197 protein-coding genes and 5 pseudogenes (1 of these 202 cut by a window edge) are annotated in these 204,506 nt (G+C 62.2%); 135 read left to right on the top strand and 67 right to left on the bottom strand.

Going from position 1 to position 204,506, the window contains the following annotated elements; genetic code table 11:
- The 13 genes and pseudogenes from AC1RNA_RS14460 to AC1RNA_RS14400 all read left to right on the top strand — a co-directional run.
- A pseudogene (locus AC1RNA_RS14460) lies at positions 1-336 on the top strand (serine--glyoxylate aminotransferase); the annotation flags it as partial.
- A 348-nt stretch (positions 337-684) separates the two neighbouring features.
- The gene (locus AC1RNA_RS14455; protein WP_492951541.1) at positions 685-1,890 is read left to right on the top strand and encodes a pyridoxal-phosphate-dependent aminotransferase family protein; all 1,206 of its coding nucleotides are present in this window, start codon (positions 685-687) and stop codon (positions 1,888-1,890) included.
- Between the two features lie 70 nt (positions 1,891-1,960).
- Positions 1,961-2,953: a Bug family tripartite tricarboxylate transporter substrate binding protein gene (locus AC1RNA_RS14450; protein WP_009338918.1), complete on the top strand. Its 993-nt coding sequence runs from the start codon at positions 1,961-1,963 to the stop codon at positions 2,951-2,953.
- 106 nt (positions 2,954-3,059) lie between these two features.
- Positions 3,060-3,611 (top strand): tripartite tricarboxylate transporter TctB family protein, encoded by a 552-nt coding sequence (locus AC1RNA_RS14445; RefSeq protein ID WP_009338919.1) that lies wholly within the window; start codon positions 3,060-3,062, stop codon positions 3,609-3,611.
- A gap of 12 nt (positions 3,612-3,623) precedes the next feature.
- Positions 3,624-5,135, top strand: coding sequence for a tripartite tricarboxylate transporter permease (locus AC1RNA_RS14440; RefSeq protein ID WP_009338920.1), 1,512 nt, complete (start codon positions 3,624-3,626; stop codon positions 5,133-5,135).
- A gap of 148 nt (positions 5,136-5,283) precedes the next feature.
- Positions 5,284-5,985: a TetR/AcrR family transcriptional regulator gene (locus AC1RNA_RS14435; protein WP_009338921.1), complete on the top strand. Its 702-nt coding sequence runs from the start codon at positions 5,284-5,286 to the stop codon at positions 5,983-5,985.
- Between the two features lies 1 nt (position 5,986).
- Positions 5,987-7,195 carry an efflux RND transporter periplasmic adaptor subunit gene (locus AC1RNA_RS14430; RefSeq protein ID WP_009338922.1) on the top strand — a complete coding sequence of 403 codons (1,209 nt, stop codon included), beginning with the start codon at positions 5,987-5,989 and terminating at the stop codon, positions 7,193-7,195.
- Between the two features lie 19 nt (positions 7,196-7,214).
- On the top strand, positions 7,215-10,298 hold the full coding sequence (locus AC1RNA_RS14425; protein WP_492951540.1) for a multidrug efflux RND transporter permease subunit: 3,084 nt from the start codon (positions 7,215-7,217) through the stop codon (positions 10,296-10,298).
- A gap of 60 nt (positions 10,299-10,358) precedes the next feature.
- Positions 10,359-12,128 (top strand): glycosyltransferase, encoded by a 1,770-nt coding sequence (locus tag AC1RNA_RS14420; protein WP_492951539.1) that lies wholly within the window; start codon positions 10,359-10,361, stop codon positions 12,126-12,128.
- A 139-nt stretch (positions 12,129-12,267) separates the two neighbouring features.
- Positions 12,268-13,632, top strand: coding sequence for a tetratricopeptide repeat protein (locus AC1RNA_RS14415; protein ID WP_492951538.1), 1,365 nt, complete (start codon positions 12,268-12,270; stop codon positions 13,630-13,632).
- Between the two features lie 11 nt (positions 13,633-13,643).
- A complete protein-coding gene (locus AC1RNA_RS14410; RefSeq protein WP_492951537.1) occupies positions 13,644-14,570 on the top strand; it encodes a FecR family protein in 927 nt (308 codons plus the stop codon).
- 75 nt (positions 14,571-14,645) lie between these two features.
- Entirely contained in the window at positions 14,646-16,166 is a 1,521-nt protein-coding gene (glpD, locus tag AC1RNA_RS14405) for a glycerol-3-phosphate dehydrogenase (protein ID WP_492951536.1), read from the top strand.
- Positions 16,167-16,259: 93 nt separating this feature from the next.
- Positions 16,260-17,099: an aldo/keto reductase gene (locus AC1RNA_RS14400; RefSeq protein ID WP_492951560.1), complete on the top strand. Its 840-nt coding sequence runs from the start codon at positions 16,260-16,262 to the stop codon at positions 17,097-17,099.
- Positions 17,100-17,111: 12 nt separating this feature from the next.
- Here the strand turns inward: AC1RNA_RS14400 and AC1RNA_RS14395 are convergent, their stop codons facing one another.
- From AC1RNA_RS14395 to fdhD, 3 genes are read right to left on the bottom strand one after another with little or no spacing between them, the layout of a single operon-like run.
- Positions 17,112-17,333, bottom strand: a complete 222-nt coding sequence (locus AC1RNA_RS14395) for a SlyX family protein (protein ID WP_048756451.1) — start codon at positions 17,331-17,333, stop codon at positions 17,112-17,114.
- The gene (gene trhO, locus AC1RNA_RS14390; protein ID WP_492951535.1) at positions 17,326-18,084 is read right to left on the bottom strand and encodes an oxygen-dependent tRNA uridine(34) hydroxylase TrhO; all 759 of its coding nucleotides are present in this window, start codon (positions 18,082-18,084) and stop codon (positions 17,326-17,328) included. The genes AC1RNA_RS14395 and trhO overlap by 8 nt, the downstream gene beginning before the upstream one ends.
- A 56-nt stretch (positions 18,085-18,140) precedes the next feature.
- The gene (gene fdhD / locus AC1RNA_RS14385) at positions 18,141-18,959 is read right to left on the bottom strand and encodes a formate dehydrogenase accessory sulfurtransferase FdhD (protein ID WP_009338936.1); all 819 of its coding nucleotides are present in this window, start codon (positions 18,957-18,959) and stop codon (positions 18,141-18,143) included.
- Positions 18,960-19,147: 188 nt separating this feature from the next.
- Between fdhD and AC1RNA_RS14380 the strand changes: the two genes are divergently transcribed.
- From AC1RNA_RS14380 to AC1RNA_RS14350, 7 genes are all read left to right on the top strand, one after another.
- Positions 19,148-20,737 carry a B12-binding domain-containing radical SAM protein gene (locus tag AC1RNA_RS14380; protein WP_492951534.1) on the top strand — a complete coding sequence of 530 codons (1,590 nt, stop codon included), beginning with the start codon at positions 19,148-19,150 and terminating at the stop codon, positions 20,735-20,737.
- Positions 20,738-20,925: 188 nt separating this feature from the next.
- The gene (gene hpnC / locus AC1RNA_RS14375; RefSeq protein WP_492951533.1) at positions 20,926-21,804 is read left to right on the top strand and encodes a squalene synthase HpnC; all 879 of its coding nucleotides are present in this window, start codon (positions 20,926-20,928) and stop codon (positions 21,802-21,804) included.
- Positions 21,805-21,811: 7 nt separating this feature from the next.
- A complete protein-coding gene (gene hpnD / locus AC1RNA_RS14370; RefSeq protein WP_492951532.1) occupies positions 21,812-22,639 on the top strand; it encodes a presqualene diphosphate synthase HpnD in 828 nt (275 codons plus the stop codon).
- Positions 22,639-23,904 (top strand): hydroxysqualene dehydroxylase HpnE, encoded by a 1,266-nt coding sequence (hpnE, locus tag AC1RNA_RS14365; RefSeq protein ID WP_492951531.1) that lies wholly within the window; start codon positions 22,639-22,641, stop codon positions 23,902-23,904. Before hpnD ends, hpnE begins: the two co-directional genes overlap by 1 nt.
- A 10-nt stretch (positions 23,905-23,914) precedes the next feature.
- Entirely contained in the window at positions 23,915-25,876 is a 1,962-nt protein-coding gene (gene shc / locus AC1RNA_RS14360) for a squalene--hopene cyclase (RefSeq protein WP_492951530.1), read from the top strand.
- Between the two features lie 5 nt (positions 25,877-25,881).
- Positions 25,882-26,601 (top strand): phosphorylase, encoded by a 720-nt coding sequence (locus AC1RNA_RS14355; RefSeq protein WP_492951529.1) that lies wholly within the window; start codon positions 25,882-25,884, stop codon positions 26,599-26,601.
- Between the two features lie 118 nt (positions 26,602-26,719).
- On the top strand, positions 26,720-27,529 hold the full coding sequence (locus AC1RNA_RS14350) for a class I SAM-dependent methyltransferase (protein ID WP_492951528.1): 810 nt from the start codon (positions 26,720-26,722) through the stop codon (positions 27,527-27,529).
- Positions 27,530-27,620: 91 nt separating this feature from the next.
- On the opposite strand, the gene hpnH is transcribed toward AC1RNA_RS14350, so the two are convergent.
- From hpnH to dxs, 3 genes are read right to left on the bottom strand one after another with little or no spacing between them, the layout of a single operon-like run.
- Positions 27,621-28,811, bottom strand: a complete 1,191-nt coding sequence (gene hpnH, locus AC1RNA_RS14345) for an adenosyl-hopene transferase HpnH (protein WP_048756437.1) — start codon at positions 28,809-28,811, stop codon at positions 27,621-27,623.
- 18 nt (positions 28,812-28,829) lie between these two features.
- Positions 28,830-29,804 (bottom strand): 4-hydroxy-3-methylbut-2-enyl diphosphate reductase, encoded by a 975-nt coding sequence (gene ispH / locus AC1RNA_RS14340; protein WP_040298224.1) that lies wholly within the window; start codon positions 29,802-29,804, stop codon positions 28,830-28,832.
- Positions 29,797-31,713 carry a 1-deoxy-D-xylulose-5-phosphate synthase gene (dxs, locus tag AC1RNA_RS14335; RefSeq protein WP_009338948.1) on the bottom strand — a complete coding sequence of 639 codons (1,917 nt, stop codon included), beginning with the start codon at positions 31,711-31,713 and terminating at the stop codon, positions 29,797-29,799. Before dxs ends, ispH begins: the two co-directional genes overlap by 8 nt.
- 212 nt (positions 31,714-31,925) lie before the next feature.
- Between dxs and hpnN the strand changes: the two genes are divergently transcribed.
- Entirely contained in the window at positions 31,926-34,532 is a 2,607-nt protein-coding gene (gene hpnN, locus AC1RNA_RS14330; protein WP_492951527.1) for a hopanoid transporter HpnN, read from the top strand.
- On the opposite strand, the gene AC1RNA_RS14325 is transcribed toward hpnN, so the two are convergent.
- Positions 34,482-35,108, bottom strand: a complete 627-nt coding sequence (locus AC1RNA_RS14325; protein ID WP_048756431.1) for a DUF2147 domain-containing protein — start codon at positions 35,106-35,108, stop codon at positions 34,482-34,484. The two genes, hpnN and AC1RNA_RS14325, sit on opposite strands and share 51 nt — an antisense overlap.
- Before the next feature lie 123 nt (positions 35,109-35,231).
- Here AC1RNA_RS14325 and AC1RNA_RS14320 point away from each other — a divergent pair, with 123 nt between their 5' ends.
- Positions 35,232-36,623: an aspartate aminotransferase family protein gene (locus tag AC1RNA_RS14320; RefSeq protein WP_009338951.1), complete on the top strand. Its 1,392-nt coding sequence runs from the start codon at positions 35,232-35,234 to the stop codon at positions 36,621-36,623.
- Positions 36,624-36,772: 149 nt separating this feature from the next.
- Here the strand turns inward: AC1RNA_RS14320 and AC1RNA_RS14315 are convergent, their stop codons facing one another.
- The 3 genes from AC1RNA_RS14315 to AC1RNA_RS14305 form a co-directional block, all read right to left on the bottom strand.
- A complete protein-coding gene (locus AC1RNA_RS14315) occupies positions 36,773-37,525 on the bottom strand; it encodes a glucose 1-dehydrogenase (protein ID WP_009338952.1) in 753 nt (250 codons plus the stop codon).
- 144 nt (positions 37,526-37,669) lie between these two features.
- The gene (locus AC1RNA_RS14310) at positions 37,670-37,906 is read right to left on the bottom strand and encodes a hypothetical protein (protein WP_009338953.1); all 237 of its coding nucleotides are present in this window, start codon (positions 37,904-37,906) and stop codon (positions 37,670-37,672) included.
- A gap of 157 nt (positions 37,907-38,063) precedes the next feature.
- Complete coding sequence (locus tag AC1RNA_RS14305; protein ID WP_492951526.1) at positions 38,064-39,683, bottom strand: GMC family oxidoreductase; 1,620 nt, start codon at positions 39,681-39,683, stop codon at positions 38,064-38,066.
- Between the two features lie 128 nt (positions 39,684-39,811).
- Here AC1RNA_RS14305 and AC1RNA_RS14300 point away from each other — a divergent pair, with 128 nt between their 5' ends.
- From AC1RNA_RS14300 to AC1RNA_RS14290, 3 genes are all read left to right on the top strand, one after another.
- Positions 39,812-40,987, top strand: coding sequence for a M20 aminoacylase family protein (locus tag AC1RNA_RS14300; RefSeq protein WP_492951525.1), 1,176 nt, complete (start codon positions 39,812-39,814; stop codon positions 40,985-40,987).
- A gap of 272 nt (positions 40,988-41,259) precedes the next feature.
- A complete protein-coding gene (locus tag AC1RNA_RS14295; protein ID WP_197083252.1) occupies positions 41,260-42,480 on the top strand; it encodes an efflux RND transporter periplasmic adaptor subunit in 1,221 nt (406 codons plus the stop codon).
- A 121-nt stretch (positions 42,481-42,601) separates the two neighbouring features.
- The gene (locus AC1RNA_RS14290; protein ID WP_492951559.1) at positions 42,602-45,730 is read left to right on the top strand and encodes an efflux RND transporter permease subunit; all 3,129 of its coding nucleotides are present in this window, start codon (positions 42,602-42,604) and stop codon (positions 45,728-45,730) included.
- A 13-nt stretch (positions 45,731-45,743) separates the two neighbouring features.
- On the opposite strand, the gene AC1RNA_RS14285 is transcribed toward AC1RNA_RS14290, so the two are convergent.
- Positions 45,744-47,102: a TolC family outer membrane protein gene (locus tag AC1RNA_RS14285; protein WP_009338958.1), complete on the bottom strand. Its 1,359-nt coding sequence runs from the start codon at positions 47,100-47,102 to the stop codon at positions 45,744-45,746.
- 270 nt (positions 47,103-47,372) lie between these two features.
- Between AC1RNA_RS14285 and AC1RNA_RS14280 the strand changes: the two genes are divergently transcribed.
- Positions 47,373-49,211 carry an acetyl-CoA hydrolase/transferase C-terminal domain-containing protein gene (locus AC1RNA_RS14280; protein ID WP_492951524.1) on the top strand — a complete coding sequence of 613 codons (1,839 nt, stop codon included), beginning with the start codon at positions 47,373-47,375 and terminating at the stop codon, positions 49,209-49,211.
- Here the strand turns inward: AC1RNA_RS14280 and AC1RNA_RS14275 are convergent.
- Positions 49,201-49,860, bottom strand: coding sequence for a hypothetical protein (locus tag AC1RNA_RS14275; RefSeq protein WP_492951523.1), 660 nt, complete (start codon positions 49,858-49,860; stop codon positions 49,201-49,203). The genes AC1RNA_RS14280 and AC1RNA_RS14275 overlap by 11 nt on opposite strands.
- A gap of 222 nt (positions 49,861-50,082) precedes the next feature.
- On the opposite strand from AC1RNA_RS14275, the gene AC1RNA_RS14270 reads away from it, so the two are divergent.
- Both AC1RNA_RS14270 and AC1RNA_RS14265 read left to right on the top strand, forming a co-directional pair.
- On the top strand, positions 50,083-50,634 hold the full coding sequence (locus tag AC1RNA_RS14270; RefSeq protein ID WP_492951522.1) for a sigma-70 family RNA polymerase sigma factor: 552 nt from the start codon (positions 50,083-50,085) through the stop codon (positions 50,632-50,634).
- Positions 50,631-51,269, top strand: a complete 639-nt coding sequence (locus tag AC1RNA_RS14265; RefSeq protein WP_492951521.1) for an NrsF family protein — start codon at positions 50,631-50,633, stop codon at positions 51,267-51,269. Before AC1RNA_RS14270 ends, AC1RNA_RS14265 begins: the two co-directional genes overlap by 4 nt.
- A 17-nt stretch (positions 51,270-51,286) precedes the next feature.
- Here the strand turns inward: AC1RNA_RS14265 and AC1RNA_RS14260 are convergent, their stop codons facing one another.
- Positions 51,287-52,393: a DUF2336 domain-containing protein gene (locus AC1RNA_RS14260; protein ID WP_492951520.1), complete on the bottom strand. Its 1,107-nt coding sequence runs from the start codon at positions 52,391-52,393 to the stop codon at positions 51,287-51,289.
- A gap of 55 nt (positions 52,394-52,448) precedes the next feature.
- The gene (locus AC1RNA_RS14255) at positions 52,449-53,588 is read right to left on the bottom strand and encodes a GGDEF domain-containing protein (RefSeq protein ID WP_492951519.1); all 1,140 of its coding nucleotides are present in this window, start codon (positions 53,586-53,588) and stop codon (positions 52,449-52,451) included.
- A gap of 316 nt (positions 53,589-53,904) precedes the next feature.
- Between AC1RNA_RS14255 and AC1RNA_RS14250 the strand changes: the two genes are divergently transcribed.
- The 4 genes from AC1RNA_RS14250 to AC1RNA_RS14235 all read left to right on the top strand — a co-directional run bounded on the left by AC1RNA_RS14250 (position 53,905) and on the right by AC1RNA_RS14235 (position 57,173).
- The gene (locus tag AC1RNA_RS14250) at positions 53,905-54,474 is read left to right on the top strand and encodes a sigma-70 family RNA polymerase sigma factor (RefSeq protein WP_040298228.1); all 570 of its coding nucleotides are present in this window, start codon (positions 53,905-53,907) and stop codon (positions 54,472-54,474) included.
- On the top strand, positions 54,471-55,133 hold the full coding sequence (locus tag AC1RNA_RS14245; RefSeq protein ID WP_492951518.1) for a hypothetical protein: 663 nt from the start codon (positions 54,471-54,473) through the stop codon (positions 55,131-55,133). The genes AC1RNA_RS14250 and AC1RNA_RS14245 overlap by 4 nt, the downstream gene beginning before the upstream one ends.
- A 36-nt stretch (positions 55,134-55,169) precedes the next feature.
- A complete protein-coding gene (locus AC1RNA_RS14240; RefSeq protein ID WP_492951517.1) occupies positions 55,170-56,594 on the top strand; it encodes a S8 family serine peptidase in 1,425 nt (474 codons plus the stop codon).
- 237 nt (positions 56,595-56,831) lie between these two features.
- Complete coding sequence (locus AC1RNA_RS14235) at positions 56,832-57,173, top strand: TIGR03809 family protein (protein WP_492951516.1); 342 nt, start codon at positions 56,832-56,834, stop codon at positions 57,171-57,173.
- On the opposite strand, the gene AC1RNA_RS14230 is transcribed toward AC1RNA_RS14235, so the two are convergent.
- From AC1RNA_RS14230 to AC1RNA_RS14200, 7 genes are all read right to left on the bottom strand, one after another.
- Positions 57,129-58,493: a TIGR03808 family TAT-translocated repetitive protein gene (locus AC1RNA_RS14230; RefSeq protein ID WP_492951515.1), complete on the bottom strand. Its 1,365-nt coding sequence runs from the start codon at positions 58,491-58,493 to the stop codon at positions 57,129-57,131. The two genes, AC1RNA_RS14235 and AC1RNA_RS14230, sit on opposite strands and share 45 nt — an antisense overlap.
- Before the next feature lie 67 nt (positions 58,494-58,560).
- Positions 58,561-59,238 (bottom strand): pyroglutamyl-peptidase I, encoded by a 678-nt coding sequence (locus AC1RNA_RS14225; protein WP_492951514.1) that lies wholly within the window; start codon positions 59,236-59,238, stop codon positions 58,561-58,563.
- On the bottom strand, positions 59,235-60,029 hold the full coding sequence (locus tag AC1RNA_RS14220; protein WP_009338971.1) for a DUF3298 and DUF4163 domain-containing protein: 795 nt from the start codon (positions 60,027-60,029) through the stop codon (positions 59,235-59,237). The genes AC1RNA_RS14225 and AC1RNA_RS14220 overlap by 4 nt, the downstream gene beginning before the upstream one ends.
- Positions 60,030-60,074: 45 nt before the next feature.
- A complete protein-coding gene (folK, locus tag AC1RNA_RS14215; protein ID WP_009338972.1) occupies positions 60,075-60,566 on the bottom strand; it encodes a 2-amino-4-hydroxy-6-hydroxymethyldihydropteridine diphosphokinase in 492 nt (163 codons plus the stop codon).
- Positions 60,567-60,569: 3 nt separating this feature from the next.
- Complete coding sequence (gene folB / locus AC1RNA_RS14210; RefSeq protein ID WP_009338973.1) at positions 60,570-60,935, bottom strand: dihydroneopterin aldolase; 366 nt, start codon at positions 60,933-60,935, stop codon at positions 60,570-60,572.
- A complete protein-coding gene (folP, locus tag AC1RNA_RS14205) occupies positions 60,932-61,786 on the bottom strand; it encodes a dihydropteroate synthase (protein ID WP_492951513.1) in 855 nt (284 codons plus the stop codon). The genes folB and folP overlap by 4 nt, the downstream gene beginning before the upstream one ends.
- A gap of 73 nt (positions 61,787-61,859) precedes the next feature.
- On the bottom strand, positions 61,860-62,267 hold the full coding sequence (locus AC1RNA_RS14200) for a DUF4332 domain-containing protein (protein ID WP_009338975.1): 408 nt from the start codon (positions 62,265-62,267) through the stop codon (positions 61,860-61,862).
- 563 nt (positions 62,268-62,830) lie between these two features.
- Between AC1RNA_RS14200 and AC1RNA_RS14195 the strand changes: the two genes are divergently transcribed.
- Both AC1RNA_RS14195 and AC1RNA_RS14190 read left to right on the top strand, forming a co-directional pair.
- A complete protein-coding gene (locus AC1RNA_RS14195) occupies positions 62,831-64,483 on the top strand; it encodes a helicase HerA-like domain-containing protein (protein WP_492951512.1) in 1,653 nt (550 codons plus the stop codon).
- A 65-nt stretch (positions 64,484-64,548) separates the two neighbouring features.
- Complete coding sequence (locus AC1RNA_RS14190) at positions 64,549-65,952, top strand: M20/M25/M40 family metallo-hydrolase (protein ID WP_492951511.1); 1,404 nt, start codon at positions 64,549-64,551, stop codon at positions 65,950-65,952.
- A 65-nt stretch (positions 65,953-66,017) separates the two neighbouring features.
- Here AC1RNA_RS14190 and AC1RNA_RS14185 read toward each other — a convergent pair whose 3' ends face one another.
- Together AC1RNA_RS14185 and AC1RNA_RS14180 are read right to left on the bottom strand one after the other, a co-directional pair.
- The gene (locus tag AC1RNA_RS14185; RefSeq protein ID WP_492951510.1) at positions 66,018-66,374 is read right to left on the bottom strand and encodes a hypothetical protein; all 357 of its coding nucleotides are present in this window, start codon (positions 66,372-66,374) and stop codon (positions 66,018-66,020) included.
- A gap of 193 nt (positions 66,375-66,567) precedes the next feature.
- Positions 66,568-68,220: a glycosyltransferase family 39 protein gene (locus AC1RNA_RS14180; protein WP_492951509.1), complete on the bottom strand. Its 1,653-nt coding sequence runs from the start codon at positions 68,218-68,220 to the stop codon at positions 66,568-66,570.
- Between the two features lie 307 nt (positions 68,221-68,527).
- Here AC1RNA_RS14180 and AC1RNA_RS14175 point away from each other — a divergent pair, with 307 nt between their 5' ends.
- The 5 genes from AC1RNA_RS14175 to AC1RNA_RS14155 all read left to right on the top strand — a co-directional run bounded on the left by AC1RNA_RS14175 (position 68,528) and on the right by AC1RNA_RS14155 (position 71,189).
- A complete protein-coding gene (locus tag AC1RNA_RS14175) occupies positions 68,528-69,355 on the top strand; it encodes a hypothetical protein (protein WP_492951508.1) in 828 nt (275 codons plus the stop codon).
- A gap of 134 nt (positions 69,356-69,489) precedes the next feature.
- Entirely contained in the window at positions 69,490-69,903 is a 414-nt protein-coding gene (locus AC1RNA_RS14170) for a Ros/MucR family transcriptional regulator (RefSeq protein ID WP_009338986.1), read from the top strand.
- A gap of 100 nt (positions 69,904-70,003) precedes the next feature.
- Positions 70,004-70,363, top strand: coding sequence for a helix-turn-helix domain-containing protein (locus tag AC1RNA_RS14165; protein WP_492951507.1), 360 nt, complete (start codon positions 70,004-70,006; stop codon positions 70,361-70,363).
- Entirely contained in the window at positions 70,360-70,962 is a 603-nt protein-coding gene (locus tag AC1RNA_RS14160; protein ID WP_492951506.1) for a DUF6456 domain-containing protein, read from the top strand. The genes AC1RNA_RS14165 and AC1RNA_RS14160 overlap by 4 nt, the downstream gene beginning before the upstream one ends.
- Positions 70,963-71,039: 77 nt before the next feature.
- On the top strand, positions 71,040-71,189 hold the full coding sequence (locus tag AC1RNA_RS14155) for a hypothetical protein (RefSeq protein ID WP_009338992.1): 150 nt from the start codon (positions 71,040-71,042) through the stop codon (positions 71,187-71,189).
- A gap of 13 nt (positions 71,190-71,202) precedes the next feature.
- Here the strand turns inward: AC1RNA_RS14155 and AC1RNA_RS14150 are convergent, their stop codons facing one another.
- Positions 71,203-71,634, bottom strand: a complete 432-nt coding sequence (locus AC1RNA_RS14150) for a SufE family protein (RefSeq protein ID WP_009338995.1) — start codon at positions 71,632-71,634, stop codon at positions 71,203-71,205.
- Positions 71,635-71,771: 137 nt separating this feature from the next.
- The gene (locus AC1RNA_RS14145; protein ID WP_492951505.1) at positions 71,772-72,272 is read right to left on the bottom strand and encodes a DUF5330 domain-containing protein; all 501 of its coding nucleotides are present in this window, start codon (positions 72,270-72,272) and stop codon (positions 71,772-71,774) included.
- A 401-nt stretch (positions 72,273-72,673) separates the two neighbouring features.
- Between AC1RNA_RS14145 and AC1RNA_RS14140 the strand changes: the two genes are divergently transcribed.
- The 3 genes from AC1RNA_RS14140 (at position 72,674) to AC1RNA_RS14130 (ending at position 75,510) form a co-directional block, all read left to right on the top strand.
- Positions 72,674-74,476 (top strand): PAS domain-containing sensor histidine kinase, encoded by a 1,803-nt coding sequence (locus tag AC1RNA_RS14140; protein WP_009338999.1) that lies wholly within the window; start codon positions 72,674-72,676, stop codon positions 74,474-74,476.
- A gap of 10 nt (positions 74,477-74,486) precedes the next feature.
- The gene (locus tag AC1RNA_RS14135) at positions 74,487-75,101 is read left to right on the top strand and encodes a peptidoglycan-binding domain-containing protein (protein WP_009339001.1); all 615 of its coding nucleotides are present in this window, start codon (positions 74,487-74,489) and stop codon (positions 75,099-75,101) included.
- A gap of 64 nt (positions 75,102-75,165) precedes the next feature.
- Complete coding sequence (locus tag AC1RNA_RS14130; protein WP_009339003.1) at positions 75,166-75,510, top strand: DUF1491 family protein; 345 nt, start codon at positions 75,166-75,168, stop codon at positions 75,508-75,510.
- A 13-nt stretch (positions 75,511-75,523) separates the two neighbouring features.
- Here AC1RNA_RS14130 and AC1RNA_RS14125 read toward each other — a convergent pair whose 3' ends face one another.
- Both AC1RNA_RS14125 and AC1RNA_RS14120 read right to left on the bottom strand, forming a co-directional pair.
- The gene (locus AC1RNA_RS14125) at positions 75,524-76,495 is read right to left on the bottom strand and encodes a molybdate ABC transporter substrate-binding protein (RefSeq protein WP_492951504.1); all 972 of its coding nucleotides are present in this window, start codon (positions 76,493-76,495) and stop codon (positions 75,524-75,526) included.
- A gap of 129 nt (positions 76,496-76,624) precedes the next feature.
- Positions 76,625-77,593 (bottom strand): DUF2336 domain-containing protein, encoded by a 969-nt coding sequence (locus AC1RNA_RS14120; protein ID WP_009339007.1) that lies wholly within the window; start codon positions 77,591-77,593, stop codon positions 76,625-76,627.
- Between the two features lie 206 nt (positions 77,594-77,799).
- Between AC1RNA_RS14120 and AC1RNA_RS14115 the strand changes: the two genes are divergently transcribed.
- The 4 genes from AC1RNA_RS14115 to AC1RNA_RS14100 all read left to right on the top strand — a co-directional run bounded on the left by AC1RNA_RS14115 (position 77,800) and on the right by AC1RNA_RS14100 (position 80,281).
- Entirely contained in the window at positions 77,800-78,006 is a 207-nt protein-coding gene (locus tag AC1RNA_RS14115; protein ID WP_009339010.1) for a hypothetical protein, read from the top strand.
- A gap of 54 nt (positions 78,007-78,060) precedes the next feature.
- Complete coding sequence (locus AC1RNA_RS14110; RefSeq protein WP_492951503.1) at positions 78,061-78,789, top strand: hypothetical protein; 729 nt, start codon at positions 78,061-78,063, stop codon at positions 78,787-78,789.
- Positions 78,790-78,985: 196 nt separating this feature from the next.
- Positions 78,986-79,375, top strand: a complete 390-nt coding sequence (locus tag AC1RNA_RS14105; protein WP_245258153.1) for a hypothetical protein — start codon at positions 78,986-78,988, stop codon at positions 79,373-79,375.
- A gap of 264 nt (positions 79,376-79,639) precedes the next feature.
- The gene (locus tag AC1RNA_RS14100) at positions 79,640-80,281 is read left to right on the top strand and encodes a TerC family protein (protein ID WP_009339013.1); all 642 of its coding nucleotides are present in this window, start codon (positions 79,640-79,642) and stop codon (positions 80,279-80,281) included.
- Between the two features lie 50 nt (positions 80,282-80,331).
- Here the strand turns inward: AC1RNA_RS14100 and AC1RNA_RS14095 are convergent, their stop codons facing one another.
- A complete protein-coding gene (locus AC1RNA_RS14095; protein ID WP_492951502.1) occupies positions 80,332-80,622 on the bottom strand; it encodes a DUF3551 domain-containing protein in 291 nt (96 codons plus the stop codon).
- A gap of 196 nt (positions 80,623-80,818) precedes the next feature.
- On the opposite strand from AC1RNA_RS14095, the gene AC1RNA_RS14090 reads away from it, so the two are divergent.
- Positions 80,819-81,052: a hypothetical protein gene (locus tag AC1RNA_RS14090; RefSeq protein ID WP_492951501.1), complete on the top strand. Its 234-nt coding sequence runs from the start codon at positions 80,819-80,821 to the stop codon at positions 81,050-81,052.
- A gap of 5 nt (positions 81,053-81,057) precedes the next feature.
- Here the strand turns inward: AC1RNA_RS14090 and AC1RNA_RS14085 are convergent, their stop codons facing one another.
- From AC1RNA_RS14085 to AC1RNA_RS14075, 3 genes are read right to left on the bottom strand one after another with little or no spacing between them, the layout of a single operon-like run.
- On the bottom strand, positions 81,058-81,627 hold the full coding sequence (locus tag AC1RNA_RS14085) for a DUF1254 domain-containing protein (RefSeq protein WP_009339016.1): 570 nt from the start codon (positions 81,625-81,627) through the stop codon (positions 81,058-81,060).
- Entirely contained in the window at positions 81,624-82,202 is a 579-nt protein-coding gene (locus tag AC1RNA_RS14080) for a DUF1214 domain-containing protein (RefSeq protein ID WP_492951500.1), read from the bottom strand. Before AC1RNA_RS14080 ends, AC1RNA_RS14085 begins: the two co-directional genes overlap by 4 nt.
- A 34-nt stretch (positions 82,203-82,236) precedes the next feature.
- Positions 82,237-84,501 carry a transglycosylase domain-containing protein gene (locus AC1RNA_RS14075; protein WP_492951499.1) on the bottom strand — a complete coding sequence of 755 codons (2,265 nt, stop codon included), beginning with the start codon at positions 84,499-84,501 and terminating at the stop codon, positions 82,237-82,239.
- A gap of 259 nt (positions 84,502-84,760) precedes the next feature.
- Between AC1RNA_RS14075 and AC1RNA_RS14070 the strand changes: the two genes are divergently transcribed.
- The 3 genes from AC1RNA_RS14070 (at position 84,761) to AC1RNA_RS14060 (ending at position 87,125) form a co-directional block, all read left to right on the top strand.
- Entirely contained in the window at positions 84,761-84,901 is a 141-nt protein-coding gene (locus AC1RNA_RS14070) for a hypothetical protein (protein WP_492951498.1), read from the top strand.
- Positions 84,898-85,407 carry a YcgN family cysteine cluster protein gene (locus AC1RNA_RS14065; protein WP_492951497.1) on the top strand — a complete coding sequence of 170 codons (510 nt, stop codon included), beginning with the start codon at positions 84,898-84,900 and terminating at the stop codon, positions 85,405-85,407. The genes AC1RNA_RS14070 and AC1RNA_RS14065 overlap by 4 nt, the downstream gene beginning before the upstream one ends.
- A 149-nt stretch (positions 85,408-85,556) precedes the next feature.
- Complete coding sequence (locus AC1RNA_RS14060) at positions 85,557-87,125, top strand: MDR family MFS transporter (RefSeq protein WP_492951496.1); 1,569 nt, start codon at positions 85,557-85,559, stop codon at positions 87,123-87,125.
- A 58-nt stretch (positions 87,126-87,183) separates the two neighbouring features.
- On the opposite strand, the gene AC1RNA_RS14055 is transcribed toward AC1RNA_RS14060, so the two are convergent.
- Both AC1RNA_RS14055 and AC1RNA_RS14050 read right to left on the bottom strand, forming a co-directional pair.
- Entirely contained in the window at positions 87,184-87,384 is a 201-nt protein-coding gene (locus tag AC1RNA_RS14055; protein ID WP_040298233.1) for a hypothetical protein, read from the bottom strand.
- Between the two features lie 197 nt (positions 87,385-87,581).
- Positions 87,582-88,097 carry a hypothetical protein gene (locus tag AC1RNA_RS14050; RefSeq protein WP_492951495.1) on the bottom strand — a complete coding sequence of 172 codons (516 nt, stop codon included), beginning with the start codon at positions 88,095-88,097 and terminating at the stop codon, positions 87,582-87,584.
- A 9-nt stretch (positions 88,098-88,106) separates the two neighbouring features.
- On the opposite strand from AC1RNA_RS14050, the gene AC1RNA_RS14045 reads away from it, so the two are divergent.
- Positions 88,107-88,277, top strand: a complete 171-nt coding sequence (locus AC1RNA_RS14045; protein ID WP_492951494.1) for a hypothetical protein — start codon at positions 88,107-88,109, stop codon at positions 88,275-88,277.
- 89 nt (positions 88,278-88,366) lie between these two features.
- On the opposite strand, the gene AC1RNA_RS14040 is transcribed toward AC1RNA_RS14045, so the two are convergent.
- Entirely contained in the window at positions 88,367-88,684 is a 318-nt protein-coding gene (locus AC1RNA_RS14040; RefSeq protein ID WP_492951493.1) for a hypothetical protein, read from the bottom strand.
- Between the two features lie 319 nt (positions 88,685-89,003).
- Positions 89,004-89,948, bottom strand: coding sequence for an IS1595 family transposase (locus AC1RNA_RS14035; RefSeq protein WP_492951492.1), 945 nt, complete (start codon positions 89,946-89,948; stop codon positions 89,004-89,006).
- A gap of 232 nt (positions 89,949-90,180) precedes the next feature.
- On the opposite strand from AC1RNA_RS14035, the gene AC1RNA_RS14030 reads away from it, so the two are divergent.
- The 9 genes from AC1RNA_RS14030 to AC1RNA_RS13990 all read left to right on the top strand — a co-directional run bounded on the left by AC1RNA_RS14030 (position 90,181) and on the right by AC1RNA_RS13990 (position 96,188).
- Positions 90,181-90,333 carry a hypothetical protein gene (locus AC1RNA_RS14030; RefSeq protein WP_009339024.1) on the top strand — a complete coding sequence of 51 codons (153 nt, stop codon included), beginning with the start codon at positions 90,181-90,183 and terminating at the stop codon, positions 90,331-90,333.
- A 41-nt stretch (positions 90,334-90,374) separates the two neighbouring features.
- Complete coding sequence (locus tag AC1RNA_RS14025; protein WP_048756358.1) at positions 90,375-90,893, top strand: hypothetical protein; 519 nt, start codon at positions 90,375-90,377, stop codon at positions 90,891-90,893.
- Complete coding sequence (locus AC1RNA_RS14020; RefSeq protein ID WP_492951558.1) at positions 90,844-92,154, top strand: DNA-packaging protein; 1,311 nt, start codon at positions 90,844-90,846, stop codon at positions 92,152-92,154. Before AC1RNA_RS14025 ends, AC1RNA_RS14020 begins: the two co-directional genes overlap by 50 nt.
- Positions 92,155-92,167: 13 nt before the next feature.
- A complete protein-coding gene (locus AC1RNA_RS14015; RefSeq protein ID WP_492951491.1) occupies positions 92,168-93,343 on the top strand; it encodes a phage portal protein in 1,176 nt (391 codons plus the stop codon).
- Between the two features lie 255 nt (positions 93,344-93,598).
- Complete coding sequence (locus AC1RNA_RS14010) at positions 93,599-93,796, top strand: hypothetical protein (RefSeq protein WP_492951490.1); 198 nt, start codon at positions 93,599-93,601, stop codon at positions 93,794-93,796.
- A 2-nt stretch (positions 93,797-93,798) separates the two neighbouring features.
- Positions 93,799-93,978 (top strand): hypothetical protein, encoded by a 180-nt coding sequence (locus AC1RNA_RS14005; RefSeq protein ID WP_048756355.1) that lies wholly within the window; start codon positions 93,799-93,801, stop codon positions 93,976-93,978.
- A 59-nt stretch (positions 93,979-94,037) separates the two neighbouring features.
- Positions 94,038-94,529, top strand: a complete 492-nt coding sequence (locus AC1RNA_RS14000) for an HK97 family phage prohead protease (protein ID WP_009339031.1) — start codon at positions 94,038-94,040, stop codon at positions 94,527-94,529.
- Between the two features lie 11 nt (positions 94,530-94,540).
- Positions 94,541-95,797, top strand: a complete 1,257-nt coding sequence (locus AC1RNA_RS13995) for a phage major capsid protein (RefSeq protein ID WP_492951489.1) — start codon at positions 94,541-94,543, stop codon at positions 95,795-95,797.
- Positions 95,798-95,936: 139 nt separating this feature from the next.
- Positions 95,937-96,188, top strand: coding sequence for a PilZ domain-containing protein (locus AC1RNA_RS13990; RefSeq protein ID WP_009339033.1), 252 nt, complete (start codon positions 95,937-95,939; stop codon positions 96,186-96,188).
- A 50-nt stretch (positions 96,189-96,238) separates the two neighbouring features.
- On the opposite strand, the gene AC1RNA_RS13985 is transcribed toward AC1RNA_RS13990, so the two are convergent.
- Positions 96,239-96,457, bottom strand: a complete 219-nt coding sequence (locus AC1RNA_RS13985; protein WP_492951488.1) for a hypothetical protein — start codon at positions 96,455-96,457, stop codon at positions 96,239-96,241.
- Positions 96,458-96,657: 200 nt separating this feature from the next.
- On the opposite strand from AC1RNA_RS13985, the gene AC1RNA_RS13980 reads away from it, so the two are divergent.
- Entirely contained in the window at positions 96,658-96,861 is a 204-nt protein-coding gene (locus AC1RNA_RS13980; RefSeq protein ID WP_492951487.1) for a hypothetical protein, read from the top strand.
- Between the two features lie 32 nt (positions 96,862-96,893).
- Here the strand turns inward: AC1RNA_RS13980 and AC1RNA_RS13975 are convergent, their stop codons facing one another.
- The gene (locus AC1RNA_RS13975) at positions 96,894-97,157 is read right to left on the bottom strand and encodes a hypothetical protein (RefSeq protein ID WP_492951486.1); all 264 of its coding nucleotides are present in this window, start codon (positions 97,155-97,157) and stop codon (positions 96,894-96,896) included.
- A 35-nt stretch (positions 97,158-97,192) separates the two neighbouring features.
- A complete protein-coding gene (locus AC1RNA_RS13970) occupies positions 97,193-97,951 on the bottom strand; it encodes a S1 family peptidase (protein WP_492951485.1) in 759 nt (252 codons plus the stop codon).
- A 56-nt stretch (positions 97,952-98,007) separates the two neighbouring features.
- On the opposite strand from AC1RNA_RS13970, the gene AC1RNA_RS13965 reads away from it, so the two are divergent.
- The 12 genes and pseudogenes from AC1RNA_RS13965 to AC1RNA_RS13910 all read left to right on the top strand — a co-directional run bounded on the left by AC1RNA_RS13965 (position 98,008) and on the right by AC1RNA_RS13910 (position 104,175).
- On the top strand, positions 98,008-98,577 hold the full coding sequence (locus AC1RNA_RS13965) for a head-tail connector protein (RefSeq protein WP_009339038.1): 570 nt from the start codon (positions 98,008-98,010) through the stop codon (positions 98,575-98,577).
- On the top strand, positions 98,574-98,894 hold the full coding sequence (locus tag AC1RNA_RS13960) for a phage head closure protein (protein WP_009339039.1): 321 nt from the start codon (positions 98,574-98,576) through the stop codon (positions 98,892-98,894). The genes AC1RNA_RS13965 and AC1RNA_RS13960 overlap by 4 nt, the downstream gene beginning before the upstream one ends.
- 10 nt (positions 98,895-98,904) lie before the next feature.
- Positions 98,905-99,315 carry a DUF3168 domain-containing protein gene (locus AC1RNA_RS13955; RefSeq protein WP_492951484.1) on the top strand — a complete coding sequence of 137 codons (411 nt, stop codon included), beginning with the start codon at positions 98,905-98,907 and terminating at the stop codon, positions 99,313-99,315.
- Between the two features lie 37 nt (positions 99,316-99,352).
- A complete protein-coding gene (locus AC1RNA_RS13950; RefSeq protein WP_492951483.1) occupies positions 99,353-99,760 on the top strand; it encodes a phage major tail protein, TP901-1 family in 408 nt (135 codons plus the stop codon).
- Positions 99,761-99,769: 9 nt separating this feature from the next.
- Positions 99,770-100,081 carry a gene transfer agent family protein gene (locus tag AC1RNA_RS13945; protein WP_492951482.1) on the top strand — a complete coding sequence of 104 codons (312 nt, stop codon included), beginning with the start codon at positions 99,770-99,772 and terminating at the stop codon, positions 100,079-100,081.
- A gap of 3 nt (positions 100,082-100,084) precedes the next feature.
- Positions 100,085-100,288, top strand: coding sequence for a rcc01693 family protein (locus AC1RNA_RS13940; protein ID WP_492951481.1), 204 nt, complete (start codon positions 100,085-100,087; stop codon positions 100,286-100,288).
- Positions 100,285-100,875 (top strand): phage tail tape measure protein, encoded by a 591-nt coding sequence (locus AC1RNA_RS13935; RefSeq protein WP_492951480.1) that lies wholly within the window; start codon positions 100,285-100,287, stop codon positions 100,873-100,875. The genes AC1RNA_RS13940 and AC1RNA_RS13935 overlap by 4 nt, the downstream gene beginning before the upstream one ends.
- 14 nt (positions 100,876-100,889) lie before the next feature.
- Positions 100,890-101,531, top strand: coding sequence for a phage distal tail protein, Rcc01695 family (locus AC1RNA_RS13930; RefSeq protein WP_492951479.1), 642 nt, complete (start codon positions 100,890-100,892; stop codon positions 101,529-101,531).
- Positions 101,528-102,358: pseudogene (locus AC1RNA_RS13925) on the top strand (phage/gene transfer agent baseplate hub protein); the annotation flags it as partial. The gene AC1RNA_RS13930 and the pseudogene AC1RNA_RS13925, both read left to right, overlap by 4 nt.
- A pseudogene (locus tag AC1RNA_RS13920) lies at positions 102,354-102,398 on the top strand (hypothetical protein); the annotation flags it as partial. The pseudogenes AC1RNA_RS13925 and AC1RNA_RS13920, both read left to right, overlap by 5 nt.
- Before the next feature lie 390 nt (positions 102,399-102,788).
- Positions 102,789-103,592 (top strand): hypothetical protein, encoded by an 804-nt coding sequence (locus AC1RNA_RS13915; RefSeq protein WP_492951562.1) that lies wholly within the window; start codon positions 102,789-102,791, stop codon positions 103,590-103,592.
- Between the two features lie 55 nt (positions 103,593-103,647).
- Positions 103,648-104,175: a lysozyme gene (locus tag AC1RNA_RS13910; RefSeq protein WP_492951478.1), complete on the top strand. Its 528-nt coding sequence runs from the start codon at positions 103,648-103,650 to the stop codon at positions 104,173-104,175.
- 8 nt (positions 104,176-104,183) lie between these two features.
- On the opposite strand, the gene AC1RNA_RS13905 is transcribed toward AC1RNA_RS13910, so the two are convergent.
- Positions 104,184-104,414: a hypothetical protein gene (locus AC1RNA_RS13905; protein ID WP_156786882.1), complete on the bottom strand. Its 231-nt coding sequence runs from the start codon at positions 104,412-104,414 to the stop codon at positions 104,184-104,186.
- Here AC1RNA_RS13905 and AC1RNA_RS13900 point away from each other — a divergent pair.
- From AC1RNA_RS13900 to AC1RNA_RS13825, 16 genes are all read left to right on the top strand, one after another.
- Positions 104,401-104,646 carry a Pam3-gp28 family putative phage holin gene (locus AC1RNA_RS13900; protein ID WP_009339052.1) on the top strand — a complete coding sequence of 82 codons (246 nt, stop codon included), beginning with the start codon at positions 104,401-104,403 and terminating at the stop codon, positions 104,644-104,646. The two genes, AC1RNA_RS13905 and AC1RNA_RS13900, sit on opposite strands and share 14 nt — an antisense overlap.
- 11 nt (positions 104,647-104,657) lie before the next feature.
- A complete protein-coding gene (locus AC1RNA_RS13895) occupies positions 104,658-105,050 on the top strand; it encodes a hypothetical protein (RefSeq protein WP_492951477.1) in 393 nt (130 codons plus the stop codon).
- Position 105,051: 1 nt separating this feature from the next.
- Positions 105,052-105,303 carry a hypothetical protein gene (locus AC1RNA_RS13890; RefSeq protein WP_492951476.1) on the top strand — a complete coding sequence of 84 codons (252 nt, stop codon included), beginning with the start codon at positions 105,052-105,054 and terminating at the stop codon, positions 105,301-105,303.
- Positions 105,304-105,480: 177 nt separating this feature from the next.
- Positions 105,481-105,792 (top strand): PilZ domain-containing protein, encoded by a 312-nt coding sequence (locus tag AC1RNA_RS13885; protein WP_009339055.1) that lies wholly within the window; start codon positions 105,481-105,483, stop codon positions 105,790-105,792.
- A gap of 159 nt (positions 105,793-105,951) precedes the next feature.
- Positions 105,952-106,626, top strand: coding sequence for a response regulator transcription factor (locus AC1RNA_RS13880; RefSeq protein WP_040298316.1), 675 nt, complete (start codon positions 105,952-105,954; stop codon positions 106,624-106,626).
- On the top strand, positions 106,616-108,001 hold the full coding sequence (locus tag AC1RNA_RS13875) for an ATP-binding protein (protein ID WP_492951475.1): 1,386 nt from the start codon (positions 106,616-106,618) through the stop codon (positions 107,999-108,001). Before AC1RNA_RS13880 ends, AC1RNA_RS13875 begins: the two co-directional genes overlap by 11 nt.
- Positions 108,002-108,159: 158 nt before the next feature.
- Positions 108,160-109,542 (top strand): hypothetical protein, encoded by a 1,383-nt coding sequence (locus AC1RNA_RS13870; RefSeq protein WP_492951557.1) that lies wholly within the window; start codon positions 108,160-108,162, stop codon positions 109,540-109,542.
- 116 nt (positions 109,543-109,658) lie between these two features.
- Positions 109,659-110,762: a c-type cytochrome biogenesis protein CcmI gene (ccmI, locus tag AC1RNA_RS13865; protein ID WP_492951474.1), complete on the top strand. Its 1,104-nt coding sequence runs from the start codon at positions 109,659-109,661 to the stop codon at positions 110,760-110,762.
- Positions 110,763-110,820: 58 nt separating this feature from the next.
- Entirely contained in the window at positions 110,821-111,321 is a 501-nt protein-coding gene (gene ccmE, locus AC1RNA_RS13860; protein ID WP_492951473.1) for a cytochrome c maturation protein CcmE, read from the top strand.
- Positions 111,318-113,306, top strand: a complete 1,989-nt coding sequence (locus AC1RNA_RS13855) for a heme lyase CcmF/NrfE family subunit (RefSeq protein ID WP_492951472.1) — start codon at positions 111,318-111,320, stop codon at positions 113,304-113,306. The genes ccmE and AC1RNA_RS13855 overlap by 4 nt, the downstream gene beginning before the upstream one ends.
- Before the next feature lie 4 nt (positions 113,307-113,310).
- Complete coding sequence (locus tag AC1RNA_RS13850) at positions 113,311-113,802, top strand: cytochrome c-type biogenesis protein (RefSeq protein ID WP_492951471.1); 492 nt, start codon at positions 113,311-113,313, stop codon at positions 113,800-113,802.
- Between the two features lie 45 nt (positions 113,803-113,847).
- The gene (locus tag AC1RNA_RS13845) at positions 113,848-114,483 is read left to right on the top strand and encodes a pyridoxamine 5'-phosphate oxidase family protein (RefSeq protein WP_492951470.1); all 636 of its coding nucleotides are present in this window, start codon (positions 113,848-113,850) and stop codon (positions 114,481-114,483) included.
- Between the two features lie 162 nt (positions 114,484-114,645).
- Entirely contained in the window at positions 114,646-116,223 is a 1,578-nt protein-coding gene (locus tag AC1RNA_RS13840) for a Do family serine endopeptidase (protein ID WP_492951469.1), read from the top strand.
- Positions 116,224-116,360: 137 nt separating this feature from the next.
- A complete protein-coding gene (locus AC1RNA_RS13835; protein WP_492951468.1) occupies positions 116,361-117,080 on the top strand; it encodes a response regulator transcription factor in 720 nt (239 codons plus the stop codon).
- A complete protein-coding gene (locus tag AC1RNA_RS13830; RefSeq protein ID WP_492951467.1) occupies positions 117,064-118,473 on the top strand; it encodes a sensor histidine kinase in 1,410 nt (469 codons plus the stop codon). The genes AC1RNA_RS13835 and AC1RNA_RS13830 overlap by 17 nt, the downstream gene beginning before the upstream one ends.
- The gene (locus AC1RNA_RS13825) at positions 118,470-121,436 is read left to right on the top strand and encodes a bifunctional [glutamine synthetase] adenylyltransferase/[glutamine synthetase]-adenylyl-L-tyrosine phosphorylase (protein WP_492951466.1); all 2,967 of its coding nucleotides are present in this window, start codon (positions 118,470-118,472) and stop codon (positions 121,434-121,436) included. The genes AC1RNA_RS13830 and AC1RNA_RS13825 overlap by 4 nt, the downstream gene beginning before the upstream one ends.
- A 28-nt stretch (positions 121,437-121,464) precedes the next feature.
- Here AC1RNA_RS13825 and AC1RNA_RS13820 read toward each other — a convergent pair.
- Positions 121,465-123,153, bottom strand: a pseudogene (locus AC1RNA_RS13820) (PAS domain-containing sensor histidine kinase); the annotation flags it as partial.
- Between the two features lie 1,085 nt (positions 123,154-124,238).
- Between AC1RNA_RS13820 and sucC (AC1RNA_RS13815) the strand changes: the two are divergent.
- Entirely contained in the window at positions 124,239-125,411 is a 1,173-nt protein-coding gene (gene sucC, locus AC1RNA_RS13815) for an ADP-forming succinate--CoA ligase subunit beta (protein WP_009339075.1), read from the top strand.
- Between the two features lies 1 nt (position 125,412).
- Entirely contained in the window at positions 125,413-126,294 is an 882-nt protein-coding gene (gene sucD, locus AC1RNA_RS13810; RefSeq protein ID WP_009339078.1) for a succinate--CoA ligase subunit alpha, read from the top strand.
- Positions 126,295-126,303: 9 nt separating this feature from the next.
- On the opposite strand, the gene AC1RNA_RS13805 is transcribed toward sucD (AC1RNA_RS13810), so the two are convergent.
- Both AC1RNA_RS13805 and bhcR read right to left on the bottom strand, forming a co-directional pair.
- On the bottom strand, positions 126,304-126,657 hold the full coding sequence (locus AC1RNA_RS13805; RefSeq protein ID WP_492951465.1) for a GFA family protein: 354 nt from the start codon (positions 126,655-126,657) through the stop codon (positions 126,304-126,306).
- Positions 126,658-126,709: 52 nt separating this feature from the next.
- Positions 126,710-127,534, bottom strand: a complete 825-nt coding sequence (gene bhcR, locus AC1RNA_RS13800) for an HTH-type transcriptional regulator BhcR (RefSeq protein WP_009339081.1) — start codon at positions 127,532-127,534, stop codon at positions 126,710-126,712.
- Between the two features lie 214 nt (positions 127,535-127,748).
- Here bhcR and gcl point away from each other — a divergent pair, with 214 nt between their 5' ends.
- From gcl to AC1RNA_RS13770, 6 genes are all read left to right on the top strand, one after another.
- The gene (gcl, locus tag AC1RNA_RS13795; protein WP_492951464.1) at positions 127,749-129,542 is read left to right on the top strand and encodes a glyoxylate carboligase; all 1,794 of its coding nucleotides are present in this window, start codon (positions 127,749-127,751) and stop codon (positions 129,540-129,542) included.
- Positions 129,543-129,595: 53 nt separating this feature from the next.
- On the top strand, positions 129,596-130,366 hold the full coding sequence (gene hyi / locus AC1RNA_RS13790; RefSeq protein ID WP_492951463.1) for a hydroxypyruvate isomerase: 771 nt from the start codon (positions 129,596-129,598) through the stop codon (positions 130,364-130,366).
- 41 nt (positions 130,367-130,407) lie between these two features.
- Positions 130,408-131,298 carry a 2-hydroxy-3-oxopropionate reductase gene (gene glxR / locus AC1RNA_RS13785; RefSeq protein ID WP_009339088.1) on the top strand — a complete coding sequence of 297 codons (891 nt, stop codon included), beginning with the start codon at positions 130,408-130,410 and terminating at the stop codon, positions 131,296-131,298.
- Between the two features lie 65 nt (positions 131,299-131,363).
- On the top strand, positions 131,364-132,383 hold the full coding sequence (locus AC1RNA_RS13780; protein WP_009339090.1) for a 2-dehydropantoate 2-reductase: 1,020 nt from the start codon (positions 131,364-131,366) through the stop codon (positions 132,381-132,383).
- Between the two features lie 170 nt (positions 132,384-132,553).
- Positions 132,554-133,963 (top strand): pyruvate kinase, encoded by a 1,410-nt coding sequence (gene pyk / locus AC1RNA_RS13775; protein WP_009339092.1) that lies wholly within the window; start codon positions 132,554-132,556, stop codon positions 133,961-133,963.
- A 40-nt stretch (positions 133,964-134,003) separates the two neighbouring features.
- A complete protein-coding gene (locus AC1RNA_RS13770; RefSeq protein ID WP_009339094.1) occupies positions 134,004-134,777 on the top strand; it encodes a fumarylacetoacetate hydrolase family protein in 774 nt (257 codons plus the stop codon).
- A 92-nt stretch (positions 134,778-134,869) separates the two neighbouring features.
- Here the strand turns inward: AC1RNA_RS13770 and AC1RNA_RS13765 are convergent, their stop codons facing one another.
- The 5 genes from AC1RNA_RS13765 to oxlT all read right to left on the bottom strand — a co-directional run bounded on the left by AC1RNA_RS13765 (position 134,870) and on the right by oxlT (position 141,625).
- Positions 134,870-135,625 (bottom strand): GntR family transcriptional regulator, encoded by a 756-nt coding sequence (locus tag AC1RNA_RS13765; RefSeq protein ID WP_198007808.1) that lies wholly within the window; start codon positions 135,623-135,625, stop codon positions 134,870-134,872.
- A 116-nt stretch (positions 135,626-135,741) separates the two neighbouring features.
- On the bottom strand, positions 135,742-136,650 hold the full coding sequence (sucD, locus tag AC1RNA_RS13760; RefSeq protein ID WP_009339098.1) for a succinate--CoA ligase subunit alpha: 909 nt from the start codon (positions 136,648-136,650) through the stop codon (positions 135,742-135,744).
- 4 nt (positions 136,651-136,654) lie between these two features.
- Positions 136,655-137,851 (bottom strand): ADP-forming succinate--CoA ligase subunit beta, encoded by a 1,197-nt coding sequence (gene sucC / locus AC1RNA_RS13755; RefSeq protein WP_492951462.1) that lies wholly within the window; start codon positions 137,849-137,851, stop codon positions 136,655-136,657.
- 12 nt (positions 137,852-137,863) lie between these two features.
- Positions 137,864-139,996, bottom strand: coding sequence for an acetate--CoA ligase family protein (locus AC1RNA_RS13750; protein WP_009339103.1), 2,133 nt, complete (start codon positions 139,994-139,996; stop codon positions 137,864-137,866).
- 324 nt (positions 139,997-140,320) lie between these two features.
- Positions 140,321-141,625 (bottom strand): oxalate/formate MFS antiporter, encoded by a 1,305-nt coding sequence (oxlT, locus tag AC1RNA_RS13745; protein ID WP_492951461.1) that lies wholly within the window; start codon positions 141,623-141,625, stop codon positions 140,321-140,323.
- A 658-nt stretch (positions 141,626-142,283) separates the two neighbouring features.
- Here oxlT and oxc point away from each other — a divergent pair.
- From oxc to AC1RNA_RS13710, 7 genes are all read left to right on the top strand, one after another.
- Positions 142,284-144,023 (top strand): oxalyl-CoA decarboxylase, encoded by a 1,740-nt coding sequence (gene oxc, locus AC1RNA_RS13740; RefSeq protein WP_492951460.1) that lies wholly within the window; start codon positions 142,284-142,286, stop codon positions 144,021-144,023.
- Positions 144,024-144,099: 76 nt separating this feature from the next.
- A complete protein-coding gene (gene frc / locus AC1RNA_RS13735; protein WP_009339109.1) occupies positions 144,100-145,374 on the top strand; it encodes a formyl-CoA transferase in 1,275 nt (424 codons plus the stop codon).
- Between the two features lie 247 nt (positions 145,375-145,621).
- Positions 145,622-146,839: an amino acid ABC transporter substrate-binding protein gene (locus tag AC1RNA_RS13730; protein WP_492951459.1), complete on the top strand. Its 1,218-nt coding sequence runs from the start codon at positions 145,622-145,624 to the stop codon at positions 146,837-146,839.
- Between the two features lie 48 nt (positions 146,840-146,887).
- Positions 146,888-147,751, top strand: coding sequence for a branched-chain amino acid ABC transporter permease (locus AC1RNA_RS13725; RefSeq protein WP_009339112.1), 864 nt, complete (start codon positions 146,888-146,890; stop codon positions 147,749-147,751).
- Complete coding sequence (locus AC1RNA_RS13720) at positions 147,748-148,695, top strand: branched-chain amino acid ABC transporter permease (RefSeq protein ID WP_492951458.1); 948 nt, start codon at positions 147,748-147,750, stop codon at positions 148,693-148,695. The genes AC1RNA_RS13725 and AC1RNA_RS13720 overlap by 4 nt, the downstream gene beginning before the upstream one ends.
- Positions 148,692-149,426 carry an ABC transporter ATP-binding protein gene (locus AC1RNA_RS13715; RefSeq protein WP_009339116.1) on the top strand — a complete coding sequence of 245 codons (735 nt, stop codon included), beginning with the start codon at positions 148,692-148,694 and terminating at the stop codon, positions 149,424-149,426. The genes AC1RNA_RS13720 and AC1RNA_RS13715 overlap by 4 nt, the downstream gene beginning before the upstream one ends.
- Positions 149,423-150,160, top strand: coding sequence for an ABC transporter ATP-binding protein (locus AC1RNA_RS13710; protein ID WP_009339119.1), 738 nt, complete (start codon positions 149,423-149,425; stop codon positions 150,158-150,160). The genes AC1RNA_RS13715 and AC1RNA_RS13710 overlap by 4 nt, the downstream gene beginning before the upstream one ends.
- Here AC1RNA_RS13710 and AC1RNA_RS13705 read toward each other — a convergent pair whose 3' ends face one another.
- Complete coding sequence (locus AC1RNA_RS13705; RefSeq protein WP_492951457.1) at positions 150,161-150,517, bottom strand: YbaN family protein; 357 nt, start codon at positions 150,515-150,517, stop codon at positions 150,161-150,163.
- A 296-nt stretch (positions 150,518-150,813) separates the two neighbouring features.
- Positions 150,814-152,970: a tetratricopeptide repeat protein gene (locus AC1RNA_RS13700; RefSeq protein WP_492951556.1), complete on the bottom strand. Its 2,157-nt coding sequence runs from the start codon at positions 152,968-152,970 to the stop codon at positions 150,814-150,816.
- Positions 152,971-153,564: 594 nt separating this feature from the next.
- Between AC1RNA_RS13700 and AC1RNA_RS13695 the strand changes: the two genes are divergently transcribed.
- The 8 genes and pseudogenes from AC1RNA_RS13695 to dusA all read left to right on the top strand — a co-directional run bounded on the left by AC1RNA_RS13695 (position 153,565) and on the right by dusA (position 161,244).
- Positions 153,565-153,816 (top strand): hypothetical protein, encoded by a 252-nt coding sequence (locus AC1RNA_RS13695; protein ID WP_009339127.1) that lies wholly within the window; start codon positions 153,565-153,567, stop codon positions 153,814-153,816.
- Positions 153,817-153,927: 111 nt separating this feature from the next.
- Positions 153,928-156,354, top strand: a complete 2,427-nt coding sequence (locus AC1RNA_RS13690; RefSeq protein ID WP_492951456.1) for an arylsulfatase — start codon at positions 153,928-153,930, stop codon at positions 156,352-156,354.
- 92 nt (positions 156,355-156,446) lie between these two features.
- Positions 156,447-157,952 carry a DUF1254 domain-containing protein gene (locus AC1RNA_RS13685; RefSeq protein WP_492951455.1) on the top strand — a complete coding sequence of 502 codons (1,506 nt, stop codon included), beginning with the start codon at positions 156,447-156,449 and terminating at the stop codon, positions 157,950-157,952.
- A gap of 132 nt (positions 157,953-158,084) precedes the next feature.
- A complete protein-coding gene (locus AC1RNA_RS13680) occupies positions 158,085-158,372 on the top strand; it encodes a hypothetical protein (RefSeq protein WP_492951454.1) in 288 nt (95 codons plus the stop codon).
- Positions 158,369-158,977, top strand: coding sequence for a Crp/Fnr family transcriptional regulator (locus tag AC1RNA_RS13675; protein ID WP_492951453.1), 609 nt, complete (start codon positions 158,369-158,371; stop codon positions 158,975-158,977). The genes AC1RNA_RS13680 and AC1RNA_RS13675 overlap by 4 nt, the downstream gene beginning before the upstream one ends.
- Before the next feature lie 73 nt (positions 158,978-159,050).
- The gene (locus tag AC1RNA_RS13670; RefSeq protein WP_492951452.1) at positions 159,051-159,698 is read left to right on the top strand and encodes a hypothetical protein; all 648 of its coding nucleotides are present in this window, start codon (positions 159,051-159,053) and stop codon (positions 159,696-159,698) included.
- Between the two features lie 58 nt (positions 159,699-159,756).
- Positions 159,757-159,907, top strand: a pseudogene (locus AC1RNA_RS13665) (IS3 family transposase); the annotation flags it as partial.
- Positions 159,908-160,254: 347 nt separating this feature from the next.
- The gene (gene dusA / locus AC1RNA_RS13660; RefSeq protein WP_492951451.1) at positions 160,255-161,244 is read left to right on the top strand and encodes a tRNA dihydrouridine(20/20a) synthase DusA; all 990 of its coding nucleotides are present in this window, start codon (positions 160,255-160,257) and stop codon (positions 161,242-161,244) included.
- Here the strand turns inward: dusA and AC1RNA_RS13655 are convergent, their stop codons facing one another.
- The 6 genes from AC1RNA_RS13655 to AC1RNA_RS13630 form a co-directional block, all read right to left on the bottom strand.
- Positions 161,245-161,757 (bottom strand): TIGR02281 family clan AA aspartic protease, encoded by a 513-nt coding sequence (locus AC1RNA_RS13655; RefSeq protein WP_009339137.1) that lies wholly within the window; start codon positions 161,755-161,757, stop codon positions 161,245-161,247.
- Between the two features lie 28 nt (positions 161,758-161,785).
- Positions 161,786-162,001, bottom strand: a complete 216-nt coding sequence (locus tag AC1RNA_RS13650) for a DUF1289 domain-containing protein (RefSeq protein WP_009339138.1) — start codon at positions 161,999-162,001, stop codon at positions 161,786-161,788.
- 58 nt (positions 162,002-162,059) lie between these two features.
- Positions 162,060-163,637, bottom strand: coding sequence for a sensor histidine kinase (locus AC1RNA_RS13645; protein ID WP_492951450.1), 1,578 nt, complete (start codon positions 163,635-163,637; stop codon positions 162,060-162,062).
- Positions 163,638-163,803: 166 nt separating this feature from the next.
- Positions 163,804-164,520: an MgtC/SapB family protein gene (locus AC1RNA_RS13640; protein ID WP_492951449.1), complete on the bottom strand. Its 717-nt coding sequence runs from the start codon at positions 164,518-164,520 to the stop codon at positions 163,804-163,806.
- 23 nt (positions 164,521-164,543) lie between these two features.
- Positions 164,544-165,548 carry an inorganic phosphate transporter gene (locus AC1RNA_RS13635; protein WP_009339141.1) on the bottom strand — a complete coding sequence of 335 codons (1,005 nt, stop codon included), beginning with the start codon at positions 165,546-165,548 and terminating at the stop codon, positions 164,544-164,546.
- 12 nt (positions 165,549-165,560) lie between these two features.
- Entirely contained in the window at positions 165,561-166,202 is a 642-nt protein-coding gene (locus AC1RNA_RS13630; protein ID WP_009339142.1) for a DUF47 domain-containing protein, read from the bottom strand.
- Between the two features lie 253 nt (positions 166,203-166,455).
- On the opposite strand from AC1RNA_RS13630, the gene AC1RNA_RS13625 reads away from it, so the two are divergent.
- The 3 genes from AC1RNA_RS13625 to AC1RNA_RS13615 all read left to right on the top strand — a co-directional run bounded on the left by AC1RNA_RS13625 (position 166,456) and on the right by AC1RNA_RS13615 (position 170,050).
- Positions 166,456-167,565, top strand: a complete 1,110-nt coding sequence (locus AC1RNA_RS13625) for an Mrp/NBP35 family ATP-binding protein (protein WP_009339143.1) — start codon at positions 166,456-166,458, stop codon at positions 167,563-167,565.
- A gap of 141 nt (positions 167,566-167,706) precedes the next feature.
- Positions 167,707-168,795, top strand: a complete 1,089-nt coding sequence (locus tag AC1RNA_RS13620) for a TRAP transporter substrate-binding protein (protein WP_009339144.1) — start codon at positions 167,707-167,709, stop codon at positions 168,793-168,795.
- A gap of 166 nt (positions 168,796-168,961) precedes the next feature.
- Positions 168,962-170,050 (top strand): TRAP transporter substrate-binding protein, encoded by a 1,089-nt coding sequence (locus tag AC1RNA_RS13615; protein ID WP_492951448.1) that lies wholly within the window; start codon positions 168,962-168,964, stop codon positions 170,048-170,050.
- A gap of 63 nt (positions 170,051-170,113) precedes the next feature.
- Here the strand turns inward: AC1RNA_RS13615 and AC1RNA_RS13610 are convergent, their stop codons facing one another.
- The 5 genes from AC1RNA_RS13610 to AC1RNA_RS13590 form a co-directional block, all read right to left on the bottom strand.
- Positions 170,114-171,958, bottom strand: a complete 1,845-nt coding sequence (locus AC1RNA_RS13610; RefSeq protein WP_492951447.1) for a TRAP transporter large permease — start codon at positions 171,956-171,958, stop codon at positions 170,114-170,116.
- 37 nt (positions 171,959-171,995) lie between these two features.
- On the bottom strand, positions 171,996-172,592 hold the full coding sequence (locus tag AC1RNA_RS13605; protein WP_009339147.1) for a TRAP transporter small permease subunit: 597 nt from the start codon (positions 172,590-172,592) through the stop codon (positions 171,996-171,998).
- Positions 172,593-172,758: 166 nt separating this feature from the next.
- Positions 172,759-173,790: a GTP 3',8-cyclase MoaA gene (gene moaA, locus AC1RNA_RS13600; protein ID WP_492951446.1), complete on the bottom strand. Its 1,032-nt coding sequence runs from the start codon at positions 173,788-173,790 to the stop codon at positions 172,759-172,761.
- 115 nt (positions 173,791-173,905) lie between these two features.
- The gene (locus AC1RNA_RS13595; protein ID WP_009339149.1) at positions 173,906-174,349 is read right to left on the bottom strand and encodes a PEGA domain-containing protein; all 444 of its coding nucleotides are present in this window, start codon (positions 174,347-174,349) and stop codon (positions 173,906-173,908) included.
- Between the two features lie 170 nt (positions 174,350-174,519).
- Positions 174,520-175,203: an HAD-IA family hydrolase gene (locus tag AC1RNA_RS13590; protein WP_492951445.1), complete on the bottom strand. Its 684-nt coding sequence runs from the start codon at positions 175,201-175,203 to the stop codon at positions 174,520-174,522.
- A 137-nt stretch (positions 175,204-175,340) separates the two neighbouring features.
- Between AC1RNA_RS13590 and rpiA the strand changes: the two genes are divergently transcribed.
- The 7 genes from rpiA to AC1RNA_RS13555 all read left to right on the top strand — a co-directional run bounded on the left by rpiA (position 175,341) and on the right by AC1RNA_RS13555 (position 183,129).
- Entirely contained in the window at positions 175,341-176,051 is a 711-nt protein-coding gene (gene rpiA / locus AC1RNA_RS13585) for a ribose-5-phosphate isomerase RpiA (protein WP_492951444.1), read from the top strand.
- 10 nt (positions 176,052-176,061) lie between these two features.
- Positions 176,062-176,565 (top strand): DUF2059 domain-containing protein, encoded by a 504-nt coding sequence (locus AC1RNA_RS13580; RefSeq protein ID WP_009339152.1) that lies wholly within the window; start codon positions 176,062-176,064, stop codon positions 176,563-176,565.
- Between the two features lie 64 nt (positions 176,566-176,629).
- Positions 176,630-178,015, top strand: a complete 1,386-nt coding sequence (gene gor, locus AC1RNA_RS13575) for a glutathione-disulfide reductase (protein ID WP_492951443.1) — start codon at positions 176,630-176,632, stop codon at positions 178,013-178,015.
- 117 nt (positions 178,016-178,132) lie between these two features.
- Positions 178,133-179,293, top strand: coding sequence for a YncE family protein (locus tag AC1RNA_RS13570; protein WP_009339154.1), 1,161 nt, complete (start codon positions 178,133-178,135; stop codon positions 179,291-179,293).
- 288 nt (positions 179,294-179,581) lie between these two features.
- The gene (locus AC1RNA_RS13565; RefSeq protein WP_492951442.1) at positions 179,582-180,970 is read left to right on the top strand and encodes a class II 3-deoxy-7-phosphoheptulonate synthase; all 1,389 of its coding nucleotides are present in this window, start codon (positions 179,582-179,584) and stop codon (positions 180,968-180,970) included.
- A 1-nt stretch (position 180,971) separates the two neighbouring features.
- Positions 180,972-181,325, top strand: a complete 354-nt coding sequence (locus tag AC1RNA_RS13560; RefSeq protein WP_048756296.1) for a diacylglycerol kinase — start codon at positions 180,972-180,974, stop codon at positions 181,323-181,325.
- Positions 181,326-181,374: 49 nt separating this feature from the next.
- Positions 181,375-183,129 (top strand): NAD+ synthase, encoded by a 1,755-nt coding sequence (locus AC1RNA_RS13555; protein ID WP_492951441.1) that lies wholly within the window; start codon positions 181,375-181,377, stop codon positions 183,127-183,129.
- 13 nt (positions 183,130-183,142) lie between these two features.
- Here the strand turns inward: AC1RNA_RS13555 and AC1RNA_RS13550 are convergent, their stop codons facing one another.
- Positions 183,143-184,204: a DUF2865 domain-containing protein gene (locus AC1RNA_RS13550; protein ID WP_492951440.1), complete on the bottom strand. Its 1,062-nt coding sequence runs from the start codon at positions 184,202-184,204 to the stop codon at positions 183,143-183,145.
- A 151-nt stretch (positions 184,205-184,355) separates the two neighbouring features.
- Positions 184,356-184,658, bottom strand: coding sequence for a hypothetical protein (locus AC1RNA_RS13545; protein WP_048756294.1), 303 nt, complete (start codon positions 184,656-184,658; stop codon positions 184,356-184,358).
- Between the two features lie 352 nt (positions 184,659-185,010).
- Here AC1RNA_RS13545 and cysS point away from each other — a divergent pair, with 352 nt between their 5' ends.
- From cysS to cimA, 3 genes are all read left to right on the top strand, one after another.
- Complete coding sequence (gene cysS, locus AC1RNA_RS13540; protein ID WP_492951555.1) at positions 185,011-186,405, top strand: cysteine--tRNA ligase; 1,395 nt, start codon at positions 185,011-185,013, stop codon at positions 186,403-186,405.
- A gap of 109 nt (positions 186,406-186,514) precedes the next feature.
- On the top strand, positions 186,515-187,036 hold the full coding sequence (locus AC1RNA_RS13535) for a GNAT family N-acetyltransferase (protein WP_009339162.1): 522 nt from the start codon (positions 186,515-186,517) through the stop codon (positions 187,034-187,036).
- Positions 187,037-187,046: 10 nt separating this feature from the next.
- Positions 187,047-188,642 (top strand): citramalate synthase, encoded by a 1,596-nt coding sequence (gene cimA, locus AC1RNA_RS13530; RefSeq protein ID WP_492951439.1) that lies wholly within the window; start codon positions 187,047-187,049, stop codon positions 188,640-188,642.
- Between the two features lie 30 nt (positions 188,643-188,672).
- Here cimA and AC1RNA_RS13525 read toward each other — a convergent pair whose 3' ends face one another.
- Entirely contained in the window at positions 188,673-189,284 is a 612-nt protein-coding gene (locus tag AC1RNA_RS13525) for an LOG family protein (RefSeq protein ID WP_492951438.1), read from the bottom strand.
- A 195-nt stretch (positions 189,285-189,479) separates the two neighbouring features.
- Between AC1RNA_RS13525 and AC1RNA_RS13520 the strand changes: the two genes are divergently transcribed.
- From AC1RNA_RS13520 to AC1RNA_RS13510, 3 genes are all read left to right on the top strand, one after another.
- Positions 189,480-191,417 carry an ABCB family ABC transporter ATP-binding protein/permease gene (locus AC1RNA_RS13520; protein WP_492951437.1) on the top strand — a complete coding sequence of 646 codons (1,938 nt, stop codon included), beginning with the start codon at positions 189,480-189,482 and terminating at the stop codon, positions 191,415-191,417.
- Positions 191,418-191,559: 142 nt separating this feature from the next.
- The gene (locus AC1RNA_RS13515) at positions 191,560-192,273 is read left to right on the top strand and encodes a phosphatidylserine decarboxylase (RefSeq protein ID WP_283804992.1); all 714 of its coding nucleotides are present in this window, start codon (positions 191,560-191,562) and stop codon (positions 192,271-192,273) included.
- 93 nt (positions 192,274-192,366) lie between these two features.
- On the top strand, positions 192,367-193,251 hold the full coding sequence (locus AC1RNA_RS13510) for a CDP-alcohol phosphatidyltransferase family protein (RefSeq protein WP_048756289.1): 885 nt from the start codon (positions 192,367-192,369) through the stop codon (positions 193,249-193,251).
- A gap of 16 nt (positions 193,252-193,267) precedes the next feature.
- Here the strand turns inward: AC1RNA_RS13510 and AC1RNA_RS13505 are convergent, their stop codons facing one another.
- The gene (locus tag AC1RNA_RS13505) at positions 193,268-193,480 is read right to left on the bottom strand and encodes a hypothetical protein (protein WP_009339168.1); all 213 of its coding nucleotides are present in this window, start codon (positions 193,478-193,480) and stop codon (positions 193,268-193,270) included.
- A gap of 215 nt (positions 193,481-193,695) precedes the next feature.
- Here AC1RNA_RS13505 and AC1RNA_RS13500 point away from each other — a divergent pair, with 215 nt between their 5' ends.
- The 7 genes from AC1RNA_RS13500 (at position 193,696) to AC1RNA_RS13470 (ending at position 202,147) form a co-directional block, all read left to right on the top strand.
- The gene (locus AC1RNA_RS13500; RefSeq protein WP_492951436.1) at positions 193,696-194,469 is read left to right on the top strand and encodes a motility protein A; all 774 of its coding nucleotides are present in this window, start codon (positions 193,696-193,698) and stop codon (positions 194,467-194,469) included.
- A gap of 30 nt (positions 194,470-194,499) precedes the next feature.
- Positions 194,500-195,327 (top strand): OmpA/MotB family protein, encoded by an 828-nt coding sequence (locus tag AC1RNA_RS13495; protein ID WP_492951435.1) that lies wholly within the window; start codon positions 194,500-194,502, stop codon positions 195,325-195,327.
- Between the two features lie 162 nt (positions 195,328-195,489).
- Entirely contained in the window at positions 195,490-197,391 is a 1,902-nt protein-coding gene (locus AC1RNA_RS13490; RefSeq protein ID WP_009339171.1) for a potassium transporter Kup, read from the top strand.
- Positions 197,392-197,503: 112 nt separating this feature from the next.
- Complete coding sequence (locus AC1RNA_RS13485) at positions 197,504-199,426, top strand: potassium transporter Kup (protein ID WP_492951434.1); 1,923 nt, start codon at positions 197,504-197,506, stop codon at positions 199,424-199,426.
- A gap of 101 nt (positions 199,427-199,527) precedes the next feature.
- Entirely contained in the window at positions 199,528-199,845 is a 318-nt protein-coding gene (locus AC1RNA_RS13480) for a rhodanese-like domain-containing protein (protein ID WP_492951554.1), read from the top strand.
- Between the two features lie 48 nt (positions 199,846-199,893).
- On the top strand, positions 199,894-201,045 hold the full coding sequence (locus AC1RNA_RS13475) for an aminotransferase (RefSeq protein WP_492951433.1): 1,152 nt from the start codon (positions 199,894-199,896) through the stop codon (positions 201,043-201,045).
- A gap of 10 nt (positions 201,046-201,055) precedes the next feature.
- A complete protein-coding gene (locus tag AC1RNA_RS13470; RefSeq protein WP_492951432.1) occupies positions 201,056-202,147 on the top strand; it encodes a polyamine ABC transporter substrate-binding protein in 1,092 nt (363 codons plus the stop codon).
- 6 nt (positions 202,148-202,153) lie between these two features.
- On the opposite strand, the gene AC1RNA_RS13465 is transcribed toward AC1RNA_RS13470, so the two are convergent.
- The 3 genes from AC1RNA_RS13465 to AC1RNA_RS13455 all read right to left on the bottom strand — a co-directional run.
- On the bottom strand, positions 202,154-203,086 hold the full coding sequence (locus AC1RNA_RS13465) for a lipid A biosynthesis lauroyl acyltransferase (RefSeq protein ID WP_492951431.1): 933 nt from the start codon (positions 203,084-203,086) through the stop codon (positions 202,154-202,156).
- Complete coding sequence (locus tag AC1RNA_RS13460) at positions 203,087-204,109, bottom strand: zinc-binding dehydrogenase (RefSeq protein ID WP_492951430.1); 1,023 nt, start codon at positions 204,107-204,109, stop codon at positions 203,087-203,089. It abuts the gene before it with no gap.
- 112 nt (positions 204,110-204,221) lie between these two features.
- Positions 204,222-204,506, bottom strand: the end of a protein-coding gene (locus tag AC1RNA_RS13455) for a beta-ketoacyl-ACP synthase (RefSeq protein ID WP_492951429.1). Its footprint extends 996 nt past the window's final position; 285 of the gene's 1,281 nt are visible here — the last part of the coding sequence; its start codon lies off the right edge, out of view — the gene reads right to left on this strand; it ends in the stop codon at positions 204,222-204,224.

Here is a 204,506-nt window from a genome sequence, read left to right as displayed (position 1 = left end):
GTGCTGTGCCAGAACCCCGAGGAATACTCGCCGGTGTTGACCGCGGTGGTGATGCCGCCGGGGCACGACGCCGATCAGTTCCGCAAGGTCGTGCTCGAGAACTTCAACATGTCGCTCGGCGCGGGCCTGACCAAGCTCGCGGGCAAGGTATTCCGCATCGGTCATCTCGGCGAATGCAACGAGCTGACGCTGCTCGGCGCACTGTCGGGCGTGGAGCTGGGCCTGTCGGTCGCGGGCGTGCCGCATCGCGCCGGTGGCGTCGCTGCCGCCATGAAGCTCCTCGAAGACCGCACTAATGCCAATCTCGCAAACCACCTCAAGATCATTAAAAACTGACGACCACTAAGACCTGAACCGCGAAGACCGGAATTTGTCAGACGACGGAGCGGCAATATGAAGCGGAGACCCTGGATGAGGTGCGATGTCTGTGGCCTTGACGTGTCCCGCAACGGACTTGTGCCCTTCAAGAACGCGATCGTGGCTCTTGTGGACAGGCGGTTGGAGGCGAATCGGAAGAGGTCGACAGCCTGAAATAGGAGTGGAATTTCATCGTACTAAAGATTGATCCGGATAACGAAACAGGACGATTTTATGGTTGCGCGGGGGGCTTTTCCCGATACATTCCCGACGGCAAATCGACCTTATAATAAGGTCATTTGCGCCATAAAAATCGAGGATTTAGAGATGGTTGGTCATACAGGAAGGCATTTCCTTCAGATTCCGGGCCCGAGCAACGTGCCGGACCGGGTCTTGCGCGCGATGGATATGCCGACGATCGACCATCGTGGTCCGGAGTTCGCCGAGATGGCGCTCGGCATCATGGAAAGCTGCAAACGGGTTTTCCGTACCAAGAATCCAGTGCTGATCTTCCCCTCATCCGGCACGGGCGCATGGGAAGCCGCCATGGTCAACACGCTGTCGCCGGGCGACAAGGTGCTGATGGCGGAGACCGGACAGTTCTCGGTCCTGTGGCGCAATCTCGCCGAGCGTTTCCAGGTCGACGTCGAGACGATTCCGAGCGACTGGCGTCGCGGTGCGAAGGCCTCGGAGATCGAAGCGCGTCTCGTCGCTGACAAGCAGCATTCCATCAAGGCGGTGATGATCGTCCACAACGAGACCTCGACCGGCGTCACCAGCCGTGTCGATGAGGTCCGCAAGGCGATGGATCGCGCGCGGCATCCCGCGCTGTTGTTCGTCGATACGATTTCCTCGATGGGTTCGATCCGATACGAACACGATGCCTGGGGCGTCGATGTCACGGTCTGCGGATCGCAGAAGGGCTTGATGATGCCGCCGGGCCTGAGCTTCAACGCGGTGTCCGACAAGGCGATTGCCGCTTCCAAGACCAACAAGCTGCCGCGTTCCTACTGGGATTGGAACGAAGTGCTCAAGGCCAACCAGCTCGGCTCGTGGCCTTACACCCCTGCGACCAATCTTCTTTACGGCCTGCGTGAATCCATCGCGATGCTGGAGGAGGAGGGGCTGGAGAACGTCTACGCCCGCCACCAGCGGCATGGCGAAGCGACGCGCGCTGCCGTGCGCGCCTGGGGCCTCGAGACGGTTTGCGTCGATGCAGGCGAATATTCGCCGGTCACGACGGCTGTATTCGTGCCCGAAGGCTATGATGCGGATCGCTTCCGCAAGGTCGTGCTTGAGAATTTCGACATGTCGCTCGGCGCGGGCCTCGGTCGTCTGCAGGGCCGCGCATTCCGCATCGGTCATCTCGGTCACTTCAACGATCTGATGCTGATGGGCACGCTTTCGGGCGTCGAAATGGGACTCGATCTCGCAGGTATTCCGCACAAGAAGGGCGGCGTGCTGGCGGCGATGGATGTTCTGAAGTCGAAAGATGAAGGCGTTGTAGAGGTTCCACGAGTTGCCGTCGCATGACGGACAAGGGCGTATAAGCTCGAAAAAAAGAGCAGCGCAGTTTCAAAAGGGCAAACCAGGGAGAGATACGATGCGGAAGGCGATGAATACGGCGGCGGTTGTTGCACTGACGTTGGCTGCGGGTATCACCGGCGCCAGTGCATGGGAGCCGACCAAGACTGTCGAAATCGTGGTCGCGGCGGGCGCGGGCGGTGCATCGGACCAGATGGCCCGCATGCTGCAATCGGCCATCCAGAAGCACAAGCTGATGAACGTGCCGGTCGTCGTGTCGCTGAAGGGCGGAGCCTCCGGCGCCGAAGCGCTGATGTACATGAAGGGCAGCCCCAGCGAGGCCGACAAGGTTCTGATCGCCTATTCGCTGATCTATCAACTGCCGCTGTCGGCGAAGATTCCGTTCAACTGGCGCGACCTGACGCCGGTCAACATCATGGCGTTCGACGAGTTCATCCTGTGGGATAACGCCGAGACGCCGTACAAGACGGTGAAGGAATTCATCGACGCGGCGAAGAAGTCCCCGACGCCATTCAAGTTCGGCGGCACCGGCTCCAAGCGCGAAGACCAGATCCTGATGGTCGGCCTCGAGAAGCAGACCGGCGCGAAATTCTCCTATCTGCCCTACAAGTCGGGCGGCGAGGCGGCGACCCAGCTCGTCGGCAAGCATATCGACGCCAACGTCAACAACCCTTCGGAAAATCTTGAAGTCTGGCGTGCAGGCCAGGTTCGTGCGCTGTGCGTGTTCGACGACGAACGCATCGCCTACACGACAAAGGTGACGGACAAGCAGTCCTGGCACGACGTCCCGACCTGCAAGGAGGAGGGCGTCGACGTGCAGTACAAGATGCTGCGCGCGATGTTCCTGCCGGGCAAGGTGACGCCCGATCAGGTGAAGTTCTACGAGGACATGTTCCGCAAGGTCAGCCAGACTCCCGAATACAAGGAGTACATGGAAAAGCAGGCACTCAAGCCGGTCTACATGACGGGCAAGGAGATGATGGATTTCCTTGAAAAGGACGACAAGGCCAATGCCGACCTGATGAAGGCGGCCGGCTTCGTCAAGCAGTAACAGACGTCTGACGTAACTTTCTAAGTAGTCTTCCAAGACTTGGTGAGGCGCGCGTTGTCGCCACGATGACGCGCGCCTCGAAACAGGACCATCTGCGAGCGTAATCATGGCAAATAACGAGATCGAAATCGAAGTGTCCGACCCGACCGCTCCGGCGGAGAATTCCCCGTCGCTCGCCAGGACGCTGACGGTCGATATCTGGGCGATGGTTGTATTGGGCGCCTTTGCCTTGGTGATGGCCTGGGACAATTACAGAACCGGTATGGGATGGACCGAAGACGGTCCGGAGCCAGGATATTTTCCGTTCTATCTGTCGGTCATTCTGGTGCTCGCGAGCGTGTATGGCATCGTGAAGTCGCTTTATGAGCGGCGCTCCGCCGGTGGCGATGCGGAGGTCTTCGTCACCCGCGATCAGTTCAAGCGCGTGCTGCTGGTGTTCGTGCCGACGGTGGCGTTCTGCGTGGCGATGCAGTGGCTCGGCCTTTATGTCGCGAGCTTCCTGCTGACGGCGGGATTCATGATTTTCGTCGGCAAGCTATCGGTTTGGAAGTCGCTGCTGACGGCTGCGATCTTCTCGGTCGCCATGTTCTACATCTTTGAAGTCAAGTTTGACGTCATCATGCCGAAGGGGCCGCTCGAAGCCCTGTTCGGCTACTGAGGAGATATTTCGATGGAGGCTTTTTCGCTTCTGCTCCATGGCTTCTCGGTGCTGCTCACCTGGAAGATCCTTGGCCTGATGTTCGTCGGCCTGATCCTCGGCGTGTTTGTCGGCGTGCTGCCGGGCCTCGGTGGCCCCAACGGCGTCGCCATTCTGTTGCCGATCACGTTCTCGATGGACCCGACATCGGCCATCGTGATGCTGTCCTGCATCTATTGGGGCGCGCTGTTCGGCGGCGCGATCACCTCGATCCTGTTCAACATTCCGGGCGAGGCGTGGTCGGTCGCCACGACATTCGACGGCTATCCGATGGCCCAGCAGGGCAAGGCCGCCGAGGCGCTGACGGCTGCGTTCACCTCGTCGTTCATCGGCTCGTTCGTCGCGGTGCTGCTGATTACGTTCGTTGCGCCCGGCATCGCGTCGTTCGCGTTGCGGTTCGGCCCGGCGGAATTCTTCTCGGTCTATCTCCTGACGTTCTGCTCCTTCGTCGGCCTCGGCCGCGAGGACAAGCACAAGACCATCATCTCGATGGCGCTTGGACTTCTGCTCACCGGCATCGGTATGGACACCGTGTCCGGCACGCTGCGCATGACGTTCGGCTCGACCGACCTGCTGCGCGGCGTGAACTTCCTGGTCGCGGTGATCGGTCTGTTCGGCATCAGCGAAATCCTGCTCACCATGGAAGAGCAGCTCGCACTGAAGGGCCACGCCGCCGCCATCAGCATCCGCACCGTGTTCAAGGTGTGGAGGGAGATGCCGCGCTATTGGGTGACGCTGGTGCGCTCATCGGCGATCGGCTGCTGGCTCGGCATCACGCCGGGCGGCGCGATCGCGGCCTCCTTCATGGGCTACAACCTCGCCAAGCGTTTCTCCAAGGATCCGGAAGGCTTTGGCAAAGGCAAGATCGAGGGCGTGTTTGCCCCCGAGACGGCGGCGCATGCTTCCGGCACCTCGGCGCTGCTGCCGATGCTCGCGCTCGGCATTCCGGGATCGGGCACCGCGGCGATCCTGCTCGGTGGTTTGATGGTGTGGGGCCTCAACCCCGGTCCGCTGCTGTTCGTCGAGCACAAGGATTTCGTTTGGGGCCTGATCGCCTCGATGTATCTCGGCAACGTCGTCGGTCTGGTAATCGTGCTTGCGACCGTGCCGCTGTTCGCCTCGGTGCTGCGCGTCCCGTTCGCGGCGATCGCGCCGATGATCGTGGTGTCCTGCGCGATCGGTGCCTTCGCGATCCAGAACGCGATGTTCGACATCTGGCTGATGCTGCTGTTCGGCGTGATCGGCTACGTCTTCAAGAAGATCGGGATACCGCTAGCGCCATTGACCTTGGCACTGGTGCTGGGCAGCAGGGCGGAGGATGCCTTCCGGCTCTCGATGATCTCAGGTTCCGGCTCATTCGGCATCTTCTGGTCGAACTGGCTGGTCGGCTCGATCACCACGCTGTCCTTTATCCTTCTGTTCCTGACGCAGATCGAGAAGGGTATTTCCAGGATCGGCCGCGTCCTGCGGCCAGCCCAAGCCTGACCCTCCAGACAGGCCTGACTCTCCTGAAGGGGCGCGGAATTGCCGCGCCCCTTTTTCTCTCGGCGGAAGCCCTCAATTCGCCGAAAGACGGTCGTTTTGGGCCATAGAAATTAATTGACCGTATCCAAGTAAGTGCTTACTTCGTCCCATGGCATTCAAGCGCATGAGCGGCGATTCGCGCCGGCGGCAGATACTGGACGCAGCGAAGCAATGCTTCGCGCAGTACGGATTCGCCGGCACCACGACGAGGAAAGTGGCAACGGCTGCCTGTATCTCGGAAGGGCTGCTGTTCCGTCATTTCGCCACCAAGGCCGCGCTGCACGCCGAAATCCTGTCGGAGGCCTGCGAGGCCGATCCCGACCTCAAGCGGCTGCGTGAACTTCAGCCCTCGAGCGAAACGCTCATTATTCTTGTCCGGGAGATGGTCGTCCATTTCCTCGCGATCCGGACCCTGCCGAACCGCGAGAAGGCGGAACGGCTTCGCCTGACCGCTTCGAGCCATCTCGACGACGGCGAGTTCGCGCGGCTGCTGTTCGAAAAGGTCGGCGACCTGATCGCGCCTTTATTCATTGCCTCGATCGAGAGCGCCGTCGCCGCAGGCGATGCCGTACCGACCGAGACCAAGCCGATCGACCTGTTCTGGTTCGTACATCACCTGCTTCATTCGCTCGCGCTGACGCGGCTGCCGGAAACGCCTTCGCTCGATTATCCGGCGGACGATACCCTCGCGAACGAATTGAACGGTTTCATCCTGCGCGCGCTTGGGGTGAAGGCGGATTTCATTGCCGCCCATCTCAAGAACCCCGCGTCATTCCCAACATCGCAGCATCTTATTCCGGAAAGTGCCTGACATGACCGTTCCTGCTGAAGACGATCCGCATTTGCAGCGGCCTGCCGGTGAAACCGAATCCGCTGCCCATGCGCACAAGCCGGTGCGCCTGCGCAAATGGATGATCATCGTGGGCGGCGGACTCGCCGTGCTGGTGTTCCTGTTCGTGGGCTTTAATGCTTTCCGCGAGCACATGATCGCGCAGTTCTTCGCCAACATGAAGCCGCCGCCGGTCAGCGTGGCCGTGGTGGACGCCAAGAGCGAAGTGCTGCCGAACCTGATCACGACGATCGGCGATCTCGCCGCCGTGCATCAGGTGGATGTCTCCGCCGATGTCAGCGGCCGCGTGACGCAGATTCTGTTCACGGCGGGCGCGACGGTGAAAAAGGGCGATCCGCTGGTGCAACTGTTCGATGCGCCGGATCAGGCCGATCTCGTCAGCTTCAAGGCGCAGACGCTGAACGCGCAGCTTGCGCTCGACCGCGCCAAGGCGCTGCTCGCCAGATCGTTCGGCCCGCAGGCGACCGTCGATCAGGCGCAGGCCACTTTCGATCAGGCGAGCGCAAGCGTCGCCAGGACCGAAGCGGTGATCTCGCAGAAACTCGTTCGCGCTCCGTTTGACGGACAGCTTGGCGTGCGCCGCGTGGAAGTCGGTCAATATCTGAGCGCAGGCACGCTGATCGTGACGCTGACGGATCTGTCGAAGGTCTACGCCAACATCACCGTGACGGAAAAGGATCGCGCCATCATCGCGGTCGGGCAGGAGGTCCAGATTCTGGTCGATGCCTATCCGGGCCGCACGTTCGAGGGCAAGATCACCACCATCGAGCCGCAGATTTCCTCCGATACACGTAACGTGCGCGTGCAGGCGACCCTCGACAATCCCGAGCATCTCCTGAAGCCGGGCATGTTCGCCACTGTCTCGATCGTGCTGCCGGCGGAGCCCGCACAGGTGACGCTGCCGGAAACGGCGGTCGATTACACGCTGTACGGCGACTCCGTTTTCCTGGTGAAGGAGAACAAGGATAAGGACGGCAAGACGTCGCTGACCGCGGAGCGTGTGCCTGTCACCACCGGCATCCGTATCCACGGACGGGTGGCGATCAAGAAGGGCGTCAATCCCGGCGATCGTGTCGTCGCGGTAGGCCAGCTCAAGCTCCAGTCCGGCGCGGCCATCGAAATCTCGTCCGATCAGCCGCCGCCGATTCCGGCACAGCCGCCGCGTTACTGATCAGCCGGAGCCAGCTTTCATGGTCTTTACCGATATTTTCATCAAGCGGCCGATCCTGTCGCTGGTCGTGAGCCTGCTGATCCTGCTGATCGGCTTCAAGGCCGCGACCAGCCTGCCGATCCGGCAATATCCGAAGCTGTCGAACACGGTGGTCACCGTGACGACAAGCTATCCCGGTGCATCGCCCGAATTGATGCAGGGCTTCATCACGACTCCGATCGAGCAGGCGGTCGCATCGGCCGAAGGCGTCGATTACATCACCTCGACCTCGGTGCAGGGCACCAGCACCATTCAGGTGTATGTGCGGCTCAACTTCGATCCCAACCAGGCGCTGACCGAGGTTCTGGCGAAGGTGAACTCGGTCAAATATCTCATTCCGAAGGAATCGAACGACCCGGTCATCACCAAATCCACCGGCCAGACCACGGCCGTGATGTATATCGGCTTCGCCAGTGACGAACTGGGCGGCTCGGCCATCTCCGACTATCTGACGCGCGTGATCCAGCCGATCCTGTCCACGGTTGACGGCGTGGCGTCCGCCGACATTCTCGGTGGCCAGACCTTTGCGATGCGGCTGTGGCTTGATCCCGCGCGCATGGCGGGGCGGGGCGTCACCGCGGCGGATGTTGCGGCGGCGATCCAGGCCAACAACTATCAGGCGGCTGCCGGCCAGACCAAAGGCTACTTCATCGTTTCCAACGTCACCACCAACTCCGACCTCAGCGATGTGCAGTCGTTCAAGCGCATGGTCGTGAAGTCGAAGAACGGCGGCCTTGTGCGCATGGAAGACATCGCGACCGTCGAACTGGCGGCGCAGAGCAACGATTCCAGCGTGGCGATGAACGGCCAGCACGCCATCTTCATCGGCGTTCAGGCGACGCCGCAAGGCAACCCGTTGACCATCGTCAAGGGTGTGCGGGCATTGTTCCCGGAAATCGAGCGCAGTCTGCCGCCGACGTTGAAAATGAAGGTCGCCTACGATTCGACCAAGTTCATTCAGTCGTCGATCGATGAAGTTGAAAAAACGCTCGGCGAAGCCGTGATCATCGTGATCGTGGTGATCTTCCTGTTCCTGGCGTCGTTGCGCTCAGTGATCATTCCGGTCGTGACCATTCCGTTGTCGTTGATCGGCGTCTGTTCGCTGATGTTGCTCGCAGGCTTCAGTATCAATCTGCTGACGCTGCTGGCGATGGTGCTCGCCATCGGTCTTGTGGTCGACGACGCCATCGTGGTGGTGGAAAATATTCACCGGCATCTGGAGGAGGGGAAGTCTCCTGTTCAGGCCTCCATGATAGGCGCGCGAGAAATCGTCGGCCCGGTTATTTCGATGACAATCACGCTCGCTGCGGTATACGCGCCGATCGGATTCCTCGGCGGTGTCACCGGCGCGCTGTTCCGTGAGTTCGCCTTCACGTTGGCCGGTTCCGTGATCGTGTCGGGCATTATCGCGCTGACGCTGTCGCCGATGATGTGTTCGATTCTGCTCACGCATGTCGAGCAGGGATGGTTTGCCCGCAAAGTCGATGCGGTTTTCCGTTCGGTGACGGATTGGTACGGCAACCGTCTCGACCGCTCGCTGGACTATCGGCCCATCACAGCGTTGTTCGCGCTGGTGATCCTGTTTCTTGTTGGATTCCTCTATACCCACTCAAAAGCGGAGCTTGCTCCCGAGGAAGATCAGGGCATCCTGTTCTCGCTGACCAAGGCGCCCAAATACGCCAACATCGACTACGTCAATTATTACGGCGACCAGCTCGGCAAGGTGTTCGGCAGTTTCCCTGAAACCGACCTGACCTTCGTGCTGAACGGCACGCCTGTCGCCAACCAGGGCATCGCGGGCATGATCCTGAAGCCATGGGATGAGCGCAAGCGTTCCTCCACCGCGATGAAGCAGGAAGTGCAGGGCGCGGTCAGCAAGATCACCGGCACGCAGGCCTTCGTGTTCAACCTTCCGGCGCTGCCGGGCGGCCCGGGCGGCCTGCCTGTGCAGATGGTGATCAATTCCACCAGCGACTTCCGGCAGGTCTATCAGGAGATGGAGAAGCTGAAGGCTGCCGCGCGCAAGAGCGGCCTGTTCATCGTCTCGGACAGCGACCTTGCCTTCGACCAGCCGGTGGTGCGGGTGAACATCGACCGCAACAAGGCGAATGAACTCGGCGTGACGATGCTGAATATCGGCAACACGCTGGCGGTCGCGCTCGGCGGCAACTACATCAACCGCTTCAACCTGCAGGGACGTTCCTATCAGGTGATCCCGCAGGTGCCACGTGCCCTTCGTCTGTCGCCGGAAGCTCTCAACGGCTATTACGTGTCCGCTGCCAATGGAGACCAGATTCCGCTCTCGACTCTGGTGGACATCAAAACCGGCACTGACCCCAACGCGCTGACCCACTTCAACCAGCTCAATTCCGCGACCTTCCAGGCCGTGCCGATGCCGGGCGTGACCGTGGGCACCGCAGTGGACTTCCTGGAGAAGCAGGCACAGCAACTGCCGTCCGGTTTCGGACACGACTATCTGGCAGATGCGCGCCAGTACAAACAGGAAGGCAACCAGCTCGCGGTGGCGTTCGGCTTCGCGTTGATCATCATCTTCCTGGTGCTGGCCGCGCAGTTTGAAAGTATCCGCGACCCGCTGGTGATCCTGATCTCGGTGCCGATGGCGATCAGCGGCGCGCTGGTGCCGCTGTTCTTCGGCGTCGCCACGATCAACATCTACACGCAGGTCGGCCTCCTGACGCTGATCGGCCTCATCAGCAAGCACGGCATTCTGATGGTGGAGTTCGCCAACGAACTCCAGTTGAAGGAAGGCCTCAACAAGCGGATGGCCATCGAGAAGGCGGCGCGCGTGCGCCTTCGTCCGATCCTGATGACGACGGCGGCGATGGTGACTGGCCTCATTCCGCTGCTGACGGCGAGCGGCGCGGGCGCGGCGAGCCGCTTCTCCATAGGCCTTGTCGTCGTGGCAGGCAGGACCATCGGCACGATGTTCACGCTGTTCGTGTTGCCTGCGGTGTATGTCGCGATCGCGACCGACCACTCGGCCCATGCGGTCTCGAAGCGCACCAAGGACATCGAGGCATTCGAGGCGAGCGTCGCCTCCTGACAGGGTTGACGCGGGTCCCCACCGCTTGCGGCGGCGGGGACCCGCAGTCACAATGGGCGGATGAGTTCTCCGCCTCCACCCTCCTTGCGCGATGAAGTCCGGTTTTTCTGGGTTGGGCCTCCGCTCAGCGCTTACGAAATCCTGTCGCTGAAGAGTTTTCTCAGCGCCGGGGCGCGCGTCATTTTGTACGCGTACGACAAAAGCCTCGCGGTGCCGGACGGCGTCGAGTTGCGTGACGCCGCAGAGGTTCTGCCGCTCGATATTTTCAATCGCTACAATTCCGGGAATGCGAAGGCGTGGGCGCGCCATTCTGACCTGTTCCGCTATGTGATGCTGGAGAAGTTCGGGGGTTGGTACGCCGATCTCGATATCGTCTGCCTCGCTGATGCGCTTCCGCAGGGCGAGGTGTATTTCGGCCGTGCCAACGAGGCACGCATCTTTGCGGGGCTTCTGAAATTTCCGAAGGGCGCGGCGGTTCTGAAGGAGCTTGTCGCGGAAGCGGAGCGGTTACTCCCTCAAGCGGACACGATGACGGAGGACGAAGCGCGCGCCATGATCGGCACGCCGCTGCTCAGCCGGATGTTGCAACAGCATGGGCTGGATCGATTGGCGGCTCCGACGCGGGACGCTTACGCGATTCCGTTCAACGAGGCGCTGGCGTTTTTCGATCCCGCCCAATGCGAGGCGCTTCTCGCGCGGCTCGAAGGCTGCACTTTTACCCATCTGTGGAATGGCGCATGGGCGGCGCTGCGGATTCCAAGAGATTACGGCCCGCCACGCGGCAGCCTTCTCGATGTGCTGTTTGCGCGCTTCGGTATCGATGTGCCGGAGCAGGGCAGGCTCAATTACGAATCCATCGCGTCATGGGCGATGGAGGACTGCATTCTGGAGGAATACAAGCGGCGGGCCGGTGAGCCGGATTTCTCCGCGAGTGCGGTGGGTGACTTCATGCAGGCGCTGCGGCGCGACGGCTGGCAGCCACGCGACCGGCTCTATCGTCCGCAACAGCCGCAGCATCTGCCGTTCGAGACGCAAAGCGCGCATCCGCAGACGGTGCGCACATTCTGGCATGGCGCTGTGATGCCGCCGTATCAGCAGGCGTGTTTTGCGAGTTTCGCCCGCCGTGGCCATCGTGTCGAAGTGTTAACCTATTCCGACGGTGCGCGCTTCGCGGACGGACTTCATGTTCGCGATGCGCGGGAGATCTTGCCGGAGGAACGTGTGCTGCGTCCGCTTGCGGGTGGCAAAGTAGGCATCCGTGCGAACCTGTTTCGTTACGCGCTGTTGGAACAGCTTGGCGGCTGGTGGATCGATCCCGACGTGATGCTGATGCAACCGGATTTGCCGGACGGGGACGTTTATATCGCGCCGCCAGACGTGTTTCGCCGCACGCCAGTGGCGGTGTTGAAATTCCCGGTCCATCATCCGCTGATGGTCGAGGCGCGCACGAAAGCGGATACACTCGATAACAGTCCCGAGGCGTGGGAGCGCGCGGGAGCGGCATTGTTGAGTGAGCTGGTATTGGGTCGCGATATTCTGTCGCAGTCAAAAGATGGGCTCGGCCCGATTTCCTGGCTCAACGTCCCCGATCTGTTCGACCCGGGAAAGCGGGATGAATTGTATCGCACCGCTGCCGATGCGCGGTTTCTGCATCTGCAGGATGAGGTCTGGCGGCGGGCGGGAATCCCGTCCCAGCTTGCGCCGCCGGAAGGCTCGTATCTTGCTGAATTGCTTGAGCGTTATGGCGCAACCGCGGATTTTCCGGCGCGGATGACGTTCGATCAGGTCAACCGCTGGGTGCGGCATATGTATCGCGCGGCTGGGCTGTAGCGCTGACCGGATACGATAGAATCTGAGGCTTTTCGGTGACTCCGGGGTGGAATCCAGTTTCCCGCCCGGCACCCCCCGTTTGATTCCGGAAATTTTTGTGGTTGTTGAACCTGTCGTTGGGCTGAGGGGACCAACAGGCATGGGTTTTTGGGCTGATCTTGAATCCTGGGCCAAGGCGAATGCCGTGCCGCGAGCGGGCGGACTGCTTGCCATGGCTATTATCGCAGGGCTGGGGAGTGTCGCTTCCGCCGTTGCGCAGGACGCGTCCGAGCAAAATCGCCTTTACCAGCAGATGGTTCGCAACCCGACGAACCATGAGATCACCTTTGAATATGCCCGCGTCGCCACCGCCAATACCGATTATGAGGCGGCGATCGGCGCGCTGGAGCGGCTTCTGTTCTACAACCCGAAGTTGACGCGGGTTAAGTATGAGCTGGGTGCACTGTATTTCCGGCTCGGCTCCTACGAGATGGCGAAACGCTATTTCAAGGAAGCGCTGGCCAGCCCCGATCTCGATCCGGTGACGCGCGCACGCATCGAGGCCTATCTGCCGGACGCCAACAAGCAATTGCAGCCGAGCCGCTTCTCCGGCTTCTTCCAGACCGGCGTGCGCTATCAGTCGAATGCGAACTACGCGCCTGCGACCGGCTCGTTGCTGTCGGGCGGCACGCTGTTCGCGCTGCCGCTGTCGTCGCAGAAGAAAAGCGACGTCAACCGGTTCGGTCTTGCGGGTCTGAGTCATGACTACGATCTGAATTCGCGCGGCGACGTGCTGGAAACGCGCTTCGCCGGCTATCTCACCGCGCAGGACCGTTTCTCCGATCTCAATGTCGGTCTGTTCGACATCTCGGTCGGCCCACGGATCGCGCTGGCGCCTGAACTGTTACCTGGCGCTACGATCAAGCCTTATCTGGTCGGCGGTAACACCTGGGTCGGCGGCTCGTCCTATATGTCGACCGGCGGCGCGGGCGTCGCGCTGAATTTCCCGACCGGCACCCGCTTTGCGTGGGGACCAAGCTTCGAATGGCGTCATGCCGATTTCACCAGCAGCCCGTTGCAGACGTTCTCCGGCTACGGCTCGGGCAACTGGTACACCGGCGCTGTCGGTGGCTCATGGCAGATCAGCCAGACCGTGCGGCTGGAGGGGCGGGGCCTGTATCGCCGGGGTGATGCCGACTTCGTCTATCAGGCGTTCGACTCATGGGGGCTGGAAGCGGCGCTGACATGGGAGTTCGCGCCACCTTTCGTCAGCATTCCGCGCAACTGGAGCATCTCGCCGTACTTCAAATACGCCAACACGCGGTTTGATGCGGCCAACCCGAACATCGATCCGGCTACCGTGCGCCACGACAACCAGTGGAGCGCCGGTGCAATCTTCAACACGCCGATCACCAAAGCGATCGGCTTCACCACCACGCTGCAATACGACCGCAACAATTCGAACTTGCCGAACTACCGGCTGAACAATTTCTCGGTCATCGCCGGGCCGACATTCCGGTTCTGAGGATGTTTGCGATGGATAAGCGCGTACGATCCTGCCTTGCTCCGCTCCTCACGGTGCTTCTGTCCAGCGCCTCGACGCTCCTTGCTGTCGCGCCTGGCGAAGCACAGAATGTCGGCCGGGTCGGCGCGGTCAATCAGGATGCGACAGGTACGCCGCCGGGCAACGCCTCGCGCATGCTGGCGATCGGCACCAATGTCATTCACAAGGAGCGCATCCAGACTTCGCCGTCTGGGTCGACGCAGATCCTTTTTCCCGATACCTCGACGCTCAATGTCGGCCGCAACAGCAACATCGTGATCGACGAATATGTTTACGATCCGAATGCGGGCACCGGCAAAATGGTCGCCTCGGTCGGCAAGGGCGTGCTGCGTTTCGTCGGCGGCCAGATCAGCCACACCGCAGGCGTCACCATCAAGACGCCGGTCGCGACGCTTGGCATCCGTGGCGGCGTCGCCACCATCGTCTATCCGATCACGGCGGGCTATGCCGCAGCTGATCCGAATGTCGCCAACTGCAAGGGCGAACTGATCGTCGGCCATGTTGGCTCCTCGACCATCAAGAACTCAACCGGCTCGGCTACGGTGAGGCCTGGTTTTGCGACCTGTGTGACCGGCCCGAACGATCCAATTCCGGAGCCGTTCCGGGTGTCCGATGCGCTGCTCGCGCAGATCATGACCAACCTGACCAGCAAGCCGGGACAAAGCGGCGGCGCGATCGAACTGCCGACCGATCAGATGGCGAGCCGTCAGGGGCTGGGCGCAAGCACGCTGCCGGATCCGAGCCATCCGCCGGGGACCGACCCGCTCGGCTATGTCTCGATTTTCGATGGCGGCAACGAACTCGCCAAGAACAAGGCGCAGGCCGGGCAGACCCAGCAACAGCCGACTACGGGCGGTCCTCCTCCCTGTTATCCCTGCTGTTCTTACAGCTCGCATTAATTCCAAATTCATTGGCGCTGCCGCTATGATCGGCGAGCGAGCCGGTTTGCTCGCCATCGGTGAGCAGGGGCGGCCTTGGAGCAGATTTACGATCTCGCGGTGATCGGCGGCGGCGTCAACGGCTGCGGTATCGCGCGCGATGCGGCAGGGCGCGGCTACTCGGTCTACCTGTGCGAGATGAATGATCTGGCGAGCGGCACTTCGTCATGGTCGAGCAAGCTCATTCATGGCGGCCTGCGCTATCTCGAGTTCTACGAATTCCGTCTGGTGCGCGAGGCGCTGATCGAGCGCGAGGTGCTGTGGGGCATTGCGCCTCATATCATTGCGCCGGAGCGCTTCGTGCTGCCGCACCATGACGGGCTGAGGTCTGCGTGGCTGCTGCGGCTCGGGCTTTTCATTTACGATCATCTCGGAGGTCGTCGCCGTCTGCCGGCCACGCGAACGCTGAACCTGCGCCGCGACATCGCGGGAAAACCCCTCAAGCCAATTTTTAAAACCGGGTTCGAATATTCCGACTGCACGGTGGACGATGCCCGTCTCGTCGTACTCAACGCGCTGGATGCCGTCGAGCGCGGCGCGATGGTGGCCACGCGAACGCAAGCCGTGCAGGCGAAGCGGGGAGAGGATGGCGTCTGGGAGCTTGTGGTGGAGGACACGGCCACAAAAATGCGCAGCACCATCAGGGCGCGAATCCTTGTGAACGCGGGTGGCCCCTGGGTGCAGGAGATTCTGACGGAGCGCGCGGGCGTCGAGGCCAAGGCGCATATCCGCCTCGTGCAGGGCTCCCACATCGTCGTGCCACGCCTTTATACGCATGATCATGCCTATACGTTCCAGCACGGCGATGGCCGGGTGATCTTCGTCATTCCCTATCAGGACGATTTCACCCTGATCGGCACGACGGATCGCGACTACGAGGGCGACCCATCGAAGGTACGCGCGACGCAGGAGGAGATCGACTATCTGTGCGCCTCGGTGAGCGAATATCTGGCGACGCCGGTGCAGTCGTCCGATGTGGTGTGGAGCTATTCGGGCGTGCGGCCGCTCTATGACGATCACGCCAACGAGGCACGGACCGCGACGCGCGATTATGTGTTCGAGCTCGACGTGCCGGACGGGTTGCCGATTCTGTCGGTGTTTGGCGGCAAGATCACGACCTATCGCAAGCTCGCCGAGCATGCGCTGGAGAAATTGTCGCCATACTTGCGCAGCGGCGGCGCACCGTGGACCGGAGGTACGCCGCTGCCCGGGGGCGATTTCGCGGTCGGCGGTGTCGATGCGCTCACGGATCTCCTGCTACAGGATTATCCGTTCCTGCCGCGCCGCCATGCGCGGCGGCTGGTCCGTGCCTATGGAAGCCATGCGAAGCGCCTTCTCGGCCGGGCAGCGGGTATCGCCGACCTTGGCCGCGATTTCGGCCACACGCTGACGGAGCGTGAGGTACGCTATCTGATGGCGCATGAATTCGCGCAGACGGCGGAAGATGTGGTCTGGCGGCGCTCGAAGCTCGGGCTATGGCTCACGCAACAGGAAGTCGCCACGCTCGATGCGTGGATGGCGACACAGCGGAAGCCTGTCGCGCCGGATCCGTATTGAGCGTCTAAGGGCGCGCTTCCACCTTTTGCAACGAGATGAGATGCGCTAAGCGGTACCGGAACGAGCCGGGAGCCGATGATGACGGATAATGCAATGCAGACGAAGGTGTGGGGGGCCACCGGAACGCGGGTTTCGGTGATCGGGCAGGGTACCTGGTACATCGACCACGGCAATCATGCGGCTGCGGTGGGGGCCTTGCAGAAGGGCCTCGACCTCGGCATGACCCATATCGACACCGCCGAGATGTATGACGACGCCGAGCTTGTGGTGGCCGATGCCATCAAGGGCCGGCGCGATGAAGTATTTCTGGTGTCGAAAGTGCTGCCGAACAACGCCTCGCGTGCGGGCACCATCAAGGCCGCCGAGCGCTCGCTGGCGCGGATGCGCACCGACCGGATGGATTGCTATCTCTTGCACTGGCGCGGCGGCTACGCGCTGGAAGACACCGTCAGCGCCTTCGAGCAGCTCAAGAAGGACGGCAAGATCCTGTCATGGGGCGTGAGCAACTTCGATGCTGGCGACTTGCAGGAAATCTACGAGGTCGCAGGCAAGGGCAAGATCGCCTGCAATCAGGTGCTCTATCATCTCAAGGAACGCGCGATCGAACATTCGGTGATCCCGTGGTGCGAGGCGCACGGCGTCACGGTGACGGCCTATTCGCCTTTCGGGCACAGCGATTTTCCGGCACCTAAATCCGAAGGTGGGCAAGTGCTGCAACAGATCGCGGCGGCACATGGCGCGAGCCCGCGTCAGGTCGCGCTGGCGTTTCTCACCCGCGCGCCTGCCGTGGTGACGATCCCGAAGGCGTCGTCGGCAGCTCATGCAGCGGAGAATGCCGGAGCCGGAGGCCTGAAACTGAGCGCCGCCGAGATCGCGCAGATCGACAAGGCTTTCCCGCGTGGGCGCGAGCCGAGCCATTTGCCGATGCTTTGAGGTGCAGAACTTTCAGTAGTGGGGCGGTGGCGGCTCATTACCCGGCGTCGATGGGATGCTTTGCTCGGCGGCGGCGATGCGGTCGGTCAGCCGCGCCATCTGCCGCGTAAGAATATCGATCTGCTTCCACTGCGAGGTGATGACCTGATTGAGGGCCTCGACGGTCGCATCCTGATGCGCGACCTGGATTTCCAGCGCCTCGATCCGGCTTGCCAGTTCGGCTGCGTTACTCATCGTCGTCACCTTGTAATTGGGCCGCGCGTTCGGTCAGGCCGTGACCGAGCGCGATGCGCTGGTCGAACACGAAGCAGTCGCCCTTCCAGCGACTTTCGCCCTCGGGAATGGTCTCGAGATATTTCAGAATGCCGCCCTTGAGATGGAAGACGTTCTTGAAGCCACGCGACAAAAGATAGGAACTGGCTTTCTCGCAGCGGATGCCACCGGTGCAGAACATCGCGATCTCGGTGTCGCGCGCAGGGTCCAGCGTATGGTCGGCGAATTCCTTGAACTCGCTGAAGCTCTTGATGTGCGGATCGACCGCGCCCTCGAAGGTGCCCATCTCAACCTCGAAGTCGTTACGGGTATCGAGCAGCACCATGCCGGGGCGGGCGATCAGTTCGTTCCAGTCCTGCGCGTCGACATAGGTGCCGACTTGCCTCGTGGGATCGGTGCCATCGTCCTTGAGCGTGACGATCTCCTTCTTCAGCCGGACTTTCATCCGGTTGAATGGCATGTCTGATGCGGTGGAGAATTTCAGTTCGAGGTTATTGGTCCGCCCGCCGAACAGCGCGCCTTGCTGGATCTGCTTCATCAGCGCGTCGATGTTGACGGCGTTGCCCGCGACCGTACCGTTGATGCCCTCGGCGGCAAGCAAAATGATGCCCTTGATGTCGAGTGCTGCGCACATGTTGCGCAACGGCTCGCGCAGACTCTCGAAGTCCGGCAGCGGAGTAAACTGATAGAACGCGGCGACTTTGTACGACATCGCGGTCTTATAATGGCAAGGCGGGCAGGGGAAAAGGCGGCGTCAGGGGACGTGCTTCAGGCGACATGGATCGCTTCGTTCGCCGCGACCCGGTGCGGGTGCGTGAAGATCTCGAAGCCGTCGGACCGCGCGATGGCGCAGAGCGTGATCCCGGCGCGTTCCGCCATGCGGATCGCAAGCGCGGTCGGCGCCGACACCGAGACGATCAGCGAGGCGCCGATGGAGGCGGTCTTCTGCACCATCTCGACCGAGACGCGGCTCGTCAGCAGCACAGCGCCACGGTTGGCGTCGATCTTTTTGCGCGCGAGCGCGCCGCCGAGCTTGTCGAGGGCGTTGTGGCGGCCGACATCCTCGCGAATATCAAGAATGCCGCGATCCGGCTCCCAGAACGCGGCGGCATGAACCGCGCGGGTCAGCGTGTTGAGCTTCTGCAAGGGATAGAGCGCCTGCATCGCGGCCATGATCTGCGCGGGCGTCACGGTGATGCCTTTGCCGACAATGGCGACGGGCTTCATGGCTTCAGAGATGGAATCGATGCCGCACAGGCCGCAGCCGGTCGGGCCCGCGATGTGGCGGCGGCGTTCGCCGAGCCGGGCGGCGCTCTCCGGCTTCAGCCACATCCGCAGTTCGATGCCTTCGTCCTGCGGAACAACCTCGAGCGAGTCGATGCCGTCGGCGGAGTCGATGATGCCCTCCGTCAGGCTGAAGCCGATCGCAAAATCCTCCAGATCCTGCGGGGTGCCCATCATCACCGCATGGGTGCCCGCATTGTAGGACATTGCCAGCGCCGTTTCCTCTGGCACGGTACGATCGCCCTCGGTGAGGCCGCTTTCGCGCCAGATCTGGCGGTGGGCTGAAACTGTCGGCTCGGTCATGCGTTGTATCCTGTCCCGGCAACTCCGTCGGTGCACATCATATAGGACATCATGCACGTCAGGGTAAGCGGTTGGGGCCGTCTCGCAAGGGCAAAATGGACGCTGCGGGCGGCTGACATGCGTCGCCCCATTGTCACCGAAAAGCTGTGGCGGGCTTGGCAAGTGAATCGGGGAGGCAGACAGCGCGCATGAAAAAGACAACCGGGCTTGCACCACGCCGCATTCTGTGTGTTTTTCCGAAATACTCGCCGTCGTTCGGCACGTTCGAATATGCCTATCCGCTGACGGACGGCGTGAAGGCTTTCATGCCGCCGCAGGGGCTGTTGCTGATCGCGGCGGCATTGCCCGATGGCTGGAGCGTGCGCTTCATCGACGAGAACATCCGTGCCGCCACCGCTGAGGATTTCGAATGGGCCGAGGCCGTGTTCGTCTCCGGCATGCACATCCAGCGCAAACAGATCAACGACATCTGCCGCCGCGCGCATGAACATGATTTGCCCACCGCGCTTGGCGGCCCTTCTGTCAGTGCGTGCCCCGACTACTATCCCGAGTTCGACTATCTGCACATCGGCGAGATGGGCGATGCGACGGATGATCTGTTCGCGCGCCTCAGCGCCGATCCCGCACGTCCGAAGCGGCAGGTGATGCTGGAGACGCATGAGCGTCTCGCCATGACGGAATTTCCGCTGCCAGCTTACGAACTCATACCCTTGCGCAAATATTTTCTTGGCAGCATCCAGTTCTCCAGCGGCTGTCCGTATCAATGCGAGTTCTGCGACATTCCGGGCCTGTACGGGCGCAACCCGCGCCTGAAATCGCCGCAGCAGGTGATCGCCGAGCTCGACAAGATGGTCGAGAACGGACTGTCGGGCGCGGTCTATTTCGTTGATGACAATTTCATCGGCAACCGCCGCGCGGTGCTCGAACTGTTGCCGCATCTCGTCGAATGGCAGAAGCGCAATGGCTATGCGGTGCAGTTCGCCTGCGAGGCGACGCTGAACATCGCCAAACGGCCGGAAATCCTGCAGCTCATGCACGACGCCTTCTTCCTCACGGTGTTCTGCGGCATCGAGACGCCGGACCCGAACGCTCTGAAGGCGATGTCAAAAGAGCATAACATGATGGTGCCGATCCTGGAGGGCGTGCAGACGCTCAACAGCTACGGCCTCGAAGTGGTGTCGGGCATCATCCTCGGCCTCGACACCGATACCGAAGAGTCAGGCGAGGGGATTCTCGATTTCATCGAACAGTCGCAGATTCCGCTGCTCACCATCAATCTGTTGCAGGCGCTCCCCAAGACGCCGCTATGGGATCGCCTGCAACGTGCCGGCCGCCTGATTGAAAACACGGACCGCGATTCCAATGTCGATTTCCTGCTGCCCTACGATCAAGTGGTCGCGATGTGGCGCGAATGCATGGGCCGCGCCTACACGCCGGAGAAGATGTTCGCGCGCTTCCAGCATCAGATCGAGCATACCTATCCGAACCGCATCCATCCGCCGCCGACAAAACAGCGGCTGACAGCGGCGAACATCAGGCGCGGCCTCACCATGGTGGCGAAGATCATCTGGCATGCGGGCGTGCGTGGCGATTACCGCCGCGAATTCTGGAAGTTCGCATGGCCGCGCCTGAAGGCGGGCGATGTTGAACGCTTCATCAGTTGCAGCCTCGTCGCGCATCATCTGATTACGTTCGCGCGCGGTGCTTCCAGTGGCCGCCAGACCGCGTCATATTATTCCGACAAACCTGCCGCAGTGTTGCCGCAGGCGGCGGAATAGGCCGCATTTTCAGCCCCTTAGGCCCTCTCGCATTCCCCGCGTGGGTAGGGTAATATGGCCTCTCTCAGCGGCGACGCCGCTTTTTCTTTAATGAAAACAGTATCTTAGGTCGTCGTGACGAACTCGTTCGCCCAGTCTTGGTCTATTTCTGCATGCCATTTGGCGATGCTGCGAAAAGGGCGTCAGTCATGACGGCTGCCGGCGAATTGCGCTCGGGCAAGGGACACAAGGACGAAAATTTCCCCGTCGCCTCGAAGCTGATCCATCCGCGTCATCGCGCGCTGATTTTCGCGTTCTATAATTTCGTGCGCACGGCGGATGACATCGCCGATCACATTAGTCTGCCGCCGCAAGAAAAGCTCGACCAGCTCGACCGGCTCGAAGCGGAATTGCTGGGGAAGGGCGAGACGCAGGCGGAAGCGGTAGCGTTGCGCCGTGCATTCGCCGAACGCGGGATGCCGCCGCGCCACGCGCAGGATCTGCTCACCGCATTCCGCATGGACGTCACCAAGTTGCGCTACGACAACTGGGACGATCTTATTCACTATTGCAGCTATTCGGCGATGCCGGTCGGCCGCTTTATGCTCGACGTGCATGGCGAGGATCGCGCGACCTGGGCTGCGAACGATGCGCTGTGCGCCGCGCTGCAGATCAACAATCACTTGCAGGATTGCGGCAAGGACTATCGCGACCTCAATCGCGTCTATGTGCCGCTCGATGCGTTGCAGGTGGCGGGAGCCTCGGTCGAAGAACTGGGGCAGGCGAAGGCCTCGCCTGCGCTGCGGGCCTGTCTGAAATCGCTGGCCGGGCGCAACGAGGCGCTCCTCATGCAGAGCGCGTCGTTCTCCTCGCAGGTGAAGGATGCGCGGCTTGGCATGGAGATCGCCGTGATCGATACCTTTGCCAGAAAGATCGTCAATCTTCTGAAGACGCGCGATCCGCTCAGCGAGAACGTGCATCTGTCGAAGCTGTCGATGCTGATGCTTGCTTCTATTGCGTCGGGACTGGAAATCGGACGCCGGGCGGCCGGCGTGAAATCAATGCCGCGGCTATCCACGGGCGCATGATCCTGCCATGACCGACGTCGATACTTCACCGGCTCAGACGGCTTCCGGCAGTTCGTTCTACGCGGCGATGCGCATCCTGCCGCGCGAGCAGCGCGAGGCGATGTTCTACATCTACAGCTTCTGCCGCAAGGTGGACGACATCGCGGATTCCGATGGTCCGCGTGCCGAGCGTCTTGAAGCATTGGCGCAATGGCGGCGCGATATCGATGCGCTCTATGCCGGAAATCCGCCGCCGCGCGTGGCACCTTATTTGCCTGCGGTGAAACGGTTCGGCCTCAAGCGCGAGGACTTCATCGCCATCATCGACGGCATGGAGATGGACGTACCTGCCGAAATCCGTGCGCCGGATGAAGCGACGCTCGATCTTTACTGTGACCGTGTCGCGAGCGCGGTGGGCCGCCTTTCGGTGCGCGTATTCGGCCTGTCGGAGGCGGACGGCATTGCGTTGTCGCATAACCTCGGCCGCGCGCTGCAACTCACCAATATCCTGCGCGACCTCGATGAGGACGCCGGCATCGGCCGTCTCTATCTGCCGCGCGAATTGCTGGACGCCGCAGGCATCGTGTCGAGCGATCCGCAAGTGGTCGCCGCCGATCCGAATGTGCCGAAGGTCTGCGCGCCGATCATCGAGCGGGTGAAGGTGTATTTCGCCAAGGCGGACGAAATCATGGCGCGATATCCGCGCAGCAACGTACGCGCGCCGCGCATCATGTCGAAATATTATCAGGAAATCCTCAAACGGCTTCTTGCGCGCGGCTTCGCGCCGCCGCGGCAGTCTGTGAAACTGAGTAAAGCTGCGAAAATGTCGATCCTCTTGCGCTACGCGGTGTTCTGATGACGAAGACCGCTCACATCATCGGTGCCGGGCTCTCGGGCCTGAGCGCAGGCGTGCGTCTGGCGAAGGAGGGATTCGAAGTCCACGTTCATGAGGCCACGCAATACACCGGCGGCCGCTGCCGCTCGTATTACGACGGCGCCACTGACATGGTGATCGACAACGGTAATCATCTGATGCTGTCGGGCAATCATCATGTGCGTCTCTACGCCAAGGCGCTGAATACCTACGACAAGCTCGTTGGTCCGGTGCGCGCGCAATTCCCGTTCATGGATGTTGCGAGCGGCAAGCGCTGGCTGCTCGATCTCGGCGCGGGCCGTTTTCCGGGCTGGCTGTTCGATCCCAAGCGCCGCGTGCCGGATACGTATGTCCGCGATTATCTGGCGCTGCTGCCGCTGGCCTGGGCGCAGCCCGAGGCGCTAGTCGAGGACACCATTTCCTGCGAGGGCGTGCTGTATCAGCGTCTGGTCCAACCGCTGCTGATTGCCGCGCTCAACGTCGAGCCGCCGCAGGGGTCTGCCGGTTTGGCCGGGGCCATTGTCCGCGAGACGTTGCTTGCGGGCGGGGCGGCTTGCCGGCCGCTGATCGCGCGTGACGGCCTTTCACCGGTGCTGATTGATCCTGCAATCGAGCTGATCAAGAAGAAGGGCGGTTCGCTGACGCTCGGGCATGAACTACGAAAGATCGAGCGTTCGCCGCTGCGCGCCACGGGTCTCAATTTCGGCACCGAGACAATCCCGCTCGGCCCGGGCGATGTCGTGGTGCTGGCGGTGCCCGCGCGCGCGGCATCGGGATTGATGCCCGGCATCAAGGCGCCGACCAAATTCCGCGCCATTCTCAACGCGCATTTCCGCTTTACGCCGCCGGCCAATGTTCCGCCGCTGACCGGCGTAGTCGGCGGGCTGATCGAATGGCTGTTCGCGTTCCCGGACCGGCTCTCGATCACCATCAGCGCCGCCGAACGGCTCCTCAATCTGCCGCGCGAGGACCTTGCGCGCGACATCTGGCGGGATATCTGCAAGGTGGCCGGTCTTGCGACCGATATCGCCGAGGGGCCGTTGCCGCCGTGGCAGATCGTGCGCGAGCGGCGGGCGACCTTCGAGGCGACACCTGAGCAGAACGCGCTGCGCTCCGGTGCGGCGACGGAGTTGAAGAACCTGTTCCTGGCCGGCGACTGGACCAATACCGGTCTGCCCTCGACGATCGAAGGTTCGATCCGCTCGGGCGATCATGCCGCCGACCTGATCCTGCAAATGCAAGAGTGACGAAACGACCATGACTGACATCGCCACCATGGTTGCGCCCGAAAGGCAGCGCCTCGACGACGGCATCGCGTCCGCGAGCCGCGCGCTGCTCGATGTCCAGAAGCCGGATCGCCATTGGGTATTTGAGCTTGAGGCCGACGTCACCATTCCGGCCGAATACATTCTGATGCGGCACTATTTCGCCGAACCGGTCGACACCGTGCTTGAAGGCAAGATCGCCAAATATCTGCGCCGCATGCAGAACGACAATGGAGGCTGGTCGCTGTTCTACGGCCACGAGTTCGACATGAGTGCCAGCGTGAAGGCGTATTACGCGCTGAAGATGGCCGGAGACTCGCCGGACGCCCCGCACATGAAGAAAGCGCGCGAGACGATGCTGGCGCGGGGCGGGGCGGTCAAAGCCAACGTCTTCACGCGCATTATGCTGGCGCTGTTTGGCCAGCTCGAATGGAAGGCTGTGCCGGTGATGCCGGTGGAAATCATGCTGCTGCCGCGCTGGTTTCCGTTTCATCTCACCAAGATTTCCTACTGGGCGCGCACTGTCATCGTGCCGCTCCTGGTGCTGATGACGCTGAAGCCGCGCGCGCGGAATCCGCTGGGGATCGGCGTACGCGAATTGTTCATCGAGGACCCGAAGACCATCGGCCCGACGCCGAAGGCGGCGCACCAGAGTCAGGTGTGGTTCACGAGCTTCGACATCATCGACCGCGTGCTGCGTCTTGCCGATCCGTTCTTTCCCAAGGCGATGCGTCAACGCGCGATCAGGAAGGCGGAGGAATTCGTTACCGAACGCCTCAACGGCGTCGATGGTTTGGGCGCGATCTTCCCGGCGATGGTCAACAGCGTCATGATGTACGACGTGCTCGGCTATCCTCCGGACGATCCGAACCGTGCGCTCGCGCGTGAATCGGTCGAGCGGCTCTTGGTCATCAAGGACGACGAAGCTTACTGTCAGCCCTGCGTCTCGCCGGTGTGGGACACCGCGCTTGCGGCGCATGCGATGATCGAAAGCGGGCAGGCCGCCGATCTGGAAGCGGCGAAGGCCGCGCTCGACTGGCTCTTGCCGCGTCAGGTGCTCGACGTGAAGGGCGACTGGGCGGACAAGCGGCCGGACGTGCGGCCCGGCGGCTGGGCCTTCCAGTACAACAACGCGCATTATCCCGACCTCGATGACACCGCCGTTGTCGTGATGGCGATGGACCGCGTGCGCCGGATGGACGGCACTACGAAATACGACGACGCAATCGCGCGGGCCAAGGAATGGATCCTCGGGCTGCAGAGCGTGGACGGCGGCTGGGCGGCGTTCGATGCCGACAACCTCGAATACTATCTCAACAACATTCCGTTCGCGGACCATGGCGCGTTGCTCGATCCGCCGACCGATGACGTCACCGCGCGCTGCCTATCGATGCTGGCGCAACTCGGCGATACGCTGGAGACCAGCGAGCCGATGCGCCGCGCGGTCGCGTATCTGCGGAAGACGCAACTGGCCGACGGCTCCTGGTTCGGCCGCTGGGGCATCAATTACATCTACGGAACATGGTCGGCGCTCTGTGCCCTGAATGCCGCGGGCGTGCCCCACGACGACCCGATGATCGCCAAGGCGGCCGACTGGCTGGAGGCGATCCAGAACGCCGATGGCGGCTGGGGCGAGGACGGCAACAGCTACCGGCTGGATTACAAAGGATACGAGCGATATGCGACCACGGCGTCACAGACCGCCTGGGCGACGCTCGCCCTGATGGCGGCAGGACGGGTTGATCGTCCTGCTACCAAGAATGGTATTAATAATCTTATGCAATCTCAGGGGGTGGACGGATTCTGGCAGGAGCCAGATTACACCGGCGGTGGGTTCCCCCGTGTGTTCTATTTGCGATACCACGGATATTCTAAGTTCTTCCCCTTGTGGGCGATGGCCAGATATAGGAATTTGCGCAGCAGCAACAGCCGGTTCGTAGGGGCTGGAATGTGAGCGAGATGGCCGTCGAAGACTCCGCACAGCAGACCGAGAAACCGGTTCTTATCGTCACCGGATTGAAGCAGGAGGCCCGCATTGCCGCGGGCCCCGGCCTGACGGTGATTTGTAGCTCCAGCAATCCGGTCCAGCTCCGCGAGATGATGATGTCGTTCGATCCCGCGAGCATCAGCGGGATCGTCTCCTTCGGTGTGGCCGGCGGGTTGAGCCCGAAGTTGCGTTCGGGTGACATTGTCATCGCTTCCGAGATCGTCGCGGCCAAAGGCCGCTGGCTCGCCGCCGAGGGTTTGAGCCAGGCTTTGTACGGCCTGCCGGAAGGCGAACATCGTATCGTGCGCGGCATTCTCGCCGGCGTGGAGGAGGTCGTGCTCGGCAGCAAGGCCAAGGCCGCGCTGCGTGCGACGACCGGTGCCGATGCCGTCGATATGGAAAGCCATATCGCGGCCCGTTATGCCGACCAGCATAGCCTGCCGTTCGCAGCCTTGCGCGTCATCAGCGACCCGGCGCACCGCGCGCTGCCCGAGATCGCGGCGGCCGCGCTGAAGGCCAATGGCGATGTCGATGTCTGGAAGGTGATGCGCGGCATCGCGCGTCGTCCTTCGCAGATTCGTGCGCTGGTACATTCGGGACGCGACTTCAATCGCGCGTTGCGCGGCCTGCGCAGCTATCGCAGCCGGCTCGATGGAGCGTCCAGCTTCCGCGTTGCCGAGGCGGCGGAGTAGGCGAGCCTCGCAGAGGTTGAATCTCCCTGCTATCGCCTTGAGGCGGCTCTATCGTGCGACGATAGATATTTTATTTTCCCTTTCGAATAAGCCTGAATCCCGCTAGACGGTGCTCGTCATGATCACGAGCACTTTCAATTATTACGTTTCACATATCGATGATATCGATGGATGGCTTGATAAAACCACGGCCATCATTTCCAACGCATTGATGCAGCATCAGAGCGCTGTCGGGCTGTCGGGTCCGATCTGCGAAATCGGCGTCCATTGCGGCAAGTATTTCATCGCGCTCGCCTGCGGGTTGTGCCCGAACGAAAAGGCCATCGCGATCGACCTGTTTGAAAATAGGCAAAAGAACATCGACCATTGCGGTCTCGGCGAGCGTGGCGTGTTCGATCGGAACGTCGAACACTTCCTCTATCCGCCGTCCATCACCGTCATTTCGGCGAACTCCACAAAACTGGATGTTCACGACATTTCCAGACACGGTGCTATTCGCTTTTTCTCCGTCGATGGTGGGCATACCGAAGCGACCACCGCGAGCGATCTTCATCTGGCGGAACAGTCGATCGCGACAGGCGGCATCGTCGCGCTGGACGACATCCTGAATCAGGACGGGACCGGCGTGATCAGCGGGTATGTGCGCTATCGGCAGGAGGGCGGCAGTCTGCGTGCTTTCGCGCTGGTGCCCAACAAGCTGCTGCTGACGGATGAAGGCTCGGCTGCGTCCTACAAGAATTTCATGCGAACGAAGTTCGCCTGCTTTGCCGGCCGGCGGGACATGGAATTCATCGGCGACATCGTCGATCTCTACGTGACGCTTCCGTCATCGAATTCCGGATGGCTGTCGTGGATAAAGGCGAAGATCCATGGGAAAATCAGGCAATCGTCTTACCTTGACGGCGCGCCAGGCTTTCGTTTGACGTGAAGCCGCGGAGCAGGTGATCGTCGTCAGCCGGCAGAACAATAAAAAAGCCCCGGATCGCTCCGGGGCTTTTTCACATTCGTATGTCCGTGAATCAGGCGGCGGTCGAAGCGTCTGCAGCCGGGGCTGCCTTGGCGGCGGCGAGCTTCGCAGCCTTGGCTTCGGCTTCCTTGGCCTCGTCGGCGCGAATCTCGGACAGGCGCTTCTGCACCTCGGAGGAGAACACGTACTGCGCCGGGCGCTGTTTGGAGAGATCGATCTCCGGCGCCATCGGGCCTTCGGTCTTGATGCCGCGCAACGAGACCCACATGGCTTTCAACGGGTTGGAGATTGCGGCATTGGCCGCGGTTGGCTCGTAGCCACAATGCGCCATGCAGTTCGCGCACTTCTCGTACTTGCCGGTGCCGTAGGAATCCCAGTCGGTGGTTTCCATCAGCTCCTTGAAGGTCTGCACGTAGCCTTCGCCGAGCAGGTAGCAGGGCTTCTGCCAGCCGAAGATGTTGCGTGCGGGCATGCCCCACGGCTCGCAATGGAAGTCCTGGTTGCCGGCGAGGAAGTCGAGGAACAGGCTCGAGTGCATGAAATTCCACTTCTTGCCCTTGCCGCGCGCGAACACGCCGCGGAACAGCTCCTTGGTCTTCTTGCGGTTGAGGAAGTGCTCCTGGTCCGGCGCGCGCTCATAGGCGTAGCCCGGTGAGATCGAGACGCCGACGCCGAGCTCGGTGGTGAAATCCAGAAACTTCGCAATTTCCTCGGCCGGATAGTTGTCGAAGATCGTCGCGTTGACGTTGACGGTGAAGCCGCGTGCCTTCGCCGCCTTGATCGCGGAGACGGCGCGGTCGAACACGCCCTGTTGGCACACCGACTGGTCGTGATGCTCCTTCAGGCCGTCGAGATGGACGGAGAAGAACAGGTACGGCGAGGGCTCGAACAGATCGAGCTTCTTCTCGAGCAGCAGCGCGTTGGTGCAGAGCGAGACGAACTTCTTGCGCGCGACGAGGCCGCGCACGATCTCGCCGATCTCCTTGTGGATCAGCGGCTCGCCACCCGGAATGGCAACCATCGGCGCGCCGCATTCCTCGGCGGCGTCCCAGCATTCCTGCGCGCTCATGCGGCGGTTCAGGATCGCATCGGGATAATCGATCTTGCCGCAGCCCGCACAGGCGAGGTTGCAGCGGAACAGGGGTTCCAGCATCAGCACGAGTGGATAGCGTTTCCGGCCGAGAAGCTTCTGCTTCATCAGGTAGGAACCGATCTTGATTTCCTTGAAAAATGGTATGGCCATGAAGAAGCGTCTTTCCGATTAGAGCTGTGCTCCGGCTCTGACCGATGTCAGCTCCGGCGGCAGCTTGAACTCGATGTTTTCCTCGCGTCCTGGCACCACATCCACCGTCACGGGGGCGATGCGGCGAAGGGCGTCGATCACGTCATCGACAAGGACTTCCGGAGCGGATGCCCCGGCGGTGATTCCGACCGTTTTGACGCCGCGGAGCCACTCCGGATTGAGTTGGCTGCCGTCGGCGATCAGATAGCTCGGGACACCGACTTCGGTGCCGATTTCGCGCAAACGGTTGGAGTTGGAACTGTTGGTCGCGCCGACAACAAGGATCAGGTCGACGAGCTTGCTGAGGTCGCGAACCGAGGACTGTCGATTCTGTGTAGCATAGCAGATATCGCGGGTGTCGGGTCCCTCAAGATCGGGAAACCGCTCTGCGAGAGCCGCAATGATGTCCTTGGTGTCGTCGACGCTGAGCGTGGTCTGGGTGATGTAGGCGACCGGCGCATCGCTCGGAATGTCGAGCCGCGCGACGTCTTCCACGCTCTGCACCAGCGTCACCGGGCCGGGGACCTGACCCATGGTGCCGACCACCTCCGGGTGGCCCTCATGGCCGATCAGCACCAGTTGCCGGCCCTTGCCGACATAGCGCTTGCCCTGATTGTGGACCTTGGAGACGAGCGGGCAGGTGGCGTCCAGCACCGGAAGGTTACGCGAAGCAGCTTCGGCTTCTACGCTCTTGGCGACGCCATGCGCGCTGAACACGGTGATGGCGTTGTCCGGCACTTCGTGGACGTCTTCCACGAACACCGCGCCCTTCGCCTTGAGGCTTTCGACCACGTACTTGTTGTGGACGATCTCGTGGCGGACATAGACCGGCGGGCCATACTTCTCCAGCGCGCGTTCGACGATTTCGATCGCACGCACCACGCCCGCGCAGAAGCCGCGCGGCTGGGCCAGCAGGACCTGAAGTGTGGTCGGAGTAGGGATCTTGTTAAGCAAGCTGCACCGCGTTGATTTCGTTTTCACGGCCGAGCGCCTCGAACACGCGCTTAACGATGCCCTTGGCATCGAGACCGGCCTTTGCGTACATCGCAGCGGGGCTGTCCTGGTCGATGAAGACGTCCGGCAGCACCATCGAGCGAACCTTCAGGCCCTTGTCGAGAGCGCCCGCCTCGGCGAGCGTGTGGAGCACCTGCGCGCCGAAGCCGCCGATAGCGCCTTCCTCGATGGTGATGAGAACATCGTGGTCGCGCGCAAGTTGCAGCACCAGATCGGTATCGATCGGTTTTGCGAAGCGCGCATCGGCGACCGTTGTGGTCAGCCCGTGCGATTTCAGAATGTCGGCAGCCTTCAGCGATTCATTGAGCCGTGTGCCGAGCGACAGGATCGCCACCGACGAGCCTTCGCGCACGATGCGGCCCTTGCCGATTTCGAGCGGAACGCCTTCGGAAGGGAGATCGACGCCGACACCGTCGCCGCGCGGGAAGCGGAAGGCGGAGGGGCGGTCGTTGATGCCGGCGGCGGTCGCGACCATGTGCACGAGTTCGGCTTCGTCCGACGCGGCCATGATGACCATGTCGGGCAGGCAGCCGAGATAAGCGAGGTCGAACGAGCCTGCATGCGTCGGTCCATCGGCGCCGACGAGACCGGCGCGGTCGATCACGAAGCGCACCGGCAGTTTCTGAATCGCGACGTCATGCACCACCTGATCGTAGGCGCGTTGCAGGAAGGTCGAGTAGATCGCGACGAACGGCTTCATGCCTTCGGTGGCAAGGCCCGCAGCGAACGTCACTGCATGCTGTTCGGCGATGCCGACGTCGAACGTACGCTCGGGATAGACCTTCTGGAAAATATCGATGCCGGTACCTGACGGCATCGCGGCGGTGATGCCGATGATCTTCTCGTCCTTCTCGGCGAGCTTGACCAGCGCATTGCCGAACACGCTCGTGTAGGAGGGCGCGTTGGCCTTTGCCTTGTTCTGCTTGCCGGTGGCGACATCGAATTTAACGACGCCGTGGTACTTATCCTTGGCCGTCTCGGCGTGGCTGTAGCCCTTGCCCTTCTGCGTCACGACATGGATCAGCGTCGGGCCGACCTTGGAGTCGCGGACGTTCTTCAGCACCGGGAGCAGATGGTCGAGGTTGTGGCCGTCGATCGGGCCGACATAGTAGAAGCCAAGCTCCTCGAACAGCGTGCCGCCCGAGAGCATGCCGCGGGCGTATTCCTCGGCGCGCTGCGCGCCCTTTTCGACGAATTTCGGCAGCCGCTTGGCAACCTGCTTGCCGATCTCGCGCAGCGACCGATAGGTGTTGCTGGAGGTCAGCCGCGACAGGTAGGACGACATCGCGCCGACCGGCGGGGCGATCGACATTTCGTTGTCGTTGAGGATGACGATCAGTCGCGAATCCATCGCGCCTGCATTGTTCATCGCCTCATAGGCCATGCCGGCGGACATCGCGCCGTCGCCGATCACGGCGATCACGTTGTTGTTGGCGCCCGACAGGTCGCGGGCCACCGCCATGCCCAGACCGGCGGAGATCGAGGTGGAGGAGTGCGCGGTGCCGAAGCAGTCGTATTCACTCTCGGCGCGCTTGGTGAATCCGGACAAGCCGCCACCTTGCCGAAGCGTGCGAATCCGGTCACGTCGGCTGGTCAGAATCTTGTGAGGATAAGCTTGATGGCCGACATCCCAGATGATGCGGTCCTCGGGCGTATTAAAAACATGATGTAACGCGACAGTGAGTTCCACCACGCCAAGGCCTGAGCCGAGATGGCCGCCCGTTACCGCAACCGTATTGATGGTTTCCGCGCGCAGCTCCTGTGCCACCTGTGCCAGCTCGCTTTCTTTGAGCTTGCGCAAATCGGAGGGACAGTTGATCTGGTCGAGCAACGGTGTGGATGAGGTCATTGGGGGAGATCCGAACTGTACAAGAACAAGACGTGAACGGCGAGGAAGTGTATCATTAAGGCAGCTATGACGCAGTAGTTCCCGGCAATTTTCCGCCTTATGCCATGATTATGTGTCCAATGGGCACCTATCCAGCAGGTCAGAGTTAATCCGCTGGCCTACCTAAAACGCGCAATCCCTCAACCTGATCGCTTCAAATAGAAAGAAAACCTGTGCTGACAAGGATAATTGTCTCTTTGGTCAAGACTTGTACGCGCCATGCATGGCTTACCGTACTTCTTGGCGTTATTTTGGCAGTCATAGCCGGTATATATGCATCGCACAATTTTGCGATTTCGACCGACGTCAACAAGCTGATCTCCGAAAACCTGCCTTGGCGGCAGCGTGAACTGGCCTATGAGAAGGCATTTCCGGGCCGAAACGAGCTGATTATCGCGGTTGTTGAGGCTGCGACCCCGGAATTGGCCGCCCAGGCGAGCGCGGCGTTGGAGCAAAAACTCGCACCGCAGACCGATAAATTCACCTCGGTGGTCCGCCCGGCGGATACCCCGTTTTTCCAGAATAACGGACTTTTGTTCTTGTCCACGGCCGAGGTCGGCAAGATCACCGGCCAGTATACGGCGGCCCAGCCGTTTTTTGACATCCTGCATGACGATCCGAGCATCCGAGGTCTGACCGGCGTGCTCCAGACCGCGCTGCAAGGCGTGGAGCGCGGCAAGCTGCCGCGCGAGGGGCTGGCGCGGCCGCTCAATCTCGTCTCCGAGAGTCTTGAGCAGATCCTCATGACCGGCAGCGGCACCTTTTCCTGGCGGCAACTCACCAGCAACGAGCCGTTGACGCCCTCTGACCTGCGTTCGCTTATCCTGATCCAGCCGATCCTCGACTATCAGGCGCTCGAGCCCGGCAAGGTCGCAACCGACGCGATCCGGCAGGCGGCGAGCGATCTGTCGTTCGACAAGAATTTTCACGCTCGCGTGCGCCTGACCGGCCCGGTGCCGATCGCCAACGAGGAATTCGGCACGGTACAGGATGGCGCGCTGGAAAACGGCATCGCAACGATCCTGATCGTGATCTTCATCCTGTGGCTTGCGCTGCATTCGCCGCGGATCATTCTGGCGGTGCTGATCACACTCGCCATCGGCTTGTCGGTGACGACGGCGGTGGCATTGCTGATCGCGCAGTCGTTCAATCTGATATCGATCGCGTTCTTCGTGCTATTCGTCGGTCTCGGCGTCGATTTCGGAATCCAGTACAGCGTCCGCTACAGATCGGATCGTTACGACGTCCCCGATCTGCAGGAGGCGCTGGAGGCGGCGGCCAAACATGCCGCGGTGCCGCTGACGCTCGCCGCCGTGGCGACCGCCGCAGGCTTCCTGTCGTTCCTGCCGACGCATTACAAAGGCGTGTCCGAACTCGGCAAGATCGCCGGTGCGGGCATGCTGATCGCGTTCTTCATGGCGGTGACGGTGCTGCCCGCGCTGTTGAAGCTGTTCAACCCGCCGGGCGAAAAGGAGCCTGTCGGCTACGCCTTCCTCGCGCCGGTCGACAAGTTTCTGGAAGACCACCGCATTGGCATCGTCGCGACCACGCTCGGCGTGGCGACGCTCGGCCTGCCGCTATTGTACTTCCTGCATTTCGACTTCAACCCGATGAACCTGCGCAGCCCGAAGGTGGAGTCGATCGCGACCTATCTCGACCTGCGCCGCGATCCGACCACCGCGACCAATGCTGTAGAGGTATTGGCGCCGTCACTTGCGGCGGCGAAGGAGGCCGAACAGCGGCTGGCGAAACTGCCGGAAGTGTCCCGCACTACGACGTTGGACAGTTTCGTGCCGGAGGATCAGCAGGCCAAGCTCGGCTTGATCCGCCGTGCCGCGGGCGCGCTCGATCCAATCTTCAGATCGCAGCCCGGTGCTGCGGCGGAGGATTTCGACAACGTTGCGGCGCTGACGGACGCCGCCGCAGCCCTCAAGCGCACGGCCGGAAAGTCTTCGCCCGAAGTCGCGGCCGCCGCCAACCGGCTTGCGGGCGATCTGACCCGGCTCGCGCAATCCGACAAATCGGTGCGCGACAAGACCGCGGAGATATTCCTGTCGCCGTATCACACGCTGGTGGAGCAGGTTCGCAATTCGCTGAAGGCCCAGCCGATCACGCTGAAAAACCTGCCGCCTGAACTCGTCGCGGACTGGATGACGCCGGATGGGCGCGCGCGCGTCGAGGCGCAGCCGAAGGGTGATCCGAACGACAACGAGACGCTGCGCAAGTTTGCGGCGGCGGTTCAGAAGGTCGAGCCGACTGCGGTCGGCGGACCGATCTCGATTCTGGAATCGGGCCACACCATCGTCATGGCGTTCATTCAGGCAGGCTGCTGGGCGCTCCTGTCGATCGGTGTCCTTTTGTACATCGTTCTGCGGCGGTTCACCGACGTGCTGTTGACGCTGGTGCCGCTCATTCTTGCGGGCGTGGTGACGCTGGAGATCTGCGTCCTCATCGGAATGCCGCTGAATTTTGCCAACATCATTGCGCTGCCGCTGCTGCTCGGTGTCGGCGTCGCGTTCAAGATCTATTACGTGACGGCGTGGCGGGCAGGGCACGTCAAGCTGCTGCAATCGAGCCTGACGCGCGCGATCTTCTTCAGTGCGATGACGACCGCGACGGCATTCGGCAGCCTGTGGCTGTCGAGCCATCCCGGCACGTCGAGCATGGGCAAGCTGATGGCGCTGTCGCTGGTGACGACGCTCGCGGCGGCGGTGCTGTTTCAGCCGGCCCTAATGGGCCGCCCCCGCGATGTCGGGGAGAAGACAGATGTCGGAGACTGAACCGGGAGCCGGGGGCGTCGTTGCTGCCGCTCCCGGCATCGGGGCGGGAGCCTTCTGACCGATGGTCCGCGGAACGCTGCCGGTCGCTTTCGTGCCGGTATGTGGTGTCCCGGCGTGCGGCGTGGCTGGATTGGCGGCCATCGGCGTGACCGGCTCGGGCACGCGCGTCCACGTCTCGCCGCCGCACAGGAAGCCGAGCACGCAGCCCTCGACCTTCAACTGGTTCGGTGACGACAACTTGATCGAGGACTCGTAGGTTTTGCCGTCCTTGGCGTTATAGATGTGGCCGTTCCACTTGCCCTTCTCGTCCTCGTCCTTCTGCATGTCGAGAAGAACCGGCATGCCGAGGGTGGGGCGACTGCGCTTGGTTTTGTCCGGGTTCTTGCTGTCCACACCGCCCGGCGTCTTTTCCGTGGCGACGACGCCCCAGAGGTGGCCGTTGCAGTCGGCGATGCGGATGGTGGCCACGCCTTCCTTAACCAGCCATTCGCCGGGGATTTCGGCGGCATGGGCAATACCCGCGACTGAACCCATGGCACCGAATAAGACTATCGCCGAACAAGCTAATTTTCGCATGAATCCTCGCGCAGGCTGCAAACGAAAGTAAACCGTAATTTCACGGGGCGTTCCATCCGGCCACCGTGGGCCGCGACGCTTTTTTCGGTTGACGAGCGACCCATCAAACGACGTATGTACTGCATGGTGAAAGCAAATCTAGACATTTCCGAGATAGTCGCCGATCGCCAGTTTCAGCGTGGTGCGCTCCATACGAGGTATCTGAACGAGCAACTCGTCCGGGTTCTCAAAACCATTGGTTACGACGTCGGGTTCCAGCGCGGGCAGGGGCAATACCTCTTCGATCGCGACAATGCGCGCTACCTCGATCTCCTCAGCGGCTTCGGGGTGTTCGCGCTCGGCCGTAACCATCCCGTGATTCGCGATGCCCTGAAAAGCGTGCTCGACAGCGAATTCGCCAATCTCGTTCAACTCGACATTTCCACGCTCGCCGGAGTTCTGGCCGAGCGTCTGATCGCGCATGTGCCTTATCTTGATAAGGTGTTTTTCGCGAATTCGGGGACGGAATGTGTCGAAGCCGCGATCAAATTTGCGCGCGGTGCGACCGGACGGACCGGCATCGTCTATTGCGACCACGGCTATCACGGCCTGACCTATGGCTCGCTGTCGCTGACCGATGACGCGAATTTCCGTGGCGGCTTTGGCCCGCTGCTGCCTGATTGCTCGGTGATCCCTTTCAACGACCTCGAGGCGCTGGAGAAGGCGCTGATGTCGCGGCAGGTTGCGGCCTTCATCGTCGAGCCGGTGCAGGGCAAGGGCGTCAACATTCCGAGCGACGACTATCTGCCGGGCGTAGCCGCGCTCTGCAAGAAATACGGCACGATCTTCGTCGCCGACGAAATCCAGTGCGGCCTCGGCCGCACCGGACGCTTCCTCGCGGTCGAGCACTGGAATGTCGAGCCGGACATGGTGCTGCTGTCGAAGTCGCTCTCAGGCGGCCATGTGCCGGTCGGCGCGGTGCTGATGCGCAAGGCGATCTTCGACAAGATCTTCGATCGCATGGATCGCGCCGTCGTTCACGGCTCGACCTTCGCCAAGAACGATCTCGCGATGGCTGCAGGCATCGCCACGCTTGAGGTGCTGAAGTCCGAGAAGGTGATCGAGAATGCCGAGCGTTGCGGCAACCGCATCGTCAGCACGCTCAATGCGATGATCCCGCGTTACGAGCTTCTCAAGAACGTGCGCGGCAAGGGACTGATGATCGGCGTCGAGTTCGGCCCGCCGAAATCCTTCGCGCTCAAGGCGTCTTGGAATCTGCTGGAATCGGCGAGCAAGGGACTGTTCTGCCAGCTCATCACCATTCCGCTGTTCAAGGACCACAAGATCCTGACCCAGGTCGCGGGTCATGCGAGCCATACGGTGAAGATGCTGCCGCCGCTCATCATCACCGATGAGGACTGCGCGTGGATCGAGAAATCGTTCGATGACGTGATCGCCGCGAGCCATCGCGTCCCCGGCGCGGTGTGGTCGCTCGGCAAGACGCTGATGGACAACGCTGTGCGCAAGTCGGCGTAATGCGTTTCTCAGTTTAGGATTGCCATTCCGGGATGGGCCCTGAAGGGGACCGGACCCGGAATCTCTCTCGGTATCGATGCGGACTCGCCGCACCGGATTCCGGGTCGCTCGCGAAGCTGCTCGCGCCCCGACAAGACCGCGCGTGTTGCTTACTTACCGCCGGTGACGTCGAGGAACGTGCCGGTGATGAAGGACGCCTCGCTACTGGCCAGCCACAGGATCGCCTTCGCCACCTCTTCAGGCTGACCGCCTCGCCCAAGAGGGATCGTGTCCTTGACGCGATCCACGCGGTTCGGCTCGCCGCCGCTGGCATGCATCTCGGTGTAAATGTGGCCGGGGCGAATGCAGTTGACGCGGATGCCCTCGCGCGCGACTTCCTTGGCGAAGCCCGTCGTGAATGTCTCGAGGGCGCCCTTTGATGCGGCGTAGTCGATATATTCGTTGGGACTGCCGAGCCGCGCCGCTGCCGACGAGATGTTGACGATCACGCCGCCGCGCCCGTTGTGTCGGTGTGACATACGCTTCGCTGCCTGCTGTGCGCAGAGAATCGGGCCGATTGCGTTGACTGCGAAAATACGCTGCATCCGCTCGAATTCGAGGTCCTCCAGCCGGGACTGCTTTGCAATGATCGCCGCATTGTTCACGAGCACGTCGAGCCGCCCGAATTTCTGGTCAATTGCGGCGAAAAGCTGAGCGATTTGCTTCGGGTCTGCGCTGTCTGCGCGCACGGCCAATGCGCGGCGTCCGACGGCTTCCACATCGTGCACCACTGCAAGAGCGGCAGACTCATTGGAGATAAAGCTGATCGCGACATCGTAGCCCTGTGCCGCAGCAAGCCGTGCCGTTGCCGCGCCGACACCGCGACCGCCACCCGTTATCAAAATAAGCTGCGCTTGTTCCATCTCGCGGACCTTTCATGGTGGGTGGGCTTGAATCGGGGGATGTGCGGATCAAGTCCTGTTTAACGTAGAAGGGCCGGGGACAGCAAAAAGCCGCCGCATCGATGATGCGGCGGCTTTTTGTTTGTCCGGATATCGCAGGCGATCTTACTGACCGTGGCTGATCAGAACGCCATCACACGTCTTGCTGATCTTGGGACGATGCTGCTGCAAACAGGAGAGGATCACGAGGTCCGACTGATCCATCACGGAGCGGCAATAACGCGAAACGTCCTTCGCGCAAGCCTTCTGCTCCTCGGGCGTGCCGCTGCGGGCCTGCCCCTGTGCCATGACCGCAGCCGTCGAGGACGCAAGCAATGCGGCAACGAGAAGTGTTCTGATCATTTTCGTCCTTTGTCTGATGGCGGTGCGATTCGCACTATAGAGGCCATGGAGATGAATACCAAACGCAACCGGCAAGCACCGTCTTCGCTCGCCGGTTTTACGCGCGTTGTGCAGATCAAATGTGGCAGCAATCGTAGTGCTGTATTCGACGATTTTCCTAGCGGTTGTCCGCAAGGATGAATGAGGAACCTTTTTCGGCGATCATGGCGGTGGGTGTGTTGGTGTTCCCCGAGGTGATGGTCGGCATCACCGAGGCGTCGATCACGCGCAGCCGCTCGATTCCGAAGAATCGCAGACGTTCATCGACCACCGCGAGCGGATCGCTCGGCAGTCCCATTTTCGCGGTTCCCACTGGATGGAAGATGGTGGTGCCGATATCGCCGGCGGCCTTTGCGAGCGAAGCATCGTCGTCGCCGACGGAAGGGCCGGGGAGGTATTCCTCAGGATTGTAGGCCACCATCGCGGGTTGTTTCATCATCTTGCGTGTCACGCGGATCGCATCGGCAGCGACCTTGCGGTCCGCGTCGGTCGACAGATAGTGCGGTGCGATGATCGGCTTTTCGTCAGGCGCTGCGGATCGCAACCTGATCTCGCCGCGCGAGGTCGGACGCAGATTGCACGCGCTGAGTGTGATGGCGGGAAAATCGTGCAGCGGATCGCCGAACTTGTCGAGCGACAGCGGTTGTGCGTGAAACTGGATGTTGGCGCGTTCGTGCTCTGGGCTCGACCGCGTGAAGATTCCGAGCTGCGAGGGTGCCATTGTCAGCGGCCCGCGCCGCCGCAGCGCATAATCGATGCCCATCCATGCGCGCTGGACCAGCGAAGCGTAAACCTCGTTGAGGGTCTTGATGCCCTGGACCTTGTAAATCGCGCGCTGTTGCAGGTGGTCCTGTAGATTGCGCCCGACGCCCTGACGGTCGAGAACGGTTTCGATGCCGAGTGGCTCCAGCCATTCGCGCGGTCCGATGCCGGAGCGATGCAGGATCTGCACCGAGCCGATTGATCCCGACGTGAGGATGACTTCGCCCTTGGCACGGGCCTCGAATGTCTTGCCGTCGCGGCTGTAGCGGACGCCGACCGCGCGGCCGTTCTCGATGATAAGCTTATCGACCAGCACATTGGTCTCCAGCCGCAGGTTCGGGCGGTTCAGTGCGGGCTTGAGAAAGCCGCGCGCCGACGACCAGCGCCGTCCGCGCTTCTGGTTGACCTGAAAATAGCTGGAGCCTTCATTGTCGCCGGTGTTGAAGTCGGGAATCTTGCGGATACCCATCTGTTCGGCGGCGTTTGCGATGGCGTCGAGCACGTCCCATGAAATACGCGGCGGCTCGATCCGCCATCCGCCGCCCGCGCCGTGATATTCGGTCGCACCGAGGTAATGATCCTCAAGCGACTTGAACGATTTCAGCACGTCATCCCAGCCCCAGCCATTGAGGCCGAGCTGACGCCAGTGATCGTAGTCCGCAGCCTGGCCGCGCATCGACACCATCGCGTTGATCGCGGAGCAGCCGCCGATCACCTTGCCGCGCGGATAATGCAGCGAGCGGCCGTTGAGGCCGGGCTCCGGTTCGGTGCGAAACATCCAGTCGGAGCGCGGATTGCCGATGGCGAACAGATAGCCGACCGGAATGTGAAACCAGATCCAGTTATCGCGTCCCCCGGCCTCCAGTGTCAGCACCCGGTTTTTCGGGTCGGCGGACAATCGGTTGGAGACAATGCAGCCGGCAGTGCCGGCGCCTACGACAATATAGTCATAGTCACCTTCGAGAAGATCGGTCATGGGGGAGCCTTCGGCATTTTCAAACGTCATGTGGTCTTAACGCGCAGATTCGCGGCACGCCATTGCACTTTGAGCCAGAGGCACGGGCATGTTACCTTTGTGCGTCGCACTCTTTTCAGGTTCGCCGAATGCCGATCGTCAATCGCATCTCCGAATTCCAGCCCGAGATCACCGCGTGGCGGCGTGAACTGCATGCGCACCCCGAGCTGATGTACGAGGTGCACCGGACGGCGGAGTTCGTGGCGGCGAAATTGCGCGAATTCGGCTGCGACGAGGTGGCGACCGGGATCGGACGCACCGGCGTGGTCGGGCGCATCAAGGGCCGCAAGCCCGCGCAAGGTGACGGCATCAAGGTGGTCGCCCTGCGTGCCGACATGGACGCGCTGCCGATCGAGGAAGAAACCGGCGCGCCGTATCGCTCGACCGTGCCGGGCCGCATGCATGCTTGCGGCCATGATGGCCACACCGCGATGCTGCTCGGTGCTGCGCGTTATCTCACCGAGACGCGCAATTTTGCGGGCGAAGCGGTGGTGGTGTTTCAACCCGCCGAAGAAGGCGGTGCGGGTGCTGCTGCGATGCTCGACGACGGTCTGGTGGAAAAATACGGCATCGATGAAATCTATGGGATGCACAATTCTCCCGGCATGGCGGTGGGGACGTTCGCGTTGCGCGCCGGCCCGGCCATGGCCTCGACCGATCATGTCGACATCGAGATCGAAGGCGCCGGTGGTCATGCTGCCGCACCGCACAAGGCGATCGACCCGGTGCTGGCCGGTTCGCAACTGATCGTTGCGTTGCAGTCCATCGTCTCGCGGGCCGCCGATCCTCTGGAGGCGGCGGTGATCTCGATCTGCCAGTTCAAGGCGGGCGATGCACGTAACGTCATCCCGCAGACCGCGACGCTGATCGGCACGGTGCGCACGCTTACGCCGCAGATGCGCGACATGGTCGAGAAGCGGGTGCGGGAGATTGCAGCCGGCATTGCGACGCAGAGCGGGGCGAAGATCGCCGTGGATTATCGGCGCGGCTATCCGGTGCTGGTGAATCATGCCGGACAAACCGATATCGCGGCGCAGGTGGCAGGCGAGGTCGCCGGGCAGGGGCGGGTCAGCCTCGGTATTCCGCCTTTGATGGCGGCGGAGGATTTCGCCTACATGCTGCAGGCGCGTCCGGGGGCATTCATCTTTCTCGGCAACGGCGACAGCGCCGGCTGGCACCACCCGGCGTTCGATTTCAACGACGACGCCATCGTTTTCGGGACGTCCTACTGGGTCCGGCTGGTGGAAACCCGGCTTCCTGCCTGAATCGGCCGAGAATCGTGATTTTTCGGATGTTTTGAAGGTTTTCGCCGGGCCGCCGGGCAGCGGAATTAACACATAATCGAAGAAGTGATCGGAATTCCTCCCGCCCACGATGTTTTGGATTGTCGAAAAGCCAAAACCGGCCCTATAGACGGCCGGGTTGACGGGATACCGTCACACTTGGGTTGCGACCGTCGGGCCATAATCATGGCAGTCTTTTCTTCTTTCACGGGATCGTTCGCGTGCTGGATCACCGCCCTTCCTTGAAGGATATCATTGCCCGGATCGGGCCCAAGCGGGCCGTGTTCGGTCTTTGCGCCGTGCTGGGCGCTGGTGCTGTGATTTACGGCGGCGTCCATCTTCTGTCTCCGGACCCGCAACTGTCCGACATTTCCAGCAAGGCGGCCCGCGATCCGACCCGCTACAAGCCGACGGCGGTGGAATGGGCGAGCCTGACGGTGATGCCTGCCACGCAAAAGGTGTTCCGCGCCGAGCACATCACCGAAGGCAAGATTTCCATCGACGAGGATCGCTCCACCCAGGTGTTCTCGCCCTACACCGGGCGTGTGACGAAACTCTTGGTGCGCGCGGGCGATCATGTCGAGCAGGGGCAGCCTCTGTTCGTGCTCGAGGCCACCGACACCGTGCAGGCCCAGAACGAGTTTATCGCGGCGCTGACCGCGACCAACAAGGCGCGGTCAGCGCTCGATCTCGCGCAGACGCAGGGCAAGCGCGCCAAGGAATTGTTCGACGGCAAGGCCGTTCCGCTGAAGGACTACCAGTCCGCTCAGGCGACGGAGGTGCAGGCGGAAAACGACATGCGTTCGGCGCAGACGGCGCTTGAAGCGTCACGCAACCGCCTGAAGATTCTCGGCCTGAGCGATGCCGCCATCGCCTCCTTCCAGGACAAGGGCAGCATCAATCCGGAGTTGACCGTCGTGTCGCCCATCGCGGGCACCGTGGTCCAGCGCAAGGTCGGGCCGGGGCAATACATCAACGCGGGCGCGACTGATCCTGTTTTCGTGATCGGCGATCTGTCGACCGTGTGGCTGACCGGCTATGTCCGCGAGGTGGACGCCGACGATGTCGCGGTAGGACAGGACGTCTCCTTCACCGTTTTGTCGTCGCCGGGGCGTACGCGCACCGCGCGGATCAATTATGTCGCGACCGCGATCGATCCGGTGACACGGCGGCTGACCATCCGCGCCACTATCGACAATTCCGACGGCAGCCTGAAGCCGGAAATGTTCGCCAACGTCACGATCTTTTCGCCGGGCGACCATCCTGCGGTGGCGGTGCCGAAGCAGGCCCTGATCTACGAGGCGGAGAATGTCCGGCTTTGGGTCGCGCATGACAACAAGACCATCGAATTGCGTCCGGTGAAGGTCGGCCTGTCGAGCGGCAATCTTGTCGAGGTGACGGAAAACCTCCGTCCCGGCGAGCAGGTCGTCGTCAAGGGCGGGCTGTTCATCGACCGTGCCGCGTCCGGCAGCTAATAATGGCTCAATCCATCCGCCGATGCCGCAGCGCGCGGCCAAACCAGAGCGTCTGCGGCAGGCATGAAGCCACCGGCGCAGAAGGTCTGCGACAGGTGTCCTATCGAGGGGCGCTGGATTGATCGACCGTCTCGTCTCGCTGGCTGTCCATCGCCGCTTCCTCATTCTCGGCATTTTTGCCGCGGTGGTGATCGGAGGCCTGATCGCGTTCGAGAAGCTCAACATCGAGGCCTATCCCGATCCGACCGCGCCGATGGTGGACGTCGTCACGCAAAGCGCGGGCATGTCGGCCGAGGAGATTGAGCGCTACATTACGATCCCGATCGAAACCCAAGTGGCGGGCATCAAGAACCTGCGTGTCATCCGCACGATCTCGCTCTACGGGTTATCCGACGTCAAACTGCAGTTCTCGTTCGATTATACCTATGAAGAGGCTTTGCAGCAGGTTCTGAACCGGCTGGGGCAATTGTCGCCATTGCCCGGCGGAGCCCAGCCTGGGATTTCGCCACTGAGTGCGGTCGGCGAAATCTACCGCTATCGTCTGGTTGGGCCGCCAAATTACAGCGTGCTCGATCTCAAGACCTTGCAGGATTGGGTGTTGCAGCGCCGTTTCCGTGCGGTGCCGGGCGTAATCGACGTCACCGGCTGGGGCGGCAAGACCAAGACCTATGAGTTGCAGGTCGATTTCAACAAGCTCGCGGCGGCGGGCCTGTCGTTGCCGCAATTGCTGCAGGCGGTCAGTAATGCCAACATCAATGTTGGCGGCAGCACCGTCAATATCGGCACACAGTCGGCGGTGGTGCGCGGTGTCGGCCTGATCCGCTCGGTGGACGATCTCGCCAACACCATGATCTCGCAGAGCGCCGGCAACCCGATCCTGGTGAAGGATGTCGCCAAGGTCGAGATCGGTTACAAGCCACGGCTCGGCATCGCCGGAATGAACGATGCCGACGACATCGTGCAGGGCATCGTGCTGATGCGTCGTGGCGAGAAAAGCTCGCCGACCATCGCGCGCGTCACCCAGATGGTCGACACAATCAACAAGTCCAATATCCTGCCGCCCGGCGTGCGCATCGAGCGCATCTACGATCGTCAGGACCTGATCGATACCACGACGGCAACGGTGCTGCACAACATGGTCGTCGGCATCATCCTGATCGTATTGTTGCAATGGCTGTTCCTAGGCGATCTGCGCAGCGCGCTGATCGTCGGCGCGACGATTCCGTTCGCGCTGTTTTTCGCTGTCATCATTCTCGTGCTGCGGGGCGAATCCGCGAATCTGCTGTCGGTCGGCGCTATCGACTTCGGCCTGATCGTGGACGGTACCGTCATCATGGTGGAGGCGATCTTCCGGCGGCTGTCGCACGGCACCGAACTGTCCCCGACCGAGGAAGAAGCGATTTCGCCCGAGACAATGATGGGGATGAAGAGTCACGGGATTTTCAGCGCGGCCGCCGACGTGTCGCGTTCGATCTTCTTTGCCGCGGCGATCATCATTGCAGCCTTCCTGCCGCTGTTCACGCTGAGCGGTGTCGAGGGCAATATCTTCGGCCCGATGGCGCGAACCTATGCCTACGCGCTGGTCGGCGGCTTGCTTGCAACTTTCACCGTGACGCCGGCGCTCAGCGCCATCATCCTGCCCGCGCATGTTCACGAGGTCGAAACGCGAGTGGTGCGCTGGTTGCATGCGCGCTACGCGCCGTTGCTGAATTGGGCAGTGGCGCACACCAGATACGTGATCACCGCAGCAGGTGTGCTGCTGGTTTTCACTTTCATCGCGATCCGGATGCTCGGGCTGGAATTCCTGCCGAAGCTCGAGGAGGGCAACCTGTGGATTCGCGCCACGCTGCCATCCACCATCTCGCTCGAAGCAGGCAACACCTACGTCAACGAGATGCGGCGCCTGATTGCTGAGCGGCCGGAAGTGCAGTCAGTGGTGTCGCAGCACGGCCGCCCGGATGACGGCACCGATGCCGCAGGCTTCTTCAATGCGGAATTCTTTGCGCCGCTGAAGCCCGTGAGCCAGTGGCCCGGGACGCACGACAAGGACGAGGTGACGTCTGAACTACTGGCGCAGTTGCAGGCGAAGTTCCCGGGCGTCGAATTCAACTTCTCGCAATATCTGCAGGACAACGTCGCGGAAGCGGTGTCGGGCGTGAAGGGCGAGAATTCGATCAAGCTGTTCGGCAACGATCTCGTCGAACTCACGGAGACGGCTAACAAGATCAAGTCGGTGCTGGCGACAGTACGGGGCATCGCCGACCTGTCGGTGTTCACCTCGCTCGGGCAGCCGACGATCCAGATCGATGTCGACCGCGTCCGTGCGGCGCGCTACGGGCTGTCCCCGGGCGACATCAACGCCACCATCCGCGTCGCCATCGGCGGCGACAGCGCAGGTGACCTGTATGAGCCGGGCAGCGACCGTCATTTCCCGATTGTCGTCCGCCTCGCGCCGGAATATCGCAAGAGCGCCGAGAGCATCCGCAACCTGCGGATCGCGGCGCAGGGGCCGAACGGCATCACGCAGATTCCGTTGAGCGAGGTTGCGACGATCAAGCTCGTTTCCGGCGCGGCCTACATCTACCGCGAACAGCAGGAACGCTATCTGCCGATAAAGTTCTCGGTGCGCGAGCGCGACCTTGGCAGCACCATCCGCGAAGCGCAGGAGAAGGTGGCCGCCGAGGTGAAGCTGCCTCCGGGCACGCATCTCGAGTGGGTCGGCGAGTTCAGCAATTTGCAGGATGCGATCAAGCGGCTGTCGATCGTGGTGCCGATCAGCCTCGCATTGATTGGCGTTCTGCTGTGGTTCAATTTCGGCTCGATGGTTGACACCATGCTCGCGATGAGCGTGATCCCGATGGCGGTGCTTGGCGGCGTGCTCGGCCTCTTGTTCAGCGGTGTGCCGTTCAGCGTGTCGGCGGCGATCGGCTTCATCGCGCTGTTCGGCATCGCGGTGATGGACGGCATCATCATGCTGTCGCAATATAACCAGCTCATCGATGAGGGGGTGGATCGCGTCAAGGCGGTGATCCGCACCGGCGAATTGCAGATGCGGCCCGTGCTGATGACCTGCGCCGTCGCGGGCATTGGCTTGCTGCCTGCAGCCTTGTCGACGGGCATCGGCTCGCAGGTGCAGAAGCCGCTGGCGCTGGTGGTGGTGTCCGGCATGGCGCTTGCACCGATCGTGATCCTCGTCACGCTGCCGGTGCTGATCCTGCTGTTCTCGCGCCGCGGCCGCGAGCAAGCTTAAGCTACAACCTGAGTTATTGCCCTGATGGGGTGCGCAGGCCGTGCCAGGCGTCGCGTACCTGATGGTAGTGCACCTCGGGCAGGTAATCCGGCGTGTTGAGGCCCAGCGTGCGGACGTCGAGCTTGCCGATGGCGCTGAGCAGCGTGTAGGAGGCGATCACCCGGTCGCGCTGGCTGAGGATCTGGCGGCTGCGCGCGGCGGTGAGATCGGCCTGTGCGTTCAGCACGTCGAGCGTGGTGCGCTGGCCGGCTTGAGCCTCGCGCCGGACGCCCGCAAGCGCGACCGTTGCGGCTTTCACTTCGCTTTCGGCGGCAGAGAGGGCGACCTTGGCACCCTCATTAGTGATGAAGGCGCTGAGGGCAGCCGTCCGCGCCTGATTGCGGACTTGCTCCAGCACCTGACGGCTCTGCATCGCCAGCTCCTTCGACTGGCGGGTCTGCGACGCGGCGAGGCCGCCGTCATAGATCGGCATGGTGAGCTGGCCGACCACCGTGGCCTGATCGGCGCGCTTCACGCTGAGATAGGGGTCGCCGTCCGATTGGCGCAGCACGTTGCCCTGCACGGTCACCTGCGGCATCAGACTCGATTCCGCGACGCTGATCGTCGTGGTCGCGACATCGACATCGTAGGTCGCCGCGATCACCGCCGGATTCTGCTTGATGGCCAGATCGATCGATGCCTGCTGGGTATGAGGGATGAAGCGATCGACCGTGGGGGCGGCGGCCAGATGGCCGGGCCGCTCACCGATCACCTGAGCATAGGTGGCCTCGCTGACCTGAAGCGCGACCTGCGCCGCGTTCAGGTCGGCCAGCCCGCGACTGAGCCGCGCCTCGGCCTGCGCGGTGTCGGTGGGCGTGACATCGCCTGCCGCAAGACGGGTGCGGGCGACACCCAGCGTTTCGCGCAGGAATTGCACATTGAGCTTCTGGGTCTCGACCAGCGCCTGATTGGCGATCACATTCATGTAAGCGGTCACGGCGTCGAGCAGCACGCCCTGGCCGGTATTGCGCAGCGCCTCGCGCCCTGACAGCACCTGGAATTCTGCGACCCGCACGCTGGACGAGGTCTTGAAGCCGTTGAACAACGTCTGCGTGACGGTGACGCCGATCTGCCAGGGTTTCTGTCCCTGGGTCTGGATCGAATTATCAGGCAGGGTATTGCGTACAGTCTGCAGGCCGGCGGACAGGCTGGCGATGATCTGCGGCCGGTAACCTGACAGCGCTTGCGGCACGTTTTCATCGGTGGCGCGCTGCTGGGCGCGGGAGGCGTTCAATTGCGGGCTGGACTGATAGGCCTTCACCAGCGCGTCCTGCAGCGTTTCGGCGAATGCAGGGCGCGAGCCCGAAGCTGCGCCTAGCAGCAACAGGGCCATCACCGCTCCGTAACGCTGCCGTGAATGCCAACGAATCATGACGCCCGATCACAAAGGTCCCCGCGACAGCGGATACCTCAACTTTGGGGGCAGTCATACTGGCCGGGCGGGGCTTGAGCAAACCTTGGGCAAACTGTCCCGTGAAAATGTTGGCGGCTGTGGCAATCCGACCGCGATGAACGAGGAAAACGCCTTATTTGCTTGACCTTGCCGCGCGGGTGATGACAGTCGGCCCGGCTCCGGCAGTGCGAAACGGTGGGTCGAAACAGCATGTCCAGGATTTATGCCGACGCCCATACGCTTGTGGACGCGGTCCTGCGCGAGTGCGGCCCCAGACTGGTGGTCGGCCTGCCGCTCGGGCTCGGCAAGGCCAACCATATCGCCAATGCTTTATGTGAGCGGGCGGCGGCGGATTCTGCGATCCACCTGACGATCTTCACGGCACTGACGCTGGAAAAGCCCACCCCGAAATCCGATCTGGAGCGACGCTTCATCGGCCCGGTGATCGAGCGATTGTTTGGCGGCTATCCGGACCTCGATTACGCCAAATGGCTGCATGCGGGAATCCTGCCAGAGAACATCGAGATCACGGAATTCTTCTTCCTCGCGGGCAAGTGGCTGCACAACGGTTACGCCCAGCAGCATTACATCGCGGCGAACTACACCCATGCCGTCGCGGGGATGCTGACGCGCGGCCTCAACGTCGTGCTGCAACTCGTCGCCAAGCGTGTGGTGAACGGCGAAGTGCGCTACAGCCTGAGCTGCAACACCGACACCACGCTCGACCTTCTCAAGGCGCGCGTGGAGGGCAAGATCGATTTCAAGCTGATCGGGCAGGTGAATTCCGAACTGCCGTTTATGCCGGGGCCGGGCGATCTGCCGGCGTCCGAATTCCACGCCATTCTCGATAGCGCGGAGACGGACTTCCCACTGTTCGCGCCGCCGTCCGAACCGGTCGGCGATGCGAAATATGCCATTGGCCTTCACGCAGCGACGCTGATCGAGGATGGCGGCACATTGCAGATCGGAATCGGGCAGGTGGGTGATGCGCTGGCGCAAAGCCTCATTGTCCGTGATCGCAACAACCTTGATTTTTGCACGGCAGTAAGCAGTCTTTCGCCGGGCGAACCCGCCCGCGTGCTTGCGCCGTTCAAAGAAGGGTTGAACGGCCTCAGCGAAATGTTCTTCGAGGCATTCCTTGGTCTGATCGAGGCGGGCATCGTGCGCCGCGAGGTCGATGGTGCATGGTTGCACGCGGCGTTCTTCCTTGGGCCGAAATCGTTCTACCGCGCGCTGCGCGAGATGCCGCAGGACAGGCTTAATCGCATCCAGATGATGCCGGTGTCCTTCACCAACGAGCTTTACGGTGACGAGGACGCGAAGCGCATCGGGCGGCCGAAGGCGCGCTTCGTCAACAATGCGATGATGGTGACGCTGCTTGGCGATGCTATCTCCGATGGTCTCAGCAACGGTCAGATGGTGAGCGGTGTCGGCGGGCAGTATAATTTCGTCGCGCAATCCTTCGCATTGGACGGTGCGCGTTCGATCCTGACGCTTAAAGCCACACGCCACAACGGCAAGCGGCTGGAATCGAACATCCGCTGGTCGTACGACCACACCACCATTCCGCGGCACCTCCGCGACATCGTGGTGACGGAATACGGCATCGCCGATCTGCGCGGAAAATCCGACGCCGAGGTGATCGCGGCGATGCTGTGCGTTTCGGATTCGCGCTTTCAGGATGAACTGATGCGGCAGGCCAAGGCAGAGGGCAAGCTGCCGCAGGGTTACGAGATTCCGCCTGCCCATCGTACCAACACGCCCGAACGCATTGCGCGCGCGCTTGCGCCGTTGCGGGAGAAGGGACTGCTGCCGGAGTTTCCGTTCGGAACGGATTTCACCGCCACCGAGCAGCGTTTGATTCCGGCCTTACAGAGCTTGCAGCAAGCCTCACCAAGTCCCGCCGCGCTGTTGTCGCTCCTATGGCGCGGCTTGTCGGCAAGCAGCACGGAGGATGCAGATTGTCTCGCGCGCATGGGACTGGACGCGCCCGCGACGATGCGCGAGCATCTCTATCGCTGGTTGTTGCGCGGCGCCCTCAGGCGATAATTATCCGCGCAGCGGAGGCGAGTGTCAGCATCACGCCGAAGGCGATGAAGATTTTCCCGATCAGCGAAGCGCTGCGCCATGCGGATTCATCGCCTGTCGAAGCGACGGCGGGCTGGGCAACCTGCGCCAGCGCGACGGTGGTGGGCTCAGGCGTTGCTGCCGGGGCGGCCGTGGCCTCGCGGTCCATGTCGTTCAACTGATCGGACGTGGTGACCTGAACGCCGTTCGGCACCGGCTCAGCCGTGGCGGCCTTGTCGGTGTCCGTCAGGGTGGAGGAATCGGGCAGCATGTTCTGTGCGAACATCGGCTGCTCCAGAGGAGGGCTGGTCAGTTCGGCACGGGCATTGGCGACGGAGGGCGACAAAGGTGCATCTGTCTCGGTCCCGTTGGCGGTTTGGGCGCCGTCGTCTTTGCCGGTCTTGGAAGAAACCTTTGAGGAATCCTTGGCGCTGGCGTGATGCTTCTTTGAATAACGGTGATGGCGGACGTGCTTCTTGCGGTGCTTAGTGAACTTACCGAGCGCGAGCGGCTTTGCGCTGGAGGCTGCCGCCTCGGTTTGCGGCGCGGCCTGCACTGGCTCGGCGTTTCCGGCGGCCCAGGCGAAGGCCATGGCGGCCATGATCAGCGCATAACGGATTCTCCGTCGCATGATCTCGTCTCCGTTGTTTTCTCTATTTTGCCCAGCGCCCGCGCCCAGAATGGCCTGCCGGAGGTGGCCACATCGCGGCAAAAGCTGGGAATCTTTGGTTCAAACCGGCCTGGAGGGGCGGGACGGCGGACCGGCCTCCGGGGTGCAGGTGGGAACCTGAGGATTTGCCACGGGCTGCTGTAACATTCTAGAAAACAGCCCGTACCATCCAGAGGGAGCGCGGTGCGCGGCCAGGAACATGAATGGACCGACCTGATGCGGTCGGCCAATGCGGGTGACACCGCCGCCTACCATCGTCTCCTGTCGGCCATCACGCCGGTCTTGAGGGCGGCGGCGCGGCGCGGTCTGTTGCGTGCCGGGCAATCGCCCGATCAGTCCGAGGATATCGTGCAGGATACTTTGCTCGCCGTGCATCTGAAGCGACACACATGGGACGCCAAGGCGCCGTTCGCGCCGTGGCTGTTCACCATCGCGCGCAACAAGCTGATCGACGCGCTGCGCCGCCGCGGCCGCCGGGTGTTCGTGGACATCGACGATTTCACCGACGTGCTGCCCGGCGAGGAAGCACCGGAAGTGACGAACGGCGTGGATATCGAGGCGCATCTGAAGACGCTGCCGCAGCGCCAGCGCGACGTGCTGCAATCGATCTCGGTCGACGGGCTGTCGATTACCGAGACGGCGAAGAAGTTCGAGATGAAGGAAGGCGCGGTGCGGGTGGCGCTTCACCGGGGACTTTCGACCCTCGCGGCGCGTGCACGGAAAGACCTGATATGAAAACCGACGATCTCATCGCAAGCCTTGTCGCCGATCACCCTTCGCGGATGCAGCCGGTCTGGCTCTGGCTGCTGGCGGGCATTTGCGCGGCGTTGCCGCTGTCGGCGGTGCTGTTCATGGTGAGCCTCGGCCCGCGGCCGGATATCGCGACGGCGATCTACAATCCGTTCTTCGATCTGAAATTCCTGGTCACGCTGGCGCTGGCATCGAGCGCCGCGGCGTTGAGCCTGCATCTGTCGCGTCCGAATGCCTCGCTGCATGGCTGGATGTGGCTGCTCGCGCTGCCCGTGGGCCTGCTCGGCATCGGCATCGTCGCGGACTTCGCCGTGCCTCAGCGCGTGAACTGGGAGGGCCGGCTGGTCGGGTCTAACTCGATGGCCTGCATGTCGTCGATTCCGCTGTTCTCGGCGCCGTTCCTGATCGCCACGCTGTTGATGCTGCGCAAGGGAGCGACTTCGCACCCGATGCTGCTGGGTGCGCTGGCGGGATTGATGTCGGCGGGGCTGGGCGCGACGCTCTATGCCTCGCATTGCGCAGACGATTCGCCCTTGTTCGTGGCGACCTGGTACACGCTGGCGGCGGCTTTCGTGACGCTCGTCGGAGCGATGGCCGGGCGCCGGGTCTTGCGGTTCTAGGAACGGATCCTGGGGTTCTAGGAAGTCGCGGCAGGAATCGTGCCGGCCTCGCGCATCCGGTAGAAGCGCAGCACCTGCTGGGCGGTGGCGGGTCGCAGCAGATTAAAGTGGTCGTGATACTCGGCAAGGCTTGTCGAGACTCCAACGTCGCCGACCGCATGGCGCGCCTTCAGGATCTTTTCGACCGTCGCCCAGCTGAGGCCCGCGACCTTCGCCAGCACCAGCAGCCCTTCCGCGCGTGGCTCGATCATCATGTTCTCGACGGTGAGGATCGGCACGTCGGTCATCAGCGCGATGGCGGTGGAGACTTCCTCGACGCGGCCGTGTTCGGCGAAGGCCGCCACCTGCGCCTCGTTCAGGCGGCCGTCGCTGTGCAGTAGCTTGACGAGCGTCTGCGCGCGGATGGTGTCTTCGGTTTTCGCGGCGCTGGCCTGGATCGCGACATCCTTCACCACGGCGGCGACTTCGGCGGCGTAATGCGGGTTGGCCTCATTAAGTCTGGTGCGAACCGCGTGGGAGGCCTTGGCTACCAGTTGCAGATAAAAATGCCGCGGAATGGGGCGCAGGCCAAGGCAGGTCGCGATGCCGTCGTGCCCCTCGGCGCGCATGATCAGGCGCGAGTATCCATTGTCGGAGAATTCCGCGCCGGGATTGTTGATCGTGCTCTCAACCACATCGTCATTGCCGCGCTCGACTAGCACATCGGTGACGGCGTGGGTCAGGACCTTGCGCTTCGAAATCGCCAGCAGATGACCCTGGCTCTTTTTTCGCGAGTTCTCGACCAGCGCTGTTTCGTTGAGCTTTTCGGAATGGGACAGGACAGGGGCCGCAATTTCGATCATGTCGTCGAACGCGAGCGTACGGATCACACCGGCCGGGGCTTCCGCCACCTGTGCGAGACGCTCGGCCAGCAGTTGCTTCGCCGATTGCTCCATCTTGAGCAGGAGGCACTGGAATACATCGTCGAACAGCGCGATCTGTTCATCCGAATAGGCGGCAGGCGCGTACAGAAACAGATCGGTGACGCGGCGGAGGGTTTCGACGCGGCGTGCTACCGTTCCATGGGTCAGTGCGGCTTGAAGATCTGCCAACAGACTGGTGGCGTTGGCGGCGTGTGCACTCATGACTTCTGTCCCAAACGGCAACCCGCCGACATTCTCGCGGAGGGAAAACAACATTCTAAGCGTGCTCGATTCTGTTTCGTCCACGGTCCTTGGCACGATACAGCGCCATGTCGGCCCGCAGTAGAAGGTTCTCCGGTGTCTCGTCGTGGCGCAGCGTGGCCACGCCTGCCGACATCGTCACGGCGATGCCGGGCGAAATCGAATTCCAGTCGATGTCCGCGATGATCATGCGCAGGCGATCCGCCACCTTCTCGGCGGTGTCCTCGGCCGTCTCCGGCATGATCAGCAGAAATTCCTCGCCGCCATAGCGGCCGAATTTATCGATCGCCCGCACGTTGGCGAACATGGTGATAGCGAAGGTGCGCAGGACTTCGTCGCCCACGGGATGGCCATAAAGATCGTTGATCTTCTTGAAGAAGTCGAGGTCGATCAGTGCGATGGAGCAGGGGCTTTTGGTGCGGATCGCGCGTTCGCTCTCCTCGACCAGCGCATGCATGATGCTGCGTCGATTATGTGCGCCGGTCAGTTCGTCGAATTCGGCGAGTTCCTCGATGCGCCGATAGGCTTCCTTCAGCGCCAGTCCCTGCGTGTAGAAGGATTCTCTGAGCGCGCTGGAGAACATGCCGACCATCATGCAGCGGCCGATGGTGACCACGAACAGGAACAGGGTGGCGAAGCGCTCGGCGAAGGTGCCGTGCGGCATGCTGATCGGAATGGTGGTGAGCAGGAACAGCCACGCAAGACCTGCCGTGAGCACGCCCCATGCAATGCCGATCTGCAGCATGGTCGAGCGCAGCGAGCCGAGCGCCACGATCACGAACAGCGAGCAGAGAAACACGCATCCGACTTCCGGCACGATATACATGAACGAGAGCATCAGCAGGAAGCTGACGCCCATCTGCTGGAGGACGAGATAATGATCCTTGAAGCGGTCGTTGAAATGCGCGTCGGAGAGAAGGACGAAGCAGGTGACGCTCAGCAGCGCACAGACGAGGAAGACCGGCGGAGTGGTGAGGCTGGTGGTGCCGGCAAGGGCGTAGAGCGCCAGCACCGCGGTATCGGTCAGGTAGCTGAGCGCCATGATGGTCTGGATCTGGCGGCGCTGGACGGCGCGGCGCGGCAGCACGTCCGATGCGGGCGCATCGGCTGAACTCAGTTGATCCATCAGTTTGAGTGGAAAGACGGCTCCCCACATATCGTAAAACCCCGCAGCTCTTGAGTAAATTAGTCAGCAAAGCGTTTAGGTTTGGTATCATTTGGCGGTACCGGCCGGTCTTTGCGAGAAACGCCGGTACCGCTCGAAATCTAAAAATATATAATTATATCAATGTCTTAAATTTGAGCTTTGTGTTTTCGGCCCGAGGCGCGGCCGTAAAATGCGGGCAGGATCGGCGCGGCTTGCCCAACTCCTGCTTCGAGGGCATTTTCGCTGCCTTCCGGGCAGCGATGCCGAAAGACGTTTTTATCGAACCCGATCACGTCCCCGTGCGACCAACCTTGCGAGATAGCCATTGAGTGCAACACAGGCCGCTTCGGACGAATCCCTGATCGGCCGCATTGCCCAAGGCGATCGTCTCGCCATGCAGGTTCTATACGGACGGCACCATGTCCGGGTCTATCGGTTCGCGTTGCGTCTGGTGCGGAAGGAACAGATCGCCGAAGATCTCATCAGCGAGGTGTTTCTGGACGTATGGCGTCAGGCCGGGAAGTTCGAAGGGCGCTCCGCCGTTTCGACCTGGCTCTTGGCGATCACGAGGTTCAAGGCGTTGTCGGCGCTGCGCAAGAAGAAGGACGCGGAGCTCGACGACGAAACAGCAGCGGCGATCGAGGACACGTCCGACAATCCGGAGGTGACGGTCGCCAAGAAGGATACCGGGAATGTGCTGCGCAACTGTCTGGCAAAGCTGTCGCAGGACCACCGGGAGATCGTCGATCTGGTCTACTACCACGAGAAGTCCGTGGAGGAGGTCGCCGAGATCGTCGGCATCCCGGAGAACACGGTGAAGACGCGCCTGTTCTATGCGCGCAAGAAACTCGCCGAGCTTCTGAAGGAAGCCGGCGTGGAGCGAGGCTGGCCGTGACGACGAAAGACAAGGAATTGGCAGAGCCCGGCAAGATCGAGGCGCTGCTGCCCTGGCGGGCGGCGGGCACCCTGAGCGCCGAAGAGACGCGGCTGGTTGATGCCGCGCTCGCGAAGGATTCCGCGCTCGCCAAGCAATACGAGATCATCAAGGACGAACTGGCCGAAACCGTGCTTCTGAACGAAGACCTCGGCGCGCCGTCCACCCGCGCGCTGGAAAAATTGTTCGCGGCGATCGACGCGGAGCCTGCGCGTGGCGCGCCGACGTCATCGGGATTGATGGCGCGGCTGGGGACGTTCTTCAACGGATGGTCGCCACGCACGCTCGGCTGGGCGGCGGCTGCGGCAATGCTCGCGCTGGTGCTGCAGGCCGGCATCATCACCACGGCGGTGATGAAGCAGGGCGGCGGATATCAGACGGCGTCGTCCGAGGCTTCCACGGCGGGCACGCGTCTTCTGGTTGGCTTCAAGTCCGACGCCACGTTCGATCAGATCACCGCCTTTCTCGTAGCCTATCACGCCTCCATCGTGGCGGGGCCGCAGGCGGGCATGTTCACGGTGAAATTCGGCGACACGACGCTCGCAGCCAAGGACGCGGAGCAGCTCATCGCCAAGGTCAAGGCGGACAAGACCGTGGCATTTGCCGCTGCGACACAGTGATTTCTCGCATTTCCTTCATACGGAACGGGTGAAGGCATGACGAAGCGAGACGATCCATTCAACGGCCCGAAGATCTGGCTGCTTGCGGCGGCCATCGGATTGGCGTCCCCAGCCATCACACCGGCGCGGGCGCAGATGCGCAATCTCAGTGTCGGTGGCCCCAGCATCCATATCGGCCCCCGGATTCCGGTCAATCCGAGCGTGCGCTATTCGCCGAACCTGCATTACGGCCCGGTGATCGAGGACCGCATCGATGGCGGTCCGCCGCGTTCGCGCAAGCCGCCGCCGGAGCGTGGGTCGAAGAAGCCTTCGCGCACCGCCGCCGCGGCCGATCCGACCTACGTACCGAACGAAGTGCTGATCGAGATCGCGGGTCAGCCGACCGACGCGCAGGTGCGGGACATCGCGAAGCGTCACAAGCTGCGGCAGGTGCAGTCGCAGCACATCGCGCTGCTCGATACCACGTTCTATCGCTGGCGGATTCCGGACGGGCGCTCGGTCGACACCGTGGTGAAGCAGTTGAGCGCGGATCGCGGCATCACATCGGTGCACCGCAATTCGATCTTCCGTTTGCAGGATGAGCAGGGCGGCAAAGCGCCGTTCCAGTATGCGCTGGCGAAATTGCGGCTGCCGGAAGCGCAGGCGATCTCGACCGGTGAGAAAGTCAGAGTTGCGGTGATCGATTCCGGCATCGACACCGACCATCCCGAGCTTGCGGGCTCGATCGCGGCCACGTTCGACGCGCTCGACAGCAAGGAGACCGCGCATGCGCACGGCACCAGCATCGCGGGCATCATCGCCGCGCACGCGACCCTCAAGGGCGCGGCTCCGGCCGCGAAGCTGCTGGCGATCCGCGCGTTCGGGGAAGCCAAGTCGGGTGCGTCGAGCACCACCTTTGTTGTGCTGAAAGGCCTCGATTATGCCACTTCAAACGGCGCGCAGATCATCAACATGAGTTTCGCTGGCCCCCGCGACAAGGTGGTCGAACGTGGGCTTGCGGCAGCGGCGGCGAAGAACATCGTGCTGGTGGCGGCGGTCGGCAATGCCGGGCCGAAATCCGCGCCGCTGTTTCCGGGCGCCGATCCGCACGTCATCGGTGTCACCGCGACCGATGCCTCCGATGCGATTTTCGCGAAAGCCAATCAGGGCGCCTATATCGCGGTGGCAGCACCCGGCGTCGACATTCTCGCGCCGCTGCCCGGCGGCAAATACGGCGTCTCGTCCGGCACGTCGTTGTCGGCGGCCTATGTCAGCGGGCTCGCGGCCTTGATGCTGGCGCGCAATCCCGCGCTCACCGCCGACGAAGTGCGGCAGGCGTTGACGCAATCCGCCCGCGACCTTGGCCCGGCCGGGCGCGACGACCGGTTCGGGGCGGGGGAGGCCGATGCCTTTGCCGCCGTGTCGGTGGTGGCGGCCCCCGTCGCGACCGCCTCGGAGCCGCTCAAGCCCGCGCCGCGTTAACTCTGCCCGCGAGATTGGAAGGCTTCTGTACGCAAATACCTTGACCCGAACTCGCGTCATGAAGACGATGGGTGATTCCAGCGGCGATTCTATTGCTTCGCCGCACCGGGCAGATGGCCCGCCGCGCGTTTTTGCGTCCTGCTTCGCGTCCCCAAGTTGCTTTGTGTCACCATCGTTTCGTACCGGCCGAGTAAGGCTGGCGTCATTTCTGCAACGTGTTTGTTATGGAAACAGGCGATGTCTGAAGCTTTTCCGAAACCGGTTCAGGCCGCGGGCCGCAGCGTGGTGGCGCGCTGGCGCATCCTGGCGCAGCAGCGGCTCGATCATCTCACCGAGCTTTATGAGAGCGGGCGCTGGAAGCTCTATCACACCGAAAGCGATTTCCTCGCGATGGTGCACGAGGCGCGCACGGTGCTGAAGGTCTGGCAGGATCTGGCGCCGCCCGATGCCGCGCTCGACAAGCCGATCGAGGTTGCGATTGCGCAGACCGATGCAACCGGGGAGAGTCTTGCCGGAAGCCTCGCCAAGCCGGGCCTACTGGACCGTGTTGAGACCCAGTACGATTTTCGGAAATCCTGACGCGCCGACCACCGCGAGATCGCCAGTGATCGGCTTGTCGTGATCGAAGCCGACAATCGCGCCGCGCGGCGCGTTCGAGATCAGGTTGCCGCTGATGAGCGTCTTGCCGGTGCCGTCCACCGCGGAGACGCCGATGCCTACGAAGGCGTCGCGGATGATGTTGTTGGCGATGTTGATGTCGCGCAGATATTTGCCCCAGCCCGCGCTGATGCCGCAGACCGGTGCGTTCTCGATCACGTTGCCGGTCACGTTGCTGTCCGCCTCGACGTAAATCCCGACGCCGCCATGATCGGTATTCGATCCCGGATAGCGCCGCGTCTTGGTGTTGCGGATGATGTTGCCCTGCACGATGGCGAGGCGGCCACCCTCGTTAAAATTCGCCACTGACACGCCCGTGGAGCAGCCATCGACCACGTTGTTGGCGATGATCGCGCCTTCAAAGGCGAATTCCGAATAGAGCGCGACCTCGCGCGCGTCGGTGACGGTGTTGCCGACGATCTGGATGTTGGAGGCGGAGTTGCCGCGCACGCCGGAATAGTCGCAATCGCGGATGCGGTTGCCGCGCACGATCACGTTGTTGGCGCGAAAGGCGTTGATGGCGTTGCCGTACTGCCCGGTGCCGCCGGGGCCTGCCTTGATGGTCTCGATACGGTTGTCGACCACGATGGTGCCGTCGTCGCCCGCAGCCGAGCGCACGATCTCGATGCCGTTCTCGGATGCGTCCTGGATGGTGTTCTGCGCAATCAACAGGCCCAGCGCATCGACGCTGACGATGGCGGTGGCGGAGGTCTGGCGGATGGTGGTGTTGCGGATATCGCCCGAGCAGGTTTCGAGCCGGATGGCGTTGCGGCCGCTGCCGGCAATGTCGCAATCGCCGATGTGGAAGTCGCGGCAGGCCTGCAGGCTGACGAGCCCGCGCCGTTCCGGCAATTCATGGCCGCCGCCGTCGAGCACAAGGCCCTTCAGGTTGAGGCCGTCCGCGCCCTTGGCGGTGAGGAGCGATGTGCCGCTGCCGGTGAATTCCAGCCGCGTGGCCCCGCGCGCGCCGACAATCTGCGCGCCGCTCGGCAGTTCGAGTTCGCCGGTGCGATAGATTCCCGGCCGGAGCACCAGCGGCATGCGCGCGGCGGCGGTTGCGTAGATCGCGCGCTGCAACGGAATGGTCTGGTCGTCCGGGCTGTTGTGCTTGACGCCAAGCTGGCCCGCATCGCGGCCGAGTGACGACATCGCGGGCGCGGCTTTGGCGATGCCGCGCTCGAGCAGCAGCGCGGTGGCTGACACGCTGAACAAACCCATGAGGCGGCGGCGGGTGAAATCCATGAGGCGGCTCCTGTCGCCGGTTTATGGCACGCCCTCGGGTCGAACAAGAGGGGCGGCGACAGCGGCGTTATGACCTGCCGCTGGTTAAATTTGCGCAAGAGCGCGCCGCCCGCGCGCGCTGGATGAGTGTGGCCAGCATCACTTCCCCGGCATCGACAAGCTGCTCGAACCTGACGGCCTCGGGCTTCCCCGAATGAGCGTCGCGCGGCACCTTTGGCACATGGATGAAGGCCGCGAGCGGCAACGCGCGGGGATGGTGCTGCGCGGCCTCGATCGCGCGCCAGCTCAGATAGTTGCAGAGATAAGCTCCGGCATTGATCGAAGGACGGACATCGATCCCGGTCGCCTTCGCGGCGTGCAACAGATGGTGCGTATGGCCGCCGAACCGGCGCGTCGCGGGCGCGGTGGGATCGATGGTGCGGCTCAGGATGGCCGCATGATCCGCGTCCGGCCAAAGCTGGGTGATGGTGTTGCGCGCCCGCGTCTCGATCCGGACATGAGGCGTCCGGGTCGCGAGGCCGAACATCAACAGCACGTCCGGCTCATGCTGCACGAGCAAGGCGGGCAACTGTGCATCGACCGCCCGGTAGCTGACCGGAAAGACGTGGCCGATCCGCTCGACATCGGAAAATGCCGGGCGGGGCAGGCGCGCCAGCCGCTCCACCAGTTTTCCGGTCGGGTTGTACGGCGCGCCGGGAAACGGGCCGAAGCCGGTGATGAGGACGCGGATGTTGCCTGCCGTCATTGCCGGTTGATGTTGTCTTCCTGCGGCTGCGCGCCGCCGAAGATCGCTGTGCCTTCCGCCGACAGGTACGGCTTCAGCTCCTGCCATGGCACGGTCACGTCGAAGCGGCCTTCGGCGTAAGGGCCAACCGCATAGGGCGCGTAGTGAAAGGCAAGTCCCGCGCTTTTGCCGGGCTCGGTCGAGGGCGCGAGCGTCACCGGGCCGATCTTGAGCAGGCTCGTCCCGATATCCTTGTACCAGTCGATAGGGGACTCGTCGTCCGCGATGCCGCGCGCCTTCTTCTCGGCTTTCAGCGCGGCAAGGACGGCGTTCCGCATCGCGGTCAGTGTCGGGCCGTCATCGGCGGTTTCCTTGAAAAACGGCCGAATGCTGATGCGCTTCTTTGCGGTGTCGTCCCACAGGAGCGTATCGACATAAGTGTTGGGGTGCGCGCCGTGGGTGTCGGCGTAATCCTCCCGGAGAATGCTGATGTAGCGGCCGCCGACAACCGAAGCGGTGACGTATTCGCGTTCGAACGTGTACCCGCCTTTCGGGAAGTATTTTGGATCGCTGCGCTTGGTCTGGGTGGCTTCCTTGCGCTGCTTCTCGGCATAGCGTTTGCCTTCCGCGAGACAATCGGCTGCAAGGGCGGGGTGAGATTTGATCGTGTCATCGAGGGTGACGCTGACATCGACAGCGTCGGTCTTGATGGCGATGTCCGGTTTGGGCTCGGCGGCGAAGCAGGCGCCGGTCAGCCAGATGCCAGCAACAGCGACACGGGCAATATTGCGGATCGGTGCGAACGGGGCCATCTGCCTTCTATACAGCAATTATCGGCGGGGGCCGATAAGCAGCATTCAAGCGAGGTCGTCCAGCCGCTCGATGCCTTGCGTGGGAACACCCGCCAGTGCCTGATGCGGCGTGCGCCCGCCGATATCACGGTTGGGCGCGATCTCGGCCAAAGGCACCAGTACGAAGGCACGCTCGAACAGGCGCGGATGCGGCAGCGTCAGTTCCGGCGTGTGGATCGTGCCGTTGTCGTAGGCGAGAATGTCGAGGTCGAGCGTACGCGGACCCCATCTTTTCTCGTTGGCGCGGTCGCGGCCGAATTTCTTCTCGATCCGGTGCAGCGTGAACAATAGCGCCATCGGGTCGAGCGAGGTTTCGATCTCGATGCAGGCGTTGATGAAGGGCGGCTGGTCTTCCTCGCCCCAAGGCGGCGTGCGGTAATCGGACGAACGTGCGACGAGAACCGCCTGCGTCGCCCCGCAGATATGGGAAATGGCGGATTTGAAGGTCGCGCGGACGTCGCCGACATTGCCACCGAGCGCGATCAGCACGCTTGCCATGGGTTAGGTACGCTTGCGCAGGATGATGACGCCGACATCATCGAAGATTGCCGCGATTGGCGCGTGCGGCTTGTGGATCGTGACCTTCACGGCCTCGACCTTGGTGAAATCGCGCAGTACGGCGTCCGCCACCGCGCCCGCCGCCCGTTCCAGCAGATAGTAATTCTGGCCCTTGAAGGCCTGGCTCGCGCTGGTGACGACATCGGAATAGGACACGGTGTCGGCGAGTTTGTCGGTGCGTGAAGAATCCGCAAGGTCGATGGACAATTCCAGATCGATGACGAACCGTTGTCCGACTTCGGCTTCATGCTCCATGACGCCGTGACGGGCGTGCATCAGCAGGCCCTTGATGAAGATGGTATCGCTCACCGTTTGTCCCCGATTGCGGCCGTCACGCGCAGCGCCTGAACGGTCTCGAAAACGTCGTGCGCGCGAATGATCCGCGCGCCATTTTGAACTGCCAGCAGATGCGCCGCAAGGGAGCCGCCGATACGCTGGCGCGGCTCGGAGGGCGAGACGCTGGCGATGAAACGCTTGCGCGAGGCGCCCACCAGAATGGGCCGCCCGAATTGGGACAATTCGCCAAGCCGCGCCAGCGCGATCATGCTCTGCTCGGGCGTCTTGCCGAAGCCGATGCCGGGATCGAGCACGATGCTGTCGCGAGAGAGGCCGGCCGTGTCGGCGATGGCAAGCGAGCGCTCGAAGAACACGGCGATGTCCTTCATGATGTCGATGGCGGGGTCGGCTTCATCGCGGTTATGCATCACGACGATGGGCGCGCCGCGCCCGGCGGCGAGTTTTGCCATCGCGGGGTCGCGGTGCAGGCCCCAGACGTCGTTGAGAACGGCGGCACCCTGATCCAGCGCCCACGCCGCGACATCCGCCTTCATCGTGTCTATCGAAATTGGCACGCCGAGCTGGACAATGGCGGGCAGGATGGGCGCAAGCCGTGCCATTTCCTCCTTGGCCGATATGGGTTTTGCACCGTAGGGCCGGGTGGATTCCGCGCCGATGTCGAGAATGTCGGCGCCATCGGCGACAAGCCGTTCGGCTTGCGCCAGTGCGGCGGCAGGATCGAGAAATTCGCCGCCGTCTGAGAAGGAATCCGGGGTGATGTTGAGCACGCCCATCACCAGCACATGCGGCTTGGCCAGCAACGCGGGCAAGATGTCGTGCCGGGCGTCTCGCATGGGGCCAAGTGTTGAAGAACGGGCGCTCATGGCGCGGCTTTGCGCGGTCCCGAAAGACGAGTCAAGCGGCAAGCGGGTGGGAAGGTGCCCTAAACTCGTAGGCTTAGTAGCTGATCTTGAGCGGCAGCTTCTTGGCGCGCTCGATCAACTGGCCGACCGACCGCTCCGAGGGGAGTACGCGCACCAGTTTGCGCTTGGTGTTGGCCTCGGCCATCGCCTGCGCCAGCCGTCCGGGGTTTCGCAGCGCAAATTCCCGCACCGTGGTGACGCCCGCGGCGCGGATCAACTCGGCCTTGGCCTTGCCCATGCCCTTGATGCGCATGCAGTCGGCGATGTTGGCCCACCCGAGGATCTGCTTTTCGCAAAGGCCGGTGGCCTCCGCCAATTCCTTGCGGCCCTTGTAGGTGCCAGCCTTCTCCAGCAGCGCCGCAGTCGTGCGAATGCCCTGGGATTTCAGCTTCGAGGCCGCGAGAGGGCCCAGTCCGTCGATCTGTGTCAGAGGATATGTCATTGCAAATGGAAGAATTTACGCGTTCCAGAAAATCGAGGGTGCCGGTTGCAGCGAACCATCGCGATGACAAGCGTGGCGCACAAAAAATCCTGAGGTGCAGACGGAATGGCGAAGGTTTGAATGATTGGAAAGGTCGGAATGCTTCGAGCGTTTTTGTGTTTTGATGCTGATGCGTCCCGACATGGCCCCACGCAATGCAATCCGGCAGTCCATAGTTTCTTATCCTTCCGGTTTATTCCGGCTCTTAACGCTTATGTTTTTATCTTGATCGGATGAGACGCGAATTACAAGAGACGAACGCGCTTGCAGTTCAGATTCTCTCTCGATGCGCGTCCGGTGTTGCTGTGATGCAAGAGTGAGCATCTCCATTTCGGTGACGCGAGGCGAAAATCGCGTGTCACACTGGCCGCGCGCGACGAATTACCTCCTTCTTCTATCGTCGGGATTTGATTTGTTTCGTCTCTATCTATGGCCGGATGGTTCCATTGCCATTGAAGAAGCGGGAAAGATGCTTCAATAAATATAGTCAGATAGCGGTACGGCATCCGAAGCGAGGAACGACGATGGCGAAGGCGACGAAACAGGCATCCGCGTCAACAAGTCCGCCGACGGCCAGCGCGCCGCAGCCGGCGGTGGGGGATACCGACACTGCACTCTTTATCGGCAAGGGCGATCAGTCGGCTTTTCTGACCTTGTCGCTCGCCAACCGCCACGGTCTTGTGACAGGCGCGACCGGAACGGGAAAAACCGTGACGTTGCAGGTGATGGCGGAGGGTTTTGCCCGCGCGGGCGTCCCGGTTTTCGCCGCCGACATCAAGGGCGACCTCTCCGGCATCTCGGAAGTGGGCAAGGCGAACGATTTTATCCTGAACCGCGCCAAGGGCATGGGGCTGACGTTCCAGCCGGACCAGTTCTCGACGGTGTTCTGGGACGTTTTCGGTGAGCAGGGACATCCGGTGCGTGCCACCGTGCTGGAAATGGGCCCGCTTTTGTTGTCGCGGATGCTCGATCTCAATGATGTGCAGGAGGGCGTGCTCAATGTCGCGTTCCGCCTCGCTGACGAGAACCATCTGCCGCTGCTGGATATGAAGGATCTGCGCGCGCTGCTGGACGCGATGATCCCTGTCCCGGCCAAAGCGGGCGAGGATGACCCGCTGGCAGCCCTGCGTACCGCCGCGCAGGCGTTCGGCAACGTCACCAAGGCGACTGTCGGCACCATCCAGCGCCAGTTGCTGGTGCTGGAGAACCAGGGCGCCGATAAATTCTTCGGCGAGCCCGCGCTGGAACTGAAGGATTTCATGCGCACCGACTCTGACGGGCGCGGCATGGTCAATATCCTCGTCGCCGACAAGCTGATGCAGAGCCCGAAGCTCTACGCGACCTTCCTGTTGTGGATGCTGTCCGAACTGTTCGAGGAATTGCCGGAGGTCGGCGACCTGCCGAAGCCGAAACTCGTGTTCTTCTTCGACGAGGCGCACCTGTTGTTCAACGATGCGCCGAAATCGCTGATGGACAAGATCGAGCAGGTGGTGCGCCTGATCCGCTCGAAGGGCGTCGGCGTCTATTTCGTCACGCAAAATCCGATCGACGTGCCGGACAAGGTGCTGGCCCAGCTCGGCAACCGCGTGCAGCACGCGCTGCGTGCCTTCACGCCGCGCGACCAGAAGGCGGTTCAGGCTGCGGCGCAGACCTTCCGTCCGAATCCCGCGCTCAATACCGCGCAGGTCATCACCGAACTCGGCAAGGGCGAAGCGCTGGTGTCGTTTCTGGAAGGCAACGGCACGCCCGCGATGGTGGAGCGCATCCTGGTGCGGCCGCCGAGCGCGCGGATCGGCCCGATCACACCGGAGGAGCGCAAGGCGATCATCGCGGCAAGCCCGGTAAAGGGCAAATACGACACCACGATCGATTCCGATTCCGCTTATGAAATGCTGCAGAAGCGCCTGACGGAGACGGCCGCGACCGGCGAGCCCGGCAGCGGCGGCGGGCTGCTCGACCATATCGGCTCCATCGTCGGCTCGGTGTTCGGCACCTCGACATCGCGCGGACGGCTCACCACGGGGCAACTGATCGCCCGCAACGTTACGCGCTCGGTGACCAACAAGGTCGTCGGCGGCGTGGTGGCGGATCTTGGCAAGTCGATGGGCGGCTCGATCGGCAGCTCCATCGGTCGCTCGATCGTGCGCGGTGCGCTCGGAGGCCTGCTGCGGCGATAGCGGCAGGTCACAACAAAACGTCCCAAGGCAATTTCTCGCCCGTGCGGGCGATTTAAGGACCGACAATGACGCCTGATGATCTTTCCGCCGTTCTCGACCGTGTCGATACCGATTTCGACCGCAGCCTGCAGCGCCTGTTCGCCCTGCTGCGCATCAAGTCGATCTCCGCCGATCCGGCGTTCAACGATGATTGCGCGCAGGCGGCCAAGCACCTTGCGGCAGACATCGAGAGCATCGGCTTCTGCGCCGAGGTGCGGCCGACCGCAGGACACCCGGCGATTGTCGCGCGCTATGACGGCCCGGTGCAAAACGGTCCGCATGTGCTGTTCTACGGGCACTACGATGTGCAGCCGGTCGATCCGCTGAATTTGTGGGACCGCCCGCCGTTCGAGCCCGTCGTCACCAAGCATGCGGACGGGCGTGAGATCATCGTCGCGCGCGGCGCGGAGGACGACAAAGGCCAGTTGATGACCTTCGTCGAGGCCTGCCGGGCGTGGAAAAGCGTCACCGGCAGTCTGCCGCTCGGCATCACCATCCTGATCGAGGGCGAGGAGGAGGTCGGCTCGAAGAATTTCGGTCCCTTCCTCGAGAAGAACAAGGCGGACCTGAAGGCGGACTTCGCGCTGGTCTGTGATACCGGCATGTGGGACCAGAACACGCCTGCGATCACCACCGCGCTGCGCGGCCTCGTCTATGAGGAAGTTATCGTCAAGGCCGCCAATCGCGACCTGCATTCCGGCATCTTCGGCGGCGGCGCGCAAAACCCGATCCGCGTGCTGACGCGGATTCTCGGCGGCATCCACGACGACAACGGCCGCGTCACCATTCCGGGCTTCTATGATGGCGTGAAGGATCTGCCGCCCGCCATTCTCGAACAGTGGAAGAAGCTGAACCTGACGCCTGAGCTGTTTCTCAAGCCCATCGGGCTGTCGCTGCCCGCGGGCGAGAAGGATCGTCTGCTGATCGAGCAGATTTCCTCGCGCCCGACGGCGGACATCAACGGTATTGTCGGCGGTTACACCGGCGAGGGATCGAAGACCGTGATTCCGGCGCAAGCCTCGGCGAAGATTTCATTCCGCCTGGTCGAAGGGCAGGACCCCGCCAAGATCCGCGACGCGTTCCGCGCCTATGTGAAGGCGCGCATTCCGGCGGATTGCAGCGTCGAATTCCTCGACCATGCGGGTGCGCCCGCGATTGCGCTCGACTGGGGCATGAAGCCGCTCGCCGCCGCCAAGCGTGCGCTGACGGACGAGTGGGGCACCGAGGCGCTCTTGATCGGCTCGGGCGCATCGATCCCGATTGTCGCGGATTTCAGGAAGACGCTGGGGCTCGACACGGTGCTGATCGGCTTCGGGCTGGAGGACGACAACATCCATTCGCCGAACGAGAAGTATGACCTCAAGAGCTTCCACAAGGGCATCCGCTCCTGGGTACGGATTCTGGCGGCGTTCGCGCAAGCGCCGCGCTGAGGCGGTTTTATTTTCAGCATGTGAAATTCCGCCCGGAATGGGACGGCGTTTCGCCGGCGGCGCCGTCATGATTTGGAAGCTGTTTCAAGCTTTGCCGCGCGGGCCTGCCGTATCCAGTCCAGAATGTCGGATGAGCGGCCCTGAAGCAGCCTAATGCTCTTGGTCGTTCGTGGCTGGTTGGATATTTGCGGAAATCGCCATGACTCCGTGATGATGGCGGCGTGCCAGAGATTGCGTCCATGCCGGTATTTGAGATGCACGACGTCGAAAGTGAACGCGTGATCGACACCGGAATATTGGTGGCGGTGGCGCTCGCAATGAACGCCATGCGCCACCCATGACGCGCTGCCCGTGACGGAAGCGGGCGCATCGAGCACATACTCGATGTCGGCGATGCGCAGCGCGTTGCTCAAGCGTTTCATCGCCCGACCATAGGGCGGCGTGTTGTTGTCCAAAAGAGCAAATGTTGCGCGCCGGGATAAGCTGCGATTTCCTGCGGCGGGACGGTCCGGCATGCCGCAACGTAAAAACGCCGCCCGGAATTGGACGGCGTTTGAATTGTGTAGAGGGTGATGACTGAATCTACCCTGCCGCGCGGCAAGGTCAAGCCGCTGCTTACGGCGGCGGAATCGCCAGCAGGCTCGCGATGCTCTCGCCACGGATGTCGTAGACGCGGGCATACACCACGCCGTCGCGTTTGACCTCGGCGTAGATCGGAGCGGGCAGACCCTTGCAATAGAATTCGCCAAGGCTCATCGCGAAATCGGCCGAATGGCTGTCCCAGCCGATCGAGAAGTCGGGGCCGAGCGCGACCTGCGCCGGGCGCTGCGGGCCGCACACCGCCACCTTCCATTTGCGGTTGGCGGGCGGAATTTCCTGCCGCGCGATGATCTGCTCGCGCAGCGTGTTGGACGCCTGCTTCAGCGCGAGGCCCCAGTAATCGAGCATGAAGCGGCTGTCGGCTTCCCGCACTGTTCCGGCGACATCGTTGAAGTATGTGTACTGGTACGGATGCAGTCGCACCATCTCCACCAGCGGCATCGTCAGGCCCGCGGTGAACAGCGCGCAGATTGTGAATTGCCAGTTGCGGCGGCGCTCGTTGCGGCCCAGCCACTCGATCAGGCGGCCGAAGGCGAGGCCGCCGAGGATCGCCATCGGCGGAATGACGAAAATGAAATGGCGGATGCCGTTGTAGAGCGCGGGCCGTTTCACCACGGCAATGGCCAGCGGAAGAAAGGCCGCCAGCGCGATCATGAGATAGATCGTGGTGCGGCGGGCATCGCTGCGCCGCGTCGCTGCGGCAATCGTCATGGCAAGGCCGCCGAGGCAAAGCGCGATAAAGATCTCCGGCATCTGCAACGCGAACAGCGTCGGCAGATACGACCACGGCATGTCCGGCACCGACACCATCGCGCCGTCGAACAATTCCTTCCATGGCTTCTCGAAGAAGGCCGAGAAGTAGGTCACTGCGCGTAAGGGATTGGCGGGTTCGATGATCGACCACGGCCAGATCAGGCCCATCACGAGGTAGCCGAAGAACAGCCCCGGCAGCAGCAGCCAGCAGGCGCGGACGAAGCGGCGCAGCGTCTCGCGCCATCCCTGCGTCGCGATCTCCTCGCGCCAGATCGGGATGAAAGCGAGCAGGGCATAGACGAGGCCGAAGCCGCCGAGCACACGACAGCCGAGCGACAGTCCGGCGCCGAGGCCTAGGATCAGCACCGTATGCGGCGAGGGCGACGGATACTCCTGCGCCAGCCGCACCAGCCCGAGCAGCATCACGATCATCGCCACCGCGAACGGCGGGTCCTTCGGGTTCATGAACATGTGCCCGTAGAAGGTCGGGCACAGCGCAAGCAGGAGAAGTGCTGCCAGCCCCGCGAGCGGGCCGCCGACGCGGCGCGTGAGACGCCATGTCAGCGCAAGGCCGATCAGGCCGACGATGGCGCCGACGAGACGGCGGGTGTCGAACAATCCGAGCGGAACGATCTTGTGCAGGAGCGCGGCGATCATGTCGAAGCCGCCGCCATACATGTAGAGGTTTGCGAACGAGAGTGCGCTCTGGTCCTTGAAACCCGAGCCGAACATCTTCAGCAGAAGGTCGGCATATTCGGCGTGGGTGTAGTCGTCCCAGCCGAGGCCGTAGTCGCGGAAGGTGAGGGCGGCGACGCATGCGATCACCACAAGGGCGGCGCAGGCGAGCATGTCGCAGGTCTGATCAAATGGCCGCCGGAGAGGGACCTCAAATCCGGATGCCGTGATCGATGTCATGATGCAGTTACGCTTGTTGGGGGCTTGCAGGTGGCTGTTTCTGCCGTTCAGCCAGGGGGCATAGTCGGCGATTATGGCTTAATTTTCCTAAAACGCTGCAACAATAAGGGGTTGCCGGGAGTTGAAACGATCTGGGTTGCAATCCATCGTGGTGGTCCATGCCATGGAAATTGTTGGTATCCTTGTACTTTTCGGAATGGAATAAGGAAATATTACCTTTCGTCGGGCAAGAGCTGAGCCGGTAGTGGAACAGTCATATGACAGTCGAAGCTGCGGGCCGGCGAGGCCGCAAGCTGGAGTTTGAGTGATGATTGCGTTGTTGCTGGCGGGAGCCTTGGTGTTTTGCGCGGGCGTGCTGGCCATCGTGTTCGGGATTCCGATCAAGGAATTCTCCTTCGGCAATACGGTGATCCTGTGCGGCACGGTTGCCGCCTCGACCGGGCTCATTCTGATCGGTCTCGGCATGGTCACGCGCGAGGTGAAGCAACTCTCCCGCCGTCTCGGCATCGCGCCGGTGCGGGAGGAGGCGGAGGTCGAGGAAATCATCGTGGCCGAAGTGCCGCCGCCTGCGATGCCGGAGGAGCCGCGCCCGGCACCGCGCGCGCCTGGAAACGGCGATTTTCTATTCTCGCGCGACGAGCCGGTGGCCCGCGCGATGGAAACCGAGTTCGAATTTCCGCCGCCGACCCGCGCGCCGTTTCCGCCGCTCCCCGAGCGTCCTGAACCCGCAGCGGCACCGGAGCGCCCGAAACGCGACTTCCTGTTTTCCTCCCGCCGCCGCAAGACGGCGCAGGATGCTGCACCTCCCGCCGAGGCGGAAACCGCGGCCCGCACGGAAGACAATCTGTTTGAGCCGCCATGGTCGCAACCCGAGCAGCCGCCCGAACCCGAGGACGATTTCGCGGCCGAGCCGCGCCATCCGTTGCGGCCGCCGCGCCGTTTCACCCCGCCTTCGCGCCGGGAGGAGCCGCCGCGCCGCGAGCCGCAGCCGGAAGTCAGCGTGGTGAAATCCGGCGTGGTCGATGCGATGGCCTATTCGCTGTATTCGGACGGTTCGATCGAAGCGCAATTGCCGGAAGGCACCGTGCGGTTTGAATCGATCGAGGAGCTCCGCGCCCATCTCGATCGCCGCTGAAGACGCCCGCTGCACACATTCAGGGCACAGCGTTCGATCGATCTTGCGGACCCCCGACCCGCTCGCCTAATCTTTGCGAGGCATGAGGGGCCGCAACGATGCACGCCCCTTCCATCGAACATCGCGAGCGCTGCATGAGTGAGCCTGCCGGCAAGAATTTCGTTGAAATGGCGGCAGGCATCGTCTCGGCCTATGTCAGCAACAACACGGTGCAGCCGTCCGACATTCCCGCGCTGATCGCGCAGGTTCATGCCGCGCTGCTGCGCGTGGCGACGGGCGGGGATGCGCCCGTCGAGGCCGCGCGGCCTGCGGTCTCGGTGAAGAAATCGATGACGTCGGAATATCTGGTCTGTCTCGAAGACGGCAAACGCTTCAAGTCGCTGAAGCGGCATCTGCGCAGCCAGTACAACATGAGCCCGGAGCAATACCGCAAGAAGTGGGGCCTGCCGCCGGATTATCCGATGGTGGCGCCGAACTATGCGGTGGCGCGCTCGCAGCTCGCCAAAAAGATGGGGCTTGGCCAGCAGCGACGCCGGGCCAAGCGGTAGGCACGCATTTCACAGCGATAAGCGAGAAAGCGGGGAAAGATATCCCCGGTTGCAAAAATCGGGTTAGGGTGTAGGTATAAAATCCTAACGAGGTCGCCCAATGCTGCCCACCCCTGTCTCCGTTTCCTCTTCGCATTCCGCCGCACCTTCTCCCGACCCTGAAACCATCCGGTCCCGCGTCGCCGCATATGTGATTGCCGATTTCGGCATCACCGCGGACGAACTGGCGTTCGGCTCGCGTGGTTCGCCGCGTGCGTCGCTGGCGCGTCAGGTCGCGATGTATCTCTGTCATGTCGGCTTCGCGCTGAGTTTCGAGGGCATCGGCCGGCTGTTTCACCGCGACCGCACCACGGTGGCCTACGCCTGCCGCGTGATCGAGGAACGGCGCGAGGATGTCTGGTTCGACAGCCGGATCGCCGCGCTGGAACGCGTGGTGGCGCGGGCGGAGTGCGGCCGATGAAGTCGCATCGCCCCTCCAAAACACGAGCAGCCGAGCCCGCGTATGACATCGACTCCAGGCGCGCCGAGCACCTCACGCTCGCCTCGCGCGAGGTGATGACAGAGAGCGGCGTTGCCCGCGTCATGGTCAACGACAGCGAGAGCCCGCTCGCGTGGCTCGCGCGCCGCAAGGGCCGCGATGGGCACGCCATGATCGGCCACAACCAGTTCATCGCGGGCGAGAAGCTGCGCGCCGATTTCACCCGCGGTCACCTCGCGCCGCGTGTCACGTCGAGTTGGTCGGGGATCGCGCGCGGAAAAAATTGCGGCGGCGGCGACGCGGGCACGATGACCGACGTGGTGATAGCCGCGCGCCAGGGGGTGCGGCTGGCGCTGGAGGCGTGCGGGCCGGAATTCTCCGGCATATTGCTCGATGTGTGCTGTTTCCTGCGCGGGCTGGAGGATGTGGAGCGCGAGCGTGGCTGGCCCGCGCGCTCGGCGAAGGTTGTTCTGCAACTCGCGCTGGATCGTCTTGCTCGCCATTACGGGCTTCACGACAATGCCCGTGGCAGCGCGCATATCCGCACCTGGCTCGCGGAGGATGCATCGTTCACGGCGTGAGGCGGACGCCTCGCGGGAACCGGCCGGAACGTTTGATCCGGTAAGAGGTTGATTCCGCACCACATGGAGGACGGAGCATGGAAGAGATTCAGATTACGCAGGTTGAGTTTCCACCGGCCAAGGACAAGCCGGAAATCGTCAGGAAGCCGAAACCCGGCCGCTCCCAGCAGCAAAGCGCCAGCATTCCCGAAAAGGGCCGCAAGAAACCTGATGGCGGAATGAAGTAGACAACCCCGAAAGTCAGACTTTGGCTTCGACGGCCCTGCGCGCATCGGATTTGATGCGGTCGACCATTGCGCGCAGGCCGTTCGAGCGTTGCGGCGTCAGATGTTCGCGGAAGCCGAACTCATCGAAGATCGCCAGCGCATCGGTGGAGAGAATCTCCTTCGCCGTCTTGCCCGAATACAGTGTGAGAAGGATCGCGACCAGCCCGCGCACGATGTGGGCATCACTGTCGCCGAGATAGCGCAGCACCGGCTCGCCGGAGGCGTCGCGGTCGTCCTTGCGCGACAGCCAGACCTGGCTGGTGCAGCCCTGCACCTTGTTTGCGGCGTTGTGCTCGGCGTCCGGCATCGGCTCGAGCGTGCGGCCAAGCTCGATCACGTAGCGATAGCGATCGTCCCAGTCGTCAAGCAGCGAAAAATTGTCCCGAATGTCGTCGATCGTGGTCATGCCGATATTGCCGTCGTGAAAAGGCCGCGCGGACCTCGCGCTGTCGCTTACGGCTTATATGAGAACGCGGACGGCGGAAAGCGAGAGTTTCAGCGGAATTTTCCGCGAAAACCGCGCGCTCAGGATGCCGCACAGCGTCAGGGCTGTGGGCCGTCCCACCAGGCTTGTGGGGTATCCCACGTGATCGCGAGATCGGCCTGCGTCAGCGTATCTGGGAACGGATTGGCGTCGCCGGTGGAATCGATGGAGCCGGTGTGATCCGGGCTCTTGCGGCTGGCGCCGTGCTTGCCCTTCTTCGGCTTCTCGTGCGGTTTGTCCGGCGCGGCTTGAGGCTTCTCGGTGGCCTCAACCTGCTCGGGCTTGTCGTTCTTCTCCGAACGCTCCGTCAGCATCTCATAGACTTTCTTCGCGCCCGCCTGCGCACGCTCGCCGACCACGGTCGCGGCCTGTCCGCCCACCGCGCATGCCGCGGGCTGGCGCGTACAGAACTGCGACATGTCGGAAACGGCGGCGGTCGCGGCAAGCACGGCTTCGCTCGCGCTGACCTGCGGTCCCCTGTTCGTATCGGGCGCCTTGTCGCGCGGAAGCAGCACGAGCACCAGACCGAGCCAGAAGGCCATTCGCAACAAGAAGAACATCACGCATCCCCGTCGAACCGCGTTCTCCTGACGCGGCTTTGTTGGCTTGCGTTAAACCACCGGCGGATAAATCTTGAGTGTTTCGGGACGGCTAAATTTGCGTAAAATTTGAATCGTTTCGGATGGCGTAAATTTTCGATTGACGCCGGCGCACGCAAATCAGCCGATAAAACCCGCGTCTACCATTTCGAAACCATAAGCTGACGCGCAGTGAAACGATGCGTTCACCATCACCGGCAAATGCATGCGCAAAATACCCGCAAAACGCGATCACGGCAGCGCGTCCGCGTGTTGAAGCGGTTGCCTTAGTGTTCGCTTAATTTCGCTCTGACACGATCCCGCGAACAACAAGAGGGGGCTTGCCGGCCCGCCATTGGCGACCCGGCGGTGTGAGAGTTCAAGTGACGCTGTTCAAGATCCTGCGCGAGCATCTGGATTCGCTGCTGCATCCGTCCGTCAGGGGCGATGCGATGGCGAGCGCGCGTCATCGTGCCTTCATCGCGCTGCGCATGGGCGGTGGCCTCGCGGTTCTGAGCGGCGTGCCGGTCTATCTTGCCGTTCGCGGTGCTCCCTCGATGATCGAGGTAATGATCCTCGCCTGGTTCATTTCGCCGATCCTGATTTCCTGGTTTCTGTCGCGCACCGGCCGGTTCGAGATGGCGCACATTCTGTCGTCCGTCTCTCTCGCTGCACTGGTGTTCGCGGTATCGGTGCAGACCGGGGGTATGTCCTCGTTCGCGGCGATCTGGCTGATCGCGGTCCCGCTCGAGGCGGCGCTGTCGGCCTCGCGGCGCGTGGTGACGGCGGCGGTCGCGCTTGCTCTCGGCTGCGCGGCCATGCTCGTCGTTCTGGAATCGATGAACGCGCTGCCGCCGTCGCATCTGTCCAGCGACGTTGCATCGCTGTTCACCGGTCTCTGTATCGTGCTGGCGACGATCTATGCCGCAGGCCTTGCGTTCGGCGCGGAATCGCTCGCCCGCACCAGCAAGCATCTTCTGGCGGTGGAGGAGCGGCGCTACCGGCTGCTCGCCCGCAACATTTCCGATGTGATCGCGCGCCATCGCGCCAACGGTGATCTCAATTTCATTTCGCCGGCGGCCGAGGTGCTGCTGGGCGTACCTGGCCCGACGCTATTGCTGCACGGATTGTTCGATCGCGTTCATGTCGCGGACCGTCCGCGTTATCTCACCGCGCTGTCGGATGCCGCGCGCGGCGGTGAAGCCAGCAGCGTTGAATTCCGTGTTCGCCGCGAAAGCCCGCATGGCCCCGAATTCGCCTGGGTGGAAATGCGCTGCCGTCCGCTCGAGCCGACGCAGGATCAGGCCAGCGGCGCGTTCGAGGTGGTTTCGGTGATGCGTGACGTCACCGAGCGCAAGATGCAGGAGCAGGCGCTGGAAGCCGCGCGGCAGGAGGCCGAGCAGGCGGGGGCGTCGAAGTCCCGTTTCCTCGCCACCATGAGCCACGAGCTGCGCACGCCGCTCAACGCCATCATCGGTTTCTCCGAGATGATCGCGCGCGAAGATGAGATGAAGCTCGACGCTGCGCGCCGCCGCGAATATGCCGGGCTCATCAACGAATCCGGGTTGCATCTGTTGTCCGTCGTCAACGGCATTCTCGATATGTCGAAGATGGAAAGCGGCAAGTTCGAGCTGGTGTCGGAGCCGTTTGCGCCACGCGAGGCGCTCTCGAGCTGCTGCAACCTGATGGTGCTCAAGGCGCGAGACAACGGCATCGACCTTACGACCCGCATGCCCTCCGATCTGCCGCAGATGACGGGCGACGCGCGCGCCTTCAAGCAGATTTTGCTGAACCTGTTGTCGAACGCGATCAAGTTCACCGGGGAGGGCGGCTCGGTTACCGTCTCCGCGCAGGTCGAAGGCCGCGAGCTGTTGCTCCGTGTGGCCGACACCGGCATCGGCATCGGCAAGGACGATCTTGCGCGTCTCGGCAATCCGTTCTTCCAGGCGGGCGCAAGCTATCAGGGCCGTCGTGAAGGCACCGGCCTCGGGCTCTCCATCGTCAAAAGCCTTGTGTCGCTGCATGGCGGCGAGATGAAGGTCGAGAGCGAACTCGATCGCGGCACCACCATTTCGGTGCGCCTGCCGATGATTTTCACGCCGGCTGTGAAGCCGAGCAATATTACAACCCTCGCCCCGGCGCCGCGCGCCGATGCCAAAGTCACGCTGGTGAAGAAAATTGCGTAAGAGTGCTCCGATGGATGATGACAAGCCGCGTCGCAAGCGCCGCGCCAAGGCGGTCGCGATCGAGATCGAGCAGGAGCCCAATCTGTTGATGCGGGTGCTGCTGCACAGCCCGAAAGACACCATGGCGTGCACGGTCGCGCTCGCGGCGATGACGGCCATCGTCGTCAACGCGATGTTCCTGCAGCCCGGCCATCATCCCTCGCCGATGTTCGGCGCGATGCCCATCGAGACGACCATTGCGACGCCCGTGCAGCCGCAACCGTTGCCGCGTCCGCGCCCGGCCGAGACGGACACGCAGCCTGCCACTGTCATCGACCCGCAGCCGATGGTTGCGATCCCGGCCGCGAAGCCTGCGGCACCGGCCGCCGTGCGTCCTCCGGCGCCCGTGCCTGCGCACAAGGACCCGCTCGGCGATCTAATCAACGCCAATCATCGGGTCATCTCGGTGCAGCGCGTGCTGACGAATTACGGCTACGGCCAGTTGAAGGCCAATGGCACGATCGGGCCGGACACCCGCGCGGCCATCCGCCAATTCGAGAAAGACCGCCACCATCCGCAGACCGGCCAGATTTCCGACTGGCTGCTTGCCGAAATGGCGAAGCTCACCGGCAAGACGATCAACTGATCCGTCTTGCCGCCGTCACGACATCGCGCTGGCGTCGGTGCGATGGATCGCCTATCACCACAGCATGAGATTGAAATCGGCGATCTGGGTCGCGGCCTATCTGCGCCGCCTGCAGGGCGAGGGCGTTTTCGCCGCCGTGCGCCGTCGCGGCGCGGAGGAAGCGGGTGCCGTGTTCGTCAAGCTCGCGCTGCTCGATGGCACCGCGACGCTGTTCGCGCCCGCGCCGCAAACCTCCTACGACGATGCGCAGCCTTCCGACCGGGCTTTCGTGGCTTCGACCGCGCAGCCGATCGAGGAGCAGACCGTGGAGGCGCGACTGAAGCGCGAGATCGATTTCGATCCCGATGCGTGGATCGTGGAGATCGAGGACAAGCGGGGTCGCCACTTCCTCGATCTCGCCAAGACGTGACGTTCCGCCCGGCTCAGGGCTTGCCGAAGCCGTAATGCGCGAAAATGTCCTGTGCCTCCGGGCTGATGAGGAAGGCGAGCCACTGTTTGGCTTCCTCCGGATGCGTGGCATCCTTCACGACCGCGCCGGAATAGATGCCGGTGACATTGTGCTCGGGCGGAATCTCCACGCTCTCGGTCGCAAGCCCACGTTCCTTCTGGAAGATCGTCTCGGAACGCCACGTCACGCCGGCCTCGGCGCGGCCGTTCATCAACCAGACCGGAGTCTGGCGGTGATGCATGCGCGTGAGCGTGGTGGTGCCGTCCTTGACCTTGGCGTCATAGACCGTATCGACAAGCGCCTTGCCGCCCGCTTTCTCGAACGCCGCCTTGATCTGCCGCGCCACGCCCTCGAACTCGGGATTTGAAAGCGCGAGATGGATATCCGGGCGACCGAGGTCGTTCAGGGTCTTGACGTGCGCCGGATTGCCCTTCGGCACCATGATCGCGAGTTGATTGGTGGCGTAGATGGTCGGCGGGCCGACGAGGAGGCCGTTATCGATCAGGCGCTGCACGGCGATCTTGCCGGCGAAATAGGCGTCCGGCTTTGCGGTCCATGTCATGTTGCCGACGGTGATGCGGCCGCCGGCCTTCATCTGCCGCACCAGCAGTCCCGGTGGAATGGTTTCGTAGTAGACCTTGCCTTTCAACTCCGGGTGCCTGGTCTCGAAAGCCTTGACGAGCGGGGCCATCGCGAAAAAGTAGTTGCCGCCGACGTAAAGAATGAGCCGCGCATTGGCGATGTCGCCATGGAAGTCGGCGAGATTATCGGCTTCGTGGACTGTGAATTCGAAGCCCTGATCCTGGGATGGATTGTTCGCGCCTTTCTGCCAGGGCGGATAGAATTCCGTGCTTGCGGTCGGCTGCGCCGCGTGAGCGGAGATCGCCCCGCCGCAAAGCGCAAGCCACAGGGCTGCCGCATGGCGGCTCATTCGTTTTGCCATCATTGTTTCGTCTCCCGGTACGGACATGACGATTCCGCTTTTTTACTGGTATTGCCGCCACGACATCGCGGTCTGAGTACTTTAGAATAATCTAAAGTACTGTAAAGGTGCTCAAGCGGACCGGCAGGGAGGTTATTTCAGCGGCAACCGTTGCGGCTGATGCTCTTCGGAAGAGGGCGAAACGATAGAGCTGGACGGCGCGGTGCGCGCGCGCTGGCGCTCGCCGTCGTACAGGACAGGCTTGTACTTGGCGCGCGTGGTCACGATCGAGGAGCCGCGCCATGCCGCCAGCATGATGAGCGCAACGCGCTCGGTCAGCACATCGTACATCCGCGCCAGCCGATAGACATCGATCACCGATGCGCCGATGGCGGGATTGAGGAACAAGAGTACGCGCTGGAATGCGTCCGCGTTCATGCCGAGCGCCTTCATCGCGCAGGCGAGCGGCTCGCCGAGCGGGTCCGCGACGATCTCCTTCGCCACCGAGGCGGGCAGGGTCAGCGCGTCGGCAAGTTCGACCGTGAAAGCATGCGCGTCGGCAACCATGGCCGCGCCTTCCAGCGTGGCGAGGGCACGGCTGGCGCGCTTCGGATCGACCTTGGCGGAGGGTTTCAGCGGCGCGTCCAGCAGGTTCTCGAGGATCTTCGCGCGCTCCTTCGAAGGCGCGGCGGTGAACATCTCGATCAGGGAGGAGGCGTCCTGCGGCTTCATCGACAGCACCGGCAGCGGCTGCTGCGGAGCAAGCGGCGGCGCGGTCACGGTAGCCGGTTCGGCCTGACTTTGAGCGGGCTGCAACGCGGGCGCCGTGTGACGCGGATAAAGCGGCGGCGGTGGAATCATCAGCTTGCGGCGGATGTCGCGCGGCGTGTTCGGGTAGACCGCAAGCTTGGCGCGCACCACCGCGCGCGTCGCGTCATCCACCTCGTCGAGCAGGCGCGTGGTGAGTTCGGTGAACTGGTGTTCCTCGTCGGGCGTGTGGTCGGGCGTCTGCACGTACAGGTCGGTCAGCACGCGCAGCAGCGTCGGGCGAATATCCACGCCCTCGCGCTGGGACAGGGACATCAGGCCATCGAAGCCTTGAAAGAGAGGAGGCGTACTCATGCAAACCGGCACGTTGGTAAGGTGATCGTTTAAATCTAGAGCGGCTTTTTTAACGCGCAGTTAAGATTACCGAACGGTTAATCCTGCAATCGTCAGCAGCACTGAAAACCAAAACACCCGGGCCGTAGCCTTAAGACACCATTAACCATGCGTGATTCTAATACTCCTTGTCACGAGCCAGTGATGTCGTGACGAGGAGACAGTAGATGGGCACCATTCTTGAATTTCCGGCGGATGCGGCTTTGCGGCGCACGGAGACAATCATGGGATCGGCCCCGCGTGAGGCGACAGCGACCGTGCTGATCCTTCCCGTCGTCCGGATCGAGCGGCATGCTGAAGAAACCAGCGGCGACCGTGGACCGGAAGAGGGGACGGCGCCGGGCCGCCGCCGCCGCCGGCGGGCACGGTCCTGATTTTGTTTGCGCCGGATCTTCCGGCGCTTGTCTGCAACCTGAACGGCCGTTCGGATGTGCACTCCACTTTTCGTTTTGCCGCTGGTGTTCGGGATCGGCTGTGTCGGCGATGATTTCGGCCGCACGCGCTCGATGTTCTACCATCAGGACATGCACCAATGGGTCGGCACGGAAGCGACCGAAGCGCTCGGCGGGCAGCCGTCGCATTTTCTTTTGACAGACGATGAGCGCGCGCTGCGCGACATGGCCTATTACTTCATCGAGCCGCCGCATTCGCGCCCGGCCTGGAAGGGCGTGTTCGGGGATTACCAGCGCCTCCCCGCGCCGTGGCGCGTGAAGGTGGTGTTCGACCGCACGAGCTACGGCCGCAAGATGATCGACGAGCCGCACCGCTCGCAGGCCTCCTCCTATCAAGGATTGATGGAGGATGTGCGCAACGATCTCACCATGCTCGACCAGTTCATTCCGCTCGCGGTAAAGCTCAACGATCTCGACATCAAGCGCAACAAGGCGCTCGGCTATATCGGCGACCTGTCGCCGCGCGAGCGTGTCGATGCGCAGGCGCGGATGCGCGAGAACGTGCTGGTCGTGCAGTGGGCGCAGCAGTGCGTCGAGCAGCGCGTGTCGTCGTATCGCTGGGCGCTTGAGCGCCTCGTCATCATGGCGCCGGACCGGATGGCGGCGCAGGCGGATGCGCTGATCGCCGAGCTTGCGCGCCGCGGGGCATCCGCATGGACCACCGCGACGCCCGTCGTGGGGCAGGTGCTGCGGGTCGGCGGCTGATTTTCATGTCAGGTTCCAGCGACACTTCGCTGCATCGATGGTGCGGAAACGATCACGGGCGTGTGAGAAAATCCGCGTCCTGGTGACACGCGGCGGATGACCGCGTTGCGCGGGCATACGATACATTATTGGATGGCGCATCGGGTCGATATGACCCTGTTCGGGAGGCGTCCTGCTTCTCTTGGCGGGACGCGGCATGTCGCAGCCCGAAAGAAAAGAGGACGATATGATTGCGTCCATTGACCGCCGTGGCGAATGGAAACGCAGGTTTGCCGAACTGAGGCGGCCCGTTGCAACTCTGACGACACTCACCGTTGCATTAACAATGCTGGTTCTGCTGGTCGTGCGCATGGTCGGCTCGGAGTTGACGATGATGGCGCTGAGCCTGATGTTCTTCGTCAGCGCTTTGCTGGTGGCGACCATCGCCTGGTTCGTGAGGAGCCGACACAATTCGCGCAGCCTGTCGCTCTGGGATGTGGCCGGGGCTTTCGTCATTATCGGGATTTCGGCTTCGGTGCTGGCCGATCCCGAGCATGCTGTTGAGCTGTTCGAACATCTGTTCGAGCGCCGTTTCGTGTTGCATTGAGGAGAAAGGCAGACTAATTATCAGAGACCAGCCCGGGCCCCTCTGGCAGCCATATGCTGCGATGTCGGACTGGACATAGTGGGAGTGGCCCTGTCTCTGTCTTGATCATTTCAGATGCGTGATCCGTGATCGCCCACAGGCGGTCATGGCTTTTGCGTTTGTCTATCAAGGCTTTGTCGATCCTCGCATCGTCGGCTTTCGGCCGCGTGCGGGCGGTCGATGTGTCACGGAGCTGCTCCTTCGCAAAGCCAAGGAGCCCGGCTCATGTTCGACTTCATTACTCCCGACGTTCTTACCGCTCTTTTTCAGGTTATCCTGATCGACCTCGTGCTGGCCGGCGACAATGCCATTGTCATCGGCCTTGCCGCCGCTGGTCTGCCGAAAGAGCAGCGCGCCAAGGCGATCCTGATCGGCATCGGTGCTGCCACGCTGCTGCGCATGGTGTTCGCAGGGTTGACCACGCAGCTCCTGCAGATCGTCGGCCTCTTGCTCGCGGGCGGCATCCTGCTGCTCTGGGTGTGCTGGAAGATGTGGCGCGAACTGCGCGCTCCGCATCATGCGGTGGAGGATATCGAGGCGCTGACCGATGGCGCACCGCGCAAGACGCTGGCGCAGGCGACGTGGCAGATCATCATCGCCGACGTGTCGATGTCGCTCGATAACGTGCTCGCGGTCGCGGGTGCGGCGCGCGAGCATCCGTGGGTGCTGGTGTTCGGCCTGTTGCTGTCGATCGCGATGATGGGCGCGGCGGCCTCGTTCATCGCCAGGCTGCTGCAGAAGCACCGCTGGATCGCCTATGTCGGCCTTGCGGTGATCCTCTATGTCGCGGGCGACATGATCTATCGCGGCATTCTGGAAGTGTATCCGCAGGTATCATCATGGATCGGCGGCATGGCCGTATCCTGACGGGAAGGAGGGCGCGCGGTTCTGTTGCCGCGCGTCTGTTCCCGGCCGTGTCAGTAGTAGCGGTGGCCGAAGACGAGCGGGCTGAGGTTGAGACCGTCGCGCGGACGGTAGCGGCGGCCTTCCGCCTCGGCGAAGGCGAATTCCGGATTGACGCTGCAATAGGCCTGCTGGCCGGAGGCGGTCGCTTGGCATTGCGCGTAAGTATCGTAGGCGCAATCGCCGGGGTAGGGATAGCCGCCGCCGACGAGGCAAATCCGCCGATCGTAGGCTTCGGCGGGCGTCGTCGTCAGTACCGCGCCGAGTGCTGCTGCCGTCAGAAAGGTCGCTGTCAGGATTCGCATGTGAAACTCCGTTGTTGGAGTGAACATAAAGATCGTGCCGCGCTTTCGCCAGCCATGCTGTCATGCTCCCGAAGGGGAGGGCGTCAAAGCCGCGTGATGTGTCATGATTCGTTCTTGTGGCGTTATGGGCGCGGCGTCAAGAATTGACGGCGGAAGTCCCCGATGCATCATGGACCGCGATATTATGCGGTGCTGAATGCTTTCGTATCTGAAACGGCGTTACCCGGATTTGCGTCTGGTGCGAATGAGCGATGGCCGCTGGTCGGTCATTCGCGACCTCGGGCTCGTCAAGGGCGGCAAGGGCCTGCGCTGTCACGAATGCGTCTTCTCGTTCCGGCTCGATGTGCGGCGGCTGTTGCGGTCGCGTGAGAAAGCCCGCCCCGCAATGCTTTCCGCATCCAGCGAGGCCGTTGTCCAGATTCAGGGCTGACGAAGTTACCGCCGTCCCGGCTGTGAGACTTCCGCCTGCACCTTGCAGCTTGCGGCTGCGAGCGAGGCCTTGGCCTGCGCCATCAGCCCAGGTTCAGCGGCGAGCGCGCGCATCACGATCAGCCCGGTCGGCGTTGGCGATTCGATGATGAGCCGGTCGGCCGCCGTAATGTCCTCGTCCTCCGGCAGCGCCGCCTTCTGCTGCGGCGTCATCAGGTCGAGCTCGATCACCTTGCGGCCCGCCGAGCGGTCGTTGATGGCGTAGTAGGCGATGTCCTCGTTGGTGTAGAACGACACCGACGTGTAGGCCTGACTGACCGGCACCTTCAGCTTGATCGAGCCGGTTGAGAGATCGTACTTGCAGGCGGCGGCAGCGAAGGCGGGGTCCATCAGCGGCATCGGCGCGGTGTCGGGCGTGGCGTCCGGCAACGCCGTGACCGCGTTCACTTTCAGCGTCGGGGCGAGCCGCGCGTAAGCGTCCTGTGAAGCGATGCGCGGCAAAGCCAGCACGCTCACCAGATGCACGACGCCGCCGAGCAGGATGCCGCCCAGAATTGCAAACAGCCAACGGATCATGAGCATCCCTCCATGGTGATGGAGGGCAGCGGCGCGTCCTTCTGCGAGCGCGTCGCGACACCGACGGGCGTATCGTAGAGCCGCAGCAGGAGCTGATAGCGGCTGATGCCGCCGGTCGGCAGCCAGTTGCCGGACCGTGCGCGCGGCGCGATCCGCACGGTGAACGAGCCGTCGGAGGCACGCACGACCTCCTGACTGGTGAAGCCGTAGCGTTGCAGAGTATTGGCGACGAGCTTGCCTTTGGTGTCGTAAACCGTCAGCGTCCAGAACCGGGCAGGGGGCGTGACGCCGGAAACGACCACATCGCAGCGCCCGTCGAGTTTTTTGCCTGCATTGTCTCCGGTGGCGCGGAAGGTGATGCCGTCACCAGCGCCGATCGGCAGTTCGCCGCTGCGGGCGACCGTGGCGCGTGCATAGGGATCGATATCGCTGGTGCCGACGCGCGGGCGCGCGGTCCATGGGCCGATGGTTAGCGTGCCGATCTCGACGCCGCGCGTGGCCGTGTTCCATGTCAGCCCGAGGCCGACGACGGTGGCAATCGCCATGGTGAGGATCAGCACGAAAATCAGCCGCACGGCAGTATCGCCTTCATGATTGCCGGGCCCATCGTCATTTCTTCTGCGGCGTGGACGCTGTCGCGTCGTTCGCGGAGGCAAAACTATCCGGGAACGGCAGTGCGGCGTGCGGCGCAGGCGGCGCGCGGTCGTTCACCGAGGTCTTGCCGGCCGGCACGGTCTTGGCAGCCTCGTCCATTTCTTTCTCTATACGGATGAGGGTATTCACGCCGCGCCGCGTCAGCGTCGGCGGCGGTCCTGCGGCGACATCGAGAATCTTCGGCGGGGCATTGGTTGCGGCGATGCTGCCTTTCGGCAGTTTCTGACCCGCGCCGACGCCCGTGAGTTCCTTGATCTCGATGCCCTGATGCGCGACTTCCATGATGTCGTGCCAAGTCTTGGCGGGCAGCGAGCCGCCCGTCATGCGGTTGGTCGAGGAATAGTCGTCGTTGCCGTACCAGACACCGCCGACGAAGTTGCCGGTGTAGCCGACGAACCATGCGTCGCGATAGGCATTGGTGGTGCCGGTCTTGCCTGCGGCGGGAATGCCGTCGAGCTGCGCGCGCCGTGCGGTGCCTTCCGAGACGACGTGGCTCATCATCATCGCCATGTCGGAGGCGACGGAGGGCGGAATGATCTGGCGCGGCTTCGGCCCGTCGCGGTCATAGCGCCAGACCAGATCGCCCGCGCCGGTGCGCACTTCCAGGATCGCATGCGGTGTCACCGCCTTGCCGCGATTGGGGAACGCCGCATAGGCGACGGTGTGTTCGAGCACGTTGACTTCATCGGCGCCGATCGGCAGCGAAGGCGTGTCGGGCAGTGGCGTGACGATGCCGAACCTGCGCGCGACTTCCACGATCTTGGCGCGTCCGGCTTTCGGGCCGGCCTTGCCGCCGAGCGCGATCGACAGCTTCACCGGGATGACGTTGATCGAGTGCGTCAGCGCCTGCGTCAGCGTGATCGAGCCGGAGTAGGAGCGCCCGTAGTTCTGCGGGCACCAGTTGCCGATGCAGACCGGGCCGTCCACCACGATGGAGGTCGGTTTGAAGCCGTTCAGGAGTGCCGTGGTGTAGACGTAAGGTTTGAACGAGGAGCCGGGCTGGCGCATCGCGTCGGTGGCACGGTTGAACTGGCTGGCGCCGTAGTCGCGTCCGCCGACCATCGCGCGCACGCCGCCATCGAGATCGGCGATCACGGCGGCTGCCTGCGTCGCATGATAGTCGCGGCCGAACTGGCGCAACTGGTCCTCGACGGTGTCCTCGGCCGCCTTCTGCACCTTCATATCGATGGTGGTGCGCACCACGAACACGCGCTCGGTGTAGGATTTCGGGAAGGTGGCGACGATCTTCTTCACCTCGTCGAAGGCGTAGTCGAGGAAGTAGTTCGGCGAATTCTCGTCGCGGCGGTCCACGACGGAGGCAGGGTTACGCCGGGCGCCGAACACCTGGCCTTCGGTCATGAAACCTGCGTCCACGAGGTTGTCGAGCACGACGTTGGCGCGGGCGCGCGCCGCGGGCAGGTTGATGTGCGGCGCGTATTTGGTCGGCGCCTTGAACAGGCCCGCGAGCATCGCGGATTCGGCGAGGTTCACGTCGCGCGCCGATTTGTTGAAGTAGAAATGCGCGGCGCCGTCGACGCCGAACGTGCCGCCGCCCATATAGGCGCGGTCGAGATAGAGTTTGAGAATTTCGTTCTTGGTCAGGCGCGTCTCCAGCCAGATCGCGAGGAACGCCTCGTTGATCTTGCGCTCGATGGTGCGCTCGTTCGACAGGAACAGGTTCTTGGCGAGCTGCTGGGTGATCGAGGAGCCGCCCTGGCGCACGCCGCCTGCCTGTGCGTTGGTGAGAAGTGCGCGCAGCGTGCCCGCGACGTCGATACCGAAATGATCGTAGAAGCGGCGGTCCTCGGTGGCGAGCGTCGCCTTGATCAGGCTGTCGGGAAACTCCTCCAGCGGAATCGAGTCGTTGTGCTTGATGCCGCGGCTGCCGATCGGATTGTTGTAGCGATCGAGGAACGTCACCGCCAAATCCGACTTCTTCAGCCAGTCCTCGTCGGAGGTCTCGCGGAAGGCGGGGATGGCGAGCGCGAGCATCAGAATACCGCCGGCCAAGCCAATCGTCGCCATCTCCGACAACGGTTCGATGAACACCCAGCGCTTCCAGCGGCCGACATAGAAGCGGTCCATGAACGCCGAATAGCGCTCATAGAGTTCGCGCAGGCCACGGCCCGAGGAGAACAGCGTGGAATCGAAACGCGAATCGAGGTCCAGAAAGAAATTCCGGATCCGTTGCATCCACTCGCTGGGTACGATCTTGCGCACCAAAATTTCCTAAATCGTCGGTCGCGTCCGTGGTTCGCCCGGACACTGGCGGCGGCAATGGCGCGAACGAACATGCGCGTTCGTTTGCGGCATCCCCGTGGCGATGGTGAAGGCAATCATCGGAGGGAAGGGCTGTTCGCCCGTTCCGCGCGTCGATGCTTGCGCCGGAGAGGAGATCACGCGAACGGCCGTCAGGTTCCCGGACCCTCTCCATGTCCGGGAATCCGCCTTCTTCTAGCCGAGGTAAGGGGATAAACCAATGCTGGCCTTGGCGTTTTTCATGGGAAGGGCTAATTTCCCACGCCTGTCCAACGCCATTGAGGCCACAAATCCGCGCGGGCGCTTCGCCGCCATTGCCGGGTGCCGCCGGATGGGCGTGACCAAACCAGAGAACCGATGACCAAGCCGCCTGAAAAGCCGTCCGACCAGGCCAATTCCTTCTGGAAAACCAAAACCTTGGAGCAATTGTCCAGCGCCGAGTGGGAAAGCCTGTGCGACGGCTGCGCGCGCTGCTGCCTGGAAAAGCTGGAAGACGAGGACACCGGCAAGATCTACTTCACCCATGTCTCCTGCCGGCTGCTCGACGCAAACCTGTGCACCTGCCACGATTATGCCAACCGCTCCGCCAAGGTGACGGACTGCGTGCGGCTGACGCCCCGGAATGTGCGGACGTTGAACTGGCTGCCGCCAAGCTGCGCCTACAAGCTCGTTGCCGAAGGCCGCGACCTTTATTGGTGGCACCCGCTGATTTCCGGTGATCCCAATACCGTCCATGAGGCAGGCGTTTCTGTCCGGGGGCGGGTATTCGGCAGCGAGGACGACGTGGACGATGCCGATCTCGAGGATCATATCGTGCGCTGGCCGGGGCTTTTGCCGAAACGGGCACGGATGAAACGTCGTGCCTAGCCCCGTCATCACATCGCGTTGATCGATGCGCGGTTTCGGAAGCCACCCCATGCGCGCGGCCCGCTAACGGCGCAAGCCGATGTAGGGTAGGCTGTTCATCTTCTTCCGACACATTGAATCGCCAATTCGCGCAGTCGCGCACAGGCCGCATGAGCAAAATCCAACGACCCGAACCCGAGATGGAAGGCGAGCCGCTGGCGCCGGACGATCTGGCTGCCATCACGGGCGAGGCGATCCGGATCGAGGATTCCGAACCGGCCATCCGCGCGTCGCTGCCGCACAGCGAAGCTCTGCCGATCGTGCTGAGCCTGTTGTGCAACCTGTTCCTGACCGCGCTCGACCAGACCATCGTCGCAACCGCGCTGCCGACCATCGGCGTGCAATTCCACGATGTGTCGAACCTGTCGTGGGTCATCACCGCCTATCTGTTGGCCTCGACGGCGGTGGCGCCGGTCTATGGCGCGCTTGCCGACATCTACGGCCGGCGCGCGATGATCATCACGGCGAACGTGCTGTTTCTGATCGGCTCGGTGCTGTGCGCGCTGGCGCCGAACCTGTTGTTCCTCATACTCGCGCGCGGTCTTCAGGGGCTGGGCGGCGGCGGCATCCTGCCGCTGGTGCAGACCCTGATCGCCGATGTGATCACGCCGCGCGACCGTGGCCGCTATCAAGGCTACATCAGCATGGTGTGGGTGACGGCGGGCATCGGCGGCCCGGTGCTCGGCGGCGTGTTCGCGCAGCACCTGCACTGGTCGATGATCTTCTGGATCAACCTGCCGATCGGCGTCGGCTCGCTGATGTTGCTGCTGCCGCGGCTGCGCAAGATTTCCGACTATCACCGCCATCGCAAGCTCGACTGGGCCGGCGGGCTATTGCTGATGGCATCCGCCGTGGTCTTCTTGCTGGCGCTGACCTGGGGCGGGCACAAGTTCGCGTGGCTGTCGCCGACGATTCTCGCGATGATGGGCGCGGCCGTCGTGCTGATGGCGGCCTTCGTGATTCATGCGCGCACGCATGATGAACCGTTCCTGCCGCTGCCGCTGATCAGCGGTTCGGTGGTGCCGTATTCGATGGTCGCGGGCGGCTGCGCGATGGGTGCGATGATCGGGATGATCGTCCACCTGCCGATTTACTACGAGAGCGTCTATCGGTTGAGCGCCAGCGAAGCGGGCATCGCGCTGATCCCGCTGGTCGCGGTGTCGGTGCTTGGCGCATGGAGTGCGGGGCAGTTCATGGCGGTGACGGGACGCTACAAGTGGGCGGCGGTCGGCGGCGCATCCGTCGCCACAGGCTGCCTGCTGCTGATGGCGCTCCTTGCCGCGCCGCCGCTCTGGGTGCTGCTGTCGCTGCTCGCTGTGCTTGCGCTCGGAATCGGCACCTGCTTCCCGATTAGCGTGGTCTCGATCCAGAACGCGGTGCCGCGCTCGCAGGTCGGCACTGCGACCGGCGCAATGAATTTCTTCCGTGCGCTGATGTCGTCCTTCGCGGTGGCGATGTTCACCGCCATCCTGCTTGCCGCGGTCGGGCAGGAGATTCCGATCGGCGAGGGGATGAGCGGCAACCACAATCTGGCGTCGGACGACATGATCGTCGGCTTCCGCTTCGTGTTTCTCGCGGCCGCGTTCCTGATGGCGACGGCGGCCGTTCTGTTCGCGCTGATGGAAGAACGCCCGCTGGCGGGGAGCAAACCGTCACCGGCGGCGACGATGGCGGAGTAGGGCGCAGCGATTTTCTTCCCTCATGGTCTAAGCAGCGACGGTAGCGAAGCAGGCCGAACTACTTCGCTTTGCCGTGCATGCATTTGCCGACGAACTCCGCGCGTTGTTTGCCACCCATGGTGCCGCCGCCATTGAATCCGCGCTGCTGTGCGAGAGCCAGGCATTCCTCACGGCTTTTTCCTTTGGGGGCAGCATTCGCGGAGGGAACAAGAAAAAGAAGAGCTGCCGCGACACCACAGGCGGAAACGAAAAATTTCATGGCTGTCTTTCTAAAAACTGCTTTGCAATAGGCGCATCATCGATGTGCCGTGCGTGCTAATCAAGCGAGTGGTCGGCTGTTTTTCAGTGGAATTTCGTTTAGGAAAATAGTCCCATTTATATACTTTACGCCACAAGCCTAGGACGCTAAACATGGCTGCTGATGGCAGCAAGTCGCCTGAAGCTGGCGCGCCCGACTTAACTCTCTGCGAAAATGGATTTGGTGGACCCCGCTGTGCGGGGAAAATTGAATTTCAGCCCAAGCTCGACGTAACTATCGATCCATGTCTGACAATCAATCAGAAGCTGATCGAGTTCCGCCGTCGTAACAAGCCGTTCTCTAACAATCTCGGTCTTCTTCCAGTTTGAGTTTTGCACGATAGCGGTGCCCGGTTGGCAGTTCGTGGATTCCCAAATTCCGTGAACTAGCTCATTCCTCTCGCCACGAATATCATCTGCAAGATCTAGCAATTCTCGGATAGCTGATAACTCAGGGTGTTCCGTTTCAAATATCGAAATGGTGGTTTTTGAAATTTGTATGATTGTAGCGGCACTCATATCTTGAGTAACTACGCTTAGAGCGCCTGCTTCGGCCCCGATAAGGGCTGCGAGAAGGTGCCCAAGCCAGCTTTCGATAACGCCCCAGTTTATTGCTAGCTGCCCTAGCCGCGATGTAAGCTCTGTTTCAATTTGGGAAAAGCCTGTTGCAGGCATTGGCGCTCCATGGGCAAAGAAAAAGACGAAAGGTTTTCAGATAAGGAAGCAAAGCAGCGTTTCGACGCGATGCTAAAGGGCGCGATGAAGTCGCCGCCTAAGCCATTGAAGGCAATTCCTGCGACTAAGCAGAAGCGCGAGGCGGCAAAATCAAAATTGGTGAAGAAGCCCGGCTCGTAAGCCGGGGTCAGTTAGCGAGACAGCATGAGAAGCCTGCGCCTAAAACTTACGATGGCGATAGCCCGGATGCTGCGCGTGCCGATAGAAGTTCACGGCACCTTTTTCAGCTTCGGAAAGAACGACCGCAATACATCCGTTTGCTCCAGCGGGCCAAAATAAGAGGCGGACATGTCAGTCGGATCAAATACGACGATCAAATCGTCTGCTCTGCTCAATCCTTTGCAGGCTCTTGCAGCGAACTGATCTGTGCTTTCGTCGGATTCCACGAGGTAGAAGGAAGTGGTTTCTTCCCACCATCCCTTTCCCTTGACATACATATTTTCGATCATCTGCTGGCGACGTTCCTCATACGTCTTGCCGCCAACAGACTTGTTAGCAATTCGAGAAGTAACGCAGTATGTGGACATGATAGTCCCTTTCAAATGAGGGACCGCTATTGACTAAAGGCGACTCCGGATTCAATGTCCGGGTGTGACCACCATATGCCCCGCTAGCAGCCCCGAGCTGTTGGTGCGGGATCGAAAGGCCGCCCCGGCAAGGGCGGCTTTTTTCGACTCAAGGTTCCAGTGGAACCAGAAAACGGTATCAGAGTCTAGGATTGGTTCTCTGTTTGTACCCGTTTTCCCCAGCTACCGCCTTCGCCAGTATTTGACGAATTTTGGCTTGGGTTTGGGCAGTTTTGAACGCCAGCGCAGGAATCGACCGGCCTTCTTGGAAAAATCAGGCTCAATTAGCTTGTCGATACGTCAGACGCTTACCGGCTGCGCCTTTGATGGCAAGGTCTGCGCGTTCCCCGTCATTGAAGCCTAGCTTGACGCGGTGATTGTAGCGGAAGTCGTACTCGCTCAAGTAGCGGTGCAGATGCTTCTCAGCGCAATGCTGATAGACGCCGCGCATACCGCGTTTGAAGATTGAGAAGTAGCCTTCGACTGAGTTGGTCGTCACATCGCCGCGAGCATATTCCTTGCGCGAGTGATTGACCGTCTCGTGCATTGCAAAGTGCGCGTCTGCGCCGTGGTAGAGTTTGCTTTCGTCAGTGTGCAAGCGAGTTTCGCGGGACACGTTGTCCATAACGATCTTGCGAACGCTGGCACCGTCAGCGACTGCAACGTGGAACGAGCGAACAGAACCGCCGCGCTCGACGAGCGACACGATAGCCCGTTTGTTAGAGGGGCCTGATTTGCCGCTCTTGGTGAAGGGGCGTCCGGTTGTGGTGGTCTTGCGCACCTTGTCCTTAGCGACAGGGCCAAAATAGGTTTCGTCGGCTTCGACAATCGAGCCTTCGCCGCCCATGGGCGAGACAATGCCGCCATTGCGCATTGCTTCGCGGATGCGGTGCGACAGGAACCATGCAGTTTTATAGGTCACGCCAAGGCCGCGGTGCAGTTGATGGCTGGACACGCCCTTCTTGGACGAGGCCATGAGGTAGAACGCCTGAAGCCAGATGTGCAGCTTAATATGGCTGCTTTCCATCACGCTCTTGGTGGTCACGCTGAAGTCCTTACGGCACTCCTTGGAGGCGCAGCGGTACACGCCGGGCTTCTTGGTGGCGTAGGACGAATTGATTGTGCCGCAATGCGGGCAAACGCGCTCCGAGCCCCAGCGAAGGGCTTCGAGGTAGGCGCGGGCTGCTTCCGGCGTCTGGAAATGCTTGGCGTTGAACTGGGACATGGGGCCAAATCCGTTGTTTATGGCCCTTTTTAAGAATCTAGCCTTGTGGTGTCAAGTATATAATTGGGAAAATAGTCCTTGACAGCGTGACGCTGCCGCAGTAGGGTTGCGCCATGCTCGAGAATTGGGTTTGAGAGGAACTTAGCCTTTGCTTCTGGCGTTTGACTGATATGCCCCATCGCTTGCGGGCGATGATGGATCATTCAATGCGAACGTGAAGTTTGAGGCGAATATGGTGACAAAGCAGCACGGTCAGATCGTTGAAACGCCGACCGAGGCGCGTTCCGCCGAACCCGGGCCGTCGGTGGCGGCGTTGCTAGCCGTCAGCACGATCGCCGCGATATTCACTCTGGCGATCGTCTGGTTCGTATTCTTCCGCACCTGAGGCGGCGTCTGCCTTTGGCAGCCACGGAATAGATTTTCAACATGCCTGTGAAGAAAAAGACCGTGCCGGTCAAGCGACCGGCGGCGGGCAAATCTGTTACGCGCATCAGGAAGGCAGTCGTCAAAAAGACAACCATCAAGAAGCCTCCTGCGAAAAAGAAAATCACTGAGCCGGCCGACACCACGCCCAAGCGGCATCGGGCCAGTCATATCCGCAGTGCGGTCGACCGTCTCAACGATCCGCCGTCCGCGCCGCTGCCGGCCTTGCTGAAACGTGTGAGTAGCGCCATCGAGCGCGAGTTGACGCAGATCGAAATCATCATATGCGGGACGCACGTGCACCCGCGTCATCGCACCGAGGCCGAGCGCCGCGCGCGGACGCTGGCCTCATTGGCGCGCACGCTGCGTGAGGTGATGCTGTTGCGCGACAGGGAGGAGAAGATCCGCGAGGATGACGACACCGTGCCCCGCGACATCGACGAGCTTCGACGCCAGCTCGCGCAGCGACTGGATGAGCTTGTCGCCGACGCAAAGGCTGCACATCCTGGCGAGGCTGAATAGCGACGAACTCGACGCCATCGCCTCCGACTGGAAACTGTTCGCGCATCCGCATCAATGGCCGCCCGAGCTTGCCGCGAACGGCAGGCCATGGACGACATGGTTGATGATTGGTGGTCGGGGTGCGGGCAAGACGCGCGCGGGCGCGGAATGGATTCGCGCGCAGGCGTTGGGATTGTCGCCGCTGGCGGCCGCACCTGCAGGGCGGATCGCGCTGGTCGGCGAGACCGAGCATGATGTGCGCGAGGTGATGATCGAGGGCGTCTCCGGTTTGCTCGCGGTACATCGGCGTGACGAGCGGCCGGTGTGGCTGCCGTCTCGCAAAAGACTGGAATGGAACAACGGCGCGGTGGCGTATGCGTTCTCGGCGGAGGATCCCGAAAGCCTGCGCGGACCGCAATTTTCCTGCGCGTGGTCGGATGAACTTGCGAAATGGCGTTACGCCGATGCGGCGTTCGACATGCTGCAGTTCGGTTTGCGCCTCGGCGCGCAACCAAGACAGCTCATTACGACGACGCCACGCCCCATCGCGCTCATCAAACGATTATTGCAGGACGAGACCTGCGTGACGACGCGCGCGCCGACCCACGCCAACGCGCTGCATCTCGCGCCGACATTTCTGAAGAACGTGATGGGGCGCTATGCCGGAACTCGTTTGGGACGGCAGGAGCTTGACGGCGAACTGATCGAGGACCGCACGGATGCACTGTGGTCCAGGTCGGTGATCGAGCAGGGCCGCGTGACGAGCGCGCCGCCACTGCAACGCATCGTGGTGGCGGTCGATCCGCCCGCGACCTCCGGGAAGCGGGCGGATTCCTGCGGCATCGTCGCGGCGGGCATCACAGGCGAGGGCGCGCTGTACGTTCTCGCCGACGACACACTGGCGCAGGCCGTGCCATCGGCATGGGCTGCAAGAGCCATCGCGCTGTGGCGCAGGCTGGAGGCTGATGCGCTGGTGGTAGAAGTCAACCAGGGTGGCGAGATGGTGCGTGCCGTGATCGCGCAAGCCGATCATGAGGTGCCGGTGGTGCCGGTCCGGGCACATCGCGGCAAGTGGCTGCGGGCCGAACCGATTGCGGCGCTCTATGAGCAGGGCCGAGTGAAACATGTCGGCGTGTTCGCAGCCCTTGAAGACGAGATGTGCGATTTCGCGCCCACGGGATTGTCATCGGGCCGCTCGCCCGACCGGCTCGATGCACTGGTGTGGGCGCTGACGTCGCTCACGCACGGCGCGCGAGGGCAGCCGAGAGTGCGCAGCTTCTGACATTGGAGAGACGATGTTCGATCGGTTGAAGACATTTCTTGGTGCCCCCGAATCCAAATCCTCGCGCTCCGCACAGGTGCTAGCCTTTGCGTCCGGCGGCCGCGCACGGTGGACGCCGCGCGATTATGCGGCGCTGGCGCGCGAGGGGTATCTCGCCAACGCGGTGGTGCACCGCGCGGTGCGGCTGATCGCGGAGAACGCGGCGTCGTGCGTCTATCTTCTGTATGAAGGTGCACGCGAACTGGAAGCACACCCGCTGGCGCAACTTCTGGCGCGGCCCAACCCGAAGCAGGATGGCGCGAGCCTGTTCGAGACGCTGTATGCGCACATGCTGCTCTCCGGCAACGCCTATGTCGAAGGCGTGGCACTGGATGGCGATGTGCGCGAACTCTACGTGCTGCGGCCCGACCGTATGAAAGTGGTACCGGGCGCGGACGGCTGGGCAGAGGCCTACGAATACAGCGTCGGCGCGCGCAGCGTGCGGTTCGATCAATCGGCGCAGAGGGTGCCGCCGATTTTGCATCTGACGTTCTTTCATCCGCTCGACGACCATTACGGCCTGGCACCGCTGGAGGCGGCCGCCGTCGCGGTCGATACCCACAACGCAGCGGCGAAATGGAATAAGGCGTTGCTCGACAACGCGGCTCGGCCCTCCGGCGCGCTGGTCTATGCCGGGCCGGAAGGCACGGTACTCTCGGACTCGCAGTTCGAGCGGCTGAAGCGCGAACTCACTGACACGTATCAAGGCGCGGCCAATGCGGGGCGGCCGTTGCTGCTCGAAGGCGGGCTCGACTGGAAGGCGATGTCGCTCACGCCGAAGGACATGGATTTTCTTGAAGCCAAGAACGCCGCCGCGCGCGAGATCGCGCTCGCCTTCGGTGTGCCCCCAATGCTGCTCGGAATTCCCGGCGACAACACTTACGCGAATTTTCAGGAAGCCAACCGCGCGCTGTGGAGGCAGACGATTTTGCCGCTGGCTTCGCGCGTCGGGCAGGCGCTGGCACAATGGCTCGGCCCGCAATTCGGCAACGATCTGCGGCTTGCGATCGACACCGACCGCATCGACGCGCTGGCCGCCGATCGTTCGGCGCTGTGGGAGCGGATCGAGCGCGCACAGTTTCTGACGCTCAACGAAAAACGCGAAGCCGCCGGCTACGCCCCTGTGAAGGACGGGGATAGATTTGAGTGAGCGTGGGAACCCGCGTCGGGCTGGTTGCAAAACCAGAAAGGACGATTACCTTCAGACCATCGTCAACAATGAAAGGAGGTGGTCCAGTGTCTTATTCCAAGCGCTGTCACCTCGCTGAGGCCGCCCGCTAAGCTCGATTGAGCTTCGGACAGGGCGGTTCTCCCGCCTGGTTCAGCGAGATTCGGAAGAGAGGCGCATCGAGCGAAAGTTCGGTGCGCCTTTTTCATGCCCTTATCGGAAAGCTGGCGATCCGCAATGAACGATTTGATCCGCACATTCGCGGAGCGCGGTGACCTCGCGCATCTGGCGCTGTTTCTGTGGGCGGCAGCGGCGAGCGCCGCATTTTTATTCACGTTGCGCGAATTGGCAGCTGCCTCGCGCCGGTTCGATGATTTCGTGCGCGAATTGTCTTTGTTCAACCGGCGGGCGCGCCGCCGCAAACCAATGGATTGACGATGGACGAACTGCATACAGTAATTCAATCGATCAGCGGCGAGACGAAAGCCAAGCCCGCGCATCTCACGGTGTTTCGCGAATTCCTCGCGCACCTTGAAAAGATCCAGCACAAGGCGCCACGCGCGCCGGTGAGGGCTGCCGCCAAACCGGCGAAGCGCAAGCCGCGCCGCGCGAAGTAGCGCGCCACTCAAAGTCTTTCACCGTCAGCCTTCCCTCCTTGCATCCTGCGAGAACGCCCATGCATGCGCCGTTGCCATCCACGTCTCGCGTCTCGTTCACGAGTGACGGCGCTGTCGAGGGATATGCCAGCCTGTTCGGCGAGGTCGATCAGGCGCGCGATATGGTCATGCCTGGCGCGTTTACGCAGACGCTGCAGAACCGCGGGCTGCGCCGCATCCCGATGCTGTTCCAGCATGACCCGTCCGAACCCGTCGGCATCTGGCTGGAACTGCGCGAGGACTGGCGCGGGCTGTGGGCGAGGGGGCGCCTCATTCCTGAGGTCGCGCGCGGACGCGAACTGTTGGCGCTGGTGCGCGAAGGCGCGATCGACGGCCTCTCGATCGGCTATCGCACGGTGCGTGGCCGGATCGATCCGAAAACCCGCATCCGCAGGCTTTACCAGGTCGATCTCTGGGAGGTGTCCATCGTCACCTTTCCGTTGCTCACGGGTGCGCGCGTGCATGCGGTGAAGGGACGTGCACGACAGAAATGTTTTTCAACCGCTTCATGAAGGAGAACCCTATGGATTACGACATTCAGGACCATGCGCCGGAACATAAATCCGGTATCGCTCCCGCCGCGCGCGGCGAGCACGACCAGATCATGCAGATGTTCGAGGAGTTCAAGGCGGCGAACGACGAGCGCCTGGCTTCGCTCGGCCATCGCGCCGACGTGCTGCTGGAAGAAAAGATCGATCGCATCAACGGCGCGCTCGATGCGCAGATGAAGCGGATCGACGAACTGGCGCTGAAATCGGCGCGGCCTTCGCTTGACGGCAGCCGCGCCCGCCACAGCGACGCCACGGCGCGCGAGCACAAGAGCGCGTTCGATGCCTATGTGCGTTCGGGCGAGACGTCGGCGCTGCGCCAGATCGAGACCAAGGCGATGTCGGCGGGCAGCAACGCCGATGGCGGCTATCTGGTGCCGACCGAACTCGAGCACGAGATTGGCCAGCGGCTGGCGGCGATCTCGCCGATCCGCGCCATCGCTTCGGTGCGCGAGATTTCCGGCGGTGTCTACAAGAAGCCGTTCATGACCGCGGGCCCCGCCACCGGTTGGGTGGGCGAGGCGGATTCGCGTTCCCAGACCACGTCGCCGACGCTCGATGCGCTGTCGTTCCCGGCGATGGAGCTTTACGCCATGCCAGCGGCGACCGCGACGCTGCTCGACGATTCTGCGGTGAACATCGACGAATGGATCGCCTCGGAGGTCGAACTGACCTTCGCGGTGCAGGAGGGCGCCGCGTTCGTCAACGGCGATGGCAGCAGCAAGCCGAAGGGCTTTCTCAACTACACTGCGGTGGCCAATACATCGTGGGCGTGGGGCAGCCTCGGCTATGTGGCCTCTGGTTCAGCCGGTGCATTCCCTGCGTCCGATCCGTCCGACGTGCTGGTCGATACCATCTACGCGCTGAAGGCGGGTTACCGGCAGAACGGCACCTTCGTGATGAACCGCAAGACGCAGGCTGCAATCCGCAAGTTCAAGGACACGGGCGGCGCATATCTGTGGCAGCCGCCGGCGCAGGCGGGCGGCCGCGCCTCGCTGATGACGTTCCCGCTGGTGGAAGCCGAGGACATGCCGGACATCGCCGCGAATTCGCTGTCGATCGCGTTCGGCGATTTCAAACGCGGCTATCTGATCGTGGACCGGCTCGGCGTGCGGGTGCTGCGCGATCCGTATTCCGCCAAGCCTTACGTGCTGTTCTACACGACGAAGCGCGTCGGCGGCGGCGTTCAGGACTTCGACGCCATCAAGCTGGTGAAGTTCGCGGCGAGCTGAGGCTGCTCGTTCAGTGGCTGACCTGCCTGCCGCAGGCGGGTCTGTCCGCGCTTAACCCCTCGTTCACCTCTGGCGTCATAATGTTACCGATTATGATGGTTTGGGCCGTGGATGCTGGCTGCCAATTTTGAGGTGGGGCGTGGTTCAGAACAGACGCTTTGCGCGTGTCAAACCCTCGGGGCGCATTTCAAGCTCCGGCAAGATTGCGATCGATGCCAAGTCGCCGCTGATCGATTGCTTCATCATCGATTACGGTGCCGGCGGCGTGTGTCTGCAGGTCAACCCCGGCGTGGTGCTGCCGAAGCGTTTCGAACTGATCCACGGCGCCATCAAGAAGAAGTGCCGCGTCGCCTGGACCAACGGCCGGCGGGTTGGGGTCGCGTTTCAGTAAGAGTGCCGATTGCGCCTAAGAAAATGGCCCCGGTGAAGGGGCCATTTGTTTTAGTAGGTCCGAGTGTGTTCCTTGATCACCACCGTATTGTGCCGGTGGCCCCGGTCCCAGCCGTGATGCCGGCCATGATCCCATCCGTGGTGCCAGCCGCGATCCATGTGATGGTGATGATGGCCCTTCTTGATCACGATGGTCTCGGCCGAAGCCATGGTCGGCGCTACAACAGCCAGCGCGCAGAGTGTCGCGAATGCGAAAGCAATTTTCTTCATTTCAAATCCTCCTCCATTAAGCGGAGGATGAACATGTGGCTGATGATGATGTTCCTGTCGTCTCGTCCATAATTTTCTGAATGGCTGTTCAGAAACGCCACTTTCTATAGGGTTTTTTGTACGCGGCACGAATCCGCGGATTCTGACAACGAGTCGTGGCAAGATATAAATCGCGATTGCCGGAGAAGAGGACTGCTCCAATGCGTATCCTGGTTTTTGTATCTTTTGCTCTTGTTGCGCTGGCAAATCTATCCCCGTGCTTCGCCCGCGGCGGTGCGCCGAACTTGATGGATTCACCCGGCTATCAGCGCCGGCTTCAGGAATCGCGGCAGCAATTGCAGGCGCAACCCGCGCCCGCGCAGCCCGTGGTTCATCACAGGAAGAAGCGCAAGCGCAGCCATTGATCCGCGAAGGGGCGGTGAGTGCCTTGTGTTCGCTAGAACCGTCCTCCAGCTTCGACGCCGACATAGCCGCCGATGCGGATGCACGTATTGCTGTCCGCCGCGCGGACGAAGCCCGCGCCATACTGCGCACAGGGGTTGTGTGACGGCGCACGGGGCGTGACGGTTGTCGTCGCTTCATGCGCGGGATGTTTTCGCGGCTTGTGCTTTTGCTGCTGCTGTTGCGCGGATGCAGAGGCGGTGCATGCCAGCGCCAGGAGCGCCGCGAGCGAAACGGTCAGGAACGGTTTGCGTGGCATCGATGTCCTCCGCTGCAGTGATGGGCACGGCTTCGTCAGAGTGGCGCACCCCAGCTTCGCGCGGTCTGCACGACCCAGTCTCTATATAGTGTCAGAGGCGTCACGCCGGTGATGCCTCCGCAGCCATTGGTGAAGTTCGGGCCGGTGGACCAGCTGACCACGCCGGCAACGATGCTGCGGCCGTTTTGATCCTCGAACATCGGCGCGCCGGAATCGCCGGTGCAGCCGCCCATGCCGGGACGCTTGTTCTGAGTCTGCGGGTCGGTGAGGCGGACCTGCAGCGTGCCGGGCCTGCCGGTGACGGTGAGGGACGCCGCGCGTGCCGTGCCGACATCGTTGCCGCTCGGCGTGCTGGAGCCGATGCCCGCGATGGTGAACATCGCGCCCGGCGCCACGGGCAGGCGCGGCGTGCCGAGCACGACCGGCGATTTGCCAGGCATCGGCGCGGGCAACTGCACCAGCGCCAGATCGGCGGTGGCGCGATGCGCAGCCATGGCCTGCGCGCTGTAGCGCGGGTGGGTGAGGGCCTTGCGCGGTGTAATGAGGCGCGGTGGTTTCGAGGAATAGTCCACCACACGCAGTGAATTGCTCGATGACACACAATGTGCGGCGGTGAGCACCACCGTCGGCGCGATCACGGTTCCGGTGCATACAACACCATTCGGCCCGATCACTGTGACGAGCGAATGCGCGACCGCACCGCTCGGCGCGGAGCGGCTGCCGGTGACGGCATGCGCGGGACACGCGAGCGTGGACAACAGGATGAATGCGGAAGCGAGGCGAGGCGGCGTCATGGGCGCAGCTTGAGCCTGCGCGCGAGGGTTTTGTCAACTGAAAGAGAAGTGAGCCGATGGCCGCCATTCTTCTGACACCGCCGGAGGCCGAGCCGCTCTCGGTCAGTGACGCAAAAGCGTATCTGCGCGTGGAAACCGACGACGACGATGTGCTGATCGCCAGTCTGATCGCGGCGGCGCGCAGCCATGTCGAGGCACTTGGCCGCTGCGCGCTGCTGACACAGAGCTGGCGGCTGGTGCTGGATGGCTGGCCCCCGGACGGACGCATCAAGCCGAAGCTCGCTCCGCTGTCTGCTGTCACTGCCGCGCGTGTCTATGACGAGGCGGGGACAGCGCATGTGATCGATGCGGAGAATTTCGTGCTCGATGCCGCGCAAGGCGTGATCGCGGTGCGGCCTTGTGTGATGCCGCAGCCGGGGCGCGCCACGGCGGGAATCGAGATCGATGTTGTCGCTGGATTTGGCGATGCGGGCGGCGACGTGCCGCAGGCTTTGATGCAGGCGCTGCGAATGATGGTCGCACATTGGTACGACAATCGCGGGCTGATCGCCATCGGCGCCAGCATCGTGGTGATGCCGCCGAGTGTCAACGCGCTGATCTCCTCGCATCGGGTGCTGTCGCTATGATCGATCCGGGACAGTTGCGGACGCGGCTGCTGCTGCAGCAGCCGATCGAGACGCCGGACGATCAGGGCGGCGTGATGCGCGCTTGGTCATCTTACGGCAATGCGTGGGCGAAGGTCGTGCCATTGACCGCACTGCCGGGCGTAGAGGCGGATGCAAGCGGCGCCACGCAAAACTATCGCATCACCATGCGCGCGAATTTCAGCCTCACGTTGCAACACCGGCTGGTGGAGGGCGCGAAGGTCTACCAGATCGTCGCGGTCCGGAACTCCGACGACCGCCGTTACATCGAGATCGATGCGCAGTTGCGCGTTCAATGAGGCCTTCGACATGACCCCATCCAACGTGGCGCTGCGCGCGGCCATTCACACGGCCTTGCGCGGTGATAGTGCGCTGGCTGCCGTGCTTGGCGACAATCGTATCTATGACGAGCCGCCGCGCAATACTGCCTTTCCCTATGTGACGCTCGGCGAGGCGCGGCTGATGGATTCCTCCGGCGACGGCGGCGAGACGCAGGAACACCAGCTGACGCTGCATGCCTGGTCGCGGCAGGGTGGCCATCGCGAGGCGCATATGATCGCGGGTGCGCTGTTGCAGGCGCTGGATGATGCGCCGCTGTCGCTCGAGGACAACTGTCTCGTCAACCTGCGCTTCTCTCTGGCGGACATTCGCCGCGAGAACGACGGCAAGACCTATCACGCGCTGGTGCGCTTTCGCGCGGTGACCGAACCGGCGGCCTGATCGCGACAAACGAACATCGAACATTCAAGGAGACGCCATGGGCGCGCAAAAGGGCAAGGACTTGCTCCTGAAAATGAACGACGGCACAGACTATGTCACGGTCGCGGGCCTGCGAAGCCGCAAGATCGCGTTCAACGCCGAGACAGTGGACGTGACGCATGCGGAGTCGGTGGATCGCTGGCGCGAGCTACTGGAAGGCGCGGGCGTCAAGCGCGCGTCGATCTCTGGACGCGGGTTGTTCAAGGATGCGGCCTCGGACGCGCTGGTAAGGCAGGCGTTCTTCGATGGTGCGATCAATGCGTGCCAGCTGGTGGTGCCGGATTTCGGCACCATCGAGGGGCTGTTCCAGATCTCCAGCCTGGAATTTTCCGGCGAGCACAATGGCGAAGTGACGTTCGACCTCGGACTTGAATCCGCGGGCGCGCTGACCTTCACCGCGCTGTAGGAGAGGGCGATGGCGAACTCTCATCGCGGCGAGATTGAAGCCTTGCTTGGCGACCGAATGCGCACGCTGGTCCTGACCCTCGGCGCGCTGGCGGAACTGGAGAGCGCGTTTGGCGCCGACGATTTGATGGCGTTGGCGGAACGCTTCGGCACCGGGCGACTGGCGGCGCGCGATCTTGTACGCATCATTGCTGCCGGGCTTCGCGGCGCGGGCGAGAGCGTGAGCGATGATGAGGTGGCGGCCTTGCGGGTCGAGGGTGGGGTGACGGGTTATGTCCGCATCGCCGCCGACCTGATCGCCGCGACGTTCGATGGCGCGTGAGCGATGAAGCCTTTCCCCTGGGATGAGGCCATCGGCTTCGGGCTTGGCGTGTTGCGGCTGCCGCCTGCGCAGTTCTGGGCGATGACGCCGCGCGAACTGGCTTTCGCGATCCGTGGAGTATGCGGGACCGTGGCGGAGCCGATCGATCGCGCATCGCTCGACGCGTTGATGAAACAGTTTCCGGATCGCGCAGAGGTCAAACCATGAGTGATACGTTCACCAATCTGGACGATGCGACGCAAGCTGCGAGCAATCTCGCGCTGCGGGTACGCGACCTTGAACTGGGCGCGACGTCCTTCTCGCGGGCGATGACGCAGGCTTTTGCAATTTCCGTCACCGGCGGCAAGCAATTCGATGACGTGCTGAAATCGCTGGCGCTGCGGCTGTCCAGTCTGTCGCTCAATGCTGCGTTGAAGCCGGTGCAGAATTCAATCGCAAGCGGCATCGGAAACCTGCTGTCGGGACTGACGGGAACGGGCGCATCCGCCAGCACGGCGGTTGCGGCGGCAAGCGGCGCGGTGAAGCCGTTCGCATCCGGCGGGGTCATCGGCGCGCCGACTTACTTTCCGTTGATGCAGGGCGGTGTCGGCCTTGCAGGCGAGGCGGGGCCGGAAGCGATCATGCCGCTCAAGCGCGGGCCTGATGGGCGCCTTGGCGTCGCGGGCGCGGGCGGCGGCGTCAACAACATCACGGTGCAGATCGCAACGCCGGACCCCGGCAGCTTCCGCCGCTCGGAAAGTTATATCACCGGCCAGATCGCGCGCGCTGTCGCGCGTGGCCAGCGCAGCCTGTAGGCGCGGGGAGTTCGATGATATCTTTTCACGAAATTCTATTCCCGCTCGACATCGCGCTGAAAAGCGCGGGCGGGCCGGAGCGCCGCACCGAGATTGTCGCGTTCGGCTCCGGGCGCGAGCAGCGCAACGCACGCTGGGCGCATTCGCGGCGGCGGTATGATGCAGGCTACGGTGTGAAGACGCTCACCGCCTTGCAACAGGTAGTGGCGTTCTTCGAGGAGCGGCGCGGACAACTTTATGGGTTTCGCTGGCGCGACCGGCTCGATCATTCCTCCGCATCCGATGATGCGGTACCATCGCCGCTCGATCAGATGCTGGGCACGGGCGATGGCGTACAGGCGCAGTTTCAACTGATAAAGACTTACGGTTCCAGCTACGCGCCCTATGCGCGGCCGATCGAGAAGCCGGTGCCGGGCAGCGTGCGCGTCGCCGTGGCGGGTGTGGAAGCAACAGCGGACACCGACTTCACCTGCGATACCACGACTGGGATCGTTACGCTTATGCCGGGGCATATTCCCACGTCCGGCGCGGCGGTGACGGCGGGTTTTCTGTTCGATGTGCCGGTGCGGTTCGATACCGATTATCTTGAAGTCGATCTGTCGGCGTTCGCCGCGGGCGCCATTCCGAAAATTCCTCTCGTGGAGATCAAGCCATGAGAGCAATTCCCTCCGCTTTGCAAGCGAAGCTCGATAGCGGCGTCACTACGCTGGCGCGATGCTGGATCGTGACGCGCCGCGACGGTGTGGTGTCTGGCTTCACCGATCACGATGGCGATCTTGTCATTGAAGGCGTGACATGCCGCGCCGGGACGGGATTCGGCGCATCGGAAGCGACGAGCCGTTTCGATCTGTCGATCGATGGCGCGGAGATTTCCGGCGCGCTCGCGGCGGATTCTCTGACGGAAGCCGATCTTGCCGCCGGGCGGTTCGACGCGGCACGGGTTGATACCTGGCTGGTGGACTGGAGCGATGTCACCTTGAGGGTGCTGCTGTCGCGTGCCACACTCGGCGAGGTGAAACGCGAGGGCGAGGCGTTCAGCGCCGAACTGCGCGGGCTTGCTGACAAGCTCTCGCAGGAAAGTGGGCGGCTCTACACCGCGCGTTGCACCGCCGATCTAGGCGATGCGCGTTGCAAGATTGCGCTCGAGGCGGCGGGTTTGAATGGTGCCGGTACCGTGTCACGCCTGCTGGGCGTGTCCGCCATCGCGGTGGAAAGTCTTGAGGGTTTTTCGGAGGGGATTTTCACCGCCGGATGCCTCACATGGACGAGTGGCGCGAATAGTGGTCTCGCGGTCGAGATCAAGGAACATCGTCTTGGCGGCGGCGAGGTGCAACTCACGCTGTGGCAGGCGATGAGCGAGATCATCGCAATTGGCGATGCCTTCACCATCACCGCCGGTTGCGACAAGCGGTTCGAGACGTGCCGCGATCGCTTCGCCAACAGCATCAACTTTCGCGGCTTTCCGCACATTCCCGGCAATGACATGGGAGACCAATGCATGGCGCTTTCTCGCGCCGAAAGCGGGGTGGTGCGTGTGGTCCGTCGCAGACGATGCTCTGCTGGTGTTCGGTGGCAGTGCGTGGGCACCGGTGACGACAGCGGGCGGGACCTTTTCATCCAACAACCTGCCGCATGTGGGGATCAATGCCACGGTCGCGGACTCCAACCTTCTGACCGTTCACTCCAACGATGCGCTGCTCAACGCGATCGACACCACGGACGGCGGCACCGGCGACGTCCGGCTGCAACTGTCAAAGTCGGCGGCAGCGAATACGTCGTCGGTGGTGTTTTCGGATGCGTTCTCCGGACGCGCGGAATTCGGCCTAACGGGAGACGACGATTTTCATCTAAAGGTCAGCGCGGACGACGCGACTTGGTGTGACGCACTCAGGTTCGATCGTACCACGGGGCGGGTGTCGTTTCCCGCAGGCGGTGCGCGTGAGGTCCTCACCGCCAATCGCACCTACTATGTTCGCACTGATGGTAGTGACAGCAATGACGGATTGAGCAACGCATCGAGCGGCGCGTTCCTGACTATTCAAAAGGCGATCAACACAACTGCATCGCTCGACATCTCGATCTACAACGTCACGATCCATGTTGCATCCGGCACATATACAGGGAGTGTCCTGGTCAATGGCCCGTTCGTTGGCTCAGGAAGCGTTTCTATCGTTGGCGACACATCCACCCCGTCCAATGTTCTAATCTCCACGACATCTGCCGCTTGCATCACCGTACAAAATAGCGGTTCGCTTTCGGTCGGCGGATTTAAATTCAGGACGACGACGTCCGGAGATGGAATCGACGTTACATCCAACGGCACGGTGACCATTGTCGGAGCGGTTGAATTTGGTGCGCTGGCCTCTGGAAGCGTCCATATCAGTGCCGCGAATGGCGGCAAGCTTTTTAACATCGGCGGCGGAAACATCATCGTTTCGGGCGGTGCATACGCTCATATCTATGCCCAGCAACTGGGCGGTGTCGTCTATGCCGGGGTGACAGTTACACTGTCTGGAGTTCCAGCCTTTTCATCGTTCTTTGCAGGGGCAAACAATATGGGGTTTTTCAGGTCGGCAGGCGTGACTTACTCCGGCTCAGCAGCCGGATCGCGTTATTTTGCGTCGGCCAATTCAGTCATTCAAACAGACGGTGCCGGGGCATCGGCTCTTCCCGGCAACTCCGCCGGTACCACGTCCTCCGGCGGGCAGTATCTCTAAAGTTTAAGCCAGAACCGGTTTAGCCGGAAGCGCCAGCCATCATCAGGAGAAGCCAATGCTGACATCCGCCATCGCCCCGGCGGTCGAACCCTTGCGCATGGGTCCGGCCGGCCTCGAACTCTTGCGTGCTTTCGAGTCCTGCATGAAGGCCGTGCCGGACCGGAAAGGGTTTTTCACCACTTACATCGATTCGGCAGGTGTGCTCACCATCGGCTGGGGGCACACCAACCATCATCTGCCGCGCTTTGCAGCCGTCGCGATCTGGTCGCGGGCAGAATGCGACGCCGCGCTGGCAGGCGACATGATGACATTCGAACGCCACGTTCATGATCTCTGCCACATCCATCTTGAGCAGCATGAATTCGATGCGCTGGTGTCGTGGTCGTTCAACACCGGTGGTCCGGCGCACGCGACGTTGTGGAGAAAACTCAACGCAGGCGACAGGGCTGCGGTGCCGCGCGAACTGGCGAAGTGGAACAGGGCAGGCGGCCGCGTTCTGGCGGGGCTGACGCGCCGCCGCAAGGCGGAAGGCTTGATGTTCGCTGGCGATGTGAAAGGCGCGCTCGCCCTCGCGCACGCCTGAGCCGGATATTACCAGTGGCCGCCGAGCTGAAGACCGGCGACAAAGAAGACAGCAAACGTAAGCGCCATCGCGCTGCCCGCGAGAAGCTGCTCGCGCAGCGATAAATCAAACCATGACATTTCGGCACTCGGTTCCATCGGGGTCGACGCGGCGCCGATACGGCCGCGCTGCCGCTCCAATATCGCGCCCGGCGCATCCGGGCAACCATCAACAAGGGGAACCATCATGACGTCAGACACGATCTGGCAGCTCATTCGCTATGCGCTGCTTCTCGCTTTCGGCCCTCTCATCACCAAGGGCTACTTGTCTTCCGATGAAGTCACGACCGTGACCGGCGCGGTCGGTGTGATCTTCACCACTGCCTGGGGCGTGTGGGTGAAGTACGGCACACGAACTACCACGGCCAGTCACGCCGCCAGGATCGACACGCCGCTCGTTGATCCTGCGACCGGCAAGATCTCCACCAACTGAAAGGACTGTCCATGCGAAACCTTCAGGTTGTCGCGGCGCTCGCCCTGTCGCTGCCGCTCGCGAACTGCACCACTATCTTGCCGTCGGTGAGCATCTCCAATGCCGTCGCCTTGAATACGGTCTACGGCGTCGCGAATGCCTATGGCATCGCCGTCAACGCCGCGAACGCATACAAGGCGTTGCCGCTCTGCGCGACGGGCACCAGACCCAGCGCCACGAACATCTGCGCCAAGCGCTCGGTGATCGTGAATCTGCAAAGTGCGATGAGCCGCGCGCGGCTCGCCGTGAACAATGCGGTCGCGTTTCAGAAAGCCTATCCCACTCTCGACGTGACGAATGTCGTCGCTGCCGCACAGGCGGCGTTGAGCGACGTTCAGGCTGTCCTTGCATCAGGAGCGAACTGACATGGTGAGCGCAGCAGACATCGAAGCCGGCGTGGCGATTGCGGAAGCGATTGTGAGCGCCATCGTGAAAGTCGCACCCGCAATCCAGCAGGGCGTTGTATCGTCTCTGCCTTATGTGCAGGCGATCGCCGGACTTATTCAGGGCACTAACGCAACGCAGGAGCAGATTGACGCCACTCTGGCGCAGATCAATGCGGCGACTGATGAGTTCTTGAAGCCGCTGCCGACTGACGATGGTTCCACCACGACCTGACGGCGCCCGCCTGTGTCGTGGTACCCCGACACCATGATCGGAGCGGTAGAGTGAAAAGGTGTGCGGCAAATTCCGCCTGGTGAGACGAATGCCCGGCCAGAAACGCACCATTTAAGCGATTTTTCAATTTCGCATTTTATGGATTGGCCAATGTAACCGAGCACACTGGTATTGGAGATGGAGCAGAAGCAAAGGCGCAAAGCCGATCGGATTCAATTCGGCAAGGGCTTCGCCATGAGGATCATCGCGATCGATGGTTCATGGGTTCGGGCCTGCAACATCCTCGACGTGTCGGAAGAGGGGGCGCTGCTCCACTTTGAAAAATCACTGAGCGGTCTCAACCTCGATGAATTCTTTCTGGCGCTGTCTTCGACCGGCGTCGCCTTTCGCCGCTGCAAAATGGCGTGGGTCAATGGCGAACAGATGGGGGTCCACTTCATCTGGGCGAACGAGCGTCCTCCCGCCAAAGGCGGCGGTCGTCCGGCCTAGACCCGGCCCGGCAGCTTTTCCAAGCCGCTGCCCCGCATCGGCGGGACCCGGCTCTCTCCTGACGAAAATGTAAGCCTTTCCGGGTGGATGCATTCATTTGCCATTCACGCCCATGCGGGTCATCTTGAGTCCGTTCAACCCAGGATGCCGGAGACCGCCTTGCGCCTTCTCGTTGTCGAAGATGACCCCGACCTCAACCGCCAACTGACCGCCGCCTTGAGCGATGCGGGCTATGTGGTCGACCGCGCCTTCGACGGCGAAGAAGGGCATTTTCTCGGCGATAACGAGCCGTACGACGCCGTCGTGCTCGACATCGGCTTGCCGAAAATGGACGGCATTTCGGTGCTGGAATCCTGGCGGCGCAACAAGCGGGTGATGCCGGTCCTGATCCTCACCGCGCGCGACCGCTGGAGCGACAAGGTGCAGGGCTTCGACGCCGGCGCCGACGACTATGTCGCAAAACCCTTCCACCTCGAGGAAGTGCTGGCGCGCATCCGTGCGCTGCTGCGGCGTTCCACCGGTCATGCCCAGAGCGAATTGACCTGCGGGCCTGTGGTGCTCGACACCCGCACCGGCCGCGTGACGGTGGATGGCAATCCCATCAAGATGACATCCCACGAATACCGGTTGCTGGCCTATCTGATGCACCATGCCGGGCGCGTGGTGTCGCGCACCGAACTCGTCGAGCATCTCTACGATCAGGACTTCGACCGCGATTCGAACACCATCGAAGTGTTCGTCGGCCGCATCCGTAAGAAGCTCGACGTCGACATCATCCAGACCGTCCGCGGGCTCGGCTATCTGCTGGCGCCGCCCACGACCGATGCGCGCTAACTCCCTCGCCATCCGGCTGTTCCTGTCGGCCGCCGTCTGGGTCGCGCTGATTCTCACCGTCACCGGCTTTGCACTCTCCTCGCTGTACAATCATTCGGTGGAGCGCGCCTTCGATCGCCGCCTCAACCTCTATCTGCGTACGCTGATCGCCGAGGTAGGGACGCCGGACGATCCCAAAAATCCCGAAAAGAGCATTCCCGCGCTCGGCGAGCCGTTGTTCGAACTGCCGTTGTCAGGCTGGTACTGGCAGATCGAAAGTATCGATTCCGCCAAGCAGGAAGCGCGCGCATCCCGTTCGCTCTGGGACGCGACGCTGCCGCGCCTCGATGAGAAAAGCATTCCTCTCACGGCATCGGGAGTGCGGCTCGGCTATGTCAAGGGGCCGGAAGATCAACCGCTGCGCATGGTGGAGCGTCCGATCGATCTCGGCACCGACGGCAAATATCTGGTCACCGTTGCGGGTGACGCCAACGAAATTTTCGACGAGACGCGATTGTTCGACTGGTATCTCGGCGGCACGTTCGCGGCGCTTGCCGCGGTTCTCCTGCTGACCACGATCTTTCAGGTCCGTTTCGGTCTTGCCCCGCTCAAGCGCATTTCCAACGCGCTCTCCGATATCCGCTCCGGCAAGGCCGAGCGGCTGGAGGGACGCTTCCCGGTCGAGATCGCGCCGCTGGCGCGCGAGACAAACGCCTTGCTCGATGCGAACCGCGCCATTGTCGAGCGTGCGCGCACCCATGTCGGCAATCTTGCTCATGCAATCAAAACGCCGTTGTCGGTGATCATCAACGAAGCCAATACGCATGGCTCCGACCCGTTCGCAGCCAAGATCTTGGAGCAGGGCGATGTCATGCGCAGCCAGGTCGCCCATCATCTGGAGCGCGCCCGCATCGCGGCACGGTTGACGGTGGTGGCCACCATCACGGAGATCGAGCCTGTGATTGAAGGGCTGGTGCGGACGATGGAGAAAATCCATCGCGATCGTGGCGTGGTGATCGACTGGGAGGTGTCCGAAGGTGCGAAATTCCGTGGCGAGCGACAGGACCTCGAGGAAATGGTCGGCAACCTGATCGACAATGCCTGCAAATGGGCAACTCGCCGGGTGCGGATTGGGGTTTCGGTGGTGCCGCCGGGGGACGAGGAACTGGACCCGACCCTGAGCATCGTCGTGGATGATGACGGCAAGGGGCTGTCGGTCGCCGAGCGGGGGCAGATCGTGCAGCGCGGGCAGCGGTTGGACGAGTCGAAGCCCGGTTCGGGGCTGGGACTGGCCATTGTTGTCGATCTGGCAGGGCTTTACGGCGGGAACCTGAAGTTCGACAGCGCTCCCATGGGCGGGTTGCGGGCCGAACTGGCGCTGCCAGGGGTAATCTAAGGGCGGTATGACAGTCCGCTAACACCTTGACCGGACTTGGATAGCGGACCCGGATCGGTGGCGGGACGACAGCCATTCCTAACGCGATGTTAACGACGTGCGGGGTAAGGCTAAGGGAAGTGTCGCCTGTCCCGGCGGCCGGCAGCCTTTATGCATCCATGGGTCCCAAGTCACTCGAACGCCTGAAAGAATTTCTCGCGCAGCTTCCGCCGAAGTCGCAGGCGCTGCTGATGCGGGAGTTCGAGCGCGCCATCGAGCGTGGTGGCGACGACGCGATCGTGGCCAACATCGTTCTCGCCGAGTTGCGCAAGATCGTGCGCGCGCCCGACGAAAACACCACGCCCCGCACCGATGATCCCGCGCGTTTGCTATTCACACCAGTCGAGCCGTTTTTGATCGAGGGTACGGGGGCGGTCAGGCCCGGACAGATCAGGCGCACTTCACTGGCGCCGGTCTGGATGTGGCTGTCGCGCGAAGGCGCTCCGACCGAGACTCAGACATACGAAGCAGTGCTGAAAAATCCGCAGGCAACCGCGACCGAGATCGATCGTGCGGTGCGTCAGATGCAGCTTGCCTCCGCGCAGGCGATCGAGGCGGCGGCCAGCGGTACCGACCGACGTGGTTTTGGCCGCATCGGCACGCCTTCCGCGGTGGAAGATATTCCCGCGATCGGCGCCGTCCTCAAAATTCGCGAGTCGCTCGAGATTTTCGGCGCGCGCCTGCCGGGGCAGATACGCGCTTTGAACGAAGCACAAGTCGCTTCCGTCACCACGGCGATGAATCTGCCTTCACTGCAGACCCCGCAGGCTCTGCCTTTCGCCTTGTCGGTCGTGATGCAGCGGCTGATGTCGCCCTGGCAGGTGATCCGCCTGAGCATTTCTGTGGCGGCCTCCGACGACGAGGTTCGCGTGGCGGGCACGCCCTACGGCGTCGCCGTCACCATGGCGATCCACGATCTGTCGCGTCTTGTGGGAGAACTGCGCAACGACGTCCGTCGCGGAAAGTTCGACGACACCGCCAATATTCTGAAAGTCCTTCATGACGGCCTGCGTGGGTTGCGCACCGAACTGGACATTCGTTCGGATTCGGCTTGGGGCAAGCAGCTCTCATCGATGCGGGCTGAAATCTCCAATGCACTGGACTCGGAAATCGGCTCCGTGCCCGGCCGCGTTCGTCGTCTGCTGCGCCAGCGGCCCGATAAGGACATCACGGCGAACAGTCGCATCGACGAGATGGAAGTCGACGAGACCGCGGCGTTCATCGACTTCGTCGCCACTTGCCGCAACTACGCGGGCGAACTCGCCATCAACGAGGTGACGCGGCGCACCTATAGCGATCTGCAGCAATACATCGAGAAGGCCACCGAATCGCTGGTCGAAACGCTTCGGGCGAGCGACACCAGAACCCGGCCGTTCCGCTACGCCCAGGCGCAGGCGGCGATCCGCTTCTGCGAGGTGATCTTTGGGCCCGATTATGCCTCATTGATGAAAAAGGCGGTCGAAGTCGCCAAATCCGAGCGGAAAACTTCCCGCAAAACCTGATTTTTTTGTTCCAGCTCAATTGAAATAGCCGTTTGCAAAGGTTGACTTCGCGTGGTGTAACCCCGCCGCGCCCTGAAGTTTTGCCGGGCGCTGGCCAGTCCTGTTCGGAAACCGGAATGTCACTTTGGTTTATGCTCGCGTTGATGACGGCTGTGGCGGTCTTCGCGGTGCTGTGGCCGCTCGGGCGGCAAGTCAAACGAGGGCCGGCCGCCAGCGAAACTGTCGTCTATCAGGACCAACTGGTCGAAGTGACGCGCGATGCTGATTCCGGTTTGATCGGCCCCGTGGAAGCGGAAGCCGCGCGGATCGAGATCAGCCGCCGCCTGCTGGCCGCAGCCACAAGCGAGGAGGGCGGTACGCTTGCCGTCAGCAAGAGTTGGCGCCGCGCGGTGTCGATCGTCGCGCTGGCTGGATTGCCTTTGCTTGCCGCCGGTCTTTACCTCCAGATCGGCTCGCCCTGGCTGCCGGATTTTCCATTTGCCGCGCGCCAGCAGATGAAGCCGCAGGACGCCTCGATCGAGCGTCTGATTGCACGGGTGCAAGAGATACTTGAGAAGAATCCCAAGGACGGACGCGGCTGGAGCGTGCTGGCGCCGGTGCTGCTCAAGCTCGGTCGCGTCGACGAGGCTGTTCCGGCCTTCCGCAACGCGCTTGCCTATAACGCGGAGACGGCAGGCCGCCACGCCGATCTTGGGGAAGCCCTTACGGTAGCTGCGAACGGCGTGGTGACGGCGGAGGCCAAGGCCGAATTTGACCGTGCTCTGGTGCTCGACCCGAACGAGAGCAAGGCTCGCTATTTCACCGGTGTTGCGCTGGAACAAGACGGCCAGCCGGCCAAGGCGGCCGATATCTGGCGCGGAATGCTGGAAAAGGCACCGGCCGATGCGCCGTGGCGGTCACTGGTTCAGGAGGCCTTGGCGCGGGTGTCTGGCAACCGCCCTCCGGCGCTATCCGCAGACCAGATGTCGATGGCCAAGGGAATGGATGCTGCGGGCCGCAGCGCCATGATCGAAAGCATGGTCGAGCGGCTGGCGGACCGTCTCAAAACGAACAAGGATGACGTCGAAGGATGGCTGCGGCTGGTACGGGCCTATATGGTTCTCGGCGAAAAGGACAAGGCCAACGCCGCGCGTGACGATGCAAGGCAGGCCGTGAGTGGGAATTCTGAACATTTGCGCCAGCTCAATGATGGCCTCAAGGGACTTGGAATAGACGGATAGACATGATGCCGGAAACCGTGAATGGGTCATCGGGCCGCGTCATGCGCGAAAGGCTACAATGACGCGCAAACAACGGCGGCTGACGATGATTGCGGGCGCGCTGGCGGTGCTGGCGGTGGCCGCGGCGCTGGTGCTGAACGCCATGCGTAGTTCCATCATGTTCTTCACCACACCCGGCAAGATCGCCGAACAACATATTGCACCCGGTACCAAATTCCGGCTCGGCGGTCTTGTCGAGAAGGGCTCGCTGGTGCGCGGCGATCAGTTGAAGGTCAATTTCGAAGTGACCGACGGCAGCGCCAAGGTGCCGGTGGCTTTTCAGGGCATCCTGCCGGACCTGTTCCGCGAGGGGCAGGGCGTGATCTCGGAAGGCTCGCTCGATTCGAGCGGCGTCTTCCATGCCGACACCGTGCTTGCCAAGCATGACGAGACCTACATGCCCAAGGCCGTGGCCGACGAATTAAAGAAGGAAGGCCACTGGAAGGATGATTACGGCAACGCCTCGAAGGGCAATTACGGCAAGACCTCAGCCGCCGATGCGCCGGGGGCCGTGAGATGATCGCCGAGGGCGGGCACTACGCGCTGGTGCTGGCGCTCGGGCTGGCGTTGATCCAGTCGTTTGTGCCGCTGATCGGCGCGCGGGTGAAAGATCCCGCGCTGATGAACGTGTCGCGCTCGACGGCGATTGCACAATTCGCTTTCGTGCTGCTGTCCTTCGGGGCGCTGATCTTGTTGCACGTCCTGTCGGATTTCTCCGTCGTCAACGTCTATGAGAACTCACATTCGCTGAAGCCGCTGATCTACAAGATCACCGGCGTCTGGGGAAACCATGAAGGCTCGATGCTTTTGTGGGTGTTCATCCTGTCGCTGTTCGGCGCGCTTGTCGCGATCTTCGGCGTCAATCTGCCGCTGTCGCTGCGCGCGCATGTGCTGGCGGTGCAGGCGTGGATCGCGACCGCGTTCTATCTGTTCATCCTGCTGACTTCCAATCCGTTCCTGCGCATCGCGAACCCGCCGCTTGAAGGCCGCGACCTCAACCCGATCCTGCAGGATCCGGGCCTCGCCGTGCATCCGCCGATGCTCTATCTTGGCTATGTCGGCTTTTCGATCTCGTTCTCGTTCGCCATCGCGGCGCTGATCGAGGGCCGCATTGATGCGGCGTGGGCGCGCTGGGTGCGGCCATGGACGCTAATGGCGTGGATATTCCTCACGCTCGGCATCGCGATGGGCTCGTACTGGGCCTATTACGAACTCGGCTGGGGTGGCTGGTGGTTCTGGGACCCGGTCGAGAATGCCTCGCTGATGCCTTGGCTCGCCGGCACGGCGCTCCTTCACTCGGCGGTGGTGATGGAGAAGCGCGAGGCGCTGAAGATCTGGACCGTGTTGCTGGCGATCCTCACCTTCTCGCTGTCGCTGCTTGGCACGTTCCTCGTGCGTTCGGGCGTGCTCACCTCGGTTCATGCGTTCGCGACCGATCCCCGCCGCGGCGTCTTCATCCTGATGATCCTGTGTGTGTTCATCGGCGGCAGCCTGTCGTTCTATGCGTGGCGCGCGGCCTCATTGAAGCAGGGCGGTCTGTTCGCACCGATTTCGCGCGAGGGCGCGCTGGTGCTCAACAACCTGCTGCTGACTACGGCTTGCGCCACTGTTTTCGTAGGCACGCTTTATCCGCTGGCGCTGGAAGTCGTGACCGGCGAGAAGATTTCTGTCGGCGCGCCGTTCTTCAACCTCACCTTTGCACCGCTGTTCCTGCCGCTCTTGCTGGCGGTGCCGTTCGGCCCGTTGCTCGCATGGAAGCGTGGCGATCTCGTCGGCGCCGCGCAGCGCCTGATGATGGCGGGTATCGTCGCTCTGGTGACGATTGCCATTGTCTGGGCATGGCAGCGGGGCGGCAGCGCGTTTGCGCCGCTCGCAATCGGGCTTGCGGCGTTCGTCATTCTCGGCTCTGCGGTCGATATTGCCGAGCGCGTGAAGCTGTTCCGCGCACCTTTTGAGACCTCATGGTCCCGCGCCAAGGGATTGCCGCGCTCGGCTTGGGGCACGGCGTTTGCTCATGCGGGGCTTGGCATCGCGCTGATCGGCATTGTCTGTGAATCGACGTGGAACATCGAACACATCGCCACGATGCGGCTGAACGATACCGCGCAGCTTGGCAGCTACAGCGCGACCTTCGACGGCATGACCTCGCGGCAGGGCCCGAACTATCGCGAGGACATCGCGACCTTCACCATCCGGCAGGACGGCGCCTTGGTTGGCACAATGACGCCGTCGAAGCGCAGCTTCACGACGCGCGGCATGTCCACCACGGAGGCAGCGCTGATGACGCGCGGCGTGAGCCAGCTCTACATCTCGCTCGGCGCGGCGGAGCCCAATGGTTCGATCACCGCGCGCATTTACTACAAGCCGATGGTGCTTCTGATCTGGTTCGGCCCGGTGCTGATGGCGTTCGGTGGCATGCTGTCGCTGTCGGACCGCCGCCTGCGGGTCGGCGCGCCGAAGCCCGCGCGCCCGAAGCTCAGTGGCCTTGCGCAACCGGCGGAGTAGGGCGATGCGGCGTCTCGCGGCGATTGTTGCGCTTGTGCTGATGGCGGGTCTGCCGTCGGTTCTCCATGCGGTTCAGCCCGATGAAGTCATGCACGATCCGGCCAAGGAGGCGCGGGCGCGGGCCCTGTCGCGCGAACTGCGCTGCATGGTCTGCCAGAACCAGTCGATCGACGATTCGGAAGCGCCGCTGGCGCGCGACTTGCGCTTGCTGGTGCGCGAACGGATCGCTGCTGGCGATAGCGACAGGCAGGTGCTGGATTTTCTTGTCGCGCGTTACGGCGAATTCGTCCTGTTGAAGCCGCCGCTCAAGGAACACACGCTGATCCTGTGGTTGCTCACGCCCGTCGTTCTGATCGGCGGCGGGGCGGGGTTGTGGTTGTACAACCGCAAGCGCTGGGCCTCGCGGCGCGAGGATATCATCGCACTGACGCCCGAGGAGGAGGCGCGGCTGGAAAAGCTGATCGCCGATCAAGACTCCATGGAAAAGTCCGCTTGAGCGATTAGAGTGAGCAAGACGCTTCTCGTTCGTCCCGGAGACCACATGGTTGGCGACCGTATCGCTTCATCCGAAGATCTGGCCGATGCCTATCCGAACCCGGTTTCTCCGGCTTCGTTGTTCAAGGAGATCGATCATGTGGATGAGAACTATGCAGCCCTGATCTCGGCTTCGCCGTTTGTCGTGCTCGCGACAGTCGGCCCCGAGGGGTTGGATTGCTCCCCGCGTGGGGACGCGCCCGGTTTTGTCACGGTTCGGGATTCCAAAACTCTGCTGTTGCCGGATCGCAGAGGTAACAATCGGCTCGATTCTTTCAGAAACATTTTGTCCGATAACCGCATTGGAATGCTTTTCCTGATTCCAGGCTACGGGCAGACCTTGCGTGTGAATGGGAGCGCCGAACTATCTTGCGATCCGGACCTGCGGGCGCAATTCGAGGTCGCTGGCAAGCAGCCTGCGAGTGTCATGATCATTCATGTGGAGAAGGTCTTCTTTCAGTGCTCCCGTGCGGTCGTGCGCGCTGAACTTTGGAATCCGGAGCGGCGAACTGGCAAACTCGACCTGCCGTCGGCCGGCACGATCCTGCGCGATATTACGGCACGCAACGAGGAGATCGCGACGTTTGACGGCCACGCTTACGACGCTGCGTTGCCGGGGCGGATCAAGGCGACGTTGTACTGAAGGCGATATTTCCACGATGCCTGCGGCATCAGCCCGCAGGCGGTATCCCCTTAATTACCAAAACTTAATTCCCCCGACAGAGCGCCGTAAGGGCGCATCCCCCATCTTTCACTCCGAAGACGCAGCCCGCGTCACGAATTTCGATTCACCGGAGTGACCCCCATGACCAACCCCGCCGACCTCCCGAAAATCCCGCCCCAGAAAAAACCGCGCGGTCTTCTCGCCATGCGCAAATTCGCCTTGATGGCGTCCGTCGTCGCCGGTCTCGGCGCCGCCGCTTATGGCCTCAGCACGCCGTATGCGACGGACATGTTCGTCGGCACCGCGCATGCGCAGGTCAACAAGGACGTGCGGCAGGTTCAGCAGCCGGTCGGCTTTGCCGACATTGTCGAGCGCGTGAAGCCGTCGGTGATTTCGGTGCGCGTCCGGATCGAGGAGAAGCAAACGGCGGACAACAATGACGACCTGCCGTTCCCGCCCGGCTCGCCGATGGAGCGGTTCTTCCGCCGTTTCGGTGGCCCTGATGGCTTCCCGGGTGGCCCCGGCGGCCGCCGTGGTCGTGGCAATCTCGTGACCGGGCAGGGCTCGGGCTTCTTCATTTCGGCTGACGGTTATGCCGTCACCAACAACCATGTTGTCGATGGCGCCGACAAGGTCGAAGTTACGACCGATGACGGCAAGACCTACAAGGCCAAGGTGATCGGCACCGACAAGCGCACCGACCTCGCGCTGATCAAGGTCGAGGGCGGCAGCAACTTCCCGTTCGCGAAACTGTCCGATGGCGAGCCGCGCATCGGTGACTGGGTGCTGGCGGTCGGCAATCCATTCGGCCTCGGCGGCACCGTGACCGCGGGCATCGTGTCCGCGCGCGGCCGTGACATCGGCAACGGCCCGTATGACGACTTCATCCAGATCGACGCGCCCGTGAACAAGGGCAATTCGGGCGGGCCGGCCTTCAACACTGAAGGCGAAGTGATCGGCGTCAACACCGCGATCTATTCGCCGTCCGGCGGCAGCGTCGGCATCGCGTTCTCGATCCCGTCTGCGACGGTGAAGAACGTGGTTGCCCAGCTCAAGGATAAGGGCAGCGTCAGCCGCGGCTGGATCGGCGTGCAAATCCAGCCCGTCACGCCGGAGATCGCCGACAGTCTCGGACTAAAGAAGGCCGAGGGTGCGCTGGTGGCGGAGCCGCAGACCAATGGTCCCGCCGCCAAGGCAGGCATTGAATCGGGTGACGTCATCAACAAGGTGAACGACCAGCCGGTGAAGGATGCCCGCGAACTCGCTCGCACCATCGGTGGCATGGCGCCCGGCGCGTCGATCAAGCTCGGCGTGCTCCACAAGGGCTCTGAAAAGACGCTGACGTTGACGCTCGGCGAACTGCCGAACGCCAAGTCGATCAAGACCGGCTTCAACGATAACGACAACGGTCTCGGCCGGAACGGCAACGGTTCGGATGTGCCCAACCTCGGCCTCACCGTGGCCCCGGCGAGGTCCGTCGCGGGCGCTGGCAAGGAAGGAGTGGTGGTCACCAACGTCAATCCGGACGGCGCGTCCGCCGAACGCGGCTTGAAGGAGGGCGATGTGATTCTCGAGGTTGCCGGCAAGTCGGTCGCCACGGCGGACGATATCCGCAACGAATTGAATACTGCCCGCGCCGACAAGAAGAACAGTGTCCTGATCCGTGTTCGGAGCGGCGATTCATCACGTTTCGTCGCATTGCCGGTCGGCAAGGGCTAACTACATGTGAAGTTCCTTTCGATGGAATACGCCCCCCTCCGTCGGAAGGGTAATGGGTGGGCGGTGAGGTTTCCCCAGCTTCGCCGCCCATCTTCTTTTCAGTTCCCAATGCCTTGAAAGAAAACGGTCGTCGCGCCATGGTGATAGCCAATAATCCCGAACCGACTCCATCGCAGATGCGCCTGCTTATTATTGAAGACGATCGCGAATCTGCGGAATATCTTGCGAAAGCCTTTCGCGAGGTCGGCCATGTTGCGGAATTGGCCGGCGACGGGGAGGAAGGGTTGTCCCTGGCCCAGTCCGGCGATTACGACGTGCTGGTGGTCGACCGCATGTTACCCAAGCGGGACGGCCTGTCCGTGATCGGCACGCTGCGTGAGAAGGGCGACACCACGCCCGCGCTGATTCTGTCCGCGCTCGGCCAGGTCGATGACCGCATCAAGGGCCTGCGCGCCGGTGGCGACGATTACCTGCCGAAGCCTTATTCGTTCGCCGAACTGCTGGCGCGGGTCGAGGTGCTGTCGCGCCGCCGCGGCGGCCCTTCGGAGGAAACCAGCTATCGCGTCGGCGACCTCGAACTCGACCGGCTGTCGCATCAGGTCAGGCGCGGCGCGACCGAGATCACGCTTCAGCCGCGCGAATTCCGCCTGCTCGAATATCTGATGAAGCATGCAGGGCAGGTGGTGACGCGCACCATGCTGCTGGAGAACGTGTGGGACTATCACTTCGATCCGCAGACCAACGTCATCGACGTGCATATCTCGCGGCTGCGTTCGAAGATCGACAAGGGGCAGGAGCGTCCGCTGCTGCACACCATTCGCGGCGCCGGATACATGATACGTGACGGCCTTCGGTAAACTGATACGCACCACGGCGTTTCGCCTGACGCTGGTGTATCTTTTTCTGTTCGCGCTGTTCGCGGCTTCGCTGCTCGGTTACTTCGCCTGGAACACGCGGCGGATGATTACCGAGCAGATCACCGAGACCGTCAACGGCGAACTGAGCGAACTCGATCAGCAATATTCCCGCGAGGGTATTCGTGGGTTGGTGTTTGCGATCGAGAACCGGGCGATGCGGCCCGGGGCCAATCTCTATCTGCTGACGACGCCGCAAGGGCAGGCGGTCGCGGGCAATATCGGCTCGCTTCAGCCCGGCGTGATGAGCCGTACCGGCTGGGCGAACACCGTCTATCACCGCCTCGACGAAAACGATTCCAAAAATCATTTTGCTCTGGTGCGTGTCACACAACTGTCCGGCGGATTTCGCCTTTTGATTGGGCGTGATCTGGAGGAGCGGCAGCGGCTGTTCGGCATCGTTGCCAAGGCGGCGCAATGGTCGGTGGCGATCGTGCTGCTGCTCGGGCTTTGCGGCGGCATCTTCGTTGCGCGCAGGGTGCTCCACCGCATCGATGCGATGACGGGGACGACGCAGCGAATCATGGGCGGCGACCTGAGCGAGCGGCTACCAGTCGGGCGCAGCGGCGACGAACTCGATCGTCTTGCGGAAAATCTCAATGCGATGCTGGAGCGGATCGAGGCGCTGATGGCGGGGCTCAAGGAAGTCTCCGACAACATCGCCCACGATCTCAAAACGCCGCTGACGCGGCTGCGCAACCGCGCCGAGGAGGCGCTGGCCGACGCCGGCAACGAGGCGGAATACCGCGCCGCGCTGGAGCGCACCATCGAGGAATCCGACGGGCTGATCCGCACCTTCAATGCGTTGTTGATGATCGCGCGGGCGGAATCGGGGCAGGCGCGTGACAACATGGTCGATTTCGATACCGCCACTGTCGCCCGCGATATCCAGGAATTGTACGAGCCGCTGGCAGAAGACAGCGGCCTCGCGCTTGAGGTTCAAACCGAGCCCGCGTTCATTCATGGCAACCGCGAACTCGTCAGCCAGGCGCTCGCCAATCTCGTCGAGAACGCCATCAAATACGGCAAGCCGGCCGAACTTTCGCCAGATGTGAAGCCGTCGGTGCTGATCGAGGCGCGCCGCGACGCCGAAGGCGTCAAGCTCAGTGTCACCGATCACGGCGCCGGTATTCCCGAGGCGGACCGCCAGCGGGCGATGGAGCGGTTCGTTCGTCTCGAAGCCAGCCGGACCCTGCCGGGTTCAGGATTGGGCTTAAGTCTAGCTTCGGCGGTCGCCGTGCTGCATGGAGGTGGGCTGCGGCTGGATGATGCGAAGCCTGGCGTGCGCGCGACCCTTGCCATGCCGGGGCGAGACGTGGAACAAGCGGGGGTATGACGTCAGCGAGTTCAGGCGCCGCGGATTCCCGACCGCTGGCCGCCCGTTTTGTAACAAATCCAAGACCCTTTGCGCCCGATGAGGCGCAGCAACGCGTCGCGGGCTGGCTCGCGGACCTGCCGGCAGAGGATGCCGGGGTATGGCGGGCTGTCATCGACGGGCATTCCCATGCCAATGCGATTCTTCACGGTATCGTTGAATTCTCCCCCTATCTGTTCGACCTGATCCGGCTTGATCCCGCGCGCGGCCTGCGGGTGTTCACCTGTCGGCCGGAAGACCATATGACGGCGCTGATCGCGCAGGCCCGGAACGAAGCGGCAGCTGCCGCCGACGAAGCGTCGGTGATGCAGGTCCTGCGGCGGCTGAAGGCCGAGGCGGCGCTGTTGATCGCGCTGTGCGATATCGGCGGCGTCTGGCCGGTCGGGCAGGTAACATCGGCACTGACCGATGTTGCCGTCACGTCCGTGCAGTGCGCGGTGCGTTTCCTGCTGTCGCAGGAAGTGGAGCGTGGGCGCCTACTCGCCAAAGATCCCCAGGACCCGGAGGAGGGCAGCGGCCTGATCGTCCTCGCGATGGGCAAGATGGGCGCGGGCGAACTGAACTTCTCCAGCGATATCGACCTGATCGTGTTCTACGACCCTGATAAGGGCCAGTTGTCGGAGAGCGTCGAAGCTTCGCCGTTCTTCGCGCGTCTGGCGCAGGGCATCGCGCGCCTGCTGCAACAGCGCACCGGCGACGGTTACGTCTTCCGCGTCGATCTGCGGCTGCGTCCCGATCCCGCCTCGACTCCCGCCGCGGTGTCGGTGGAGGCCGCACTTCACTACTACGAGCGCGAGGGTCGCACCTGGGAACGCGCGGCGATGATCAAGGCGCGGCCATGCGCGGGCGATCTTGCGTCCGGCGATGCGCTGCTCTCGGAAATTTCTCCGTTCGTCTGGCGCAAGCATCTCGACTTCGCCGCACTGACCGATGTCCACGACATGAAGCGGCAGATGCAGAGCTTCCGTGGCCAGAGCGAGATTTCGGTCGAGGGCCATAACGTCAAGGTCGGTCGCGGCGGCATTCGCGAGATCGAGTTCTTCGCGCAGACCCAGCAATTGATCGCGGGGGGGCGCCATCCCGAATTGCGGGTGAGGCCGACGTTGGTGGCACTCGACATTCTCGCCGCCAACAACTGGATCGCGCAGGGCGTGCGCGAGGAACTGGCGAGCGCCTATGAATTCCTGCGCCGCGTCGAGCATCGCATCCAGATGGTCGCCGACGAGCAGACCCACACATTGCCCGCCGATAGGGAGGGCATCGAGCGCTTTGCGCGGTTTTTCGGCTATGCCGACCGTGCGTCTTTCGCCGCCGACCTGCTGCGCCACCTCAATTGCGTGCAGGGCCACTATGAGCGTCTGTTCGAAGGAGACCCGACCGAACCGGAGAAGGCGCCCGATGTCGATTACGGCGCGGGGCCGGACGACGCGCGGTTGCTTGATCAGTTGCGCCGCCTCGGCTTCAAGACGCCGCGCACGGTGGCGGAAACCGTGCAGCACTGGATGGCGGGCGAGTATCGAGCGCTGAAGGTGGAGAGCACGCGCGAGGCATTCCGCGAATTCGTGCCGAACCTGTTGCGCGGCCTCTCGCGTGCCGAGCATCCGGATGCCGCCGTCAACGAATTCGACCGCTTCCTGCAGGCGCTGACCCGTGGCGGCCGGCTGATCTCGCTGCTCGCGCAGAACAAGGACGTGGTCGCGCTGGTGGCGCTGATCCTTGGCGCGGCACCTCGCCTCGGCGACATGCTGGCGCGTCATCCGCAGATCATGGACGGATTGATCGATCCGCGCTTCTTCGGTGCGATGCCGGATCGCGACGAACTGTCGGCGCGCCTCACCGCGACACTGGCGGATGCGGATTCCTACGAGGAGTTTCTCGATCGCCTCAGGATGTTCGGGCAGGAGAGCCTGTTCCTGACCGGCACGCGTATCCTGTCCGGCACGGTGTCGGCGCAGCAGGCGAGCACGGCGTTCGGCGATGTCGCGGAAGGCATCGTGCATACCGTGCACGATCTCACCGCGCGCCAGTTCGCCGAACAGCACGGTCTTATCAAGGGCCAGCAGACAGCGATCCTCGCGATGGGCAAGCTCGGTGGCCGGGAGATGACCGCGTCATCGGACCTCGATTTGATCCTGATCTACGATTTCGACCACGATCATCCGGATTCAGATGGGTCACGCTCGCTCCACGGCGCGCAGTATTTCGCCCGCTACACCCAGCGCCTCATCAGCGCGTTCACGACGCGCACCAATTACGGCGTGCTCTATGACATCGATATGCGGCTGCGCCCTTCGGGGCGTGCCGGGCCGGTCGCGACGCGGCTCGATGCCTTCGCCGATTATCAGGACAACGAGGCATGGACCTGGGAGCACATGGCGCTGACCCGCGCCCGCGTGATCTCGGGGCCGCCGGATTTCCAGAAACAGATCGAGGAATTGATCGCGCGCGTGCTGATGCGCCCGCGCGACATCGACATCATCGCTAACGACGTGCTGGAAATGCGCAAGGCGGTGGCCGACGAAAAGGGCGAGAACGATATCTGGGACCTGAAATATGCCGCGGGCGGCATCGTCGATATCGAATTCCTGGCGCAGTACCTGCAGCTCATTCATGCCGCCGAAAAGCCCGGCATTCTCAACGTCAATACCATGCAGGTCTACGACAACGCGGTGAAGCTCGGCGTGCTGGCCTGGTCGGACGCTGAAATCCTGCGGCCTGCCGCGCGGCTCTATCAGAATCTGACGCAGGTGCTGCGGTTGTGTGTGTCAGAGAAATTCAAACCAGATACGGCTGGGGAAGATCTTTTGCGCGTGATGACTCGGGCTGCCGACGCGCCCGACTTTTCCGCTGTCGAGGCTCGCCTTCGGGAGACGCAAGCCGAGGTGCGCGAGATTTTCCTGAAGCTGATGCAGGCGCGGCCTTGATCGTTTCGGTTACGGCGCACGGCAGGTTGATCCTGACCACGGTGCCGATATGAAGCTGCGAGCGTAATTTCATCGAACCGCTATGCAACTGAACCAGGGACTTGGCGATGGCGAGGCCTAGACCGGAGCCGTGATAGCTCTTGGTCAACTGGCTTTCGACCTGTTCGAAGGGGCAGCCGAGGCGGGCGAGGGCTTCCTTCGGGATACCGATGCCGGTGTCGGCAATCGTCACCATCACCCTGTCCCCGATGATGCGGCTGCGCACCACGATGCGGCCGCCATCGGGAGTGAACTTCACCGCGTTTGACAGAAGATTGACGAGAATCTGCTTCATAGCCCGGCGGTCGGCTACGATCGGAATGGCGCCGTCAATCCGGCTGTCGAGCGTCAGCCGCTTGCCATCCGCCCAGCTTGAGGCGACGCGCGTGGATTCGGAAACGGTTTCGGCGAGGTCGAGCTTCTCGGGGTCGAGCTTCATACGCCCGGCTTCGATCTTCGACATATCGAGGACATCGTTGATGACGTCCAGCAGGTAATTGCCGCTCGTCAGGATGTCCTGGCAGTATTCCTGATAGCGCCCGGAGCCGAGCGGGCCGAACATGCCGCGACCCATGACTTCGGAGAAGCCGATGATGGCGTTGAGCGGCGTGCGCAGCTCGTGACTCATATTGGCGAGGAATTTCGACTTGGTCTGGTTGGCTTCCTCGGCGCGGCGTTTCTCCTCGGCATATTTCTGCGCGAGGTCGGCCAACTCCCTGGCCTGTTGTTCGAGCGCCGCTTGCGAACGCTTGAGATCGACGACATAGGCCGTCAGCCGCAGATCGTTGTCAACCAGTCGCTGTTCGTGACGCTTGATCTGGGTAATGTCGGTCCCGACCGACACAAAGCCGCCGTCCTTGGTGCGGCGTTCGCTGATGTTCAGCCAGCTTCCGTCATTAAGCTGCGCTTCGAAGGTCCGCGAGCCCGGTGCGGAAATTTCGGTGTCGGCAACACGGGCGCGAATTTCCGGCATGTGTCCGACTTCGATCACCGTCTCATAAGGCGTGCCTGCGGTGACAGCCGAATCCGGCAGCTTGTGCAGACGCTGGAAGTGCGAGTTGCAGAGCACTAGCCGGTTTTCCGAATCCCACAGGACGAATGCTTCCGGGATCGTCTCGATGGCGTCCCGCAGGCGCAGATCCGCTTCGACCGAGCGCGCCGCGAGGCTTTTCTGTTCGGTGATGTCGAGCGCGATGCCGATCAGATGGCAGCCGCCGTTGCTGCCGGCTTCGGTCAGTTCGCAACGCACACACAGCCAGATCCAGTGGCCGTCGGCGTGACGCATCCGGAAGGTCTGGTCGATATGGCTGATTTGCCCCGACAGCAATTGGTCGGCAATCGCCATCAGGTCGATGTCTTCGGAGTGCACCAGCGCGTTGACCTCGCCGAACGCGAGGAGGTCGTTGCGGCTCTCCAGCCCCAGCATGGTGAACATCGATTGCGACCAGAAGATCCGCCCCCGTGAAAGGTCCCAGTCCCACAATCCGCAGCGGCCGCGATTGAGCGCGGTGTCGATGCGGCCGCGAACGGCGTCGTTGATGAGGTCGCTTTCGCGCGCGCGGGTCGACTGCCAGTGGAAGGCGAAGCCCAGGATCAGCACCACGAAACCGGTGGTGGCCGACAGCGTGATCTGCAGCGCCGTGTCGGAACGCCACGAGGCTGCGTTCTGCGCCTGCATGACGATGACGCTGCCGGATGCTGCGTCCAGCGTACGCTGGGCGGCCAGCGCCATGCGTCCGTCGGGCAATGGCAATTCGATCACGGCCTCGCCAGTGTCGTTGAGTGCCTGAACTTGCGCGGGCGTGACAGCATCGAAGGCTGCGTCGTTGCTGCCATCGAGCGCAAGCTGCACGCCCTCTTGCCGGTCGAGACCGGTAATAAGGATGTGCCGGCCGGAGGCGCTGGCCCATGGCGGCACCAGGGCGGGCAGGGTGGATTGGAGTTTGGTCGCCGACAGCGCGCGATCGGGCCGCCGTGCCGCCAGATGATCGATGCGTTCCTTCATCAAATCGGCGAGAGAAGCGATCTCGCGCGTCGTTGCGGCATGCTTCTGGCGGTTTTGGTCGAGCACCTGCACGAAGGCGCCGATCAGGATCGTTACGAGGAAGGCAATGATGAGGATGGGAACGGCGCGGCGAAGAAGCGGTTCGGCGATGAGAAGGCGGTTATAAGCTGGTTGAGCTATCGACTGTGCCAATCCCTTGATCGAATCGGATTGGACACACGAACTCGTCGCGTGAACGCGCGCCATTAACAGCCCCCGGATTTGCCGTTTTCCCCCTCCGAAAGCTGACGCGCAACTTGCTCTCGAATCGCAAGTTGATTTGAATCCAGTTTTCCCACGCTGTCGAGAGTCAACGAATCCTTAATCGAAAATAATTTTATCCAACGCTTCTTTTGGTGTCGCGAACGCCGGTTTTTGAGTCCGAACCGAGAACGATCGGTGTCATGCGCTGCCGATAATGCGATTCATTGGGCGTGTCGCGCGCGATCGCCGGCGACAATTTTGCGGCGAGGCGAGTGAGGGGCCATCGCGCGATTTCGGCTGTGGCGGTGCTGCGGTTTGCCTGTTTTGCATGCGTCCGGCCCGCCCTTACCGCAGGCCAGCCCTTGCAGCCTCGCGCGTTGCGGACATGCTGCGAGTTTGATATTCCGGTGGTCGAAAAGTCGTTCGGTGCGAAGTTGGCCTGAAGGCCCTTTATTCTTGAATCGAGGGGCGAACCTACGCAGCATCGGCCGAAGCCACCGGCTGGAGATGCACGCGTGAATCTGCACGAGTTTCAGGCAAAACAAATCCTGGCGGGCTATGGCCTGCCTTCTCCGGGCGGCAAGGTCGCCATCACCCCGGATCAGGCCGTCGCGATTTATAATGAGCTCGGCGGCGGTGCCGTCGCCGTGAAGGCTCAGGTCCACGCCGGTGGCCGCGCTCAGGCTGGCGGCGTCAAAATCGTCCATTCGGAGAAAGAGGCGAAGTCGGTCGCGGCTTCGCTCCTCGGCAAGAAGCTTGTGACCGCCCAGACCGGCCCGGCCGGGCGCGTGGTCCGGCGTATCTATATCGAGAAGGCTGTCGAGCCGGTGCGCGAACTGCATGTCGCGCTGCTGATCGACGGCTCCTCCGGTCATCTCACATTGTTCGGTAGCGCCCATGGCGGCGGCGACATCGAGGAGCGGGCTGCGCGCGGAGAGTTGCGGCTCGAACGCCTTGGCCTTGGCGACGGCTCCAAGCGCCTCGCCGATGAAGTGGCTGCCTTCGCGAGCAAGATACGTATCGACGGCGCATCCGTTCCGGCATTCGAGGCCATCGTCGATGGTCTGCGCCGCGCCTTTGTCGAGCTCGACGCCAGCCTGATCGAGATCAATCCGCTGGCGATGCTGCGCGATGGCAGCTTCCAGGCGCTCGACGTCAAGATGGTGCTGGAAGACAACGCGCTGTTCCGGCATCCCGACCTCACCGCCTTGCGCGACGAGGACGACATCGACCAGCGCGAGGTCGAGGCGCAGCGCCATCAGCTCAATTTCGTCAGCATGGACGGCAATATCGGCATCGTCGCCAACGGCGCAGGCCTGGGCCTTGCGAGTGTCGATCTGGTTTATGCGGCGAAGGGCAAGCCTGCGAACTTCATGGACATCCGCACTACCGCGACGAGCCTCGACGTGGCCTATGGCTTCGGTCTGCTGCTCGACAACCCCGCGACGCGCGCGATCTTCCTCAATGTCCATGGCGGCGGCATGCAGCCCTGTGACACCATCGCGGAAGGGCTTGGCATCGCCATGCGCCGCACCGGCCGCTCGTTGCCGGTGGTGGCGCGGCTTGCAGGCAACAACGCGGAATTCGCGCGCTCGCGCTTCGTCAATTTCGGTTGTCCGGTCATCGATTGCCCGGACATGTGGACCGCTGCGACCAAGGTGGTCGCCATTGCACAGAAGGGAGGATGAGGTGGCCATCCTCGTCGACAAGGATACCAAGGTTCTGTGCCAGGGCATGACCGGCTGGGCGGGTACGCATCATACCGCGCGCATGATGGAGTATGGTACCACGGTGGTCGCGGGCGTGACGCCGGGCAAGGGCGGCCGTTCGCATCTCAACTTGCCGGTATACGACACCGTCGCCAAGGCCAAGGCCGAGACAGAGGCCAATGCCAGCATGATCTTCGTGCCGCCGGCCAATGCAGCAGCCGCGATGATCGAGGCCATCGAGGCTGAGATACCGCTGATCGTGGCGGTCACCGAGCGCGTCCCCGCGCTCGACATGGTGCGCGTGCGTCAGGCGCTCAACGGCTCGAAGACCCGGCTGATCGGGCCCAATTCGCAGGGCATTCTCGCGCCGGAGATCTGCATGATCGGCGTGATGGCGACTGGCAGCGAACGGCCCGGCAATGTCGGCATCGTCTCGCGCTCGGCCTCGCTGACAAGCGAAGTGGTGGCGCAGATTTCAAGCGAAGGCCTCGGGCAATCAACGACGGTGGGCGTCGGCGGCGATCCGATCCACGGCATGAGCATGCTTCAATGCGTCGAGCTGTTTCTGGAAGATCCTGAAACCAAGGGCATCGTGCTGATCGGCGAGATCGGTGGTACCGAGGAGCAAGAAGTCGCCGAATATCTGCAAGGCCGCAAGGTGGCGAAGCCGGTGGTCGCGCTGATCGCCGGGCAGTACGCGCCGCCCGAGCGTCGTATGGGGCATTCCGGCACACTGACGATGTATGGGCGCGGCGATGCCAACAGCAAGATCGCGGCGCTGGAGCGGGCAGGGGTGCAGGTTGCGCCGAGTTCGCATCTCGTCGGCGCGACGATCCGTCAAGCGCTGCGACAGGTGAACTGAGCGCAGCGCTCAGTAGCTGCGGCCGTCGACCTGCTGGACGGGCAGGGCGTCGATATCGACGCCATCGAGACAACGCACGTTGATCGCCGCCACCTTCCGGCCATCCGGTGCCGTTCCGCGCGCGAACGACTGGATGCCGCATGTCGTGCAGAACAAATGATGGATGGCGTGCTTGTTGAAGGTGTATTCCGTGGTCGCATCCTCGCCCTTCAGGAGAGTGAAGGACTCGGCGGGCGCAAAGGCCAGCAGCGATCCGAGCCGTCCGCAGCGCGAGCAATTGCAGGCCATCACGCCGGCAAGATCGAGCTCCACTTCATATCGCACGTTGCCGCACTGGCAGCCGCCGCTGTAGGTCTTGGGCATGATTGTCCTCCCGCGTGAACCGGAGGCTGGTTAGCGCGCGAATGCCACCCGCTCAAGCGCGGTGCGGTGCCGCTCCGCCGATCGAGGACGTTATCTGCTCGGCTGCGCGCATCACCAGCGGGCCGAATTCGCCGAGCCGTTGCGATGTCAGCCGCACCGTCGGGCCTGAGATCGACACTGCTGCGATGGTTTCTCCCAACTCGTTATAGATGGGAGCTGCGATGCACCGCATGCCGGGCGTGCGCTCCTCGTCGTCGATCGCCCAACCGCGTTCGCGGCTCTCCGCCAGTTCCGTAAACAACTCCGCCGGATCGACGCGGGTTTTCTCCGTAAACCGTTGCAGGCCCTTTGAATAAAGGATCTGCTTCACGCGCGCTTCGGGAAAGCCTGCGAGCAGCGCCTTGCCGACGCCGGAGGCGTGCATCAGGCTGCGCGAGCCGGCGCGGAAGAAAGCGCGCAGCGTGTTGTGGCTTTCGATCTGCGAGATGAAAACCACCTCGCCATTATCCTCGATGCCGAGATTGATGGTCTCGCCGGTCTGCTCCATCAACTGGCGCATCACCTCGCGGCCCATCCCGGCGAGGCGGCGGTTGCGCAGGAAAGTCATGCCGGTCTTGAAGGCATCGACGCCGATCAGCCATAGCCCGCGCTCCTCGTCGTGCATCGCGAAGCGATGCGCCTCGAGCGTGAACAGGAGGCGGTGCACGGTGGAGGGAGCAAGGCCCGACCGTTGTGCGAGATCGGTCAGCGTCAGCCCGTCGGCCTCCGAGATCAGCCGCAGCAATGCAAGTCCACGGTCCAGCGCCTGGATCGATCCAGCTTTTGCGGGATTGAAGTTACGCGGCCGTCCTCGCTTGCGGTGGTCTACCGTGCTCATCCGATCTCAACTCCAAGCTATCTCTTGCTTCGTATATTACGGAAACATTTTTTATAATGAAATCCGATTAGTCGATTTATAAATTCAACTAATTGATATTATAGGAAAAAATATACATAGACAAAACTGGAAAAATATTCTGAAATGAGTTGACGACGGAAGCCTTTTGGCATTCTGTATACCAGATAGAAGAAATATTCAGGGAGATGCCGTTATGGCCCGTATGAGAGCAGTAGACGCCGCTGTTGCCGTTCTGGAGAAGGAAGGCATCGTTCAGGCGTTTGGCGTTCCGGGAGCGGCTATCAACCCGCTGTACTCGGCGATGAAAAAGAGCGGCGGGATCAAGCACGTGCTCGCTCGTCACGTCGAAGGCGCCTCTCACATGGCCGAGGGCTATACCCGCACCAAGCCCGGCAACATCGGCGTCTGCCTCGGCACCTCCGGTCCCGCCGGCACTGACATGATTACCGGCCTTTATTCGGCCAGCGCGGATTCGATTCCGATTCTTTGCGTCACCGGACAGGCGCCGCGCGCGCGCCTCTACAAGGAAGACTTCCAGGCCGTCGACATCGAGTCGATCGCCAAGCCCGTCACCAAATGGGCGGTGACGGTGCGCGAACCGGCTTTGGTGCCGCGCGTGTTCCAGCAGGCCTTCCACATCATGCGTTCGGGCCGTCCGGGTCCGGTGCTGATCGACTTGCCGTTCGACGTGCAGGTGGCCGAGATCGAATTCGACATAGAGACCTACGAGCCGCTGCCGGTCTACAAGCCGTCGGCGACCCGCAAGCAGATCGAGAAGGCGCTTGAGATGCTCAACGCCGCCGAGAAGCCGCTAATCGTCGCCGGTGGCGGCATCATCAGCGCCGGCGCCTCCGACCTTCTGGTGCAGTTCGCCGAGACGCTGAACGTGCCGGTGATCCCGACCCTGATGGGGTGGGGTTCGATTCCGGACGATCACGTGCTGATGGCTGGCATGGTCGGCCTGCAGACCAGCCACCGCTATGGCAACAAGACCATGCTGGAGTCCGATTTCGTGCTCGGCATCGGCAATCGCTGGGCCAACCGCCACACCGGCTCGGTCGAGACCTACACCAAGGGCCGCAAGTTCGTTCACGTCGACATCGAGCCGACCCAGATCGGGCGCGTGTTCAATCCCGATTTCGGCATCGTTTCCGACGCCAAGGCGGCGCTGGAATTGTTCGTCGCGGTCGCGAAAGAATGGAAGAAGGCCGGCAAGCTCAAGGAGCGCCAGGCTTGGCCCGCCGCCTGCCAGGATCGCAAGCGCACCATGCTGCGCAAGAGCCATTACGACAACGTGCCGATCAAGCCGCAGCGCGTCTATGAGGAGATGAGCAAGGCCTTCGGACGCGATACCTGCTACGTCAGCGTCATCGGCCTGTCGCAGATCGCGGGCGGCCAGTTCCTCGGCGTCTACAAGCCGAACCACTGGATCAACGCCGGTCAGGCCGGTCCGCTCGGCTGGACGCTGCCCGCCGCTCTCGGCGTGCGTGCGGCCGATCCGGATCGTGAGATCGTGGCGCTGTCGGGCGACTACGACTTCCAGTTCCTGATCGAGGAGCTGGCGGTGGGTGCGCAGTTCAAGCTGCCCTACATCCACGTCCTCGTGAATAACTCCTATCTGGGCCTGATCCGCCAGTCGCAGCGCGGCTTCGATATGGATTATCAGGTGCAGCTCTCGTTCGACAACGTCAACACACCCGAGATCGGCGAATACGGCGTCGACCACATCAAGGTCGCGGAAGGCCTCGGCTGCAAGGCAATCCGCGTGACCGATCCGAAGGATGCGCAGGCTGCGTTTGCGCAGGCCCGCAAGTGGATGAAGGAGTTCAGCGTGCCGGTTGTGGTCGAGTTCATTCTCGAGCGCGTGACCAACATCTCCATGGGCACCGAGATCGACAACGTCGTCGAGTTCGAGGAGGTCCTCGACCTTCCGCTTGACGAAGTGCCGGCAGGTAAGGGTAATCCTCGCAAGCTGCAGCCCGTCTAGGCTGCAGTGGCGATCCCGCAACCTGTTACAAACTGGAAATGAAGGAGGGCGCTTTGCCGCGCTTTGCAGCCAATCTCACAATGTTGTTCAACGAAGTCCCGTTCATGGAGCGCTTCGCCGCTGCGGCGAAGGCTGGCTTCAAGGGCGTTGAATACCTGTTTCCCTACGATTTCCCGGCCGAGGAGCTGGCCAAGCAGCTCTCGACGCACGGTCTGACGCAAGTTCTTCACAATCTGCCCGCGGGCGATTGGGGCAAGGGCGAGCGTGGCATCGCGATCTTCCCGGACCGCGTTGACGAGTTCAAGGCCGGTGTGACCAAGGCGATCGCTTACGCCAAGGCGCTGAAGTGCGGCCAGCTCAACTGCCTGGTCGGCGTGATGCCGCAGGGCGCTGACGCCAAGAAGCATCACGATACGCTGGTGTCGAACCTGAAGTTCGCGGCTTCCGCGCTGAAGAACGAAGGTATCAAGCTGTTGATCGAGCCGATCAACACCCGCGACATTCCGGGCTTCTTCCTGACCCATACCAAGCAGGCGATCGACCTCATCGCCGAGGTCGGTTCGGACAACCTGTACGACCAGTACGATATTTATCACATGCAGATCATGGAGGGCGATCTGGCCCGCACGATCGAGGCCAACCTGGCCAAGATCGCGCACATCCAGCTTGCGGACAATCCGAACCGCAACGAGCCGGGCACGGGCGAGATCAACTATCCCTTCCTGTACGAGTTCATCGACAAGATCGGTTACAAGGGCTGGATCGGAGCCGAGTACAAGCCTAAGACCAACACGGTCGCAGGGCTTGGCTGGTTGCCGAAGTAAAAAGCCTGCCGCCATCCTCATAGAGATTAGGGAGTTTTTCGATGTCTAAGAAACTGGGCTTCATCGGATTGGGCACGATGGGTGCACCGATGGCCGGTCATCTGATCGCCGCCGGTCACGAGGTTCACCTCTACACCATCGAAGGTGTGCCGGCCGATCTCGCCAAGAAGGGCAAGGTTGCCAAGAGCGCCGCCGAGGTGGCGAAGAACGCCGACATCATCATCATCATGGTGCCGGATACGCCGCACGTTGAATCCGTGCTGTTCGGAGAGAACGGCGTCGCCGAGCATCTTGCCAAGGGCAAGATCGTTGTCGACATGAGCTCGATCTCGCCGATCGAAACCAAGAAGTTCGCCGCCAAGGTCGAGAAGCTTGGTGCGCGTTATCTCGATGCGCCGGTCTCCGGTGGCGAAGTCGGCGCCAAGGCTGCCTCGCTCACCATCATGGTCGGCGGTCATGACGAAGACTTCGCGACCGTGAAGCCGTACTTCGAGCTGATGGGCAAGAACATCACTCACGTCGGCGGCAACGGCGACGGCCAGACCACCAAGGTCGCAAACCAGATCATCGTCGCGCTGAACATCGAGGCGGTTGCGGAAGCGCTGATCTTCGCATCGAAGGCGGGCGCCGATCCGGCCAAGGTGCGTCAGGCGCTGATGGGTGGTTTTGCTTCGTCGCGCATCCTCGAAGTGCACGGCGAGCGCATGATCAAGCGCACGTTCGATCCGGGCTTCCGCATCGAGCTGCACCAGAAGGATCTCAACCTCGCGCTGCAGGGCGCCAAGGCGCTCGGCGTGGCATTGCCGAACACCGCGATGGCGCAAGAGCTGTTCAACACCTGTGCGGCCAATGGCGGCAAGGCGTGGGATCACTCCGGCATGGTGAAGGCGCTCGAGCTGATGGCCAACCACGCGGTCGCCGGCAAGAAGTAATTCGATATCGGACATCCGGGGCTCCGGCCCCGGATGTCCGCAGAACAATAATTTAGGAGGGGTCCATGAAAGTTTGTATTTTCGGTGCTGGCGCGATCGGCGGCTACATGGCCGTGATGATGAAACGTGGCGGCGTCGATGTTTCGCTCGTCGCGCGCGGACCCCACCTTGCCGCCATCAAGGCCAATGGCCTGAAGGTCGTGTTCAAGGACAAGGAGTTGTCGGCAGCCATGCCGGCGACCAACGATCCCAAGGAATTGGGCCCTCAGGATTACATCATCATCGCGCTGAAGGCGCATCAGGCCTGGGAGTCTGTCGATCAGCTCAAGCCGTTGCTCGGCCCGAATACGGTGGTCGTCACCGCGCAGAACGGGGTGCCGTGGTGGTATTTCTACGGCCTCGACGAGAAGTTCGCCGATCTGCGGCTCAAGAGCGTCGATCCCGGTAACCGCCAGTGGAATGCGATCGGTCCGCAGCGCGTGATTGGTGCGACCGTCTATCCGGCCACCGAAATCACCGAGCCGGGCGTCATCAAGCACATCTATGGCGACCAGTTCGGCCTCGGCGAGCCGAACCGCCAGCCTAGCGCGCGCCTGACCGAATTCGCCGATGCGCTCACCGCGGGCGGGCTGAAGCCGCGCCTGTATGACGACATCCGCGACGATATCTGGATCAAGCTGTGGGGCAACCTGTGCTTCAATCCGCTGTCCGCGCTGACCCATGCCACGCTCGACATCGTCGCGACCGATCCCGGCACGCGCGCTGTCGCCAAGAACATGATGCTCGAAGCCCAGCAGATCGGTCAGCACTTCGGCGCCCATTTTCGTGTCGACGTTGAGCGCCGCATCAACGGCGCCGCCGGTGTCGGCGCGCACCGCACCTCGATGCTGCAGGACCTCGACAAGAAGCGGCCGCTGGAGATCGATGCGCTCCTCACGTCGGTGCAGGAGATGGGGCATCTGGCCAATGTGAAGACGCCGTATATCGATACGGTGCTGGCGCTGGTGCAACAGATGGGCCGCTCCAACGGCGTCTATCCGACTTTCCCGGAAGAAGTCCGCACCCCCGAAGCGGTCACGGCCTGATTTGATATTCCGTATGCCGGACACCCATCCGGCATACGGCGCCTCTCCCTGCGATCGTCCGTTTTCGCGCACGTGTCGTGCAGGATATATTTATTTGCAGCCTGAATCGGATTATCTGAAACCATGATCGTCCCCAAGATTATCCTGGCTGCTGACGGAAGGATTTGATGATGAGCCGTAATCGGCGCGCGAAGATTGTTGCGACGCTAGGCCCGGCGAGTTCCTCGCCTGAGATGATCCGCAAACTCTATGATGCCGGCGTCGATATGTTCCGGCTCAATTTCAGCCACGGCAGCCATGACGATCATCGCGCGCGCTATGAAGCGATCCGCGCGGTCGAGCGCGATGTCGGTACGCCGATCGCGATCTTGCAGGATTTGCAGGGTCCGAAAATCCGCCTTGGGCCGCTGGAAGGCGGCAAGCGCGAGCTGACCAATGGCAGCACGGTGCGCTTCGTCTGCAGCGCGACGGCGAAGGGCAATGAATTGCCGCTGCCGCACAAGGAAGTGTTCGACGCCATCGTGCCGGGCAACCAGCTTCTGATCGATGACGGCAAGGTGCGCCTGTCGGCGACCGGGGTGGGCGAGGGGTATATCGAGGCCAAGGTGATTTCCGGCGGCATCGTCAGCGATCGCAAGGGCGTCAACCTGCCGGATACGATTTTGGCGTTGTCGCCGATCACCGAAAAGGATCGTGTCGATCTCGCCTTCGGTCTTGAACTCGGGGTGGACTGGGTCGCGTTCTCGTTCGTGCAGCGTGCCTCCGACCTGATCGAGGCGCACACGCTGGTCGGCGGACGTGCCGGTGTGATGTCGAAGATCGAAAAGCCGGCGGCGATGTCGGTGATCGAGGATATCGTGGCGCTGTCGGATTCCATCATGGTGGCACGCGGCGATCTCGGCGTGGAAATCCCGCCGGAAGACGTGCCGGGCGCTCAGAAGGATCTGGTGCGGTTGTGCCGCCTGGCGGGCAAGCCGGTCATCATCGCGACCCAGATGCTGGAGTCGATGATCTATACGCCGACGCCGACGCGCGCGGAATCCTCCGACGTCGCGACTGCGATCTATGATGGCTCCGATGCGGTGATGCTGTCGGCCGAATCCGCTTCGGGGCAGTTTCCGGTTCAGGCGGTCCAGACGATGGATCGCATCATCCGCCGCACCGAGCAGCACAAGGCCTATCGCAATATCGTCGAGGCTTTGCATCCGCAGGTTGAGCCGCTGCCGCAGCACGCGATCGCGGCGGCGGCCGCGGAAGTCGCCGATTCCATCGGTGCGGCCTGCATCGTGGCCTTCACCTCGAGCGGCGCCACCGCCTATCGGATCGCGCGCCAGCGCTCTCCGACGCCGATCCTAAGCGTGACGCCGAACGAATCCACCGCCCGCCAGCTTTCCTGGCTGTGGGGCTCGACGAGCATGCGTTCGGACGATATTTCATCGTATGACGAAATGGTGAGCCATGCGGTCCACCATGCCAAGGACAGCGGGCTTGCGAAGGACGGCGACTGCATCGTCGTGGTCGCGGGCGTGCCGTTCGGCAAGTCTGGCTCGACTAACAATCTGCGCGTCGTGACCGTCTGACCGGTCGCGATCGCCATAAAGCGTAAGAGTAGAGGAAACGATGACACAGTGGATTCGATATCGCGCGAACGGCAAGGTGGGCTTCGGCACGCTGAGCGGGGACACCATCGCCGAGCACAGCGGCGACATGTTCGCCTCGCCCAAGGCCACCGGACAGACGCTCAAGCTCGCGAGCGTCGAAGTGTTGCCGCCGTCCGAGCCGACAAAGGTGATCGCGCTGTGGAATAACTTCCGCGAACTCGCCGCCAAGCTGAAGCAGTCGATTCCGCCGGAGCCGCTTTATCTGATGAAGGCGAATTCCAGCATCTCATCGCCGAACACCACCATCAAGCGGCCGAAGTCCTATTCCGGCAAGGTCGTCTACGAGGGCGAGCTCGGTATCGTCATCGGCAAGACCTGCACCAATGCCTCGGAAGACGAAGCCGCGAAGGCGATCTTCGGCTACACCTGCGTCAATGATATCACGGCCGCGGAAATCATCTCGAAGGATGAAAGCTTCGCCCAGTGGGTGCGCGCCAAGAGCTTCGACGGGTTCGGCCCGTTCGGCCCGGTGATCGCGACCGGCATCGATCCCACCAAGGAATCGGTTCGCCTTGTCCTCAACGGCGCGGAGCGGCAGAACTACAAGCTCTCCGACATGATCTTCCCGCCGCACAAGCTCGTCAGCCTGCTGTCGCACGACATGACGCTAAACCCCGGCGACCTGATCTGCTGCGGCACCTCGATTGGTGTCGGTACGATGAAGGAGCCGACCAACACCATGGACGTGACGATCGAAGGCATTGGTACGCTCCACAACGTGTTTGCGAACTGACGGCCGGTTTTCGCCCAAGCGGGATGCAGCCACATTAAAAAAGCCGCCTGCGATTGCAGGCGGCTTTTTTTGATTCAGAAAGAAGAGGCGGCTTATTCGAAGATGCCGTCGCTGTGGGCGGCCACGTAGTCGGCGAGGCCGAGCGTATGGTCGCGCGACAGGATCACGGCGCGCTCGGTGTCGCGCTTTTCGATCGCATCGATGATGCCCAAATGATCCACGATCGAACGCGAGGCGCGATCGTCGCGGCCGATGGTGATCTGGCGCAAGCCGCGCACATGCAGCAGGATCTGCTCGGTCATGTCGACCAGCACCTGCGAGCCGGACAGTTTCACGATGGTCTGGTGAAACAGGATGTTGGCCGAAGAATATTCGCTGAGGTGATCGGAAGGCTTGTGGCCGTCGTCGAACCCACGGAACAGGCGACGCAGGCCGGCAATGGCTTCATCGCTTGCGTGCAGGGTGGCGAGGCGGGCGGCCATGCTTTCCAGCGCGGCCCAGGCTTGGATCATGTCGATGACTTCGCGCTTGGTCTTCTTCAGGACCATCACACCCTTGCGCGGCACCGATTTGACGAGACCCTCGTGCTCGAGCATCACGATGGCTTCCCGTACCGGAGTACGGCTGACGCCGAGCTGCTCGGAGAGTTGCCGTTCGTCGATCCATGCGGGCTCGGAGGACGCATAGATATCCATATCAAGGATAGCCTGCTTCAGAGCCTCGTAGGCGCGAGTTTTGAAAGTCTGCTCAGGTGCGAACCTGCCCACAACCAGCTCGGGAGCCGGCTTTGACAGGGGTGCCCGCTGGGCAATTGGTTTCACACGTTCCATCCCGGTATTATCTGGCATATGTCCTGCCGTATGCCAGTAACTGGCGCTTCAGTGAGTTTTAGGGTCCGATTCCTATTCTAGAGGGTCTTGACCCATAAAACCAAGGCCCCAGAAGGGGCCTTGGTCAGTCTTTTTTAAGCGGTTCGCTTTGCTGGCTTATTCCCTTTCAGGAGTTCCACCAGCGTGCTTCCGAGCCGGGCCGGGGAGGCCGAGACCGCGATCCCGGCGGCTTCCATGGCCGCGATCTTCGATTCCGCGTCGCCCTTGCCGCCCGCCACGATGGCGCCGGCATGGCCCATACGGCGCCCGGGAGGGGCCGTACGGCCGGCAATGAAGCCAACCATCGGCTTCTTACGGCCGCGCTTGGCCTCGTCCTTGAGGAACTGGGCCGCGTCTTCCTCGGCGGAACCGCCGATTTCACCGATCATGATGATCGATTCCGTCTTGTCGTCGGCGAGGAACATCTCCAGCACGTCGATAAACTCGGTGCCCTTGACCGGGTCGCCGCCGATGCCGACCGCCGTGGTCTGGCCAAAGCCGACCTGGGTGGTCTGGAACACGGCTTCGTAGGTCAGCGTGCCCGAACGGGACACGATGCCGACATTGCCCGGCTTGAAGATGTTGGTCGGCATGATGCCGATCTTGCACTCGCCTGCGGTCACGACGCCGGGGCAGTTGGGGCCCAGGAGGCGCGACTTCGAGCCGGAGAGGGCGCGCTTCACCCGCACCATGTCGAGCACCGGAATGCCCTCGGTGATGCAGACGATCAGCGGGATCTCCGCGTCGATGGCCTCGCAGATCGCGTCCGCAGCACCTGGCGGCGGAACGTAGACGACGGAGGCGTCCGCGCCGGTCTTGGCGCGGGCCTCGGCGACGCTGTCGAACACCGGCAGGCCGAGATGGGTCGAGCCGCCTTTGCCCGGCGAGGTGCCGCCGACCATCTTGGTGCCGTAAGCGATTGCCGCTTCGGAGTGGAAGGTGCCGTTCTTGCCGGTGAAGCCCTGGCAAATGACCTTCGTGTTTTTGTCGATCATAACTGACATTGGCTTACTTTCCCTTCACAGCCTTGACGATCTTCTGCGCGGCGTCGTCCAGATCGTCGGCTGGCAGAACGTTGAGGCCGCTTTCACGGATGATCTTCTTGCCTTCCTCGACGTTGGTACCTTCGAGGCGGACAACCAGCGGCACCTTCAGACCGACGGCCTTCACCGCGGCAACAACGCCGGCAGCGATGACGTCGCACTTCATGATGCCGCCGAAGATGTTGACGAGGATGCCCTTCACGTTCGGATCGGCAGTGATGATCTTGAACGCAGCGGTCACCTTCTCCTCGGAAGCGCCGCCACCGACGTCCAGGAAGTTGGCCGGGCTTTCGCCGTACAGCTTGATGATGTCGAGGGTCGCCATCGCAAGACCCGCGCCGTTCACCATGCAGCCGATGGTGCCATCAAGCGCGATGTAGGCGAGGTCGTACTTGGACGCTTCGATTTCCTTGGCGTCTTCCTCGGTCTCGTCACGCAGCGCCAGCACGTCAGGATGACGGTAGATGGCGTTGGAGTCGAACGACACCTTGGCGTCGAGGCAGCGCAGTTCGCCCTGCTTGGAGAGGATCAACGGATTGATCTCCAGCATCGACATGTCCTTGGCGACGAACGCCGCGTAGAGCTTGCTGACGAGGCCCTCGGCCTGCTTGGCCTGGTCGCCCTTCAGCTTCAGCGCCTGCGCGACCTTGCGGCCGTGGTGAGGCATGATGCCGGTCGCCGGATCGACCGAGAAGGTCACGATCTTCTCGGGGGTGTCGTGGGCGACCTTTTCGATGTCCATGCCGCCTTCGGTGGAAACCACGAAGGCGATACGGGAGGTCTCGCGGTCAACGAGGGCCGACAGGTAGAACTCCTTGTCGATGTCCGCGCCTTCCTCGAGATAGAGGCGGTTGACCTGCTTGCCCACGGGGCCGGTCTGCACCGTCACCAGGGTGGCGCCCAGCATCTGCTGGACGAAGGTCTTCACCTCGTCGACCGACTTTGCGAGCCGGACGCCGCCTTTGTCACCGGCAGAGGCTTCCTTGAACTTGCCCTTGCCGCGGCCGCCAGCGTGGATCTGGCTCTTGACCACCCACACCGGGCCGCCAAGTTCCTTGGCGGCAGCTTCGGCGTCGGAAGCCTTCAGGATCGGAATGCCCTTGGAAACGGGAACCCCGAATTCCTTCAGCACGGCTTTCGCTTGATACTCGTGGATATTCATTCGTCAGAACCCTTACTTGATGAGACCGGCGCCGCGCGCCCACTTGTACTTCGCACCGAGCACTTCCACCGGAAGCTCCGTCGAGTACGCGTAGGCAGGGATGCCATTCTGGTAGAGGTATTCGGAGGCTTCCTCGACTTCGACGTCGCCTGCCAGAGATGCGACCATCGGCTTCTCGAAGCCTTGGGCCTTCATCTCGTTCTTGATCTGCACCATGTTCTTCGCGAACACCATCGGCGGCGTCACGATCGTGTGCCAGTAGCCGAGGATCAGCGAGTGGATGCGATCGTCGGTGAGGCCGAGCTTCACGGTGTTGACGTAGGTGATCGGCGGCTCGCCACCGGTGATGTCGACCGGGTTACCGGACGCACCGAACGGCGGGATGAACTTGCGGAACGCCGCGTCGAGATCGGCAGGCATGGTCATCAGCGAGAGGCCGTTATCGACCACCGCGTCCGACAGCAGCACGCCCGAACCACCGGCACCCGTGATGATCAGGACGTTTTCGCCCTTCGGGGTCGGCAGCAACGGAACGCCGCGTGCGAACTCGAGGAGCTGGCGCAGCGAGCGGGCGCGGATCACGCCAGCCTGCTTGAAGACATCCTCGTAGATCTTGTCGTTGCCGGCGAGGGCGCCGGTGTGCGACGCCGCGGCCTTGGCGCCCGCGGAGGTGCGGCCACCCTTCAGCACGATAACCGGCTTCTTCTTGGACACCCGCCGGGCGGCATTCGCGAAGGCGCGGCCGTCCTTCAAGTCTTCGCAATGCATCGCGATGACGTTGGTGTTCTTGTCCTGCTCGAAGAAGGCGAGCAGATCGTCCTCGTCGATGTCCGACTTGTTGCCGAGACCGACGATCGCGGAGACACCCATCTTGGCCGAACGCGAGAAGCCGATGATCGCCATGCCGATGCCGCCGGACTGCGACGACAGCGCCGCCGAACCCTTGACGTCGAACGCGGTGCAGAACGTCGCGCAGAGATTGGCCGGGGTGTAATAGAAGCCGTAAATGTTCGGCCCCATCAGGCGGATGTCGTACTGCTTGCCGATCTTGACGATCTCTTCCTGAAGCTCAGGCTCGTTGGCTTCGGCGAAGCCCGACGGAATGAGAACGGCGCCGGGGATCTTCTTCTCGCCGCACTCCTTCAGAGCGCCGGCAACGAACTTCGCCGGGATCGCGAACACCGCGACGTCAACTTCGCCGGGAATGTCCTTGACGCTCTTGTAGGCCTTGTGGCCGAGGATGTCGGCGGCCTTCGGGTGCACCGGATAGATGTTGCCCTTGTAGCCGCCGTTGATGAGGTTCTTCATCACGGAGTTGCCGATTTTGCCGTCTTCGGCGGAAGCGCCGATGACCGCAACCGACTTCGGCATCATGATGCGGTTCATCGCCGTGACGATTTCCGAATCCGGACGCGGAGCCGGCTTCGGCTTGTAGTTGAAGTCGACGACGATGCGCACGTCGGCGGCAATCGCGTCTTTCTTGGTGGCGAACACCGGGTTGAGGTCGAGCTCGACGATTTCGGGGAAGTCGGTCACGAGCTGCGAGACGCCGACGATGATGTTGGCCAGCGCGTCACGGTTCACCGCATCGCCGCCGCGAACGCCGTGCAGCATTTCCTTGGCCTGAATGCCGTCGAGCATCGACAGCGCGTCTTCCTTGGTCGCGGGCGCCATGCGGAAGGTGATGTCCTTGAGCACTTCGACGAGAACGCCGCCGAGGCCGAAGGCCACGAGCTTGCCGAACGAATCGTCGGTGATCGAACCGATGATGACTTCGGTGCCGCCGGTCAGCATCTGCTGAACCTGGATGCCCTCGATCTTCGCGTCGGCCTTGTACTTCTTGGCGTTCGCCAGAATCTGGTCGTAAGCAGCCTTCGCAGCCGCGTCGTCCTTGACGCCGACCACGACACCGCCGGCTTCGGTCTTGTGCAGAATGTCGGGGGAGACGATCTTCATCACCACCGGATAACCCATGCCGCCTGCGAGCTTGGTCGCTTCGTCAGCGGACTTCGCCAGACCTTCGCCGGGGACGGCGATTCCATAGGCGTCACAAACCAGTTTGCCTTCCGGCGCAGTCAAGCTGTTGCGACCGTCGGCCTTGACCTTGTCAAGAACCTTGCGGACGGATGCTTTGTCGATTGCCATAAGTGAACTCCGATGTTTTCAACGTTGATCGTCGCGTCTGCCGGTGGCTACCGGCGTTGCTTCTTGTATCGAACGGGACGTTGCCGTCCGTTCAGATTGGTTTCCGAGGTTGATCCGCTGGCCGCTACGGCCATGTCAGAGCAATCGGCTTGTAATTCTTTCGCCGCCGCTTTTGCCGGGTGGCGTGGTCGTTTTCAAATGCTTTTGCCCGGTTGGCATTCCAAATATCAGGCGTGGCATACCGGATATTAGACATGCTTGATATCGGATTTGTCAAAGGCGGGAGCCCGCCGGAATTCCGGCGGGCCCGATTTTGATAGGGTTTTAAGCGGCCAACTGACCTGCGGCGTTTGGAAGCTGGCTGTTCATAACAACAGACTTGCGCCAGGGCTTCAACACCACAACGGCGAGCAGCGAGGCGAGGATGTTCGCACCTGCAGCAAGCAGGAAGACGCCATCCCAGCTACCCGTGGCCTGCTGCATGTAATTGCCGAACGGCACCAGAAGCGCCGCAAAGCCCTTCGCGGTGTAAAGCATACCCGCGTTGGTGGTTGCGAACTTCGAACCGAAGGTGTCGGTGCAGGCAGCGGGGAATAGGCTGTAAATTTCACCCCAGGCAAAGAACACGGTGCCGGTGAGAATCACGAACCACACCGGATCGTGGCCCCACATGTAAAGCGCCGCGATGCCGAGGCCTTCCAGGCCGAATGCGATGAACATGGTGTTCTCGCGGCCGATCTTGTCCGAGACCCAGCCGAAGGCCGGGCGGGTGAGGCCATTCAGCACGCGGTCGATTGTCGCTGCGAAGGTCACGGTGGTCATTGTCAGACCCATCAGGGTCACGGGCATGTTGGTGAGATGCCAGTCGGCAGCGATCGGCTTCAGGTTGGCAGTGACGAGCAGGCCGCCTGCGCCGACGATGACGAACATGAAATACATCAGCCAGAACACGCCGGTCTTGGCGACTTCGCTCGGGCCGTAGTCGCGGCGAGTCTGCTGGATGTTGGTGTTCACCACAGGCTGCGGCGTCTGGCCGGGCTTCGGCGCCATGATGAAGATCGCGAGGATCATGCAGATCACGCCCTGACCGATGCCGAAGTTGAAGAACGCAGCCTGGAAGCCGTCGTTCTTGATCATCGCCTGAATGGGAGCGACGGTGAGGGCAGAGCCAGCGCCGAAGCCAGCAGCGGTGATGCCCGCGCAAAGGCCGCGCTTGTCCGGAAACCACTTCAGCGCGTTACCGACGCAAGTGCCGTACACGGCGCCGGCGCCAACGCCAGCGATGATCTGGCCGATGTAGAAGCCGGTCAGCGACGTTGCGTAAGCATTGATAACCCAGCCGATGGCGCAGAAGGCGCCGCCCATCATGATGACGAGGCGCGGGCCGTATTTGTCGACGATCCAGCCTTCAACCGGCACGAGCCAGGTTTCGAACAGGACGAAAAGTGTGAAAGCCCACTGGATCGACGCGCGATCCCAGCCGAACTGCTTTTGGATGTCGGGGACGAAGAACGTCCATCCGTACTGAAGATTCGCGATCATCACCATGCAGCCGACGCCGATCGCTAGCTGAGTCCAGCGATAGCCGTCACTGACACGGGTGGCGCCATTACCTACCGATTCTGTCATAACATTCCTCCCAAAGCACCTTCTTTAGTCGAAGTGCGTGGGGTGATTTTGGTATATGATATGCCAATAGGCAAGAGGGTCGTGTTCAAAACTGCCTTGTTGTTCGCCGTTTTCGCAAATGCGAACTTGAGATCTGGACGAATACGTCCGCGTTACACATTACAATTACAGAAGAAATTTCCTCGTCCTTTTTTCTGGGGCGCGAAGGGCAGTCCTCGTGGATTCCGCATCGCAAAATTTCTGCTAGTCCCGGCATGTCGGAAGACATGTTTGCCGCGCGACATTTGGCCTGTCGCAAGGATTGGGCATGGTGACGCTTCCTCGTTGACAGTTGGTATTTAGTATGCCAATGAATTTTTCCAGCAACGATGGCGCATTTCATATGCGGTCTGTCGGATGCAATCTGGTTGTGGCGATCAGTGGAGTCCGCCTGCCTCGGCCGATATCTTCACCGCTTCGGCAGTGACGATTGGTTGCGGTACATGGCAGCCGACCACACGTTCACGGGCTAGATAGATCTGCAGCGGATGTAAAACCTCATCTTTGAGCCATGATTTTACGTACGACGATCCATCAACACGCAAACGGCTCGATCCTCGCGAGCTAGTCACCTCGATAGAAAACCGCGTGAAGCGGAATGAACCCTGGGAGGGTACTGATGTCAGTAGCAGCAGTAGCAAACGTTGATACCAATGCGGCAGAGCAGGAATTGACGGATGGCTTCCATCTCGTCATCGACGCGCTCAAGCTGAATGATATCAACACGATTTATGCAGTGCCGGGGATTCCGATTTCGGATCTTTGCCGCATGGCGCAGGGCGAGGGCATCCGTGTCATCTCGTTCCGCCACGAGCAGAACGCCGGCAACGCCGCCGCGATCGCCGGATATCTGACCAAGAAGCCCGGCATCTGCCTCACCGTTTCGGCTCCCGGCTTCCTCAACGGTCTGACCGCGCTGGCCAACGCCACCACCAACTGTTTCCCGATGATCCTGATCTCCGGCTCGTCCGAGCGCGAGATCGTCGACCTGCAGCAGGGCGACTACGAAGAAATGGATCAGCTCGCGATCGCCAAGCCGCTCTGCAAGGCGGCCTTCCGCGTGCTGCACGCGCAGGATGTCGGCATCGGTATCGCCCGCGCGATCCGCGCTGCATGCTCGGGCCGCCCTGGCGGCGTCTATCTCGACCTGCCGGCGAAGTTCTTCTCGCAGGTCATGACCGCGGAAGAGGGCAACAAGTCGCTCGTCAAGGTTATCGACCCCGCGCCGGAGCAGATTCCTGCGCCGCACGCCGTCAAGCGCGCGCTCGACGTTCTCAAGAGTGCCAAGCGTCCTCTGATCATTCTGGGCAAGGGCGCTTCCTACGCCCAGGTCGACGACAAGATCCGTGAGCTGGTCGAAAAGACCGGCATTCCGTTCCTGCCGATGTCGATGGCGAAGGGTATCCTGCCGGATACGCATCCGCAGTCGGCGGGTGCTGCGCGTTCGACCGTGCTGAAGGATTCGGACGTTGTGCTGCTGATCGGCGCACGCCTCAACTGGCTCCTGTCGCACGGCAAGGGCAAGAGCTGGGGCTCCGCGCCGAAGAAGTTCATCCAGATCGACATCGAGCCGAAGGAAATGGACTCGAACGTCGAGATCGTTGCTCCTCTCGTCGGCGATATCGGCTCCTGCGTGTCCGCGCTGCTCGGTGGTATCGACAGCAAGTGGGCGAAGGCACCGTCCGACTGGACCGGCGCCGTCAACGCCAAGAAGGAAGCCAACATCGCCAAGATGGCTCCGAAGCTGATGAACAACGCTTCGCCGATGAACTACCACAGCGCGCTCGGCGCGTTGCGTGATGTCATCAAGGTGCGGCCGGATGCGATCCTGGTCAATGAAGGCGCCAACACGCTCGACCTCGCACGCGGCATTATCGACATGTATCAGCCGCGCAAGCGTCTCGATGTCGGCACCTGGGGTGTCATGGGCATCGGCATGGGCTTCGCCGTGGCGGCCGCAGTCGAGACCGGCAAGCCGGTTCTCGCTGTCGAGGGCGACAGTGCCTTCGGTTTCTCCGGCATGGAGGTGGAGACGATCTGCCGCTACAACCTGCCGGTCTGCGTCGTGATCTTCAACAACAACGGCATCTATCGCGGCACCGACGTCAATCCGACGGGCGGGGCGGATGTTGCGCCGATGGTGTTCGTGAAGGACGCTCGCTACGACAAGATGATGGAAGCGTTCGGTGGTGTCGGCGCTCATGTGACGACGCCGGATGAACTGAAGCGTGCCGTCAGCGCCGCGATGGATTCCGGCAAGCCGACCCTCATCAACGCGGTGATCGATCCGGCGGCGGGTACCGAGAGCGGCAACATCGGCAGCCTCAACCCGCAGAGCGTGGTTGTGAAGAAGAAATGAGTGATAACCCCGGCGCTGCTTCCTCCGGGGAGTGGCGCCGGGACCAACGGCCAATAAGAATCAACTGGAGGAAGCTATGACGAAGGCGCTCAACGGGGTCCGTATTCTGGACTTTACTCACGTTCAATCAGGACCGACTTGTACTCAGTTGCTCGCGTGGTTCGGCGCGGACGTTATCAAGGTTGAGCGTCCCGGCACCGGCGACATTACCCGCGGTCAGCTTCAGGATGTCCCGAACGCGGACAGCCTCTACTTCACGATGCTGAACCACAACAAGCGCTCTCTCACGCTCGACGCGAAGAACCCGAAGGGCAAGGAAGTCCTGACCGCGCTCATGAAGAGCTGCGATGTCATGGTCGAGAACTTCGCTCCCGGCGTGCTGGATCGCATGGGCTTCTCCTGGGAGAACATCCAGAAGATCAACCCGAAGCTGATCGTCGCTTCGATCAAGGGCTTCGGCCCCGGTCCGTTCGAGGACTGCAAGGTTTACGAAAACGTCGCGCAGTGCACTGGCGGTTCGGCTTCGACCACGGGCTTCCGTGATGGACTGCCGCTCGTGACCGGCGCCCAGATCGGCGACAGCGGCACCGGCCTGCATCTCGCCCTCGGCATCGTCACCGCCCTTTATCACCGCACCCATTCGGGCAAGGGCCAGCGCGTCACCGTCGCGATGCAGGATAGCGTGCTCAACCTTTGCCGCGTCAAGCTGCGCGACCAGCAGCGCCTCGCTCACGGCCCGCTCAAGGAATACAGCCAGTTCGGCGAAGGCATCCCATTCGGCGATGCGACCCCGCGCGCCGGCAACGATTCCGGTGGTGGCCAGCCGGGCCGCATCCTGAAGTGCAAGGGCTGGGAAACCGACCCGAACGCCTACCTCTACTTCATCACCCAGGCTCCGGTCTGGGAGAAGATCTGCGATGTGATCGGCGAGCCGACCTGGAAGACCGACCCGAACTACGCCAAGCCGGCCGCTCGTCTGCCGCGCCTGAACGAGATCTTCGGACGCATCGAACAGTGGACCATGACCAAGACCAAGTTCGAGTGCATGGACATCCTCAACAAGGTCGACATTCCGTGCGGCCCGATCCTGTCGATGAAGGAAATCTCCGAGGACAAGTCGTTGTATGCGACCGGCACTCTCGTCGAGGTCGATCACCCGACCCGTGGCAAGTACATCTCGGTCGGCAATCCGATCAAGCTGTCCGACAGCCCGGCGGAAGTCGTCCGCTCGCCGCTGCTGGGTGAGCACACCGACGAAATCCTGCGCGACGTTCTGAAGTTTTCCGAGAGCCAGATCGGCGATATCCGCTCGTCCGGCGCGCTCGGCGAAGTTCCGCTCGCCGCTGAGTAATTAAGGTCTCTCCCCCGAGGATGACCTGGCCGGGGCTAAGCCCCGGCCTTTTTTTATTTCTGCATGACTTCTGATTTCCTCGCGTTGCGATGCAACGTGACTGTGCGATTTTCCGCACTCGATATTCCGTGACGCAGCAATTGCGATGCATCTTTAAACGATAGTGGCAAGCCGCAACGGTTGCGTTTTTCTGTCGCAGCCTTATCAAGCGATGTCTAATTTTCGTGAGAGAGAGCGGGTGATGGCCATGTCGAACGGATTGATCTCCAAAAAGACTTTGATTGCGGCGGCTTCTGCGGCCGTACTGGCATTTGCCGCCAATCCGGCGGTGGCAAAGGACATTGTTTTCGGCGCGTCTGTGCAGTTGACCGGCCCGGTCGCCAACACCGGCCGCTACTATCGCGACGCCTATGAGCTTGCGATCGAGAAGATCAATGCAGCCGGCGGCGTGAAGGTCGGCAACGAAAAGCGCAAGGTCGTTCTGAAGATTTATGACAACCAGTCCGATGTGAATTTGAGCGTGCGGCAGTACACCCAGCTCGTTTCGCAGGACAAGGTTGATTTCCTGCTCGGGCCGTTCGCCAGCAACTTCGCGCTGGCCGACTCCGCCGTCTCGGAAAAGTACAAGATTCCGATGGTGCAGGGCGGTGGCGCTTCGGACCAGATCTTCGCCCGTAAATTCAAGTATATCTTCGGCACGCTGGCGCCCGCCAGCAACTACTTCGGTTCCACCATCGAGATGATGAAGGGTCTGAAGCCTGCGCCGAAGTCAGTGGCGTTGCTGTACGCCGACGATTCCTTCGACGTGTCGGTGGGTGACGGCACCCGGCCGAAGCTGAAGGCGGCGGGTTTCGACATCGTGATGGACGAGCGCTACAGCACCAACGCGACCGACTTCAACTCGCTGTTGTCGCAGATCCGCAGCAAGAACGTCGACGCGGTGCTGGTCGCGGGTCACGAGACTGAAATTCTCAACTTCGTTCGCCAGGCCAAGAGCCTGACGGTTGCGCCGAAGATGTATTCGTTCACGGTCGGCGTGCCGAGCGAGGATTTCCGCAAGGCACTCGGCAAGGATGCCGACTACGCTTTCGGCATGACGGCCTGGCTGCCTTCGGCTGATCTGAAGGACCGCTGGTTCGGTGACGCGGCGAAGTTCGAGGCTGAGTACAAGACCAAGTTCAACTATGAGCCGGACTATCACGCCGCTTCCGGTGCCGCCGACGTCGAGGCGCTGGTTCAGGCGATCGAGGATGTCGGTTCGACCGATCCTGCGAAGGTTCGCGATGCGCTCGCCAAGGTGAAGTTCGACAGCATCTATGGTCCGATCGCGTTTGGCGCAAACGGCCAGATCGATCTGCCGCAGACCGTGATTCAGGTGCAGGGCGACAAGCTGGTTGCGATCCATGGCACCAAGGGTGCGATCAACCCCGCGAAGTACCCGATGCCGGCCTGGAATGCGCGCTAAGCCTTGGGCTTAGCGTCGCTGTTCTGAGGCTGAAGGGGAGGGGCTACCTTGGATCTGCTGCTACAAATCCTGATTAACGGCGTACTGCTCGGAGGGCTGTACGCCGTTATGGCCTTGGGCCTTGCTTTGGTTTGGGGCGTGCTCAATATCGTCAATCTGGCGCACGGAGCATTCATCATGCTCGGCGCCTATTTGTCATGGCATCTCTATACGTATCTCGGCATCGATCCCTTCCTCGGATTGCCGATTACGGCGGTGGTGATGTTCGCGGTTGGCTACGCGATGCAGCGGGGGCTTCTAAACCTCGTCGTCAAGGCACCGATGTTCAACACGCTGCTCATCACGTTCGGGCTGGAAGTGGTGCTGACCTATCTGGCGCAGCTCGCATTCTCCGCCGACTTCCGCACCATCAATCCGTCCTATGCTGGTAACAGCATCCAGATCGGCACCGTGGTGCTGCCGCTGGCCCGGCTTCTGGCGTTCGGCATCGCCATCGTGTTGACGCTCGCGATGTGGCTGTTTCTTCTGCATACGCGGCTTGGCCGCGCGATCCGGGCGACCGCGCAGAACCTCGTCGCCGCGCGTCTTTACGGCGTCGAGCCGCGCCATCTTTACGCGATGACCTTCGGCATCGGCATCGGTCTTGCCGGTGCCGCGGGCGGCCTTTATGGCACCGTCTCGCAGATCAATCCGTATATCGGCGCGACGCTGACGGCCAAATCGTTCGCAATCGCCATTATCGGTGGCCTCGACAATCCGCTCGGCGTCATCGTCGGTGGCCTGTTCCTCGGCATCATTGAATCGCTTGCGGTACTCTATATCGGCGCGACCTTTGCTGACGTGGCGAGCTTCGGCGTTCTGGTGCTGGTGTTGATCGTGCGGCCCAGCGGCCTGCTTGGAAAAACAGCATGAAAGCGCTTCGCCTCCTCCTTATCCTGATCGCACTGGCCGTTCTGATCGCGGTGCCGTGGTTCGGCTCTGACGTGCTGGTGCAGTTCGGTATCAACGCGCTGTTGCTGGCCGTGCTGGCGCAAGGCTGGAACATCATCGGCGGCTATACCGGCTACGCTTCGTTCGGCAATTCGGCGTTTTACGGCCTTGGCAGCTACGGCGTTGGCATCGCCATGGTGCAGTGGGATCTGCCGTTTGGCGTTGGTCTTGCCTTTGGCGTGTTGCTGTCGGTCGTGTTCGCGATCCTGCTCGGCCTTCCGGTACTGCGGCTGAAGGGCCATTACTTCGCGATCGCGACGCTGGCGCTGGCGCAGGTCATGGCCGCCATCGTCTCCAACGTGAAGCTGGCGGGCCAGAACATCGGTCTTGTGCTGCCGCCGCTGAACAACGACATGCTGTTCTATGAACTGGCTCTGGCCTTGCTGGTGGCGGTGACGCTGACGATCTGGTGGCTGTCGCGCAGCAAGTTCGGCTTCGGCCTGATCGCCATCCGCGAGAACGAAGAGGGCGCCAAGGTGATGGGCGTCAATACGACGCTTTACAAGGTGACGGCGTTCGCGCTGTCGGGCGTGTTCAGCGCGCTGGCGGGTGGCATTCATGCCTACTGGGTGACATTCATTGATCCCGAAAGCGCCTTCGATATCAGCCTCAACGTCAAGATGATCATCATGGCGGTGTTCGGCGGCCCCGGCACCGTTCTCGGCCCGATTGTCGGTGCGCTGTCGCTGTCCGCCATCTCCGAAGTCCTGTCCAGCGAAGTCACCAGCATCGCGGGCCTGTTCTTCGGCGTTGTGGTGGTCGCGGCGGTAGTGCTGATGCCGCGCGGCCTCGCAGACATCATCCGCCAGTTCCGCAAGACGGGCTGGCGTTACTTCTCCGAAAACATCAAGGCGACCCGGCTGTGAGCGCTATACTCGATGTTCAGAACGTCACGCGGCGGTTTGCCGGCCTGATTGCCGTCAACAACGTCAGCTTTTCGCTGCAGCCGAAGGAGATCCTCGGGATCATCGGCCCGAACGGCGCGGGCAAGACCACGCTGATCAGCCTGATCAGCGGTACGGTCGCGCCGACCTCCGGGGACATCCTGTTCGAAGGCAAATCGATCAATCCGCTGCAGACGTATCAACGTGCGCGCCTCGGCATCGGCCGCACCTTCCAGATCATGCGGCCGTTTCCCGGCCTGTCGGTGCTCGACAACGTCGCGGTTGGCGCGCTGTTCGGCCATGGCGGCGGTGAATCGCAATTGTCGCGGGCGCGCGAGATGGCGCGCGCGCAGCTTGATTTCGTCGGCCTCGGCGCGTTCGTCGATCAGCGCGCCGATGAACTCGGCGGACCGGGCCGCAAGCGGCTGGAACTCGCGAAGGCGCTGGCGATGCAGCCGAAAGTGCTGTTGTGCGACGAGGTGATGGCGGGTCTCAACCACGTCGAGATCGACGAGGTGATCGACGTCATCCGCAAGGTGCGCGACGAGGGCATCAGCATTCTCGTGATCGAGCACGTCATCAAGGCGATCAAAAGCCTGTCCGACCGGCTCATGGTGCTGCATCACGGTGAGAAGATTGCCGACGGCGACCCGGACACCGTTCTTTCCAATCAGGCTGTTGTCGAAGCCTATCTCGGCAAGAGGCGCGCATGACGATGGCGGCGGTTGCGGACAAGAAAGACGTGATGCTGAGCGTGCGCGGCGTCAGCGGCGGCTATGGCGGCATGCCGGTGCTCAACGATGTGTCGCTCGATGTTTATCCGGCGGAGATCGTGGCACTGGTCGGCAGTAACGGCGCCGGCAAGACCACGCTGTTGCGCGCGCTGTCGCGCGTCCTTGCCTGTACGGGCGAGATCATTCTCGACGGCAAGAATCTCGTGCCGATGACCTCGGATCAGGCGTTCGCTGTCGGCCTCGTGCAGGTGCCGGAAGGGCGGCAGTTGTTCGACCGCATGACGGTGCAGGACAATCTCTTGATGGGCGCGTTCCAGCGTAGGGACAAGGCGGGGGTCACGCGCGACCTCGACAAGATGTACACGCTGTTTCCGAAACTGTCGGAGCGCCGGCGTCAGCTCGCGGGCAGCATGTCCGGCGGCGAGCAGCAGATGTGCGCCATGGCGCGCGGCCTGATGGCGGCGCCGAAGCTTTTGATGATCGATGAAATGAGCCTCGGCCTCGCGCCGGTGATCGCCGAGCAGTTGATGGAGGTGCTGGCCTCGATCCGCAACGATGGCGTGACCGTGCTGCTCGTCGAGCAGGACATCCATCTGGCCCTGTCGGGTGCGGATCGCGGCTATGTCATGGAGACGGGCCGCATCGTCCATAGCGGATCGGCCAAGGACCTGATCGACGATCCACAGGTGCGCAAGGCCTATCTCGGGCTTTGATTACGCAGAGGGCCTGCTGAACACGTAGGCAAGGCCCGACAGCATGATGATCCCGACGCCCTCTATCAACAGCGGGCCGGGGTTGCTGCCCATCCAGAATGCGATAAATCCGATACTCATGCCGGCGAACGCCATCAGTTTCGCCTTGCGGGGAATTGCGCCATGTTCGCGCCACGCCCGTAACATTGGCCCGAAGTGGCGGTGTGAGAGAAGCCAGTTTTCAAGCCGCGGTGACGAACGGGCGAAGCAAGCCGCGGCGAGAATGAGGAATGGCGTCGTCGGCAGCACTGGCAGGAACGCGCCAATGAAGCCGAGTGCCACGCATCCGATACCGAGAACGAGATAAATGTGACGCATGCAATGGCGACCGTGCCAATGGTCCTTGCGAAGTGATTGGACCGTCAGGCTGCCATAGGGCGGATGCTTTTTCAAAGGCGTCAGCTTTGAGGATTTCTAATCGGGCTGACGATAATTGCCGGGTGACATCTTGTCCGAGATCAATGTTCAAATAAGATGTATATGACCGATCCGAAACACTTCGCGCGCACGGGCAACGGGCTGGTCGAGTTGTTGCTGGTGGCTGCGCCAAAGGGATCGGTCGCGCCGGTGTGGCTCGGAGACAAATAGCGCGAGGCAACCCGGAACCAGCCAGTTTATGGCGCGCGCGGCTGGGTAGATCGGCGAAGTTCTTGAATCAGCGTAGCTAGATCCTGGTCAGGTGGCCCGACAGTCGCGAGCTTTTTCGCGTAGCTGAGCGCCGCTGCGGCATCTCCCGCCCCTCGGCTGAACGAAACGAGGGCCTGAAGAATCTGGCGATCCTTTGGATGGTTGTGCAGGGCGTTCTTCAAAACGGTCATGGCTTCCTCGTACTGGCCGCTGGAATGCAGCGCGACAGCATAAACGTAGGCGTAGCGCGGCTGATACGGCTCCAGTTCTGTGGCTTGATGCAATTCGTTTAGCGCGCCCTCCGGCCGTTTGAGTCTTATCAGTGTTAGGCCCAGCGCCTGATGCAGGGCCGCGTCGCGCGGTGAACTCACAAGCGCAGCGTGCAGGACAATTTCGCCCTCGCTGTCCCGGCCGCGTTGCCGATAAAGATCGGCGAGGTTAATCGCCGCCGTAGCATATTGCGGACTGAGCCTGAGGGCGGCCCTGTATTCGGCCTCGGCCTCCTGCAATTGTCCACGCTGCGCGAGGAAATTTCCGAGCGTGGTACGGGATTCCGGTCGCTCCGCGTTGGCGCGCTGGGCGGCGATGAACTCGGTCGCCGCCCGATCAAAGGTCGTGCGGTCCTGTGCTGGCTGGTCCGCGGTCGATACGGCCGCCAGCAGCGAGGCCGCCCTGATGCGGACGCCGCGAACGGGATCGGACAACAGCGGGGACACAAGGGACCAGAGCTGACCGGCGGGCACATTTTCCAACATGTCGAGGGCGCCAATCCGAACCATCGGATCGGGATCGGCAAGCGCAGTGCGGGCCGTCGCGACATTGGCCGCCGTCACGCGCGATGCAAGTTCGTCGAGTGCGCTGGCGCGGACCACAGCAGGCACCTTACGATCCGCAGCAAGGACGGACAGCAGCGCGGCGGCATCGGCCTGGTCGGTGCGGGCGGCATGGAATGCCGGTGCGTAACCTTGGAAGCCCTTTCGGATTGGACCGAACCATCGCTCGACTGCTGCGGCGGACCATTGCGGTGACTTGTCGTGATGACAGTCGTTGCATGCGTTCGGCGTTCCCAACGTGACGGACAGATCGGGACGTGGAATCCTGAAGGCGTGATCATGCCTGATATCGACCACCATATAGGTCCGGGCTGGCATGTGGCACGAGATGCAGGTCGGCGCCGGGTCGACGGTCGCATGCTGGCGATGCTTCACATCGGTGTATTTGTCGGAGGCATGGCACTGCAGGCAGACGCCTTCGCCGGAGATGCGAAGCTTCGCGCTGTGCGGCTCGTGACAATCGCTGCAGGTGACACCGGCGGCAAACATCCTGCCTTGCTTGAACGGCGTGTAATTGTACGGTTCCTCGACATCGCGGATCTGGCCGTCGGCATGATATGTGATGCGCGCCAACGCTTCGACCACATGGGTCTGCGACAACGATTGTCCGGGTATCCAGTTTTCAAGGAAACCGGCGCGGCGCGCGTGGCAGAGCCCGCAAGTCTCAACTTCTTTGCGCAGCGTTGGCGGCCCTGCGGAGCGTTGGGCGCTTCCGGTCTGTGGGTCTATCGGCCAGGAGACGCCTTGATGTTCGTCAAACCGCACCAGCAATCCCTTGCTGGAATCCTCGCGCTTACCAAACGGCCACCAGTTCCGTTGATCGCGCGCCCAGGCGGTATGGCGCGAGCCCTGCCCATGACAGGCTTCGCAGCCGACACTGATTTCCGCCCATGTGGTGGTGAAGCGATCTTTGGCCGCGTCGTAGTTCTTGCGCAGGCCGGTCGAGTGGCACTCGGCACACATGAAATTCCAGTTCTGGTTCAGCTTGGTCCAGTGCAGGATATCGTCATGTTTGATCTCTTCGTTGGGTGAAAGGTGAAACCAGCGCTGGCCACCCCTGTCCTGCGGCCTCGAGTCCCAGGCGAGCGGCAACGCCTGCAGGCGGCCGTCGGGAAACTCGATCAGATATTGCTGCAGCGGATCGATGCCGAACGTATATTTCACTTCGAACACGGCAAGCTTACCGTCGGCGCCATCGGTCTCGACCAGAAATTTGCCGTCCTTGCGAAAGAAGCGGGAATGCACGCCGTAGTAGTCGAAGCTCGCGTCGTTGAAATTGCCGAGCACGGTCCGGTCGGTGGCGTGCTGCATCGCGGCCTTGTGCTGCGAGGCGTTCCATAATTTGGCTTCGGCCTGGTGGCAACCTGCGCAGGTTTCGCTTCCGACGAAGCTGGCGATGGATGGGCTTTGGGCTTTCGATGTCGGTCCGCTATGATTGAGAAACTGGAAGGCAACACCGAAAGCGAAGACGGCGGCCGCTGCGACTGCTATCGCTATCCAGACGGCGCGCCTCGGCAGGATGGCCTGCCGGTCTGGCTTTAGATTTAGCAGCGACGAAACCGGCAAAGGCGCGAAGGCCTTCGGTGTCTTGCTACCTGATTTGCTCCGCTTGTGTGCCAAACGACTGCCCTTCAGCCCTGTCGCTCAACCGCGATCACGCAATCCTTCGTCGACACCACTGCATCCGGCATCCAGCATCGACTGCCTCGGCATTGTGTCAAGTGGTAGGCACGTGGTCTGCACGCAACCCTCCCACCGAGTCGATCAAGGTAAGACCGTCGCAGCGTCCGGCTAACCTCAAGCAGTATTACGCGGTAATCACCTGCATACGGGGCTTGATCTGCGTCAATATACATATCGCTCGATCTCGACATTCTGGAAACTAGAACAACGGAGGACGCCGGGATGAAGCTATCGATTGCAATATCGGCACTGCTGACGACGGGGCTCGTCGCCGGCTTCGTTGCTGCAAGGCCCGAAAGAGCAAGCGCGGTGGTATACTGCCAGTATGTTGAATATCCCGTTGGCTGCATCGTCAGACCTGGCGTCGTGCTGCGGCCGCGTCCTGTCGCGCGTGCTGTAGTGAGACCCGGCGCAAGAGTGCGGGGAACGCCGATGAACCGCGGCGGCCCTGTCAATCGCGCCGGCCGACGCTGATCCGGGTTTTCAACCGCTTGCACCGAGTTGTGGATGCGCGAGTGCACATGCCTGCATTAGTCATCATTTGTTGTCGTTCATTTCCCGGAGGTTGGTGACATGAGATCTATGATGACGGCGCTCGCCGCACTGTCCTCGATTGCGCTGCTGGCAATTCCGGCGAACGCGCAGCAGGCAGCTTCTCCGGAGATAGTGCTTCCGGCGGATCGTTCGGTCTTGCCGATCCCGGAACCGCAATACCCACACAGCACTGTATTCGACGCGCGCAATGCAACGCCGCCGCCTCGATTCGAAGTGAAAGCACCGGCGGCTGCGCCGAACGTGCTCATCGTCCTCATCGATGATATGGGTTTCGGTCAGTCGAGTGCCTTCGGCGGGCCGATTCACATGCCGACGGTGGAAAGTTTGGCGAACGAGGGGCTGCGCTACAACGAATTTCACACCACGGCGCTTTGTTCGCCGACCCGATCGGCGCTGCTGAGCGGCCGTAACCATCACATGAATAACTTCGGTTCGATCGCGGAAACTGCGACGACCTTTCCGGGGCAGACCGGACAGCGCCCCAACAGCGTAGCTACCGTGGCAGAGATGCTAAGGCTGAATGGCTACAGCACCGCCCATTTCGGCAAAAATCACGAAACTGCGGCGTGGGAAGTGAGTCCGTCGGGCCCGACCGACCGCTGGCCGACCCGTCAGGGCTTTGACAAGTTTTACGGGTTCATGGGCGGCGAGACCAACCAATGGGCTCCGCTGATCTATGATGGGATGACCCAGGTCGAGCCGTCGAAAGATCCGAATTACAATTTCATGACGGACATGACCAACAAGGCGATCGACTGGATGCAGTACCAGAAGTCGCTGACGCCCGATAAGCCGTTCTTCATGTACTTTGCGCCGGGCGCAACCCATGCCCCGCACCATGTGCCAAAGGAATGGATCGCCAAATACAAGGGCAAGTTCGATCAGGGCTGGGACAAGCTGCGCGAGGAAACGCTGGCCCGCCAGATCAAGCTCGGCGTGGTGCCGCCGAATACGAAACTCGCCCCCAAGCCGGAAGCCATAAAGGATTGGGCCACGCTGAGCGCGGACGAGAAAAAGTTGTTTGCGCGCCAGATGGAAGTGTTCGCCGGCTTCGGCGAATACGCCGATACCGAGATCGGCCGGCTGGTCGATGCCATCAAGGCGACCGGCCAACTCGACAACACGCTGGTCTTCTACATTGTCGGCGACAACGGCGCGAGTGCCGAAGGAGGCATGAACGGCTTGTTCAACGAGATGACCTATTTCAACGGCGTGCAGGAAACCGTTCAGGATATCCTCAAACATTACGACGACCTCGGCGGCCCGATGACGTACAGCCATTATGCGGCCGGATGGGCAGTCGCGGGAGATACGCCCTTCACGTGGACGAAGCAGGTGGCTTCGAGCTATGGCGGCACCCGCAATGGCATGGTGATTCATTGGCCGAAGGGCATTGCGGCGAAGGGTGAGCTGCGTTCGCAGTGGCATCACGTGATCGATATCGTACCGACGATCTTGGAGGCAGCCGGCTTGCCAGAGCCCAAGAGCGTGAATGGCACGGTTCAGACGCCGATCGAAGGGACGAGCATGGTTTACTCCTTTGCCGATCCCAAGGCAGACAGCACCCATAAGACGCAGTACTTCGAAATCTTCGGCAACCGCGCGGTGTACCATGATGGCTGGCTGGCCGGAACGATCCACCGGGCAGCGTGGGAAACTAAGAATCGCCGTCCGCTCGAAGAGGATATCTGGGAGCTTTACGATACGCGGACGGACTTCAGCCTGGCGAACAATCTCGCTGCAAAGAACCCGGATAAGCTGAAGGAGCTTCAGGAGCTGTTTCTCAAGGAGGCAGTCAAGTATTCTGTGTTGCCGCTCGACGACCGCACTCTGGAGCGACTGAACGCGGCGATGGTCGGACGGCCCGACTTGATGGCCGGCCGTACCTCGCTGACGGTGCACGAGGGCATGACCGGGATGTCCGAGAACGTGTTCATCAATACGAAGAACCGCTCGCATGTCATTACTGCGGATGTGGAAATCCCGAAGGCGGGTGCCAGCGGAGCCATCCTTGCCCAGGCTGGCAGGTTCGGCGGGTGGAGTCTGTACCTGAAGGATGGCAAGCCAACGTACACCTACAATTTCCTTGGCTTGCAGCGATTTACGGTGGCTTCCCAGCAGGCATTGCCGGCCGGAAAGGTCACGATCCGATTCGAGTTCGCCTACGACGGCGGCGGGATCGGCAAGGGCGGTACAGGTACGATGTTTGTCAACGGCAAAAGAGTTGCCAGCGGCCGCATCGAGCAGACCCAGTGCTGCGGCTTCTCAGCCGACGAAGGTGCCGATGTCGGGGCCGACGAGGGCACCCCCGTCACGGAGGCCTACAAGGTGCCGTTCAAATTTACCGGCAAAATCGGCGAGGTGACGATCGAGTTGAAGGAAATGAAGAAGGCCGACAGTGAAGAAGCTGTACAGGGCCGCAAGGCGGCGGTGCTGAAGAAGGGACTGTCTGATTGAGAAGACTGGGGGCGCGCAACAACAGGATTGGGCATCCTACCGCCACTACGATTCTTTGAGATCACCGCGCTCCTGAAAAAGGCGACAACACGATGACGTCGATTAAACTGGCGGCCTCTGCTGTATCTTTGTTGGCGCTTTCGGCGCTTCCCGCCAATTCCCAGCAGTACAAGATGCAAACGCCCATTCCTCCCGGCATTGCTATCCCGGACAAGGTGGAAACGCGTCTTGGGACTCTGAGTTTCTTCGGCGGTTTCCCTGACGCGGCGACGGTCGACAAGTTGTATGACAACCTCGACTTCCAGCGCGCGGTCCAAGCCTACCTGCTGGCTCTGCCCGTGGTGAATCAGGTGGCTAACCGAGACAACATTCTGCGGCTAGGCCCCGCCAACACGACCGTGCCAATCTGGGAGACGTTGGTCGACTCCCGCACCACGGAGCTCACTGCCAACAACAATACACCTTATACCTGGTTTTGGCTGGACCTCCATGACGGACCCATCGTCGTCGAAGCTCCTCCCAAGGTGCTCGGGCTCGCTGATGATATGTGGTACAATTGGAATGGCGACATAGGGCTCACTGGTCCGGATCGAGGTAAAGGCGGGAAATATCTTTTCTTGCCGCCCGGCTACACGGGTGAGGTGCCGAGAGGCTACTTCATCATTCGTCCGAACTCGTTCAGCGTCTGGACGGCCTGGCGGAGCTTCCTGGTCAATGGCGATCCGAAGCCCGGCGTGGATGCCGTCAAGAAATTCACAAAGATCTACCCGCTCAAACAGGCGGCCAAACCACCGAAACTCAATTTCGTGAACATGTCCGGTAAGCCGTTCAACATGGTCGGTCCGGGGGATTATCGGTTCTGGGAGCTTCTCAACAAAGTCGTGCAGGACGAACCCACTGACAGCGTTGACTCTACGACCCTTGGATTCTGGGCCTCAATTGGAATTGCGAAGGGCAAGCCGTTCGCACCGGACGACAGAATGAAGAAGATACTGACCGAAGCCGCCGCTGTTGGTGACGCCACCGCACGCGCCACAATGTACAAATGGCGAGGGGCCGACGGCTATTATTATCCCGACAGCAAGAGCAATTGGCGACTTGGTTTCATCGGTGGCTACAAGTTTGAGGAAAAAGGCGCCCGTCAGTTGAACGGTTACGCAGGCTTTTTCTTTTATGCCACCGGGGTCACGCCGGCGATGGATTCAAAAACCGTTGGCGAAGGCTCGCAATACATGGCCGCCTTCGTCGACTCGAAGGGCGATGCGCTTGACGGGGGAAAGTCTTACAAGCTGCATTTGCCGTCAAACATTCCGATCAAGAACTTCTGGTCGATCATCCTCTACGACAACCAGACACGCTCGATGATCCAAACTGACCAGCAATTCCCGACGGTCGGCAGCCAAACCGAAGGCCTCAAGGTCAATGCCGACAGTTCGGTAGATGTCTTCTTCGGCCCGAAGGCGCCCGCGGGGCAGGAACAGAACTGGGTGCAGACGGTCCCTGGTACGAGCTGGAACACCCTTTTGCGGCTCTATGGTCCGACAAAGCCCTGGTTCGACAAGGCTTGGCGGCCCGGCGAAATTGAACTTCAACAATAGCTTCTTCGTCATGTACAGCCCCGGAAAACGGCGGTGAAGTGGGCATTCTCCGATTGCGCACCCGGATGTTGCAGACAGTCGTCTGAACCGACGGGGACTGACCGAGAGCATTAGATCGGAAAGGCGATGATCATGAAAAGCTACGGTATGGCCGGGCCCCGGCTGACCAGTGTTCTCGCAGCCGCCGCAATTGCTTTGCTTTCTCCGCAAATGACCGCCGCCGACGAAAATGGCATTTCATACTGGTTGCCGGGCCTATACGGCAGTCTTGCCGCAACGCCGCCGACGCCCGGCTGGTCAATCGCCGCAATCTACTACCATGCAAGTGTGAATGCATCGGGTGCCACTGCGGCGTCGCGGGAATTCCAGGTCGGACGGCTCCCGCCCAACAGGCGGAATCGAATCGATTATATGCAATGACTTCAACGTCGGTCGACAACTGGCTGGCGGCTGCCGTGCGGGAAGCAGCAGTCGACCGCAAGCTGAGAGCAGGCGAGGCCCTGTTTCGATGTGGCGACAGAACTGAGGGACTTATTGAGGTTCTAACGGGCCGCATTCGGCTCACGCGGACTGATAGCTCCGGCCGCGAGGTGGTGTTGCACGTGGCTGATCCCGGCGAGACCTTGGCCGAGGCATCATTGTTTTCAACACAGTATCATTGCGATGCAATTGCAAGCACCAATGCAATTGTGCGCCTGTATCCCAAGCGTGAAGTGTTGGCCGCTTTCGAGGCAAACCCAAAGGCTGCTCGAGCGTTTTCTGCAACTTTAGCTCATCAGGTCATGAAGCTCCGCACCCGCATTGAGCAGCGCAATATCCGTTCGGCAGCCGACCGCGTTCGACACTTTCTCGCGCTGAACACCGGAGCGGACGGCCGCACAGTCAGACTGCCCGGCACCTTGAAAGACCTTTCTGCCGAACTGGGTCTAACGCACGAGGCCCTCTATCGAACTTTGGCGAAGCTCGAACATTCGGGCGAGATCAAACGCAGAGGATCAAAGATCATAGTTTTTCAGCGCGTATGATTGAGATCATATGCGTGGATGGAGCGGGCTGTTAAAAGGATATTCGTGGGGCACGCAGCAAAAGAGGTCCTTAATGACGAGATTTCCTTGGAAAACAGCCCTCACCGTTTCGACGCTGTTGGCCGCCACCGTGTATGCCTCTGCCCAAATGTTCTCGGACCGCATGAATGGGCACATGCAGCAAGGCGGCACGATGGACCAGATGCATCAGCAAATGATGCAGCGCGGCGGTATGGGCAACCACAGCATGATGCATGGAGCGCAAGCCGGCGCAACCAGCACCCCAACCATGCCGGGGCAAGACGCTTTCGGCGCTATTCAAGAGGTCGTACAGCTTTTGCAAGCTGACGCGAAGACGGATTGGGCGAAGGTCAACATCGAGGCATTGAGGCAGCACCTCATCGATATGAATGAGGTGACCTTGCATGCTGCCGCCACCCAACGTGACGTGGACAATGGCATCGAGATCAAAGTGACTGGCGAAGGGCGCACGCTGGAGGCGATCAAACGTATGGTACCCGCACACGTAAGCGAGCTACGCGAGATTGGCTGGAATGCAAAAAGCGACGATCTGCAAAATGGCGTCACTCTCACGGTGATAGCGAGCGAAACACAGCCGCTGACCAAGCTCAGGGCGCTCGGCTTCATGGGAATTATGGTGCAGGGCGGTCACCATCAACAGCATCACCTAATGATGGCGGCGGGGCGGTTCGTTCATTGAGGGCGTGCCGGACGGCGGCGCCTTCCTCCTGATGGTGGGTGATCGTCAGGCGAGCGCCGTCGCAGCCAACGTGCTCGACCGTTGCTTCGAAACGCCAGCTCCCACGGGAAATGGATTGCCGACTTTACTTATGTCTGGGTGGCAGAAGGCTGGCTCTATGTGGCCGCCGTCATTGATCTGTTTCCCGACGCGTGGTCGGCTGGTCCGTGTAACCGCGAAATATTTTGGTGTACCCTCTAGCTTGCGATCCCGCGGACCTTCGCATTCCGTTGCAATGTCATTTTGCCAATAGTGATGATGGGTGCACGCCAGAACTTGTAAAAGCATTCGAGCTAGGAACGTACACGGGAGATCCAGCTCGTATAGAGAATTATCGATGATGAGTGCGACCCGTCCCACCGTCGTCTGTCGATACTCATAGCGGCCGACTGCATCAGCGCAGGACAAAGTCCGAGACAAAAATCGGTTGATTGCACGGACTCATAACCCTAAGTATCTGAAGATGCTCAGTAAAGACCGGCTCGAAAGTCCGCGATTTTAACGGAAATTCTGTTAAGTGTCTGATTGTACGCATAAATTTTCCATTGCGCCCATGATGGATTGGACGGACCGGCATTGCCGGGTCTTCCATCGCGCGCTGACGCGCCGGGCCACGCTTTACACTGAGATGCTGACGACCGGCGCGGTGATCCGTGGCGACCGCGAGCGGTTGCTGGGTTTCGACGCCTGCGAGCATCCGGTGGCGCTGCAACTGGGCGGGTCCAATCCGCGCGATCTCGCGGAGAGTGCGAAGATCGGCGAAGGGTTCGGCTACGACGAGATCAATCTCAATGTCGGCTGCCCCTCCGATCGCGTGCAGGATGGCCGCTTCGGCGCCTGCCTGATGACGGTGCCGCAACTGGTCGGCGAATGCGTGGCGGCGATGAAGGCTGTGGTCCGCGTGCCGGTCACGGTGAAGTGCCGGATCGGCGTCGACAATCAGGACCCGGAGGAGGCGCTCGACGCGCTTGCGCAGAACGTGGTGACGGCGGGCGCAGATGCCTTGATCGTTCACGCGCGCAAGGCGTGGCTCGAGGGATTGTCTCCGAAAGAGAATAGGGACATTCCGCCGCTCGATTATGATCGGGTCTATCGCCTGAAGGCGGCGATGCCGGACGTCACGATCTCCATCAATGGCGGCGTTACTTCCATTGAACAGGCGAAGGCTCATCTGCAGCATGTCGATGGTGTGATGCTGGGCCGCGCCGCCTATCACGAGCCGTGGCGGCTGCTCGCTGTCGATCCCGAGCTGTTCGGTGCGTCGTCGCCGCATGCCTCGATGCATGAAGCCATCGAGTCGCTGTTTCCCTATATCGAAAGGCAACGCGCGCGTGGCACGCGGTTGCACTCCATCACCCGCCATATGGTCGGTGCGTTTCATGGCGTGGCCGGTGCGCGAGCATTCCGTCGCGCGCTGGCGGAAAACTGCGTAAAGGCCGATGCAGGCGTGGAGCAGTTGCGTGATGCGCTGCGGCTGGTCGTGCCAGCCGAGGCTGCTGCGGCCTGATTACGGATAGCCGCGCAGCAGCAGTCTGTCAGGGCGGACTTCCCAGCTTTCCAGCCTGTTGAGGAAGCTCATGCCGAGCAGGTTGGTTTTCAGCCGGCCGCGCGGCACAACGAGCGCCGGCACTGACAATTCAACGAGCTTTCCGACCGCCAGCCGGTCGAGCGTGACGCGCGCCGCGCGGACATGGCCGCCAGCAGTCTCGACCTCGACATCGTAGGTCGCAAGATCGAGCGGCAGGCCTGCGGCTTTCGCGGTTTCGTAAGTGAGCACGACGGATGTGGCGCCGGTGTCGATCACCATCGGTGTTTTGACGCCATTGATCCTGGCGCGGAGCGCGAATTCACCGCTATGGGTGCGGGAAATTTCTACCGCGCGAGTGTCGCGGCGGGTGTAGTGGTTGACCGCATTCAGCGCGGTGCGCTTGGCGCTCTCGAAACCGGTCGGATTCTGCACGGCGTAGATCGAGCCGGCGGTGCCGAGCAGGACGATGATAACTGTCAGAAACCGGATCACGGCGAACCTGCCATCATGCTGTCGGAGGTCAGCAACAGACCTCGAGCCAGCGCACCAGCGCAGGTGGCACTTTCATCCCGGCATCGGTCATGCGCCTCACCAGCGTGACCATGATGGCGGCTCGCTCCTCGGGCGTCAGAGCAGCCCAGTCGGAAATCTCCTGCATCGTCCGCCCGCAGCCCAGGCAAAGCCCGGTCTCGGGGCTCATCACGCAGACGGAGATGCACGGCGACTCGTAGCTCATGCCTCCTATAAAGGGCCGCCGGTGTTTCAGCGCAAGCCGTGTGTTGTGCGGCCATGGCTCAGAGCCCCGTTCCTGCATTCATGATCGGCCGTCCGCGCGGCCGGCTTCGTTCATCGCTCATGTCGAGTTGATCCGGCTGCAGCGGTGGGCCTTCCGGCATCGGAGCAAGCGCCGCCATCACGCGCTCGGGCGGGAAGGTGATGATGACCTCGGTGCCGATGCGCAGCTTTGATTTCAGCGTGAAGGTGCCGCCGTGCATATCGATCAGGTTCTTGGCGATCGGCAGGCCGAGGCCCGCGCCTTGCTCGGCCGACTTGATCGAGTTCGAGCCCTGTCCGAAGGACGCCAGCACGATCGGGATTTCATCCTCGGGAATGCCGGAGCCGGTGTCCTTGACGCTGAGGTATTGCCCGCCGGATGCGGTCCAGCCGGACTTCAGCCAGATCTCGCCGCCTTGCGGGGTGAACTTAATGGCGTTGGACAGAAGGTTGAGCACGATCTGGCGCGTGGCGCGCTCGTCGCCCCACAGCTTCGGCATTTCATCCTCGAAGACTTCGTGGATGGTGATGCCCCGGCTCGATGCGCGCAGCTTCAGGAGGTGGTGGCAGTCGGCGACCACATGAACGAGTGAGAAGGGTTCCTCGTTCAACTCATAGCGGCCGGCCTCGATGCGCGACAGATCGAGAATCTCGTTGATGAGATTGAGAAGATGCACGCCCGAATTGTGGATGTCGGCGGAGTAGTCCTTGTAGACGGCCACCGCGTGGGATCCGAAAATCTCGCTTTTCATGACTTCCGAGAAGCCGAGAATGGCGTTCAGCGGCGTGCGCAACTCGTGGCTCATCTGCGCAAGGAAACGCGATTTGGAGACGTTGGCGGCTTCGGCGCGGTGCCGCGCCTCGTCGGAGATCGCCTTGGCCTGTTCAAGCTCGCCGATCAGCGCGTCCTTTTCGGCGCGCGCTTCCAGCGTGGCGAGCGTGGTCGAGTGCAGCCGGTGGGCGAGCAGGGCGAAGTAGCATTCGGCAGCAACCGCAAGTGCTGCCAGAATGTAAGCGTCGAGCGTGCCGCGCAGCACGAAATTCAATGCAATGGCCGCTGTCACTGGAATGGTTGAGGCGAAGGCCGCGATCGGCAGGCTTGCCGCGAGCATGCTCGAGACCGCAACGACGAGCAGCATCAGGAACAGCATCAAGGTGTTCGACACCACGTCGACACCGGATGGATGAACGAGGATCATTGTCCAGCCAAGACCATAGAGCAGGTCGAGCGCGACAAAACGGTGGCGCCATCTGCGCGTGGTCGCGGGAGCCGGCGGCAGGTTCAGGAATCTCGAGCAGAGGCGGATGACGACGGCATGAATCGCCAGAATTCCGCAAGTCCAGATGCCCGCATACAGCATCGGCAGCCAGAGGCTGGAGAGCGCCCCCGTGGCGACCACAAGCAGGATCACCACGAGCGAGGCGGACATGCGCGTCTGGGCATACTGACGCAGCAGTTCGTGATCGAACGCAGGGCGGGTGCCGCTCGACGAGGTCAGGCGGTCACGCGCTTCTCGGACGCGTTGGGCGGCCACGCGCCGTGTCCTGGCAGGCGCAGCGGCCACGCTATCGGCCGGAGAGGGCACGAGATCACTCATTTACAAACAAATTCCCGGTACGCGCAGGGCACGGATTTTCCCGCCTCCATTTCTGGCGGGAAATTCTTAAGAGGGGCCTTAAAGACAGATTTAATCAGGTTAATGAAAAGTAAATCTGCGGCCCGCCGCCGCCGTGCCGCCGGCTTTCGGTGAAAGCTGCGGGGGATCAGGTCGCGGACGAGTTGTCGGCGGCTGAACGGCTGATGAGATCGACCCGGCGGATTGCCGGGACCTCGTTCAACCTGTTCTTGAAGTCGGCGATATCCTGCGAGGACACCTTGTTCAGAAGCACGAGGATTTCGTCGTTACCCTCATCGCCACTGCGATTTTCTACCACGAAGCGTTTGATCTGACTGACCCGCAGCGACAGCGTCTGGCGCAATTCCTCCGGGCTCAGGGCGCCACGCTCCGCCGTGATCTTGAAATGGACGGTCTGGTTGCGGGCATGGTAGGCCTCCTCCAGCGGCTTCACGCCGGCCAAAATGATCAGGATCAGGATGGTGGAGGCTGTGCCTGCGAAGTAGAGGCCGCCGCCGATGGCAAGCCCGATCGCTGCGACGGTCCAGATGCTGGCCGCGGTGGTCAGTCCCTTGATGATCTCGCCACGGGCGAGGATCGAGCCCGCGCCGAGAAAGCCGATGCCCGAGACGACCTGCGCGGCGACGCGGGAGGGGTCCAGCACGGTATGCTCCTGGCCCAGCACGCCGGCAAACCCGTAAGCCGATACGATCATGATCAGGCATGAGCCGACGCACACCAGCATGTGGGTGCGGATGCCGGCGGCCCAGAGCAGGCGTTCACGCTCGAAGCCGACCATGCTGCCCAGGGCCGCGGCCGCGGCCAACCGAAGAAGGATTTCGACGTTGCTGATGTTGCTGATCATCGGCGCTCCACCTTGCGGGAGGGCTAATGAAAGATCGGCACGAGCCAATACACAAGGGCCGCGACGGCGGCGGCGGCGGGGATGGTGATAATCCAGGCGACCACGATGGAGCTTGCGATATTCCAGCGGACGGCGGACAGCCGCCGCGCCGAGCCGACGCCGACGATGGCGCCGGTGATGGTGTGGGTGGTCGAGACCGGAACGCCGAGTGCGGTCGCCGCAAATAGTGTCAGCGCGCCGCCCGTTTCGGCGCAGAAGCCCTGCATCGGATTGAGGTGGGTGATGCGGCTGCCCATGGTGCGCACGATGCGCCAGCCGCCCATCAGGGTGCCGAGCGCCATCGCCGCCTGGCAGGCCAGAACGACCCAGAGCGGGACATGAAAATGATCGCCGCCATAACCCTGCGAGAACAGCAGGATCGCGATGATGCCCATGGTCTTCTGCGCGTCGTTGCCGCCGTGGCCGAGCGAATAGAGCGATGCGGAGCCGAATTGCAGGATGCGGAAGGCGCTGTCCACCATGAACGGCGTCGAGCGCGCGGAGCACCACGCCACGACGACGATCAGGACGAGCGCGAGGACGAACCCGATCATTGGAGACAGGAAAATCGCCAGAATGGTTTTGGTGAGGCCCGACCATTCCAACGCGACGAAGCCCGCCTTTGCAAGCCCGGCGCCGACCAGCCCGCCGATCAACGCGTGCGAGCTTGAGGAGGGAATGGCCGCCGCCCAGGTGATGAGATTCCAGACGATCGCACCCATGAGGGCTGCGAAGATCACATGCGGATCGACGATGCCGGGGTCGATGATCCCGGTGCCCAGCGTCTCGGCGACGTGGAGGCCGAAAAACAGGAACGCGATGAAATTGAAGAAGGCTGCCCACAGCACCGCATATTGCGGCTTCAGCACCCGCGTGGAGACGATCGTTGCGATCGAGTTCGCGGCATCGTGCAGGCCGTTGAGAAAATCGAACAGCAGCGCGACCGCGACCAGGCCGATCAGAAGTTGAGGCGTGAGTGAAGCGGTCACGAGACTATCCGTTCAGACCTGTTCAATCACGATGCTGTTGATCTCATTGGCGACGTCGTCGAAACGGTCCGCCACTTTCTCGAGATGGTCGTAGATTTCGGCCCCGACGATGTAGTCCATGGCATTGCCGCTGCGGTGCTTGAGGAACAGTTTCTTCAAACCGAGATCGTGCAGGTCGTCCACCTTGCCTTCAAGCCGCGTCAGTTCTTCCGTGATGGAGGAGAGCGTGGCGACGTTGGCGCCGATCGATTGCAGGAGAGGCAGGGCGCGGACCACGAGCTCGGCGCAGTGCTGGATGATGGCGCCCATCTCCTGCATCGGCTGGTCGAACTCCTTGACCTCGAACAGCCGGACTGTTTTAGCCGTCTGCTGCATCTGGTCGATGGCGTCATCCATCGCGGCGATGAGGTTCTTGATATCGCCGCGGTCGAAGGGCGTGATGAAAGAGCGCCGGATCGCCATCATCACTTCGCGGGTGATGTTGTCGGCCTCGTTCTCATACTGGCTGATCTTGTCGCAGTAGAATTCGATTTCGGCCCCGCCCCGGAGCATGCCCTGGAGGGCTTCCGCCCCGTCGACGAGTGTTCGGGAATGTCTGGCAAATAGCTCAAAGAACGAATGTTCCTTTGGCATCAATGCCTTGAACCAGCGCATAAACGTGCCCCCGCTACAGATTGCGTGAACCTTTTATGTCATTTTCGCCATTTGGCGCAGAATTTTCCGCGTCAAAAATCTTCATCCACCGCTTTAAGGAGGATCAATCTTGCCCCGATTTGACTGAAAAAATGTCGCCGGGCCAGCGGTGGTACCGCCGGAGGCGGAGTGGTAAGACCGTCTCGGTCGCGGGAGGCGGAAGGCCCCGCTATTTGGGGAAAAGTCCCTGCGATCAGGCTGTCAGGAGACCGATGTGAGTGTGACCAAAGACGACGTTTTGAACAGTTTGGCCAAGATTCAGACCCCCAAGGGCGTGCCGCTCCCGGCCGCGAAGGTCCTGTCCGAGATCACGGCAACCGACGGCAAGGTTTTTTTCTCCCTGACGGTGGATGCGGCGGAAGCCCGCGCCTGGGAGGCGATCAGGGCCCAGGCGGAGGAGACAGTGCGCGCCCTTCCGGGGATCAAGACGGTGATGGTCGCGCTGACGGCCGAGCGGCGCCCGGGCTCCGGGCCAACGGGTGGCGTCAAGCCGGCGGCTGCGCATCATCACGGCGCGGGCGGGGATTCGCCGATGGGCAAGCAGAAGGCCATTCCCGGCATCAAGACCATCATTGCGGTGGCTTCGGGCAAAGGCGGGGTCGGCAAATCGACGACGGCCCTCAATCTGGCGCTCGGTCTGCGCGACCTCGGGCTGAAAACCGGGCTGCTCGACGCCGATATTTACGGACCGTCCGTGCCGAGGCTGACGGGCGTCAAGGAGATGCCGAAGCTCACCGACGACAAGAAGATGATTCCGCTTCAGCGCTTCGGCCTGACGCTGATGTCGATCGGATTCCTGGTGGCCGAAGAAACCGCAATGATCTGGCGCGGGCCGATGATCCAGTCGGCGGTCAAGCAGATGCTGCAGGATGTCGCCTGGGGAGACCTCGACGTGCTGGTGGTCGACATGCCGCCGGGGACAGGCGACGTCCAGCTTTCGCTCGCCCAGCAGGTGCCGCTGGCGGGCGCTGTCATCGTTTCGACGCCGCAGGATCTCGCCTTGATCGACGCGCGGCGCGGAATCACGATGTTCAAGAAGGTCGATGTTCCGACCCTCGGCATTATCGAGAATATGAGCTATTTCATGTGCCCGCACTGCAATACGCGATCCGATATTTTCGGACATGGCGGCGCGCGTCATGAGGCGGAGCGGGTCGGTGTTCCATTCCTGGGCGAAATACCGCTCGACATCGCCATTCGCGAGGGTTCGGACGAAGGCCGCCCGGTGCTGGAGACCGATCCATCCGGCAAGCATGCGGAAATCTATCGTGCCATCGCCGGAAAGATCAAAGACGCATTGCGGCTACAAACGGCCGCCGCCTGAGCGGTAATATTTCGACACCTGCTGCTTATGCGACCTTGTGTTTAGCGTCGCTGCACGACTTGTCGCGTTTTGAACTTGAAAGTTCCATGCTAGACGGCAAGTTTAGCGGACTCGAAGGTCTGCCAGAGGAGGTAGAAGTAAATGAAGCGTCGCGATTTTCTCAAAGTAACGGCTGCGGGCGCAGCAACGGCAGCCGTCGCCTCGCCGGCGATTGCCCAATCGTCGCCTGAGGTCAAATGGCGGCTGACGTCCAGCTTCCCGAAGTCGCTGGATACGATCTATGGCGCGGCCGAGCTGATGGCGAAGCAGGTCGCCGAAATGACCGACAACAAGTTTCAGATCCAGGTCTTCGCCGCTGGCGAGGTCGTGCCGGGTCTGCAAGCGCTGGATGCCACCTCGAACGGCACCGTCGAGATGTGCCATACAGCCACTTACTATTACGTCGGCAAGGATCCGACCTTCGCGATCTATGCGGCCGTTCCGTTCGGCCTCAATGCGCGCATGCAGAATTCCTGGTGGTATCAGGGCGGCGGTGAACAGCTCGCCAACGAGTTTTTCAAGAAGCATGGCGTGATCGCACATCCCTGCGGCAACACGGGCACCCAGATGGGCGGCTGGTTCCGCAAGGAGATCAAGACCGTTTCCGATCTCTCCGGCCTGAAGATGCGCATCGGCGGCATCGCAGGGCAGGTGCTGGCGAAGCTCGGCGTCGTGCCGCAGCAGCTCGCCGGCGGCGACATCTATCCGTCGCTGGAAAAGGGCACCATCGATGCGGCCGAGTGGATCGGTCCGTATGACGATGAAAAGCTCGGCTTCAACAAGGTTGCGCCGTATTATTACTATCCCGGCTTCTGGGAAGGCGGCCTGATGGTCCACTCGCTCACCAATCTTGAGAAGTGGAATGCGCTGCCGAAGCACTATCAGTCGATTCTGGCGAACGCGAACGCGAACGCCAACACGCTGATGGCCGCGCGTTATGATCTGCAGAACCCCGGCGCCCTCAAGCGTCTGGTTGCGGGCGGCACGCAGCTTCGTCCGTTCAGCAATGAAGTGCTCGAGGCAAGCCTCAAGGCGACCAACACCCTCTGGGCTGAAATTTCGGCGAAGAACCCGGATTTCAAGAAGTCGATCGACGCGATGCAGGCCTATCGCGGCGACGAGTATCTGTGGTGGCAGGTTGCCGAATACACCTTCGACAGCTTCCAGATCCGTTCGCGCACCCGCGGCTGATCGATCATCACGTGAAATCGAAGCCCGGCCCCGCAGGGGCCGGGCTTTTTGCTGCGCAGAAGATTCTGCTGCATTGCACGAGAAGACCCTCGTGTGACGATGATAATCCTTTTTTGCCGTGCGCAATTCCGATAGACCCGGTTCCAGGCAGGATTGGGGGTATTTCATGAAGCGTCGCGATTTTCTGAAAGTGTCGGCAGCCAGTGCCGCCGGCGCATCCATTGCCGCGCCGGCGATTGCCCAATCGATGCCGGTCATCAAATGGCGGATGACGTCGAGTTTCCCGAAGTCTCTCGACACGCTCTATGGCGCGGGCGTGGTGATGGCGAAGCAAGTCGCCGAAATGACCGACAACAAATTCCAGATCGAGGTCTTCGCCGCGGGTGAAGTCGTGCCAGGCTTGCAGGCGTTCGACGCCGCTGCGAACGGCACCGTCGAGATGGGACACAGCGTCGCTTACTATTATGTCGGCAAGGACCCCACCTTTGCGGTTTTTTCCTGCGTGCCGTTCGGGCTGAACGCGCGGATGCAGAACTCCTGGTGGTACCAGGGCGGCGGCGAACAGCTCGGCAACGAGTTCTTCAAGAAGTACGGCGTGATCGCGCATCCGTGCGGCAACACCAACACCCAGATGGGTGGCTGGTTTCGCAAGGAGATCAAGACGGTTGCCGATCTGCGTGGCCTGAAAATGCGCATCGGTGGCATCGCGGGGCAGGTCATGGCGAAGCTCGGCGTCGTGCCGCAACAGCTTGCGGGCAGCGACATCTACCCGGCGCTGGAAAAAGGCACCATCGATGCGGCAGAGTGGGTCGGGCCTTACGACGACGAGAAGCTCGGCTTTCAGAAGGTGGCGCCGTTTTATTATTATCCCGGCTTTTGGGAAGGCGGGCCGATGATCCATGTCTTCACGAATCTGGCGAAGTGGAATTCGCTGCCGAAGACCTATCAGGCGATCGTCTCCAACGCGATGGCGAATGCCAACATCTATATGGCGGCGCGCTATGACGAGCAGAATCCCGCAGCTCTGAAACGCCTTGTGGCGAACGGCACGATGCTGCGCCCCTTCAATCAGGACATCCTGCAGGCGGCCTTCAAGGCGACGAACGAGTTGTGGGCGGAAATTTCCGCCAAGAATCCGACCTTCAAGACATCAATCGAGGCGATGCAGGCCTATCGCAACGACGAGTATCTGTGGTGGCAGGTCGCCGAACTGACGTTTGACAACTTCCAGATCCGTTCCCGCAGCCGCGGCTGATACAGGCCTCCCGAAATGCAAAAAGCCCGGCTTTTGAAGCCGGGCTTTCGTATTTGCGGAGCGCTATTTGATGTTGGGTATTCCAAGATCGAGTTGGGGCATCTCGATCTGAGGGATTTCGATCTTCACCTTCGATGGATCGACCGTGGACAGCGTTCCCTTGTAGTGCATCACCATCTGCGGGAACAGGATGACCAGGCAGACCATGATGACCTGGATGATGACGAAAGGCACCGAGCCCCAGTAAATCTGCGCGGTCGTGACAGGCTCCATGCGCCGTCCGCTGACACGGTCGATGTAGGATTCCTTCGGTGCGACGGATCGCAGGTAGAACAGCGCAAACCCGAATGGCGGATGCATGAACGATGTCTGCATGTTCACGCCGAGGATGACGCCGAACCAGATCAGGTCGATGCCCAATTTCTCCGCGACCGGGCCGAGGAGGGGAATGATGATGAAGGCCAACTCGAAGAAATCGAGGAAGAACGCGAGGACGAAGACGAAGGCGTTCACGAACAGCAGGAAGCCGACTTGGCCGCCCGGCAGCGAGACCAGAAGATGCTCGACCCAGCGGTGGCCATCCACTCCGTAGAAGGTCAGCGAGAAGACGCGCGCGCCGACCAGAATGAACATCACGAAAGCGGAGAGCTTCGCGGTCGACTCGACAGCCTGACGGGTCAGGTCGAACGAGAGCCGGCGCTTCATCAAGCCCAGGATCAGCGCGCCGGTGGCGCCCATGGCGCCGCCTTCGGTCGGCGTAGCCACGCCGATGAAGATCGTGCCGAGCACGAGGAAGACGAGGCCGAGCGGAGGAACCATGACGAACACGACCTGTTCGGCAAGGCGCGAGAGCAATTTCAGGCCCAGGAGCTTGTTGAGGACCGCAATCACGAAGGAGATCGCGACCACGAGCGACATGGTGAGAACCACGTAATCCGCACCGGCCTTGACGCTGGTAAAGCCCATCGCGATCAGGGCAAGGATTGTCGAGCCGACAAAGACGATGAAAAGCGAGAGCGTCATCGTGCGGACAATGCCGATGAACGGCTTGACGAAGATCGCCAGTAGAATCATGAACCAGAAGCCGTGGCGGACCTGCACATTGCTCGAAATCATATCGAACACCGGCGCGGTCCAGTCGAACAGACCGAGCTTGACTGCGAAAAGGTAGGCGGCGCCCGCTGCGGCAAGAGCGGCGACCGGCAGCACCATGCGATGCTGCGCGGTCTCGGGGTCGCGCAGCGTCTGGGCTTCCAACGGGAGGCCGGGTACGGCCTTCGGCGCGAAGATCGTCAGCAGGAAGATGTAGGACGCATAGAGGATCGACAGCACGATGCCGGGGATGAAGGCGCCTTCGTACATGTCGCCGACCGAGCGGCCGAGCTGGTCGGCCATCACGATGAGGACGAGAGAGGGCGGGATGATTTGTGCGAGCGTGCCGGATGCGGCGATGATGCCGGTCGCGACCCGGCGGTCGTAGCCGTAGCGCAACATGATCGGCAGCGAGATCAGGCCCATCGAGATTACTGACGCCGCGACGACGCCGGTGGTGGCGGCAAGCAGGGCGCCGACGAACACCACGGCATAGGCGATGCCGCCGCGGACGCTGCCGAAAAGCTGCCCGATGGTTTCGAGCAGATCTTCGGCCATGCCGGATCGTTCGAGGATCAGCCCCATGAAGGTGAAGAACGGAATGGCGAGCAACGTTTCGTTGTTCATCACGCCGTAGACGCGCTCGGGCAGTGCTTGAAGGAAGTCCGGGCGGAACAGGCCGAGCTCGATGCCGATCAAAGCGAACAGCAGGCCGTTCGCGGCGAGCGAGAATGCGACCGGATAGCCGAGGAGCAAAAACAGCACCAACGACGCGAACATGATCGGTGCCATGTATTCAATAAATATCGCAGCCATTCAGTTGCGTCCTTTGAGCGTGAATGCGCTCGCGCGCTTAATGGGTTTCTGAGGAAATAGCTTCGGCAAGCCGCGCCGCTTCGGCCGCAGCCTGTTCCTGAGCGGAAAGTGCCAGCTTGTTGGGATCAGGGAGCAGCCCGCGCATCACGGCAACGCGCTTGATGATTTCGGAGATCGCCTGCACCAGGAGCAGGGCGGAGGCGATTACGAGCAACGACTTGGCCGGCCATTGCGGCAAGCCGCCGGCGCTGAAGGACTGTTCGTTCTGATGATATGAGACAAGGAAGAATGGAATCGATGTCCAGAGCAGAACGATACAGAACGGCAGCAGGAAGAAAACGTGGCCGATCAGATCGATCCAGCTTCTGACTTTGAGCGGCAGGTGATGATTGACGATGTCGATCTTGATGTGATCGCCGTTCAGTAGCGCCCACGGAGAGCACAACAGGAAGACCACGCCGAACAGAACCCATTGCAGTTCAAGGTAGGCGTTCGACGACACGTCGAAAATTTTGCGGATCGTCGCGTTGGCGGACGAGATAATGACGGCAATGACGATCAGCCATGACAGCCATCGTCCGATCACTGTCGTGAACGAGTCGATGCCGCGACTCAACTTGAGCAAAGTTTGCAATTAAGCCTCCCCCACCGCGCAGACGCCCCGGCATTTTAGCTGGATTGTCTGCCGTCCGTCGAACGCTTCAAGCTGTCCGGGATAAATTCGGGCGGACAAAATCAGCGCCCAAAGCTGCCGTCAATTGGAAGTTTGGAGGTGCCGGAGAATAATCTGGTGTGGCATATCAACCACCAGTCACGCTCATATGGCGGCTGACGCTGGGGCCGTTATGGCGGCGGTCGATCACGAAATCATGGCCCTTGGGCTTCAACCCTATCGCACGATCTATCGTAGCGCTCAGCAGGGTATCGTCGGATGACGCACGCAGCGGCTTGCGCAGGTCGGAAGCATCCTCCTGGCCGAGGCAGGTATGCAATGTTCCCGTACAGGTGATGCGGACGCGGTTGCAGGATTCGCAGAAATTATGCGTCAGCGGGGTGATGAAGCCGAGCTTGCCGCCGGTCTCGCCGACATGGACGTAGCGGGCAGGGCCGCCGGAACTCTCGGACAGGTCGGTCAATGTGAATTGGGTCGCAAGACGTGAGCGCACCATCGACAGCGGCACATATTGGTCAAGACGGCCGCCGCTGATGTCGCCCATCGGCATGACTTCGATCAGCGTCATGTCCATGCCTTCGCCATGCGCCCAGCGCATCAGGGACGGGATCTCGTCCTCGTTCATGTTCTTGAGGGCGACGGCGTTGATCTTCACCCGCAGGCCGGCGCGTTGTGCGGCCCTGATTCCGGCAAGCACCTTGTCGATGTCGCCCCAGCGGGTAATGGCGCGGAACTTGTCGCGGTCGAGCGTGTCGAGCGACACGTTGATCCGGCGTACGCCGCAATCGGCGAGCTCTGCTGCATATTTCTCAAGCTGCGAGCCGTTGCTGGTGAGCGTCAACTCGTTCAGCGCTCCGCTCTGCAAATGGCGCGAGAGCGAGCGGAACAGCGACATCACGTTGCGGCGGACCAGTGGCTCGCCACCGGTCAGGCGCAGCTTACGGACGCCCTTGGCGATGAAGGCGGAACACAGCCGGTCGAGTTCTTCCAGCGTGAGAAGATCGCTGCGGGGCAGGAAGGTCATGTCCTCGGACATGCAGTAGAAGCAGCGCAGGTCGCAGCGGTCGGTCACCGAGACGCGCAGGTAGCTGATCGTCCGTCCGAACGGATCAATCATTGGAGTGGTATTGGCCGTTGTATCCAGAGGAGCGTCCATCATGTTCCGCCAGCAGAGGTTGCCCGTTCGCACGGTCGGGCAACCTGCTTTATTTAGGCGCTGCAAGGGTCTGGTACAATCGGCGATCCGACGCAGGGGCCCTTTTAGACCAGACGGTTCAGCGGACCGGAGGGAACGGCGACAGGCCGGGCGGCGGCGGTGAAGCGGTTGCGGCAGGCGCGGGCTGGGCTGCAGGAGCAGCCGCCTTGGGCTTCGGATGCGGCTTGCGTTTCGGTTTCTTGGGCGGCGTGGCGGGCTGGAGCTCGGCGACCACCGGGTTCGGATCGAGGATCGGATCAGCGCCAGACTGCTTGACGACCGTGACCTCCATGGTCGCGGGCTGATATTTCGCCAGCGCGTAGGTCACCGTGAAGTTCTCACCGGCCGGGACCTGCACAGAGCAGGGCGTTTTACATCCTGGCCCGACGGACGTTGTCGCGTCGGCCCCCGGAGGCGTGGAATCCAGTTGCAGGGTCACCTGCGGCGGCGTGGATTTGAAGAAATCCGTGGACGAGCAGCCTGCAAGGCTGAGCCCTGCCGCAACGATCAGAACGACACGCATGGATACATCCGTCTTTTTTGATGTGGTTGGCACACGATCCCCACGGCCAAGCACACGATCCCCATACCCAAGCATACGGGTCGCGGCATATGAGCGCAACCGGACGACACTGCATCTTAAGAGACGCGGTTAATGCGGCGTCTTAAGACGCAACATAAAATTGATCCATATCAATTGCTTGCGGCAACAAGCATGTTCGCCACCGTAGCGGGAAGGTCGCGCATATGGGAGATCAGCCGGTCGGGCTCGAGATCCTTCACCGCGATCGGCGTGTAGCCGAAATCGACGGCGATGACGGGAACACCCGCCCGTTTCGCAACCCCGATGTCGGCCCCGGAATCGCCAACCATGATCGCAGCCGCAGGCGTTCCACCTGCACGGGCGATGGTCTGGCGCAGGATGGCGGGGTCGGGTTTCTGGACGCCGAAGGTATCCGCGCCGCAGATCGCGGCGAACCGCGCGCTCATCTTCAGGTTGTTCAGCAGCCGGTTGGAGAGCCACTCGAGCTTGTTGGTGCAGACGGCGAGCCGGTGCCCCTGGCTTGCGAGTTCGTCGAGGGCGGCTTCGGTGCCTTCAAACGGGCGCGTGTTGTCGGAGATGTGGTCGGCGTAGAACGCGATGAAATCGTCGGTCAATTTCGCGACGTAATCCGGTGTGCAGACGCGGCCCTCGGCCTCCAGCCCCCGCTCGATCATGGCGCGCGCGCCAGCGCCGATCATTTTTCGTGCAGGTGCAAGCGGGACGGCCGGGAGGCCTTCGCGCTCCAGCACGAAGTTCAGTGCATTGACGAGGTCCGGCGCACTGTCCACCAGCGTGCCGTCGAGGTCGAAAACGATAAGGGGTAGATTGCTCATGATTGTTCGCTACCGCGCGTCCGGCGCGAGCGCAAGGGGCAGGAAAAATCAGCGGATTTCAGGGGTGGCAACCCTGTTCCTCGGGCCAAATCGAGGGTAGAAAGCCGCGCCGTCCGGGTGATGAGGGTACTGGCGCAATGTCGAAGGAAGAGCTGAAACGGGCCGCGGCCGCGCGGGCCCTGGAGTATGTCGAAAACGGCATGCAACTCGGCCTTGGCACCGGCTCGACGGCGAAGCATTTCGTGGAATTGCTGGGCGAGCGCGTGCGCGGCGGCCTGCGCGTGATCGGGGTGCCGACCTCCGAGGCGACGCGGGCCGATGCCGAACGCTGCGGCGTGCCGCTGACAACGCTGGACGAGATCGATCGTCTTGACCTGACCGTGGATGGCGCCGACGAAATCGACCCCTCGCTCAATCTCATCAAGGGTGGTGGCGGCGCGCTTTTGCGCGAGAAGATCGTCGCGGCGGCCTCGGCGCGGATGGTCGTCATTTCCGATGACAGCAAATGGGTGGACACCCTCGGGCGGTTTCCGCTGCCGGTGGAAGTCATCCCGTTCGGTCTCGGGGCGACCCGCCATGCGCTGGCTGCGGCCTTCGCGCAGGCCGGTGTCGCAGGCGAAATAAGCCTTCGGCAGGGCAAGGATGGCCATGCTTTTGTCACCGATGGCGGCCACTGGATCCTGGACGCTCATCTGGGACGTATCCCGGACCCGCCGCGGCTTGCTGCGCTTCTCAGCGCTATTCCCGGCGTGGTGGAGCATGGATTGTTCATCGGCCTTGCGAAAACGGCCATTCTGGCCGGATCGCAGGGGCTTCGTATCGTTGATCGGCCGGCAGGCCGGGTTTGAGGAGCTTGAAATGAAGAAGACGATTTACGCCCTTCTGGCGGCTGGCTTTGTCGGCGTGATGGCAGGCCCGGCTTTCGCGCAGTCGAACCCCAACCCGTCACCGGCGGCGATTGCGACCGCCAAGGATATCCTCCACGACAAGCACATCGAGGAACTCTACAAGGAAGCGGTGCCGAGCCTCGTCGAGCGCGCCAAGGGGACGCTCGTGTCGAGCAACCTCAACTACCAGAAGGATCTCAACGAGCTCGCGCCCAAGGTGGCGAAGGACCTCGCCGGTGGCGAGAAGGAGATCGGCGAGGAGATCGCAAAGATCTATGCCTCGCGCTTCTCCGAGCAGGAGCTGAAGGACATCGCCGCCTGGTACAAGTCGCCGCTCGGCAAGAAGGTGATCGAGCAGGAGCCGCAGATCTTCGCAGCCTCGCGCGGCTTCATGGATCAGTGGGCGCAGACCTTCTCCCAGAAGATCATCGACAAGTTCCGCGCCGAGATGAAGGCGCGCGGCAAGGCCATCTGACACCGGCATATCGGTCATTTGCGGCATGCCCGCGAATGACTGGTTTCGGGCGCGCGGGCAGTACATGACAAACTTCGACGTTGATCTGTTTGTGATCGGGGGCGGCTCCGGTGGTGTCCGTGCGGCCCGCATCGCGGCGGGTTATGGCGCGCGCGTCATGATTGCCGAGGAATATCGCTTCGGCGGCACCTGCGTGATCCGCGGCTGCGTGCCGAAGAAGCTGATGATGCTGGCCTCGCTGGTCTCGACCGAGGTGAAGGACGCCGCCGGGTTCGGCTGGACCATTCCGGAAGCGAACTTCGACTGGACGACACTGATTGCCAACAAGGACAAGGAAATTGCCCGCCTTGAAGGCATCTACGCCGCAAACCTCGAAAAGGCCGGTGCCCAGACAGTGAAGGCGCGCGCGGTGTTCGAGGACCCGCATACGCTGCGGCTCTCAACCGGCGAGAAGGTTACGGCCAAACACGTTCTGATCGCGACCGGTGGCATGCCCAATCATGGCGCGGCGATCCCCGGCATCGAGCATGTGATTTCCTCGAACGAGGTTTTCCATCTGGAGAAATTTCCCGAGCGCATCGTCATTCAGGGCGGCGGCTATATCGCGCTCGAGTTCGCCTCGATCTTCAACGGCCTCGGCTCAGACGTCACGCTGATCTATCGTGGCGACAACATCCTGCGCGGCTTCGACGAGGATGTGCGCAAGCACGTTCGCGGCGAGATGGAGAAGGCGGGCGTCACGCTTCTGACCTCCTGCACGGTCGATCGCGTGGACCGCCACGGCGATATTTTCACCGCGCATCTGTCGAACGGCTCGAGCGTCGCCGCCGATCAGGTGATGTTCGCGATCGGCCGCCATCCCTGCGTCAACGGGCTAGGTCTGGAAAAGGCCGGCGTCGCGCTCAATCCCGTCAATGGCGGCATCGCGGTGGACGAGCATTCGCGCACCAATGTCCCGAATATCTACGCGGTGGGCGATGTCACTCACCGCATGAACCTGACGCCGGTGGCGATCAGGGAAGGGCACGCCTTCGCCGACACGGTGTTCGGCAACAAGCCGGTCGTCGTCGATCACGACAGCATTCCGACAGCGGTGTTCTCGCAGCCGCAGGTCGGGACCGTCGGCCTGACCGAGGAAGCGGCCCGCGCACGATATAACCGCGTCGATATCTACAAGGCCGATTTCCGTCCGATCAAGGCGACGATGTCCGGCAGCGAGAGCCGCGTGCTGATGAAGCTCATTGTCGATGGCTCCACGGATCGCGTTCTTGGCTGCCATATCGTTGGCCCCGAGGCTGCCGAGTTGACGCAGGTGGTAGCCATCGCCATCAAGATGAAGGCGACCAAGGCCGACTTTGACGCCACCATGGCCTTGCATCCGACGAGCGCCGAAGAACTCGTCACCATGCGCACGCCCGCGGCGCGGCACGTCCGGCAAGCGGCGGAATAACCTCTCCTGTAACTTCCTAGTGGACGAATTTACCCGTGCCGGTGTTAGCTGGTCTGTCAGACCGGCGCTGCCCGGATTCCGGTCTGTGTGAAAAAACACCGGGGGGAGAGAGCATCCATGGTTTATCGAGTACCGCAGACCTGCGCCCTTGTTCTGGCGCTGGCTTTGCTGACGCCGGTGGCGGCAACGGCCCAGATCGCCGTATCCGCCAATGACGGCAAGTCGGCTTTGAATGACGGCAAGTCCCAGGTGCGCGATCCGCTCGTGCCGGATAGCGTTTTCGTCATCGACCTCAACCAGTCGCCGCCGAAGGTGATCGGCGAGGTGGCCGCGCCCGCCAGCGCGGTGGGGCCGCCGACCAGCGTCGCGGTTGCCAAGGATGAATCGTTCGCGCTGGTCACCGGCGCGATGAAGGTCGATCCGGCCGATCCGAAGAAGATCGTTGCCGACAACAGGCTCTCGGTGATCGACCTGAAGGCGAAGCCGCCGGTGGTGTCCGCCACGCTGGAAGCCGGGCCGGGGGCTGCGGGCGTCTCGATCAATCCTGCGGGTAACCTTGCGCTCGTGGCAAATCGTTCCGAGGGCACGGTTTCGATCTTCAAGATCAGCGGCAAAACGTTGACGCCTGCGGGTAAGATTGACTTCGGCGCGCCGAAATCGGGCCCCTGCGCGGTGGCTTTCACCCCCGATGGCAAGCTCGCTTTCGTCACCCGCGATGGCGACAACAAGGTCTCGGTGCTGAAGATCGACGGCGACAAGATCGAATACACCAAGCGCGATATCGCCGCGGGTCTGCGTCCCTACGGCATCAACATGTCGCCGAAGGGCGACGTAGCGGTGGTGGCCGATCTCGGTCTCAACAACGGCAATGGCGATGACGACACGGTCAGCATCATCGACGTGAAGGCGAATCCGCCGCGCACCATCGATGCCGTCACCGTCGGTCCGACGCCCGAGGGCATGACGCTGTCTCGTGACGGGCAGTACCTCGCGCTTGCGGTCATGAACGGTTCGAACAAGTCCAAGTCCGCGCCGATCTACAATGACCACGGCATCCTGAAAATCTATCGTCTCAAGGACAAGAAGCTGTCCTTCGTGACGCAGACGAATGTCGGCCACTGGTGTCAGGGCGTGACCTTCAACAAGAACGCCAAGAAGGTTCTGGTCCAGTGCATGATCGAGAACGAGATCATGGTGTTCGACTTCGACGGCAAAAAGTTGAAAAAGAGCGCATCACTGAAGGCCAACGGACCGGCGGGCATCCGCATCGCGGATTGATGACAAGTCATTCCGGGGCGCGAGCAAAGCGAGCGCCCCCGGAATCCAGACGTTCGAGATTCCGGGTCTGCGGCTTCGCCGCATCCCGGAATGACAAGTGATCTTGAGTTTTAAGGCCGCCACCGGTTCTCCTCCGGCGGTGGCCTTTTTCCATCCTGAGGCGGGCAGGGCGCTGACCCCCGCTTAACTGGTTGACCAGACAGGACGAATTGCGAGTGGAAAGCGGCGGGTGGGCTGTGTATATAAGCCCCGGCCGATCATGGGACGATCAGGCAGGAGTTTTCGATCATGGCTGAGCGGTGGACGCCCGATAGCTGGCGCAAGAAACCGGTTTTGCAGGTGCCGGAATATCCGGACGCGAAGGCGTTGGCGGATATCGAGGGGCAGCTTGCGACCTTTCCGCCTCTGGTTTTTGCAGGTGAGGCACGCAACCTGAAGAAGGCGCTAGCGCGCGTGGCCGCTGGCGAAGCCTTCCTGTTGCAGGGCGGCGATTGCGCCGAGAGCTTTGCCGAGCACGGCGCCAACAACATTCGCGACTTTTTCCGCGTCTTCCTGCAGATGGCGGTGGTGCTGACTTATGCCGGCGCGTTGCCGGTGGTGAAGGTCGGCCGCATCGCCGGTCAGTTCGCCAAGCCGCGTTCCTCGCCGACCGAAAAGATCAACGGCGTCGAACTGCCGAGCTATCGCGGCGACATCGTCAACGACATCGCCTTCACGGCGGAAGCGCGCGTGCCCGATCCGCGCCGCCAGCTTGCGGCCTACCGGCAGTCGGCGGCGACGCTTAATCTGTTGCGCGCGTTCGCGACCGGTGGCTTCGCCAATCTCGGCAGCGTGCATCAATGGATGCTCGGATTCGTCAAGGATTCGCAGCAGTCGCGCCGTTACAAGGAATTGGCGGACCGCATTTCCGACGCGCTGAACTTCATGCGCGCTTGCGGTCTCAATCTGGAAAGCCATCCGGAATTGCGCGCGACCGAGTTCTACACCAGCCATGAGGCGCTGCTGCTCGGCTACGAGCAGGCGTTCACGCGCGTCGATTCCACCACCGGCGACTGGTACGCGACCTCCGGGCACATGCTCTGGATCGGTGACCGCACGCGCCAGCTCGATCACGGGCATGTCGAATACTTCCGCGGCATCAAGAACCCGATCGGCCTGAAGTGCGGCCCGTCGCTGAAGCCGGATGAACTCTTGAAGCTGATCGACATCCTCAACCCGGACAACGAGCCGGGCCGGCTGACGCTCATCAACCGCTCGGGCGCAGACAAGGTCGGCGATACGCTGCCGCACTTCATCCGCGCGGTGCAGCGCGAGGGCAAGTCGGTGGTGTGGTCCTGCGATCCGATGCACGGCAACACGATCACCTCGACGTCCGGCTACAAGACGCGGCCGTTCGACCGCATCCTGTCCGAGTTGAAGTCGTTCTTCGAGGTTCACGCGGCCGAAGGGACCCATGCCGGCGGCGTGCATCTGGAGATGACCGGGCAGGACGTCACCGAGTGCATCGGCGGCGCGCGTGCGATCACCGACGAGGATCTCAACGACCGCTATCACACGGTCTGCGATCCGCGCCTGAATGCCGAACAGTCGATCGACATGGCATTCCTGATCGCGGAATTCCTCAAGCAGGGCCGGGAGCGCAAGGCGCAGCCGCTGCCTGCGGTGGCCGGCCTCTGACGTGCTGCGCGTCTGGCGCGCGACCATCAACAGCCTCAACGGCCTTATCTTCGCGTTCCGCTCCGAACGGGCGGTTCGCGAAGAGGTCGTGGCGCTGATCCTGGCTCTTCCATTGTCATGGCTGGTCGGCGTCACGCCTGCACGCAGGGTGGAGCTGGTTGTTGTCGTGCTCCTTCTTCTCGTCGTCGAGTTGCTCAATACCGCGATCGAGAAGCTGGCCGATCGCCTGACGCTGGATCACGACCCGCAGATCGGCAGGGTCAAGGACATGGGCTCCGCCGCGGTTGGTGTGGCGCTCGCCATCGCCGGTCTGACCTGGCTGTTCGCCATCGCCGAGCGGATCGGGATCATCTGAGCAAAGCCCGCAATTGCGAAAGCCTCGCGTGGCGGGCTACAACAGGCCCATGACTGAATCCGCAAAATTTACGGTGACCCTGGCGCAGCTCAATCCGACGGTGGGAGACATCGCCGGGAATGCCGCCAAGGCGCGGGACGCGCGTGCGAAGGCGGCGGCGGATGGCGCCGCTCTCGTGGTGCTGCCCGAGCTTTTCCTGTGCGGCTACCCGCCGGAAGACATCGTCCTCAAGCCCTCGTTTCAGGCGCGATGCCGCATAGCCGTGGAAGAGCTTGCACGCGAGACCTCCGACGGCGGCCCGGCGATGCTGATCGGCACGCCATGGGTCGAGGAGGGCAAGCTCTATAACGCGGTGGCGCTGCTCGATGGCGGGCGCATCGCCGGTCTGCGCTTCAAGGCCAACCTGCCGAATTACGGCGTGTTCGACGAGAAGCGTATCTTTGCGCGGGGCCCGGCGGCGGGACCTCTGACCATTCGCGGTGTTCGCATCGGCGTGCCGATCTGCGAAGACACATGGATGGAGGAGTCGGCGGAGTATGAGAACGTCGTCGAATGCCTCTCTGAGACCGGCGCTGAGATCCTGATCGTGCCAAATGGCTCGCCTTACGCGCGGGCCAAGAACGATATCCGCCTGTCGATGGCGGTAGGGCGCGTGACCGAAAGTGGCCTGCCGTTTGTTTACGTCAATCAGGTCGGCGGTCAGGACGAACTGGTGTTCGACGGCGCGTCGTTTGCGCTCAATGCCGACCGCTCCCTCGCGGCGCAGCTTCCCTGTTTCGAGGAAGTGACGACGACGCTGACATGGACAAAGAGCGCGAAGGGATGGACCTGCAAGGGGCCGATCTCGCCGCTGATCGAGGGCGACCGGGCGGACTATGCCGCCTGCGTGCTGGGATTGCGCGATTATGTCGGCAAGAACGGCTTTCCCGGCGTGCTGCTTGGCATTTCGGGCGGTATCGATTCAGCGCTGTGCCTTGCCATCGCAGTCGATGCCATTGGTGTCGAGCGCGTGCGCGGCGTGATGCTGCCGTTTCGTTTTACCGCGAAGGAATCGATCGAGGACGCGGCGCGGATCGCGCGCGGGCTCGGCATCCGCTACGACGTGCTGCCGATTGCGGCGGCGGTGAACGGTTTCGAGGATATCCTGAAGGATGTCTTCAATGGCAAGCCGCGCGACGTGACGGAGGAGAACCTTCAGGCGCGTACCCGCGGCGTGCTCTTGATGGCGATCTCTAACAAGTTCGGCGACATGCTGGTGACCACCGGCAACAAGTCCGAAATGTCGGTCGGCTACGCGACGCTGTACGGCGACATGAACGGCGGCTTCAACCCGATCAAGGATATCTACAAGACCGAAGTGTTTCGTCTGTCCTCGCTGCGCAATTCATGGAAGCCGGAAGGCGCGCTCGGTCCGTCCGGCAAGGTCATTCCGGTCAGCATCATCGCGCGTCCTCCGACGGCGGAATTGCGCGAGAACCAGACCGACCAGGACTCGCTGCCGCCTTATGAAATTCTCGACGGCATTCTGGAGCGGCTCGTCGAACGCGATATGTCGGTCGCCGAGATCGTAGGTGATGGTTTCGATCGCGATACGGTGCTGCGTATCGACCGGCTGCTCAACCTCGCGGAATATAAGCGTCGGCAGGCTGCGCCGGGCGTGAAGGTCACGCGCAAGAACTTTGGCCGCGACCGCCGCTACCCGATCACCAACCGCTTTCGCGACAATGGCGACCGCGATCCCGAACCCGACCATGCGCTGGTGTCCCGCTCGCGCCGGGACACGACCGAGGTTTTTGACGGGTGAGCGACGCTCGTCGTTAGCGGTTGTTCGGAATGAAGGTCGGGCCGACCGAGCGGATCTTTCCCGGATCGGTATTTGCCTCCGGTGCCGATGCGGCGGGAGCCGAGGTCTGGGGCTGCTTCGCAGGCGCGGTGCGTGGCGGCTGCGACATCCGCCTGGCGCGGTCCTCGGTCACGGTAATGTCGCCTTGCTCCGCGCCGCTCGACGTATCCACGTTCTTCAGCGCATCGGCCCAGCTCTGCCCCGGTGCGCGGCAACTGCACGTCTTGTCGTACTGGGTGCGGAAGTGGAAGGCGTTCGGCGACTGCGAGTAGGGCTGGCCATTGATCGAGACGGCCTGCGCGATGTCCTCACCCGGATTGTGATAGGTGTAGAGCGTGACCTGCGCATTCGGGCACAGGCTCTTGCAGGTGCGCTCGTCATCCGCGAAGCGGCTCGGCACAGTCGCGAATGAAATCGGGAAATAGGAGCCGTCGCAGCTTTTGACGCAGACGGTGCGGTAGGTGCCGGATTGCGGTGCGTTCGGATCGACCACGCCATTGTTGTCGGAGGGACCGCCGCCGAAGAGGTTGCTCAGGAAGTTTCCGGAGCGCGCCATGTTGGCGTATTGCGGGCCGCAATTGTTCTGCGCCAGCGCAAGGATCACCGAACGCCGCTGCGGATCGTCGGCGCTGTTTGCCGATCCTGTACGCAGCCGCTCCAGGCTGGAGGTGATCTGGTCGAGGTTCTGGCGCATCTGCTGGATCTGATTGTTGATCGGGCCGCATTGAGCGGAGCGGCCGTTGAACAGCGAGAAGAACCCGGAACTGTCGCAGCCCTGATCCCGCGCCCGCGCCTGAACGCGCTCCAGTTCGGCCTGCTGGCGGTTCGCGGCATCCTCATAACGCCGGATCTGGTCGGCCTTGCCGGCATCGCCGCCGCCCTGGCTGCGGTCGATGGCGGCCAACTGGCCTTCAAGGCGCTGGCACATCGGGCTGCCCTGACCACCACTGCCCGGTGTGAAATTCTGCGCAAAAGCGGGGGCCGACAGCCCTGCGATAGCGAGGGCAGCCAGCATCGGCAGGGATCGAGGGAGCATCGCCAAGTACTTATCCGGGAAAGCAGCCGCAGGCGCGGCCAATGCGGGTTTGCATAGCCGTTTCAGGGGGCAAGGTCACGCCGATTTCTGGGCGCTCTCAAGGCAAGGCAGAGCGTCCCGGTGAATAACGCAAGGCCGGCGAAGCCGCGATTTACCGCTGGCAGGTGATGGCGACGTAAGCCTCGGCGCGCGAAGCCGGGCTCCGGGTGGAGGCCGGAATGGCGCCGGTGATGTCCTCATTCTCGACGCGGTGGTAGGAACTCGCCCGCGCGAATTGATGGGATTCGCAATACATCCGCGCCGCGGAAGCGCCGCAACTCGCGCCATTGGCGAGGCATTCGTCGATGCCATAGCCGTCCGGCTGATTGGCGATGATGAACACGCGGCTATCGGCATAAGCAGGCAAGGAGGAGAGGGCGAGAACGCACAACGCAGCCGCGGAACTCAGTCGCATGGGGCACCAAAAACGAGAATCGGAAGCCCGACACGGATAAGGCTAAAATGTTAAAAATCATTAACCCGCCTGTTTCGGAGCACTAGCCGCCGTTGACCAGGCTGCGGGCTGCCCCTTGACGGGGCGCGCGGGGCTGGCCATTGTGCCGGCCATGAACGGTTCTTCCTCGTTTTTCGGCATTTGCCACGAGATTATTAGCTAGCGATTCGCTGGCTGGAGCCGTCTTTTCTCACATCGAGATCACCTGACGCCCGGCCACGAGTGTGGTGGTTCGCGTGTCCGCATCATGTCGGCGGCCCGTTCATTTGGGCGCACGTACGAATTCGGACGCCAGGGCAAGGGAATGATGTCTATGGAGCTGAGGCTCTACGATACGCTGACGAAGGACAAACGCGCCTTCAAGCCGATCGATCCGCGCAACGTGCGGATGTACGTCTGCGGACCGACGGTCTACGACTTCGCCCATATCGGCAATGCGCGCCCGGTCATCGTGTTCGACGTGCTGTTCCGCCTGCTGCGGCACATCTACGGCGAGCAGCACGTCACTTACGTGCGCAACATCACCGACGTCGATGACAAGATCAACGACCGCGCGCTGCGCGACTATCCTGGCCTGCCGCTGAACGAGGCGATCCGCAAGGTCACGGAAAAGACCGCGACGCAGTTTCATGCCGACGTTGATGCACTCGGCTGCCTGAAGCCAACCGTCGAGCCGCGCGCGACCGATTTCGTGCTGCCGCGCGCCGACGGCAAGGCCGACATGGTGTCGCTCATCAAGACCCTCATCGATCGCGGTCATGCCTATGAAGCGAACGGCGAGGTGCTGTTCGACACCGCTTCGATGCCGGATTACGGCAAGCTCTCCGGCCGCAAGCTCGATGAGCAGCAGGCCGGCGCGCGCATCGCGGTGGACGCGCACAAGAAACATCCGGCGGACTTCGTGTTGTGGAAGCAATCCTCAGCCGATGAGCCGGGCTGGGACAGCCCGTGGGGCCGGGGGCGGCCCGGCTGGCACATCGAATGCTCTGCCATGAGCGCCGCATATTTGGGCGATGTGTTCGACATTCATGGCGGCGGCCTCGACCTGATCTTCCCGCACCATGAAAACGAGATCGCTCAATCGCGCTGCGCCCACGGCACGCATGCGATGGCGAACTACTGGCTGCATAACGGCTTCCTGCAGGTCGAAGGCGAGAAGATGTCGAAGAGCCTCGGCAACTTCGTCACCATCAATGAACTCTTGAAGGACTGGCCGGGCGAGGTCGTGCGCCTCAACATGCTCAAGACCCATTATCGTTCGCCGATCGACTGGACGGTGAAGGGGCTGGAGGAAAGCGCGAAGGTTCTGGACGACTGGTACGCAACTGCGGGTGATATCAAGGGCAGCGCGCCTGCAGGCACAGTGCTCGATACGCTCGCGGACGATCTTAACACCGCGCAGACTGTTGCGGCGCTGCATGGCCTGCGCCATCAGGCGGAACGGGGCGGCGAAGCCGAGCGCAATGAATTCGCTTCATCGCTCCGGTTGCTGGGCTTTCTGGCAGAGACACGAGCGGATTGGGATGCCCGCAAGCAGGAGGCAAGCGGCGTCGATGCCGCGCAAGTGAGCGCCCTGATCGCGGATCGCACGGCTGCCCGCGCGCGCAAGGACTGGAAGGAATCCGACCGCATCCGCGACGAACTCGCGGCGATGGGCGTCGCCATCAAGGATTCCAAGGAAGGCACCACCTGGGAGATCGCGAGATGAAAGAGCCCGAGACGCCTTTTCCACGCCACTGGCGCTATTATATCGTGTTGAAGTGGTGCGTGATCGCTTTGGCGGTCGCGCTCGCATTCAAGTTTTTCGGATATTGGTGATGGCACAGGCGCTTCCCAAAATCGGGCTGCGGCCATTCCTGCCGGCCGATACCTCGATTCTCGCCGCGATCTTCATCGCCAGCATCGAGGAATTGACCGAGGACAGCTATTCCGAGGCGCAGCGCGAGGCATGGGCTTCGCGCGCCGAGGATGAGGCGGCGTTCGGCAAGAAACTCGGCGCGCAACTGACACTGGTTGCGACGGTGCAGGGCTCGCCGGTCGGCTTTGCTTCGCTGAGAGGCGCCGACCATCTCGACATGTTGTTCGTGCATCCGGGAGCGGTCCGGCAGGGCGTGGCAAGCACGCTGTGCGATGCGCTTGAAAAACTCGCGGCGGCGCGCGGAGCGAAGCTTATGAGCGTCGATGCCAGCGATTCCGCGCAGGAGTTTTTCGCGGGCCGTGGCTATCTCGGCCAGCAGCGCAATTCGATTTCCATTGGCGACGAATGGCTCGCCAACACCACCATGACCAAAGCACTCGGCGACACGCCGCCTGAGGATAATCCAAGACTTCGACAATAAGGTTGGCATCATGAGCCGCGAACGACTCTATCTTTTCGACACCACGCTGCGCGACGGCGCGCAGACCAGCGGGGTCGATTTCACGCTGCACGACAAGCGCGTGATCGCGCAGATGCTTGACGATCTCGGCCTCGATTATGTCGAGGGCGGTTATCCGGGCGCGAACCCGGCGGACAGCGAATTCTTCAGCACCCATCCGAAATTTGCCCACGCGAAGTTCACCGCGTTCGGCATGGTGCGCCGCGCGGGCCGTTCGGCGTCGAACGACCCCGGATTCGTCGGCGTGCTGGAGGCGAAGGCGGATGCGTTCTGCCTCGTCGCGAAATCCTCCGCCTATCAGGTGCGGGTCGCGCTCGAGACGACGAAGGAGGAAAACCTCGCCTCGATCCGCGACAGCGTGAGCGCGGCGGCGAAGAAAAGCGGTGAGGCCATGCTCGACTGCGAGCATTTTTTCGACGGCTACAAGGAAGACCCGGAATTCGCGCTGGCATGTGCCAAGGCCGCCTATGAGTCCGGCGCGCGCTGGGTGGTGCTGTGCGACACCAACGGCGGTACCATGCCGGATGAGGTTGAGGCGATCGTCGGCGAGGTGACGAAGCACATCCCCGGCACGCATCTCGGCATCCATGCGCATGACGATACCGGGCAGGCGGTTGCGAATTCGCTCGCGGCGGTGCGCGCGGGCGTGCGCCAGATCCAGGGTACGCTGAACGGCCTCGGCGAGCGTTGCGGCAACGCCAATCTGTGCTCGCTGATTCCGACGCTGAAACTGAAAAAGCCATTCGTCGATACGTTCGAGATCGGCGTGTCGGATGCGAAGCTCGCCACACTGACGCAGGTTTCGCGCGCGCTCGACGATATCCTGAACCGCGTGCCCGACAAGCATGCGCCGTATGTCGGCGAAAGCGCGTTCGTCACCAAGACCGGCATTCATGCGTCGGCGGTGCTGAAGGACCCGCACACCTACGAGCACATCGCGCCGGATGTCGTCGGCAACCGCCGCCAGGTTCTGGTGTCGGATCAGGCCGGGCGCTCGAACGTGCTGGCGGCGCTGGAGCGCGCGGGCATTGCCTTTGACAAGAACGATCCGAAGGTCACGCGCCTCGTCGAGGAGATGAAGGAGCGGGAAGCGGGTGGTTACGCCTACGAATCCGCCGATGCGTCGTTCGAGCTGCTGGCGCGGCGCACGCTCGGCCATGTGCCGAATTATTTCCGCGTCGTGCAGTTCGACGTCAATGTCGAGCAGCGCTCCAACGGGAACGGTCCGCACACTGTTGCTCTCGCGGTGGTGAAGGTCGAGGTCGCGGGCGAGGTGCTGATCTCGGCGGCGGAAGGCAATGGCCCCGTCAACGCGCTCGACGTCGCGCTGCGCAAGGATCTCGGCAAGTATCAGAAATACATCGACGGCCTGAAACTGACCGATTACCGCGTGCGTATCCTCAATGGCGGTACCGAGGCGGTGACGCGCGTGCTGGTGGAGAGCGAAGACGAGAACGGCGCGCGCTGGACCACCATCGGCGTATCGTCCAACGTGATCGACGCTTCGTTCCAGGCGCTGATGGATTCGCTCACCTACAAGCTGGTGAAGTCAGGCGCGCCAGCGTGACGATTGCCAGCCGGGAGATATCTTCCGGGATTACATCTGCGCGGTGACGGCTTCCGCCGGTGCCGGAGCGGACTGCGAACTTGAGGCTGCGGCCTCCAGCTTCGGCACGATGTCCTCGACGCGATTGGCCGTGAGGAAGTTCACCGCCAGTCCCTGACGGATGAATTCTTTCTGGCGCATGTGCGCGAGCAGCGACAACAGCGGCTCCCAGAAATTGCCGATGTTGGCCAGCAGCACCGGCTTGGTGTGACGACCGAGCTGTGCCCACGTCATTTGCTCGACCAGCTCTTCCAGCGTGCCGATTCCGCCGGGCAGGGCGACGAAGGCGTCGGAATGTTCGAACATGAGTTGCTTGCGCTCATGCATGTTGTTGGTGACGATCAGTTCCTGCGCGCGATCCAGCATATGCTCGCGGGCAATCAGGAAGTCCGGGATGATGCCGGTCACCTTGCCGCCGTGGTCGAGAACGCCATTGGCGACCGCGCCCATCAGGCCGATAGAGCCGCCCCCATACACCAGGCCGATGCCGTTCTCGGCAAAGGCTTTGCCGAGGGCGCTTGCTGCTTCCATGAACTGGGGGTCTGTACCTGGGCCGGAACCGCAATAAACGCAGACAGTCTTAATATTATTGGTCTTGGTCATCAACTCGATGTGGCATCGCCGTGTGACCTCGTCAAGACGAGCCGGGACGTGGCGAAAAGCCGTCCTGTACGGCGCCGGGGCAGAAAAACGCCCCGGCCGGATGCGGAACCGCCTGTGGCATCCTATATGACAGATCTATGTTGCCGAATCGAAGCCCGGCGCGGGGCCTTTCGCCCCGAAGCCGCAGGATTGTGAATGACCGCCTCTGATACGCCCGATCAAAATCGCCCCGCCCGAGCGGTGGCGAACGCCTCGCTGACCGCGACGCTGGTGCAGCTCTGGCCATATATCTGGCCGGGAGAGCGGGCCGACCTGAAAATGCGCGTGGTCTGGTCGATGGTGCTTCTGGTGATCGCCAAGGCGCTCACCATGATCGTGCCGTTCACCTTCAAATGGGCGATCGATGCGCTGAACGGGCAGGGCAGCGCGCCGGTCGCGCCGTCGAACTGGATGATGTGGCTGCTCGCCTCGCCGATCATTCTGACGGTGAGCTACGGCGCCACCCGCGTCCTGATGGCGGTGTTCACGCAGTGGCGCGACGGCATCTTCGCCAAGGTCGCGATGCATGCGGTGCGCAAACTCGCGTACCTCACCTTCGTGCACATGCACGAATTGTCGCTGCGTTTTCATCTCCAGCGCAAGACCGGCGGGCTGACGCGCGTTCTGGAGCGCGGCCGCACCGGGATCGAGACCATCGTGCGGCTCGCCGTGCAGCAACTGGCGCCGACCGTCGTCGAACTGACGATGATGATGGGCGTGCTGCTGTATCAGTTCGACTGGCGCTACGTGCTGATCACGGTCGGCACCGTGCTGGCCTATATGTGGTTCACCTATGTCGCGACCGAGTGGCGGATCGATATTCGCCGCCGCATGAACGAGTCCGACACCGAAGCCAACACCAAGGCCATCGACTCGCTGCTCAATTACGAGACGGTGAAGTATTTCGGTGCGGAGACGCGCGAGGCGCAGCGTTACGACGCCTCGATGGAGCGTTACGAGCGCGCCAGCACCAAGACCTATACCTCGCTCGCCTGGCTCAACACCGGACAGGCGGTGATTTTCTCGTTCGGCATCACCGCGACGATGGTGCTGTGCGCCATCGGCATCCGCAACGGCACCCAGAGCGTCGGCGATTTCGTCATGATCAATGCCATGATGATCCAGCTCTATCAGCCGCTGAACTTCATGGGCTTCGTCTATCGCGAGATCAAGCAGGCGATCATCGACATCGAGATGATGTTCGGCGTGCTGAGCCGCAATCCGGAAGTGAAGGATAGGCCCGGCGCGAAACCGCTGCAGGTGACGTCGGGCACGGTGCGTTTCGAGGACGTGCATTTCCATTACGACCCGGACCGCGAGATTCTCAAGGGCATTACGTTCGAGGTGCCCGCCGGCAAGACTGTCGCGATCGTCGGCCCGTCGGGCGCGGGCAAGTCGACAATCTCGCGGCTGCTGTTTCGCCTTTACGATCTGAGCAGCGGACGCATCACCATCGACGGGCAGGACATTCGCGACGTGCAGCAGACATCGCTGCGCGCGGCAATCGGTATGGTGCCGCAGGATACGGTGCTGTTCAACGACACCATCCGCTACAACATCCGCTATGGCCGCTGGGATGCGAGCGATACCGATGTCGAGGCTGCCGCGCAGATGGCGCAGATCGACGGCTTCATCCGCATGTCGCCGCAGGGCTACGAGACGGAAGTCGGCGAGCGCGGCCTGAAACTGTCGGGTGGCGAGAAGCAGCGCGTGGCCATCGCGCGCACCATCCTCAAGGGGCCGCCGATCCTCGTGCTGGACGAGGCGACCTCCGCGCTCGACAGCCATACCGAACGGGAAATTCAGGACGAACTGGAAAAGGTGTCGCGCAACCGCACCTCGCTGGTGATCGCGCATCGCCTGTCCACTATCGTCAGCGCCGACGAGATCATCGTGCTCGAACGCGGGCGCATCGCCGAGCGTGGCACGCACATGCAGTTGCTTGCGATGGATGGCCTGTACGCCAGCATGTGGAACAGGCAGCGTGAGGCCGACGAGGCGCGCGAGAAGCTCGCCCAGTTCGGCGACGACGAGCTGGCCGGGAAGGACGGACAGGCTGGGGACGTTTCGCCTGCACGGGATGCCGCGGAGTAGGCAGTACCAGCCCGAACGAACAGGCGCTTTTCCGAGACTTTTTGTGACGCACGCCCTAGAATAGGCAAAGATTCCCGCTCTCTCGCCGAAACGAGAAAGCAGACGTTGCCGGACCACTCATTTTCATCGCTGTAAAGCGGATATCCTTCGGAGTCCCATGTCGATCGCCAATTCCATCCGCGCGCAAATCCCGCCGATCCATCAGGAGGGATACCCTTTCATTGGCGGCTTCGCTCTGGCGAGCCTGATCCTGTTCTGGCTGTGGGCGCCGCTCGGCTGGATCGGCGTCGTGCTGACGATCTGGTGCGCGCTGTTCTTCCGCGATCCCGTCCGTACCACGCCGGTGCGGGAAGGGCTTGTCGTGGCGCCGGCCGATGGCCGGGTGTCGATGGTGCAGCCGGTGGTGCCGCCCGCCGAGCTTGGCCTCGGCGACAAGCCGTTGATGCGGATTTCCATCTTCATGAGCGTGTTCAACTGCCATGTGAACCGCAGCCCCGTGGCGGGCCGGATCGAACGCATCGCCTATCGCCCCGGCAAGTTCATCAATGCCGAACTCGACAAGGCGAGTGAGGACAACGAGCGCAATTCGCTGGTGATCGCGACGCCTGCGGGGCGCATCGGCGTCATCCAGATCGCGGGGCTCGTCGCGCGGCGCATCGTCTCCTTCGTGCGCGAGGGCGAAAGCCTTGCCGCAGGACAGCGCTTCGGTCTGATCCGGTTTGGCTCGCGGCTCGATGTTTTCCTCCCCGATGGCGCCAAACCGCTGGTGGCGGTAGGGCAGACGGCGGTGGCGGGGGAGACTGTGCTGGCCGATTTCCAGATGGGCGATGGCGGCCGCGTCTACCGCACAGATTAACCTTATCCGCCATGCGATTGCGGAAGATGAGCGGCTTGCCGCATGGCTTTAAGTCATGTTGGCGGAGCACGATAATCCCCATATAAAGGGTTCATGAGCACACACCCCCGTTCTGACAAGCCCGATATGCAACGCCGCCGGTTCGGCTCGATCCCGGTGCGGGTCTTGGTGCCCAATGTCATCACGCTTCTCGCGCTGTGCGCGGGCCTGTCCGCCATCCGAATGTCGATCGAGGGGCGCAACGAACTGGCGCTCGGCGCGATCGTGTTCGCGGCCATTCTCGACGGCATCGACGGCCGCGTGGCGCGGATGATCAAGGGGCAGTCGCGTTTCGGAGCCGAACTCGACAGCCTCGCCGATTTCGTGAACTTCGGCGTGACCCCGGCGCTGATCCTGTATTTCTGGCAGCTGCACGACTTCAACAATGTCGGCTGGATCGCCGCGATGATCTTCGCGATTTCAAGCTGCCTGCGGCTCGCGCGCTTCAATACGCAGATCGACCAGCCGAGTGATCTGCCGTTCGCGGCGAATTACTTCACCGGCGTGCCGGCGCCGCTCGGCGCGCTCTGCGTGCTGCTGCCGATGTACCTGGTGCTGATCGGGTTGCCGCAACTGCCGACGACGGTGATTTTGATTTTCACGTTGACCATGGCGTTCCTGATGGTGTCGCGCCTACCTGTTTATTCCGGCAAGAAGCTCGGTGCCCGCGTATCGCCGGAAGCAGCGGTGCCGCTGGTCATCTTCGCGGTTCTGTTTATCGCCGTGCTCATCAGCTATCCGTGGTACGTGCTGAGCGTCGGGTCGATGATCTATCTCGCCGCGCTGCCGATTAGCTGGGCAGCCTTCCGCAAGCAGGAGCGGGCCTTCCGCGCGCAGCAGAGCGCTGGGCAGGGTGTCGCTTCCGCGACCGCGCCGGAGCCGGTGTTCACCCCGCCGTCGGATTCGGAAGCGTCCGATCGGCCGACGCGGCTGAACTGATTCCGCCAGATGACGGTCAGGCGGTGATATTCACGCCGCCGGCCGGAGCTGCACCACCGCCTTGCGACGGGGTTGCCGTCTGCTGGGAAGCCTGCTGGGCTTCGTCGACGGCTTCCTGATCGGCCTTGATCGTGGCTTCATCGGCCTTGGCGGCCTGGTCCGCGGCAAGCTTGGCCTGGGCCTGCGCCAGGGTGGCCTGTGAGGAAATGGAATTGCTGATCGCAGTCATTTCAATTCTCGCCGGTTGATCCTTCAGAGACTACGCCCGCTATCTTTTCAAAATATTAACCATGATGACGCGAGGCCTCGCGTGGGGCAGCTTCTCGCGCGCAGCGTGAGGCCTTTTGCTCCCCGCGTTTCATAAGCTTTACGCGAATTTAATTGCGCCGACGCTACGGTTTGGAACGCGGCTCAGAACGGCCGTTGTGCGCGTCGGAGTACTTCATGGATATTACCACTAGCATCGGCCTGGTCGCCGGTACCATCGTTGTCGTTACGATGGTGCTGATGGGGGGCGATCTCCACATGTTCATCAGCGAACATGCGATGATCATCATTTTCGGTGGTTCGATTTCCGCGACGCTGATCCGCTTCCCGCTGGTTTCGATTCTGCACGGCCTGCCGCTGGGCGCGAAGTTCGCCTTCACGATGAGCCGAACCACTCCGCGTGGCCTCGTCGATGAATTGGCCGGCGTTGCCGAGATTGCCCGCAAGCAGGGTCCGGTTGGCCTCGAGAAAGTGGAGACTCCTGACCCGTTTCTGGCCAAGGGCATCCGCTACGTCGCCGACGGCTACGACATGGATTTCATCCGCGACAACCTCGAGCGCGACCGCGACAATTTCCTGATGCATCTCGACGAGGGCAGCAAGATCTATCGCGCCATCGGCGACTGCGCGCCGGCGTTCGGCATGATCGGTACGCTGATCGGCATGGTGCAGATGTTCGCCAACATGACCGATCCCTCGAAGCTCGGACCCTTTATGGCGACCGCGCTGCTCGCAACGCTGTACGGCGCTCTGGTCGCGAACCTGTTCTGCTTGCCGATCGCCGACAAGCTGCACGGCAAGCTGCTCGATGAAGAAACCAACCGCACGATCATCATCGACGGGATTTTGATGATCCGCGACGCCAAGAGCCCGACGCTGGTGCGCGAAATGCTGCTCGCTTACCTGCCGGAAAAACATCGGCACGAAGCCGGCGAGCCGGTGCCCGCGTAAGCGGCGCCTGCGCGGGGCAGGGACAGCACCATGGCCAAGAAAAAACGCGGCGAGGCCCATGCGGGAGGACACGGCTGGTTCGTGACCTTCGCCGACCTGATGGGCCTGATGATGAGCTTTTTCGTCATGCTGGTCGCGTTTTCCAATCAGGACCAGACCAAGCTGAAGATCGTCGCGGGCTCGATGCGCGAGGCTTTCGGCGTGGCCAATGCGCGCTATTCGGGCGTGATCGAAACCGATGGCCTGCCGACGCGGCCGAAACTGAAGAATGTCGACCATATTCCGCCGGAGGAGGCGTCCAACACGCCGTCGCCGGATGAAAAGGAGCACGCCAAGCTTTACGGCGCCCGCATCAAAACCGATCGCGAGTTTGCGCTGGCCTCGGCCTCGCTACGGCAGGCCTTGCAGGACATGCCGGAGATGACGGAGCTGTCCAAGCACATCATGTTCGAGGAGACCAAGCAGGGTCTCAACCTCGAGATCGTCGATCAGGATGGCCGTTCGATGTTCGCGGAAGGCTCGCGCGAGCCTTATGAGCGCACGCGCATGCTGATCCGCAAGCTGGCGGCGCCGTTGCGGCAGTCGCCGCTGCGGGTGGCGATCGTCGGCCATACCTCGTCGGATTTCACCTCGCCGCGCCCCGGCTATGATGCCTTCGATCTCTCCGCCGACCGCGCCAATGCGGTGCGTCAGATTCTGGAGCGGGCAGGGCTGCCGAGCACCCATATCTTCTCGGTTTCCGGCAAGGCGGACAGTGAGCCGCTGTTTCCGGACGATCCCTCGCTGGCTGCCAACCGCCGCGTGACCATCACCCTGATGCGGGAAGATCCGCCACTGCCGCCGGATTTAAAACCCTAATGGCTTGATTAAACTAAAGTTTAATCAGCTACTATATTACCTTAATGTGAGTTCCCTGCTTCATGCATTGGGCAGGAAGCCCCAGCGGTGTTATACGGTCGCCGCTGATCGCCCATCCAGGCCGCCCGCGGCGAATGATCATCAAGGCGTTTTTCTCACTTCATGGCTGCTACCGAACCGCCCACCGACCTCCCCACCGAGGCCGCTCCTGCTCACGGCTTTTGGAGCCTGACTGTAGGCAGCATCGGCGTGGTGTTTGGCGACATCGGCACCTCGCCGCTCTACGCGTTCCGCGAAGCCGCGCATAGCGCCGCCGGAGCAGGGGTCATCACCCGGCCCATCGTGCTGGGTGTGTTGTCGCTGGTTCTGTGGGCGCTGTTCGTCGTGGTGACCGCGAAGTACGTGCTGCTGCTCCTGCGCGCCGATAACAACGGCGAGGGCGGCACGCTCTCCTTGATGGCGCTGGGCCAGCGTGCGCTTGGCCGCCGGGCGTGGGTATTGCTGGCGCTCGGGGTCGTCGGCGCGGCGATGTTCCTCGGCGACTCGATGATTACGCCGGCGATCTCGGTGCTGTCGGCGGTCGAAGGCCTCAAACTCGCCGCACCTGAATTCGAGCATTACGTGGTGCCGCTGACGGTGTTGATTCTCGTCATCCTGTTCGCGGTGCAAAGCAGCGGGACCACGCGCATCGCGGCGGCGTTCGGCCCGGTCATGATCCTGTGGTTCATCCTGCTGGCCGTGCTTGGCGCGTGGCACATCGCCGATGATCCGACCGTGCTCGCGGCGATCAATCCGTATTACGCGGTCTCGTTCATGCTGACGCATGGCGAGATCAGTCTTGTGACACTGGGCGCCGTCTTCCTGTGCGTTACCGGCGGCGAGGCGTTGTACGCCGATCTTGGCCATTTCGGACGCAAGCCGATCCAGGCTGCATGGCTTTATTTCGTGCTGCCGGCGCTGCTGATCAATTATTTCGGGCAGGGCGCGATGCTGCTGGCGCATCCCGACAAGATCGACAACACCTTCTATCATATGGTGCCAAGTTATCTGCTGGTGCCCGTCATCATTCTGGCGACGGCAGCGACCGTGATCGCGAGCCAGGCGGTTATCACCGGCGCGTATTCGCTGACGCGGCAGGCGATTCAGCTCGGCCTGCTGCCGCGATTTGAAGTCCGTTACACGTCGGAGGTTCACGCCGGGCAAATCTACCTGCCGCGTGTCAACACCCTGCTGCTGATCGGCGTGTTGCTGCTGGTCGGCCTGTTCCGTACGTCGAGCGGCCTTGCCTCGGCCTACGGCATCGCCGTGTCCACCACTATGGTCGCAGACGGCATCATGGGCTTCATCGTGGTGTGGAAGCTGTGGAACTGGCGCGCGGCCACGGCGGCGGCGCTGATCGCTCCGCTCGTCTTCGTGGACACCAGCTTCTTCATCGCCAATCTGTTGAAGCTGTTTGAAGGCGCGTGGGTGCCGCTGCTGTTCGGCCTCTGCCTCGTCGCGATGATCTGGACCTGGCGGCGCGGCACCGGAATCCTCTTGAACAAGACGCGTCGCACCGAAGTGCCGTTGCGCGATCTCATCAAGAGTCTCGAGAAGCGCCCGCCGCATGTCGTGAAGGGAACGGCCGTATTCCTCACCAGCGACCCGGAATTCGTGCCGACCGCGCTGCTGCATAATTTGAAGCACAACAAGGTGCTGCACGAGCACAATGTCATTCTCACCATTCGCACCGCAACGACGCCGCGCGTCGATCCGATCGACCGCGTGGAATACGAGGGGATCAGCGAGAAATTCTCCATCGTGCGGCTGAACTTCGGCTTCATGGAAACGCCGAATGTGCCAAAGGCGCTGGCGATCGCGCGCAAGCTCGGCTGGCAGTTCGACATCATGGCGACGTCGTTCTTCGTGTCGCGCCGCTCGCTGAAGCCCGCCGCGCAATCCAGCATGCCGCTGTGGCAGGATCATCTTTTCATCGCGATGAGCAAGTCGGCCAACGACGCGACCGACTATTTCCAGATTCCAACCGGTCGCGTGGTCGAGGTCGGAACGCAGGTCACCATATAATATTGTTTCAATATTGCCCTTTTTGACAGGCGGGACGACTTGATCTCTCTGCGCCCCCAGCGTATAGCGCTGGCCGTTTTCGCCGCTGCTCGGCGTTGAGGCACCTTTCCCCATGACAAGTGACATATCGGTCTCCGCCGCGGAAACGTCGGCGGCGGAAGAGCATGGGCAGGCGCATTCCACGGCGTCATATAAGGCGCTGATGCTGGGTTCCATCGGCGTCGTGTACGGCGACATCGGTACCTCACCGCTGTATGCCTTCCGCGAAGCGATCAATGCGGCGACCGGTTCGGGGAGCATCCAGCCCGGTATCGTGCTGGGCGTGCTGTCGCTGATCCTCTGGACGCTGATCGTGGTGGTGACGCTGAAATATGTCGTCATCCTGCTGCGCGCCGACAACAATGGGGAAGGCGGCACGCTCGCGCTGATGGCGCTGGCGCAACGCGCACTCGGCACGGCGGGCGGAGGGCTGATCCTGCTCGGCATCATCAGCGGCGCGTTGTTCTATGGCGATGCCGTCATCACGCCCGCGCTGTCGGTCCTCTCCGCCATCGAAGGCATGAAGCTCGCGACGGAAGCGCTCGACCCTTATATCGTGCCGCTGACGGTCATCATTCTCGCAGCACTGTTCGCGGTGCAGTCGCGCGGCACCGCGCGGGTCGCCGCATTTTTCGGCCCCCTGATGTGCCTCTGGTTCGCGGTCATCGGCATTGCGGCGATCCCGCCGATTCTCCATCAGCCGCAGGTCTTCCTGGCGCTCAATCCGCTGCTCGCGCTCGAATTCCTGCTGGAGCATGGCGTCATCGGCCTTGTCACGCTTGGCGCCGTGTTTCTTGCCGTGACGGGTGCGGAGGCGCTTTACGCGGACCTCGGCCATTTCGGCAAGTCGCCGATCCGGATCACATGGCTTGCGATCGTGCTGCCGTCGCTGGCGTTGAACTATCTCGGGCAGGCGGCAATGGTGTTGCACAATCCGGCCGCCGTGCAGAACCCGTTCTTCCTGATGTTTCCGGATTGGGCGCTGGTGCCGATGGTCGTGCTGGCGACGTTGGCGACCGTGATCGCGAGCCAGGCCGTCATCACCGGCGCATATTCGCTGACCCGGCAGGCGGTGCAACTCGGGCTGCTGCCCCGGTTCGAGATCCGCCACACCTCCGAGAGCCATGCGGGGCAAATCTATATCCCACGCCTCAATCGCCTGCTGTTCATCGCCGTGCTGCTGCTGGTGGTTCTGTTCCGCTCGTCGAGCGCTTTGGCGTCCGCCTATGGCATCGCGGTGACGGGCACCATGGTCGTGACCGGCATGATGGGCTTCATCGTGATCTGGCGGGTCTGGAAATGGAGCCCATTCGCGGCGGGCCTTTTGATGGCGCCGTTCCTGCTGTTCGACCTGACGTTCCTCGCGGCCAACCTGCTCAAGGTGTTCGAAGGCGGCTGGGTGCCGCTGGCGATCGGCGGCGTCGTGATGCTGCTGATGTATACGTGGCGCAAGGGCAGCAAGGTTCTGTTCGAGAAATCCCACAAGCAGGAAATTCCGCTGGAAGACCTCGTGAGGATGCTGGAGAAAAAACCGCCGCAGCGCGTTCCCGGCACGGCGGTGTTCCTGACCAGCAATGCCACGCTGGCGCCGACCGCGCTGATGCACAGCCTCAAGCACTACAAGGTGCTGCACGAGAAGAACGTCATTCTCACGGTCGAGATCGCGCGCATGCCGCGCGTCGACCTCAACGAGCGCGTGCGGATGGAGCCGATCAGCGAAACGTTTGTCCGCGTCACGTTGCGCTTCGGCTTCATGGAATCGCCGAACGTGCCGAAGGCGCTGGCGATCGCGCGCAAGCTCGGCTGGCAGTTCGACATCATGGCGACGTCGTTCTTCCTGTCGCGGAGGTTGTTGAAACCGGCGGCCCAATCCAGCATGCCGCTGTGGCAGGATCGTCTGTTCATCGCGATGAGCCGTTCGGCCAACGACGCCACCGACTATTTCCAGATCCCGACCGGTCGCGTGGTCGAAATCGGAACACAGGTCGCCATCTGAACCTGCGTAAACTCTGGCCGGACGGTCTTGATTTTGAGGGCGCAAAGGGGGAGTTTGCGCGGGCTTATTTCGCAGCGGAGGCTTCCTTGTCCGATACCAGCATGGTGCACGACCTGACCCCCGAGGAGGTGGCCAAGGGCCTGATCGAGGGGCGCTATCTCTTGATCGACGTGCGCGAGCCGAACGAGACTGCGGCGGAGGCCTATCCCGAGGGCGCGACGATGCCGCTCTCGGCCTTCGATCCGGCCGCATTGCCCGACCCCGAAGGCAGGACGGTGGTGTTCGCCTGCCGCTCCGGCAAGCGCTCGGTGACGGCCTCGCTCGCGGCGCAGGCTGCCGGCAAGCCGTATCATTTCCACCTCGCAGGCGGCATGATCGGCTGGAAAGCCGCGGGCCTTCCCACCAAAATTGGCGGCTAGCACGAGCGCGCTTGCGCTTGAGGTGATCGTTCTCGATTTGCGGGCGATATGAGCACGATTTTCTCCGATCTTCCGGTGACGATTTTCGAGGTGATGTCGCAGCTCGCGCGCGACCACGATGCCATCAACCTCGGGCAGGGCTTTCCCGAAGCGCCGGGGCCGGAGGACATCCGCCGCAAGGCCGCCGACGCGGTGCTGAACGGCTACAATCAGTATCCCTCGATGATGGGCCTGCCGGAGTTGCGGGCCGCAATTGCTGACCACTACGCGCATTGGCACGGTGTTGCGTTCGATCCCATGAGCGAGGTGATGGTGACCTCGGGCGCGACCGAGGCTCTCGCGGGTGCGATCCTCGGTCTTGTCGGCGAAGGCGACGAGGTTGTGGTTTTCCAGCCGTTCTACGACGCCTATGTGCCGCTGATCCGCCGCGCGGGCGGCATTCCGCGCCTCGTCCGGCTGGAGCCGCCGCACTGGCGGCTCACCGAGAACGCGTTGCGCGCGGCATTCACGCCGAAGACGAAATTCGTGATCTTCAACAACCCGCTCAATCCGGCGGCGGTGGTGTACCCGCGCGAGGACCTCGAACTGCTGGCGCGCTTCTGCCAGGAATTCGATGCGGTCGCGATCTGCGACGAAGTGTGGGAGCACATCGTGTTCGATGGCCGCGCGCATATTCCGCTGATCGCGATCCCCGGGATGCGCGAACGCACGGTGAAGATAGGCTCGGCAGGCAAGATCTTCGCGCTCACCGGCTGGAAGGTCGGGTTCGTCTGCGCCGCGCCAAAGCTACTGCGCGTGCTGGCCAAGGCGCATCAGTTTCTGGCCTTCACCACCGCGCCGAATTTGCAAGTGGCGGTGGCCTACGGGCTAGGTAAGCCAGATAGCTTCTTCGACGAGATGCGGCGCGATCTGCAGCGCAGCCGCGACCGTCTGACGGATGGCTTGAAGTCCATCGGCTTTCCGGTGCTGGCTTCGCAGGGGACGTACTTCCTCAACATCGATCTCGCGCCACTTGGCCTCAACGAGACCGATGAGGATTTCTGCAAGCGCATTGTGGTGGAGCACAAGGTCGCGTCCATTCCGGTCTCGTCGTTCTACGAGGATGATGCGGTGAAGTCCGTGGTGCGGCTTTGCTTCGCCAAATCGGACGCGACGATTGACACGGCGCTGGAGCGCCTGTCGCGCGTGCTGCGAAGCTAAGGAGACAGCGATGAAAATTGCGAAGCTCTTGCTTGTGCTCGTGGCCGCGATGACTGTTTCGTCCGCGCAGGCGGCCGAGCGCGTGGTGAACTTCTACAACTGGTCGAGCTACATGGCGCCCGGCGTGCTGGAGGACTTTACCGGGGAAACCGGCATTAAGGTGGTCTACGACACGTTCGACGCCAACGAGACGCTGGAGACGCGGCTGCTCGCGGGCAAGTCCGGCTACGACCTTGTCGTGCCGACGGCATATTTCCTGCAACGCCAGATCGTCGCCGGTGTGTTCCAGAAGCTCGACAAGTCGAAACTGCCGAACCTCAAGAATGCCTGGCCCGAGGTGATGAACCATCTCGCGCAATACGACCCCGGTAACACGTACGCGGTCAATTACATGTGGGGCACCACCGGCATCGGCTACAATGTGAGCGCCGTGCATAAGATCCTTGGTCCCAATGCCGTGATCGACAGTTGGGATACGATCTTCAATCCGGAGAAGATCGCGAAGTTCAAGGATTGCGGCATCCATATGCTGGATTCCGCCGACGACATTCTGCCCGCCGCGCTGAACTGGCTCGGTCTTGATCCAAATTCGACGCGGCGCGAGGATCTGGAAAAGGCGGCGGAGGCGGTCGCGAAAATCCGTCCTTATGTTCGCAAATTCCATTCGTCCGAATATCTCAGCGCGCTCGCCACCGGCGAAATCTGCCTCGCGGTCGGCTGGTCCGGCGATATCAAGCAGGCGCAGAAGCGGGCAGCGGAATCGAACAACGGCGTCGAAATCGCCTATGCGATCTCGAAGGAGGGCGCGCAGATGTTCTTCGACAACCTCGCCATTCCCTCGGATGCGAAGAACGTCGACGAGGCTTACGCGCTGATCGATTACCTCTACCGCCCGGACGTCGCGGCGAAGAATTCGAGCTTCCTCGGCTATGCCAGCGGCAATCTCGCCGCGCAAAAACTGGTCGATCCGAAAGTGTTGAATGATCGCGGCGTCTATCCGGACGAGGCGACGATGAAGCGGCTGTTCATCATCACCGCGCGCGCGCCCGCGATGCAGCGCGCCATCAACCGGTTATGGACAAAGGTGAAGACGGGGCGGTGATTGCCGTCACCGCCAGCGGCGGTGCAGCCACAGCCACTGTTCGGGATGCTCACGCACCCAGCCCTCGATCACCGAGGTGACGCGCTGCATGGTGCCCTGAATATCGACTTCGCCTGATTCATTACGCGCAGGCTCGATCCGCTCGGTGAGATCGACGCGGAATCGCCGGTTCGGCAGCCGCACCACACGCACGCCATGAACCGGACAATCGATCCGGCGGACGAGACGGGCGAGCAGGGGATTGGCCTTCACCCTCCGGCCGAAGAACATGACATCGACGCCGCGCCCGAAATGCTGGTCCACCAGCATGCCGATATGGAGGCCGCGTTGCAGAGCTGCGGCGAGCTTGATCGGCGCGTCATGCGTGGTGGCGATCATTTCGCCCATGTTGACCGAGCGCAATTCCTGAATCGCGCGGTCGGCGGCGGCGATGTTGGGGCGGCGGAACAGTACGGCGGAGTCGAGGCCGTGGGTTGCAGCGGCCAGTGCGGGAAGCTCCCAGTTACCGAGATGGCTTGCGAAGATCAGCGCGCCCTTGCCGTCGTTCTTCAGCTCCGCAAAGCGTTCCTGCGTGCCGGGCCCGAACTCGACGGTGTTCTTTTCGGGGGTGGCCGGATCGTATTTCCAGATATGGTCGAGATGGGCGAATTCGGCGCCGATGCGGCCGAGATTGTCCCATACGCCGGCGAGGATCGCGTCGATCTCCTCCGGTGATTTTTCGGGAAACGCCGCGACAAGGTTGGCGTGCGCGACACGATGCTCCGGCCACCACGGGCCGATCGTACGCGTGATCTTCGCGAAAACATCGCCGGTTTTCACGGCGTCGAAATGTCGTGTGGCGCGCAGCAGCCCGACCGCCGCCGCACCGATCACGGCATTTTTCGCCGCGACGAATTTGTTGCGGAGAATGATCTTCGAGCGGAGGACGAGGTGCGCCATTTACAGCGTGACGATGATCTTGCCGAACACCTGACGGCTTTCCATCCGCTCCAGTGCTTTCTCCACGTTCTCGACCGGGACCTCGGTATCGATCACGGGCTTGATGCCTTGCGCCATCTTGTCGAGGCTCTCGGCGATATTGCGCATGGAGGCGCCGAACGAACCGATGATGCGATACTGCTGCTGGAACAATTGCATCAGGTTGATCGTAGTGGTGGGGCCGGAGGTCGAGCCGCAGGTGACGAGGCGGCCGCCGCGTTTCAGGCATAGCAGCGAGCCGTTGAAGGTGTCCGCGCCGACATGCTCGAACACGACATCGACGCCCTTCTTGCGGGTGATCTTGCGCGTCTCGCCCTCGAAGCGGTCCTTGCGGTAGTTGATGACGTAATCCGCACCGAGCGCCTTCACGCCCTCGATCTTTTCGTCGCTGCCGACCGTGGTGATGACCGTGCAGCCGATGGCTTTGGCCATCATGATCGCGACCGTGCCGATGCCGGAGCCGCCGGCATGAACGAGGACGGTCTCGCCCGGTTGCAGCTTGGCGTTGTCGAACAGCATGTGCTGGACGGTCGAGAAGGCGATGGGCGCGCAGGCCGCGTCGCGCAGGCTGACGCTGTCGGGCACCGGAATGACCAGCCGCGCGTCGAGGTTCATCAGCTCGCGCGCGAAGCCGTCGACATGGAAGCCCATGATGCCCGCCACGTTTTCACAGAGGTTGTCGCGGCCCTCCTGACAGGCCTTGCAGGTGCCGCAGGTCAGCGCGCCGTACATCACGACCTTCTGGCCGGGCGTGAAGCGCGTGGCGTTCTTGCCGGTCGCGACGATCTCGCCGGAGGCTTCCGCGCCGACGACAAGCGGCATCTTGCGCTTGGCGAAGGCCATGCCGCGATAGCCCCAGACGTCGATATGGTTGAGCGCGACCGCGCGGACGCGAATCTGCACCTCGTTCTCCGCCGGTGGCGGCGGCGGAGGCATTTCGACGACCGTCAACTGGCGGTCGGCAACGAGGGTAAGCGCGCGCATGGGAGGCGTCCTGAAAGAAATCAGCCTTGGGAGTGAACCTTGGGAATGAACGAGGTATCGCCGCTTGGCGCGGCCGCGTCAACCGGTCAGAAAGACTTTATACGCCAGAGACTTAAATAGGCTCGCGGGTCAGGATCAACGAGGCGTTCTGGCCGCCAAAGCCGAACGAATTTGACATCACCGCCGTCACCTTGGCGTCGCGGGCCGTGTTTGGCACCACGTCGAAGGGGATCGCGGGGTCGGGGATGTCGTAATTGATCGTCGGTGGAATGCGCTGGTGCTCGAGCGTCAGCAGCGAGAACACCGCTTCGACCGCGCCAGCAGCGGACAGCGTATGCCCGACCATCGACTTGTTAGAGGAGACCGGCACCTGCGTCGCGCGTTCGCCGAACACGGT

The sequence above is a fragment of the Afipia sp. GW821-FHT14H12 genome (assembly GCF_058803465.1).
The sequence above is the reverse complement of the archived record's forward strand: the minus strand, read 5'-3'. Positions and strand labels throughout refer to the sequence as shown.

Excerpts from the sequence above, each read along its gene's own strand:
- AC1RNA_RS14220 (WP_009338971.1), bottom strand. The coding sequence starts at position 60,029 with ATGGCCCCGTTCGCACCGATCCGCAATATTGCCCGTGTCGCTGTTGCT.
- AC1RNA_RS13495 (WP_492951435.1), top strand. The coding sequence starts at position 194,500 with ATGGCCAAGAAAAAACGCGGCGAGGCCCATGCGGGAGGACACGGCTGG.
- AC1RNA_RS13640 (WP_492951449.1), bottom strand. The coding sequence starts at position 164,520 with ATGATCAGCAACATCAGCAACGTCGAAATCCTTCTTCGGTTGGCCGCG.
- AC1RNA_RS14165 (WP_492951507.1), top strand. The coding sequence starts at position 70,004 with ATGCTGCCCACCCCTGTCTCCGTTTCCTCTTCGCATTCCGCCGCACCT.
- AC1RNA_RS14425 (WP_492951540.1), top strand. The coding sequence starts at position 7,215 with ATGGTCTTTACCGATATTTTCATCAAGCGGCCGATCCTGTCGCTGGTC.
- trhO (WP_492951535.1), bottom strand. The coding sequence starts at position 18,084 with ATGTCGTACAAAGTCGCCGCGTTCTATCAGTTTACTCCGCTGCCGGAC.
- AC1RNA_RS13675 (WP_492951453.1), top strand. The coding sequence starts at position 158,369 with ATGACTTCAACGTCGGTCGACAACTGGCTGGCGGCTGCCGTGCGGGAA.
- AC1RNA_RS13485 (WP_492951434.1), top strand. The coding sequence starts at position 197,504 with ATGACAAGTGACATATCGGTCTCCGCCGCGGAAACGTCGGCGGCGGAA.
- AC1RNA_RS14305 (WP_492951526.1), bottom strand. The coding sequence starts at position 39,683 with ATGACCGATCTTCTCGAAGGTGACTATGACTATATTGTCGTAGGCGCC.
- AC1RNA_RS13510 (WP_048756289.1), top strand. The coding sequence starts at position 192,367 with ATGAGCACACACCCCCGTTCTGACAAGCCCGATATGCAACGCCGCCGG.
- shc (WP_492951530.1), top strand. The coding sequence starts at position 23,915 with ATGACTGACATCGCCACCATGGTTGCGCCCGAAAGGCAGCGCCTCGAC.
- AC1RNA_RS14070 (WP_492951498.1), top strand. The coding sequence starts at position 84,761 with ATGCTGGCCTTGGCGTTTTTCATGGGAAGGGCTAATTTCCCACGCCTG.
- AC1RNA_RS13690 (WP_492951456.1), top strand. The coding sequence starts at position 153,928 with ATGACGGCGCTCGCCGCACTGTCCTCGATTGCGCTGCTGGCAATTCCG.
- AC1RNA_RS14160 (WP_492951506.1), top strand. The coding sequence starts at position 70,360 with ATGAAGTCGCATCGCCCCTCCAAAACACGAGCAGCCGAGCCCGCGTAT.
- AC1RNA_RS14300 (WP_492951525.1), top strand. The coding sequence starts at position 39,812 with ATGCCGATCGTCAATCGCATCTCCGAATTCCAGCCCGAGATCACCGCG.
- AC1RNA_RS13975 (WP_492951486.1), bottom strand. The coding sequence starts at position 97,157 with ATGCCACGCAAACCGTTCCTGACCGTTTCGCTCGCGGCGCTCCTGGCG.
- pyk (WP_009339092.1), top strand. The coding sequence starts at position 132,554 with ATGAGCCGTAATCGGCGCGCGAAGATTGTTGCGACGCTAGGCCCGGCG.
- bhcR (WP_009339081.1), bottom strand. The coding sequence starts at position 127,534 with ATGAGCACGGTAGACCACCGCAAGCGAGGACGGCCGCGTAACTTCAAT.
- AC1RNA_RS13545 (WP_048756294.1), bottom strand. The coding sequence starts at position 184,658 with ATGCGACTGAGTTCCGCGGCTGCGTTGTGCGTTCTCGCCCTCTCCTCC.
- fdhD (WP_009338936.1), bottom strand. The coding sequence starts at position 18,959 with ATGACCGAGCCGACAGTTTCAGCCCACCGCCAGATCTGGCGCGAAAGC.
- cimA (WP_492951439.1), top strand. The coding sequence starts at position 187,047 with ATGAGCCGCGAACGACTCTATCTTTTCGACACCACGCTGCGCGACGGC.
- AC1RNA_RS14005 (WP_048756355.1), top strand. The coding sequence starts at position 93,799 with ATGGACGAACTGCATACAGTAATTCAATCGATCAGCGGCGAGACGAAA.
- AC1RNA_RS13555 (WP_492951441.1), top strand. The coding sequence starts at position 181,375 with ATGACTGAATCCGCAAAATTTACGGTGACCCTGGCGCAGCTCAATCCG.
- AC1RNA_RS13890 (WP_492951476.1), top strand. The coding sequence starts at position 105,052 with ATGGTGAGCGCAGCAGACATCGAAGCCGGCGTGGCGATTGCGGAAGCG.
- AC1RNA_RS13590 (WP_492951445.1), bottom strand. The coding sequence starts at position 175,203 with ATGAGCAATCTACCCCTTATCGTTTTCGACCTCGACGGCACGCTGGTG.
- AC1RNA_RS14020 (WP_492951558.1), top strand. The coding sequence starts at position 90,844 with ATGAGCTTGTCGCCGACGCAAAGGCTGCACATCCTGGCGAGGCTGAAT.
- AC1RNA_RS14090 (WP_492951501.1), top strand. The coding sequence starts at position 80,819 with ATGCTTTCGTATCTGAAACGGCGTTACCCGGATTTGCGTCTGGTGCGA.
- AC1RNA_RS14435 (WP_009338921.1), top strand. The coding sequence starts at position 5,284 with ATGGCATTCAAGCGCATGAGCGGCGATTCGCGCCGGCGGCAGATACTG.
- AC1RNA_RS14050 (WP_492951495.1), bottom strand. The coding sequence starts at position 88,097 with ATGCCTGCAACAGGCTTTTCCCAAATTGAAACAGAGCTTACATCGCGG.
- AC1RNA_RS14195 (WP_492951512.1), top strand. The coding sequence starts at position 62,831 with ATGGCGAAGGCGACGAAACAGGCATCCGCGTCAACAAGTCCGCCGACG.
- AC1RNA_RS13940 (WP_492951481.1), top strand. The coding sequence starts at position 100,085 with ATGAAGCCTTTCCCCTGGGATGAGGCCATCGGCTTCGGGCTTGGCGTG.
- AC1RNA_RS13805 (WP_492951465.1), bottom strand. The coding sequence starts at position 126,657 with ATGCCCAAGACCTACAGCGGCGGCTGCCAGTGCGGCAACGTGCGATAT.
- AC1RNA_RS13835 (WP_492951468.1), top strand. The coding sequence starts at position 116,361 with ATGGTGATAGCCAATAATCCCGAACCGACTCCATCGCAGATGCGCCTG.
- AC1RNA_RS13535 (WP_009339162.1), top strand. The coding sequence starts at position 186,515 with ATGGCACAGGCGCTTCCCAAAATCGGGCTGCGGCCATTCCTGCCGGCC.
- AC1RNA_RS14145 (WP_492951505.1), bottom strand. The coding sequence starts at position 72,272 with ATGTTCTTCTTGTTGCGAATGGCCTTCTGGCTCGGTCTGGTGCTCGTG.
- AC1RNA_RS13935 (WP_492951480.1), top strand. The coding sequence starts at position 100,285 with ATGAGTGATACGTTCACCAATCTGGACGATGCGACGCAAGCTGCGAGC.
- sucC (WP_492951462.1), bottom strand. The coding sequence starts at position 137,851 with ATGAATATCCACGAGTATCAAGCGAAAGCCGTGCTGAAGGAATTCGGG.
- AC1RNA_RS14190 (WP_492951511.1), top strand. The coding sequence starts at position 64,549 with ATGACGCCTGATGATCTTTCCGCCGTTCTCGACCGTGTCGATACCGAT.
- AC1RNA_RS13470 (WP_492951432.1), top strand. The coding sequence starts at position 201,056 with ATGAAAATTGCGAAGCTCTTGCTTGTGCTCGTGGCCGCGATGACTGTT.
- AC1RNA_RS14100 (WP_009339013.1), top strand. The coding sequence starts at position 79,640 with ATGTTCGACTTCATTACTCCCGACGTTCTTACCGCTCTTTTTCAGGTT.
- AC1RNA_RS13580 (WP_009339152.1), top strand. The coding sequence starts at position 176,062 with ATGAAGAAGACGATTTACGCCCTTCTGGCGGCTGGCTTTGTCGGCGTG.
- AC1RNA_RS14380 (WP_492951534.1), top strand. The coding sequence starts at position 19,148 with ATGAAAAAGACAACCGGGCTTGCACCACGCCGCATTCTGTGTGTTTTT.
- AC1RNA_RS14010 (WP_492951490.1), top strand. The coding sequence starts at position 93,599 with ATGAACGATTTGATCCGCACATTCGCGGAGCGCGGTGACCTCGCGCAT.
- AC1RNA_RS13475 (WP_492951433.1), top strand. The coding sequence starts at position 199,894 with ATGAGCACGATTTTCTCCGATCTTCCGGTGACGATTTTCGAGGTGATG.
- AC1RNA_RS14255 (WP_492951519.1), bottom strand. The coding sequence starts at position 53,588 with ATGTGGGGAGCCGTCTTTCCACTCAAACTGATGGATCAACTGAGTTCA.
- AC1RNA_RS13500 (WP_492951436.1), top strand. The coding sequence starts at position 193,696 with ATGGATATTACCACTAGCATCGGCCTGGTCGCCGGTACCATCGTTGTC.
- rpiA (WP_492951444.1), top strand. The coding sequence starts at position 175,341 with ATGTCGAAGGAAGAGCTGAAACGGGCCGCGGCCGCGCGGGCCCTGGAG.
- AC1RNA_RS13845 (WP_492951470.1), top strand. The coding sequence starts at position 113,848 with ATGGTTGGCGACCGTATCGCTTCATCCGAAGATCTGGCCGATGCCTAT.
- AC1RNA_RS13970 (WP_492951485.1), bottom strand. The coding sequence starts at position 97,951 with ATGACGCCGCCTCGCCTCGCTTCCGCATTCATCCTGTTGTCCACGCTC.
- hpnE (WP_492951531.1), top strand. The coding sequence starts at position 22,639 with ATGACGAAGACCGCTCACATCATCGGTGCCGGGCTCTCGGGCCTGAGC.
- AC1RNA_RS13870 (WP_492951557.1), top strand. The coding sequence starts at position 108,160 with ATGGGTCCCAAGTCACTCGAACGCCTGAAAGAATTTCTCGCGCAGCTT.
- AC1RNA_RS14035 (WP_492951492.1), bottom strand. The coding sequence starts at position 89,948 with ATGTCCCAGTTCAACGCCAAGCATTTCCAGACGCCGGAAGCAGCCCGC.
- oxc (WP_492951460.1), top strand. The coding sequence starts at position 142,284 with ATGTCAGTAGCAGCAGTAGCAAACGTTGATACCAATGCGGCAGAGCAG.
- AC1RNA_RS13565 (WP_492951442.1), top strand. The coding sequence starts at position 179,582 with ATGGCTGAGCGGTGGACGCCCGATAGCTGGCGCAAGAAACCGGTTTTG.
- AC1RNA_RS13550 (WP_492951440.1), bottom strand. The coding sequence starts at position 184,204 with ATGCTCCCTCGATCCCTGCCGATGCTGGCTGCCCTCGCTATCGCAGGG.
- AC1RNA_RS14320 (WP_009338951.1), top strand. The coding sequence starts at position 35,232 with ATGGTGAAAGCAAATCTAGACATTTCCGAGATAGTCGCCGATCGCCAG.
- AC1RNA_RS14180 (WP_492951509.1), bottom strand. The coding sequence starts at position 68,220 with ATGACATCGATCACGGCATCCGGATTTGAGGTCCCTCTCCGGCGGCCA.
- AC1RNA_RS14175 (WP_492951508.1), top strand. The coding sequence starts at position 68,528 with ATGATTGCGTTGTTGCTGGCGGGAGCCTTGGTGTTTTGCGCGGGCGTG.
- AC1RNA_RS14055 (WP_040298233.1), bottom strand. The coding sequence starts at position 87,384 with ATGAAATTTTTCGTTTCCGCCTGTGGTGTCGCGGCAGCTCTTCTTTTT.
- AC1RNA_RS14230 (WP_492951515.1), bottom strand. The coding sequence starts at position 58,493 with ATGGATTTCACCCGCCGCCGCCTCATGGGTTTGTTCAGCGTGTCAGCC.
- AC1RNA_RS13765 (WP_198007808.1), bottom strand. The coding sequence starts at position 135,625 with ATGCCAGATAATACCGGGATGGAACGTGTGAAACCAATTGCCCAGCGG.
- AC1RNA_RS13910 (WP_492951478.1), top strand. The coding sequence starts at position 103,648 with ATGCTGACATCCGCCATCGCCCCGGCGGTCGAACCCTTGCGCATGGGT.
- AC1RNA_RS14045 (WP_492951494.1), top strand. The coding sequence starts at position 88,107 with ATGGGCAAAGAAAAAGACGAAAGGTTTTCAGATAAGGAAGCAAAGCAG.
- AC1RNA_RS13965 (WP_009339038.1), top strand. The coding sequence starts at position 98,008 with ATGGCCGCCATTCTTCTGACACCGCCGGAGGCCGAGCCGCTCTCGGTC.
- AC1RNA_RS13770 (WP_009339094.1), top strand. The coding sequence starts at position 134,004 with ATGACACAGTGGATTCGATATCGCGCGAACGGCAAGGTGGGCTTCGGC.
- AC1RNA_RS13730 (WP_492951459.1), top strand. The coding sequence starts at position 145,622 with ATGTCGAACGGATTGATCTCCAAAAAGACTTTGATTGCGGCGGCTTCT.
- AC1RNA_RS14285 (WP_009338958.1), bottom strand. The coding sequence starts at position 47,102 with ATGGCCCTGTTGCTGCTAGGCGCAGCTTCGGGCTCGCGCCCTGCATTC.
- AC1RNA_RS13885 (WP_009339055.1), top strand. The coding sequence starts at position 105,481 with ATGGAGCAGAAGCAAAGGCGCAAAGCCGATCGGATTCAATTCGGCAAG.
- AC1RNA_RS14015 (WP_492951491.1), top strand. The coding sequence starts at position 92,168 with ATGTTCGATCGGTTGAAGACATTTCTTGGTGCCCCCGAATCCAAATCC.
- AC1RNA_RS14155 (WP_009338992.1), top strand. The coding sequence starts at position 71,040 with ATGGAAGAGATTCAGATTACGCAGGTTGAGTTTCCACCGGCCAAGGAC.
- sucD (WP_009339098.1), bottom strand. The coding sequence starts at position 136,650 with ATGTCAGTTATGATCGACAAAAACACGAAGGTCATTTGCCAGGGCTTC.
- AC1RNA_RS14125 (WP_492951504.1), bottom strand. The coding sequence starts at position 76,495 with ATGATGGCAAAACGAATGAGCCGCCATGCGGCAGCCCTGTGGCTTGCG.
- AC1RNA_RS13595 (WP_009339149.1), bottom strand. The coding sequence starts at position 174,349 with ATGCGTGTCGTTCTGATCGTTGCGGCAGGGCTCAGCCTTGCAGGCTGC.
- AC1RNA_RS14085 (WP_009339016.1), bottom strand. The coding sequence starts at position 81,627 with ATGATCCGTTGGCTGTTTGCAATTCTGGGCGGCATCCTGCTCGGCGGC.
- AC1RNA_RS13950 (WP_492951483.1), top strand. The coding sequence starts at position 99,353 with ATGGGCGCGCAAAAGGGCAAGGACTTGCTCCTGAAAATGAACGACGGC.
- frc (WP_009339109.1), top strand. The coding sequence starts at position 144,100 with ATGACGAAGGCGCTCAACGGGGTCCGTATTCTGGACTTTACTCACGTT.
- AC1RNA_RS13705 (WP_492951457.1), bottom strand. The coding sequence starts at position 150,517 with ATGCGTCACATTTATCTCGTTCTCGGTATCGGATGCGTGGCACTCGGC.
- folK (WP_009338972.1), bottom strand. The coding sequence starts at position 60,566 with ATGGCAAGCGTGCTGATCGCGCTCGGTGGCAATGTCGGCGACGTCCGC.
- AC1RNA_RS13645 (WP_492951450.1), bottom strand. The coding sequence starts at position 163,637 with ATGAGTGATCTCGTGCCCTCTCCGGCCGATAGCGTGGCCGCTGCGCCT.
- moaA (WP_492951446.1), bottom strand. The coding sequence starts at position 173,790 with ATGATGGACGCTCCTCTGGATACAACGGCCAATACCACTCCAATGATT.
- AC1RNA_RS14275 (WP_492951523.1), bottom strand. The coding sequence starts at position 49,860 with ATGCGACGGAGAATCCGTTATGCGCTGATCATGGCCGCCATGGCCTTC.
- AC1RNA_RS14350 (WP_492951528.1), top strand. The coding sequence starts at position 26,720 with ATGATCACGAGCACTTTCAATTATTACGTTTCACATATCGATGATATC.
- ccmE (WP_492951473.1), top strand. The coding sequence starts at position 110,821 with ATGACGCGCAAACAACGGCGGCTGACGATGATTGCGGGCGCGCTGGCG.
- AC1RNA_RS14420 (WP_492951539.1), top strand. The coding sequence starts at position 10,359 with ATGAGTTCTCCGCCTCCACCCTCCTTGCGCGATGAAGTCCGGTTTTTC.
- AC1RNA_RS14280 (WP_492951524.1), top strand. The coding sequence starts at position 47,373 with ATGTCCAGGATTTATGCCGACGCCCATACGCTTGTGGACGCGGTCCTG.
- ccmI (WP_492951474.1), top strand. The coding sequence starts at position 109,659 with ATGTCACTTTGGTTTATGCTCGCGTTGATGACGGCTGTGGCGGTCTTC.
- AC1RNA_RS13995 (WP_492951489.1), top strand. The coding sequence starts at position 94,541 with ATGGATTACGACATTCAGGACCATGCGCCGGAACATAAATCCGGTATC.
- AC1RNA_RS14355 (WP_492951529.1), top strand. The coding sequence starts at position 25,882 with ATGGCCGTCGAAGACTCCGCACAGCAGACCGAGAAACCGGTTCTTATC.
- AC1RNA_RS14310 (WP_009338953.1), bottom strand. The coding sequence starts at position 37,906 with ATGATCAGAACACTTCTCGTTGCCGCATTGCTTGCGTCCTCGACGGCT.
- AC1RNA_RS14415 (WP_492951538.1), top strand. The coding sequence starts at position 12,268 with ATGGGTTTTTGGGCTGATCTTGAATCCTGGGCCAAGGCGAATGCCGTG.
- AC1RNA_RS14240 (WP_492951517.1), top strand. The coding sequence starts at position 55,170 with ATGACGAAGCGAGACGATCCATTCAACGGCCCGAAGATCTGGCTGCTT.
- AC1RNA_RS14105 (WP_245258153.1), top strand. The coding sequence starts at position 78,986 with ATGTCGCAGCCCGAAAGAAAAGAGGACGATATGATTGCGTCCATTGAC.
- AC1RNA_RS13480 (WP_492951554.1), top strand. The coding sequence starts at position 199,528 with ATGGTGCACGACCTGACCCCCGAGGAGGTGGCCAAGGGCCTGATCGAG.
- AC1RNA_RS13930 (WP_492951479.1), top strand. The coding sequence starts at position 100,890 with ATGATATCTTTTCACGAAATTCTATTCCCGCTCGACATCGCGCTGAAA.
- cysS (WP_492951555.1), top strand. The coding sequence starts at position 185,011 with ATGGAGCTGAGGCTCTACGATACGCTGACGAAGGACAAACGCGCCTTC.
- AC1RNA_RS13955 (WP_492951484.1), top strand. The coding sequence starts at position 98,905 with ATGACCCCATCCAACGTGGCGCTGCGCGCGGCCATTCACACGGCCTTG.
- AC1RNA_RS14115 (WP_009339010.1), top strand. The coding sequence starts at position 77,800 with ATGGGCACCATTCTTGAATTTCCGGCGGATGCGGCTTTGCGGCGCACG.
- AC1RNA_RS13680 (WP_492951454.1), top strand. The coding sequence starts at position 158,085 with ATGAAAAGCTACGGTATGGCCGGGCCCCGGCTGACCAGTGTTCTCGCA.
- AC1RNA_RS13620 (WP_009339144.1), top strand. The coding sequence starts at position 167,707 with ATGAAGCGTCGCGATTTTCTCAAAGTAACGGCTGCGGGCGCAGCAACG.
- AC1RNA_RS14200 (WP_009338975.1), bottom strand. The coding sequence starts at position 62,267 with ATGACATATCCTCTGACACAGATCGACGGACTGGGCCCTCTCGCGGCC.
- AC1RNA_RS13900 (WP_009339052.1), top strand. The coding sequence starts at position 104,401 with ATGACGTCAGACACGATCTGGCAGCTCATTCGCTATGCGCTGCTTCTC.
- AC1RNA_RS13720 (WP_492951458.1), top strand. The coding sequence starts at position 147,748 with ATGAAAGCGCTTCGCCTCCTCCTTATCCTGATCGCACTGGCCGTTCTG.
- glxR (WP_009339088.1), top strand. The coding sequence starts at position 130,408 with ATGTCTAAGAAACTGGGCTTCATCGGATTGGGCACGATGGGTGCACCG.
- AC1RNA_RS13840 (WP_492951469.1), top strand. The coding sequence starts at position 114,646 with ATGACCAACCCCGCCGACCTCCCGAAAATCCCGCCCCAGAAAAAACCG.
- AC1RNA_RS13465 (WP_492951431.1), bottom strand. The coding sequence starts at position 203,086 with ATGGCGCACCTCGTCCTCCGCTCGAAGATCATTCTCCGCAACAAATTC.
- AC1RNA_RS13945 (WP_492951482.1), top strand. The coding sequence starts at position 99,770 with ATGGCGAACTCTCATCGCGGCGAGATTGAAGCCTTGCTTGGCGACCGA.
- AC1RNA_RS13875 (WP_492951475.1), top strand. The coding sequence starts at position 106,616 with ATGCGCGCTAACTCCCTCGCCATCCGGCTGTTCCTGTCGGCCGCCGTC.
- AC1RNA_RS14455 (WP_492951541.1), top strand. The coding sequence starts at position 685 with ATGGTTGGTCATACAGGAAGGCATTTCCTTCAGATTCCGGGCCCGAGC.
- AC1RNA_RS14235 (WP_492951516.1), top strand. The coding sequence starts at position 56,832 with ATGTCTGAAGCTTTTCCGAAACCGGTTCAGGCCGCGGGCCGCAGCGTG.
- AC1RNA_RS13710 (WP_009339119.1), top strand. The coding sequence starts at position 149,423 with ATGACGATGGCGGCGGTTGCGGACAAGAAAGACGTGATGCTGAGCGTG.
- AC1RNA_RS14135 (WP_009339001.1), top strand. The coding sequence starts at position 74,487 with ATGGATGATGACAAGCCGCGTCGCAAGCGCCGCGCCAAGGCGGTCGCG.
- AC1RNA_RS14065 (WP_492951497.1), top strand. The coding sequence starts at position 84,898 with ATGACCAAGCCGCCTGAAAAGCCGTCCGACCAGGCCAATTCCTTCTGG.
- AC1RNA_RS14410 (WP_492951537.1), top strand. The coding sequence starts at position 13,644 with ATGGATAAGCGCGTACGATCCTGCCTTGCTCCGCTCCTCACGGTGCTT.
- AC1RNA_RS14040 (WP_492951493.1), bottom strand. The coding sequence starts at position 88,684 with ATGTCCACATACTGCGTTACTTCTCGAATTGCTAACAAGTCTGTTGGC.
- AC1RNA_RS13525 (WP_492951438.1), bottom strand. The coding sequence starts at position 189,284 with ATGACCAAGACCAATAATATTAAGACTGTCTGCGTTTATTGCGGTTCC.
- AC1RNA_RS14395 (WP_048756451.1), bottom strand. The coding sequence starts at position 17,333 with ATGAGTAACGCAGCCGAACTGGCAAGCCGGATCGAGGCGCTGGAAATC.
- AC1RNA_RS14445 (WP_009338919.1), top strand. The coding sequence starts at position 3,060 with ATGGCAAATAACGAGATCGAAATCGAAGTGTCCGACCCGACCGCTCCG.
- AC1RNA_RS13490 (WP_009339171.1), top strand. The coding sequence starts at position 195,490 with ATGGCTGCTACCGAACCGCCCACCGACCTCCCCACCGAGGCCGCTCCT.
- AC1RNA_RS14110 (WP_492951503.1), top strand. The coding sequence starts at position 78,061 with ATGTGCACTCCACTTTTCGTTTTGCCGCTGGTGTTCGGGATCGGCTGT.
- AC1RNA_RS14095 (WP_492951502.1), bottom strand. The coding sequence starts at position 80,622 with ATGCGAATCCTGACAGCGACCTTTCTGACGGCAGCAGCACTCGGCGCG.
- AC1RNA_RS14150 (WP_009338995.1), bottom strand. The coding sequence starts at position 71,634 with ATGACCACGATCGACGACATTCGGGACAATTTTTCGCTGCTTGACGAC.
- hpnD (WP_492951532.1), top strand. The coding sequence starts at position 21,812 with ATGACCGACGTCGATACTTCACCGGCTCAGACGGCTTCCGGCAGTTCG.
- AC1RNA_RS13685 (WP_492951455.1), top strand. The coding sequence starts at position 156,447 with ATGACGTCGATTAAACTGGCGGCCTCTGCTGTATCTTTGTTGGCGCTT.
- AC1RNA_RS13505 (WP_009339168.1), bottom strand. The coding sequence starts at position 193,480 with ATGACTGCGATCAGCAATTCCATTTCCTCACAGGCCACCCTGGCGCAG.
- AC1RNA_RS14225 (WP_492951514.1), bottom strand. The coding sequence starts at position 59,238 with ATGACGGCAGGCAACATCCGCGTCCTCATCACCGGCTTCGGCCCGTTT.
- AC1RNA_RS14325 (WP_048756431.1), bottom strand. The coding sequence starts at position 35,108 with ATGCGAAAATTAGCTTGTTCGGCGATAGTCTTATTCGGTGCCATGGGT.
- AC1RNA_RS14170 (WP_009338986.1), top strand. The coding sequence starts at position 69,490 with ATGAGTGAGCCTGCCGGCAAGAATTTCGTTGAAATGGCGGCAGGCATC.
- AC1RNA_RS13650 (WP_009339138.1), bottom strand. The coding sequence starts at position 162,001 with ATGAGCTACGAGTCGCCGTGCATCTCCGTCTGCGTGATGAGCCCCGAG.
- AC1RNA_RS13850 (WP_492951471.1), top strand. The coding sequence starts at position 113,311 with ATGCGGCGTCTCGCGGCGATTGTTGCGCTTGTGCTGATGGCGGGTCTG.
- folP (WP_492951513.1), bottom strand. The coding sequence starts at position 61,786 with ATGAGCGCCCGTTCTTCAACACTTGGCCCCATGCGAGACGCCCGGCAC.
- AC1RNA_RS13460 (WP_492951430.1), bottom strand. The coding sequence starts at position 204,109 with ATGCGCGCGCTTACCCTCGTTGCCGACCGCCAGTTGACGGTCGTCGAA.
- AC1RNA_RS13670 (WP_492951452.1), top strand. The coding sequence starts at position 159,051 with ATGACGAGATTTCCTTGGAAAACAGCCCTCACCGTTTCGACGCTGTTG.
- oxlT (WP_492951461.1), bottom strand. The coding sequence starts at position 141,625 with ATGACAGAATCGGTAGGTAATGGCGCCACCCGTGTCAGTGACGGCTAT.
- AC1RNA_RS13825 (WP_492951466.1), top strand. The coding sequence starts at position 118,470 with ATGACGTCAGCGAGTTCAGGCGCCGCGGATTCCCGACCGCTGGCCGCC.
- AC1RNA_RS14450 (WP_009338918.1), top strand. The coding sequence starts at position 1,961 with ATGCGGAAGGCGATGAATACGGCGGCGGTTGTTGCACTGACGTTGGCT.
- gcl (WP_492951464.1), top strand. The coding sequence starts at position 127,749 with ATGGCCCGTATGAGAGCAGTAGACGCCGCTGTTGCCGTTCTGGAGAAG.
- AC1RNA_RS13615 (WP_492951448.1), top strand. The coding sequence starts at position 168,962 with ATGAAGCGTCGCGATTTTCTGAAAGTGTCGGCAGCCAGTGCCGCCGGC.
- AC1RNA_RS14120 (WP_009339007.1), bottom strand. The coding sequence starts at position 77,593 with ATGAGTACGCCTCCTCTCTTTCAAGGCTTCGATGGCCTGATGTCCCTG.
- AC1RNA_RS14060 (WP_492951496.1), top strand. The coding sequence starts at position 85,557 with ATGAGCAAAATCCAACGACCCGAACCCGAGATGGAAGGCGAGCCGCTG.
- AC1RNA_RS13610 (WP_492951447.1), bottom strand. The coding sequence starts at position 171,958 with ATGGCTGCGATATTTATTGAATACATGGCACCGATCATGTTCGCGTCG.
- AC1RNA_RS13855 (WP_492951472.1), top strand. The coding sequence starts at position 111,318 with ATGATCGCCGAGGGCGGGCACTACGCGCTGGTGCTGGCGCTCGGGCTG.
- AC1RNA_RS14440 (WP_009338920.1), top strand. The coding sequence starts at position 3,624 with ATGGAGGCTTTTTCGCTTCTGCTCCATGGCTTCTCGGTGCTGCTCACC.
- AC1RNA_RS14130 (WP_009339003.1), top strand. The coding sequence starts at position 75,166 with ATGAGATTGAAATCGGCGATCTGGGTCGCGGCCTATCTGCGCCGCCTG.
- AC1RNA_RS14025 (WP_048756358.1), top strand. The coding sequence starts at position 90,375 with ATGCCTGTGAAGAAAAAGACCGTGCCGGTCAAGCGACCGGCGGCGGGC.
- AC1RNA_RS14430 (WP_009338922.1), top strand. The coding sequence starts at position 5,987 with ATGACCGTTCCTGCTGAAGACGATCCGCATTTGCAGCGGCCTGCCGGT.
- AC1RNA_RS13780 (WP_009339090.1), top strand. The coding sequence starts at position 131,364 with ATGAAAGTTTGTATTTTCGGTGCTGGCGCGATCGGCGGCTACATGGCC.
- AC1RNA_RS14400 (WP_492951560.1), top strand. The coding sequence starts at position 16,260 with ATGCAGACGAAGGTGTGGGGGGCCACCGGAACGCGGGTTTCGGTGATC.
- gor (WP_492951443.1), top strand. The coding sequence starts at position 176,630 with ATGACAAACTTCGACGTTGATCTGTTTGTGATCGGGGGCGGCTCCGGT.
- AC1RNA_RS13980 (WP_492951487.1), top strand. The coding sequence starts at position 96,658 with ATGCGTATCCTGGTTTTTGTATCTTTTGCTCTTGTTGCGCTGGCAAAT.
- AC1RNA_RS14000 (WP_009339031.1), top strand. The coding sequence starts at position 94,038 with ATGCATGCGCCGTTGCCATCCACGTCTCGCGTCTCGTTCACGAGTGAC.
- AC1RNA_RS13630 (WP_009339142.1), bottom strand. The coding sequence starts at position 166,202 with ATGCGCTGGTTCAAGGCATTGATGCCAAAGGAACATTCGTTCTTTGAG.
- AC1RNA_RS14260 (WP_492951520.1), bottom strand. The coding sequence starts at position 52,393 with ATGAGTGCACACGCCGCCAACGCCACCAGTCTGTTGGCAGATCTTCAA.
- dxs (WP_009338948.1), bottom strand. The coding sequence starts at position 31,713 with ATGACCTCATCCACACCGTTGCTCGACCAGATCAACTGTCCCTCCGAT.
- hpnC (WP_492951533.1), top strand. The coding sequence starts at position 20,926 with ATGACGGCTGCCGGCGAATTGCGCTCGGGCAAGGGACACAAGGACGAA.
- AC1RNA_RS13700 (WP_492951556.1), bottom strand. The coding sequence starts at position 152,970 with ATGCAGCACGCCACCGACCGGACCGTGCTCGGCAATTTCAACGACGCG.
- AC1RNA_RS13960 (WP_009339039.1), top strand. The coding sequence starts at position 98,574 with ATGATCGATCCGGGACAGTTGCGGACGCGGCTGCTGCTGCAGCAGCCG.
- AC1RNA_RS13695 (WP_009339127.1), top strand. The coding sequence starts at position 153,565 with ATGAAGCTATCGATTGCAATATCGGCACTGCTGACGACGGGGCTCGTC.
- AC1RNA_RS14265 (WP_492951521.1), top strand. The coding sequence starts at position 50,631 with ATGAAAACCGACGATCTCATCGCAAGCCTTGTCGCCGATCACCCTTCG.
- AC1RNA_RS13570 (WP_009339154.1), top strand. The coding sequence starts at position 178,133 with ATGGTTTATCGAGTACCGCAGACCTGCGCCCTTGTTCTGGCGCTGGCT.
- AC1RNA_RS13895 (WP_492951477.1), top strand. The coding sequence starts at position 104,658 with ATGCGAAACCTTCAGGTTGTCGCGGCGCTCGCCCTGTCGCTGCCGCTC.
- AC1RNA_RS14185 (WP_492951510.1), bottom strand. The coding sequence starts at position 66,374 with ATGAAACGCTTGAGCAACGCGCTGCGCATCGCCGACATCGAGTATGTG.
- AC1RNA_RS13520 (WP_492951437.1), top strand. The coding sequence starts at position 189,480 with ATGACCGCCTCTGATACGCCCGATCAAAATCGCCCCGCCCGAGCGGTG.
- AC1RNA_RS14315 (WP_009338952.1), bottom strand. The coding sequence starts at position 37,525 with ATGGAACAAGCGCAGCTTATTTTGATAACGGGTGGCGGTCGCGGTGTC.
- hpnH (WP_048756437.1), bottom strand. The coding sequence starts at position 28,811 with ATGGCCATACCATTTTTCAAGGAAATCAAGATCGGTTCCTACCTGATG.
- AC1RNA_RS13750 (WP_009339103.1), bottom strand. The coding sequence starts at position 139,996 with ATGGCAATCGACAAAGCATCCGTCCGCAAGGTTCTTGACAAGGTCAAG.
- AC1RNA_RS14030 (WP_009339024.1), top strand. The coding sequence starts at position 90,181 with ATGGTGACAAAGCAGCACGGTCAGATCGTTGAAACGCCGACCGAGGCG.
- AC1RNA_RS13985 (WP_492951488.1), bottom strand. The coding sequence starts at position 96,457 with ATGAAGAAAATTGCTTTCGCATTCGCGACACTCTGCGCGCTGGCTGTT.